Origin of the sequence: Roseateles albus (genome assembly GCF_028595345.1) — a bacterium.
Taxonomy (GTDB): domain Bacteria; phylum Pseudomonadota; class Gammaproteobacteria; order Burkholderiales; family Burkholderiaceae_C; genus Paucibacter_A; species Paucibacter_A albus.
Genome location: NZ_JAQQXT010000002.1, coordinates 115,343 through 346,028, shown reverse-complemented (window position 1 = coordinate 346,028; position 230,686 = coordinate 115,343). Strand labels below are relative to the sequence as shown.

General features: G+C 61.6%; 182 protein-coding genes, 4 tRNA genes and 1 pseudogene (2 of these 187 cut by a window edge). 74 read left to right on the top strand and 113 right to left on the bottom strand.

The features are described from left to right. From mobA to hrpA, 20 genes are all read right to left on the bottom strand, one after another. Positions 1–484, bottom strand: partial view of a molybdenum cofactor guanylyltransferase MobA gene (gene mobA, locus PRZ03_RS04435; RefSeq protein WP_273599192.1) — the 5' portion only. Its footprint begins 122 nt before the window's first position; the window shows 484 of its 606 coding nt (coding positions 1–484); it begins with the start codon at positions 482–484; its stop codon lies off the left edge, out of view. 19 nt (positions 485–503) lie between these two features. Continuing rightward, positions 504–1,343 carry an ABC transporter substrate-binding protein gene (locus PRZ03_RS04430; protein WP_273599191.1) on the bottom strand — a complete coding sequence of 280 codons (840 nt, stop codon included), beginning with the start codon at positions 1,341–1,343 and terminating at the stop codon, positions 504–506. After that, the gene (locus tag PRZ03_RS04425) at positions 1,331–2,038 is read right to left on the bottom strand and encodes an energy-coupling factor ABC transporter ATP-binding protein (protein WP_273599190.1); all 708 of its coding nucleotides are present in this window, start codon (positions 2,036–2,038) and stop codon (positions 1,331–1,333) included. The genes PRZ03_RS04430 and PRZ03_RS04425 overlap by 13 nt, the downstream gene beginning before the upstream one ends. A gap of 80 nt (positions 2,039–2,118) precedes the next feature. Next, positions 2,119–2,841, bottom strand: coding sequence for an ABC transporter permease (locus tag PRZ03_RS04420; RefSeq protein ID WP_273599189.1), 723 nt, complete (start codon positions 2,839–2,841; stop codon positions 2,119–2,121). A gap of 7 nt (positions 2,842–2,848) precedes the next feature. Continuing rightward, positions 2,849–3,871, bottom strand: a complete 1,023-nt coding sequence (locus tag PRZ03_RS04415; protein ID WP_273599188.1) for a DUF6352 family protein — start codon at positions 3,869–3,871, stop codon at positions 2,849–2,851. Further along, complete coding sequence (locus tag PRZ03_RS04410) at positions 3,868–4,233, bottom strand: hypothetical protein (protein ID WP_273599187.1); 366 nt, start codon at positions 4,231–4,233, stop codon at positions 3,868–3,870. The genes PRZ03_RS04415 and PRZ03_RS04410 overlap by 4 nt, the downstream gene beginning before the upstream one ends. A 27-nt stretch (positions 4,234–4,260) precedes the next feature. Then, positions 4,261–5,388, bottom strand: coding sequence for a formate dehydrogenase subunit gamma (locus PRZ03_RS04405; protein ID WP_273599186.1), 1,128 nt, complete (start codon positions 5,386–5,388; stop codon positions 4,261–4,263). Between the two features lie 14 nt (positions 5,389–5,402). Next, entirely contained in the window at positions 5,403–5,633 is a 231-nt protein-coding gene (locus PRZ03_RS04400; RefSeq protein ID WP_263531990.1) for a hypothetical protein, read from the bottom strand. Next, the gene (fdh3B, locus tag PRZ03_RS04395) at positions 5,630–6,265 is read right to left on the bottom strand and encodes a formate dehydrogenase FDH3 subunit beta (RefSeq protein ID WP_263531989.1); all 636 of its coding nucleotides are present in this window, start codon (positions 6,263–6,265) and stop codon (positions 5,630–5,632) included. The genes PRZ03_RS04400 and fdh3B overlap by 4 nt, the downstream gene beginning before the upstream one ends. Positions 6,266–6,278: 13 nt before the next feature. Further along, positions 6,279–9,266 carry a formate dehydrogenase subunit alpha gene (locus PRZ03_RS04390; protein WP_273599185.1) on the bottom strand — a complete coding sequence of 996 codons (2,988 nt, stop codon included), beginning with the start codon at positions 9,264–9,266 and terminating at the stop codon, positions 6,279–6,281. Between the two features lie 95 nt (positions 9,267–9,361). Next, positions 9,362–9,616 carry a formate dehydrogenase gene (locus tag PRZ03_RS04385; RefSeq protein WP_273599184.1) on the bottom strand — a complete coding sequence of 85 codons (255 nt, stop codon included), beginning with the start codon at positions 9,614–9,616 and terminating at the stop codon, positions 9,362–9,364. 97 nt (positions 9,617–9,713) lie between these two features. Further along, complete coding sequence (locus PRZ03_RS04380; RefSeq protein WP_273599183.1) at positions 9,714–10,352, bottom strand: TorD/DmsD family molecular chaperone; 639 nt, start codon at positions 10,350–10,352, stop codon at positions 9,714–9,716. After that, positions 10,349–12,493, bottom strand: a complete 2,145-nt coding sequence (locus PRZ03_RS04375; RefSeq protein ID WP_273599182.1) for a 4Fe-4S dicluster domain-containing protein — start codon at positions 12,491–12,493, stop codon at positions 10,349–10,351. Before PRZ03_RS04375 ends, PRZ03_RS04380 begins: the two co-directional genes overlap by 4 nt. Continuing rightward, positions 12,411–12,983: a DUF3306 domain-containing protein gene (locus tag PRZ03_RS04370; RefSeq protein ID WP_273599181.1), complete on the bottom strand. Its 573-nt coding sequence runs from the start codon at positions 12,981–12,983 to the stop codon at positions 12,411–12,413. Before PRZ03_RS04370 ends, PRZ03_RS04375 begins: the two co-directional genes overlap by 83 nt. Continuing rightward, positions 12,983–13,516, bottom strand: a complete 534-nt coding sequence (locus tag PRZ03_RS04365) for a DUF3305 domain-containing protein (protein ID WP_263531984.1) — start codon at positions 13,514–13,516, stop codon at positions 12,983–12,985. Before PRZ03_RS04365 ends, PRZ03_RS04370 begins: the two co-directional genes overlap by 1 nt. 72 nt (positions 13,517–13,588) lie before the next feature. Then, on the bottom strand, positions 13,589–15,259 hold the full coding sequence (locus PRZ03_RS04360) for a methyl-accepting chemotaxis protein (protein WP_273599180.1): 1,671 nt from the start codon (positions 15,257–15,259) through the stop codon (positions 13,589–13,591). A 257-nt stretch (positions 15,260–15,516) separates the two neighbouring features. Beyond that, positions 15,517–16,611, bottom strand: coding sequence for an iron-sulfur cluster carrier protein ApbC (gene apbC / locus PRZ03_RS04355; protein WP_263531983.1), 1,095 nt, complete (start codon positions 16,609–16,611; stop codon positions 15,517–15,519). 96 nt (positions 16,612–16,707) lie between these two features. Further along, a complete protein-coding gene (locus tag PRZ03_RS04350) occupies positions 16,708–19,167 on the bottom strand; it encodes a serine/threonine protein kinase (protein ID WP_273599179.1) in 2,460 nt (819 codons plus the stop codon). A 72-nt stretch (positions 19,168–19,239) separates the two neighbouring features. Then, positions 19,240–21,111, bottom strand: coding sequence for a serine/threonine protein kinase (locus PRZ03_RS04345; RefSeq protein ID WP_273599178.1), 1,872 nt, complete (start codon positions 21,109–21,111; stop codon positions 19,240–19,242). Positions 21,112–21,247: 136 nt separating this feature from the next. Then, positions 21,248–25,195, bottom strand: coding sequence for an ATP-dependent RNA helicase HrpA (gene hrpA, locus PRZ03_RS04340; RefSeq protein ID WP_409993925.1), 3,948 nt, complete (start codon positions 25,193–25,195; stop codon positions 21,248–21,250). Positions 25,196–25,226: 31 nt separating this feature from the next. On the opposite strand from hrpA, the gene argA reads away from it, so the two are divergent. From argA to hemH, 9 genes are all read left to right on the top strand, one after another. Further along, on the top strand, positions 25,227–26,567 hold the full coding sequence (gene argA / locus PRZ03_RS04335) for an amino-acid N-acetyltransferase (protein WP_263531979.1): 1,341 nt from the start codon (positions 25,227–25,229) through the stop codon (positions 26,565–26,567). 35 nt (positions 26,568–26,602) lie between these two features. Further along, complete coding sequence (locus tag PRZ03_RS04330; RefSeq protein ID WP_263531978.1) at positions 26,603–26,875, top strand: oxidative damage protection protein; 273 nt, start codon at positions 26,603–26,605, stop codon at positions 26,873–26,875. 108 nt (positions 26,876–26,983) lie between these two features. Next, on the top strand, positions 26,984–28,030 hold the full coding sequence (locus tag PRZ03_RS04325) for an extracellular solute-binding protein (RefSeq protein ID WP_263531977.1): 1,047 nt from the start codon (positions 26,984–26,986) through the stop codon (positions 28,028–28,030). 170 nt (positions 28,031–28,200) lie between these two features. Further along, positions 28,201–28,497, top strand: a complete 297-nt coding sequence (locus PRZ03_RS04320) for an H-NS histone family protein (protein ID WP_263531976.1) — start codon at positions 28,201–28,203, stop codon at positions 28,495–28,497. A 325-nt stretch (positions 28,498–28,822) separates the two neighbouring features. Further along, positions 28,823–31,978, top strand: a complete 3,156-nt coding sequence (locus PRZ03_RS04315; protein ID WP_263531975.1) for a bifunctional diguanylate cyclase/phosphodiesterase — start codon at positions 28,823–28,825, stop codon at positions 31,976–31,978. A gap of 9 nt (positions 31,979–31,987) precedes the next feature. Then, on the top strand, positions 31,988–33,901 hold the full coding sequence (gene dnaG, locus PRZ03_RS04310; protein WP_273599176.1) for a DNA primase: 1,914 nt from the start codon (positions 31,988–31,990) through the stop codon (positions 33,899–33,901). A gap of 368 nt (positions 33,902–34,269) precedes the next feature. Further along, positions 34,270–36,519, top strand: a complete 2,250-nt coding sequence (gene rpoD, locus PRZ03_RS04305) for an RNA polymerase sigma factor RpoD (RefSeq protein ID WP_273599175.1) — start codon at positions 34,270–34,272, stop codon at positions 36,517–36,519. 242 nt (positions 36,520–36,761) lie between these two features. Then, complete coding sequence (locus PRZ03_RS04300) at positions 36,762–37,727, top strand: adenylate/guanylate cyclase domain-containing protein (RefSeq protein ID WP_263531972.1); 966 nt, start codon at positions 36,762–36,764, stop codon at positions 37,725–37,727. Between the two features lie 41 nt (positions 37,728–37,768). Then, positions 37,769–38,860 (top strand): ferrochelatase, encoded by a 1,092-nt coding sequence (gene hemH / locus PRZ03_RS04295; protein ID WP_273599174.1) that lies wholly within the window; start codon positions 37,769–37,771, stop codon positions 38,858–38,860. Between the two features lie 5 nt (positions 38,861–38,865). On the opposite strand, the gene PRZ03_RS04290 is transcribed toward hemH, so the two are convergent. The 3 genes from PRZ03_RS04290 to PRZ03_RS04280 are packed head-to-tail and all read right to left on the bottom strand — an operon-like array spanning position 38,866 to position 41,893. Beyond that, positions 38,866–40,401, bottom strand: a complete 1,536-nt coding sequence (locus tag PRZ03_RS04290) for a tripartite tricarboxylate transporter permease (protein ID WP_273599173.1) — start codon at positions 40,399–40,401, stop codon at positions 38,866–38,868. A gap of 12 nt (positions 40,402–40,413) precedes the next feature. After that, on the bottom strand, positions 40,414–40,932 hold the full coding sequence (locus PRZ03_RS04285; protein WP_263531969.1) for a tripartite tricarboxylate transporter TctB family protein: 519 nt from the start codon (positions 40,930–40,932) through the stop codon (positions 40,414–40,416). Position 40,933: 1 nt separating this feature from the next. Further along, positions 40,934–41,893, bottom strand: a complete 960-nt coding sequence (locus PRZ03_RS04280) for a Bug family tripartite tricarboxylate transporter substrate binding protein (RefSeq protein ID WP_273599172.1) — start codon at positions 41,891–41,893, stop codon at positions 40,934–40,936. A gap of 108 nt (positions 41,894–42,001) precedes the next feature. Between PRZ03_RS04280 and PRZ03_RS04275 the strand changes: the two genes are divergently transcribed. The 7 genes and pseudogenes from PRZ03_RS04275 (at position 42,002) to PRZ03_RS04245 (ending at position 50,331) form a co-directional block, all read left to right on the top strand. Beyond that, positions 42,002–42,679, top strand: coding sequence for a response regulator transcription factor (locus PRZ03_RS04275; RefSeq protein ID WP_273599171.1), 678 nt, complete (start codon positions 42,002–42,004; stop codon positions 42,677–42,679). Then, the gene (locus tag PRZ03_RS04270; RefSeq protein ID WP_273599170.1) at positions 42,676–44,106 is read left to right on the top strand and encodes a sensor histidine kinase; all 1,431 of its coding nucleotides are present in this window, start codon (positions 42,676–42,678) and stop codon (positions 44,104–44,106) included. Before PRZ03_RS04275 ends, PRZ03_RS04270 begins: the two co-directional genes overlap by 4 nt. A 14-nt stretch (positions 44,107–44,120) precedes the next feature. Then, entirely contained in the window at positions 44,121–44,552 is a 432-nt protein-coding gene (locus tag PRZ03_RS04265; protein WP_273599169.1) for an RNA-binding S4 domain-containing protein, read from the top strand. 90 nt (positions 44,553–44,642) lie between these two features. Continuing rightward, complete coding sequence (grpE, locus tag PRZ03_RS04260) at positions 44,643–45,167, top strand: nucleotide exchange factor GrpE (protein WP_273599168.1); 525 nt, start codon at positions 44,643–44,645, stop codon at positions 45,165–45,167. Between the two features lie 115 nt (positions 45,168–45,282). Next, positions 45,283–47,241, top strand: a pseudogene (gene dnaK / locus PRZ03_RS04255) (molecular chaperone DnaK); the annotation flags it as partial. Between the two features lie 125 nt (positions 47,242–47,366). After that, positions 47,367–48,515: a molecular chaperone DnaJ gene (gene dnaJ, locus PRZ03_RS04250; RefSeq protein ID WP_273599167.1), complete on the top strand. Its 1,149-nt coding sequence runs from the start codon at positions 47,367–47,369 to the stop codon at positions 48,513–48,515. Positions 48,516–48,711: 196 nt separating this feature from the next. Next, on the top strand, positions 48,712–50,331 hold the full coding sequence (locus PRZ03_RS04245; RefSeq protein WP_273599166.1) for a response regulator: 1,620 nt from the start codon (positions 48,712–48,714) through the stop codon (positions 50,329–50,331). Between the two features lie 34 nt (positions 50,332–50,365). Here PRZ03_RS04245 and dnaB read toward each other — a convergent pair whose 3' ends face one another. The 7 genes from dnaB to ppsA form a co-directional block, all read right to left on the bottom strand. Further along, positions 50,366–51,823: a replicative DNA helicase gene (dnaB, locus tag PRZ03_RS04240; protein ID WP_273599165.1), complete on the bottom strand. Its 1,458-nt coding sequence runs from the start codon at positions 51,821–51,823 to the stop codon at positions 50,366–50,368. Positions 51,824–51,999: 176 nt separating this feature from the next. After that, positions 52,000–52,455, bottom strand: coding sequence for a 50S ribosomal protein L9 (gene rplI / locus PRZ03_RS04235; protein WP_263531960.1), 456 nt, complete (start codon positions 52,453–52,455; stop codon positions 52,000–52,002). A 13-nt stretch (positions 52,456–52,468) separates the two neighbouring features. Further along, complete coding sequence (rpsR, locus tag PRZ03_RS04230; RefSeq protein WP_263531959.1) at positions 52,469–52,759, bottom strand: 30S ribosomal protein S18; 291 nt, start codon at positions 52,757–52,759, stop codon at positions 52,469–52,471. A 12-nt stretch (positions 52,760–52,771) separates the two neighbouring features. After that, positions 52,772–53,092 (bottom strand): primosomal replication protein N, encoded by a 321-nt coding sequence (priB, locus tag PRZ03_RS04225; protein ID WP_263531958.1) that lies wholly within the window; start codon positions 53,090–53,092, stop codon positions 52,772–52,774. A gap of 88 nt (positions 53,093–53,180) precedes the next feature. Next, positions 53,181–53,543: a 30S ribosomal protein S6 gene (gene rpsF, locus PRZ03_RS04220; RefSeq protein ID WP_263531957.1), complete on the bottom strand. Its 363-nt coding sequence runs from the start codon at positions 53,541–53,543 to the stop codon at positions 53,181–53,183. Positions 53,544–53,735: 192 nt separating this feature from the next. Continuing rightward, positions 53,736–55,850, bottom strand: coding sequence for a sodium:solute symporter family protein (locus PRZ03_RS04215; RefSeq protein WP_273599164.1), 2,115 nt, complete (start codon positions 55,848–55,850; stop codon positions 53,736–53,738). A 206-nt stretch (positions 55,851–56,056) separates the two neighbouring features. Continuing rightward, positions 56,057–58,465 (bottom strand): phosphoenolpyruvate synthase, encoded by a 2,409-nt coding sequence (gene ppsA / locus PRZ03_RS04210; RefSeq protein ID WP_273599163.1) that lies wholly within the window; start codon positions 58,463–58,465, stop codon positions 56,057–56,059. A gap of 229 nt (positions 58,466–58,694) precedes the next feature. On the opposite strand from ppsA, the gene ppsR reads away from it, so the two are divergent. After that, the gene (gene ppsR / locus PRZ03_RS04205; protein ID WP_273599162.1) at positions 58,695–59,516 is read left to right on the top strand and encodes a posphoenolpyruvate synthetase regulatory kinase/phosphorylase PpsR; all 822 of its coding nucleotides are present in this window, start codon (positions 58,695–58,697) and stop codon (positions 59,514–59,516) included. On the opposite strand, the gene PRZ03_RS04200 is transcribed toward ppsR, so the two are convergent. From PRZ03_RS04200 to rpsB, 16 genes are all read right to left on the bottom strand, one after another. Continuing rightward, positions 59,510–60,292 (bottom strand): TrmH family RNA methyltransferase, encoded by a 783-nt coding sequence (locus tag PRZ03_RS04200; RefSeq protein WP_273599161.1) that lies wholly within the window; start codon positions 60,290–60,292, stop codon positions 59,510–59,512. The two genes, ppsR and PRZ03_RS04200, sit on opposite strands and share 7 nt — an antisense overlap. Next, on the bottom strand, positions 60,289–60,915 hold the full coding sequence (gene rnhB / locus PRZ03_RS04195) for a ribonuclease HII (RefSeq protein ID WP_273599160.1): 627 nt from the start codon (positions 60,913–60,915) through the stop codon (positions 60,289–60,291). The genes PRZ03_RS04200 and rnhB overlap by 4 nt, the downstream gene beginning before the upstream one ends. Then, a complete protein-coding gene (gene lpxB / locus PRZ03_RS04190) occupies positions 60,884–62,032 on the bottom strand; it encodes a lipid-A-disaccharide synthase (RefSeq protein ID WP_273599159.1) in 1,149 nt (382 codons plus the stop codon). The genes rnhB and lpxB overlap by 32 nt, the downstream gene beginning before the upstream one ends. An 11-nt stretch (positions 62,033–62,043) precedes the next feature. Beyond that, a complete protein-coding gene (gene lpxA / locus PRZ03_RS04185) occupies positions 62,044–62,829 on the bottom strand; it encodes an acyl-ACP--UDP-N-acetylglucosamine O-acyltransferase (protein ID WP_273599158.1) in 786 nt (261 codons plus the stop codon). Positions 62,830–62,849: 20 nt separating this feature from the next. Then, positions 62,850–63,293, bottom strand: coding sequence for a 3-hydroxyacyl-ACP dehydratase FabZ (fabZ, locus tag PRZ03_RS04180; protein WP_263531949.1), 444 nt, complete (start codon positions 63,291–63,293; stop codon positions 62,850–62,852). Beyond that, on the bottom strand, positions 63,290–64,324 hold the full coding sequence (gene lpxD / locus PRZ03_RS04175; protein ID WP_273599157.1) for a UDP-3-O-(3-hydroxymyristoyl)glucosamine N-acyltransferase: 1,035 nt from the start codon (positions 64,322–64,324) through the stop codon (positions 63,290–63,292). The genes fabZ and lpxD overlap by 4 nt, the downstream gene beginning before the upstream one ends. Before the next feature lie 3 nt (positions 64,325–64,327). Then, positions 64,328–64,834 carry an OmpH/Skp family outer membrane protein gene (locus PRZ03_RS04170; protein WP_263531947.1) on the bottom strand — a complete coding sequence of 169 codons (507 nt, stop codon included), beginning with the start codon at positions 64,832–64,834 and terminating at the stop codon, positions 64,328–64,330. Then, entirely contained in the window at positions 64,834–67,110 is a 2,277-nt protein-coding gene (bamA, locus tag PRZ03_RS04165) for an outer membrane protein assembly factor BamA (protein ID WP_273599156.1), read from the bottom strand. The genes PRZ03_RS04170 and bamA overlap by 1 nt, the downstream gene beginning before the upstream one ends. A 40-nt stretch (positions 67,111–67,150) precedes the next feature. Continuing rightward, positions 67,151–68,515 carry an RIP metalloprotease RseP gene (rseP, locus tag PRZ03_RS04160; RefSeq protein ID WP_273599155.1) on the bottom strand — a complete coding sequence of 455 codons (1,365 nt, stop codon included), beginning with the start codon at positions 68,513–68,515 and terminating at the stop codon, positions 67,151–67,153. Beyond that, complete coding sequence (locus tag PRZ03_RS04155) at positions 68,512–69,711, bottom strand: 1-deoxy-D-xylulose-5-phosphate reductoisomerase (RefSeq protein WP_273599154.1); 1,200 nt, start codon at positions 69,709–69,711, stop codon at positions 68,512–68,514. Before PRZ03_RS04155 ends, rseP begins: the two co-directional genes overlap by 4 nt. Then, complete coding sequence (locus tag PRZ03_RS04150) at positions 69,708–70,559, bottom strand: phosphatidate cytidylyltransferase (protein WP_273599153.1); 852 nt, start codon at positions 70,557–70,559, stop codon at positions 69,708–69,710. The genes PRZ03_RS04155 and PRZ03_RS04150 overlap by 4 nt, the downstream gene beginning before the upstream one ends. Positions 70,560–70,564: 5 nt before the next feature. Continuing rightward, positions 70,565–71,302, bottom strand: a complete 738-nt coding sequence (gene uppS / locus PRZ03_RS04145; RefSeq protein ID WP_409993924.1) for a polyprenyl diphosphate synthase — start codon at positions 71,300–71,302, stop codon at positions 70,565–70,567. Positions 71,303–71,322: 20 nt separating this feature from the next. After that, positions 71,323–71,883 (bottom strand): ribosome recycling factor, encoded by a 561-nt coding sequence (gene frr / locus PRZ03_RS04140; RefSeq protein WP_263531941.1) that lies wholly within the window; start codon positions 71,881–71,883, stop codon positions 71,323–71,325. Between the two features lie 59 nt (positions 71,884–71,942). Then, positions 71,943–72,653, bottom strand: a complete 711-nt coding sequence (gene pyrH, locus PRZ03_RS04135) for a UMP kinase (protein ID WP_263531940.1) — start codon at positions 72,651–72,653, stop codon at positions 71,943–71,945. Between the two features lie 141 nt (positions 72,654–72,794). Next, on the bottom strand, positions 72,795–73,691 hold the full coding sequence (gene tsf, locus PRZ03_RS04130; protein ID WP_273599151.1) for a translation elongation factor Ts: 897 nt from the start codon (positions 73,689–73,691) through the stop codon (positions 72,795–72,797). Positions 73,692–73,816: 125 nt separating this feature from the next. Further along, complete coding sequence (rpsB, locus tag PRZ03_RS04125) at positions 73,817–74,563, bottom strand: 30S ribosomal protein S2 (RefSeq protein ID WP_263531938.1); 747 nt, start codon at positions 74,561–74,563, stop codon at positions 73,817–73,819. A gap of 474 nt (positions 74,564–75,037) precedes the next feature. Between rpsB and PRZ03_RS04120 the strand changes: the two genes are divergently transcribed. Then, entirely contained in the window at positions 75,038–76,351 is a 1,314-nt protein-coding gene (locus PRZ03_RS04120; protein ID WP_273599150.1) for an FAD-dependent oxidoreductase, read from the top strand. A gap of 12 nt (positions 76,352–76,363) precedes the next feature. Further along, positions 76,364–77,923: an NAD(P)H-hydrate dehydratase gene (locus PRZ03_RS04115; protein ID WP_273599149.1), complete on the top strand. Its 1,560-nt coding sequence runs from the start codon at positions 76,364–76,366 to the stop codon at positions 77,921–77,923. On the opposite strand, the gene rnr is transcribed toward PRZ03_RS04115, so the two are convergent. Further along, positions 77,920–80,244, bottom strand: a complete 2,325-nt coding sequence (rnr, locus tag PRZ03_RS04110; protein ID WP_273599345.1) for a ribonuclease R — start codon at positions 80,242–80,244, stop codon at positions 77,920–77,922. The two genes, PRZ03_RS04115 and rnr, sit on opposite strands and share 4 nt — an antisense overlap. 76 nt (positions 80,245–80,320) lie before the next feature. Between rnr and PRZ03_RS04105 the strand changes: the two genes are divergently transcribed. After that, positions 80,321–80,405: transfer RNA gene (locus tag PRZ03_RS04105), tRNA-Leu, on the top strand. Between the two features lie 225 nt (positions 80,406–80,630). Here the strand turns inward: PRZ03_RS04105 and PRZ03_RS04100 are convergent. The 20 genes from PRZ03_RS04100 to PRZ03_RS04005 all read right to left on the bottom strand — a co-directional run bounded on the left by PRZ03_RS04100 (position 80,631) and on the right by PRZ03_RS04005 (position 101,785). Next, complete coding sequence (locus tag PRZ03_RS04100) at positions 80,631–81,152, bottom strand: phosphoribosyltransferase (protein WP_263531935.1); 522 nt, start codon at positions 81,150–81,152, stop codon at positions 80,631–80,633. A 40-nt stretch (positions 81,153–81,192) separates the two neighbouring features. Beyond that, positions 81,193–82,527, bottom strand: a complete 1,335-nt coding sequence (locus PRZ03_RS04095; RefSeq protein ID WP_263531934.1) for an adenylosuccinate synthase — start codon at positions 82,525–82,527, stop codon at positions 81,193–81,195. 48 nt (positions 82,528–82,575) lie between these two features. Continuing rightward, positions 82,576–83,739, bottom strand: a complete 1,164-nt coding sequence (locus PRZ03_RS04090) for an ATP phosphoribosyltransferase regulatory subunit (protein WP_273599148.1) — start codon at positions 83,737–83,739, stop codon at positions 82,576–82,578. 80 nt (positions 83,740–83,819) lie between these two features. Continuing rightward, the gene (locus PRZ03_RS04085; RefSeq protein WP_273599147.1) at positions 83,820–84,008 is read right to left on the bottom strand and encodes a DUF2065 domain-containing protein; all 189 of its coding nucleotides are present in this window, start codon (positions 84,006–84,008) and stop codon (positions 83,820–83,822) included. 30 nt (positions 84,009–84,038) lie between these two features. Further along, on the bottom strand, positions 84,039–84,941 hold the full coding sequence (gene hflC / locus PRZ03_RS04080) for a protease modulator HflC (protein WP_263531932.1): 903 nt from the start codon (positions 84,939–84,941) through the stop codon (positions 84,039–84,041). Between the two features lie 17 nt (positions 84,942–84,958). Next, positions 84,959–86,281, bottom strand: a complete 1,323-nt coding sequence (gene hflK / locus PRZ03_RS04075) for an FtsH protease activity modulator HflK (protein WP_409993918.1) — start codon at positions 86,279–86,281, stop codon at positions 84,959–84,961. Continuing rightward, complete coding sequence (gene hflX / locus PRZ03_RS04070) at positions 86,278–87,573, bottom strand: GTPase HflX (RefSeq protein ID WP_273599146.1); 1,296 nt, start codon at positions 87,571–87,573, stop codon at positions 86,278–86,280. The genes hflK and hflX overlap by 4 nt, the downstream gene beginning before the upstream one ends. Positions 87,574–87,598: 25 nt before the next feature. Then, positions 87,599–87,853, bottom strand: a complete 255-nt coding sequence (gene hfq, locus PRZ03_RS04065; RefSeq protein ID WP_263531930.1) for an RNA chaperone Hfq — start codon at positions 87,851–87,853, stop codon at positions 87,599–87,601. A 91-nt stretch (positions 87,854–87,944) separates the two neighbouring features. Continuing rightward, positions 87,945–89,285, bottom strand: a complete 1,341-nt coding sequence (der, locus tag PRZ03_RS04060; RefSeq protein ID WP_263531929.1) for a ribosome biogenesis GTPase Der — start codon at positions 89,283–89,285, stop codon at positions 87,945–87,947. Between the two features lie 70 nt (positions 89,286–89,355). After that, the gene (bamB, locus tag PRZ03_RS04055; RefSeq protein WP_273599145.1) at positions 89,356–90,480 is read right to left on the bottom strand and encodes an outer membrane protein assembly factor BamB; all 1,125 of its coding nucleotides are present in this window, start codon (positions 90,478–90,480) and stop codon (positions 89,356–89,358) included. Then, the gene (locus PRZ03_RS04050; protein WP_273599144.1) at positions 90,477–91,148 is read right to left on the bottom strand and encodes a YfgM family protein; all 672 of its coding nucleotides are present in this window, start codon (positions 91,146–91,148) and stop codon (positions 90,477–90,479) included. Before PRZ03_RS04050 ends, bamB begins: the two co-directional genes overlap by 4 nt. A 55-nt stretch (positions 91,149–91,203) precedes the next feature. After that, complete coding sequence (gene hisS / locus PRZ03_RS04045; protein ID WP_273599143.1) at positions 91,204–92,520, bottom strand: histidine--tRNA ligase; 1,317 nt, start codon at positions 92,518–92,520, stop codon at positions 91,204–91,206. A gap of 39 nt (positions 92,521–92,559) precedes the next feature. Next, positions 92,560–93,864, bottom strand: a complete 1,305-nt coding sequence (gene ispG / locus PRZ03_RS04040; protein ID WP_273599142.1) for a flavodoxin-dependent (E)-4-hydroxy-3-methylbut-2-enyl-diphosphate synthase — start codon at positions 93,862–93,864, stop codon at positions 92,560–92,562. Between the two features lie 17 nt (positions 93,865–93,881). Next, the gene (locus PRZ03_RS04035) at positions 93,882–94,805 is read right to left on the bottom strand and encodes a helix-turn-helix domain-containing protein (protein ID WP_273599141.1); all 924 of its coding nucleotides are present in this window, start codon (positions 94,803–94,805) and stop codon (positions 93,882–93,884) included. A gap of 10 nt (positions 94,806–94,815) precedes the next feature. Beyond that, on the bottom strand, positions 94,816–95,670 hold the full coding sequence (pilW, locus tag PRZ03_RS04030) for a type IV pilus biogenesis/stability protein PilW (RefSeq protein ID WP_273599140.1): 855 nt from the start codon (positions 95,668–95,670) through the stop codon (positions 94,816–94,818). 24 nt (positions 95,671–95,694) lie between these two features. After that, a complete protein-coding gene (gene rlmN / locus PRZ03_RS04025) occupies positions 95,695–96,810 on the bottom strand; it encodes a 23S rRNA (adenine(2503)-C(2))-methyltransferase RlmN (protein ID WP_263531922.1) in 1,116 nt (371 codons plus the stop codon). 132 nt (positions 96,811–96,942) lie between these two features. Further along, on the bottom strand, positions 96,943–97,368 hold the full coding sequence (gene ndk, locus PRZ03_RS04020) for a nucleoside-diphosphate kinase (RefSeq protein WP_263531921.1): 426 nt from the start codon (positions 97,366–97,368) through the stop codon (positions 96,943–96,945). 108 nt (positions 97,369–97,476) lie between these two features. After that, positions 97,477–99,729 carry a pseudouridine synthase gene (locus tag PRZ03_RS04015; RefSeq protein WP_273599139.1) on the bottom strand — a complete coding sequence of 751 codons (2,253 nt, stop codon included), beginning with the start codon at positions 99,727–99,729 and terminating at the stop codon, positions 97,477–97,479. Then, positions 99,726–100,493 carry an SMC-Scp complex subunit ScpB gene (gene scpB, locus PRZ03_RS04010; RefSeq protein ID WP_273599138.1) on the bottom strand — a complete coding sequence of 256 codons (768 nt, stop codon included), beginning with the start codon at positions 100,491–100,493 and terminating at the stop codon, positions 99,726–99,728. Before scpB ends, PRZ03_RS04015 begins: the two co-directional genes overlap by 4 nt. Before the next feature lie 260 nt (positions 100,494–100,753). Then, complete coding sequence (locus PRZ03_RS04005; RefSeq protein ID WP_273599137.1) at positions 100,754–101,785, bottom strand: RluA family pseudouridine synthase; 1,032 nt, start codon at positions 101,783–101,785, stop codon at positions 100,754–100,756. A gap of 185 nt (positions 101,786–101,970) precedes the next feature. Here PRZ03_RS04005 and PRZ03_RS04000 point away from each other — a divergent pair, with 185 nt between their 5' ends. Beyond that, a complete protein-coding gene (locus PRZ03_RS04000) occupies positions 101,971–102,750 on the top strand; it encodes an outer membrane protein assembly factor BamD (RefSeq protein WP_263532286.1) in 780 nt (259 codons plus the stop codon). A 76-nt stretch (positions 102,751–102,826) separates the two neighbouring features. Here the strand turns inward: PRZ03_RS04000 and PRZ03_RS03995 are convergent, their stop codons facing one another. Together PRZ03_RS03995 and PRZ03_RS03990 are read right to left on the bottom strand one after the other, a co-directional pair. After that, positions 102,827–104,824: an ATP-dependent DNA helicase gene (locus PRZ03_RS03995; RefSeq protein ID WP_273599343.1), complete on the bottom strand. Its 1,998-nt coding sequence runs from the start codon at positions 104,822–104,824 to the stop codon at positions 102,827–102,829. A 120-nt stretch (positions 104,825–104,944) separates the two neighbouring features. Beyond that, on the bottom strand, positions 104,945–105,148 hold the full coding sequence (locus PRZ03_RS03990) for a YdcH family protein (protein WP_263531917.1): 204 nt from the start codon (positions 105,146–105,148) through the stop codon (positions 104,945–104,947). A 67-nt stretch (positions 105,149–105,215) separates the two neighbouring features. On the opposite strand from PRZ03_RS03990, the gene PRZ03_RS03985 reads away from it, so the two are divergent. Continuing rightward, a complete protein-coding gene (locus PRZ03_RS03985; protein ID WP_273599135.1) occupies positions 105,216–105,983 on the top strand; it encodes a PP2C family protein-serine/threonine phosphatase in 768 nt (255 codons plus the stop codon). On the opposite strand, the gene PRZ03_RS03980 is transcribed toward PRZ03_RS03985, so the two are convergent. The 5 genes from PRZ03_RS03980 to PRZ03_RS03960 all read right to left on the bottom strand — a co-directional run bounded on the left by PRZ03_RS03980 (position 105,984) and on the right by PRZ03_RS03960 (position 113,602). After that, positions 105,984–106,646: a hypothetical protein gene (locus PRZ03_RS03980; RefSeq protein ID WP_273599134.1), complete on the bottom strand. Its 663-nt coding sequence runs from the start codon at positions 106,644–106,646 to the stop codon at positions 105,984–105,986. Continuing rightward, positions 106,646–107,758 (bottom strand): cell division protein ZapE, encoded by a 1,113-nt coding sequence (gene zapE, locus PRZ03_RS03975; RefSeq protein ID WP_273599133.1) that lies wholly within the window; start codon positions 107,756–107,758, stop codon positions 106,646–106,648. Before zapE ends, PRZ03_RS03980 begins: the two co-directional genes overlap by 1 nt. Positions 107,759–107,823: 65 nt before the next feature. Beyond that, complete coding sequence (lpdA, locus tag PRZ03_RS03970; protein ID WP_273599132.1) at positions 107,824–109,245, bottom strand: dihydrolipoyl dehydrogenase; 1,422 nt, start codon at positions 109,243–109,245, stop codon at positions 107,824–107,826. 151 nt (positions 109,246–109,396) lie between these two features. Continuing rightward, positions 109,397–110,638, bottom strand: coding sequence for a 2-oxoglutarate dehydrogenase complex dihydrolipoyllysine-residue succinyltransferase (gene odhB / locus PRZ03_RS03965; RefSeq protein ID WP_273599131.1), 1,242 nt, complete (start codon positions 110,636–110,638; stop codon positions 109,397–109,399). Between the two features lie 105 nt (positions 110,639–110,743). Continuing rightward, on the bottom strand, positions 110,744–113,602 hold the full coding sequence (locus PRZ03_RS03960; protein ID WP_273599130.1) for a 2-oxoglutarate dehydrogenase E1 component: 2,859 nt from the start codon (positions 113,600–113,602) through the stop codon (positions 110,744–110,746). A gap of 376 nt (positions 113,603–113,978) precedes the next feature. On the opposite strand from PRZ03_RS03960, the gene PRZ03_RS03955 reads away from it, so the two are divergent. From PRZ03_RS03955 to PRZ03_RS03940, 4 genes are all read left to right on the top strand, one after another. Next, positions 113,979–114,821: an isopenicillin N synthase family dioxygenase gene (locus PRZ03_RS03955; protein WP_263531910.1), complete on the top strand. Its 843-nt coding sequence runs from the start codon at positions 113,979–113,981 to the stop codon at positions 114,819–114,821. Positions 114,822–114,844: 23 nt separating this feature from the next. Next, positions 114,845–115,228: a hypothetical protein gene (locus PRZ03_RS03950; protein WP_273599129.1), complete on the top strand. Its 384-nt coding sequence runs from the start codon at positions 114,845–114,847 to the stop codon at positions 115,226–115,228. Positions 115,229–115,264: 36 nt separating this feature from the next. Further along, positions 115,265–116,845 carry an ABC transporter substrate-binding protein gene (locus tag PRZ03_RS03945; RefSeq protein ID WP_273599128.1) on the top strand — a complete coding sequence of 527 codons (1,581 nt, stop codon included), beginning with the start codon at positions 115,265–115,267 and terminating at the stop codon, positions 116,843–116,845. 71 nt (positions 116,846–116,916) lie between these two features. After that, positions 116,917–118,491, top strand: a complete 1,575-nt coding sequence (locus PRZ03_RS03940) for an ABC transporter substrate-binding protein (RefSeq protein ID WP_273599127.1) — start codon at positions 116,917–116,919, stop codon at positions 118,489–118,491. Positions 118,492–118,520: 29 nt separating this feature from the next. Here the strand turns inward: PRZ03_RS03940 and PRZ03_RS03935 are convergent, their stop codons facing one another. Continuing rightward, a complete protein-coding gene (locus PRZ03_RS03935) occupies positions 118,521–119,561 on the bottom strand; it encodes an AraC family transcriptional regulator (protein WP_273599126.1) in 1,041 nt (346 codons plus the stop codon). Positions 119,562–119,654: 93 nt separating this feature from the next. Between PRZ03_RS03935 and PRZ03_RS03930 the strand changes: the two genes are divergently transcribed. Both PRZ03_RS03930 and PRZ03_RS03925 read left to right on the top strand, forming a co-directional pair. Then, positions 119,655–120,845, top strand: a complete 1,191-nt coding sequence (locus PRZ03_RS03930) for an alkane 1-monooxygenase (protein WP_273599125.1) — start codon at positions 119,655–119,657, stop codon at positions 120,843–120,845. 92 nt (positions 120,846–120,937) lie between these two features. Continuing rightward, complete coding sequence (locus PRZ03_RS03925) at positions 120,938–122,263, top strand: dicarboxylate/amino acid:cation symporter (protein ID WP_409993923.1); 1,326 nt, start codon at positions 120,938–120,940, stop codon at positions 122,261–122,263. On the opposite strand, the gene PRZ03_RS03920 is transcribed toward PRZ03_RS03925, so the two are convergent. The 4 genes from PRZ03_RS03920 to PRZ03_RS03905 all read right to left on the bottom strand — a co-directional run bounded on the left by PRZ03_RS03920 (position 122,264) and on the right by PRZ03_RS03905 (position 126,827). Further along, on the bottom strand, positions 122,264–123,217 hold the full coding sequence (locus tag PRZ03_RS03920) for an NAD(P)H-dependent flavin oxidoreductase (RefSeq protein WP_273599123.1): 954 nt from the start codon (positions 123,215–123,217) through the stop codon (positions 122,264–122,266). A 15-nt stretch (positions 123,218–123,232) separates the two neighbouring features. Further along, positions 123,233–125,032: an acyl-CoA dehydrogenase gene (locus tag PRZ03_RS03915; protein ID WP_273599122.1), complete on the bottom strand. Its 1,800-nt coding sequence runs from the start codon at positions 125,030–125,032 to the stop codon at positions 123,233–123,235. A gap of 79 nt (positions 125,033–125,111) precedes the next feature. Beyond that, positions 125,112–126,044 (bottom strand): electron transfer flavoprotein subunit alpha/FixB family protein, encoded by a 933-nt coding sequence (locus PRZ03_RS03910; RefSeq protein WP_273599121.1) that lies wholly within the window; start codon positions 126,042–126,044, stop codon positions 125,112–125,114. A 30-nt stretch (positions 126,045–126,074) separates the two neighbouring features. Continuing rightward, positions 126,075–126,827 carry an electron transfer flavoprotein subunit beta/FixA family protein gene (locus PRZ03_RS03905; RefSeq protein WP_273599120.1) on the bottom strand — a complete coding sequence of 251 codons (753 nt, stop codon included), beginning with the start codon at positions 126,825–126,827 and terminating at the stop codon, positions 126,075–126,077. Between the two features lie 163 nt (positions 126,828–126,990). Between PRZ03_RS03905 and murI the strand changes: the two genes are divergently transcribed. Further along, positions 126,991–127,794 (top strand): glutamate racemase, encoded by an 804-nt coding sequence (gene murI, locus PRZ03_RS03900; RefSeq protein WP_273599119.1) that lies wholly within the window; start codon positions 126,991–126,993, stop codon positions 127,792–127,794. A gap of 9 nt (positions 127,795–127,803) precedes the next feature. Here the strand turns inward: murI and PRZ03_RS03895 are convergent, their stop codons facing one another. The 5 genes from PRZ03_RS03895 to PRZ03_RS03875 all read right to left on the bottom strand — a co-directional run bounded on the left by PRZ03_RS03895 (position 127,804) and on the right by PRZ03_RS03875 (position 133,516). Then, positions 127,804–128,331, bottom strand: a complete 528-nt coding sequence (locus PRZ03_RS03895) for a YfiR family protein (protein ID WP_273599118.1) — start codon at positions 128,329–128,331, stop codon at positions 127,804–127,806. Beyond that, positions 128,328–130,325, bottom strand: a complete 1,998-nt coding sequence (locus PRZ03_RS03890; RefSeq protein ID WP_273599117.1) for a TonB-dependent receptor plug domain-containing protein — start codon at positions 130,323–130,325, stop codon at positions 128,328–128,330. The genes PRZ03_RS03895 and PRZ03_RS03890 overlap by 4 nt, the downstream gene beginning before the upstream one ends. Next, positions 130,309–131,556: a sensor domain-containing diguanylate cyclase gene (locus PRZ03_RS03885; protein WP_273599116.1), complete on the bottom strand. Its 1,248-nt coding sequence runs from the start codon at positions 131,554–131,556 to the stop codon at positions 130,309–130,311. The genes PRZ03_RS03890 and PRZ03_RS03885 overlap by 17 nt, the downstream gene beginning before the upstream one ends. Before the next feature lie 146 nt (positions 131,557–131,702). Next, positions 131,703–132,350 carry a response regulator gene (locus PRZ03_RS03880; protein WP_263531895.1) on the bottom strand — a complete coding sequence of 216 codons (648 nt, stop codon included), beginning with the start codon at positions 132,348–132,350 and terminating at the stop codon, positions 131,703–131,705. Continuing rightward, on the bottom strand, positions 132,347–133,516 hold the full coding sequence (locus tag PRZ03_RS03875; protein WP_409993917.1) for a hybrid sensor histidine kinase/response regulator: 1,170 nt from the start codon (positions 133,514–133,516) through the stop codon (positions 132,347–132,349). Before PRZ03_RS03875 ends, PRZ03_RS03880 begins: the two co-directional genes overlap by 4 nt. 289 nt (positions 133,517–133,805) lie before the next feature. Between PRZ03_RS03875 and PRZ03_RS03870 the strand changes: the two genes are divergently transcribed. The 7 genes from PRZ03_RS03870 to PRZ03_RS03840 all read left to right on the top strand — a co-directional run bounded on the left by PRZ03_RS03870 (position 133,806) and on the right by PRZ03_RS03840 (position 143,413). Then, on the top strand, positions 133,806–134,270 hold the full coding sequence (locus PRZ03_RS03870; RefSeq protein ID WP_409993916.1) for a hypothetical protein: 465 nt from the start codon (positions 133,806–133,808) through the stop codon (positions 134,268–134,270). Between the two features lie 50 nt (positions 134,271–134,320). Next, complete coding sequence (locus PRZ03_RS03865) at positions 134,321–134,683, top strand: response regulator (RefSeq protein WP_263531893.1); 363 nt, start codon at positions 134,321–134,323, stop codon at positions 134,681–134,683. Positions 134,684–134,707: 24 nt separating this feature from the next. Continuing rightward, the gene (locus PRZ03_RS03860) at positions 134,708–136,852 is read left to right on the top strand and encodes a chemotaxis protein CheA (protein WP_273599114.1); all 2,145 of its coding nucleotides are present in this window, start codon (positions 134,708–134,710) and stop codon (positions 136,850–136,852) included. A 48-nt stretch (positions 136,853–136,900) separates the two neighbouring features. Beyond that, positions 136,901–138,424, top strand: coding sequence for a methyl-accepting chemotaxis protein (locus tag PRZ03_RS03855; protein ID WP_273599113.1), 1,524 nt, complete (start codon positions 136,901–136,903; stop codon positions 138,422–138,424). A 108-nt stretch (positions 138,425–138,532) separates the two neighbouring features. Beyond that, positions 138,533–139,006 carry a chemotaxis protein CheW gene (locus tag PRZ03_RS03850; RefSeq protein WP_263532283.1) on the top strand — a complete coding sequence of 158 codons (474 nt, stop codon included), beginning with the start codon at positions 138,533–138,535 and terminating at the stop codon, positions 139,004–139,006. 140 nt (positions 139,007–139,146) lie between these two features. Next, entirely contained in the window at positions 139,147–141,303 is a 2,157-nt protein-coding gene (locus PRZ03_RS03845) for a methyl-accepting chemotaxis protein (RefSeq protein ID WP_273599112.1), read from the top strand. 40 nt (positions 141,304–141,343) lie between these two features. Then, entirely contained in the window at positions 141,344–143,413 is a 2,070-nt protein-coding gene (locus tag PRZ03_RS03840) for a methyl-accepting chemotaxis protein (protein ID WP_273599111.1), read from the top strand. A gap of 92 nt (positions 143,414–143,505) precedes the next feature. On the opposite strand, the gene PRZ03_RS03835 is transcribed toward PRZ03_RS03840, so the two are convergent. Further along, the gene (locus PRZ03_RS03835) at positions 143,506–146,070 is read right to left on the bottom strand and encodes an ABC transporter permease (protein ID WP_273599110.1); all 2,565 of its coding nucleotides are present in this window, start codon (positions 146,068–146,070) and stop codon (positions 143,506–143,508) included. Positions 146,071–146,186: 116 nt separating this feature from the next. Between PRZ03_RS03835 and PRZ03_RS03830 the strand changes: the two genes are divergently transcribed. Further along, on the top strand, positions 146,187–147,035 hold the full coding sequence (locus PRZ03_RS03830; protein WP_273599109.1) for a dioxygenase family protein: 849 nt from the start codon (positions 146,187–146,189) through the stop codon (positions 147,033–147,035). Positions 147,036–147,069: 34 nt separating this feature from the next. After that, positions 147,070–147,140 (top strand) — tRNA-Gly (locus PRZ03_RS03825). 36 nt (positions 147,141–147,176) lie between these two features. Here the strand turns inward: PRZ03_RS03825 and PRZ03_RS03820 are convergent. Both PRZ03_RS03820 and PRZ03_RS03815 read right to left on the bottom strand, forming a co-directional pair. Then, positions 147,177–148,118 (bottom strand): alpha/beta hydrolase, encoded by a 942-nt coding sequence (locus PRZ03_RS03820; protein WP_273599108.1) that lies wholly within the window; start codon positions 148,116–148,118, stop codon positions 147,177–147,179. 36 nt (positions 148,119–148,154) lie between these two features. Then, complete coding sequence (locus tag PRZ03_RS03815) at positions 148,155–149,609, bottom strand: cryptochrome/photolyase family protein (protein ID WP_273599107.1); 1,455 nt, start codon at positions 149,607–149,609, stop codon at positions 148,155–148,157. Positions 149,610–149,653: 44 nt separating this feature from the next. Between PRZ03_RS03815 and PRZ03_RS03810 the strand changes: the two genes are divergently transcribed. Genes PRZ03_RS03810 through PRZ03_RS03785 form a run of 6 tightly spaced genes read left to right on the top strand, consistent with a single transcriptional unit; the run spans position 149,654 to position 154,167 of the window. After that, complete coding sequence (locus PRZ03_RS03810) at positions 149,654–150,232, top strand: YqgE/AlgH family protein (protein ID WP_273599106.1); 579 nt, start codon at positions 149,654–149,656, stop codon at positions 150,230–150,232. Then, positions 150,229–150,633 carry a Holliday junction resolvase RuvX gene (gene ruvX, locus PRZ03_RS03805; RefSeq protein ID WP_273599105.1) on the top strand — a complete coding sequence of 135 codons (405 nt, stop codon included), beginning with the start codon at positions 150,229–150,231 and terminating at the stop codon, positions 150,631–150,633. The genes PRZ03_RS03810 and ruvX overlap by 4 nt, the downstream gene beginning before the upstream one ends. After that, positions 150,630–151,130: a bifunctional pyr operon transcriptional regulator/uracil phosphoribosyltransferase PyrR gene (gene pyrR / locus PRZ03_RS03800; RefSeq protein ID WP_273599104.1), complete on the top strand. Its 501-nt coding sequence runs from the start codon at positions 150,630–150,632 to the stop codon at positions 151,128–151,130. The genes ruvX and pyrR overlap by 4 nt, the downstream gene beginning before the upstream one ends. 3 nt (positions 151,131–151,133) lie before the next feature. Continuing rightward, positions 151,134–152,096 carry an aspartate carbamoyltransferase catalytic subunit gene (locus tag PRZ03_RS03795; protein WP_273599103.1) on the top strand — a complete coding sequence of 321 codons (963 nt, stop codon included), beginning with the start codon at positions 151,134–151,136 and terminating at the stop codon, positions 152,094–152,096. After that, entirely contained in the window at positions 152,093–153,427 is a 1,335-nt protein-coding gene (locus PRZ03_RS03790; protein WP_273599102.1) for a dihydroorotase, read from the top strand. The genes PRZ03_RS03795 and PRZ03_RS03790 overlap by 4 nt, the downstream gene beginning before the upstream one ends. Further along, the gene (locus tag PRZ03_RS03785) at positions 153,427–154,167 is read left to right on the top strand and encodes a lysophospholipid acyltransferase family protein (RefSeq protein ID WP_273599101.1); all 741 of its coding nucleotides are present in this window, start codon (positions 153,427–153,429) and stop codon (positions 154,165–154,167) included. The genes PRZ03_RS03790 and PRZ03_RS03785 overlap by 1 nt, the downstream gene beginning before the upstream one ends. A 22-nt stretch (positions 154,168–154,189) precedes the next feature. Here the strand turns inward: PRZ03_RS03785 and PRZ03_RS03780 are convergent, their stop codons facing one another. Beyond that, positions 154,190–155,827: a response regulator gene (locus PRZ03_RS03780; protein ID WP_273599100.1), complete on the bottom strand. Its 1,638-nt coding sequence runs from the start codon at positions 155,825–155,827 to the stop codon at positions 154,190–154,192. A gap of 91 nt (positions 155,828–155,918) precedes the next feature. Then, a complete protein-coding gene (locus PRZ03_RS03775; RefSeq protein WP_273599099.1) occupies positions 155,919–157,709 on the bottom strand; it encodes a bifunctional metallophosphatase/5'-nucleotidase in 1,791 nt (596 codons plus the stop codon). A 604-nt stretch (positions 157,710–158,313) separates the two neighbouring features. Between PRZ03_RS03775 and PRZ03_RS03770 the strand changes: the two genes are divergently transcribed. Continuing rightward, a complete protein-coding gene (locus PRZ03_RS03770) occupies positions 158,314–161,619 on the top strand; it encodes a TonB-dependent receptor (RefSeq protein ID WP_273599098.1) in 3,306 nt (1,101 codons plus the stop codon). A 160-nt stretch (positions 161,620–161,779) separates the two neighbouring features. Here PRZ03_RS03770 and PRZ03_RS03765 read toward each other — a convergent pair whose 3' ends face one another. Next, the gene (locus PRZ03_RS03765; RefSeq protein ID WP_273599097.1) at positions 161,780–163,270 is read right to left on the bottom strand and encodes an NAD-dependent succinate-semialdehyde dehydrogenase; all 1,491 of its coding nucleotides are present in this window, start codon (positions 163,268–163,270) and stop codon (positions 161,780–161,782) included. A 161-nt stretch (positions 163,271–163,431) separates the two neighbouring features. Here PRZ03_RS03765 and alaS point away from each other — a divergent pair, with 161 nt between their 5' ends. Together alaS and PRZ03_RS03755 are read left to right on the top strand one after the other, a co-directional pair. Next, on the top strand, positions 163,432–166,062 hold the full coding sequence (gene alaS, locus PRZ03_RS03760; RefSeq protein WP_273599096.1) for an alanine--tRNA ligase: 2,631 nt from the start codon (positions 163,432–163,434) through the stop codon (positions 166,060–166,062). Positions 166,063–166,154: 92 nt separating this feature from the next. Then, complete coding sequence (locus tag PRZ03_RS03755; protein ID WP_273599095.1) at positions 166,155–166,868, top strand: UPF0149 family protein; 714 nt, start codon at positions 166,155–166,157, stop codon at positions 166,866–166,868. Between the two features lie 15 nt (positions 166,869–166,883). On the opposite strand, the gene PRZ03_RS03750 is transcribed toward PRZ03_RS03755, so the two are convergent. Further along, on the bottom strand, positions 166,884–167,396 hold the full coding sequence (locus PRZ03_RS03750) for an SET domain-containing protein (protein WP_273599094.1): 513 nt from the start codon (positions 167,394–167,396) through the stop codon (positions 166,884–166,886). 296 nt (positions 167,397–167,692) lie between these two features. Between PRZ03_RS03750 and PRZ03_RS03745 the strand changes: the two genes are divergently transcribed. Next, complete coding sequence (locus PRZ03_RS03745) at positions 167,693–168,217, top strand: GNAT family N-acetyltransferase (RefSeq protein WP_273599093.1); 525 nt, start codon at positions 167,693–167,695, stop codon at positions 168,215–168,217. A gap of 30 nt (positions 168,218–168,247) precedes the next feature. On the opposite strand, the gene PRZ03_RS03740 is transcribed toward PRZ03_RS03745, so the two are convergent. From PRZ03_RS03740 to PRZ03_RS03725, 4 genes are all read right to left on the bottom strand, one after another. Further along, complete coding sequence (locus tag PRZ03_RS03740; RefSeq protein WP_263531848.1) at positions 168,248–168,553, bottom strand: hypothetical protein; 306 nt, start codon at positions 168,551–168,553, stop codon at positions 168,248–168,250. Positions 168,554–168,711: 158 nt separating this feature from the next. Next, a complete protein-coding gene (locus PRZ03_RS03735) occupies positions 168,712–169,707 on the bottom strand; it encodes a cytochrome d ubiquinol oxidase subunit II (protein ID WP_273599092.1) in 996 nt (331 codons plus the stop codon). Then, positions 169,704–171,029, bottom strand: a complete 1,326-nt coding sequence (locus PRZ03_RS03730) for a cytochrome ubiquinol oxidase subunit I (RefSeq protein WP_273599091.1) — start codon at positions 171,027–171,029, stop codon at positions 169,704–169,706. The genes PRZ03_RS03735 and PRZ03_RS03730 overlap by 4 nt, the downstream gene beginning before the upstream one ends. A gap of 1 nt (position 171,030) precedes the next feature. Next, positions 171,031–171,609 carry a GbsR/MarR family transcriptional regulator gene (locus PRZ03_RS03725; RefSeq protein WP_273599090.1) on the bottom strand — a complete coding sequence of 193 codons (579 nt, stop codon included), beginning with the start codon at positions 171,607–171,609 and terminating at the stop codon, positions 171,031–171,033. A 266-nt stretch (positions 171,610–171,875) separates the two neighbouring features. On the opposite strand from PRZ03_RS03725, the gene PRZ03_RS03720 reads away from it, so the two are divergent. The 6 genes from PRZ03_RS03720 to PRZ03_RS03695 all read left to right on the top strand — a co-directional run bounded on the left by PRZ03_RS03720 (position 171,876) and on the right by PRZ03_RS03695 (position 175,628). After that, positions 171,876–172,712: a dienelactone hydrolase family protein gene (locus PRZ03_RS03720; RefSeq protein WP_273599089.1), complete on the top strand. Its 837-nt coding sequence runs from the start codon at positions 171,876–171,878 to the stop codon at positions 172,710–172,712. Then, the gene (locus PRZ03_RS03715) at positions 172,712–173,293 is read left to right on the top strand and encodes a GNAT family N-acetyltransferase (protein ID WP_273599088.1); all 582 of its coding nucleotides are present in this window, start codon (positions 172,712–172,714) and stop codon (positions 173,291–173,293) included. The genes PRZ03_RS03720 and PRZ03_RS03715 overlap by 1 nt, the downstream gene beginning before the upstream one ends. A gap of 78 nt (positions 173,294–173,371) precedes the next feature. Then, on the top strand, positions 173,372–173,932 hold the full coding sequence (locus PRZ03_RS03710; RefSeq protein WP_273599087.1) for a DUF2975 domain-containing protein: 561 nt from the start codon (positions 173,372–173,374) through the stop codon (positions 173,930–173,932). After that, on the top strand, positions 173,932–174,174 hold the full coding sequence (locus PRZ03_RS03705) for a helix-turn-helix domain-containing protein (RefSeq protein WP_263531840.1): 243 nt from the start codon (positions 173,932–173,934) through the stop codon (positions 174,172–174,174). Before PRZ03_RS03710 ends, PRZ03_RS03705 begins: the two co-directional genes overlap by 1 nt. A gap of 320 nt (positions 174,175–174,494) precedes the next feature. Continuing rightward, positions 174,495–174,794, top strand: coding sequence for a hypothetical protein (locus PRZ03_RS03700; protein ID WP_273599086.1), 300 nt, complete (start codon positions 174,495–174,497; stop codon positions 174,792–174,794). A 33-nt stretch (positions 174,795–174,827) separates the two neighbouring features. Further along, positions 174,828–175,628 carry a hypothetical protein gene (locus PRZ03_RS03695; RefSeq protein ID WP_273599085.1) on the top strand — a complete coding sequence of 267 codons (801 nt, stop codon included), beginning with the start codon at positions 174,828–174,830 and terminating at the stop codon, positions 175,626–175,628. 9 nt (positions 175,629–175,637) lie between these two features. Here the strand turns inward: PRZ03_RS03695 and PRZ03_RS03690 are convergent, their stop codons facing one another. Beyond that, entirely contained in the window at positions 175,638–177,170 is a 1,533-nt protein-coding gene (locus PRZ03_RS03690) for an acyl-CoA synthetase (RefSeq protein WP_273599084.1), read from the bottom strand. 97 nt (positions 177,171–177,267) lie between these two features. Between PRZ03_RS03690 and arsC the strand changes: the two genes are divergently transcribed. After that, positions 177,268–177,627 carry an arsenate reductase (glutaredoxin) gene (gene arsC / locus PRZ03_RS03685; protein ID WP_273599083.1) on the top strand — a complete coding sequence of 120 codons (360 nt, stop codon included), beginning with the start codon at positions 177,268–177,270 and terminating at the stop codon, positions 177,625–177,627. On the opposite strand, the gene PRZ03_RS03680 is transcribed toward arsC, so the two are convergent. Continuing rightward, positions 177,615–178,106: a GNAT family N-acetyltransferase gene (locus PRZ03_RS03680; RefSeq protein ID WP_273599082.1), complete on the bottom strand. Its 492-nt coding sequence runs from the start codon at positions 178,104–178,106 to the stop codon at positions 177,615–177,617. The genes arsC and PRZ03_RS03680 overlap by 13 nt on opposite strands. A 118-nt stretch (positions 178,107–178,224) precedes the next feature. On the opposite strand from PRZ03_RS03680, the gene PRZ03_RS03675 reads away from it, so the two are divergent. Beyond that, entirely contained in the window at positions 178,225–179,139 is a 915-nt protein-coding gene (locus PRZ03_RS03675) for an alpha/beta fold hydrolase (RefSeq protein ID WP_273599081.1), read from the top strand. Here PRZ03_RS03675 and PRZ03_RS03670 read toward each other — a convergent pair. Continuing rightward, on the bottom strand, positions 179,094–179,414 hold the full coding sequence (locus tag PRZ03_RS03670) for a DUF4212 domain-containing protein (protein WP_273599080.1): 321 nt from the start codon (positions 179,412–179,414) through the stop codon (positions 179,094–179,096). The genes PRZ03_RS03675 and PRZ03_RS03670 overlap by 46 nt on opposite strands. A gap of 52 nt (positions 179,415–179,466) precedes the next feature. Continuing rightward, positions 179,467–179,760 carry a hypothetical protein gene (locus PRZ03_RS03665; protein ID WP_273599079.1) on the bottom strand — a complete coding sequence of 98 codons (294 nt, stop codon included), beginning with the start codon at positions 179,758–179,760 and terminating at the stop codon, positions 179,467–179,469. A 143-nt stretch (positions 179,761–179,903) separates the two neighbouring features. Between PRZ03_RS03665 and prfB the strand changes: the two genes are divergently transcribed. The 5 genes from prfB to PRZ03_RS03640 all read left to right on the top strand — a co-directional run bounded on the left by prfB (position 179,904) and on the right by PRZ03_RS03640 (position 186,551). Then, positions 179,904–181,008, top strand: a protein-coding gene (gene prfB / locus PRZ03_RS03660; RefSeq protein ID WP_263531831.1) for a peptide chain release factor 2 whose coding sequence is annotated in 2 segments (ribosomal slippage) — positions 179,904–179,984 and positions 179,986–181,008 — 1,104 coding nt in all. Because the reading frame shifts where the segments join, the coding sequence is not laid out codon by codon here. Positions 181,009–181,102: 94 nt separating this feature from the next. Next, a complete protein-coding gene (gene pepN, locus PRZ03_RS03655; protein WP_273599078.1) occupies positions 181,103–183,787 on the top strand; it encodes an aminopeptidase N in 2,685 nt (894 codons plus the stop codon). Between the two features lie 51 nt (positions 183,788–183,838). Further along, positions 183,839–184,861 (top strand): class 1 fructose-bisphosphatase, encoded by a 1,023-nt coding sequence (locus tag PRZ03_RS03650; RefSeq protein WP_273599077.1) that lies wholly within the window; start codon positions 183,839–183,841, stop codon positions 184,859–184,861. A 15-nt stretch (positions 184,862–184,876) separates the two neighbouring features. Continuing rightward, a tRNA-Thr gene (locus PRZ03_RS03645) sits at positions 184,877–184,952 on the top strand. 441 nt (positions 184,953–185,393) lie between these two features. Continuing rightward, on the top strand, positions 185,394–186,551 hold the full coding sequence (locus PRZ03_RS03640) for a PEP-CTERM sorting domain-containing protein (protein WP_273599076.1): 1,158 nt from the start codon (positions 185,394–185,396) through the stop codon (positions 186,549–186,551). Positions 186,552–186,966: 415 nt separating this feature from the next. Here PRZ03_RS03640 and PRZ03_RS03635 read toward each other — a convergent pair whose 3' ends face one another. From PRZ03_RS03635 to PRZ03_RS03590, 10 genes are all read right to left on the bottom strand, one after another. Then, a complete protein-coding gene (locus tag PRZ03_RS03635) occupies positions 186,967–187,377 on the bottom strand; it encodes a hypothetical protein (protein WP_273599075.1) in 411 nt (136 codons plus the stop codon). Continuing rightward, entirely contained in the window at positions 187,374–187,811 is a 438-nt protein-coding gene (locus PRZ03_RS03630) for a DUF5681 domain-containing protein (RefSeq protein WP_273599074.1), read from the bottom strand. Before PRZ03_RS03630 ends, PRZ03_RS03635 begins: the two co-directional genes overlap by 4 nt. An 18-nt stretch (positions 187,812–187,829) precedes the next feature. Further along, on the bottom strand, positions 187,830–188,732 hold the full coding sequence (locus PRZ03_RS03625) for a plasmid recombination protein (protein WP_273599073.1): 903 nt from the start codon (positions 188,730–188,732) through the stop codon (positions 187,830–187,832). Then, on the bottom strand, positions 188,696–189,046 hold the full coding sequence (locus PRZ03_RS03620; RefSeq protein ID WP_273599072.1) for a hypothetical protein: 351 nt from the start codon (positions 189,044–189,046) through the stop codon (positions 188,696–188,698). The genes PRZ03_RS03625 and PRZ03_RS03620 overlap by 37 nt, the downstream gene beginning before the upstream one ends. Beyond that, positions 189,046–189,279, bottom strand: a complete 234-nt coding sequence (locus PRZ03_RS03615; protein WP_273599071.1) for a hypothetical protein — start codon at positions 189,277–189,279, stop codon at positions 189,046–189,048. The genes PRZ03_RS03620 and PRZ03_RS03615 overlap by 1 nt, the downstream gene beginning before the upstream one ends. Before the next feature lie 178 nt (positions 189,280–189,457). After that, on the bottom strand, positions 189,458–190,288 hold the full coding sequence (locus PRZ03_RS03610) for a hypothetical protein (RefSeq protein WP_273599070.1): 831 nt from the start codon (positions 190,286–190,288) through the stop codon (positions 189,458–189,460). 109 nt (positions 190,289–190,397) lie between these two features. After that, complete coding sequence (locus PRZ03_RS03605; protein WP_273599069.1) at positions 190,398–191,741, bottom strand: tyrosine-type recombinase/integrase; 1,344 nt, start codon at positions 191,739–191,741, stop codon at positions 190,398–190,400. Between the two features lie 291 nt (positions 191,742–192,032). Then, on the bottom strand, positions 192,033–193,610 hold the full coding sequence (locus tag PRZ03_RS03600; RefSeq protein ID WP_273599068.1) for an ABC transporter substrate-binding protein: 1,578 nt from the start codon (positions 193,608–193,610) through the stop codon (positions 192,033–192,035). Between the two features lie 93 nt (positions 193,611–193,703). Further along, positions 193,704–194,981: an HD-GYP domain-containing protein gene (locus PRZ03_RS03595; protein ID WP_273599067.1), complete on the bottom strand. Its 1,278-nt coding sequence runs from the start codon at positions 194,979–194,981 to the stop codon at positions 193,704–193,706. 162 nt (positions 194,982–195,143) lie between these two features. Next, positions 195,144–195,833 carry a c-type cytochrome gene (locus PRZ03_RS03590; RefSeq protein ID WP_263531826.1) on the bottom strand — a complete coding sequence of 230 codons (690 nt, stop codon included), beginning with the start codon at positions 195,831–195,833 and terminating at the stop codon, positions 195,144–195,146. Between the two features lie 88 nt (positions 195,834–195,921). On the opposite strand from PRZ03_RS03590, the gene PRZ03_RS03585 reads away from it, so the two are divergent. The 11 genes from PRZ03_RS03585 (at position 195,922) to PRZ03_RS03535 (ending at position 220,559) form a co-directional block, all read left to right on the top strand. Further along, the gene (locus PRZ03_RS03585) at positions 195,922–196,776 is read left to right on the top strand and encodes an AAA family ATPase (protein ID WP_263531825.1); all 855 of its coding nucleotides are present in this window, start codon (positions 195,922–195,924) and stop codon (positions 196,774–196,776) included. Positions 196,777–196,809: 33 nt separating this feature from the next. Further along, entirely contained in the window at positions 196,810–197,046 is a 237-nt protein-coding gene (locus PRZ03_RS03580; protein WP_263531824.1) for a hypothetical protein, read from the top strand. Next, a complete protein-coding gene (locus tag PRZ03_RS03575; RefSeq protein ID WP_273599066.1) occupies positions 197,043–199,064 on the top strand; it encodes a S9 family peptidase in 2,022 nt (673 codons plus the stop codon). The genes PRZ03_RS03580 and PRZ03_RS03575 overlap by 4 nt, the downstream gene beginning before the upstream one ends. 447 nt (positions 199,065–199,511) lie before the next feature. Then, positions 199,512–201,185, top strand: coding sequence for a ShlB/FhaC/HecB family hemolysin secretion/activation protein (locus tag PRZ03_RS03570; RefSeq protein ID WP_273599065.1), 1,674 nt, complete (start codon positions 199,512–199,514; stop codon positions 201,183–201,185). A 55-nt stretch (positions 201,186–201,240) separates the two neighbouring features. After that, positions 201,241–211,560 (top strand): YDG domain-containing protein, encoded by a 10,320-nt coding sequence (locus PRZ03_RS03565; protein ID WP_273599064.1) that lies wholly within the window; start codon positions 201,241–201,243, stop codon positions 211,558–211,560. A gap of 57 nt (positions 211,561–211,617) precedes the next feature. Further along, the gene (locus PRZ03_RS03560; protein ID WP_263531820.1) at positions 211,618–212,799 is read left to right on the top strand and encodes a vWA domain-containing protein; all 1,182 of its coding nucleotides are present in this window, start codon (positions 211,618–211,620) and stop codon (positions 212,797–212,799) included. Between the two features lie 41 nt (positions 212,800–212,840). Next, positions 212,841–214,883, top strand: a complete 2,043-nt coding sequence (locus PRZ03_RS23920) for an autotransporter assembly complex protein TamA (protein WP_273599063.1) — start codon at positions 212,841–212,843, stop codon at positions 214,881–214,883. A 33-nt stretch (positions 214,884–214,916) separates the two neighbouring features. After that, positions 214,917–219,326, top strand: a complete 4,410-nt coding sequence (locus PRZ03_RS03550) for a translocation/assembly module TamB domain-containing protein (protein ID WP_273599062.1) — start codon at positions 214,917–214,919, stop codon at positions 219,324–219,326. Between the two features lie 48 nt (positions 219,327–219,374). Beyond that, a tRNA-Arg gene (locus PRZ03_RS03545) sits at positions 219,375–219,449 on the top strand. 26 nt (positions 219,450–219,475) lie between these two features. Beyond that, entirely contained in the window at positions 219,476–220,108 is a 633-nt protein-coding gene (locus tag PRZ03_RS03540; protein ID WP_263531817.1) for a hypothetical protein, read from the top strand. Between the two features lie 124 nt (positions 220,109–220,232). After that, a complete protein-coding gene (locus PRZ03_RS03535) occupies positions 220,233–220,559 on the top strand; it encodes a 2TM domain-containing protein (protein WP_273599061.1) in 327 nt (108 codons plus the stop codon). Positions 220,560–220,679: 120 nt separating this feature from the next. Here PRZ03_RS03535 and PRZ03_RS03530 read toward each other — a convergent pair whose 3' ends face one another. Continuing rightward, positions 220,680–221,582, bottom strand: coding sequence for a hypothetical protein (locus PRZ03_RS03530; RefSeq protein WP_273599060.1), 903 nt, complete (start codon positions 221,580–221,582; stop codon positions 220,680–220,682). A gap of 309 nt (positions 221,583–221,891) precedes the next feature. Here PRZ03_RS03530 and PRZ03_RS03525 point away from each other — a divergent pair, with 309 nt between their 5' ends. Continuing rightward, on the top strand, positions 221,892–222,695 hold the full coding sequence (locus PRZ03_RS03525) for a substrate-binding periplasmic protein (protein WP_273599059.1): 804 nt from the start codon (positions 221,892–221,894) through the stop codon (positions 222,693–222,695). 140 nt (positions 222,696–222,835) lie between these two features. On the opposite strand, the gene lpdA (PRZ03_RS03520) is transcribed toward PRZ03_RS03525, so the two are convergent. Genes lpdA (PRZ03_RS03520) through aceE form a run of 3 tightly spaced genes read right to left on the bottom strand, consistent with a single transcriptional unit; the run spans position 222,836 to position 229,066 of the window. Further along, positions 222,836–224,644 carry a dihydrolipoyl dehydrogenase gene (gene lpdA, locus PRZ03_RS03520; protein WP_273599058.1) on the bottom strand — a complete coding sequence of 603 codons (1,809 nt, stop codon included), beginning with the start codon at positions 224,642–224,644 and terminating at the stop codon, positions 222,836–222,838. Between the two features lie 12 nt (positions 224,645–224,656). Further along, positions 224,657–226,336 (bottom strand): dihydrolipoyllysine-residue acetyltransferase, encoded by a 1,680-nt coding sequence (gene aceF / locus PRZ03_RS03515; RefSeq protein WP_273599057.1) that lies wholly within the window; start codon positions 226,334–226,336, stop codon positions 224,657–224,659. Between the two features lie 18 nt (positions 226,337–226,354). Further along, positions 226,355–229,066: a pyruvate dehydrogenase (acetyl-transferring), homodimeric type gene (gene aceE / locus PRZ03_RS03510; RefSeq protein ID WP_273599056.1), complete on the bottom strand. Its 2,712-nt coding sequence runs from the start codon at positions 229,064–229,066 to the stop codon at positions 226,355–226,357. Between the two features lie 240 nt (positions 229,067–229,306). On the opposite strand from aceE, the gene PRZ03_RS03505 reads away from it, so the two are divergent. Next, positions 229,307–230,686, top strand: the 5' portion of a protein-coding gene (locus PRZ03_RS03505) for a PAS domain S-box protein (RefSeq protein WP_273599055.1). The gene runs 1,215 nt beyond the window's last position; the window shows 1,380 of its 2,595 coding nt (coding positions 1–1,380); its start codon is at positions 229,307–229,309; the stop codon falls past the right edge of the window.

The window sequence follows — 230,686 nt, the reverse complement described above, 5'->3', positions numbered from 1 at the left end:
CCCCGGCCTGGGTGAAGCGAACCAAACTTTCCAGCAACTCGGTCTTCAACAAGCAAAACACCGGCTGGGGCTGGCGCACCGGCGGATCGCCCTCCAAGGTGACGACCATGGCCATCTCCGCCCCTTCGGCCTCCAGCGCTGCCGCCAGCCGCGCCACCAGGTCGGCGGGAAAGAGCGGCGAGTCGCAAGGCACTGTGACCATGTAAGGCGTTTCGCAATGCTCCAGCCCGGCCATGAAGCCGGCCAGCGGACCGGCAAAGTCGGGCAAGCTGTCGGGCCACACAGCCGCGCCCATGGACTCGTAAGCACTCAGATTGCGGTTGGCATTGATGATGACTTCGCCCACCTGCGGCCCCAGGCGCAAGAGCGCATGCAGGGCCAGCGCCGTGCCTTGGTAGGGCTGCAAGCCTTTGTCGGCGCCGCCCATGCGGCTGCCACGCCCGCCGGCCAGGATCAGGCCGGTAATATCTGCTGGATCAATCACGTCGCGGCTCTGCCTTGCGTCAGTTGTTGGCGTTAGGAAAAAACAGTTGTTCGCCACCGATTTTGTAGGCGCTAATGCTGGCCTGCCCCTCGGGCGACACCACCCAGTCCGAGAAAGCCTGCGCCAGCGCCGTCTTGGTATGCGGGTGCTTGGCCGGGTTGACGACGATCACGCCATACTGGTTGAACAAGCGCTTGTCGCCCTGCACCAGCACGGCCAGATTGCCTCGATTCTTAAAAGACAACCAAGTGCCACGATCGGTCAGCACGTAGCCGTCGACACTGGAGGCGATGTTCAGCGCCGGGCCCATGCCGCAGCCGCAGGCGCGGTAGTCGAACAAACTGCCGTCTGCCTTGACAGCGGGGTCGCCGATGCCGGCGGCCTTCCAGAAACGCAACTCGGCCGCATGGGTACCACTCTTGTCGCCGCGCGACACGAAGATCGCCTTGGAAGAGCTCAGTTTATTCAAGCCCGCCACCACATCCTGGCCGCGCACGCCGGCCGGGTCAAGGGCTGGTCCTACCAGCACAAAATCATTGAACATGACGGCCCGGCGCGCCAAGCCGAATCCTTCGGCAACGAACTTCTCCTCGGCCACTTGGTCGTGGACAAAGAGCAGGTCGGCGTCTCCGCGCCGGCCCATATCGAGCGCTTGGCCGGTGCCCTGCGCCACCACGCGGACCTCGATGCCGCTGGCCTTTTTGAAGGCCGGCAGCAGATGAGCGAACAGGCCCGATTGCTCGGTGCTGGTGGTAGAGGCCATCACGAGGGTGCGCTCTTGCGCCTGCGCTTGCGTAGGCGCGGTACTCAAACTCAAGGCCAGCAAAAATGCAGCAGCCGCTTTCATCACAAATCCCATCTCAACTCCCCTTTTAGAAACAGCTCCAGCCTGGCGCCCTGCCCGTGCTCTTTGAAAAAATCTGCACAGGGCAAATCGGCTCCAATCTTGCCACGGTCCAGATAGATCACACGGCTGGCCAAGCGTTTGGCCTGGCCCAGATTGTGCGTACTCATGATCAAGGTGAGTCCGGCGGCCTTGAAGCCCGCCAGCAAGGTCTCGATCTCTTGTTTGGCCGAGGGGTCAAGACTGGCCGTCGGCTCGTCCAGAAAAAGGATGGCAGGCCGCAAGCTCCAGGCCCGTGCCAGGGCCAGGCGCTGCTGCTGGCCCCCCGACAGCGCGCGTGCGGGCCGCCCGCGCAGGCTTGCCAGCCCGACCCGCTGCAAGGCCTCGTCTACCCGCGCCGACCGCTCCCCGCGCGGCACACCGGCCAAGCACAGCGCCAGCCAGACATTGCGCCACACCGACAAGCGCAGCAAAAAGGGCCGCTGAAAAACCATCACTTGGCGACCACAGCCCCGGGTCAGCACCCGCTGACCGCTCAGGGGCAGCAAGCCATGCATGGCCTGCAGAAGTGTGGTCTTGCCCGAGCCATTGGCACCGACCAGGGCGATGAACTCGCCCTGTTTGACTTGCAGCGTGACCTCGCTCAAGGCCTGCACAGGGCCGTAGGACACGCCGACATTGCTCAAACTCAGCAATACTGACTCACTCACAAGTCGTTCGCCGGACCGCCCCAAGGACGACTGGGCCCCCTCGGGGGGCCGGCCGAGTACGTCTCGGGCGGGGGGCGTCATCACTTAGCGTACTCCGACTGGCCGCCCTGCGATCGCTGCCAAGCTTGCACCAGAGCGATCAAGAGATTGATCAGACCGACCAGACCCAGCAACAACAAGCCCAGCGCCAGCGCCAGTGGCAAATCACCCTTGCTAGTCTCCAGCGCAATCGAGGTGGTGATAACTCGGGTCACGCCGTCGATATTGCCGCCCACAATCATCACGGCACCGACCTCGGAAATCGCGCGACCAAAAGCGGTCAACATGATCGTCAGCACCGCCCAGCGCTCGTGCACCAACATCAAACAGGCGGCAGTAAAGGGCCCCGCACCCATGGAACGAAGCTGCTCGCCGCCCTCGCGCAAGCTGTCGCGCACCAACTGCTGCGCCAGGGCCGCGATGACGGGCAAGACCAGCACCGTTTGCGCCAGCACCATCGCCGTCGGCGTGAACAAGATGCCCCAAGAACCCAAGGGCCCACTGCGCGACAGGAGCAAATACACCACCAAGCCCACCAACACCGAAGGCAGCGCCAGCAGCGTGGACAAAGCGATTTGCAGCGCGCGGTGGCCGGGGAAGCGCGCAGTGGCAACCCAAGCCCCGGCGGCCAGGCCGAACAAGGCCGCAATCAAACAGGCCGAGCCGCTGACCAGCACAGACAGGCGCAAGGTCTGCATCAGCACAGGGTCGGCCTGCTGCAGCAGCAGCGCTGCAGCACTCAAGCTCTCGGAAAACGCGCTCAAACGACCGTCACCCCAAGAGTGCCAATTCGGGCGGCAAGTTAAGCAGCAGGTTTTGCGGCTTGAGCTTGAGGCTTTTATCGCTGGACATGGCCAGGCCCAGATAAATCGGCTTCGGGTAGCTGCCTGGCAGTTCCAGCTTGAACAAGCTGATCAGTTGCGCCATGCGGGCGGCGTCGACCGGCCTGTCCTCGTACAAATCGTTCAGCAAGCGCATCGAGTCAACGTCCAGTCCGATATGCCAGCTCCAGGCGGAGTCATCCACTTTTTGCAGTGCAGTGATCTTGAGCGGCCGCCCCAGAAAACGGCCCAGCCAGAGTTCCAGCACCTTGGCCAAGGCCTTCAAGCCCGAATGTTTGAGCGTCAGATTGAAGCTCATACCGTGGCCCAGCGCGTTGGAAACCTCATGGGTCAGGTCCAGCGCGAACGGCTGCGCGGAGCCACGCCGCCAGAATTCAGCGGCGTTGTCGGGGCTGAGCACATCCAGCAAGCCGGCCGCCGCTTGTCGGCTGTCCAAACCTTCCAAATCAGCGCAGAGCAAGCGTCCCTCGGTCAAGCTCAGGCGCTGGGTACGAAACAACAGCTCCGCCGCCCGGACTTGAAATGCGTCCACATTGCCCGCCAGCAAATGGCCGGCGATGGTGGCCACCAAGCCTTCGACAAACAAGGGCGGCAGCATCAAGGGTTGACGCATCAGCCTCAAATAAGCCGCCTCAAGCGTGCCGGCGGCCAAAACATCATCCCGAAAGCGCAGGAAAAATTGGTAATTGGCGCGCGCATCTTCGTCCGCGATCGCCGCCAACAACGCCGACTGTGACGAGCTAGGCCGCTCAAGCAAGGCCTGATGCAGTGCAATTTCTGCCGGGCAGGACTCTTCAAGCAAGGCCAGCTCTGGGCGGGCCAACCATAGCCGCCAGAAATCGTCGTTAGGCTGCAGCCAGCCTCGCTCGTTCAGAGCAAGCTTTGACTGCAGGCCGCACAGCCAGAACTCCTGCAAAGGCTCGAGCGACCCGACCGGCGCCTGACCCGTCACTTCTTGGGCTGGGCTAGGGGCGCTGCGGGCACAGGCGCTGGGACCGGGGCAGCAGCAGCCGCAAGCGCTTCGGGTGCAACAAACGGGCCTGGATCCGCGCAAGCCGGCGTCTCAACTGCTGGCTGTACTTCGCGCCCTGCGGCCTTGGCGCTCTTGCGATAGCCGTCGGCCACCCGGTTCATGGCCTGGCACAGCTGATAGGCGGCCAACTTATCTGACCAAGCGGTTTTCGCGGCTGCGGCGGCAGCCTTGAGCTTGGCTTCGTCGCTGGGCGCCGGTAATTTGGCCGAGGCCGCAGTCGCCGCCACACAAATCAGGGCAGCCAGGCTCAGCTTGAATTTAAAGTTTGTGGAGCGGGCCATGATCATTTCCTTATTCAATGCTGAGGCTCAATGCTGGGCAAGCGGCGCGCTGGACGGCTTGTCGGGCGTGCGTTGTGCCGGGATTTTGCCGGCGCGTATATCGTCAAACCACAGCTCGTGATGCTCTTTCGCCCAGCCCTCATCGACCATTCCTGTCTTCATGGCGCTGAGCGCATCCTTCATGCCTATGGTGCCCATGTAAATATGGCCCAAGAACAGCGTCAACATCAAGACCGATCCGACGGCATGCACCATGTGCGCAATCTGCATATCTCCCCGCAGATACGCCAAATTCGGAATCAACTGATTGAGCACCAAGCCCGAGGCCACGACAGTGAACCCAAGCACAAAGACACCGGCCCAAAACACTACTTTCTCGCCGGCATTGAAGCGGGCCGAAGGCACCTCATGTTCGCCAAACAAGCCGCCGCCCTTGACCATCCATTTCAGATCATCGAGCGTGGGCAGGTTGTCGCGAACAAAAGTTAAAAACACCACCACCAGAGAAACCGCAAACAGCGGCCCGGTGAAGTTGTGCGCAGTCTTCAAGGCATAGCTAAGCCAACCAAACAGCGTGGCGCCCAAGACCGGCAGCAAGAAAAACTTGCCAAAAGCCATCACCACACCAGAAACGGCCAGCACGGTAAAGGCCGCGGCATTGCTCCAATGTGCAGCGCGCTCGAAATAGGTGAAGCGCTCGATCTGGCGGCCGGTGTAAGGCACATGCCCCCCCAGCGTGCCCTTGGAAAAATAGAACAGCGCCAGCGCCAGCAGCGTGATCAAGAGCAGCGACCCGCCATAAGGAATGATCCACTGGTTGCGCACCTGCCGCCAAGCTTCGCCGGCCGTGGTCAATTTGGAGCCCGGGTACTGCACCATGGCTTGAATCAGCACACCCTTCTCGGCGCCGGGCAAATTGCTGGTGCCGGGTTTATCGCCGGAGCCGTGCACGCCCCGCCAAAAGGGGGCGTTATTCCCGGGCTGCGACTTGGTACGCTCGGCATTGCTCTCATCCGGCCTGGGCAAGGCCGGTGCCACAAAACCGGTCGGAGCGGCCGACTGCACCGCCGCAGACGCAGCAGGCTCAGGCACTGCCTGCGCACAAGCTGCGGACAGGCTCAACACCGCCAGCAAAGAAACAAATGTATTTCGCATCTTGCCCTCCGCGATCAACGCGAGTAGTCGTTCTGCGATTGGTTGCGCCGCCGAATCTGGCCCTCCCAGGAGGCCTGATCACCGGGCGTCCATCCCGGCGCCTTGAAGGCCGGATTGGCGGCTGCACTGGCACTCCAGGTCGACGTATCAGAGCCAGCCTTCTTCACCAGTTTTTGCTCGCGTTCGCCGCAGCCCTGCACATTCAACAAGGCGATCACGGCCAGCGCCAGTAGCCGGGCCCTCATGATTTCGCCTCTTCAGGCTTGGCACCGCCGACTGGCCTGCCGTCACTTGGTTTTCCATAAGCCGTACCCCAACCCCAGACTTCGCTGCCCTTGCCGCGCACCAGCACGCGGTTGCGCAGGATGTCGGCGACCACATCGCCGTCGCCGGCCAGCAAGGCCTTGGTTGAGCACATCTCGGCACAGGCCGGCAGCTTGCCTTCTGACAGGCGGTTGCGGCCATACTTTTCAAACTCGGCCTGGCTGCCGTTTTCTTCCGGGCCACCGGCGCAGAAGGTGCACTTGTCCATCTTGCCGCGCAAGCCAAAGGCGCCCGTGCTGGGGAACTGCGGCGCGCCAAAGGGGCAGGCATAAGAGCAGTAGCCGCAGCCGATGCAGATGTCTTTGTCATGCAGCACCACGCCTTCGTCGGTGCGATAAAAGCAGTTGACCGGGCAGACCGCCATGCAAGGTGCGTCCGAGCAATGCATGCAGGCGACCGAGATGCTCTTCTCGCCCGCCACGCCATCGTTCAGCGTGACGACGCGGCGGCGGTTGACGCCCCAGGGGATGTCATGCTCGGCCTTGCAGGCGGTGACGCAGCCATTGCACTCGATGCAGCGCTCGGCGTCACAGATGAATTTCATTCTTGCCATGTCAGTACTCCCCTTAGACGGTGGCTTTAGCGATTTGGCAGACCGTCGTCTTGGTCTCTTGCATCATCGTCACGCTGTCATAACCATAGGTCGTGGCGGTATTGACCGCCTCGCCGCGCACAATCGGCGCCGCGCCTTCCGGGTAATGCTGCAGCAGATCAACGCCCTGCCAGCGGCCCGAGAAGTGGAAGGGCAGCCAGACGGTGTCGCGGTCCACCCGTTCGGTCACCAGCGCGCGTACGGTCAGCTTGGCGCCGGTCGGGGTGGTGACCCAGACATCCTCGCCATCGCGGATGCCGCGGTCATTGGCAGTCGCCGGGTTGATCTCGACAAACATATGCTGTTGCAACTCGGCCAACCATTTGTTCGAGCGAGTCTCCTCACCGCCGCCCTCATACTCGACCAAGCGGCCCGAGCTCATGATCAAGGGAAATGTCTTGCCAATGTCAATGTTCTTGTCTTGCACGCTCTTGTACAGCGTGGGCAGGCGCCAGAAGCTCTTCTTGTCATCATGCGTCGGGTACTTGGCGATCAGGTCCGGCCGGGTCGAGAACAAAGCCTCGCGGTGCTGCGGAATCGGGTCGGGGAAGTTCCAGACCACCGCGCGCGCCTTGGCATTGCCGAAGGGATGGCAGCCATGCGCCATCGCGACGCGCTGGATGCCGCCGGACAGATCGGTCTTCCAGTTCTTGCCCTCGGCCAGCTTCATTTCGGCCTCGGTCAAGTCGTTCCACCAGCCCAGTTTTTTGAGCAGTAGATGGTCGAACTCCGGGTAGCCGGTGGTGATGGCCGAGCCCTTGGAATGCGAGCCGTCCTCGGCCAGCAGACTGACCCCGTCACGCTCGACCCCGAAGTTAGCGCGGAAGTTGCCGCCACCGTCCATCACATGCTTGGAGGTGTCGTAGAGATTCGGTGAGCCTGGGTGCTTGAGTTCGGGCGTGCCGTAGCAGGGCCAAGGGAGGCCGAAGTAGTCGCCATCGAGCTTGTAGCCGGTTTCCTTGTCGATGCCGCCCTTGGCGCGCAAGGTCTTGACATCAAAGACATTCATATTGCGCATATGCGCTTTGAGCCGCTCCGGGCTCTGGCCGGTATAGCCAATCGTCCACAGGCCGCGGTTGATTTCGCGCAGCAGCGACTCGGTTTCCGGCTCCATCATGCCGCCCTTGCCCGGCACCAGCTTGCCGCTCTTCATCAACTCCTTGTCGAAGCCAAGCTTTTGCGCCAGCTGATACATGATCATGTGATCGGTACGCGACTCCCACAGCGGCTCGATCACCTTCTCGCGCCACTGGATCGAGCGGTTCGACGCCGTGCAGGAACCGCTGGTTTCGAACTGCGTGCAGGCGGGCAGCAGGTAGACGGCGCGATTCGGGTTCAGCTCATCAGCCTTGCCTGGCATGGCCGCCATGGCCGCAGTTGCCGACGGGAACGGGTCGACGACGACCAGCAGGTCGAGCTTGTCCATCGCCTTTTTCATTTCCAGGCCGCGGGTCTGCGAGTTGGGCGCATGACCCCAGAAAAACAGGCCGCGCAGATTGCTTTCCTGGTCGATCAGTTCGTTCTTCTCCAGCACGCCGTCGATCCAGCGCGAGACGGTCATGCCGGGCTTGGTCAACATGCCCGGCGCATACTGTTTCTTGATCCACTCGAAATCAACGTCCCAGATCTTGGCGAAATGCTTCCAAGCGCCCTCGGCCAGGCCGTAGTAGCCGGGCAGCGAATCGGGATTCGGGCCCACATCGGTGGCACCCTGGACGTTGTCGTGGCCACGGAAGATATTGGTGCCGCCGCCGCTGACCCCTACGTTCCCCAGCACCAGCTGCAAGATGCAAGACGCCCGCACGACCGCATTGCCGGTCGTGTGCTGGGTCTGGCCCATGCACCAGACGATGGTGCTGGGTCGGTTGTCGGCCAAGGTCTTGGCGACCTTGTAGCAAGTGGCTTCATCAACACCGCAGGCTTCGAGCACCTTGTCCGGCGTCCACTTGACCATGATTTCTTCGCGCACCTTGTCCATGCCGAAAACACGGTCGTGGATGTACTGCTTGTCTTCCCAGCCGTTCTTGAAGATGTGATAAACGAGGCCGAACACAAAAGGAATGTCGGAGCCGGAGCGGATGCGCACATAGTCGTCGGCCTTGGCCGCCGTGCGGGTGAAGCGCGGGTCAACCACGATCATCTTGCAGCCATGCTCCTTGGCATGCAGCATATGCAGCATCGAGACCGGATGCGCCTCGGCCGCGTTGGAGCCGATGTACATCGCAGCGCGGGAATTGCGCATATCGTTGTACGAGTTGGTCATCGCACCATAGCCCCAGGTGTTGGCCACGCCGGCCACCGTGGTTGAGTGGCAGATGCGCGCCTGATGGTCGCAGTTATTACTGCCCCAGAAGCTGACCCATTTACGCAGCAGATAGGCCTGCTCGTTATTGTGTTTGGAGGAGCCGACAATGAAGACTGAGTCCGGCCCGCTTTGCTTTTTGAGCTCCAGCATCTTGGCGCTGATCTCGGTCAGCGCAACGTCCCAGCTGATCTTTTGGTATTTGCCATTCACCAGCTTCATCGGCGTGCGCAGGCGGTGCTCGCCGGCGCCGTGCTCACGCAGCGCCGCACCTTTGGCGCAATGGGCGCCGAGATTGATGGGCGAATCAAACACCGGCTCTTGGCGCACCCAAACGCCGTTCTCCACTACCGCATCGACCGCGCAGCCGACCGAGCAATGGCCGCAGACGGTGCGCTTGACCTCTACCTTGGCCCCGGGCCCGGCAGCGGGTGCGGCGGTTTCGGCGGCCTGGGCTTTTCTTTGCACCAAGCTCAGCTGCGTTGCCGCCAGCCCTGCACCCAAGCCCAAACCAGAGCGGCGCAAAAACAAACGCCGGTCCATGGTCGGAATGGCCCGGCGGCTTTGCCCATCGAGACCTCGGGCCAGGCTGCTCACCAAGCCGGCCGATGCCTGGCCTTCAGTGGTGGCAGAGGAAGAAGCTTTACGTGTCAACAACATATTGTCTCCATCGGGCTTGGTGCACAGGGCACCACCCATTCAGTCCGGCAGCGAAGCGCAAAGACCCATCAAAAGCGAACGATCAACTCGACGGCTCAAGAGCGCGCGGTTTCGTAGTAACGCAAGACATGGGGGCTCAGCTGGTAGCCGCCAGCCTCTGGAGTCAGCGCTTCGGCGACGGCCACTTCCGCTTGGGCCACCTGGCCTACAGGCAAAGCCTTGACCACCACGGCCGCGGCACCCGCCGCACCTAGCCCGAGCAACCAACCGCGTCGTTTGAGAGCCCCGGCTGCCGGGGCGACATCGGCCTCGTCCCTCGTTTGGGTGACTGGACTTTTGCTCGTGATCATGTTCATCGACTCCAAAAAACGCGTGCCACAGCAATATAGCGTTGTTGTGCGTTTCGTGCATCGGGCTACACCCGCGCAGCGCACAGACGACGCCAATTTAAACTTCCAGCAGATCGAATCCTTGCGCTTCAACCGCAAAGAAGTCCCGAGCGAAATCTGCCACGGCACGATAAAAGTTTGCCTGCGCCTGCGCGCTGAGGGCGTCGCACAGGCCGTCGACCCAAGCGCGCAAATGACTGTTGAAGAAACGCTGCTGCGCGGCAAGATTGCTGACGCTCAGGTCATCGCCTGCGATCAAGTAACGCATCACTTCGCACAGACTGGCAATATGGTCTTCGGTCTCCAGCACGCCCTGCGGCCGCTCCAGCCCGAGCAGCTCCAGCGTGCGGCGCACCTGGACCAAGGGCTGTTGATTCAGCGCGCCAGCCAGGTACCAAGACGCGAACACGCAAACTGCCGGCTTACCAACGCCGCCAAAAAGGGCCACATATTCGGCTTCGACCGCACTCAAGCTCAGTCGTCTCGAGGCGCCCACCAACTCACCCCAGCTGCGCTCCAAAAAGGCCCCGGCCATCGGTGCTTCAGTCACCGCCACACGCAGCTGATCAAACAAATCCTGGCTCGGTGGCGCGAAGAAAAGCTCGGCCAACAGGCCGTAGACCTCGGCCCGCGCCAGCTCTTCGCTGCTGCCAATATTCTCGGGGCTTTGAAACTCAAGGGGAACGCTGCTACTCATAGGTCGTTGATCCTGACTTCATGCGGGTTGCTGTGCATAGCGATGACGCGGCAGTCGCTGCACATCTGCAGGCGCTCACGCGCTGCGCCTTGGAACATCGGGTGGGCGCCCAGCTTGGCCAACATCAGCTCGATCGCCTTTGGCGTCGCGAAGGGTTTGGCACAGCGCACGCAGCAAAAGGGCTCGACTTCATTCAAGACCTGCAGCTGCTTACGCTGCCGCCCGCCATCGGCCAGCAGGAGCCGGGGCTGCAGCGTGATGGCGCCTTCCGGGCAGGTGCTGGCACAGAGGCCGCATTGCACGCAGTTCTTCTCGATCAGACGCAGTTGCAGCTTGTCGGGGTTGTCGGCCAGGGCGCCGGCCGGGCAGGCACTGACGCAACTCAGGCACATGCTGCAGGCGTCAGCGTTGACGATCAGGCCGCCGAAGGGGCTGGCCTCGGGCAAGGCAATTTCCTCAGGTACGGCTTGGGCCTGGGCCATCAGGTGCTCGAGACAGAGCTCCAGCGTGGCGCGCTTGTCGGCCAGCACGCGGTAAGCGGCTGCTTGCCCAAGGCATTCAGCCGGCCGCGCTTGCAGCGCCAGATCCAGTGCGGCCACATTGGCGGCCTCGATCAGGGTCAGGTGTTGCCCCTTGAAGCCCAGACCACTCAGAATCGCCTGTGCCGTCGCCATTTGCTCCCGCACGGCCGCGCGGTAGTCGGGTGCTTCTTCACTCGTCATCAAGACCCAGACCTGGGAAGCGCCATAGGCAACCGCCGACAGCCACAGCTCCATTCCGATGGACGCGGTGTGCCAGGCGTCCAGCGGCAAGACGCGCGCCGGCACGCCGTGCACAGCGGCCTGCGTGCGCGCCGTGCGGCCCAAGTCGCCGATCAGCTTGGCGCCGCCGCCTTGGCTGTGAATCAGCAACGCTGCGTCTTTGCCGCCGGCACGGGCATAGGTGCTCAGCAGCGTGCGTATGCGCTGACCCTGGGCGTCAGGGCCGGGCGTCGCATAACTCAATGCGCCGCTGGGGCAAACCGTGGTGCAAGCGCCGCAGCCCACGCACAGATGCGGCTCCACGATGATGCCGGCCAAGGTCGCGCCGCCGGCCTTGCCTTTGCGGGACGCATCGCTGCGGATCGCTTGCGCGGAACACACATCGATGCAAGCGCTGCAGCCGATCTGCTCATTGCGGCTGTGCGCGCAGAGCTTTTGCTTATAGTTGAAGAACTTGGGCTTCTCGAACTCACCGACCGCCTCGCGCAGTTGCAAGACGGCGGCCATCAGCTGCGCATCGTCAGCGGCGTGGAAATAACCCTGTGGCGGTTGATGCAGGGTGATCAAAGGTGCTGAACTCAAGTCCAGCACCAGATCGAACGGCTCGCTGCGGCTTTGTGGCGAGCGATCAAAATCTATGGCTCCGGCGGCGGCGCAAACCTTGACGCAGTCACGGTGGCTGCTGCACTTGCTCAAATCAATTTGGTAGCTGAAATCGATCGCGCCTTCAGGGCAGGCATCGACGCAAGCATTGCAGCGGGTACACAGGTCCAGATCAATCGGATTGCGCTGCGTCCAGCTGACTTCAAACGCACCCAGCCAACCGCTGATCTGCACCTGCTCGCCGGCAAAGACCGGCAGCGTGCGGGTCTGCGGCAAAGCGCCCTGCCCTGGCTGTATCAGCAAGCTCAAATCCAGCTTGTCCGCCAGCATCTCGGCCGCACGCGCGGCGCGCTCAGCATCTCCAATGATCAACGCCCGGCCTTGCGAGCGATAACTGACCGTCGGCACCGGCGCAGCATCGGGCAATTGCGCCAGCGCCAGCAGCGCAGCGATCTTCGGGCTGGCCTGCCGGCCGTCTTTGGACCAGCCGCCCGTCTCGCGAATATTGACGAAGCGAATCGGCCGCTCGCTGAGCGGCAGCGCGCCCTCGGTTTGCTCATTGAGTTGCTGAAAAAGCCGGCTCTCCTGCGTGCAGGCCACCAAGACATCGTCACCGGACTTGGCTGCACGCTGAAAAGCGCCGGCCTCGCGGCGACACAGCAAGGTGTGGGTGGTCTCCAGCCCAGCGCCGGCTTCAGGCCCCAGCGCCGCTTTCAGGGCCGGGCCGTCCAGCGGCATCGTCTTGTTGCAGTCGCAAATCAGCGTGGTCGTCGTCATGAAGGATGCTCGGGGTTTCGGTAAGCGCAGAGGTCCGCGGGGTCAGGTCTTGTTGGGCTGCAACTTTTTCTTGCTCTTCTTCTTCAAGCGCAAACAGGCCCAAGGCCTTGCTCTGGTGCAACTGCCGCAACGTACTCAAAGGGAGAGGGTCAGGCAGGCTGTAATCATCAATATAGGTATCCAGCCCGTCCATCACGTTGAAATGCGGGTCGGAAAAGAACAGCTTCTTCATCGCCGCCCGCTGCACACCGGCGTCGACGTCTTGATTCATGAAGCGTGCATAGTCGCTCGCGGGCGTCAACGCCTCAACGTCGGCATAACTGGGGGCTGGCTCGGGTGACGGCTCTACAGCAACAGCCTCTTCAGGCAGAGGGGCAATCACGGGCGGCGCAGTCACCTGCGCCCTAGCCTCGGCCTTGCGGCGGCCCCAACGCGCCAGGAACCCGGCCGGCTCCTGTGTCGACGCGTCTTTATCTTCAGCAGCCCCCATCAGCGTCGCTCCCCCGGCGGCAAGAAGGACTGTGGGCGGCGCCGCTCCTTCTTGACTTCGGGGCGGTAATGCTCAGCGGTAAAGGCCTGCAACCAAGCCGCCAGATCGGCCGGCAGCGGCACGTTGTCTACGCGCTCCTGCGCGTCCAGCCAGCGGCCGGCCTCCGTGTAGCTCAGGCTGACGCGCTCCGCCCAAGCATGCGAAGGGTCCTCATCATCAAGGCGCCACACAACAAACCAGACCGGCGCGCCGCTGTTCAGATTGAGAAAATAGCCCTCGGCTTCGTCTGCAAAAAGCTCTAAATCGAAGCAGGGGAACAAACGGGTCTGCCGTTTCCCATCGTCGCGCAATACGCGGGGCTCGGTGCCAAATGCATCTTGATGCGCCACAACATCGGCCACCGAAAACCGCCAAGCCTCCCACTGGTTGGGATTGGCTTCGCGGTCCATCACCACCGCCACGCGCACTGAAGGGCGGTGCGGCGACACGAGAGGCCCAGTGGAACTGGAAGCGACGACTTCATCTGCATTCATTCGGGCAGTCTAGCGCCCTCTCGCCGACCGGGCGGCGCAAGCCTTCAGAGCGGGACATGCGCAGAAGGGATTTCAGCGCAAAGTGAACACTGCCACCGCCTGTTGCAGGTTTTGCGCTTGCTGGCGCAAACTCTCTGCGGCCGCCGCGCTTTGCTCCACCAGCGCCGCATTTTGTTGAGTGCTCTGGTCCATCTTGCCGACAGCCGCACCAATCTCGGCCACGCCGGCGCTTTGCTCGCTGCTGGCGTGGCTGATCTCCGCCACGATGTCGGTAACGCGCTTGATCGACGTCACGATTTCATCCATCGTGGCGCCGGCCTGGTCAACCAGGCTGGTACCGCGCTCGACCCGCTCGACGCTGTCGTTGATCAACTGTTTGATCTCCTTGGCCGCTTCGGCGCTACGTTGAGCCAGGCTGCGCACCTCGCTGGCGACGACGGCAAACCCGCGGCCCTGCTCACCTGCACGGGCCGCCTCCACCGCCGCATTCAAAGCCAGGATATTGGTCTGAAAAGCGATCCCGTCGATCACACTGATGATGTCGGAAATGCGCCTTGAGCTGTCATTGATGCCCTTCATGGTGTCCACAACTTGGCTGACCACTTCGCCGCCTTTGAGCGCCACCGAGCTGGCATTGGCGGCCAGTTGATTGGCCTGCACGGCGCTGTCGGCATTGCGCCGCACGGTATCGCCCAGCACCGCCATAGAAGATGCGGTCTGCTGCAAACTGCTGGCCTGCTGCTCGGTGCGCACACTCAGATCGTTATTGCCCTGAGCGATTTCGGCACTGGCAGTCGCCACGCCATCGGTGCCATTGCGCACCTGAGAAACAGCTTTTGAGAACTGTTCCACCATCAAGGTGAGCACACCCATCACGCTGTGAGCATCACTGCTGTGGTTGTGCAGGCGTTCGGCCAAATTACCTTCGGCAATCTCTTTCACCGCCGCGACCACTTGGAAAGGTTCGCCCCCTAGGCGCTGTGCCACCCAATGCTTGGCATACCACAGCAAGCCCAGTCCCAAGCTCGCCAGCAACAGCGCCAAGGCCAAGACGATAGCGAACCAGCGGTCCTGCGAGGCCTGGGCCTCAAGCACCGCCGCCTCGGTACGCGCATCCAGCATGCGCAAGAACTCATCCACCGGTTTCATGATTTTGGCCTTGAATTGGTGGTAGTTCTTGTCATGCATCATGGCCTGCGCTGCGGGTAAATCGGGCTCGCCTTTCTTGGTGAACTTGCCCGTGCCGTCGTCATACAGGCCCTTGACCAGATTCATCGCCACCGTCTCGGTCTTGACCAGGTCATCGGAGTTACCGGCTGCCTCTTTGAGCTTGCCGAACTCGGCCTCGGTGAAGCCTGCCGCCTTCATGGCATCCAGCAGCGGCATGGTGCTGCTGCCGCCTTTGCCTACGGCCGGCTCGGTATCGGCCGCGCGGAAATCCCAATAGATTTTTTCGTAACCGGCAGGGCGTGGCTTCTTGCCGTTGCGGATGTCAAGCACTTCAAAGTACTGCCGCTCCCACTTCGCGTCGCCCGACATCACATAGGTGCGCGCCAAGCGCGTCAAGTCATCCGAGCTTTGACGCAGTTCATCGGCCAGCGCCGACGACACATAGCGCGACTTCTCCGCACTCGACAAGGCGTTGCCAGCCGCGTGCAAGCGATAAATCGCAAACAACAGCAGCACAACCGCCAACGCCATCACAGCCAAGGCCGTGCCGAACATCTGTTTGACTGTTTTCATCTGACCATCCCTTGAGCAAAAGCGAACACGAATTCACTCAGATCACGGCGGCCACAGACTAGCGCTCGAGCACTCTTTTGAGCAGCGACCCGGCCCGCTTGCCATGCGCTCGCGCGCGCCCAAGCCCGTCCGGCACAAAGCTCAGGCGCCAACAGCGCTGCTCTATTCTTTACCGGCACCCCATCGCTATCGGTGCAAGCGCGGGCGGCTTAAATGTGATTCTTCACCAAGGAGAACGGTGCGTTTGATGCGCGGATTCAGGTCGACTTGGAAATCGAGATGGTCGGAAACTTGGCCGAATAGTCCTTCGCCTGAGCCGCGATCTTGACCGCCACCTTGCGCGCCAAAGCCTTGTAAAGCCCGGCGATCTCGCCATCAGGCTCGGCCACCACGGTGGGCTGGCCGGCGTCAGCCTGCACGCGAATCGACATCGCCAGCGGCAAGCCGCCCAAATAGTCGATACCGTACTGCTGCGCCATTTTTTGTCCGCCATCGGCGCCGAAGATGTGCTCGGCATGGCCACAATTGGTGCAAATATGCACGGCCATGTTTTCGACCAAGCCGAGAATCGGCACGCCGACCTTCTCGAACATCTTCAGGCCCTTTTTGGCGTCGATCAGTGCGATGTCTTGCGGTGTGGTGACGATCACCGCGCCCGTCACCGGCACACGCTGCGACAAGGTCAGCTGGATATCGCCGGTGCCGGGCGGCATGTCGACGATCAGATAGTCCAGCTCCTGCCAACGGGTTTGGCGAAGCAGTTGCTCCAGCGCTTGCGTGGCCATCGGGCCGCGCCAGATCATCGCCTGATCTTCTTCGACCAGAAAGCCGATCGACATGATCTGCAGGCCGTAAGCCTCCATCGGCTCCATCAGCTTGCCATCTTCGCTCTCGGGCCGGCCGCTGATACCCAACATGGTGGGCTGGCTGGGGCCGTAAATATCGGCGTCCAACATGCCCACCCGTGCGCCCTCGGCGGCCAGCGCCAGCGCCAGGTTGGCGGCCGTGGTGCTCTTGCCCACCCCGCCCTTGCCCGAGGCCACGGCGATGATGTTTTTCACCCCGGGCAGCAACTGCACGCCACGCTGCACGGCGTGGGCGGCGATTTTGCTGTGGATTTGCACGCTGACATTGGCCACGCCGGCCACCGTACGGGCAGCGGCCACCAACTGGCGGCGCAACTCAGCAATCTGGCTGGCGCCGGGGTAGCCCAACTCGATCTCAAAGGACACATCGGCGCCGTCCAGGCGCAGATTCTTCAGCTGTTTGGCGGCGACAAAGTCTTGGCCGGTATTCGGGTCAACAACGGTTTGCAGGGCTTGCAGCAGGGAGGATTCTTGGAGACTGGACATGTCGGCTTATCGGGTAGGTGCACCGAGCTGCAGGCTGCAACCCGGACTTGGGGAGCAGTCTAGCCCAGACCCCAAAACCCTCGGGTGCCGGCGGCTTCAGCCCACCTGCTTGAACGCCATCACCGCCTGATTACGCAGGGTGCGCAACAGTTGCAGCTCTTTCTCACCCAAGTCGATGCCGCCGGCCTTGGCCTTGTCCGCATAGATCAACGCGAACGGCGCGCCCTTGAGCGTCATCGGCAGCAGCAAGAAATTAGGCGCGCGCACCTCGCCGCGATACCAAAGCGGCAGACGGCCGGCGATCTTGGCCACGGTGGCGTCGGCAATCAAGGTGTCGACACCTTTTTGGCAGACTGCGGCAAAAAGATCGGCATTGGCGCCGTCGGCCAGACGCAGCGGCACTTTGAAGGCCGGCACGACGCCCTCGACACCCTCGCCCAGACCAAAGCGCCCTGTCAGGGCTTCCAGCTTGGGGTCGCGCAGGCAAAACACCACCCGCCGGAAACCCAGGGCCCGGAAGATGGTTTCCAAAATCATGCGCAAGACTTCGTTGAGCTTGAAGTTCTCGACCATCACATTGGTGATGTCCTGAATGCCGGCGGCCATCATTTCAACCGCTTGCTCCCGCGTCAACTGCTGCGCGCTCAGGGTTTGGGTGGGCTCCAGAATTTGTGTGGCCTGCAATTGATGCGCGGCCAAGGAGTCATCGACGGTAGGGCTGAGCGGCGCCAGCAGGCGCCTTGCGTGAGAGTTCTTGGGCAGGTGAATACCCATCGCATCGGCCACCTGTGCCAAGCGCTGACGGGCCTGATCGGCGGCCACATCGAAGGTCTGCGCCGTCACGCCGAGCACGCGCGCATAGCGTTGCGCCATCGCGTGCACGCGGCCATGCGCCTCGGCCGGGTCCGTGTGCAAAATGACATCCGCCACATCATTGGCCGCATGCGCCAGCCAGCGCTGGCGCTCGTCGCTGAGCTCGGCACGGCGCGTTGGCGGATCGCCTTCGGGGCGGCGCATGCTGTGCTGCAAAGACTCGGGCAAACCCCATTGGCGCGCCACACCAAGCCCCAATTGCTCGTAACTCATGCCCAGCACTTGCGCCGAAGCAGCCGCCTCGTTGAGCGGCGGTGCGGCTTGGCCGGTGGCCTGAGCGATGCGCTCGGTGCGCGTGATGCGTCGAATCTGCTGCGCTTCCTCGGGGAAATAGAACTCACTCAAGGAGCGGCCCAGGTTGTGCAGCATCGCGCACAAAAATGCCTCCTCGGCTTCGCGCGGATTCAGGCACAACTCACGCGCCAGCGACGCCGCCATCAATGAGCGCAGGAACTCCTCACGCAGCTGCTGGGCATGGGCTTTGTTTTCCATGCGCTCCAACAAAATCAGCGACAAAGCCAGATTGCGAATGCCGGAAAAACCCACCAAGGCGACCGCCCGCGAGACGGTGCTGATGCTGCCGCCGCCGGCATGGCTGAACTGCACGGTATTGACCAGGCGCAGCAACTTGTGGGTCAGCGCCACGTCCTTGAGAATTTCATTCGACAAGCTGGCCAGGCTGCCGTTTTCGGAGGCGGTCAGGCGCTGTATGCGGCCAATCGCATCTGACATGGCCGGAAAATCGCTCTTGTGGCGCATGCGGCGCAGCAAGAACTCCAGCGCCGCGCCGTCAACCACATCGGGCACGGCTGTTTGCGCCGGGTACAACCATTCGGCCAGGGCGTCATGCATGGCCTTGGCCGTCGGCCAGCGCTCTGCGGCCTTGCGAGCCAGCCCGCGCTGCACGATGGCGCGCAGCGCATCATCGACATCCAGCCCCAAATTGGACGGCAGATTCAGGTCTTGGTCGATCACGCGCTGCACCGAGGCCCAAGGGTCGGGGTCGTAATTGAGGCGCTGACCGCTGAGCATTTCACCCAGCATCACCGCTGCGGCAAACACGTCCATCTGCGCACTGGGCGGCTCGCCGCGTGCGGCCTCGGGCGAGATATAGCCGGGTGTGCCAACCACGCGCTGCGGCTGCGCCGGGACCATGCCGGGGGCTTCTGTCGACAAGCGCGCCGCGATACCAAAGTCCATCACGCGGGCGCGGCCCTTGGCATCGATCAAGATATTGCTGGGCTTCAAGTCGCGGTGCACAACGCCGACGGCATGTGCCGCCTGCAGACCGTCCAAGATGCCCAGCATTAACTCGACGGCGGCACGCGCACCGAAGGCGGCATTGCGCCCGCCGAGCAGGCGATCCGCCAGGGTGCCGCCGGCCACATACTCGAACACCAGATAGGACTGCCCGTCTTGGCTGTCGGCCTCGAAGACAGGCACGATATGGGGATGCGTCAGCCGGCTCACGGCGCGTGCCTCGTGCAGCCATTCGTCCACGCTGAGCGGGTCGGCGCCGGGGCGCAAGACCTTCAGCGCCACATCTCGGTCAAGCCTGGGATCATGGGCCAGCCAGACGGTGGCTTGTGCGCCCTCGCCCAACTTCTTGAGCAAATGAAAACGCCCCAAGTCGGGCAGATTGGGCGCAGCAGAGGAATAGGTCAAAGAGTCGTCGGCATTCATCTCAAGTCGTTTGCTCTGTCCTGCGCTGGGCTAAGGCTGCTGGCAGCCGTTCAGCGGCCGCGGTCAATATGGTCAATGGGGTGGTTCACCCTTGTGCCCACCGTCGGCTGCTGCCTTGGCGGCCTCGGCTGCAAAGCGTGCCCGCAGGCCGGATGGCTTCGGCGCGTTACCGTCCAGCGGTATAAAGCCTGAGCGCCCCCGGTCCACCGGTGCAGCGGCCTCGGGGTTGAGTGCCAGCTGAATATCTTTCAAGCCCAGCCCCAAGGTGCGGGCGTAGCGCTTGGTGGCCACCTCAACGCCGACCACGCGCTTGGCCTCGGGCTGCATCAAGGCATCAACCAATTCATTGGCCAGGCTGCAGGTCAGGCGCAGCACCTCGTTGTCACTTTCCTTGCCGTGGGCGCTGGCGCGCAATGCAGCAGTGGGCGACTGGCGCCGCATCATGTGCAGCAATTCCTCACCCAGACTCCAATGCTTGGCCACCGCCACGCCGAGCGACTCCAGATCGCAGCCCATCACGGCAAAGGCCGCCGCCTGCTCGCTCATGCTGGCGGGGTGCGGCTGATCAGCGGTCGGCTCGGGCGGCTGCATCAGCTGGCGAATCTGCTGAGCGTCATCCGGGAAGTGGTACTGCAAGAGCAGGCGCCCCAGGTTTTGCATCACCGTGATCAGGTAGACCACCTCGGCGTCATAGCCGGCCGGCCGCAAGGCCTGCGCGATCTGCCCGGCGCGGTGCACCCGCTTCATCAGGCTTTGCAGCATCACCGCTTGCGTCTCGTTCAAGGGCCCGGGCCAAGGCTTGAGTGCCCGTGCGGCCTGCTGCACCCCCTCCAAACCCAGCATCGCGATGGCGCGCTGCATATTCAGCACCGTACCGTCTACCGGCGCGCCACTTTGCTTCAAGGCATTGTTGACCCGACGCAGCAACTCCAGCGCCAAGGCCATGTCTTGCATCACCAAGGTGGCGACGGCGCTGGTGTGCTGCCTGTCCATGGCCGCCGATTGCCCGGCTCTTTGCAAGGCGGTGGAGGTGCTGGGCAAATGGCCTATGCGCTGCAGCTTGTCGATCAGCAGCGCAATCGGCCCTTGCTCGTCATGGCCGGCCGAGGTGCGCCAACCATCCAAGGCGCGCAAAAAGCTGCGAGCGATGTGATAGCGCTGGCGCTCTTGCCGGTCGGTGGCTCGGTTGCAAATCGCGCGCAGCGGCTCAGGAATCGGATGCGGCGTCTCCCAGCCCATGCGCACCAATTCGTGCCCGGTCGGCTGCATTTGCTGCACGACCAGATGAAGGTCGGGCTGCTCCAGCACAGGCCGGCCGGTCAGCAAACGATGCAGCATCAGGCCAACGCACAAAATATCCTCGGCGGCCGAATCACGCATGGCCCGCCGGGTCACCGAGTTGTAGTCGGCATTGGCAGGGAAAACCTCTTGCGCAGCTTCCAGGCCCAAGACCCGGACCTGGTTGTTCGGGCCGATGATCAGCGTCGAGCACTGCACGTCGCGGTGGGCATGGCCGGCCTCATGGGCAAAAGCCAAGCCTTCCAGATATTGGCAAACCCATTCGGCAATTTCCAGCGGCAAGGGCGTGGGTTGGCGCGTCAAGCGCTCATCCAGGGTCTCGCCCAGGGCGCGGTCATACGCCATATAGGGCCATTTCTCGACCTGCCCGACCTCGATCACATGGGCCAGATTGGGATGCACGACGCGTGCCCCAGCGCTGGCGGTCTTGATCCAATGCTCGGTGGCGGCGGCACTATTGGGCACCACACGCGGCATACAGAGCATCAGCTCCTGATCCAGCTTGGCGTCAAACACCAGCCACATCATGCTGCGCGAGCTCTTCCCCAGCAGCTGACGCAACTCAAAGCGGCCGAAGCGGCGCATCGGCGCGGCAGGTTTTGCGGCAGCAGGTGAATTGGCTGAATTGGAGGTCGAATCGGGCACAGGGCAGGGGCGAGGGAGCCGCTAGGTTGAATGCCAGCCATTTAACCCAATTTCCGCACTTCTTGATAGGGCAAGCTGAGCAGCATTCACGGCCCATTCTTCAGTGCGGACGGCCCACCCCCTCAGATTTGCATCATCACTGCGCCCATTGGGCCCAAACCTTCTCCAAGCGCTTGACGCTAACGGGCTGCGGCGTGCGCAACTCCTGCGCAAACAGGCTGACCCGCAACTCCTCCAATTGCCAGCGGAAATCCGTCATGCGCGCGTCGGGCGAACCCTTCATCTCGACCACGCGCCTGAGGTAGCGTTGCTCCAACGGGCGCAGCTCGGCCAGCAGCTTGGCATCTCGAGCCGGGTCGGCACGCAACTTCTCCAAGCGGCCACTGATGGCCTTCAAGTAACGCGGTAGATGCTGCAACTGTGCCCAGGGCGTGGCTGAGACGAATTGCTTGGGCAGCAGACGCTGAAGCTGAGCGGTGATGTCCTCACTCGCCTCCTTGGGCGCGCGCGCATCCTTAAGTTTGCGTGTGGCGGCGGCGTATTCCAGCAGCACCACGCCGGTCTGACGCGCCACTTCCTGCGCAATCAGATTCAGCCTGGAGCGACCCTCATCGATGCGCGCCTTGAAGCTGAACTCATCGGTCGGCAGCGGCTCGGCCAGAAAGGCCCGGTCCAGCGCCACGCCAATGATCTGATCGCGCAACTCTTCGGCCGTGCCCAAGCTCATGAACAGCACCGACATCTTTTGTAAATCGGGGATGTTTTTCTCCAAAAACTTCAGCGGTTCCTTCAGCTGCAAGGCCAGCAAACGCCGCAGACCCAGACGGTGGCGGGCCGCCGCCACATCGGGCTCGTCAAAAACCTCGATCTCTACATGCGTGCCACGGTCCAGCAGCGCCGGGAAGCCGATCAAGGTCTGCGCGCCGCGCGACACCTCCATCAACTCGGGCAGCTCGCCAAAAGTCCAGGCCGTGTAAGTTTTACTGACTTCGCGCGCCGATTTGGGTGGCGCTTTAACCTCGGCGCGGATGCCGCCCCCCTTTACCGGCGCTGGCTCGGTTGCGGCAGGCGCAGAGGCCGGCGCAGAGGCTGGCAAACGAAGCGCCGCCAGCGCCTGAAACGCCGACCTCGCCTGCCCGCCCAACTCGGCCTTCAGCGCCGCCAGATTGCGGCCTATGCCGAGCTGGCGACCATGCTCATCGATGACGCGGAAGTTCATGAACAGATGCGGCTGCAACTGCTCCAGCTTGAAGTCATTGCGCTGAATCGCGAGCTGCGTGCGCTCTTTGACGGCCTTCAGCAAGACCTCGATCAAGGCGCCCTGCCCGAAGGGATTGGCGGCAATGAACTCGGCCACAAAATCGGGTAGCGGCACCAATCTTGAGCGCGGGCGCTGATGCAAGCTTTTCAGCAGGACCAGCACCTTGGCCGCCAACATGCCGGGCACCAACCATTCGCCGCGCTCCTCGCTGACCTGGTTCAAGGCGTAGATCGGCACATCGACCGTCAAGCCGTCGCGCGCATCGCCGGGCGAGTGCAAGTAACTCGCCAGGCAATCAACACCGCCCATGCGCAGCGTCTTCGGAAACGCATTGCTGGTGATACCGGCGGCCTCATGGCGCATCAGCTCATCGCGGCTGAGCTGCAGCAGTTTGGGCTCGGCCTTGGAGGCGTGGCGATACCAGCGCTCCAGCGTCGCGCCAGACACCACATCGGCGGGCAGATGTTCGTCGTAATATGCGTAGATCAGCTCATCATCGACCAACACGTCTTGCCGGCGCGACTTGTGCTCCAGCTCCTCGACCTGGGCGATCTGACGCTTGTTATGTGCCAGAAACGGCAGCCTTGATTCCCACTCACCGTTGACCAGCGCCTCGCGGATGAAGATCGCGCGCGCAGCCGCTGCATCCACATTGCCAAAGTTCACACGCCGGTTGGCGTAGATGACGATGCCGTACAGCGTCGCCCGCTCCAAGGCGATCACCTCGGCCGCCTTTTTCTCCCAATGCGGCTCCAGCAACTGGGTCTTGATCAGATGGCCGGCAATACCCGGCAGCCACTGCGGTTCAATCGCCGCGATGCCGCGACCGAACAGGCGCGTGGTGTCGACCAGCTCGGCGCTGACGATCCAACGGCCCGGTTTTTTGCTGAGATGCGCGCCGGGATGGCGCCAGAATTTGATGCCCCGCGCGCCCAAATACCACTCGTCCTCATCGCTCTTGCAACCCAGATTACCGAGCAGGCCGGCCAGCATGCTCAAGTGCACCTGCTCATAAGTGGCCGGCGCGGTGTTCATGCGCCAGCCATGTTCGGCCACGACCGTGTGCAGCTGCGAATAGACATCGCGCCACTCCCGCACGCGGCGCGGGCTGACAAAATTCTCGCGCAGCAGCGCCTCGTAGCGGCGGTGGCTGAGCTTGTGCTCTCCAGCTCCGCCTTTACTTTCCTCAAGCCACTTCCACAGCTTCAAGTAACCGAGAAACTCCGACTTATCGTCATCGAATTTCTTGTGGCGCTCGTCCGCCGCTTGCTGCTGCTCCATCGGCCGGTCACGCACATCCTGGCCGGACAAGGCGCTGGCGATGATCAAAATCTCGGCCAAGGCCTCGCGGCTGCGCGCCTCCAGAATCATCCGGCCAACGCGCGGGTCGAGCGGCAGCTTGCCCAGCTCCTTGCCCATGGGCGTCAGCTCATTGGCGTCATCCACCGCACCCAGCTCGTTAAGTAGTTGGTAGCCGTCGGCGATCGCCTTGCGCGGCGGCGGCTCGATGAAGGGGAAGTCGTCGACCTGGCCCAGGCCAAGCGTCTTCATGCGCAGGATCACGCCGGCCAGCGAACTGCGCAGGATTTCGGGGTCGGTGAAACGCGGCCTGGCGAGGTAGTCTTTCTCGTCGTAAAGCCTGATGCAAATACCGTTCGCGACGCGGCCGCAACGGCCGGCGCGCTGATTGGCCGAGGACTGGCTGACCGGCTCAATTTGAAGCTGCTCGACCTTGTTGCGATAGCTGTAGCGCTTGACGCGGGCCAGCCCTGGGTCGATCACATAACGGATGCCCGGCACAGTCAGCGAGGTCTCGGCCACATTGGTCGCCAAGACGATGCGGCGCTGGCCATGCTGCTCGAAGACGCGGTCCTGCTCTTGCTGGGACAGGCGCGCGAACAGCGGCAAGACCTCGACGCCGGGCGGATGGTGCTTGCGCAGCGCCTCGGCGGCCTCGCGGATTTCGCGCTCACCGGGCAGGAAAACCAGCACGTCGCCGCCGCCTTCGCGCCAGAGTTCATCGACCGCGTCGCAAATCGCGTTATTGAGGTCGTACTCCCGTGACTCCTCAAACGGACGGTAGCGTTGCTCGACCGGGAACAGCCGGCCGGACACGGTCAACACTGGCGCGGGGCCTTTTGCCGACTCAAAATGTTTGGCGAATCTATCGGCGTCAATCGTGGCCGAGGTGACGATCACCTTCAGGTCAGGCCGTTTTTTCAGCACCTCACGCAGATAGCCGAGCAAGAAGTCGATGTTCAACGAGCGCTCATGCGCCTCATCGATGATCAAGGTGTCGTAGGCGCGCAGCAGTGGATCGGTTTGCGTTTCGGCCAGCAAAATGCCGTCCGTCATCAGCTTGACCGAGGCCCCCGGCGACAGCCGATCCTGGAAACGCACCTTAAAGCCGACCACCTCGCCCAGCGGGGTTTTCAGCTCCTCGGCGATGCGTTTGGCGACGCTGCTGGCGGCAATCCGGCGCGGCTGGGTGTGGCCGATCAGCTTGCCGGTATTGGCGCGGCCCCGCCCGAGCGCCAAAGCGATCTTGGGCAACTGCGTGGTCTTGCCGGATCCAGTCTCACCGCAAACGATGATGACTTGATGCTCTTGCAGCGCCTGCGCAATATCGTCGCGCCGGCTCGAGACCGGCAGCGATTCTGGAAAAGTGATGGGCGGCAGCGGATTGGCTGGCGGGCCGGGGCGGCGGGCAGCGGGCGCTTTTTGGGCGGGCACTGCTGGTTTTTGGGGGGAGCTAGATTCATTCACGAGGCGCGGATTATCGACCGGCCGGCGCCTGGGCCCACAAGACCCGGCTGAAGACAGTCAAAACGAGGCCTGCGGCACAATTGCGTCCATGAGTCTTGTCTTCCCCCACACCTTCGTCCCCTGGTTCCGCTCGGTGGCGCCCTATATTCACGCTTACCGAGGCGAGACCTTTGTGGTTGGCATGCCGGGTGAATTGGTCGCAGCGGGCAAGCTGAATGCTTTTGTGCAGGACTTGTCGATCCTGCATGCCATGGGCATCAAGATCGTTTTGGTCCATGGTTTCAGGCCACAGGTCAATGAGCAGTTGGCCGCCAAGGGGCAATCTCCCCAATACAGCCATGGCATGCGGGTGACCGACGCGCTGGCACTCGACTGCGCGCAAGAGGCGGCCGGGCAACTGCGCTTCGAGATCGAAGCCGCCTTCTCGCAGGGCTTGCCGAATACGCCGATGGCCAATGCGACCGTGCGGGTGGTGTCGGGCAACTTTTTGACCGCGCGGCCGGTCGGCATCGTCGACGGGGTCGATTTCCAGCACAGCGGTGTGGTCCGCAAGGTGGACGGCGCGGCGATTCAGCGCGCCATCGACAGCGGCGCGGTGGTCTTGCTGTCTCCGTTCGGCTTCTCGCCCACCGGTGAAGCCTTCAATTTGAATATGGAAGATGTGGCCACCAGCGCGGCGATTGCCTTGCAGGCGGACAAGTTGCTGTTCGTGTGCGAAAGTGATGGGGTGCACGAGCAGCCCGGTGATGCCAACAGCCCGGTCGACACCGAGCTGACCTTGGCCGATGCCGTGCGCATGTTGGCCAATTTGCCCCCCGCGACCGAGCCAAGCGATGTGAACTTCTACTTGCGCCATTGCGTACGAGCTTGTCAGGCCGGCGTAGAGCGCTCACATATCGTGCCCTTCGCGGTGGACGGCGCGCTGCTGCAGGAGGTCTACACCCATGACGGCATCGGCACCATGGTGGTCGACGAGAAGCTGGAAAGCCTGCGCGAAGCCGGCTCAGATGATATCGGCGGCATCATCGCGCTGATCGAGCCGCTGGAGCGCGACGGCACCCTGGTCAAGCGTGACCGCACCGAGATTGAGCGCGACATCGACCTCTACACCGTCATCGAGCATGACGGCGTGATCTTCGGCTGCGCGGCGCTCTACCCCTATGTGGAGGCGCGCACCGGCGAGATGGCCGCTTTGACCGTGTCGCCCGCCGTGCAAGGCCAGGGCGACGGCGACCGCATCCTGAAACGCGTCGAGCAGCAGGCCAAGTCGCAAGGACTGGCCAGCATCTTTGTGTTGACCACCCGCACCATGCATTGGTTCATCAAGCGCGGCTTCCAACCGGTCGACCCGGAATGGCTGCCCGAAGAGCGCAAACGCAAATACAACTGGGACCGACGTTCGCAGGTTCTGGTCAAAAAACTCAGCTGATTTTCAATTTCAATCATTCATTCAAAGAGGTAGTTATGGCCCGCACCGTGCAATGTGTTTACATGAAAAAAGAAGGCGAAGGCATGGACTTCGCGCCCTACCCGGGGGACTTGGGCAAGCGCATTTACCAAAATGTCTGCAAAGAAGGCTGGGCGGCCTGGATGAAGCACCAGACCATGCTGGTGAATGAAAACCGCCTCAACCTCGCCGACCAACGCGCCCGCCAATACCTCGCAAGGCAGATGGAGCAATTCTTCTTCGGCGAAGGCGCCGAAGCGGTGGCGGGCTATGTCCCGCCAGCGGCCTGAGCGAAGCTCGGGTGAAGGCGCAAATCGAAATTTGCGCCACCAAAGCAAACAAGAATCATTCTTGTTAAGATGCACTCCACATCAATCCTCAAGCGATTTGGAGTCGTCATGCCGTTCTCTGTCTTTAAAAAAACGCTGTGGGCCGCAAGCCTGCTCGCCGGCAGCACCGTCTGCGCCTACGCGCAGGAACAGGTTCTGAATCTGTATTCCGCGCGCCACTATCAAACCGATGAGGCGCTCTACGCCAATTTCACCAAAGCCACCGGTATTCGTATCAACCGAGTTGATACTGATGATGCGGGACTGTTGGCCAGGTTAAAGAGCGAAGGCTCGGCCAGCCCAGCCGACGTCATTTTGTTGGTGGATGCGGCAAGGCTTTGGCAAGCCGAGGAAGACGGCTTATTCCAGCCCTTCAAATCCAGCCGCCTAGAAGAGCGCATACCCGCCCAATTGCGCGCCAAACCGACCGATAAAGGCACGGCTTGGTTTGGCCTGTCGACGCGCGCCCGCGTGATCGTTTACAACAAACAAAACGTCAATAAAGAAGACGTTTTGAACTACCAAGACCTCGCCAATTCAAAGATCAAAGGCAAGCTGTGCACCCGTTCGGGCTCGCACCCCTACAACCTGTCATTATTTGGCGCGGTTTACGAACATTTGGGCGCGGTCGAAACGGAGAACTGGCTCAAAGGTATGGTGGCCAATATGGCACGCCCACCCAAAGGCGGGGACACCGACCAAATCAAAGCCGTCGCCAGCGGCGAATGCGGCGTGGCCATCACCAATAGTTACTACTTGGCCCGTGTGATGCGCTCCGAAAAGCCGGAAGATCGTGCCGTGATGGAAAAAATTGCCGTGGTTTTCCCTAATCAGCAAAGCTGGGGTACGCACATCAATATTGCAGGTGGCGCCATGGCCAAACATGCCAAGAATCGTGACAACGCAGTCAAGTTTCTTGAGTATTTGAGCGGTGACGAAGCGCAAGCCTACTTTGCCAATGGCAACAATGAATGGCCGGCCGTGCCGGGCCTGCGCGTCAGCAACCCTGCGCTTGAATCAATGGGGAAATTCAAGACCGAAACCATCCCGGTGGCGGTGATTGGGAGCCATTTACCCAAGGTGCAGCAAATGCTGGACCGGGTCGGCTATAAGTAAGCAGCACCGCCAGCAATATCTAAATAGGCAGTGCCAACCGTGTAAATTTCCGGCATCAGCAGAGTCTGGGCGCACAGAGTAATTACTTATTGGATTTTTTATTCTAGCTGCGCCTATAATCAAGCTGTTCGCTTTCGCTGGACTCTAAAACTTCGCGAGGATTTGCATTGATGGCATCGCTAAAAGAACTTCTGGCCCAACGGGCTGCTCTTGATGAACAAATTTCGTCAACCAAAGATCGCGAGCGGGCCGACGCGATCGCCAAGGTTAAGTCCCTGATGGACGACTACGGTTTGACAGTGGCCGATTTGAATAGCCGTACCCCAAAAGTCGCCAAGACTTCCAAGGTTGCGGCCAAGTATCGCAACCAAGCCACCGGGGAAACTTGGAGTGGCCGTGGTTTGCAGCCAAAATGGCTGAAGGCCGCCCTCGGTGCCGGCGCCACTTTGGATCAATTCCACGTTTGAGCGAGTGCTGCGTATCGGTTTAATCGACCGCTCGCGTATTTAGAAAAGCCACCTGCACAGGGTGGCTTTTTTCTTGTCAAAACAATACTTTAATTTGCCAATTTGCACAGCCCCCCGCCCGAATCAAGGGGGTCTGAGCCAAGCACATCGCTACCCGAACTGCTAGCATCGCGCCGCATCGAAACTATGCCTGTGTTTGACGCTTTTCCGGTCAAGTACCTGGCTAGCTCTTTGTTGCTTGCACTTTTCGCCCTTTTTGTGCCTGGCCTTTTGAATCCAGGACTTACCCGCCGCCACAGCCAACCTTTGCCGTCCTGAATATCGCGTGGATGAATTGACTTTCAAGCAAGACTCTGCACCGATGGAGTCGCCCCGTCTTGCCAAGCATTACTCGGAAGGCTTGCGCCTGCTGGGCGCGCTGCTCGCCTGCTTGGCCGCCGGCATACTGGGTCAGTTGTCGCTGGGATCAATACCGCATATCGCCATGTTTTGGCCGCCCGCCGGCGTGGCCTTGGCTGCTCTGGCTTGCTGGGGCTGGCGGACGACGGGGCCGCTACTTCTGGCCCTGGGGAGCTTGGCCTTGCTGCAAGGTGCATCGCTTGGTTTGTCCGCTTTGCTGGCCATGGCCGGGCTGCTGGGACCCGGGCTGGCTTTGCTCATGCTCAGAGCGCTTGGCTTCAACCGTTTGCTCAAACGGCGTAAAGACTTGCTCTTGTTCCTTGTTTTCGGGGTTCTGGTCGGGAGCTTGTTGAGCGCTGCAGCCAGCGTGAGCGCCATTCATATGCAGGGCCAGCTGGCTGCCGGCCTTTGGTGGGACGCTTTGACTTGCGGATTTGGCGGCCATGCATTGGGAACCTTGACCGCTGCGCCCGCGCTGATGGCTTGGCATGCTCGAATACAGATCAGCCGGCAAAACCCCGTGGCTCTTTCGCCTGCGTCAGGTCTGGATCATCGCCCGGCCCATTGGCTTGCTTCGGTCGCTTTGATGCTGGCCTGCGGCGGCAGCGCTGTACTTATTTTTCTCAACGCAAAGACTGCGGGGATGGTGGGGGCAGTTGGGCTAAGTCCATGGTGGCTGCTGCCGGTCTTGCTGCTGGCAGGCTTGGCCCTGTACGGTTCTTTGGCGGCGGCATCAGGAGCCGCGCTCTTGATTGCCTTAACAGCAGCCGATGCCGTGGCCCAAGCGTCCGGGCCATTTGCGTCGCTGGATCCGCAACACAGCATGACGCTGCTGTGGAGCTATGCGGGCCTTGCTGCGGCATTGCCATTGCTGGTCCATGCCGTCCGGTGCGAACTCCATCATGAGAGGCAACGCTGGCGCGCCGCCCTGGAGTCGGTCGGTATGAGCTTGGCGGAATGGACGCTCCACCCCGGCGGGGGCCGGCAAACCTATGCCTCTTCCGACTGGCCAAACAAGCTCGGCGTCGCGAGCGATAGCGCCAGCCACCCTTTCGACTGCTTGGCAGCCGCCCATCCGCTGGACAAGGACAGGGTCCGCGCCGCCCTTGATGCCTTGCTGACGGAACCGCAGGCGGCGAACGATTGCTGCGAGCCCCTGCGCCTTGCTGCAATTGCCGCAACTGCAGCACGCGCCGGAACGGCCGGCCTTGCGGCCGAATGGACTTGGTTCGAGTTCCGAGCCCATGTGCAGCAACGTGATGCCAAGGGCCGGGCCACCCGGCTGCTGACAACCCTGAGCGATGTCAGCTGGCGGCACACGGCACAAGAACGCCAGCGCATGAGCGTCAGCCTGTTTCAGCATTTGCATGAAGGCTTGCTGGTCACCGATACCGAACACCGGGTGCTGGACGCCAACCCCAGCTATTGCCGCATCTTGGGCCTTGGCCGCGAGGCCTTGCTCGGGTTTGCAGCCGCACCCCTACAAGCCGGCAGCCTGCACCGCTCGGGTCTGACCCCGGCTCAGTTGCAAGAAGCGCTGCAAGCGCACGGCTTTTGGCAAGGCCAGGTGCAGACCGACAGGGCCGATGGCACGCCTTGCCATTTGCAACTGACCGTATCCACCATTCCCGAGCCCGATGGGCCTTTGCGTTACCACGTGGTCAGCGTGTCGGACATCACGCAAAGTCTGCAGCAGCAAGCCTTGCTGCAACACCAGGCAAGCATCGACCCCTTGACGGGTTTGGCCAATGCAGACGCTTTCATGCAGATGCTGCGCCAAGGGCTGCAAGTGGCCGAGCGCGAAGGCTTTCGCCTGAGCATTTGCCGGGTCGACCTGGATCAGTTCAAACAAGTCAACAGCCAGTACAGCGGCGCCATCGCCGATGCCTTGCTGCACCTGGTCGCCCAGCGCCTGCAAGCAGCACTGCGCAGTTCGCCGCAGTGGTCTGACTGCGTGGCCCGGCTAGGGGGCGACGAGTTCGGCCTCTTGCTGCGCAGCAACAGCCCCGAAGAAGCACAGCTCGCCATGGAGCGTTTGCTCAAGGTCTTGGCCGAGCCCTATCACTTGAGCCAGAACGGCGCGCCCGCGACCGCAGCCCTGAGCATCCATATCAGCGCCAGCATAGGCGCGACGCTGTTCCCCCAGGACAATTCCGACCCCGAAACGCTGCTGCGCCACGCCGGCCATGCGCTCTACCGGGTCAAGCATGCAGGGCGGCATGGCTACCAGTTGTTTGACACCGCCAAACGGCTGCGCGATGAAGCCAGCTTGATCGCGCTGGCCCGCGTGCAGCAAGCGCTCGACGCGGGTGAGCTGCGGCTGCACTACCAGCCCAAGATCGATATGCGCAGCGGCCAAGTGCTGGGCATGGAGGCGCTACTGCGCTGGCAACACCCTGACCGGGGCCTGCTTAGCCCCCTGCACTTTTTGCCCTTGATCGAAGCGACCGGCTTGGGCGTGCAAGTGGGCGACTGGGTACTTGAGCAGGCCTTGCGGCAAAGCGCGCAATGGTTGAAGGCCGACCTGCGACTGAACATCAGCGTCAATGTCACGGCCAGACAATTGCAAATGCCCGACTTTGCGCTGCGCTTGCAAGAGCTGATCAACAGGCATCAAGTGCCGGTGGCGGAGCATCTGTGTCTGGAAGTGCTGGAGTCGGCCGCGCTGGCTGATATCGCAACCACCCACTCCTTGATCCAGCAATGCCGCGCCTTCGGCGTCAGCTTCGCGTTGGACGATTTCGGCACCGGCTACTCGACGCTGACCTACTTGAAGCGCCTGCCGGTCGACGTGCTGAAAATTGACCGCTCTTTTGTTCAAAATATGTTGATCGATGAGCAAGACAGCACCCTGGTTGAGGGTGTGATTCGTCTGGCCGGCAACTTTGGCTGCAGCGTGGTCGCCGAAGGCGTAGAGTCCGCCGCCCATGCGCGGGCGCTCTTGCGCCTGGGCTGCAGCCAAGGCCAGGGCAATGGCATTGCGCCGGCGATGCCTGCCGCCGAGGTGCAGAGCTGGGTCCGCGAGTTCGCCAATACCGATTGGCTCACGCCGCTGCGCGGCGACACACCGGCCTTGCCTTAGACTCGCGCGGTGATTCCACCCGGCTTTATTCAGGACCTGCTTTCTCGCGTCGACATCGTCGAGGTGGTGGGCCGCCATGTCGAGCTTAAAAAGGCCGGCATCAACCACAAGGGCCTGTGCCCCTTTCACGGCGAAAAGTCGCCCAGTTTCATCGTCAGCCCAACGCGCCAGACCTACCATTGTTTCGGCTGCGGCGTGCATGGCAATGCGGTCGGCTTCTTGATGGAGCACAGCGGCCTGGGCTTTGTGGAGGCGGTGCAAGACCTCGCTCAGCAAACCGGCATGCAAGTGCCCGAGGACGAGCGTTCCAGCGAAGAGCGCGAACGCGCTGCGCAGCAAAAGCAGCGCCAAGCCACGCTGACCGAAGTCTTGCTGCGCGCCAGCGACCATTACCGCGCGCAGCTGAAGAAAACGCCGCGCGCGATTGACTACCTGAAGAAGCGCGGTCTGACAGGCCAGATCGCCGCGCAGTTTGCACTCGGCTATGCCCCGGAAGGCTGGCGCAGCCTGGCCAGCGCTTTCCCTTCCTATGATGACCCCTTGCTGACCGAGTCAGGCATGGTGATCACACAGGGCGACGAAGGTGAAGAGCAAAAGAGATACGACCGTTTTCGCGATCGCATCATGTTTCCGATTCGCAATGTGCAAGGCGAGACGATTGGCTTTGGCGGGCGCGTGCTCGACAAAGGTGAACCCAAATACCTGAACTCGCCAGAGACGCCGGTCTTCAGCAAGGGCCGCGAGTTGTACGGTTTGTATGAGGGCCGCCAAGGCCTGCGCCAGCGTGGCTACGCCTTAGTGGTCGAGGGCTATATGGACGTGGTGGCGCTGGCCCAGCACGGCTTCAACAATGCAGTAGCGACGCTGGGCACGGCTTGCACGGCCGAGCATGTGCTGAAGCTGTTCCGCTTCACCGAATCGGTGATCTTCAGCTTTGACGGCGACGCGGCCGGCCGCCGCGCCGCCGGCCGTGCACTGGAAGCCGCGCTGCCGCATGCAACAGATGTGCGCAGCGTCAAATTTTTGTTCTTACCCACCGAGCATGACCCCGATTCCTATGTGCGGGACTTGGGCGCCGATGCCTTCGAAAATTGCATTTCCGAGGCGATTCCGCTGTCCAGGCAGTTGATGGAAGTGGCTGGCGAAGGCTGCGACCTGAGCAGTGCCGAGGGCCGTGCGCGCATGTTGGCCACAGCCCGACCGCTGTGGCAGACACTGCCGCAGGGGCTGTTGAAGCGGCAATTGCTGGGCGACTTGGCGCGGCGCGCGCAGCTGCCGGATCAAGAGCTGATGGGGCTGTGGCAAGTCGGCGGGGCGGCGGCGCAAGAGCAAGCCCACGATGACGGGCGAGAGCATCCGCCCGAAGAAGCTCACAACGCGCAAAGCAGCGAGCCCCGCCCCTTCAAGAAAAAGGAATGGAAAAAAGACTGGAAGCCCAGCGGCAATTGGAAGCGCCGGGGTGAGCCCGAAGACGAAACCATAGGCACACCCCGCAGCGCGCCCAATGTGCCAGCCGATCATGCGCTGCGCATGTTGCTGCTCAACAGCGCATGGTGGGAGCGCCTGAGCCCAGAAGATCATCATCTGCTGCATGAATTGCCCGGCATTCACGGGGAGTTGATCAACTGGCTGGATCGCTATTTACTCAATCACGGCAGTTCACCTTGGTCGGTGCTGGAAGCGGCCTTGGCCGAAGACGGTCTGCTTGAGCGCGCCAAACGGCTGCTGGGCGGTCTGCACAGTGAAGATGAATCCGAATTTGAAGGGCTGCAAAACCTACTTAAAAAACTCTGGATCGCGCAGCTCGAAACAGAGACCACACGCATCGCCGCCAGCAACCCGCAGGGCGAGGAATTCGAGCGCTACAAACGCCTGCTCGCTCAAATCAGGACCCTGAAGGCACCCAGCAGCACGCCAACTTAGTGGGAATTTGTGCTTTGCGCTGTTTTCGGCGATAATTAAGGGTTTTCCGCGCGCGTCAAGAGTGACGGCAAAGCTTGCCGGACCCGGCCACCCAGCGAAACTGGGCACCCACAGAGGTATCAAGGCCACCTGTATCCGCACAAGTTTGCAAACTCAAACGTCCACGCTAGCTTGCACGCGCCGCGCCGAGAAGAACATTGTGAAAGCAGTTTTTTCGAAGCGTATGAATGCCACCTGAATCGAGCTTCGCCTTGAAAAGCGCAGTAAACGACCCCAGGTGGCTGCTGCATTGCTAGCTAAAAATATTTTCAGATTTTTTTACCGAATCACTCCCCGGCCCGCCCGCCAAACTCCACCCGAGGATCTGCATGACTGCCAAGAAGACCGAGCCCACCGTCGCCGCCGCTGAAGAGCTCAAGAAGCCCGCCGGCAAAGTCGTGAGAGTTGCCAAAGCCGCGAAAACCGTGACAGCAGCCGCGCCCGCAGATGCCGCCGCCCCGGCCGCTGCCGACGACAAACCCAAGCGCGGCCGCAAGCCCAAGGCAGCCACCGAAGCCAAAAAGGCCGCACCGGCCAAGAAGTCCGCCGAGGCCGATGAAGAAGACTTCGCCGACTTGGAAGCCGACCTGGAAGGCGAGCCCGAAGCAGAAGGTGACAGCGCCGAAGTCGCTGAGGTCGAGGCCGACAAGCCCAAGGCCAAGCCGCTGCGCATGAAGGTCTCACGGGCCAAAGAACGCGCGCTGATGCGTGAGTTCGGCCTGGAAGAAACGGCGCTGACCGAAGAAGAAGCCGCCAAGCGTCGCCATGAGCTGAAGACGCTGATCAAGATGGGCAAGACGCGTGGTTTCCTGACGCATCAAGAAATCAACGACCACTTGCCAGAAAAGCTGGTCAACGAGGAAATCCTCGAGGCCATCATTTCCATGTTGAACGACATGGGCATCGCGGTCTATGAGCAGGCCCCCGACGCGGCCACCTTGCTGATTCAGGGCAGCACCACCGCCACCGCGACCGAAGAAGAAGCCGAAGAAGCCGCGGAAGCCGCGCTGTCGACGGTGGACTCCGAGTTCGGCCGCACCACCGACCCTGTTCGCATGTATATGCGCGAAATGGGCACGGTCGAGTTGCTGACCCGCGAAGGCGAAATCGAAATTGCCAAGCGCATCGAAGGTGGCTTGCAGGCGATGATGCTGGCCATCTCCGCTTCGCCCACCACGATTGCACACATCATCGACCTGGGCGTGAAGATTCGCGCCGGCGAAAAGACCATCTCTGAAGTGGTGGACGGCTTTGTCGCCGCCGATGAGGCCGACGACTATGTGGCCGAAGAAGACTTCGACGAATTCGACGAAGAAGACGATGACGACGGCAACGGCGGCTCCAAGGCGCTGACCAAGAAACTCGAAGAGCTGAAGAACGCCGCGCTGGTCAAGTTCGACTCGCTGTCGACCAACTTCGACAAGATGCGCAAGTCCTTCGAGAAGGACGGCTACAAGTCGGCCTCCTACAACAAGGCGCAACAAGCCATCAGCGCCGAGTTGATGACGATCCGCTTCACCGTCAAGACGATCGAGAAACTCTGCGATCTGCTGCGCTCGCAGGTTGACGATGTGCGTCGCTATGAGCGCGAGCTGCGCAAGATCGTGGTGGACAAATGCGGCATGCCGCAGGAGTACTTCATCAAGACCTTCCCGCCCAATGCCTTGAACAAGCAATGGGCCGAGAAGGAAATCGCCTCCGGCAAGCCCTACTCCAATGTGCTGGCGCGCAACTTGCCGCCGGTGCAGGAATTGCAGCAGAAGTTGATGGACATTCAGTCCAAGGCCGTCGTGCCGATCGAGGACTTGAAGGACATCAACAAGAAGATGAACGAGGGCGAAAAGGCCTCGCGCGATGCCAAGAAGGAAATGATCGAAGCGAACTTGCGCTTGGTGATCTCGATCGCGAAGAAGTACACCAACCGTGGCCTGCAGTTCCTCGACCTGATCCAGGAAGGCAATATCGGTTTGATGAAGGCGGTCGACAAGTTCGAATACCGTCGCGGCTACAAGTTCTCGACCTATGCGACCTGGTGGATCCGTCAGGCCATCACCCGCTCGATCGCTGACCAGGCCCGCACCATCCGCATCCCGGTGCATATGATCGAAACGATCAACAAGATGAACCGCATCTCGCGTCAGCATTTGCAGGAATTCGGCTTCGAGCCGGATGCCCCAACGCTGGCCGAGAAGATGGAGATCCCTGAGGACAAGATCCGCAAGATCATGAAGATCGCCAAGGAGCCGATCTCGATGGAAACGCCGATCGGCGACGACGACGATTCGCATCTGGGCGACTTCATCGAGGACACCAACAACACGGCGCCTATCGAAGCCGCGATGCAAGCGGGTCTGCGCGATGTGGTGAAGGACATCCTCGACAGCCTGACGCCGCGCGAAGCCAAGGTTCTGCGCATGCGTTTCGGCATCGAGATGTCGACCGACCACACGCTGGAAGAAGTCGGCAAACAGTTCGACGTGACGCGCGAGCGCATTCGTCAGATCGAAGCCAAGGCGATCCGCAAGCTCAAGCACCCAAGCCGCTCGGACAAATTGCGGACCTATTTGGACAATCTCTGATTGGCCAAATAGGCAAGCGAGTGCTTGTCACTCGCTTGTGCGCCAAGGGCGCATCGCAATTTGCGCCGCAGGCACAAGTTACGCACGTATTTGGACAATCTCTGATCAGCACATGACAGAAACGAAAAGGGGCTGGAGCGATCCAGCCCCTTTTTTCGTTTAACCGTCCACCATGACGGTGCCGCGCAGCACGGCTACACTGCCAACAATTTCACGCGCCAAAACCGTTCTACTCACCGACCATGACCCAAATCCGGGAACGCACTGTTTTGTTTGCCGATCTGCGTGGCAGCACGGGGCTTTTCGAAACCTTGGGCAATGCCGAGGCCACCTCCTTGGTGACGCAAACCGTGGGCCTGATCGCGCAAGCTGTCGACGAATGCAAGGGCCGCTTGGTGAAGACCTTGGGGGACGGTTTGATGGCCGTCTTTGAAACCCCGAATGATGGCGTGCAGGCTGCCATTCGCATGCACGAAATGTTGGAGCGAGTCGTGGCACGGGGCAAGAGCCAATTCGCTTCGCCCGGCCTGCGCGCCTTGCGCATGCAGGTCGCCTTGGCACGCGGTGAGGTGGTCGAAATGAATGGTGACTGCTTCGGCGACGCAGTCAACGTCGCGGCCCGCTTGCTGAATCACGCCGGTGACAACGAAACCCTGATCACAGCCGAAGTCTTGAACGGCCTGCCCTCGGCAAAAAAACTTCGTTTTCGCAGCTTGGATTTGATCGCGATTCGTGGCCGGGCCGAACCGGTACATGTGCATGTGCTCGATCAGGCAACCCATGGCGATGTCGCCGCCACCCAGTTTGGCGAGGTCCAGCACGCCGTCGAACCCGACGGCATCCGGCTGGTCTGGCTGGATTTGGACCGTGTATTTGATGTCGACAATATGCCCATCATCCTGGGCCGCAGCGTGCAGGCGACTTACTGCATCACCGACGCGCGGGTCTCGCGCTCGCATGCCCGCATCGACTGGCACGCCGGCAGCTTCTCCATCACCGACCTCAGCTATAACGGCAGCTTTGTGCGCTTTGGCAGCAGCGGTGACGTGGTCAGCTTGAAGCGCGGCAGCTGCACCCTGCACGGTAGCGGTGTGATCGGCCTGGGCAGTCCGCCGGTCGATGCCACCTCGCCGATCGTCAAGTTCGAAGTCCTGCACTTCGCCGATACCGAACCGCACAGCTTTGGCCACACGCGCAGCCGCGGCTGAATCCACATGACCCGTTCCATCGAAAGAGAGTACTAGACCGAATGACGACGCGCCCCGAAGCCGCTTACAGCCACGGCAGTTCGCCGAAAACCGCCCTGCTCTACTGCAATCTCGGCACGCCCGACGCCCCCACGCCGGCGGCCCTGCGCCGCTACTTGGCACAATTTCTGAGTGACCCGCGCGTCGTAGAAATTCCTCGACTGATCTGGTTGGCCATCCTGCACGGCATCATCCTGCGCGTGCGCCCGGCCAAGTCGGCCGCCAAATACGCCAGCGTCTGGACTTCAGAAGGCTCCCCCCTGAAGGTCTGGACCGAAAAGCAGGCCAAGCTCTTGCAAGGCTATCTGGGCGAGCGCGGCCACGCTGTCACGGTGCGCTATGCGATGCGCTACGGCTCACCATCGATTGCCGACACGCTCAACAGCCTGCGCGCCGAGGGTGCGACCCGCATCCTGGTGCTGCCGGCCTATCCGCAGTACTCCGGCGCAACCACCGCGAGCGTGGTCGATGATGTGGCCAACTGGGCGCTGCGGACTCGTCACCTGCCGGAATTGCGCTTCGTCAACCGCTATCACGATGACCCGCTCTATATCGCCGCGCTGGCCGAGAGCGTGCGCGCGCATTGGGCCGTTAACGGGCGACCCGAGCGGCTGGTGATGAGCTTTCACGGCATGCCCGCACGCACCCTGGCCCTGGGCGACCCCTACCACTGCGAATGCCTGAAGACCGGCCGTCTGCTGGCCGAATCGCTGGGCCTGAGCAAGGCCGAGTACATCGTCACTTTCCAAAGCCGCTTCGGCAAGGCTAAGTGGCTGGAGCCCTACACCGAGCCGACGCTGAAGAAGCTCGCTGCGGACGGAGTCAAAAAAGTCGCCGTGATCTGCCCCGGTTTCAGCGCCGATTGCCTGGAAACTTTGGAAGAAATCAGCATGGAAGCGCGCGAGACCTTCCTGCACGCCGGCGGCGAGGCCTTCAGCTACATCCCCTGCCTGAATGACAGCCCTGCCGGCATGAGGGCGCTGACCACGCTGGCCGAGCGTCACTTGCAGGGCTGGCCAACTCTAGCTAGGCCCGATGCAGCTGCGCTGCAAATGCAGCGCGACTTGGCGCTGGCAGCCGGCGCCTCAAACTGAGGTGGTCAATGTGACGCAGCGTTATTTGCATTTCGCTGCGCCTTCAGCCTAACCTCACGCCAGCGCATCACCCACGGCCAGAGGCGCGGCAGCACCAGCACCAAGGCCACGAGGACCAGAAGCCCGAGCGACAACGGCCGCTGCAAGAAAACGCCCCAATGGCCCTCGCCGATGGACAGCGCATTGCGCAGCTGCGCCTCGGCGATCGGGCCAAGAATCATGCCCACCACCACCGGCGCCGTCGGAAAGTCGAAGCGGCGCATCAGCACGCCCACGAGGCCGATCACCAGCATCAGGAACAGGTCGAACGAGCTTTGCCGCATGCCGTAAACGCCAACGGTGGCAAAGATCAAAATTCCTGCATAGAGCTGCGGCTTGGGGATCTTCAAGAGCTTGACCCACAATCCCACCATCGGCAGGTTCAACACCAAGAGCATCACATTGCCGATATAAAGCGAGGCAATCAGCGCCCACACCAAAGTTGACGAGGTCTGGAACAACTGCGGACCGGCCTGGATGCCGTAGTTCTGCAAGGCGCTCAAGAGAATGGCGGCCGTCACCGAGGTCGGAATGCCCAAGGTCAGCAGCGGCACCAAGGTGGCAGTGACGGCGGCGTTATTGGCCGCCTCTGGCCCGGCCACGCCTTCAATTGCGCCGACGGTGCCGAATTCCTCCTTGTGCTTGGACAGCTTGCGCTCCGTCGCATAGCTCAAGAAGGTCGGGATCTCCGAGCCACCGGCCGGAATGGTGCCGAAGGGAAAGCCCAAGAAGGTACCTCGCAACCAGGCCGGCCAAGAGCGGCGCCACTCGGTCTTGGTCATATGAACCGAGCTGAGCTTGTTGATCTCTTGCTTGCAGCGCCCCTCATAGAGCGCGTTATAGAGCGTCTCACCAACAGCAAACAGCCCCACCGCAACCAGCACCACTTCGATGCCGTCCATGAATTCAGGGATGCCCGCCGTGTAGCGCACCTGCGCGGTGATCTGATCCAGCCCAACCAAGCCCATCGCCAGGCCAATGAACAGCGCCGTCATGCCGCGCAGCGTGCTCTTGCCCAGCACCGCGCTGACGGTGGTGAAAGCCAAAAGCATCAGGCAGAAATATTCAGGTGGGCCCAGCGTGACGGCGAACTCGGCCATCATCGGCGCGAACAAGGTGACCAAGATGGTGGCAATCGTGCCGGCCACAAAAGAGCCTATCGCCGAAGTGGCCAAGGCCGCGCCGGCGCGGCCGTTCTTGGCCATCTTGAAGCCCTCCAGCGCCGTCACCATGGTGCCGGTTTCGCCCGGGGTGTTGAGCAAGATCGAGGTGGTCGAGCCGCCATACATGGCGCCGTAATAGATGCCAGCAAAGAAGATCATCGACGCAGTCGGCTCGACCTGCGCGGTGATGGGCAAGAGCATCGCCACCGTCACCGCCGGCCCCAGGCCCGGCAAGACGCCGATGCCGGTGCCTATCACGCAGCCCAGAAAGGCCCACATCAGATTGATTGGTGTGCCGGCCGTGGCGAAGCCACCCAGCAGTTGGTTCCAGAGTTCCATATCTATCTCTGTTTAAAGCCAACCGCTGGCAGTCAAGCCAGGCAAATTGATGGCCAATACCTTGGTGAACAACCAGAACACCGGCGCCGCGATGATCAGCCCGGTCAGGCCATCAAGCAGACATTGGCGCGGGCCGCCGCCCGGCTTTCCCTCCGACATGCGCAGGCCGCGCACGGCCAGCGCAAAACACAGCGAGCAGGCCAGGATGAAGCCGATCACGGTGATCAAGGCCGCGTTCGCCACCACACCGCCGATCACAAAAGCGGCGGCGCGCCAGTCGCCTTGCTCCGCACCGGACGGCGCCTCCATCTCCCGGTAGCCGCCGCTGCGAGCCTCCCAGATCAGCCATCCGCCACACAGCATCAGCACCACCGCCACAAACCAAGGCAAGGCGTTGGGGCCAATGCCTGCATAGCCGGCGTCGGACGAAATGAAGCTGGCGCCGTAAGCCATCAACACCCCAATCAAGAGTGCGCCGACCCCCACCCAGGTTTGCTGACCCACCGAGGCCGTACCCGAAGATGCACTCACCTCAGACCATCCCCGACTTGACCATGATGGCGCGCAGCATGGCGAACTCTTGGTCTACAAAGTCGGCAAAGGCCTTGCCGGTCAACAGCGCGGGCGTCCAGTTGTTTGACTCCAGCGCCGCGATCCAGGCCTTGTTGCGGAACACCGCTGTGACCATGTCGGTCAAGGCCTTTTGCTGCTCCGGCGTGATGCCTGGAGGGGCGTACACACCGCGCCAGTTGCCGATCACCACATCTATCCCCAACTCGCGCAGGGTCGGCACTTTTACGCCGGGCAGGCGTTGGTCCGATGTGACTGCAATCGCGCGCATCTTGCCGCTGGCGATGTACTGGGCAAACTCGGAATAACCGCTACCACCGACGGTGACATTGCCGCCCAGGATCGCAGCCGTGGCCTCGCCGCCGCCGCGAAAGGGCACGTAATTGATCTTGGCCGCATCAACGCCGGCGTTGCGCGCAATCATCGCGGCCGCCACATGCTCGGTCGAGCCGCGTGAGCCACCGCCCCACTTGACGCTGCCGGGGTCCTTCTTCAACTGCTCGACGACATCCTTCATGTCCTTCAGCGGAGAGTTAGCTGGCAGCACGAAGACGTTGTATTCGGTCGTCAAGCGCGCAATCGGTGTCGCCTGCGACAAGCTGACCGGCGGCTTGCCCGTGATGATGCCGCCCAGCATCACCGCGCCCATCACCATCAGCGCATTCGGGTCGCCCTTGGACGCGTTAACGAATTGGGCCAGGCCCAAGGCGCCGGCCGCGCCACCTTTATTCTCAAACTGCACGGATGAGACTTGGCCGGCGTCCTGCAAGGCCTTGCCCAATGCGCGGCCGGTGCTGTCCCAGCCTCCGCCCGGATTGGCCGGAATCATCATCTTCAGATTGGCTGCGGCCTGGGTCGACAATGGCAGACCGGCGCTGGCGACCAAGGCGGCCATGGACTTCAAAAAGGTATCGCGACGCATGATGTTTGTCTCCTGTTATCTGTCTGTACTACTGCCTCGCCATCGTCGCCGTCAAGCCTGTCAGTTCGCTGTCGAATGGACTAGGGCAAACCCGCTAGAGCGAAGACCATGAAACTGCTGTTGATCGAAGACGACCCCGCCATGCTGCTCAGCCTGACACGCAGCTTTGAGCGGCGCGGCCTGCAAGTGGCGACCTGCAGTGACGGCGCCTTGGCAATCGGCCGCTGGCAAGCCTGCTTGCCGGATGTGGTGGTACTGGACCTGAGCCTGCCGGGCCTGGACGGCCTGGAAGTGCTGGCGCAAGCGCGCAAGGCAGGCTTGGCGGCGCCGGTGCTGATCCTGACCGCACGCGGCACCGTCGGTGACCGCATCCTGGGGCTCAATGTTGGCGCCGATGACTATCTGCCCAAGCCTTTCGATCTTGACGAGTTGATGGCGCGCGTACAGGCACTGGGCCGGCGCGCCGGTGCAGCGGTCAAGACCGGCGCCAGCAACGGCGCCTTCTGCGGCATGCGGGTGGACGCAGACAGCGGCGCTGTCTATCACGATGCTGTTTTGCTGGAGCTGACGCCGCGTGAAGGCGCGCTCTTGCGCGCCTTGCTGGCCCGTCCGGGTACGGCGATGGCCAAGGAGCGACTGTTCGACCTGGTCTTCCCTGGCGCGGCCGAGGTGCAGCTGGAGGCGATCGAGGTCGTCGCCTACCGCCTGCGCAAACGCATCGCGCACACCGGCGCGCAGCTGGTGACCTTGCGCGGCCTGGGCTATCTGCTGAAGGCGCAGGCATGACGCGGCGTTCGCTCGGTGCCAGTTCTTTGCGCCGCCAATTGATGGTGGGCATCTTGCTGCCGGTCATGCTCTTGATCGCCTTCAACACCGTCAGCCTCTACCATCAGGCCTTGCTGGCGGCTGACACCGCCTATGACCGCACCTTGTTGGCGACAGCCAAGTCCATCGGCGAGCTGCTGGAGATTGGCAGCGACGAGCTCGGGGCACCCAAGCTGCATGCCAAGCTCAGCTACTCCGCGCTAGAGGCCTTCGAGGCCGACAACCGCAGCCGCATCTATTACCGGGTCAGCGGTTTCGCGGGCGAAATGGTCTCCGGCTTTGAGGACCTGCCAACTTGGCGCGGCAAGCTGCCCGAACAGGGTCCCTATGCGGCACTGGTGACCTTTTACGATGCGCAGTTTCGCGGCGAGCCGGTGCGCATGGCCGTGCTCTTGCAGCCGGTGGCGGGCACTGCCGGCCAAGGCATGGCGACCATCCAGGTGGCCGAAACGCTTGAGCTGCGCCACACGCTGGCGCGCCAGATCCTGATCGCAACCGTCTGGCGCCAGGTCCTGTTGGTGCTGGTGATTGGCGTGGTGGTGGTGGTCGTGGTACAGCGCGCGACCGCGCCAGTGCGCCGCCTGAGCCAGCAGTTGCTGGAGCGCAGCGAAGGCGATCTGTCGCCGGTGCTGGCGCCAGACGCACCGCGCGAGTGGCGACCCTTGGTGGACGCCACCAACCAGGTGGTCGAGCGCTTGAGCCAGTTGCTCGAGTATCAAAAACGCTTCATCCGAGACGCCTCGCACCAGTTGAAGACGCCGCTGGCGGTACTGAAGGTACAGGTGCAGTCGGCGCTGCACGGCGATGTTGAACCGATGCAGGCCTTGAGCGAGATCGATCAGACAGTCAGCCGCGCCACGCAAGTTGCCAACCAGATGCTGGCGCTGGCCAAGGTCGAGCAGCTGCGCCAGGGCCTAGAGTCACTGCCGACGCAGGACTGGGCCGAGTTGACACGTGCCGTCGCGCTGGATTTGGCGCCGCTGATCGCCGAGCAACAACTGGACTTTGATATCGTGACCGAGCCCGCGGCGGTTGACAGCCATGCCTGGGCGCTGCGCGAACTGACCCGAAATCTTCTGCACAACGCGATTCTGCACACCCCCGCCGGCGGGCGCTTGAGCATTCAACTGGTGCGCGCCCAAAGCCAAGCCGTGCTGACGATTGCCGACTCGGGGCCGGGTCTGTCGGCCGGGCAACAGGCACAGCTCTTCCTGCCTTTTGCAGCCGGCAGCGCCAGCAAGGGCTCAGGCCTGGGGCTGGCGATTTGCCAGGGTATTGCACAGTCACTGGGCGGAGCCGTCACACTGGAGAATCGCATCCGCCAGGGCCAGATCGAAGGCTTGGACGCTGTCGTCCGACTGCCCCTGAGCGTATCCGTTCAGAGTTAAGTGAAAATACGGCCATGAAATCTGCGCTGCCTGCCTACGACAAACTCTCCTGCGGACTGCGGCTGGACAAATGGCTGTGGGCGGCGCGCTTCTTCAAAACTCGCTCACTGGCGGCCGAGGAGATTGGCCGTGGCCGCGTGCAGGTCAATGGCTTGGTGGCCAAGGCTTCACGGGAACTCAAAATTGGCGATCTGCTGAAGTTCCGCCAAGGCGTGGTGGAGCGCGAGGTGCAGGTGCGAGGCTTGAGCCATGTGCGCGGCCCGGCCCCGCAGGCACAAGCCCTGTATGAAGAAACACCTGACAGCGTCGCCCAGCGGGAGAAACTCAGCGAAGCCCGCCGACTGGCACCCGAACCGGCCCAAAGCATCACGCAAGGGCGGCCGACCAAGCAGGACCGTCGCCGGCTGGCGGACTGGGATCGCTGGTCCGCGTCAGACGGCAACTAGTTCCGGGATTCCCGCAACAACTGTCCCAAATACCCCTCTTGAAATCCTTGGAAAGGCGTCCATATAGACGCCATTGCTTATTTCCGCATCATGACGACACCTAACAATCCCCCCCAAGAACCTCTCAGCCAGGAAGAACTGATTGCCGCTGTCAACAGCGGCGACGACAGCAAAGTGGCTGAATTGGAAGCGCGTTTGGCCGAAATGTCGGACGCTTATCTGCGCGCCAAGGCCGAGGTGGAGAATATCCGCCGCCGCGCCGACGACGATGTCAGCAAGGCCCGCAAATTCGCGGTTGAGTCCTTTGCCGAATCGATGTTGCCAGTGATGGACAGCATGGAAGCCGCGATTGCTTTACCGGACGCCAAGGTTGAGACCGTGCTCGAAGGCGTGCACGCCACCAAGCGCCAACTGGCCGCCGCCCTTGAGCGCAACAAGGTGATCGAAGTGAACCCGGCCGCCGGCACCAAGTTCGACCCGCATCAGCACCAAGCCATCTCGGTGGTCCCCGCCGACCAGGAACCCAACACCGTGGTGATGGTCTTGCAAAAAGGCTATTCCATCGCCGATCGCACGCTGCGACCGGCTTTGGTGACGGTCACGGCCCCCAAATAAATATGACTTGCGGGGCTTGAAAGCCAGCAAGTTATCCACAGCTTATAAGCATCAGTTTTAAGGCAGCCGCTCAAGCAAAAACGCTTCGGCTCTCAACAAATCTTCAGGAGAAAAGACAATGGGAAAGATCATCGGTATTGACTTGGGCACCACGAATTCGTGCGTGGCCGTCATGGAAGGCAACACGACGCGCGTGATCGAGAACGCCGAAGGCGCTCGCACGACCCCGTCCATCATTGCTTACCAAGAAGATGGCGAAATCCTGGTCGGCGCCTCGGCCAAGCGCCAGGCCGTTACCAACCCCAAGAACACCATCTACGCCGTCAAGCGCCTGATCGGCCGCAAGTTCACCGAAAAGGAAGTGCAAAAGGACATCGACCTGATGCCTTACACCATCGCTGCCGCCGATAACGGCGACGCTTGGGTGGATGTGCGCGGCAAGAAGCTGGCCCCTCCGCAAGTCTCGGCCGAAATCCTGCGCAAGATGAAAAAAACCGCCGAGGACTATCTCGGTGAAGAAGTGACCGAAGCCGTCATCACGGTGCCGGCCTATTTCAATGACGCCCAGCGTCAAGCCACCAAGGACGCCGGCCGCATCGCCGGTCTGGACGTCAAGCGCATCATCAACGAGCCTACCGCTGCGGCGCTGGCTTTTGGTCTAGACAAGCATGGCAAGGGCGACCGCAAGATCGCTGTCTATGACTTGGGCGGCGGCACGTTTGACGTCTCCATCATCGAGATCGCCGACGTCGACGGCGAGATGCAATTCGAAGTGCTGTCGACCAACGGCGACACCTTCCTGGGCGGTGAAGACTTCGACCAGCGCGTGATTGACTACATCGTTTCCGAATTCAAGAAGGACCAAGGCGTTGACCTGACCAAGGACGTGCTGGCACTGCAGCGTCTGAAGGAATCCGCCGAGAAGGCCAAGATCGAGTTGTCCAACTCGGCCCAGACCGACGTCAACCTGCCTTACATCACCGCTGACGCGACCGGCCCCAAGCACTTGAACGTCAAGCTGACGCGCGCCAAGCTGGAGTCGCTGGTGGACGAGCTGATTGAGCGCACGATCGCGCCTTGCCGCATCGCCATGAAGGATGCCGGCATTGCCATCAGCGCGATCGACGACGTGATCCTGGTCGGCGGCATGACCCGCATGCCCAAGGTGCAGGACAAGGTCAAGGAATTCTTCGGCAAGGAGCCACGTCGCGACGTGAACCCGGACGAAGCCGTGGCCGTCGGTGCTGCGATTCAAGGCCAGGTCTTGGGTGGCGAGCGCAAGGACGTGCTGCTGCTGGACGTCACACCGCTGAGCCTGGGTATTGAAACCCTGGGTGGCGTGATGACCAAGATGATCGCCAAGAACACGACCATCCCGACCAAATTCAGCCAGACCTTCTCGACCGCCGACGACAACCAGCCGGCCGTGACCATCAAGGTCTACCAAGGTGAGCGCGAGTTGGCGGTGGGCAACAAGAGCCTGGGCGAGTTCAATCTGGAAGGCATCCCGCCAGCACCACGCGGCACGCCGCAGATCGAAGTGTCCTTCGACATCGACGCCAACGGCATCTTGCATGTGGGCGCCAAGGACAAGGGCACCGGCAAGGAAAACAAGATCACCATCAAGGCCAACTCTGGCCTGAGCGAAGCCGAGATCGAGAAGATGGTCAAGGACGCCGAGGCCAATGCCGGCGAAGACAAGAAGAAGGTCGAGCTGGTACATGCCCGCAACCAGGCCGATGGCATGGTGCATTCGGTCAAGAAGTCGCTGACCGAGCATGGCGACAAGCTCGAAGCGGCCGAGAAGGAAAAGATCGAAGCGGCACTCAAGGACGCCGAGGAAGCCATCAAGGGTGAGGACAAGGCCGATATCGAAGCCAAGACCGAAGCGCTGATGACAGCCAGCCAGAAGCTGGGCGAGAAGGTTTATGCGGAGTCTCAAGCAGCGCAAGCGGCTGCGGCTGGCGGCGCTGCTGAAGGTGCGGCCGAGCAGCCGCAAGCGCAGGCTTCCGCCAAACCGGCCGATGACAATGTCGTCGACGCCGAGTTCAAGGAAGTCAAAGACTCGAAGTGAAGTAACTGATGCGTCAAACTCGTTGCTGCAACGGGTTTGACCGTCACCGCCGCCGCGACGCAGCCCCAGGGTCTGACCCAAAAGCTCGTCGCGGCGCTGTTGTTTGAAATGTACGGATCTGGCTCATGGCAAAGCGTGACTATTACGAAGCTCTCGGCGTCGCAAAAAATGCGACCGAGGACGAAATCAAGAAGGCCTACCGCAAGCTGGCCATGAAGTACCACCCCGACCGCAATCAAGGCGAGGGGGCGAAGAAGGCCGAGGAGCAATTCAAGGAAGGCAAAGAAGCCTACGAGATGCTCTCCAACCCGCAAAAGCGGGCGGCCTATGACCAGCATGGCCATGCCGGTGTGGACCCCAATATGGGTGGTCGCGGCGCGGGCGGCGAAGGCTTTGGCGGATTCGCAGAAGCCTTTGGCGACATCTTCGGTGACATCTTCAATGGTGGCGCCGGTGGTGCAGGCAGGCGTGGCGGCGGCGGCCAACAGGTCTACCGCGGCAGCGACCTCTCCTACGCGATGGAAATCACGCTGGAAGAAGCGGCACGGGGCAAGGAATCCCAGATCCGCATTCCGAGCTGGGAAAGCTGCGAGACCTGCAGCGGAAGTGGCGCCAAACCCGGCACCAGCGCCAAGACTTGCGGCTCCTGCAATGGCGCCGGCACCGTGCACATGCGCCAGGGCTTCTTCTCGGTGCAGCAGACATGCCCGCATTGCCACGGCACCGGCAAGATCATTCCCGACCCGTGCACCGCCTGCAATGGCCAAGGCAAGGTCAAGAAGAGCAAGACCTTGGAGGTCAAGATTCCGGCCGGCATCAACGAAGGCATGCGCATTCGCTCGGCCGGCAATGGCGAGCCCGGCGTCAACGGCGGCCCCGCCGGCGATCTCTATATCGAGATTCGTCTGAAGCAGCATGAGATTTTCGAGCGTGACGGTGATGACCTTCACTGCACCATGCCGACGCCGCTGACCACGGCTACTCTGGGCGGCACCATAGAAGTGCCGACCTTGGGTGGCAAGGCAGAAATCGACCTGCCCGAAGGTACGCAGCATGGCAAGACCTTCCGTCTGCGCGGCAAGGGCATCAAGGGTGTGCGCTCGAGCTATCCGGGCGATCTGTACTGCCACATCAGCGTCGAGACACCGGTCAAGCTGACCGAGCATCAACGCAAGCTGATGAAGGAGTTGGACAAGTCATTCCGCGACGGCGGCGAGCGCCATTCGCCCAATACCAAGAGCTGGGCCGATCGGGTCAAGGACATCTTCAAGTAAGCAGGCTTGCTGCGATGAAGCCAAAGCGCCCCGCTGCCCTCGCCGGCCGGGGCGCTTTTTTTGTGTCATCCTGCACGGCCGGCGCCGAGTCGATTCAGTTTCTCCACAGTGCGGCCGATAAGCTCGGTGTGAGAAGCCCTGCACCCAAACCAAGCTCAATTCAACAGATGCCAAAGACCGCGAGCGGGAGTCCAGCATGGCGATGATGGACAGCGATATTCAGAATGCCTGCGCGCTGGTGATCGACAGCAATGCGACATCGCGCAGCCTGATGGCGTCCCAGTTGAGAGACCTGGGCGTGGCACAGGTTCGCCAAGCCACCCGCATCAACGATGCCCGCGTGATTCTTGAGCACAAAGCCTATGACATCGTGCTGTGCGACTACCATTTTGATGGCAGCGAAATGTCGGGGCAGGACTTGCTGGATGAGCTACGCCGCGAGCATCTGCTGCCCTATTCGACCGTGTTTGTGATGGTGACCGGCGAGGCCTCCTACAGCAAGGTGGCCGAGGCCGCAGAAGCAGCGCTGGACGCTTATCTGGTCAAGCCCTACACCATGGCCTCCTTGTCAGACCGTTTGGCCAATGCCAGGCATCGCAAGCGCGTCCTGAAAGATATTTTCGAAGCGATTGAACGGCAGGACTTCGAGGCCGCCGCCGGTCACTGCCTCAAGCGTTTTGAAGCGCGCGGGCAGTTTTGGCTCTATGCCGCACGCATTGGCGCCGAGTTGCTGCTGCGACTCAACCGTTTTGATGATGCACGCCAACTCTATGACGCCATCATTGCCGCCAAAACCGTCCCTTGGGCGCGCCTGGGCGTCGCCCGTACCGAGCTGGGCTCGGGCAATGTGGCGGCGGCTCGCCGCACCTTGGAAACCCTGATCGGCGACATCCCAGACCATGCCGACTCGCATGATGTGATGGGCCGGGTGCAGATGGATCTGGGCGAAATCGAAGGCGCTTTGGCCACCTATCGAACAGCTGCGAGATTGACACCGGGCTGCTTGCTGCGGGCACAGCGCTGCGGCTGCCTGGCTTTCTACGCCGGGCAGCGAGCCGAAGCCCTGAAGCAGCTGGAACAGACGATGGCGCAGGGCTTGCGCTCCAAGCTGTTCGACATGCTAACCCTGGCCTTGATCGGCTTGATGCGCTTTGACAACCGCGACAGCAAAGGCTTGAAATACGCCGCCGATGCGATGACCAGCGAGCTGGAACGCCACCCTAACTCCAAACGCCTGCAGCGTTTTGACGGGCTGTTCAAATGCCTGCGCTTCATGCTTGAAAAGCGCGTTGCCGACGCACTCGAGCTGGCGCGTGAACTGACCCGCCTATCCAGCGAACAAGAAGACTTTGATCTAGAGGCAGCGAGCCTCTTGCTGGCGCTGTGGGTGCGCTTGGCGACGATGATTGAACTCGATGAGATGGATCAACTGGTCACCCAGCTGGGCCTGCGTTTTTGCACCGCGAAGGCAGCCACCGAGGTGCTGGTGGCCATGAGTGAAGGTAATGAGCGGGTGGCCGAAGAGCTGCGCAGCAGCCATGCCAAGATTTTCAGCATCGCCGAAACCGCGATGCGCCACTCGATGCGCGGCTCGGCACGCGTTGGTGTTGCCCTGTTGATACAGCAGGGCGAAGTCACCCGCAACGCCAAGCTAATCGATATGGCCAGCCTCGTGCTCAAGCGTCACACCGAAAAGATCGAGGATGCCGAAGAGTTGACCGAAACGATTCAGCAGCTACACGCCAAGTATGTGCTGCCGCTGGGTGGCACGGCCAACCGCAAACGAGCGGCCGGCGGGCTGGCTCTGCGCACCTAAGGTCCGCGTACAAGCTCCTGCTGCTCGGGGCCGATCAGTACTCGTCGCCGCTCACGCCGACGTAGCCAGGTGCTAGATTTTCAAACTTGGTATGCATGCGCTGGAAGAACAGCTTGACGGTACCGACCGGGCCGTTACGCTGCTTGGCGATGATGATCTCGGCAATGCCCGGCTCCTTGGACTCTTCCTTCATGTAGTAGTCGTCGCGGTAGATGAACATGATGATGTCCGCGTCCTGCTCGATCGCACCCGACTCCCGCAAGTCACTCATCATCGGGCGTTTGTCGGGGCGTTGTTCAACGCTTCGGTTGAGCTGCGAGAGCGCAATCACCGGGCACTGCAACTCCTTGGCCAGCGCCTTCAGGCCGCGCGAGATTTCACCGATCACGGTCGCGCGGTTTTCCTCATTGCCGCCGTTGCCACTCATCAGCTGCAAGTAGTCGACGATGATCAAGCCCAATTTTCCGCAAATACGCGCTTGCCGACGCGCACGCGCGCGCACTTCAGAGGGGCTCAGGCCTGGGCTTTCATCGATGAAAATGCTGGCCTTGCCGAGCTTGTCGACGGCCTCAGACAATCGGCCCCACTCGTCATCGGCCAGGCGACCGGTGCGCAAGTGACTCTGGTCAATGCGACCGATCGAACCAACCATACGCATGGCAAGTTGAGCGGCGCCCATTTCCATGGAGTAAATAACGACCGGCAAGCCTTCGTTGATGGCCACGTTCTCGCCGATATTGATCGCGAACGCGGTTTTTCCCATCGACGGGCGGGCAGCCAAAATGATCAGATCACCGGGCTGAAAGCCGGCCGTCATGCGATCCAAATCAAAGAAGCCGGTGCGCACACCGGTGACGTCCTCGGCGCCGTTTTCGGCCAACTCATTGACCCGGTCGATCAGCGCCACCACCAGGTTGTCCATACTCTGGAAGCCCTGCTGACTGCGCGAGCCCTCCTCGCCGATGCGGAAAATTTTGCCCTCGGCTTCGTCAAGAATTTGCGCCACCGCCCGGCCCTGCGGGCTCAGCGCAGCGGTGGCGATTTCGTCACTCGCGCTGACCAGCTTGCGCAAAATGCCGCGCTCGCGCACGATCTCCGCATAACGGCGAATATTGGCGGCGCTCGGCACGCTCTGCGCCAGAGCATTCAGATAAGCCAGACCGCCGCACTCTTCGGCCTTGCCGTGTGAGGTCAATTCCTCGAACACGGTCACGACGTCGGCAGGCTTGCCGCCGTTGATCAACTTGCCGATGGCAACAAAGATCTGTTTGTGCTCGAAGCGGTAGAAGTCGGACTCGGTCAACAAGTCGCCGGCCCGGTCCCAAGCCGAGTTGTCAATCAGCAAGCCACCCAGCACGCTTTGCTCCGCCTCGATCGAATGCGGCGGCGTGCGCAGACGCGCCACTTCGTCGTCACGGCGATCAGCACCGGCAGATGAACCCGGTGAACCCGGAGAGCCAGGTAATGGCGTTGAAGAGAAAGTCGCGCTCATGGTGGTCCTACTCGCTGCTGCTCGGTAATTGCTAAACAGCCCTGCCCTGTGGACAAGCCTGTGGAAATGCAGGGGATGACTCTGTATAAATCAGCAGCCAAAAACGCAAAAAGCCGACGGCTATGACAGCTGTCGGCTTTTTTCAGCTGACCGGTTAGGGCCAGTTGCTCAAGACCTTAGTCGGCCTGACGAACCACCTGGACGCTGACTTCCACAACCACATCGGTGTGCGGAGCAACGTTGACGGAGAACTCGCCGACAGCCTTCAGCGCGCCCAAAGGCATGCGAACTTGTGTCTTGGTGATGGTAGCAAAGCCCAACTTGACGAGAGCTTCAGCCACGTCAGCATTGGTGACCGAACCGAACAAACGGCCATCCACGCCAGCCTTTTGGCTGATGCAGACGGTCTTGCCGGTCAAGCTTTCGCCCAGAGCTTGAGCGGTTGCCAGCTTTTCAGCAGCAATCTTCTCGAGCTCAGCGCGCTTGACTTCGAATTCCTTGATCGCTGCCTCGGTAGCACGACGTGCCTGGCGAGTTGGGATCAGGAAGTTGCGGGCGTAACCGTTCTTGACCGTGACGACATCGCCCAGGTTGCCGAGGTTGGCTACTTTTTCAAGCAGAATAATTTGCATGTTGTCCTACTCCTCAGACCTTGTGCTGATCGCTGTACGGCAGCATGGCGAGGAAACGCGCACGCTTGATCGCAACAGTCAGCTGACGCTGGAAGAATGCGCGCGTGCCGGTCAGGCGAGCGGGCGTGATCTTGCCGTTTTCGCCGACGAAATCGCGCAGCGTGTCGATGTCCTTGTAGTCGATCTGCTCAACACCGGTGACGGTGAAGCGGCAGAAGCGCTTACGACGGAACAGCAAGGATTGGGTATTGCGCTTGGGCTTCTTGTCTTTCGAGAAGCGACCTTTACCGCGTGGAGGAGCCATTTGATGACCTCATTAATTTCTATCCGGATTCGAACAATTTGGCGTCGTGACGGTATCGAGTGCAGTGATATGAAAAATTGTTCCACGACCATTGCGCTGGGCACTCAGGAAACCCGTAAATCGGGCCGTATTTCCAAGTCCCAAACTCTGTAAGCGCTTGGCCAGATCACCAATCACCACGGCTTTAATTTCCAAAGAAATCTTGCGTGGCCTGCCGGCTTCTTGCACCTGGGACTCATGCTTCAAGCAACAGTCCAGGGCCATCAAACCGGCCGGTGTGTACCTGACCAAACCTAACTCCAGAACTTGCGCCAGCAAGATCAGCTGATTCAACGAGGAACCCACCGATCATTTTGCTGCGCGCTGGAGCCAAGCACGCTCACTACCGTTTCAAACACCAAGCTAAAGCCAATTCAAAGAATTAGGCAGACGCGACTTGAGGAGCCTTGCGGGCTTCTTCGCGGTCCACAGACTTCATCATGACTGAAGGTGTGGTTTCGGCCTTGGACTTCAGCACCGTCAGGTGGCGAAGCACGGCGTCATTGAAGCGGAAGCCGGTCTCGAGCTCAACCAAGGTTTCCTTGCTGCACTCGATGTTCACGCACAGATAGTGGGCCTTGGCCAACTTCTGGATCAGGTAAGCCATTTGACGGCGGCCCCAATCTTCAACACGGTGAACAACGCCGCCACCAGTGGTGATCAGGCCTTTGTAGCGCTCCAGCATGGCTGGGACTTGTTCGCTTTGATCCGGATGGATCAGCAGAACGATTTCATAGTGACGCATAAATACTCCTTGTGGATTCCAGGCAAGGGACTCGGTCGAACCTTTTCGGCCAAGCCTTGCCTGAGGAAGCCGAGCCACAGCGTCAGTCACGTGGTCACGGCAAGGTGGAACCCGCGAGTATAGCGTCTATTCTTGCCTTCGACAAGACTCAGGCCATGGACCAGATAAACGCGGAGGTGTTTATCGCCTCAGCTAACCGGAGGGCGCCCGCATCCGCTCAAGCAGACTCTGTTGCTCGGGGCCGGGCGCGGGCGTCAGGCAGCTGACCAACCACACAGCCACAAAACCCGCCGGTACGCCGAACAGGCCGGCCGAGATTGGCTGAATGCCCCACCACAGGGACGCGGACCCAGGCACGCCCAAGACGGCACGCAGAGCCGGAGTTGCATGAACCATGTAGTAAGTGGTCAGTCCCAAGCCCACCAACATGCCAGCCACTGCCCCCCAGCGATTGGCTCGCCGCCAAAAAATACCCAGCACCAAGGCCGGGAAGAAAGCCGCACCAGCCACCGAAAACGCGGCCGCGACCAGATATAAGATGTCGGCCGGTCTATGGGCCGCTATAGCCGCTGCCGCAAGCGCCGTGGCAAGCAGCAAGGCCTTGGACATCGTCACGCGGCGCGTCATGCTCGCCCCCGGATTGAGCACCCGGTAGTAAACATCGTGGGACAAGGCCGAGGAAATCGTCAGCAGCAGCCCGTCAGCGGTGGACAAGGCCGCGGCCAAGCCGCCCGCCGCCACCATGCCCGACACGACATAGGGCAAGCCCGCCAACTCAGGCGTCATCAGCATGATGATGTCGCTGCTGATGCGCAATTCTCCAAGCTGCAAGATCCCGTCGCCATTGACATCGCTGACCGCGAGCAGCCCCGCGTCAACCCGAGCCCATTGCCCGATCCAGGCCGGCAGGCTGGCAATCGGCGTGCCGATCAACTCGGTGAAAATCTCGTACTTGACCATCACCGCCAGCGCCGGCGCCGTGAGGTAGAGCAGGCTGATGAAGATCAAGGACCAGGCCACCGATTCACGCGCCTCCCGCACCGAAGGCGTGGTGTAGTAGCGGGTCAGAATATGCGGCAGACCGGCCGTCCCCACCATCAGGCAAAAAACCAGCGCCATAAAGTTGCGGCGCGATTCATCAAACTGTTGGCGTTCTTGCGGCGTGCCGTCCGGGTCCCCAACGAACTGCTGCGCATGGGGCGGCATGCCGACCAAGGGCTGCGCCCTCGCCTCATTGAGGGCCAAAGCTCGCTGCCATTGATCGCGTGCTTCTGCAGGGGTGCGCGGCAGGGCAGCCTGGCTTTTTTCGGCAGCCTGAACCAAGGCCAGGGGCGTATCTGACTGACGCTTGAGCTCCGCCACCCGATGCGCGGCCTGGGCGCGCTCCAAGGCCAGGGACTCAGGCACGTCTTGCAACTTGCGCCCGAAACCATCGGCGCGCTGCTGAAACACGGCGCGCACCTCAAGTTCGGCCGGATCCGTCAGCAACTGCTGCTCCCGCTGCGTGAGCTTGGCCAGTTGATAGCCGTAAACAACTTGCGGCAGCGGGATGCCTGTTTGCTTAGCACTCAGCCAGACCACGGGCACCAAATAGGCAATCACCAAAACGATGTACTGCGCCACTTGCGTCCAGGTAACTGCACGCATACCTCCCAAGAAAGAGCACACCAAGACACCGCCAAGCCCCACAAACACACCCACCTCAAAGGCCAAGCCGGTCAAGCGTGAGGTAATGAGGCCAACGCCGTAAATCTGCGCGACCAAATAGATGAAAGAGACCAGAACAGCCGCAGTAGCTCCGATCAGGCGCGGCGCGCTGCCGCCGTAGCGAGCCCCCAAAAAGTCGGGAATAGTGAACTGGCCAAAGCGGCGCAGATAGGGCGCGAGGCACAGCGCAACCAGTACAAAACCGCCCGTCCAACCCAAGACAAAAGCCAAGCCGCCATAGCCGGACAAATAGAGCGTGCCGGCCAAGCCGATGAAAGAGGCCGCACTCATCCAATCAGCGCCGGCCGCCATGCCGTTGAAGATCGCCGGTACGCGCCGGCCCGCGACGTAATACTCATCGGCGTCGGTCGTGCGACTCAACAAGCCAATACAGGCATAGACGCCAACGGTCGCGGCCATAAAGCTGAAACCTATCCAGCTCTTGGCCAAGCCCCCCCGCTCCAGAATCGCCAGCAAGAGCACAAACACGACAAAACCGAGCGTATACCAAGCGTAGATGCGCCTGAGCTTGGAACCCAAGCCGGCGCTCAAGCCAGAACTGGCCGAGTCTTGAGAGTGGTCTGCTGGGGGCGAATTCATTGTTCCTGCTGTGGCGTTGGCCCGGCATCATGCAGGCCGGCGGTGCCGCTGCCTATTGTCAAGAACCCGAGGTTCGCTCAAGTCAGGGGCAGACAGAGGGAGACAGAGCCCGTAAAAGGCACGTAGGAGCCAAAGAAAACGGCCCCGCAGGGCCGTCGATACGGTGCTTGTAGGCGCCCGCCCCACAGGGCAAACGCCGCAGAGTTTCAGCGTTTGGCCAGACGCTGCCAGGTTTCGATCACCGAGTCGGGATTGAGCGAAATCGACGTGATGCCCTCACCGGCCAGCCAATCGGCAAAGTCAGGATGGTCACTTGGGCCTTGGCCGCAGATGCCAATGTACTTGCCGGTTGCCCGGCAAGCTGCAATGGCGCGCGAGATCAAGGCCTTGACGGCCGGATCGCGTTCGTCAAAGTCGCCCGCCAACTGTTCCAGGCCTGAATCGCGGTCCAGCCCCAAGGTCAACTGGGTCAGGTCATTCGAGCCGATCGACATGCCGTCAAAATGCTCCAGGAACTGCTCGGCCAGGATCGCGTTGCTCGGCACCTCGCACATCATGATGACGCGCAGGCCGTCTTGGCCACCCGCCGCCGCGCGCTTTAGCCCGCGCTCCGCCAACATCGCTACCACCCGCTCGGCCTGACGCACGGTACGCACGAAAGGCACCATGATTTCGATATTCGTCAGCCCCATCTCGTTGCGAGCCCGCTTGAGCGCCTCGCACTCCATCGCGAAGGCATCCGAGAACTCGCCGCTGATGTAGCGCGAAGCGCCACGGAAACCCAGCATCGGATTCTCTTCATCGGGCTCGTAGCGCGAGCCACCGATCAGCTTGCGGTACTCATTGCTCTTGAAGTCCGACAAACGCACGATCACCGGGCGCGGGAAGAAGGCCGCAGCAATCGTCGCCACGCCTTCGACCAATTTATCGACATAGAAAGCGCGTGGCGAAGCGTGGCCACGGGCCACCGACTCGACCGCCTTTTTCAGATCGGCGTCGATGTTCGGGTAGTCAAGAATCGCCTTCGGATGCACGCCGATATTGTTGTTGATGATGAACTCCAAGCGCGCCAAGCCGACTCCTGCGCTAGGCATCTGCGCAAAGTTGAAGGCCAACTGTGGGTTACCCACATTCATCATCATCTTGATCGGGCAATAGGGCAGCTCGCCACGATGCACCTCGGTAACCTCGGTTTCCAGCAGGCCGTCATAGATGAAGCCGGTGTCGCCTTCGGAGCAAACCACGGTCACCAACTGACCTTCTTTCAACTTCTCGGTCGCGTCGCCACAGCCCACCACGGCCGGGATGCCGAGTTCGCGCGCGATGATGGCGGCGTGGCAAGTGCGGCCGCCCCGGTTCGTCACGATCGCCGAGGCCCGCTTCATCACCGGCTCCCAGTTCGGGTCGGTCATATCGGTCACCAGCACGTCGCCGGGCTGGACCCGGTCCATCTCGCTGATATGGGTGACCAGGCGAACCGGGCCGGTGCCGATCTTCTGGCCGATCGCGCGACCCTCGACCAGCACCGCACTGTGGCCCTTGAGCTTGTAGCTGTGCTCGACCTGCCCTTCGGCCTGGCTCTTCACCGTCTCGGGGCGGGCCTGCAGAATGTAGATCTGGCCATCAATGCCGTCGCGCCCCCATTCGATGTCCATCGCGCGGCCGTAATGCTTTTCGATGATCAAGGCATAACGGGCCAACTCAATGACTTCGGCATCGTTCAGCGAATAGCGATTGCGCGCCTCGGGCAGCGTGTCCACGGTCTTGACCAATTTGCCGGACGCAGCCTTCTCGGCAGGCGAGGTGAACTCCATCCGGATCAGCTTGGATCCCAGGTTACGGCGGATGATGGGCAGCTTGCCTTTTTGCAAGGCCGGCTTGTGCACATAAAACTCGTCCGGGTTGACGGCGCCCTGCACCACGGTCTCACCCAGGCCGTAGCTAGAGGTGATGAAAACGACATCCTTGAAGCCGGACTCGGTGTCGATGGTGAACACCACACCGGCCGAGCCCAGATCGGAGCGCACCATGCGCTGCACGCCGGCCGACAAGGCCACGTCGGCATGGGCAAAGCCCTTGTGCACACGGTAGCTGATGGCACGGTCGTTATACAAAGAGGCGAAAACCTCCTTCATCTTGTGCAGCACTTCTTCAATGCCGATCACATTCAGGAAGGTCTCTTGCTGACCGGCAAACGAAGCGTCAGGCAAATCCTCTGCAGTGGCAGAAGAACGCACCGCGAAAGACACATCGGGGTGGTCGGCGGTCAGTTGCGCAAAAGACGCGCGAATCTGCGCCTCCAAATCGGCCGGAAAGGGCTGCGCCTCCAACCAGCCGCGAATCTCGGCGCCGGCCTCGGCCAATGCACGCACATCATCGGTGTTGAGCGTGGCCAGGCGCGCTTCAATACGCTTGTCCAAGCCTTGATGCTTGAGAAACTCGCGAAAGGCATGCGCGGTCGTGGCAAAGCCGCCAGGGACGCGAACGCCCGAGGAGGACAGCTCCGAGATCATCTCGCCGAGGCTGGCGTTCTTACCGCCAACGACCTCGACGTCGCTCATTCTCAGATTCTCAAATGGAACGACCAGGGCGGTCGGCTCATAGCGTGTGGACATGGGAAAACTCCGTAAGGTTGAAAATTCGGGGTTCCCGCCGAGGCGCCATGGGTGGCTCCTCCCATCACATCGACGCAGTGACTCAGCCCAAGAATTCTGGATTCTTGCTCTACCTCGGGCTTGAGTCTAGGAAAACTGCACATCGCTGTTGGCTGCTGGCGGCTAATTGCAGGGGATTCTACGGGTTACATGCTCGTATGATTCACAAACACTCTAGAGCTACACCACCATGCCCCATCGCACCGTGTATTTTGTCTCGGACGGCACCGGGATCACCGCTGAAACCTTCGGTAACTCGATCCTGGCCCAGTTTCCGAACAAGCCCCGCCATGTTCGCCGCCCCTTTGTGGATACTGCCGAGAAGGCCTATGCCGTCGTGCGCGAGATCAATGAGACCGGCGAGCGCGAAGGAAAACGCGCGATCGTGTTCGCTACCTTGGTCGACCGGGATGTGCTGAAGATCGTCCGTGACCATTGTCTGGGCCGGGTGCTCGACATGTTCGGCACCTTTATCGAGCCGCTCGAAGAAGAATTCGAGGTCAAGTCCAACCACCGCGTTGGCCGCTTCTCCGATGTGGCGCGCAGCCAGGAATATCACGATCGCATCGAAGCCATCAACTACTCGCTCGCCCATGATGACGGGCAGTCCTCGAAGAATCTGGACATTGCCGACGTCATCCTGGTCGGGGTATCGCGCAGCGGCAAGACCCCCACCTCGCTCTACCTCGCCCTGCAGCATGGCATCAAGGCGGCCAACTATCCATTGATCCCGGAGGACTTTGAGCGCGGCAAATTGCCGGCCTCCTTGGCGCCCTACAAACGCAAGTGCTTTGGCTTGACGATAGACCCGGAGCGCCTGTGTCAGATTCGCAATGAACGCCGGCCGGGCTCCAAGTACGCGGACTTGATGAACTGCCGCTACGAGGTCAACGAGGCCGAAACAATGATGAAGCGAGATGGGATTGCCTGGCTATCGTCCACCCACAAATCGATCGAAGAAATCGCCACGACGATTTTGCGAGACTTGCGACCGGATCGCCTGATTTATTGACTCACAAGACGCTGGCGGGCCGATTCGTACAAACAAATCGCCGCCGCGCTGCCCACATTGAGCGACTCCTCACCGCCGGGCTGAGGAATCCCCACGGTCAATGCACAGCGCTGCATCAAGTCGGGCTGCACGCCTTGGCCCTCATGGCCCATCACCCACGCACAAGGGCGAGGCAGCACGAGCTGATGGAGTTGCTGCTCCGCGTATGAACTGGTGGCCACCAGGTTGACTTGCAGGGCGTCAAGATCCGCCGGCGCCAGCCCTTCAATCAAACGCAGGCCGAAATGCGCGCCCATGCCGGCGCGCAAAACCTTGGGCGACCACAGCGCTGCAGTACCCTTGATCGCCAGTACCTGATGAAAGCCCATCGCAGCCGCATTGCGCAAAATCGTGCCGACATTGCCGGCGTCTTGCAGACGATCGAGCACCACCGTGTCCACACCGGGGGTCAAGACTTGCTCAGGGTCATAGGGGACTTCAAAACCGATCTGTGCTGGCGACTCCAATCCGCTGATCGACTTGAACAAGTCGGTCGGCACAATCAACTGCCGTGGCGCCGCATCCCCCAAGAGGCGCAGGACCGGATCGGCCGCAGCGGCCTCGGTCAGCACCGCCAGGCCAACCGGGTACTTGCGCTGCAGGCAGGCGCGCACCAAGTGATCGCCCTCCAACCAGATGGACCCGAGCTTGCGATAAGCGCCGCCGTCTTGGCTGAGCTTGCGCAGTCGCTGCAAAACGGGGTTATCTCGTGAGGTGATGTGTAGTACTTGACTCATTTGGACTCCAACACCGAGCGAACCGGGCCAAAGCTGCGCCGATGCCAAGGCGTCACGCCGTGCGCTTGCAGAGCCGCCAGATGTTCGGCGGTCGGATAGCCCTTGTGCTTGGCAAAGCCATAGTCGGGGTAAGCCTCGGCCATCTGCAGGCATTGGCGGTCGCGAGTCACTTTGGCCAAAATAGAGGCCGCCGAAATCGCCGGTACTTTGGCATCGCCCTTGACAATGGCCTCGGCCGCGATCTTCAGGATAGGCAGACGGTTGCCGTCAACCAGAACCATGGACGGCTTCAGCCGCAGGCCTTCAACGGCGCGGCGCATCGCCAGCATCGTGGCCTGCAAAATATTCAAGCGGTCGATCTCTTCAACGCTGGCCTCGGCGATGCAAAAGCACAGCGCCTTGGCGCGAATCTCGTCGAACAAGCGCTCACGCCGCTTCTCGGTCAGGACCTTGGAGTCGGCCAGGCCCAGCACCGGCTCGGCATCATTGAGCATCACGGCGGCAGCCACCACCGGCCCGGCCAGCGGGCCGCGCCCGGCCTCATCAACGCCGGCCATCAAGCCCTGACCATTCCAGTCCAAGCCCAACTGTTCAAAGGCCATCGATGACTTGTGCGATCGCATCGCTGGCCTTTAGCGCCGTATTGCAGCGCAGCGTTCTATGTTGTTCTTCAAAGCAGGCTTGCACCCGCGCATAGCGCGCAGGGTCATCCAGCCAAGCCAAACCTTCGCGGGCCAGGGCCTGCGGCGTGCAAGCATCCTGAATCAATTCCGGCACCAAGAATTCGCGTGCCAGCACATTCGGCAGGCCAATCCAGGGCTGGTAATTGCGACCTTTCATGCGCCACCAGTTGAGTGCGTGCATGCGGTAGGCAATCACCATGGGCCGCTTGAACAAGGCCGCCTCAAGTGTGGCCGTGCCGCTGGCGACCAGGCAGACATCGCAGGCGGCCAAGGCCTCATGCGAGCGCCCGTCCAGCAGCGCCAAGTCAAGCGCCGGTGCGTGCGTGGCCACCAGCGGCGCGATCAGCTCTCGCAGGCCCGGGGCCACCGGCATCACAAAGCGCAATTCAGGCCGGGCCTGCTGCATCAAGACGGCCGCCTTCAGCAGCGGCTCGGCGATATAGGCGATCTCGCTGCGCCGACTCCCCGGCAACAAGGCCACCACCAACGCCTGCTCGCCGAACGCCAACGCCGCCCTCGCCTCAGCCTTGGGCGGCGTCAGCGGAATGGCGTCGGCCAACGGATGGCCAACATAGCTCGCGGCAATGCCATGCCGATTCAGCAACTCGGGCTCGAAGGGGAACAAGCACAACACATGATCGGCCGAACGCTTGATCTTCTCGACCCGCTCGGCCCGCCAGGCCCAGATCGACGGGCAGACAAAGTGGACCGTCTTGGTGCCGCCTTCGCGCAGGCGCTGCTCCAGGCCAAAGTTGAAGTCCGGCGCGTCTATACCGATGAACACATCAGGCTTGGCTCTCAGCAAGCGGTCGCCCAGTTGCTTGCGTATGCTCAACAATTCCCGCAGATTCCAGAGCGCGTCCACATAGCCAAACACCGACAACTTGTCGAGCGGCCACCAGGGCTCGAAGCCCTGCGCCGCCATACGTGGCCCGCCTATGCCTTGTGCGGTCAACTCGGGCCAACGCGCGCGCAGACCCGCCAGCAGCAAACCGGCCAGCAAATCACCGGAAGCCTCGCCGGCCACCATGCCGAAACGAGGCGCGTTGTCCTTCATGTGTGATCGGTTCAGCGCACGATGCCGCGTGACGCGGCAGCGAGGAAGTTCAACATCAGCTCGATATCCGCAACTTCGGTTTGCTGTGATTTCAAATCAGCAATGGCTGCCACCGCCTGCTCCAGTGTCAACGAGGAGCGGTACAGCAGCTTGTGCATCTGCTTGATCAAGGCGATGCGCTCGGCAGAAAAATCACGCCGGCGCAGCCCCACCACGTTGACCGCGCGCGCGGTCAAGGGGTTGCCATCAGCAGTCATGAAGGGCGGCACGTCCTGGGCCACATGGGCCTGGAAGCCGATCATGGCGTGGGAGCCGACGCGCATGCGCTGCAGCATCCCCGTCAAGCCTCCGACGGTCACCCAATCCCCAATTTCCACATGGCCAGCCAGGGTCACACCATTGGCCAACACATTGTGATGGCCAAGCAGCACATCATGAGCGAGGTGCACATAGGCCATGATCCAGTTGTCATCGCCAAGTTGGGTCACGCCTTTGTCTTGCACCGTTCCAGTATTGAAAGTGCAGTACTCACGAATGGTGTTGCGGTCGCCGATCACCAAACGGGTCGGCTCTCCCGCGTACTTCATGTCTTGCGGTGCGGCGCCAATCGAGTTGAACTGGAATATCGTGTTGTCCCGCCCGATCGTGGTATGCCCTTCGATCACACAGTGCGGACCGATGGTGCTGCCCGCAGCGATGCGCACATCCGGCCCGATCACCGTATACGCGCCAACCTTGACCGAACTGTCCAGTTGAGCGGCAGGGTCGATCAGGGCGGTCGGGTGAATCAGGCTCATGCTCAAGTCCAATCGGCAAATTACTCAGCAATCCGGCGCATCGTGCAAATCAGCTGCGCCTCGGCGGCCAGTTGATCTCCGACCAAGACCTGGCCCGAGAACTTGAAGATACCCGCTTTGGCACGATCCAGCGTCACATCCAAAAAGAGCTGATCACCGGGCTCCACAGGCCGCTTGAAACGGGCGTTATCAATGCCGGCAAAGTAGACCACCGTGGAATCATCGAGCACGATGTCGGTGCTGGCCAACGCCAACAGCGTCGCGGCCTGCGCCATCGCCTCTAACATCAACACGCCAGGCATTACCGGACGATGCGGGAAATGGCCAACGAAATAAGGCTCATTGATGCTGACGTTCTTGAGCGCCCGAATGCGCTTACCCTTCTCGATCTCCAGCACCCGATCAACCAGCAGCAGCGGGTAGCGGTGGGGCAATCTCTTGAGGATTTCGTGGATGTCCATCATGATGAATTCTTCTTCTCTAGCGCGAGTACGCGCTGACGCAATGAATACAAATTACGCAGCGTGGCTGCGTTCTTTTCCCAACTGGCATTGTCGTCGAACGGGAACACCCCGCTGTACAAGCCCGGCTTCTGGATGCTGCGACTGATCAAGGTCGCCGCCGACACATGCACATGGTCGCCAATCTCAAGATGGCCGACGATATTGGCCGCGCCGGCGATGGTGCAATGCGCGCCTATCGTGGTGCTGCCGGCAATCGCTGTACACCCGGCAATCGCCGTGTGCTCACCGATGCGCACGTTGTGCGCTATCTGAATCAGATTGTCGAGCTTGACGCCATCGGCCAAGACGGTGTCATCGAGCGCACCCCGATCAATACAGGTGTTAGCACCAATTTCCACATCATTGCCGATCCGAACCGCACCGAGTTGCTCGATCTTTTCCCAGCGGCCCGCATTAGGTGCAAAGCCAAAACCATCGGCACCGATCACCACACCCGCATGCAAGATGCAGCGCTCGCCAATCTTGCAATCGAAACCGACGGTGACATGCGCTGCCAGGCGTGTAGCGGCGCCGATCACCGCGCCGCGCTCAATCACGCATTGGGCACCAATGATGGCGCCATCGCCGATTTGCACGTCGTCTTCAATGACCGCCAAGGCAGCAACGTCGACACCCTCACCCAAGCGGGCACTGGTGGCGACCACCGCGCTCGGGTGGATGCGGGGCACTGCTCGCACGCGCACGCGTCGCGCCCACCACTGCGTGAGGCGGGCGAAATACAGATAAGGGTCGGAGGTGACGATGACAGCACCTCGCGCTGAGGCGGCTTCGGCCAAAGCCGGCGCCACGATCACGCAGGCCGCTGCCGTACTCGCCAGCTGCGTTTGATAGCGCGGATTGGCCAAGAAACTGATGCTGGACGCATCGGCGCCTTGCAGCGTACCGATGCGCTCAATGCGGGTACTGGCCTCACCATGAAGATCGCCGCCCAAGGCGGCGATCACTTCGGCCAGCGTGACTGCTGCGGCCACCGACTACTTCTGAGCGTTCAGCGTATCGATCACTTTCTTGGTGATATCGACACGGGCGCTGACGTTCAGCGCATCCTGCAAAATGATGTCGTATTTTTCGGCATCAAATATCTGCTTGATGACGCGGTTAGCGCGTTCGACCACGGCGCCCAGTTCTTCGTTCTTGCGCTGTGTCAAGTCTTCTTGCCACTCTCGGCGCTTGCGCTGCAGGTCACGGTCAACTTCAACCAGATCGCGCTGGCGACGATTGCGCTCCGCTTCGGCCAGGGTCGGGGCATCTTTTTCAAGCTTTTCGGCGGCGCCGCGCAGCTTGGTTTCCTGATCCTTGAGCTCTTTCTCGCGCTTGCCGAATTCGGCTTCCAGCTTGAGTTGAGCCGTCTTGGCCAGATTGGCTTCGCGCAGCACGCGCTCGCTGTTGACATAGCCAATCTTTATTTCCTGTGCCACGCAGAAGGCCGACACAGACATCATGGCGGCCAAGGCCACCGACTTCAACAGTTTGCTCTTCATCAGAATGCGTTCCCGATCTGGAATTGGAATGGCTCAATTCTATCCGTGCGTTGCTTACTCATCGCCTTGCCATAGCTCAAGCGCAATGGACCCATAGGCGAGACCCAACTCAAACCGATACCGGCCGATGAACGGATGTCATCAAATCTGAGTTGTTCGAACGAGCCCCACACATTGCCGGCATCCACAAAAGTGTAGAGCCGGAATGTTTTATCGTTACCCGTACCTGGAACGGGCAAATACAGTTCTGCGTTGACGTTGGCACGGCGATTGCCGCCGGTACGCGTACCTGTCACGTCAACCGGTCCCAAGGAGCCGGCCTCAAACACCCGCACCGAGCCCAAGCCGCCAGCATAGAAGTTCTTGAAAATCGGGAATGGCCGGCTGCCCAAGCCCTGACCCCAGCCCAATTCGCTGTTCAACCCCAAGGTGATCTTGTTGGTGACCGGGATGTATTGCTGATACTGCAAATTGGCACGCGCATAACGCGCATCGCCCATGGGGCTCAACTCCAAATTGATGCGCGAATACTTACCAACGGTGGGCGAGATGATGCTGTCGCGGTTATCGCGCTGCCAGCCGATCGTGAACGGGAAGGCCACGCTGTCACGACCAAACTGGCGCCCATAGAGCAGATAGCTATTGGGCAGGCCCGAGTTGGTGGTCATCTTGGTGCGCTCATAGCCGAAGCCAAAGAACACCGTGTCCAACTCGGAGAACGGCACACCGAAGCGAATCGACGAACCCACCGTGACCAACTCGTAAGGCTCACCCAGCGAGTTATAGGGCTTTTGAGTCCGGTAGAAAACATCCAGGGCACGCGACACGCCGTCGACCGTGAAGTAAGGATTGACGGTACTGAGCACCAAGTTACGCCCGGTCGAAGCGGTCGCGACCTCGATGCCCAGGTAATGCCCGGAACCAAAAACGTTGTCTTGCCTGATCGAGCCGGTGAAGGACAGCTTTTGCTGGCTGGAGTATCCCGCGCCAACCTGGATATTGCCGGTCGGGCGCTCCACCACGGTCAGCAGCACATCAACCTGATCTTGCGCGCCCGGCACTTCCGAGGTATCAATCGTGACCTCTTTGAAGTAACCCAAACGCTCGACGCGGTCGCGCGAGGCCTTAATCTTTTGGCCGTCGTACCAAGCCGATTCGAGCTGACGGAACTCACGCCGAATCACTTCGTCACGGGTTCGCGTGTTGCCGGCGATGATGACATTGCGCACATAGACGCGGCGCTGTGGCTCGGCTGCCAAGGTCACGACCACTTGGCCGGTCGCCCGGTCGATCTCGGGGCGCGAATCGACCCGCGCAAAGGCGTAGCCGAAGGTGCCGTACAAATCCTGAAAAGCCCGCGTCGTCTGCGCCACGGCTTCGCCTTGATAGGGTTGGCCGGGCTTGAAGAAGATCAGGCGTTTGAAGTCCTCTTCACGACCCAGGAACTCACCCTCAAGCTTGACCCCGGTCACCGTGTACTGCTGGCCTTCACTGACGGTGATGGCAATATCGATACTTTGCTTGTCAGGCGAGATCGTGACCTGCGTCGAGGTCACCGCAAATTCGAGGTAGCCACGATTCAGGTAATAGGAGCGCAGCGTCTCCAGATCGGCATTGAGCTTGGCCCGCGAATAGCGGTCGGTCTTGGTGTACCAAGTCAACCAGCCGCTGCTGGTTTGCTCCAGCAGGCCCACCAAGGTGCTCTCCGAGAACACCGAACTGCCTTGAATTCGAACCACCCCAATCTTGGCCGGCTCACCCTCATTCACGGTAAAGCTGACGTTGACGCGATTGCGCTCGAGTGGCGTGATGGTGGTCGTCACCTCGGCGCCGTACAAGCTGCGCGTCAGGTATTGGCGCTTCAACTCCTGCTCGGCGCGATCCGCCAAGGCCTTGTCGAAGGGCTTGCCTTCGCCGATGCCGACTTCCTTCAGCGACTTGGTCAGCGCCTCGGTATCAAACTCCTTCAGGCCCGCGAAGCTAACGTTGGCGATGATGGGGCGCTCTTCGATCATCACCACCACGGCGTCGCCGTCGATGTTGATACGTACGTCCTTGAACAGCCCCGTGGCGAACAGTGCTCGCAATGCTGCCGCGCCCTTGTCCTCGCTATAGCTGTCGCCAATGCGGAAGGGCAGAGAAGCAAAGACGGTTCCGGGATCGGTCCGCTTCAAACCTTCAACGCGGATGTCCTTGAGAACAAAAGGATCCACCGCCCAGGCGACGCCTGACTGCAGTGTGGCCAACAAGGCCAAGGTCAGGATGGAGGGGCGCATACGAGCGCCCGTTCTTAGAGATGAGGACATGCAGATAGAGTCAATGCAGGCCCGTCAAGCGGACCACGTCGTTAGAAAGGGCTAGGGCCATCATCAGCATCAGGATCAACGCCCCTGCGCGTTGCAGTTGCGTTTGCCACCACTCCGAGACCGGGCGGCCGCTTAAACCCTCGAAAAGATAATACATCAGGTGTCCGCCATCGAGCATGGGCAGCGGCAGCAAGTTCAAGACGCCAAGGCTAACACTGACCAGCGCCAAAAATCCGAGGTACTGCGCCAGCCCCGAACGAGCCGACTGACCCGCATAGTCGGCAATCGTCAACGGCCCACTCAAATTTTTCAGCGAGGCCTCGCCTACCAACATGCGGCCGAACACCTTCAAGGTCATCCAGGAGACGCTCCAAGTGCGTTGGACACCCAGATTCAGCCCCTCAAAAAAGCCACGGCTAACCTTGACCATCTGCGGCGCCGCACCGACCATTGCTTCGATTCGCCCGATAATTTGCCCAGCATCGCTGACCGCGCGCGGACTTACCTCAATCTCTAGCCGCTGGCCACCGCGTTCGATCAACCATTGCGACTTCACCGGCCCATCGGCTTGCACCGAGCGCCGAATCAGCTCGCGCAAAGCAGCCGCATCACTGACCGGCAAGCCGTCCACTTGGCGGACCACATCCCCTTCAAGCAAACCGGCCTGCGCAGCCGCGCCGCCCGGGCTGACCTTGCCCAGGACAGCCTCACTCAGCGGCGACAAGCCCAGCTTGCGCAAGCTGGCCGCATCCATGCTGGCAGCATTCAAGCGACTGGTGTCGAGAGCCAAGCTGCGCCGCCCATGACCGCCGGCATCGGACACATCCAGATGGACCATCTCGCCAGTAGACACAGCCTCCAACAGGGTCGTCATCAACTCGGTATACGACGCCAGATCGCGCCACTCTTGGCCATCATGGGAAGTCGCGCGTACCCAGTCGCCGGCCCGCAGGCCAGCACGGGCCGCCACCGAATCGCTAGGAGGCGTGCCTAACAAGGCCTTGGGCTCGCTGGTGCCCACCCACATCGCGCCGGCAAACAGCAGCACAGCCAATAACAAGTTAGCCAAAGGCCCGGCCGCCACCACCGCCACGCGTTGCCCCAGCGGCCGGTTGTTGAACGCTTGCGAGCGCAGCGCAGGATCAACCGGCCCTTCGCGCTCATCCAGCATGCGCACATAGCCGCCCAAGGGCAAGGCACAGAGCGTGAATTCGGTGGCATCGGGGCCGCTTTGGCGGCGCCAAAGCACCTTGCCAAAGCCGACCGAGAAGCGCAGTACTTTGACGCCGCAGGCGCGGGCGACGCGGTAATGGCCGTACTCATGCACGACAACCAGCACGCCCAAGGTCAGCAGAAAAGCCAGCAAGGTGCTCATGCAGACAGGCCTGCAATCAAGCCTTGCGCATGCCGGCGCGTACGCGCGTCCAGCCCCAGCAGACCAGCCACATCGGCACATTCACCCGCTTCGGGCCGCACGGCCTCAAGGCTGGCGCAGTTGATCTGGTGAATCTGGTCAAAGCGCAGCCGCCGGCTCAAGAAGGCCTCGACAGCCACCTCGTTGGCCGCGTTCAAGACCGCTGTCGCGCCTTCAGGGCCGCGCAGGGCTTGCCAAGACAGGTACAAGCCCGGAAACCGCCGCTCGTCAGCTTCTTCAAAACTCAAAGAGGGTCCGCTGAGCAGATCCAGCCGGCTGGCCCCCGCCTCGATGCGCTCGGGGAAGGACAAGCCATAGGCGATTGGCACCCGCATATCGGGTGTTCCGAGCTGCGCCAACACCGATTTATCGCGGCAGACCACCATCGAATGGATGATGCTTTGCGGATGGATGATGACCTTGATTTGTTCCGGCGCCAGCCCGAACAACCAACGCGCCTCAATCACCTCCAAGGCCTTGTTCATCATCGTGGCCGAATCGACCGATATCTTGGCGCCCATCACCCAATTCGGGTGCGCACAAGCTTGCTCGGGCGTAACCTCGGCAAGCGTCGCCGGATCACGTTGACGGAACGGCCCGCCGGACGCCGTCAACACAATGTGATCGATGCGCTGGGCCCAGGTCTTGCGATCCTCGGGCAGGCATTGAAAGATCGCCGAATGCTCGCTGTCAATGGGCAGCAGCGTCCCCCCACCCTGGTCGACAGCCTGCATGAACAGCGCCCCGCCGACCACGATGGCTTCCTTGTTGGCCAGCAACAGGCGTTTGCCCGCACGCGCCGCCGCCAAGCATGGAGCCAACCCGGCTGCGCCGACGATGGCGCCCATGACCATATCCACATCGGGGTGCGCGGCGATTTCAGACAGGCCCTCAGCCCCGTCCAGCACCTCGGTCTTGCTGCCCTGCTCGCGCAGTTTGAGCCGTAATTCTTGCGCCAGGGCGCGGTCAGGCATCACCGCAAAGCGGGGTCGCCACTGCAGGCATTGCGCCAGCAAGGCGTCGACACGGCTCATCGCGCTGAGCGCAAAAACCTCGTAACGCTCGGGATGGCGAGACAACACATCCAGCGTATTGACGCCGATGGAGCCAGTTGAACCCAGCACCGTAATGCGCTGAAGACGGGCGTCACTACTCATGCCAACATACTCAAAGAACTCACAGCCAAGGCGACCGGAAACACCGGCAACAGCGCGTCAATGCGATCCAAAACACCACCGTGGCCCGGCAGCAGCTGACTGCTGTCTTTGGCGCCAACGGCCCGTTTCAACAAAGACTCGAACAAATCGCCCACCACACTCATCGCACTCAAAAACACCGAGGCCAGCAGACCAAGCGGCAATGACTGCCCCCTGAGTAGCAATTGATACAGGCTTGGTGAGTCCACCGCCACATGGGTATCGATATAAAAAGCCCACACAAAAGCGAGCAGGATCACCCCCAGCATGCCAGACCACACGCCTTCCCAGCTCTTGCCCGGGCTGATGGTCGGCGCCAATTTACGTTTGCCAAAGGCGCGGCCGCCAAAGTAGGCTGCGATATCCGCCATCCATACTAGGCAAAAAATGGACAGTAAAAAGTTGATGCCTGTGGCCTTGGCCTGCACCATCGCAGCCCAGGCAGCAACTAAGACCAAGGCGCCCAAGACCAAGCGCAGCAGTTTGGGCGCATGCGGCCATTGACTAGGCCCGCCGCGCAAAGCATAGGCACTGCCCAAGACCCACACCAAGCTTGCCAAGCACCAGGCCCAGGCCGGAGCGGCTTGCATACCCAGCGCCAAATAAGTAGTCCAAGCGGCCGCGGACACCGCCAAGCCAAAGCTGACGGCCGGCGCGCCGCCCAGGCCATTCAGACGCGCCCATTCCCAGCCGGCCGCGCCAATCATCAACAGCGTCAACAATGCAAAGGGCAGCGCCTGCGGCGCGAACAAGGCCGGCAGCAGCACCGCCAACAAGACCAGCGCCGTGATGATTCGAGTCTTCAGCATGGGGTTTAAACAGCGGCCACAGCCGGCGCCTCTTTGACGCCGCCGAAGCGCCGATCACGGTCACGGAAGGCCGCGATCGCAGCATCCAGTTGCTTCTCGCCAAATTCGGGCCAGAGGCAGTCGGAGAATACAAACTCGGTATAAGCCACTTGCCAGAGCATGAAGTTGCTGATGCGCACCTCACCGCCGGTGCGGATAAAGAGATCGGGGTCAGGCGCATAGCTCATCGCCATGAACTCCGACAGCCGCGCCTCGGTCAACTCTGCCGCCGGCACGCCGGCCGTGATGGCAGCCTTGCAGGCCTGCACGATGTCCCAGCGGCCGCCGTAATTGAAGGCCACCGACATCGTCAACTTGGTGTTGTGCGCGGTCGCCGACTCGGCCTCGTTCCAGGCATTGCGCAGCTTAGGCGAGACGGCGTCGCGGTCACCGACGATGCGAATGCGCACGCCCATCTGACCCATCTTGGCCAGATAACGTGACACCGCAGCCAACACCAGACCCATCAGGCCGGAGACCTCATCGCTGGGTCGCTTCCAGTTCTCGCTGGAGAAGGCGAACACCGTCAGGTACTCGACATCGCGGTCGATGCAGGACTGCACTATCTTGACCAAGCTGTCGACACCGGCCTTGTGCCCAAAGAAGCGCGGCAAAAACCGCTTCTTCGCCCAGCGGCCATTGCCATCCATCACGATGGCGATATGGCGCGGCCCCGCCGGCTTGTTGATGCCGCTTGAATCAATAGTCACTGAACTGACGCCACTCAAACGGCCAAAATTTCGGCTTCTTTGCCGGCGATCAGGCGATCAATTTCGGCAATCGTGCGGTCGGTCAGCTTTTGTGCGTCATCGAGGCTGCGACGCTCGTCGTCTTCGCTGATCAGCTTTTCTTTGGTCAGCTTCTTGGCCTGCTCATTGGCGTCGCGGCGCAGATTGCGCACTGCAATCTTGGCGTCTTCGCCGGCATTGCGAACGATCTTGGTCAGGTCGCGGCGGCGCTCTTCGTTCAGCGCAGGCATCGGCACACGGATCAGATCACCCTGGGAGGCCGGATTCAGACCCAGATCGGACTCGCGAATCGCTTTCTCGATCTTGGCGCCCATGCCTTTTTCCCAAGGCTGCACGCTGATCGTGCGCGAATCCAGCAAGGTCACATTGGCAACCTGAGTGATAGGCACCGGCGAGCCGTAATAGTCAACACTGACCTGATCAAGAATGCCCGGATGCGCGCGCCCGGTACGGATTTTGTGCAACTCACCCTTGAGGGCCTCGATGGACTTTGCCATCTTTGCTTCAGCGTTTTGCTTGATGTCTGCAATGCTCATGATTCTCGACCTTGATGTCCTGATTCACCCGTCACTTCGTAATTAACGCAGGCCCAACATTAAACGTGGACCAGCGTGCCTTCATCTTCACCTAATACCACCCGCTTCAAGGCACCCGGCTTGAGGATGCTGAAGACCCGGATCGGCAGCTTCTGGTCACGGCATAGCGCAAAAGCGGTGGCGTCCAGAACCTGCAGATTCTTGCTGATCGCGTCATCGAAGGAAATACGCGAATAACGCGTTGCCGACGGATCCTTCTTGGGATCAGCGGTGTAGACACCGTCTACCTTGGTTGCCTTCAACACGATCTCGGCGCCGATCTCGGCGCCGCGCAAGGCTGCAGCCGTATCGGTCGTGAAGAAGGGGTTGCCGGTGCCCGCTGCGAACACAACGACCTTGCCTTCTTCCAGATACTGCAAAGCCTTGGGGCGCACATAGGGCTCGACCACCTGTTCGATGCCGATCGCCGACATGACGCGCGCGACGATGCCTTCTTGGCGCATGGTGTCAGCCAGAGCGAGCGAATTCATCACCGTAGCCAGCATGCCCATATAGTCGGCCGTGGCGCGATCCATCCCGACCGAACCACCCGCCACACCGCGGAAAATATTGCCGCCACCGATCACTACCGCGACCTCAACGCCGGTTTGCGTGACTTCGCGAATTTCTTGCACCATGCGCACGATGGTGGCGCGATTGATACCGAAAGCGTCATCGCCCATCAGGGCTTCGCCGGAAAGCTTGAGCAAAATGCGTTTGTACGCGGGCATGGTCTTGACCTCTTGATGGTGGTTTGTTGCTGGGTACTGCTATTTTCTTGCTTGTGCCTTGATGCTCAAACCTTGTGAGCCGCTAGCACCGAGGCACAAGTGTAAAGGGCGCCAGTGGCGCCCTTTGTCTTGCGTCGGAGCTTATTGCCCCTTGGCGGCAGCCACTTGCGCGGCTACTTCGGCAGCAAAGTCATCGACCTTCTTCTCGATGCCTTCGCCCACCACGTAGAGCGTGAAGCTCTTGATCGTGGTGGCTTTTTCCTTCAGCATCGCTGCCACGGTCTGCTTGCCGTCGGCCGCCTTGACGAACACTTGGTCCAGCAAGGAGACTTCCTTCAAGAACTTCTGCACGGAACCTTCGACCATCTTGGCGACGATGTCAGCCGGCTTGCCGGATTCAGCGGCCTTCTCGGCAGCAATCTTGCGCTCTTTCTCGACCAGTTCGGCCGACACATCAGCGGAAGACAGCGCGGCAGGCTTCATCGCAGCCACATGCATGGCGACGTCCTTGGCGGCCACTTCGTCGCCGTCATACTCGACCAGCACGCCGATGCGGGTGCCGTGCAAGTAAGAAGCTACCTTGTTGCCAGCGGTGCTCAGCTTGACGCGGCGCAGGGTCATGTTCTCGCCGATCTTGCCGATCAGGCCGCGACGCACGTCTTCAACCGTTGGGCCAAAGCCTTCTTGCGACAGCGGCAATGCAGCCAGCTCAGCGACCTCACTGACGCCATGCTCGGCAGCCAACACGGCACAGGCGTTGACCAAGGCCAGGAATGCATCATTCTTGGTCACGAAGTCGGTTTCGCAGTTAACTTCCAGCAATGCGCCGGTCGAACCCACCACGGCAGCGGACACAACGCCTTCGGCGGTCACGCGCGAAGAAGCCTTGCCGGCCTTGTTGCCCAACTTGACGCGCAGGATCTCTTCACCACGGACCAAATCGCCCTCGGCTTCGACCAGCGCCTTTTTGCATTCCATCATTGGGGCATCGGTGCGGGCACGCAGTTCTGCCACCATGCTTGCGGTAATTGCAGCCATTTTCATATCTCCGTATTCAAGGGGCTTGCGAGTGAGGCCTAGACCGGCACGCTGACAAGCCCGAAAGCTATGCTTTGAAAAAAAGGGGACTGAATCAGCCCCCTCCTTGTTTGAGCGAAAGAAGCTTAAGCGCCTTCGCTGACTTCCACGAACTCGTCGCCTGCAGGAGCGGCGGCTTGCACGACGGTGTTGCCGGCGTTTGCACGACCCTCCAACACGGCGTCAGCCACGGCGCGGGCATACAAAGCCACGGCCTTGGCCGAGTCATCGTTACCTGGGATCACGTAGTCGATGCCGATTGGTGAGTGGTTGGTGTCAACCACGCCGATGACCGGGATGCCCAGCTTCTTGGCTTCAGCCACGGCGATCTTGTGGAAACCCACGTCGATCACGAAGATGGCGTCAGGCAGGCCGCCCATGTCGGAGATGCCGCCAATGTTCTTTTCCAGCTTGGCCAGATCGCGTTGGAACATCAAGGCTTCTTTCTTGATGGCTGGCTGTGTGCCGGCATCAACTTGAGCTTGCATGTCCTTCAGCGCCTTCAAGGAAACCTTGACGGTCTTGAAGTTGGTCATCATGCCACCCAACCAACGCTGGTCGACATAAGGCATGCCGCAACGCTGAGCTTCCAGAGCGATCACTTCACGCGCTTGACGCTTGGTGCCGATCATCATCACGCGGCCGCCCTTGGAGGACAGATTGCGGATGAAGGTCATCGCCTCTTCGAACGCAGGCAGCGTCTTCTCGAGGTTGATGATGTGAATCTTGTTGCGGTGGCCGTAGATGTACGGGGCCATCTTGGGGTGCCAAAAACGAGTTTGGTGACCAAAGTGAACGCCGGCTTCCAGCATTTCGCGCATTGTTACGGACATATTTTTTAACTCCGAAGGTTGTGTCTTAAATCCGGCCCGAATTGCTCTGCAGCGTGACGCTCATTCACCGCCGCCTAAACCAGCGACAAGCAAAGAGCTCAAATACAGCAGCAACACCTCTGTGTGGCCGGTTTGCGATTGACTTACAAGTGATTCGCCTGCTTTTTGAGCCGTGAAGCCCATCTTGCCCAGCAAAACCCAAGGAGTATACACGATCTAGGCTAGGGCTCGAGACGGCACGCGCAGCAAGCCGAACGAGCTGTCGACTCGGCAATAGCCGGCAGGGCACTACACTGATCACCTTTTGCCAAAACCCAATGCCAGCAGCCGCCTGAGCGCCGAATAGCGCCGCGTAAAGCCGAATAGCGCCGTATGGCACCGCAAAACGACCTTGAACCCAGGCGTATGCGATGACATAAAGCCGCATAGGACTGGCCCAGCATGTTTGAAACGCCTTGAGCAGAGACTATTGAGATGCGCATTGCCATCATCGGCGCCGGCATTGCCGGCGTCACCACCGCCTACGAATGCGCAGCAGACGGCCACCAAGTCACCGTGTTTGAGCGTCGCGGCAGCGTCGCCGCCGAGGGCAGTTTTGCCAACGCCGGCCTGACCGCCCCTGGCCTGAGCCTCGCTTGGGGACGCACTTCCTTGGCCGACCTTGCACGCGTCGGCAACTTGGCCTGGGGCTGGCGCCGTTGGCGCGCCGGGCGCAGCAAAGAGTTGGCCGAGCGACACGAACGCCTGCTTCATTTGAGCCTTTACAGCCACGCCAGGCTACAGGAGTTGCAGCGCAAGCTTCAAATGGATTACGAACGCGCCGAAGGCGTGCTGGTACTCTTGCGCGGCGAGCGCGAGCAACAGGCTGTTCTCGCCAGCCTGGCCTTGCTTGAGCACGCTGGTGTGAGCGCACAAGCACTGTCCGCCGAGCAATGCCTGAGCGTCGAGCCTGGGCTGAACCAAGCAACTCGCCTGCACGGCGGCGTTTATCTGAGTCAGGGCGAAGCAGGCAACTGCCGTCAGTTCAGCCATCTGATCCGCCTGGCTGCGCAGCGCCTGGGTGTGCAGTTTCGCTTCCACACCACGGTGCGCAAGCTGAAGCCCGGCACGCCGGCCACCTTGATTCACGAGTACACACCGCCCGACAGCTTGGCCGAACCCTCGCGTTTGAGTGAGGCCGGAGATAGCGCAGACGGCGGAGATACCAAGCCAGCAGCCCTGGGTCGCATGGAGGACAGCTTTGATGCCGTCGTCATTTGCGCAGGAGCAGGCGCGGCAAGCCTGCTGCGCGCACTGAAGCTCAAAGCAGCGCTGACCACCGTACACGGCTATTCGATCACCGCACCACTGCGCCAACTCGAGGCCTTCCCGGATCTCGGCCCCAAGGCCGGACTACTTGATCTGCGCGAGCAAGTCTCCATCAGCCGCATCGGACAGCGGATCCGGCTGGCTGGAGGCATCCAGCCAGGACAGGCTGATGAGCGTTTCGATGATGCAAGGCTTGCACAGATGCACCGGACTTTGGACGATTGGTTTCCGGGCGCGATGCTCAGCACACAGGTGCAGCGCTGGCAGGGCTCACAAGCCCTTGCGGCCGACGGCCTGCCCTTGCTCGGCGCGAGCGGCCGCGAAGGCGTCTGGTTGAATCTGGCGCAAGGCTCTCCATCTTTGCTGGGCTGGCCTTTAGCTTGTGGCGCCGCCAAGGTCTTGGTCGAGCAAATTTCAGGGCGCAAAGCAAGCAGCGAGACACCGGATACTGTGGGACTGGACATCTCACGCTTCAGCTGACAAGCTCGCAGCGTGCTCATCAAACTCCTCCCCACCCCCAAGAGCTGGCCCTTGTACGGCGCCGCCAGCAGCCGCAGCATAGAAGCCGCCGCGTTAGCGGCCGCCGGTCCGGCCAGCAGCCTGATGGAGCGGGCCGGCTTGGCCGCTGCGCGATTGACGCTGGCGCTGGCCCCTGCAGGCAGCGGGCCGATCTGGATTGTCTGCGGCCCGGGCAATAACGGCGGTGACGGACTGGTTGCAGCGCGGCTGCTACACCGCCATGGTTTGAAGGTGCAGGTCAGCCTGCTCGCCGCCAGCTCAGCAGCACCGGCCGACGCGGCAGCCGCCTTGGCTGCCGCTAGGCAAGCCGGGGTGCCTATCAACAACAGCGTGCTAGCACCTGCCGGAGTGCGAATGGCTCTGGATGCCCTGCTCGGCCTCGGCCTGAACCCAGACCGCGCACCGAACCCAGAAATGGCCGCCGCCTTCAAGTCACTCAACGCGCTCAATGCTTTGCGTGCATCGGTGCTGGCGCTAGACCTGCCCAGCGGCTTGCAATCAGACAGCGGCTCGGTGCAAGGAGGTTTGGCCGTACAAGCCCAACACACGCTGGCCTTGCTGGCACTCAAGCCTGGCATGTTTACCGCTCAGGGCCGCACGCTTTGCGGGCAGATTTGGCTCGATGATCTGAACAATTCCGCTGACAGGCCAGCAACTCCCCGGCCTGCAGATGCCCTGCTGCTGGGCGCTGATTGCTTGACGAATTGGCAAGTTCAGAATTCACCCCGACATGGCGCGCACAAAGGCAGCCAAGGCGACGTCTTGGTGGTGGGTGGCGCTGCAGGCATGCGTGGGGCCGCGCGCTTGGCCGCGCGCGCCGCCTTGGCCGCTGGAGCCGGCCGGGTCTACGTCTGCATGCTGGGCACTCAGGCCGATGACGTCGACCCCCAGCGGCCCGAGTTGATGCGCTTTGATTCAACCCATATCACGGCCACAGATGCGGCAAATGCCGATTGGCTGCAAAAGGTGATCGTCGGCGGCTGCGGTGGCGGCCAGGAGATTGGTGCATTCTTAGCCGCCCTGCTCACGCAAGCACGGCGCTTGGTGCTGGACGCGGATGGACTGAACGCGGTTGCGGCGCAAGTCTCTTTGCGCGCCTTGCTCAAAAAACGCCAAGCCTCGTGCCTAGCTACGATTTTGACGCCGCATCCATTGGAGGCCGCTCGCCTCTTAGGCAGCAGTGCCGCTGCCGTGCAAGCCGACCGACTCAGCGCAGCGCAAGCACTGGCCGATGAGTTCAGCTGCCAAGTCATCTTGAAAGGATCGGGCAGCATCATTGCCGGCCCGCAGCAGCGCCTGGCCATCAACTCAAGCGGAAATGCCGCGCTCGCTACCGCCGGCAGCGGCGATGTATTGGCAGGCTGGCTAGGCGGACTGTGGGCCCAGCAAAACGATGCTGACCCCTTCGACTTGGCCTGCTTGGCCTGCTATTGGCATGGCGCCGCAGCCGAAGCACAAACAGCCGGCCCGATGCGGGCGGCCGACTTGGTGGAGCGCATGCATGCCCTCCACCGCCCGGCGCCAACAATCTAGCGACGCTTGCGCGTACGCGGCTCGGCCGCACCGCCGGCAGCCGACTTGGCTTGCCGTGCTTGTTTGGGCTGCTTGGTCGACGACGACGCGCCGCGAGCTTCCTGACGCGCAGCCTTGACGGGATGCGCGATGGCCGAGCCACCACTGCGCGCCTGCCTGCTCTGACGTGCGTTCTTGGCGCCGCTCTTGACTTCGCGGTCGGTGCGGCGCACCTGCTCCAAGGCCTCGACCGAGTCACTCGGCTGGCGCTCGCTCACAGCCTGACCGGCCTTATCGCGCATCGCCCGCGCGAGCAACTTGGCCTCTTCCTTGTCAGTTACCAAACGGAAGTCGATCTTGCGAGCATCCAAGTCAACTCGGCTAACCTGCACCTGCACCCGCGCGCCGGTGGCATAGCGCATGCCACTGCGCTCTCCGCGCAACTCTTGGCGCACCTCATCAAAGCGGAAGTACTCGCCACCCAATTCGGTGATGTGAATCAGGCCTTCGACATAGAGCGCGTCGAGTTGCACGAACAGACCAAAACTGGTGACGGCACTGACGGTGCCGGCAAACTCCTCGCCCAAATGCTCGCGCATATAGCGGCATTTGAGCCAGGCCTCGACGTCGCGCGAAGCCTCGTCGGCACGCCGCTCGTTGGCGCTGCAATGCGCACCCACCACCTCCCAGCGTTCGGTCTCGGTGCTCGCCTTGGCGGGGTCGATGGGTGCCGCGCGGCCGGGGCGTTTGGTCGCCATCGGCACGTCCATCTTGCCTGCATCAAGGTGGTAACGCTTGTCGGCCAAGATGGCCTTGATGACACGGTGCACCAGCAAATCGGGATAACGCCGAATCGGACTGGTGAAGTGGGTGTAGGCCAGGTATGAGAGGCCAAAATGGCCCGCATTGGCCGAGGTGTACATCGCCTGCTGCATCGAACGCAAAAGCATGGCGTGGATCTGGGTCGAATCGACCCGGTCCTTGGTCGCCGCAGCAATGGCCTGGTACTCGCTCGGCTTGGGGTTGTCGCTGATCGACAGGCCCAGCCCCAAGGCGCGCAGATAGGCTTGCAAAGCAACGCGCTTCTCCGGCGTAGGCCCTTCATGGACGCGAAACAAAGAACCATGCTTGGAGTGCGCAATGAAGTCCGCCGCACAGACATTGGCCGCCAGCATCGCCTCTTCGATCAGCTTGTGCGCGTCGTTACGGGTGCGCGGAATGATCTTCTCGATGCGGCCGTTGTCATCGCAGACGATTTGCGTTTCGACCGTATCAAAGTCGATCGCGCCACGTCGGCCCCGCTCGGCCAATAGCGCGCGGTAGACCTCATGCAGGTGCAGCAGATGCGGCACCAACTCGCGTCGCTTGGCCGCCTCGGGACCATGGGTATTACCCAGCACCGCCGCCACCTCGTTGTAAGTGAAGCGGGCATGCGAGCGGATCACTGCCGGGTAAAACTGATAGGCCTGCACCTCGCCGGCCTCTGTAACCAACATATCGCAGACCATGGACAACCTATCCTCATTCGGATTCAAGGAGCACAGGCCGTTGGAAAGCTTCTCCGGCAGCATCGGGATGACCCGGCGTGGAAAGTAGACGGAAGTTGCGCGCTCATAGGCATCGCCGTCCAAAGGGTCGCCCGGCTTCACGTAGTGGCTGACGTCGGCGATGGCCACCAGCAAGCGCCAGCCGCTGAACGCAGTCTTGCCGCGACCCTGCTTATGGGGCTCGCAGTAAACCGCATCGTCGAAATCGCGGGCGTCTTCGCCATCTATCGTCACCAGCGCCACATCCCGCAAGTCGATCCGATGCTTTAGATCGACCGCCCGCAATTTTTCCGGCAACTTGCCCGCCTGCGCCAAAGTTTCGGCACTGAATCGATGCGGCACTTCGTACTTGCGCACCGCGATCTCGATCTCCATGCCAGAGTCATCGATCTCACCCAGGACTTCAACGATGCGCCCGACCGGCTTGGAGTAAAGGGAAGGCGGCTCGGTCAACTCCACCGCAACCACCTGCCCCGCCGTTGCGTTGGCCAGCCCACCCTTGGGGATCAAGATGTCTTGGCCCATGCGCTTGTCTTCAGGCGCCACCAGCCAGATACCCGACTCCAAGAGCAAGCGGCCAATGATGGGGCGCTTCTTGCGCTCCAAAATCTCCAACACGCGGCCCTCAGGGCGGCCGCGTTTGTCGGTGCGAACAATCCGCACGCGCAGCCTGTCGCCATGCATGACGGCCCGCATTTCCTGGACCGACAAATAGATATCCTGCACGCCGACATCCGGCATTAGGAAACCATGGCCATCGCGATGCCCTTGCACCACGCCCTCAACTTCACTCAGCAGCCCGGCACCGTCTTGCGGGGCCACACTTGCGCTCTTGATATTTTTGATGATAGAATCCTTGCTTTCCTGAGATGCCCAGGTGGCGGAATTGGTAGACGCACTAGTTTCAGGTACTAGCGGGTAACTCCGTGGAGGTTCGAGTCCTCTCCTGGGCACCAAGATTTATAAAGAATACGTTTAAGAAGATGGCTGCATGTTGAATGACATGCAGCCATTTTTCATTGCGCCTGCAGTTTGCCATGCTTTTCAAGGGAGCAATGACGCTTGCGGTGACCAAGGTCCCTTGCGCGCCCACCATGTTCAGCGCGCTCAAAAAACAAGCCGACTCGATTGCACCGGGTCGGCTTGTTGCTTGCATAAACTGAGTGAGGCGAGTCGCTGACTTAAACGACGAACTTCTTGGCCAGCGCATCCGGCCGCATATCGTCGTATTCCTCAAACGGCTGATGAATCCACGGACTGGTGTCTAGCATCTCGACAAAATAGTCCGGCGTGTAGCTCGACACACCCTTAGTCCAAATCACAGCCGAGCGCAGCTCGCTGATAGACGGCATGCCGCGCAGCCGCTCCACCACGGCTTTCAAGGTCACGCCGGAATCGGCCAGATCATCGACCAGCAACACCCGCCCGGCCAAATCGCCCTTGGGCATGGTGATGTACTTGGCCATGTCCAAGCGACCTTGGATGGTGCCGGCCTCGGCACGGTATGAACTGGTTGACATGATGCCCAGCGGCTTGTCGAACACACGCGACAAGACGTCGCCAGGCCGCATGCCGCCGCGCGCCAGGCACAGAATCTGATCAAACTCCCAGCCAGAAGCATGAATCTTCAGCGCCAAGCGCTCCGTCAACATGTGGTACTCGTCCCAGGACACGTACAGATGCTTGCCGTCATCGGTCAACATAGGGGGCAACTCCAGTTTGATGTGTTAGTCAGCAAGCGCTTCAAGCTTGGTAGGGATGACGCAACAAAATCGTGTGCTCACGATCCGGGCCGGTAGAGACCATGTCTATCGGCGCGCCGATGACTTCCTTGATGCGCTGCAGGTAGTTGCGTGCGTTTTGCGGCAGCGCGTCCCACTGCGTGACGCCGAAAGTCACCTCGGTCCAACCTGGGAAGGTTTCAAAAATAGGCTTGCAAGCCGCAATTTCGTCCCCGTCCAAAGGCAGGATGTCGACTTGACGGCCGTCGATTTCGTAACCCACACACATCTTGATCTCGGCCAAACCGTCCAGCACATCAAGCTTGGTGATGCACAGGCCGGTGATGCCATTGATGATGACCGAGCGCTTCAGCGCAGCGGCATCGAACCAACCGCAGCGGCGCGCCCGGCCAGTGACCGTGCCACGCTCTTGACCCACGGTAGCCAAGTGGTAACCGACGGTGCCTGGCACCTCCCAGTCCAACTCGGTTGGGAAGGGGCCTGAACCCACGCGGGTGGTGTAAGCCTTGGTGATGCCCAGCATGTAATGCAGCATCTGTGGGCCTACGCCCGCGCCAGCGGCCGCATTGCCCGCCACGCAATTGCTGGAAGTGACATAAGGGTAAGTGCCATGATCAATGTCCAGCAACGTGCCCTGCGCACCCTCGAACAAGATATTGGCGCCCGCCAGATGCGCTTTGTGGATCATGTAGCCCACGTCGGCCATCATCGGCTTGATGATCTCGGCCATCTTCATGGCCTGCTCGAAGATGGGCTCAAACTCCAGCGCCGTGGCATTCAGATAGCCGGTCAAAGCAAAGTTATGCAGCGCCAGCAACTCGCGCAGTTTTTTGGCAAAACGCTCCGGGTGCTTCAGATCCTGCACACGCAGGGCACGCCGAGCGACCTTGTCTTCATAGGCCGGGCCAATGCCCTTGCCGGTGGTGCCGATCTTGCCGGCGCCACTGCTTTCACGCAGAGCCTCACGGGCTTTGTCCACTTCCACATGGAAGGGCAAGATCAGGGGGCAGGATTCGCTGATGAACAAGCGCGAACGCACTTCAACGCCGGCTTTTTCCAGACGCTCGATTTCGCTCAAGAGATGAGTCGGATCGACCACCACACCGTTGCCGATATAGCAGGCCACGCCGTCGCGCATGATGCCCGAGGGAATCAGCTGCAGCGCTGTTTTGACGCCCTTGATGACCAGGGTATGGCCGGCGTTATGGCCGCCTTGAAAGCGCACCACGCCTTGCGCGTGATCGGTCATCCAGTCGACCACCTTGCCCTTGCCTTCGTCACCCCATTGGGTACCCACAACGACCACATTTCGGCCACGCGCAATTTCGCTATTCATTTTGATTACCCGTCGATCAAAAAATAAAATTCTCTGGTGTGGCGCGGCTCAAAGCGCGCGCAACACCCACTGAGTGTCAATCTGCACCAACTCACGGTCACAGTCGAATTCATCACCCTCATGCTCATGGCCCGGCAAAACGCAGACCACCGTCTCGCCGGCCGCACGCAAAGCACGCACCGCAGCGCGCAAGCCCGCCGCCTCGCCCCAAGGCGCTCTCACGGCAGCACGCAGCGGTGTCGGCGGACTCAAGGCTTCCAGCGCCTTCAAATCAAGGCTGAAACCCACAGCTGGGCGGCGCCGGCCAAACACGGCACCCACTTCGTCGTAACGGCCGCCGCGCAAGACCGCATCGCTGGAGCCTTCGGCATAGAGTGCAAAGCGCACACCACTGTAATAGGCATAGCCGGTCATGTCAGCCAAATCGAAGCCGAGCCGGATCTCCGGATGGGTCTGCTGCAAATGCTCAGCCAAGCACTGCAAATCATCCAGCGCGGCCGCAATCAAGGGGTGAGCCGGCAAGCGCTGCCGCGCTAGGCCCAAGACCTCGATGCCGCCGTAAAGGCCGAGCAGTTGCTGCAGACCGTCGCGCACCGCCGCAGGCAAGCTTTGGCTCAAGTCGCCCAAGGCAACGCCGTCTTTGGTCGCCAAGGCAGCGACCAATTCATCCATGACAGAGGCACTCAGCACCAAGTCACCGAGTACACCGCGTAACAAACGAGCATCACCCAAATCCAGGGTTGTATGCAGTAAACCGGCGCGCGCGACAACATCCAGCGCCAATTCTTGAACCTCAAGATCGGCCTCCAGCCCTGCATGGCCATAGATCTCGATACCGAACTGCAAGGGCTCGCGTGTCGACTGCAGGCCGGCCGGGCGCGTGTGCAGCACGGGTCCGCAATAGCAAAGCCTTGTCACGCCGGCGCGGTTCAACAAATGCGCATCAATGCGGGCCACCTGAGGTGTGGTGTCAGCCCGCAGACCCAAGCTGCGACCAGACAATTGATCCACCAGTTTGAAGGTCTGCAAATCAAGCGCATGGCCGGTGCCCGACAGCAACGACTCCAGATACTCAAGCAGCGGCGGCATGACCAACTCGCAGCCATAGCCGCGGGCCATATCGAGCAGTTCTCGGCGGAGTTCCTCGATGCGTCTGGCCTGAGAAGGCAGCACATCGGCAATATGCTCAGGCAGCAGCCAGGCAGAAGCCATGTTGATTTTGGGTCCGGTTAAAAACGGCATTGTACCGGGGGTAAATACTCCCTCGGAGCGAGAAGCGCTTTCTCCGCGTTTCATCGCCACAAAAACAAGAGGCCGAGCCCGCCCGCCAACATGCTGGACAAACCCACAAAGCGAATTTGACCATCACTCATGGCCAGCAAGCGCTCAAAAACCTGCCGCCAAGCGGCCGGGCTGACAAAGGGCAAGAAGCCCTCTATCACCAGCATCAAGGCGAGCGCCAACCAGACAGCATCGGGCAAAACAGGCCTCGATTCGGGTGAACTAGCTGCTTACTTGCGCGGTGCTGCCGGCGCGGCAGCAGGGCCAGAACCCGAACCGCGCATGGCCTTGAAAAAGTCGCTACTAGGGTCCAGCACCATCACGTCGGTCTTGCTGCGAAAGCTCGCGCGGTAAGCATCCAAGGAGCGATAGAACTGTGCGAACTGAGGATCGCGCCCGAAAGCATCGGCGTACAAGGCGGACGCTTTGGCGTCGCCCTCGCCCTTGATCTTCTGCGCATCCCGGTACGCTTCGGCCACGATCACTTCGCGCTGACGATCGGCGTCGGCGCGAATTTTCTCGCTTTCGGCCGCCCCGGTAGAGCGCAACTCACTGGCCACCCGCTTGCGCTCGGATTCCATCAAACGGTAGACCGAATCGGTGATGGAGGCGGCAAAGTCAACCCGTTTGACACGCACGTCAACGATCTCGATACCGAACTGCTTAGCCTCTTGTTCAAGCCGCTTGCGCACGCCAGTCATGACCGCTTCGCGTTCGGTCGACAACACGCCCTGGACGGTGCGCTGGGTCACTTCTTCGTTCAAGGCCGCCTGCACAATTGGGCTCAATCTGTTTTCAACATTGCGCATGTCGGCGCCGTTGTTACGGATGAACTGGCGCGGCTCGGCCACACGCCACTTGACCAACCAGTCGATGACCAAACTCTTCTTTTCAGCGGTGAAGATGGGCTTGGACTCGTTGCTGTCCAAGGTTTGCACCCGGCGATCAAGCAGGACCACGTTTTGCAGCGGCGGCGGCAGCTTGAACTTCAAGCCGGGCTCGGTGATGACTTCCTTAATTTCACCCAGCGCATAGACCACAGCGAATTGGCGTTGATCAATGATGAACAACATGGAGCTGGCCAACATGAAGGCGACCAGCAAGCCGACGACGATAGAAACAATACGGTTCATCTCTTAACTCCCTGATCTCAGCGGCCGTCGCGGCTACGCAGGCCGTCACGCGACCGGACATCATTGACCGGCGCGGGCGGCGCAGAACTCTCATTCGCAGCCGGTGCGGCAACTGGCGGGGTAGCCGTCACCGAACCCGCTGCCTGCATCAAGCGATCCAGAGGGAGATGAAGCAAGTTGCTGCCGTTACGACTTTCCACCATCACCTTGCTGACGTTGGAGTAGACCTGCTGCATGGTGTCGATATAGAGGCGATCCCGGGTCACGACCGGTGCCTTTTGATACTCGCTCAAGACGCTTTTGAAGCGCTGCGCATCACCCTCGGCTTGCGCCACGACGCGAGATTTATAACCCTCGGCTTCTTCCATCAGCCGGGCCGAGGCGCCGCGCGCCCTGGGAATCACGTCATTGGCGTAGGCCTGACCTTCGTTTTGCAAACGCTCGCCATCGGCGCGCGCCTTGAAGGCATCGTCAAACGCGGCCTGCACCTGCTCCGGTGGCGCAACGCTTTGCACATTGACGCTCTTGATTTGAATGCCGGCCTTGAGCCTGTCCAACTGGGCTTGCACCGACTTTGCCAGGTCGATACCGATGGCGTCACGCTGCTCATAGAGCACCGAATCCATGCGGCTCTTGCCGACGATTTCCCGCACAGCCGACTCCGCCGCCAAGGTCACCGCGTCATCGGGGCTGCGATTTTCAAACAAATAATCGCGTGCGTCTTTGAGCGTGTACTGCACGGTGAAGCGGATATCGACAATGGCTTCATCCAGGGTCAACATCGACGAATCGCGCAGACCCGTGGCCGCAACAACCGAATTGCGGCCCACTTCTACTTGGCGCAGCTGCGTCACAGCGACGATTTCATCCGCTTGAAACGGATAAGGCAAGCGCCACTGAAAGCCCGCCTCGACGGTCTTGCTGTATTTGCCAAAGGAGGTCACAACGCCTTGCTGACCTTCTTGCACGATGAAGAAGCCGCTGCCCAACCAACCCAGCAAAACGACGCCGCCGATCAGACCGGCGCCGATGCCGGCGCTCTTCATATCGGGCTGAAATCCGTTGTTACCGCCGCCTGCGCCACCCGAATCATTGTTTCCCGAGCCTTCGGGCTTGGCCCCGAACATGCCGGACAGCTTGCGATTGAAGTCGCGCCACAGCTCATCGAGATCGGGCGGCCCATCGTTGCGACCATTGCTCTCATGCCGGCCGGCGCGCCAACCTGCGGGCATCAAGCCTGCCAGCAGGGCCAGGGTGGCCGCAGCCAGGGGCTTCAATCGACCGGTGCTGCTTAGCTCTTGCCGCGGGCGGCTCACTGGCTCAAAGGTATTCATGCTCATGCCTGTGTAGGGTGGTTTGCGGCGGAATCCGGGTCGGCCTCCGCGCTTAAGTTTTCATCATCAAAGTCCACCCCGCTATCTGGGGCAGGCTCAGAAAAATTCAAGGCCGTCGCGGACTTCGCAGCCTCGCTTTGCATGGCCAGGACAATTTGCTCACGCAAAACATCAAGCCCACTGCCATCGAGCGCACTGACGAAGACTCGTGCAGCTCGGACGCCGGCGCCGCCGCCCTCACCCGGGCGTTCGATCCAGTCCAGCGGCTCGCGCGGGCGCTGGTCTTCTTCCAGCATGTCTTGCTTGTTGTAAACGATGATCTGCGGGATGGGCGATGCGCCGATTTCATCCAGCACGCTTTCGACTTCGAGCATTTGCTCATCCAACACCGGCGAAGCGGCATCGACGATGTGCAGCAGCAAGTCCGCATCGGCGGCCTCCTGCAAGGTAGCCCGAAACGCAACCACCAACTTGTGCGGCAGGTCGCGGATGAATCCGACCGTGTCCGACAGCGAAACGCTGGCCCCGGCCTGTTCCAGATAGAGCGAGCGCGTGGTGGTATCGAGCGTGGCGAACAGCTGATCAGCGGCGTAACTGCGCGCCTTCACCAGCGCGTTGAACAGGGTGGACTTGCCGGCATTGGTATAACCGACCAGCGACACACGAAATACGCTGTTACGTGCGCGGGCCCGCTGCTGCGTGCTGCGCTGGCGCTCGACCTTCTTGAGCTTTTCTTTGATGGTCTTGATGCGCTCGTCGATCATGCGCCGATCAAGCTCAATCTGCGCCTCGCCGGGGCCGCCGCGCATGCCGATGCCGCCGCTTTGACGCTCCAGATGGCTCCAGCGCCGCACCAGCCTGGTAGCCAGATATTGCAGCCGCGCCAGTTCGACCTGCATCTTGCCCTCGGCGCTCTTGGCGCGGGCGGCAAAAATCTCCAGGATCAAGGCGGTTCGGTCCGCCACCGGCACGCCCAGAACGCGTTCCAGATTGCGCTGCTGAGCGGGCGAGATGGCCTGATCAAACAGCACCGTATGTGCCTGGTGAGCCTGCACCAGCAGCTTGATCTCGTCGGCCTTGCCGGAGCCGACAAAGAGCGCAGCGTCGGGTGCTTGGCGGCGCGCGATCACGCGCGCTACCGGTGTATCGCCGGCCGATTCGGCCAGCAAGGCCAGTTCATCGAGCGTTGCGTCAAACGTTGATCCGGCCTTGGAGGAACGGCCGAAATCGACGCCGACCAGAATCGCGCGAGCTTCCTCAAGAGGCGGCTGCGCGGGGTGGGATGAAGGAGATGCCAAGGTGATGCTAGCGGACTCTGGAGGCTTAAGCCGCGCTGTCGTCGTCACCGCCGTCTGCGGCGGTGTGGAAGTTCACTGCACGGCCCGGCACCACGGTAGAGATGGCGTGTTTGTAAACCATTTGCGTCACGGTATTGCGCAGCAGGACCACGTATTGATCGAAGGATTCGATCTGGCCTTGCAATTTGATGCCGTTGACCAAGTAAATGGACACCGGTACATGCTCTTTACGGAGCAGATTCAGGAAGGGATCTTGCAAGAGTTGGCCTTTATTACTCACGATATGCTCCGTGTTGTGAGAGGGAGTTGAAATTTAGATTCGACCTTAACACAGGCAGGCCACGGCACTGAGCCATGCGGCCACTGCCGGTTTAGTCTTTGTCGCTGAACGGATTCTTGGACGAGCGCATTTCTATGCGCATCGGCGTGCCAACCAATTTGTAATGCGCGCGGATGCGGCCTTCCAGATAGCGCTTGTACACCTCGGTCACGCCTTCGAGCGAATTGCCATGCACGATCACCAGCGGCGGGTTCATGCCGCCTTGGTGGGCATAGCGCAGCTTGGGACGGAAGTGCCCGCTGCGTTTGGGTGTTTGGTGCTCGACCGCCTCTTGAATCAAGCGCGTCAGCACCGGCGTCGTCATCTTGCGGAAGGCCGAGGCATAGGCATCGGCAAATGCACCCCACAAGGGCGCAATACCTTGACGCTTCAAAGCCGAGATATTGTGGATAGGCGCGAACTTCAAGAAGCCCAGGCGTTGCACGATGGAGCGCTGCAAGATCTCGCGCTGATAGCTGTCGATCGCATCCCATTTATTGATGGCCAAGACCACCGCGCGGCCGCTCTCCAGGATGTAGCCGGCAATATGAGCATCTTGATCCGACACGCCTTGCGTCGCGTCCAGCAGCAGCAGCACCACATTGGCATCGGCAATCGCTTGCAGCGTCTTGACCACCGAGAACTTCTCGACCGCCTCAAACACCTTGCCTTTACGGCGCAGGCCGGCCGTGTCAATCAACTCGAACTTCTGACCGTTGCGCTCAAACGGCACGCTAATAGCGTCACGCGTGGTGCCGGGCATATCGAACGCAACCAAGCGCTCTTCACCCAGCCAGGTGTTGATCAAAGTGCTTTTGCCCACATTGGGGCGGCCGGCCACGGCCAGGCGGATTACACCGTCGGGCGCCTGTTCTTCCGCGCCCTCTTCTTCGTCCTCAAACTCGAAGGGCTCAAGCACTGCCTCCATCAGGCTGCGAATGCCTTGACCGTGGGAAGCTGAAATCGGATGCGGCTCGCCCATGCCGAGCTCGAAGAACTCGCCCAGCAGGGGCGACTCGCTCATGCCCTCGGCCTTGTTCACGCACAAGAAGATGCGCTTGCTGGCCTGGCGCAAATAGCGCGCGATGTCGGAGTCCTGGGCCGACAAACCCAGCCGCACGTCGACCACAAACACCACCGCGTCGGCCTCGGCCACCGCTTGGCGGGTTTGTTTGGCCATTTCCTTGACGATGCCGGTGGTGCTGTCGGGTTCGAAACCGCCGGTGTCGATCACCGTGAACTCTTGGTTGCCGATGCGTCCATCGCCGTAATGGCGATCACGGGTCAGGCCGGCAAAGTCCGCGACGATCGCGTCGCGCGTCTTGGTCAAACGGTTGAAGAGCGTGGACTTGCCCACATTGGGGCGGCCTACCAGGGCGATGACGGGTTTCATATTTTTGTTTTTCTCACTGCAAAGGATTCAAAGCCGACTCGTACAAGGACTCTGGCGCCGATTCTCGACCTTATTCGGGTCGCATGGCAAACAGGCCGCCGTTTCGAGTGGCAATCAAGATGGTGTTGCCCGACACCACTGGCGCCGCAACCACCGCCGAGCCGTCGGTTGCCAAGCGCAACTGCGTCTTGCCGGTGGCGGCGGAGATGAAGTGCACCTGGCCCTCAAAGTCACCCACGATCACCGTAGCGCCCAAAATCAGCGGCGTACTCAGCCGACGATTGAGGAATTGTTCGGCCGTCCAGAGGACATCACCATTGCTGATATTCCAAGCACTGAGACGATCGGAGGCATCCCCGCCCACGACTTGTTTGGCATCGGCGCCCACACCCAAGGTACCGCCGACATTGCGACTCCACATCAAGCTGCCCCGCTCGGCATTGACACAGCCCACGGCCGACTGAAAAGCGCGAGCGCACAGTGTTTCGCCGCTACGGGCCAGAGGCCCTACCAAATCGGCCAAACGCTCAACTTCATTGGTGCCGCGTGGGTTGGCCACGCTGGCCTCCCAGCGGATCGTGCCGCGCAGCGGATCAACGCCGGCCATGCGGGTGCCTTGCCCGACGATCAAGGTGTCCTTGAAGGCGGCTATCACACCCGGCTGCGCCAAGGTCAGGGGCTCGCCGGGACGCCTCAGAATCCAAATTTTGTCGCCATTTTTGACGTCGTAAGCATGGACTTGTCTGTCCACGGTCAGCACAAACACCCGTTCGCCGGCGACTAAAGGCGCCGCCACGACCGGCGTCGGCAATGTCTTGCGCCAGAGCACTTGGCCCACGTCCAAGGCCACAACCTCATTGCCGGTGGTGACAACCGCCGCAAAGCGGCCATCGCTACCCACGCCAGCAGCAAGCTTTTGGCCCACATTGGCACTCCACAAGGCGCGGCCATCACTGGCCTGCAGCGCTTGCACCGTACCGTCGCTGCCTGCCACGACAAACTGATCGCCAACCGAAGTCAGCGCGAGCGGGAATTTGACGGAATCAAGCCGCGCGGTCCAGACCACGCGCCCGGCTATCGCAGGCGTGATCTGCTCCAACTCGGCAGGCTTTATCGCTGTGGACGAGCTGAACACGGAGCAGCCGGCCAGCGCGCCAAAGGCCAAGGCCGCAGCGGCAAGATTTTTCAAACTCATTTGGCCGCTCCAGAAGCAGGCATGTCCGCCGAGGCCACACCCAGCGTCGCCAGCTTGGCTTCGATCAAACGGCGATAGTCTTGCTTGCTATTCATCGCCGCATAGGCCTTTTGATATTCAGCTCGCGCCAGCTCAGGCTTGGCTTGCAGCACAAACATATCGCCGCGGCGATCGGCTTGCAAGGCTGTGAATTCGGGCAGCTTGATCGCATCCAGCGTCTTGGCGGCTTCCGCGAACTGCTTGGCTTCCATTTGCAAGCCGGCCAGGCGCAGGCGCGCGAGTTCACGGTACTCGTCGTCGGCCGCGTTATCTGCCGCCCAAGCCAAGCTGGCGCGCGCCGCCTCGGCCTGACCCTTGTCGTATTGCAACTTGGCCGCTTGCATCGCAGCCTGCGCCGTGTAGGTCGTTTTCGGGTAGCGCTCTTTCAAATCGCCAAAGACGCGCCCCGCCTTGTCGGCGTCGCCAGCCTGCACGGCACGGTCCAGCTCTTCATACATGGCCGCAGCCTTGACGGCCTGGTCACGCTGCCACCAGGTCCAGCCATTCCAGGCCGCGAAACCGGCCAGCACCAGGGTGATGACCCAGGTGATCAGGTTGCCATATTGCTTCCAAAAAGCCTTCAGCTGATCCAGCTGTTCTTGTTCTTCGAGATCGAGATGCGTCGCCATGGATGAAAGGTGCTCGGAATTTATTGGAATTGAAATGGGCGAAATTAGCCCGCGATTATGCGTTGAGCAGCTCGGAGGCCCAATCAGCGACACAAGAAATACTGCGCATCACTTGCTCGCCACCTTCGCGGCGCAGCGGCTTGAGCGCCACCAAACCCTGCGCCAACTCGTCTTCGCCGAAGATCAGCGCGTAGGTGGCGCCGCTCGCATCGGCCTTCTTGAACTGCGACTTCATGCTGCTCTGCCCCGGATGGAGTTGCACCGATACACCCGCGCCGCGCAGCGCCTCCAGCGCCACCATCACCTGGGGCAGGCCAAGGCTTGAGGGCACGATGGCATAGGCGTGCAGGGTCGGCACCTCAGCCACGACACCCACCTCCTCCAGCAACAAAAGCATGCGCTCAAGGCCCATGCCGAAGCCCACCGCCGGCGCGGCCTTGCCGCCCAACTGCTCGATCAAGCCGTCGTAACGCCCACCGCCACAGACCGTGCCTTGCGAGCCAAGCTTGTCTGTCACCCATTCGAACACGGTCAGGTTGTAATAGTCGAGGCCACGCACCAAGCGCGGATTGATGCGATAGGCAATGCCGGCTGCGTCAAGAATCGCCCGCACACCATTGAAATGCGCCAGCGAAGCTTCGCCCAGGAAGTCCAACAACTTCGGCGCCGCGTTGGCCATTTCTTGCAGGGCAGGATTCTTGGTGTCCAGCACGCGCAGCGGGTTGCTGTACATGCGCCGCTGACCTTCTTCATCCAATAACTCTTTGTGCCGCTCCAAGTGAGCAATCAGCGCTGCACGGTGGGCACTGCGCTCGGCGGCCTCGCCCAGACAGTTCAGCTCCAGGCTGAAATGCTCGCCGTCGACCAGCCCCAGCTCGCGCAAGAGTCGGCTGCCCATCAGGATCACTTCGGCATCGACATCGGGCCCGGCAAAGCCCAGCGCCTCGACACCCATCTGATGAAATTGGCGGTAACGGCCTTTTTGTGGCCGCTCGTGGCGGAACATGGCGCCAAAGTAATAGAGCCGTTTGCCACCATCGCGCAGGAATGAATGCTCGGTCATGGCGCGCACCACGCCAGCCGTCATCTCCGGGCGCAGCGCCAACTGGTCGCCGTTCATGCGGTCCTCGAAGGCATACATCTCCTTCTCGACGATGTCGGTGACCTCGCCGATGCCGCGCACAAACAAGGCGGTCGGTTCGACGATGGGCGTGCGCACATTCTGGTAGCCATAGCGCTGCAGCACGCTGCGCATCTTCTCCTCCAGCCACTCCCAGCGCGCCGACTCGGGCGGCAAGATGTCGTTCATGCCCTTCACAGCACGCAAGGGCTCGACCTTAGCAGTCATTTTCTTATCGTCAACAGCAGTCATTCGTTTATCCAGCTCTGGCACTTGCTTCTGTCAGTCGTTTTAGGCAGCCGTTTCGGCAGCACACGCGCCACCAAAGCGCTTCTCAATATAGTTTTCAACCAGCACCTGGAATTCATCGGCAATGCCGGCGCCGCGCAGGGTCAAGGCCTTCTCGCCGTCGATGAAGACGGGTGCGGCCGGCGCCTCGCCGGTGCCCGGCAGGCTGATGCCGATGTCGGCATGTTTGCTCTCGCCGGGGCCGTTGACGATGCAGCCCATCACGGCCACCTTCATGTTCTCGACACCCGGATACTTGGCGCGCCAGATCGGCATCTGCGCACGCAGGAAGTCATCGATCTGCTTGGCCAACTCCTGGAAGGTGGTGCTGGTCGTGCGCCCGCAACCCGGGCAGGCGGTCACGCTGGGATTGAACGCCCGCAGGCCCAGTGACTGCAAAATCTCCAGGCCCACGACCACTTCTTGGGTGCGCGCTTCACCGGGCTGCGGCGTCAGCGAGACGCGGATGGTGTCGCCAATGCCCTCTTGCAGCAGGATGGACAAGGCAGTCGCCGAGGCCACCGTACCCTTGGTGCCCATGCCGGCTTCGGTCAGACCCAGATGCAGCGCGTAGTCGCAGCGCTTGGCCAAGGCCCGGTAAACCGAGATCAAATCCTGCACGCCGCTGACCTTGCAGCTGATGACGATGTTGTCGGGGTTCAGCCCCAATTCGCGTGCGTAAGCGGCTGAGCTGAGTGCCGATTGGATCAGCGCCTGATACATCACCTGTTGTGCATCCCAGGGCTCCGCGCGGGCGGCGTTCTCGTCCATCATCTGCGCCAGCAACTCGGAGTCCAGGCTGCCCCAGTTGACACCAATCCGCACAACCTTGTCGTAACGGGCGGCCGCTTCGATCATCTGGCCGAATTGGCGGTCGCGCTTGTCGCCCTTGCCGACATTGCCGGGATTGATGCGGTACTTGGACAGCGCCTGCGCCATGGCGGGGAAGTCGGTCAACAAGCGGTGACCATTGAAATGGAAGTCGCCAACCAAGGGCACATCAATGCCCATGCGGTCAAGCTGCTCGCGGATATGCGGCACGGCCTCGGCGGCCTCGGGCGTGTTGACGGTGATGCGCACCATCTCGGAGCCGGCAATCGCCAGCTCCTTGACCTGAATTGCGGTGCCGATCACATCGACGGTGTCGGTATTGGTCATCGACTGAATGCGCACCGGCGCATCGCCGCCCACCGTGACGACGCGGCTACCCCAGACCACCCGCGCTTGGCGCGAGCGGCGTGGAGCTGGCCGAGCGGCCGCGATGGCCTCTTCCAAAGAGCTGCTGGTGTCAATCAATGTTGCGCTCATAGTCTTCACTCAATCAATCAATTCAATTCCAAGCGGGCGACATTGTTCTGTGCCTGCCCGGCAAGATCAACTTTGCTGCCGCGCAAATGCAGCTCGGTGCCCGCCACATTGCCAACCTTGACTTTCAGCGGCGGCAAACCGGCCAGCGCCTGATCCTCGCCAACGCGCAAGGTCTTGGACAGCAAGACCTGACCCCGTGCATCGACCACCTCAACCCAAGACTCCGCCGTGATCTTGATGCTCAAGGGCACTGCACCCTCCGGCGCCCCTTGGGGCTGAACCGTTGCAGCGGCCTTGAGCGGCGCGGCGGCCACGGGAATCACCGGAGAAGACGCAGCAGAAGCAGCAAGAGGCGCACTAGCCACGACGCCTGGACCGATTGCCAGCAGTGGCGCCGAGGCGACCGGCTCAATCAATGTGGGTTCCACGACAGCGGGATTGGCTGGAGGGGCAGTCGCCACCTCGGGCGCTTTGCCCTCGTTCTGCCCCAGCCGTTCAACCCAACCTGCTGGCATCAAATAGACCCCCGCAGCTGCCGCTAACAAAACCACGGCACCCAGCACCAGGGGGCGCTGAAACACGGTCAGCGACAAGCCCTCGGAGCGGCCATCATGCTCGCGATAGGGCTGATTCAAGCCGCGCGACACCATCAATTCGGGCTCATTGCCTTTAGGCAACAAGGCCAGCACCGCTTGCGCGTCAACCTTCAAGACCCGGCACATGGCCTTGGCCAGAGCGCGTGCGAAGGTCGCGTCCGGCAAGTCCTTCCAGCGGTCGGCCTCCAGCGCCTCCAACTTCGCTTGCGGCACCTTCAACATTGCGGCCATGGCGCCTATGTGCAAACCTTGCTTGCTGCGCAAGTCGCGCAACATAGCGCCCGCACTCGCCGCCGGCAAAGGCTGAGCCAGCAGAGGCTCCGCCCCGCTCACGTCTGAAGACATGCCTTCCCCCTCATTCATCAAATCGCCCATCGTCCAAGGCCAGCCGCTCCGGTGAGTCCGGATATTTGTTTCGCAGGGCTTGGCTCAATTCATCCACTGATTTTGTGTTGCCCAGTCTGCGCTCGATGCGCAGAGCCAACCAAAGGCTTTGCGCATTGCTGTAATCAGGCTGAGCATTGACGCGCTTGATATAGAACTGAGCCCGCACATATTGCCTGTTACGGAACAGCACTTCTGCAAAGTTGACCGCGACCGCAGGGCTGGCCGGGTCATATTCAAAGGCCTTGGCCAAGCTGCGCTCGGCCTCGCTCATGCGGCCAGAGCGGGCTTCGCAAACGCCCTTGGCCATCAGCGTGCGCGACGGCGCGCGGTAACTGGTCTGGGCCAGGGCTGCATCAAACTGCACATCAGCCTCGGCCCATCTTTGCTCTTGGCAGAGCAGCCAGCCGTAGTTGTGCAAGGTATCCGGGTCACGCGGATAGAGCTGCAGGGCACGCTTGAAGCTGTCTTCCGCCAATTTGGTTTCACCCATGGCGGCATAGATCAAACCACGCAGATTGACCGCTTCACGCAAGTCGGGCTTGAGGCTCAGCGCCAGCTTGACGTCATCCAATGCAGTGTTGTACTGGCCTCGGCCAAAATAGGCGGCGGCCATCTCCATGCGCACGCTGGCGCGGCGATCCGCATCGGTCTGATCCGAGGCGGTGCGCGGTTCTTCTGCCTTGGGCTCTCCCGGAGTGCCGCAGCCACTCAAGCTCAAGGCCACTAGACCCGTCATCCCCGCCAACAGGCATGCGCTCAGCCCTCGGCCGATACCGCGGCGAAAAGCCGGCGAGAGGATTTCCATACGATTGATGCGATTCATTCGACTCAAACTCGTGGTTGGCATTCAGGAAAGATCCGCGCCTTTTACCATCATTGGCGCCCTCACCATACGCACCTGAACCTGGGTGCGGTCCTGCACCTCGCCAGCCAACTGACCGCATGCGGCATCAATGTCGTCACCGCGGGTCTTGCGCACGGTAGTGACCAGCCCGGACTGGATCAAGATTTCGGCAAATGCCATCACCCGTTCGCGCGAACTGCGCTTGAGCCCCGAGGCCGGGAAAGGGTTGAAGGGGATCAGATTGATCTTGCAAGACACATGACCGCGCAACAACTCGACCAGCGCGTGCGCCTGCTCGGGCGTGTCGTTGACGCCGTCCAGCATGCAGTACTCGAACGTAATGAAGTCGCGCGGTGCCTTGTCCAGATACCGATTGCAGGCCTCCAGCAGCTCAGCAATCGGGTACTTCTTGTTCAGCGGCACCAACTGATCGCGCAGTGGGTCGGTCGGCGCATGCAGGGACACGGCCAAGGCCACCGGGCAGTCATCGCGCAGGCGGTCAATCATCGGCACCACGCCGGAGGTCGATACCGTCACGCGCCGGCGCGAAAGGCCGTAGCCATGGTCGTCCAGCATCATGCGCAGGGCCGGAACTAGGGCGTTGTAGTTCTGCAGCGGCTCGCCCATGCCCATCATGACCACGTTGGAGATGATGCGCTCGCTCTTGCCCAAGCGCTTGCGTAGGCTGTGCTCGGCATACCAGAGCTGAGCAATGATCTCGCCGGTATCCAGATTGCGGCTGAAGCCCTGATGTCCGGTCGAGCAAAAACGGCAGCCGACGGCGCAACCCGCCTGGCTGGAAATGCACAGCGTGCCGCGGTCGGTTTCGGGGATGAACACCGCCTCGACCGCATCGCCTGCGCCAACGTCAAACAGCCATTTGACCGTGCCGTCGGCAGAAAGATGCTCGGAAATCACCGGCAACGCCGTGATGTGCGCCCGGGAAGCCAATTTATCGCGCAGCGACTTGGCCAGGTCAGACATCTGATCAAAATCAGACGCGCCTTTTTGATGAATCCAACGAAACAACTGGGTGGCGCGAAAGCGCTTTTCACCCAGCTGCTCGCAGTACTCGGTCAAGCCTGCCAGATCGAGTCCAAGTAGGTTGACCGGGTTCATTTCATTCTCCTCTACACAAATTCACGATCCCATCAAGTAGAGCCCGTTGAGCTGGCTCTGCCAGTCCACTGGGCTCGCCCCCATCTAGTAAAGATGCGGGGGGCGCGCGAAGCGCGTAGGGGGTGGTTCTATTTAACGGCTGTAAACGTTCATGCCGGGGAAGAAGAACGCGATCTCGGCGGCGGCCGTTTCAGCAGCGTCGGAACCGTGCACGGCATTGGCGTCGATGCTATCGGCGAAGTCGGCGCGGATCGTGCCCTTCTCAGCCTTCTTAGGATCGGTAGCGCCCATCAGGTCACGGTGCTTCAGGATCGCGTTCTCGCCTTCCAGAGCCTGGATGATCACGGGACCGGAGATCATGAAGTTCACCAGGTCGTTGAAGAATGGACGTGCCTTGTGCACACCATAGAACGCTTCGGCTTCGCCGCGCGACAGGTGGGCCATGCGGGCCGCAACGATCTTCAGGCCAGCGCCTTCGAAGCGTGCATAGATTTGGCCGATGACATTCTTAGCGACTGCGTCGGGCTTGATGATGGAAAGAGTACGTTCGATAGCCATGGGTATTCTCCTGAAATCTTAGGGCTTGGCAAAACCAAGAATTGTACTGTGTGATGGTGTCAGCCAAGGTGTCAGGCAGCTCAGGGCAGAGCCACCTGACAACCGGACTCAACGGTTGCGACCGCCATAGCCGCCACCCGAGCGGCCGCCGCCACCGCTATTGCCGCCTTGGCCGCCCTGACCGCCACGGCCACCGCCGCCGCCACGGCCGCTGCGGCGCACAAAGGCATCGGCGCCGATATAGCCGACCGAAGTCTGCAGCGGATCGGGCTGACGTGGGCCGTCACCGCGATTGCCATCACCTCGGCCACCGCCTTGTCGGCCACCACGATCGGGGGCGCTGCCGCCGGCACCAAAGCCGGAAGGAATACCACGACCCTTGCCGGCAAAGCGGCGATCGAAGGTCTGCTCTAGCGGATTGATATTGCGCGGAATGGCTTCTTCAAAGTCGTCGTCACCACGGTCGGGGCCGCGCTCATTGCTGCGCTCCGACGGCCGCTCGCTGAAACGCTCGGCCGGCCTGTCGTAGCCGCCGCCGTCACGGCCACGGCCTTGAGGACGATCACCGCGATCACCACGGTCATTGCCCGGCCCGCGCTCGGGCTGCTCTGCGACCCGACTTGGGCGCGGACCGACACCGGCATGGCGCCCATCGGCGCGACGGCCGCGCGTATTCGCATTGCCGCGCTCGGCGTTGCGGTCACCGCCGCGCTCACCACCGCGATCAGGGCCGCGCTCGGCGCGCTGTTCATTGCCACGCTCGCCGCCGCGCGGAGCGTTGCGCTCACCGCGCTCGCCCCGCCCACCACGATCGCCACGATCGCCTCGGTCACCACGCTCCTCGCGGCCACCGCGCGCCTGATCGCCGCCAGCTAGGCGACGAATCACCTGCACATCATCCTCGCCCAACTCGATCCAGACGCAGCGTTTCAGGCCACGCGGCAGCACCACCGTGCCATAGCGAATCCGGATCAAACGGCTCACCGTCAGGCCCATGGAATCAAACAGCTTGCGCACTTCGCGGTTGCGGCCTTCGGTGATGACGACACGGTACCAGCGGTTGATACCTTCGCCGCCGCCGTCTTCGATGCTCTTGAAGGCCGCCTTCTGGCCCTCAATGATCACACCCTCCAGCAAACGCGCGCGCTGATCATTGTTCAAGGTACCCAGGACGCGAACCGCGTATTCGCGCTCAACGCCAAAACGTGGGTGCATCAACTGATTCGCCAACTCGCCGGAGTTGGTGAACAAGAGCAGGCCTTCCGTATTCATGTCAAGCCGGCCGACAGCCTGCCATTTGCCCTGCTGCAAACGCGGCAGATGACGGAACACGGTCGGACGACCTTCGGGGTCATTGAAGGTGACGACCTCACCGGCCGGCTTGTGATAGGCCAGGATGCGCGGCGGCGGCGGTGAAATACGGATGCGGATCGCCTTGCCAGCCACCCGCACATTGTCACCAAAGGAGATGCGCTGGCCGATATGGGCCACTTCGCCATTCACCTCGATCTTGCCATCGGCAATCATGTCTTCGATGTCGCGGCGCGAACCGATGCCGGCCTGTGCCAAGACCTTTTGCAGCTTGGGCGCGTCCGCCTCGGCAGCCAAGACGCGCTTGCTTTCGACTTCCTCTTCTTCCTGAACTTCGGGCAGCTCATCGACCTCGTCGTCGGCCTCGCCAAATTCACCAGCCAGGACCTGGGCGAAACGCTCGCCCACCGCCGCCAGCACCTCGGGCGCCGGCTCGGCTTGAACTGCATCGGGCCTTGGCGCACGCGGCTCAAAACCCTCTGCACCATCCTTGCGGCCGCGCCGACGATTGCGGTTGCGCCCACCGCGCTCTCCGCCTTCACCCTGCTCAACGCCCTCGTTGGCTGCTTCGCTCGCACCGGATTCGGCGGCGCTGCTGCTTGTGATGATGGGCACTGCTTCCGGCGCCAGGGTAAACAGCGGCTTGGGCTCTGGCACTACCGACTCTGCCACTGCAGTCTCCACCGGAGCGGCCTTGCTGACTGTTTTGCGGGGTGCGCGACGTTTGGGCGCCTCTTCATCGGCAACTTGCGGCGCTACGACCGCCGTCGGCAGATCAACCGGCACAGCGACTGCCACTTCAACCGCCACCTCAGCATCCGCCTTCTTGGCAGCCGTCTTGCGGGCCGCACGCGGCTTGCTCACTGCGGCCGCCTCGGCGGCTGTGGGCTCGGCAGTCGAGGCCGGAGCCGCTTCGACAGCCTGCACCGCTTCTGCCTTGGGTTTGGCCGGGCTGCGCTTGCGCTTAGGTGCAGCAACTTCGCCTGCCTCACTGGAGGCGGCGCCGAGGGCTTCGGGCTGGGCTTTGGGGTCGATATCGTTTGAATTCATGCGTCGGTATGCACCTGATCGGCGGCGTCAGACTGTGGATCCGGCTGGGCCGGAACGGATGCGCCTGTATCGCTGACGATAGGCGCGGTGGGGAAACTGGGGGGAAATTGCGAGCCCGCTGCGGGCTCCACTACATCGGTGGCCGGCTTTTCTAAAAGCTCAGCCAACTCGATCACTTCATTCATTTCATTTACTTCACTAATCAACTGACCTTGAATGCCGGCCGCGTCGGCCAAGGCCTCAGCCGGCGCCACGCCAAAGTCCAAGGTCGGCAACTGCTCAAGGCTGTTGAGGCCCAGATCGTCGAGGAACTGACGCGTGGTGGCGTACAGCGCCGGTCGTCCGGGCGCCTCGCGATAACCAATCACATCAATCCAGCCACGATCTTCCAACTGTTTGACAATCTGCGTCGAGACCACCACGCCTCGAATGTCTTCAATATCGCCCCGGGTCACCGGCTGCCGGTAAGCAATGATGGCCAGAGTCTCCATCACCGCCCTGGAGTAACGTTGCGGCTTTTCGGGATGCAGGCGATCCAAGTATTCGCGCAATTCGGGCCGACTCTGAAATCGCCAACCCGAAGCCACCGCCACCAACTCGACGCCGCGCCCCTCCCAGTCCTGCGTCAACTCGTCCAAGACGCTGCGCAAGGTATCCGGGCCGACGGCGTCGGCAAACAAGCTGCGCATTTCGCGCAGAGTCAACGGTTGCTGAGCACAAATCAGCGCGGTCTCGAGGACGCGCTTAGCATCCTGTGTATTCATTGACTTTCGTCATTTGTCCCGATTCATGCGGGGAATTTTTCTAAGTCCAGCCCTCTGGCGCTGAGCTTGCCTGCAAACGAACTGGCTTGCGGCCTATGGCTCACCCGAAACTTGAAAGGCGGAGGAATTGCGGTTGGCTTGAAAACTCAAGCCATCAAGCAAGGTACACGCAAAGACAGAGGAGAGCAAACTGCGCCGCTGGAGCTGAAACGCTCTTGCGCGGCATTGCCCCACTTCTTGCCGCACCGATTGTAACGCCCTCAGGACGTCGTACTTGGCCATTCGGGTTCTGCAAGCCCGAGTAAAGCCCATGCAGATGCCAAATCTTGTGGCAAAGGCGCATCAAATTGCAAGGCCTCACCGCTGACGGGGTGGGTAAACCCGAGCCTGGCCGCGTGCAAAGCCTGCCTTGTCATACCCAAAGCCGGCACGCCACCGTACAAGGCATCCGCCACCAGCGGATAACCCTTGTAGGCCAAGTGCACGCGAATCTGATGCGTGCGCCCGCTGTGCAGCACGCAATGAACCGCAGTGATGCTGCGCACCCCCTCCTCGCCCACACCCAAGGCATAGACGTCGGTGCGCGAGGGTTTTCCGGTGGCCAACACCGCCATCTTGACGCGTGAGATCAGGTCGCGGCGAATCGGCGCATTGATTTCCATTTGCTCGGGCACTCGGCCAAACACCAGCGCCAAATATTCCCGGTGCACCTCGCGTGCAGCGATCATCCTTGTCAAGGCCGTCACCGCTTCGCGACTCTTGCCCACCATCATCAAGCCGGTTGTGTCTTTGTCCAAACGGTGCACGATGCCGGCGCGCGGCAAGGCAGCTGCAGCGGGGTGATGGGCCAACAAGCCATTCATGACCGTGCCGGACCAATTGCCAGAGGCCGGATGGACCACCATGCCAGCGGCCTTGTTAAGCACCAGCACATGCTCGTCCTCATAGACGATGTCCAAGGGCAGCGCTTCCGCCTTGAAGGCGCGGCTCTCGGCCGTTGGCTGCAACTCGATGCGCACGTTTTGGCCGGCGTGCAGCTTGCGCGAAGCGCTGCTGGCCGCCAAACCGTTGATCTTGACGCAGCCCACATCAATCAAGCTTTGCAGGTGATTGCGTGAAAACTCGGGAGCGATTTGCACCAGAAAACGATCCAGTCTTTGGTTGTGCCAAGTGGCATCAACTTGCGCCTCGCGCGCTTCGACCTCATCCGCAATGCCGGTTTGTTCGGCATCCCATTCGTCCTCGCCGGCCGTCAGGGCGGTGGGCTCACTTGCAGGCAGGGCCTGAACCATATAATCAAAGCTCCGTCTTCAGAGTAAGGGCTGGTGATCTGCACCGCCCTGTAGGGATCATGATAGAAAATTGCGTGGAAAGCCACCCGTCACAGCTGTCAAAGCTGGCACAGTTGCAAGGGTCGGCTGCCTCAGCCTCGACCCCGGGTTCGCCCAACAAGGCTTCGCACCGCCCCTCCGGCTGGCTGCTTTGTGCGGCCGGTCTGTTGGCGATGACGCTCGCAGCCTGCTCCTCGGACCCGAAAGATGATCCGAACTCGCAAGCCAATTTGGACAAATTGTACGCAGAGGCCAAGGAAGACATGGCCTCGGGCAGTTTTGACCGCGCGATCAAGACACTGGAAAAGGTCGAGGGACGCGCCGCAGGCACCTTGCTCGGCCAGCAAGCGCAGCTCGATTTGGCCTGGGCCTACCACCGCTCAGGCGAGCGTGCGCAGGCTGTCACCACGCTGGAGCGTTTCATCAAACTCAACCCCTCCAGCCCGGCGCTGGACTATGCGATCTACATGAAGGGCCTGGTCAACTTCAATGAAGATCTGGGCCTGTTTGGTCGCATCGCAAGCCAGGACATTTCGGAGCGCGATCAACAAGCCGCCCGCGATGCCTTGCTCGCTTTCCGGCAGGTGATCGAGCAGTTCCCCGACTCCAAGTACGCGCCCGACTCACGCGTCCGGGTGGACTACATCACCAATACCTTGGCCAAATACGAAGTACATGTCGCACGCTATTACTTCAACCGCGGCGCCTATGTCGCAGCGGCCAATCGGGCGCAGCGCGCGGTGCAGGAATTCCAGACCGCACCTGCCGTTGAAGAAGCGCTCTATCTGATGACCCAGAGCTACGACAAGCTCGGCCTGCGCCCACTGCGCGATGACGCCCAACGGGTCTTGCAACAGAGTTTTCCGAACGGCATCTACGCCACCGGCGGCGCCAATGCCGACAAGGCCTGGTGGAAACTTTGGTGAACGCCGGCAACTGAGAGCTGCCAGCTGACTTAAAAGCGCGTGTTCAACACGCGCTTTTTTTTGGCCTGATCTAGCCCTAGCTTCGCTCCTCGGCCAGCAGGGTCAACCACGCCAGCGCCTCGGCCTCTTCGGCCAAGCGTGTCATGGGCGGCAGCGCCTCACGCAAACGCCGACCGTAGTTCATGCCCGCCATACGCGGGTCACAAACAACCAGCAAACCCTTGTCTTGCTCGGTGCGAATCAGACGCCCGCCGCCTTGCTTGAGCGCAATCGCGGCCTCGGCAATGAAGTAATGTGCAAAGGCATTGCGCCCGGCCGCCTCCAGCCGTTTGACCCGCGCTTCAACCAGCGGATCATTGGGTGGCGGGAACGGCAATTTATCGATCAACACGCATTGCAGCGTGTCGCCGGGCACGTCGATGCCCTCCCAAAAACTGGCCGATCCGACCAAGACCGCACGCGGATCATCGATGAACTGCTGCAAGAGCACGCGCTTGGGTGCGGCACCTTGCTGCAAAACCATCAAGCTGTCACCACCGGCTTCGAACTCGCGGCGCAAGCCGTCACCAATGTTTTGCAATGCGCGCAAAGTGGTCGTTAGCACAAATGTCCGCCCACCCAAGGCTCTTGCGCAGCGGGCCGCCAAAGCGGCGACCTCGGCGCCGTGCTCGGGCTCACTCGGCTTGGGGAAGTTGCGCGGGATGTAGAGCCTGGCGTTGTCCGTGTAGTTGAACGGACTGCCAACCCGCAGCACGGTCGCATCATCCAGCCCGGCCGGCTCGGTGAACCAAGTGAGGCGCTCGTCGTCCCCGAGCGTGGCCGAGGTGAAGATCCAGGCCTTGGGCGCTCGAGCCAATTGCTCAATCATCGCTTCGCGAATGTCCAAGGGCGACTCGATCAAGCGAGCCTGATGGGGCGTCAGGTCTATCCAGCGCACATCAGCCGCCTCGGGTTCGGAGGCGAAAACCTCGGCCAAAGAGCGCAACTCAACCGCGCGCTCGTGTAAGCGCACAAAGTCGGGCGAGCTGTCCATGACTGACGCCAGCATCTCGATGGCCAACTCGGCCGCTGCGCTGACGTCGGCCAGCGCTACATCAAAGCCCGGCCGGCCGGCGCGCTCGACCCAAGCGAGCTTGAGCATGCCGCGGACTTCGCGGCCATTGGCCGCCAAGGGTCCCGCGCAAACCAAGCGTAACTCACGCGCCGCGCGCTCGACGCGCAACTGCAAGCCCTGCCAATCCTGCAAGCCACGTGCTTGGGCAAGCCCCAGGCCCAGAACATCACGGCCGAAATCGAGCAACTGTGCCGTGCCCAACATCTGACCCAGAAACTGCACACCGGCCTCAGCCAGTTGGTGCGCCTCGTCAAACACCGCCAGGTCAACGCTGGGCAAGAGCTCGGCCACACCGGTGTCGCGCAAGGTCATGTCGGCGAAGAACAGATGGTGATTGACGACCACCACATCGGCCTCCATCGCCTCGCGCCGCGCTTTCACCACATAGCAAGCACGAAACTCCGGGCACTCGCTGCCCAGGCAATTTTCGCGTGTGGAACTCACGAGCGGAATCACCGGCGAGCGCTCGTCCATGCCGTCCATTTCGGCCAAGTCGCCGCTCTTGGTTTGCTGCGCCCAGATCTCGATCCTTGAGAGCGCCATGACCGCGCGCCGATCCGGCAGTTCGCTGCTGTAGCGTGCCTGGTTCATGCGGTGAATGCACAGATAGCTGCTGCGCCCTTTCAGCAGCGCAATTCGCACCGGCATCTGCAAGGCCTCGCACAGGCGCGGCAGATCGCGCATAAAGAGTTGGTCCTGCAAATTCTTGGTCGCAGTGCTAATCAAGGCGCGCCCGCCCGACAGCAGCGCCGGCACCAGGTACGCAAAGGTCTTGCCGACGCCGGTGCCGGCCTCCACCACCAAGGTTTCGCGGCGAGCAATCGCGCGGGCGACCGCCTGACTCATCGCCAGTTGCTGTTCGCGCGGCTTGTAGCCGGCATCACTGCGCGCCAGCGGCCCACCCTCATCAAAGGCGGCGGCTACCCATTGCTCCAACTCGCTGACGGCGGGCGTTTGCACCTCCTCCTCGGGCTCGTGGATGGCATCGCCAAAGGCCTCATCAAAGGAGTCGTCTAGCGTGGGCGGGGAAGGTCGCGTCAAAGCAGCGTCAAATCAAACGAAATCAAAAGAAGGAACTCGTCAAGCCAGCTCATCGGGATCGCAAGCCTGCTCAATGCGCACGATCAAGTCACGCAGGCCGAGACGGCGCTTTTTCAGGCGCCGCAAACTCAACTCATCCAAAGGCTGCTCCAAAGCCACACGGTCTATCAAAACATCCAAATCGGCATGCTCCATGCGCAATTCGATCAGACGTCGCGACAGAGAGTGAAGTTGTTCATCCATAAGGGCCCGGCTAGGCAGATGTGCAGTTGATTAGCGATTATAGTTTTGAGGAACTTCAGGCCTCGCCATGACTCGCACCCTCCCGGGCTTTCGCCTGAGCGCCGCCACCGGTACCCACCGGGGCGACCGTCAATACCAACAAGACCAAGTCGAGGTGATCCTCCACCCTCACAACAGCGCCTGCCTGCTCGCGGTCGTCGCTGACGGCATGGGGGGCAAAAGCGGCGGGCGAAAAGCTGCCGACCAGGTATTGCTGACCAGCCAGCAATTGTTCGAGCGTTTCGTACCCGGCCAGGAGTCAGAGGAAGAATTGCTCAAGCAAATCCTCTCCGAGGCCCACCTGATGATCAAGCTGACCGCCCTATCGGCCGAGGAGGAGCCGCACAGCACTCTTGCAGCCTTCATGATCACGGCGGATCGGCGCTGCCACTGGATTCACTCCGGCGACTCGCGCATCTATCTGTTCCGCGGCCCCAATCTGCTCAAGCGCACGCTTGACCATTCATTTGTGCAGGGTCTGGTTGATAAAGGCGAAATCACTGAGGCCGAGGCTTCGGTGCATCCACAGTCGAATCTGCTGACCGGCTGCCTGGGCACCGTGCAAGACCCCGTCGGCAGCAGCGAGTGTATTGAGGGGCTCGAGGATGGCGACACGCTTGTGTGCTGCAGCGATGGTCTCTGGCACTTCTTCACGCCCAGCGAATTGGGTGTCGTGCTGCACACCCTGCCGCCACGCGAGGCGGCGGAGTTGCTGATCAGCAAAGCTAGGCAACGCGCCCGTGGCGGCGGCGACAACTTATCGCTGGCAATCGTGCGGGTTCAGGCGCTGAGCTGATCAACGTTTGATTGGGGGCGGCGCGCTGGACGCGGCCTCGATCTCGGCGGCGCTGGGGATTGGCAAGGCTATCGGTTGCTTCTTGCCCTTGAGCTTCTCGTCCCTGAGCACTTGCCGCCGTTCAGCGGCCTTTTGCCTGGCCTCTTGCTCCGCCAAATAATCAGCCTTTTGCAGCTGCCGACGCTGCGCCGCTTCACGCTCAAGCGCCTGCTTGGCCTGCTGCGTCGTGGCCGGGCTTTGTGCACCGGGCTTGGCCGGGCTTGCTGCTTTGGCCTTGGCGGCAGGCGGTGCGGGTGCGACTTGCGGCGCCAAGAGCTGCTCGGTTCGGTGGCGCCCTTCGGCAGCAGCAAATTCACGCTCGCGCTCGGCCACGCGCACGCGCTGTGCCTCTGCCCGCGCACGCCGCTCATTGGCGTCCAGCACCGCTTCGCGGTCTTGCAGGGGCTTCAAGCCGGCACTGCGGCGCAGCTTGGCATCATCTAGGCAGGCGTTGACGAAAAAGCGGCCTGCGCATCTTTCACTCTCAGCCTTGAACTGCGCTTCGATGACGGCGCGTTGCTCGTTCAGTGTGATCAGCTCGGCGCGATCATCCTGGGCCGCCGCCGATCCCATCAGCAAAAAGAACGCCCATGATGAATAGCCGCGCATAAGTCGGTGGCCCATCACGTCAAGCTGGTGTCGACATCGCGTCGCGCCAGCGCCAAATATTCGGACGACTGCATCTCCTGCAAACGCGAAACGGTGCGCGGAAACTCATGCGCCAAAGGCCCTTCGGTATAGAGCGCCTCGGGCGCCACGGCAGCCGACATCACCAGCTTGACCCGCCTGTCATAGAGCACGTCGATCAGCCAAGTGAAGCGGCGCGCCTCGCTTGACAAACGCGGCGGCATCTCCGGCACATTGCTGAGAAGAAGCGTGTGAAACTGGGTCGCCAACTCCAGGTAGTCGTTCTGCGAGCGCGGCCCGCCGCATAGGGTGGAGAAATCAAACCACACCACCCCGCCGGCGCGGCGCCTAGCGCGCAGCAGCCGCTGCTCGATATGCAGATCGGGGTCTTCGTCGCGCGCCTCGGCTAAGGCCTCAAACGCCGTGTTCAAGGCCTTGTCGGCCGTCTCGTCGAGGGGGCAGTGATACAGCTCCACCTGATCGAGCGTGCGGCTGCGGTAATCGAAGCCGTTGTCGACATTGATGACTTCGAGTTTCTCGTTGAGCAGCGCGATCGCCGGCAAGATGCGGTCGCGGTGCAGGCCGTTGGGATAGAGCCCATCCGGCATGAAGTTGGAGGTCGTGACGATGCTGACGCGATTGCGGAACAGAGCGTCCAGCAAGCGATGCAGAATCATCGCGTCGGTCACATCCGACACATGGAATTCATCAAAGCAGATCAGCCGGAAGCGCTTGGCGATACGTTTGCCCAATTCATCCAGTGGGTCCGCAATGCCCTTAAGTTCATGCAACTCGCGGTGCACCTCACGCATGAACTCATGGAAGTGCAGCCGGGTCTTGCGCGTCAGCGGCACGGCCTGGAAAAAGCAGTCCATCAGAAAGCTTTTTCCCCGCCCGACGCCGCCGTACATATAGACGCCGCGTGGCAAGGGCGGGCGCACCAGCATTTTGGTCACGACATTGCCGCGACGAGCCTTGTAATCGGCCCATTCGTTCTGGCAGCGCTGCAAAGCAGCGACCGCACGCAGCTGCGCCGGGTCGGCTTTGAAGCCGCGTTCGGCGAGGGTCTGCTGGTAAAGCTCGGTAACGGTGGTCTCGGAGGACGTCATGCCTAATTTCCAATGAAAAGGGGCGACACCCGCCGCCCCTTCTCGTTCAACACATCAAACTCGAATCAGAAATTCAGCGTGCGCTTGTCAACCGCCAGCGCCGCCTCTTTGGTCGCTTCGGACAGCGATGGATGGGCGTGGCAGATGCGGGCGATGTCCTCGGCCGAAGCCTTGAACTCCATCGCCACGACGGCCTCCGAGATCAGCTCGGAAGCGAAAGGGCCGATGATGTGCACACCCAGGATTTCGTCGGTCGTGGCATCGGCAAGGAACTTGACGAAACCATTGGTGTCACCCAAAGCACGCGCGCGGCCATTGGCCATGAAGGGGAACTGCCCCGCTTTGTAGGCCACGCCGTCTGCTTTGAGCTGCTGCTCGGTGCGGCCCACCCAGGCAATCTCGGGGCTGGTGTAGATCACCCAAGGGATGGTGTTGAAGTTGACATGGCCGTGTTGGCCGGCAATACGCTCGGCCACGGCAACGCCCTCTTCTTCGGCCTTGTGCGCCAGCATCGGGCCACGCACCACATCACCGACTGCCCAGACATTGGCCAGATTGGTTTTGCAGTCACCGTCCACCTCGATGGCGCCGCGCTCGTCCAGCTTCAGGCCAACAGCCTCAGCATTCAGACCGATGGTGTTGGCGACACGGCCGATCGAGATGATCAGCTTGTCGAACTCGGCCTTCTGCTCGGCGCCCTTGGCGTCCGTGTAGGAAACGCTAACGCTCTTCTTGCTCGCCTTGACCTCGCCGATCTTGACGCCCAGCTCAATCTTGAGGCCTTGCTTCTTGAACAGCTTGGCGGCTTCCTTGGCCACGCCTTCGTCGACCGCGCCGAGGAAGGTCGGCAGACCTTCCAAGACCGTCACGTCGGCGCCCAGACGACGCCAGACCGAACCCATCTCCAGGCCGATCACGCCGGAGCCGATAACGCCCAACTTCTTCGGCACCGCGCCGATGCGCAGCGCGCCATCGTTGGAGAGAATCATCTCTTCATCGAAAGCCGCACCCGGCAACTGACGGGCATTCGAGCCAGTGGCCAGAATCACATGCTTGGCCAGCACAGTTTCCTCGCCGGCCTTGAGCTCATACAAGCCGTCCTTGGCGCCGACAAAAGAGCCGCGACCGTGGAAGAAGGTGACCTTGTTCTTCTTGAACAGATACAAGATACCGTCGTTGTTCTGCTTGACGACCATGTCCTTGCGCGCCAGCATCTTGGCCACGTCCATCTTGACGTTGTCGGCCGAAATACCGTGCTCGGCAAAGTGATGGTTGGCGTGGTCGAAATGCTCGGAGGACTGCAGCAGCGCCTTGGAAGGAATGCAGCCCACATTGGTGCAAGTGCCGCCGGGCGCAGGGCCGCCCTTCTCGTTCTTCCACTCATCAACGCAGGCCACATTAAAGCCGAGTTGCGCCGCGCGGATCGCCGCGATATAGCCGCCGGGGCCGCCGCCGATGACGAGGACGTCGAATTGTTTGGTGGTCATAGGTGTTCCTGAAATCTCTGTGAGGTCGCCAAGGCGTAGCGAGCGGCCTCAGGGCAAGGCGCGGGTGCCGACCGACCGGAACGTAGCGGCGCTACGTGAGGATCGGGAGGACGGGACCCGCAACGCTGCCATGAGGTCGCGCAGTAGCCGTTTAGATGTCAAACAGCAAACGGCTTGGATCTTCCAGCGCATCCTTCATCGTGACCAAGCCCAAGACGGCTTCGCGGCCGTCAATGATGCGGTGGTCATAAGACATGGCCAGGTAGTTGATCGGGCGCACCACCACTTGACCATTCTCGACCACGGCGCGGTCCTTGGTCGCATGCACGCCCAGAATGGCCGACTGAGGCGGGTTGATGATGGGGGTCGACAGCATCGAGCCGAAGGTGCCGCCGTTGGAGATCGAGAAGGTGCCGCCGGTCAGATCGTCCAGCGAGATCTTGCCTTCCTTGGCCTTCTGGCCGAACTCGGCGATCTTCTTCTCGATGTCGGCAAAGCTCATCTGGTCCGCATTGCGGATCACCGGCACGACCAAGCCGCGCGGCGAGCCGACAGCGATGCCGATGTCGAAATAGCCGTGATAGACGATGTCATTGCCGTCCACCGAGGCGTTCAGGACCGGGAACTTCTTCAAGGCGGCGACCGCGGCCTTGACGAAGAAGCTCATGAAGCCGAGCTTGACGCCATGCTCTTTCTCGAACTTTTCCTGGAACTTCTTGCGCATCTCCATCAGCGGCGCCATGTTCACTTCGTTGAACGTGGTCAGGATGGCGTTGGTGGCTTGCGATTGCAGCAGGCGCTCGGCCACGCGCGCGCGCAGGCGGCTCATGGGCACGCGCTGCTCGGGGCGATCGCCCAAGTTGATGGCGGCAGGCGCTGCCACGGCCGGCAGCGGCTTGGCCACAGCTGCAGCTACGGCAACGGCCACCGGTGCAGGCACCGCAGTCTTGGCGGCCAACACATCACCCTTGGTGACGCGGCCATCCTTGCCGGTGCCGGCAACGGCGCTGGCGCTCATGCCGGCTTCGGCCAGCAGCTTGGCAGCGGCGGGCATGGCGACGTCGCCCTTGCCGGCGGCTACAGCAGCCACAGCAGCAGGAGCAGCAGCAACTGGGGCGGCGGCAGCGGCAGGAGCGGCGGCGCCGGCCTTGCCTTCGGAGTCGATGCGTGCAATGACTTCTTCGCTGACGACGCTGGAGCCGTCATTGCGGACGATTTCGGCCATCACGCCGGCGCTAGGCGCTGGCACTTCCAACACGACCTTATCGGTCTCGATTTCAACCAGGATTTCGTCAATGGCGACGGCTTCGCCGGGCTTCTTCTTCCAGGTCAGCAAGGTACCGTCAGCGACGGATTCGGACAGCTGGGGGACTTTGACTTCTACGATGGCCATGATTTTGTCTTTCGTGTTTTTTGTATACATCCGGCTGTTGAGCGGCTCTATGAGTCCGCTCCAACAGCCGGAGCTATGACGGCGCCACAGGCGACCGGCATAGCCTTACTTGGTGAGGATGAAGCCCTTGAGCTTGCCGAAGGCCTGATCCAGCAGCGCCTTTTGCTGCTCCTGATGCAGGTGCGCATAACCGCAGGCCGGCGAAGCCGAGGCCGGGCGACCGGCGTAGCCAAGCTTCTGGCCATCGACCATGTTCTCGTGCACATAGTGCTGGACAAAGAACCATGAGCCCTGGTTTTGCGGCTCATCCTGGCACCAGACGATCTCGGCCAAGTTGGGGTACTTCTTCAGCTCAGCGGCAAAGGCCTTGTGCGGGAAGGGGTAGAGCTGCTCAACGCGAATCAAAGCAACGTCCGTCGCCTTGCGGTCGGCGCGTGACTTGACCAGGTCGTAATAGACCTTGCCCGAGCAAGCGACCACGCGCTTGACCTTGGCTGCGTCGATCGTGGTGTCGCGCTCACCGATGACGGTCTTGAAATCACCCTTGGTGAATTCGGTGATCGGCGAAGTCGCGTCCTTGTTGCGCAGCAGCGACTTGGGCGTCAAGATGATCAGCGGCTTGCGGAACATGCGCAGTTGCTGGCGACGCAAAACATGGAAGATCTGCGAGGCCGAAGTCGGCTGCACGATCTGCATATTGTTGTCGGCGGCCAATTGCATGAAGCGCTCCAAGCGGGCCGAGCTGTGCTCAGGACCTTGGCCTTCATAGCCATGCGGCAACATCAAGGTCAGGCCGTTGGAGCGGCCCCACTTGACTTCACCGGAGGCGATGAACTGGTCGATCACGACTTGCGCGCCATTGACGAAGTCGCCGAACTGGGCTTCCCAGATCGTCAAGGTGACGGGGTCGGCCGAAGCGTAACCGTACTCAAAGCCTAGCACCGCTTCTTCGGACAAGAGCGAGTCGATGACGACAAACGGCGCCTGACCTTCGCCTACGTTTTGCAGCGGCACATAGGTGCCCGAATCCCACTTCTCGCGATTCTGGTCGTGCAGCACGGCGTGACGGTGCACAAAAGTGCCACGGCCGCAATCTTCGCCCGACAAACGCACCGGGTAGCCGCTGGCCACCAGCGACGCGAAAGCCATGTGCTCGCCCATGCCCCAGTCGACATTGATCTCGCCGCGGCCCATTGCGGCGCGATCAGCCAAGACCTTCTCGACCAGCGAGTGCACCTTGAAGGTCTCGGGCACCGTGGTGATGCGCTCGGCCAGACGCTTGAACTCAGCCATAGGCAGCGCGGTGTCGCAGCTGTCGGTCCACTTCTTGCCCAGGTACGGTGACCAGTCGGTCGCGTACTTACTCTTGAAGTTGGTCAGGACCGGGTCAACCGTGTGACGGCCTTCGTCCATCGCAGCGCGGTAGGCCTTGAACATATCGTCCGGGCCGCTCGCGGTCAGCACGCCTTGGGCGATCAGCTTGTCGCCGTAGAGCTTGCGGGTACCGGGATGTTGAGCAATCTTCTTGTACATCAGCGGCTGTGTCAGCGCCGGTGTATCTTGCTCGTTATGGCCCAGCTTGCGGTAGCAGATGATGTCAACGACAACATCTTTCTTGAACTGCTGGCGATACTCCAGCGCCAGCTGCGTACACAGCACCACGGCTTCTGGATCATCGGCGTTCACGTGCAAGACCGGCGCCTCGATCATCTTGACGACGTCGGTGCAATACAGCGTTGAGCGGCTGTCGCGTGGGTCGGAAGTGGTGAAACCGATCTGGTTGTTGATGACGATGTGCACCGTGCCGCCGGTGTAATAACCGCGCGTTTGTGCCAGCGCCAGCGTTTCCATCACGACGCCCTGACCGGCAAAAGCCGCGTCGCCGTGCACCAGCACCGGCAACACTTGCGCGCCGGTCTTGTCGCCACGGCGGTCCATACGGGCCTTGACCGAACCCTCGACCACCGGGTTGACGATCTCCAGGTGCGACGGGTTGAAGGACAGCGTCAGGTGAATCGGGCCGCCGGGGCTGGTCACATCGCTGGAGAAGCCTTGGTGGTACTTGACGTCACCGGCGGGCAGGTCTTCAGGGGCCTTGTGCTCGAACTCGTCGAACAAGTCCTTAGGCATCTTGCCCAGCGTGTTGACCAGCACATTGAGGCGGCCACGGTGGGCCATGCCGATGACGATTTCTTGCACGCCGGACGCACCGCCACCTTGCACCAACTCGTCCATCGCCGCGATGAAGCTCTCGCCGCCTTCGAGCGAGAAGCGCTTCTGGCCGACGTACTTGGTGTGCAGGTAACGCTCCAGTCCTTCGGCGGCGGTCAGACGGCCGAGGATATGCTTCTTCTTCTCGGGCGTGAAACTGGGCTTGGAGCGGATCGCTTCCAAGCGCTCTTGCCACCAGCGCTTCTCGGTCTGGTCGGTGGTGTGCATGTACTCGGCGCCGATTGAGCCGCAGTAGGTTTCACGCAAAGCCTGCACGATCTGACGCAAGGTCATGTTCTCGGCCGTGGAGAAATAGGTGTTCGTGGCGCTGAACGGGATGTCCATATCGGACTCGGTCAGGTCATAGAACGATGTTTCCAGTTCCGGAATGCGCGGGCGCTCGGTGCGCTGCAGCGGATCCAGATCGGCCCAGCGCGAACCGACATTGCGGTAGGCGGCAATCAGCGACTGCACATGGACCTGCTTGCGGGCGACGGCCAGATCGGCGCTGGAGGCCTTGTTGCCGAAGGCGTTGGCCTTGGCGCGTTGCGCGAAGGATTCGATCACCGGTGCATGCGCAACATCCCGGGCATCGCTGCCGTCGGTGGCGGGCACATGCTGGAGCGCATCAAAATAGGTGCGCCAGGTGTCGGACACCGAGGCCGGGTTGTCGAGGTAGGCCTCGTACATCTCTTCTACATAGGGCGCATTGCCCCCGAACAGGTAGGAATTGGACCTGTGTTGCTGCATCATCTCGCTCACCTCTAACCCGGCTTCCGGGAATCTGGCTGGTTAAAAAAAACCTTCCGCGGCACGGCTCTACCGGTTGGCGGATTGCGACCCACCGAAGCTGTTGCCAGCCAAGGGGACGGGAAGGACCATTAGTCTCAAGGGGCGGACTTTATCACCGTTGCTGCTGATGACAATGCAAAGTCAAGGCCTCGGACTCCAGCCCTTATCGGTAAATAGTCTCAGCATCTGAAGCCTGTCATGCCAATTCAAGCCAGAGCGCGGTTTTCCAAGCGGCCAATGCAAACGTTTGCGAAGTCGCCCCGCTTGCCCTAGACTTGCGGCCGAACGCCCTGCCCCGCGATTGAATGGCTCGGCGTCGGGACACACAGGAGATCCCATGCAAGTACAGGTTGTCGACTACCGGGCCGCCGATGCGGCCGAGCAATTCACCCGCTCGCTGCACGAGACTGGCTTCGGCGTCCTCGTCAATCACCCGATTCAGCAAGCACTGGTCGAAAAAATCTATGCCGATTGGCTAAGCTTTTTCAACTCCAATGAAAAACAGCAGTTCGCTTTTTCAAAGGAAACGCAGGATGGATACTTCTCCACCGACACGTCGGAGACCGCCAAGGGCGCAGCGCTGAAGGACATCAAGGAGTACTTCCACTACTACCCCTGGGGCAGGGCGCCGTCGGAATTGCGGGCGCAGGCTCAGGCCTACTTCGAGCAGGCCAATGGTCTGGCGCAAGAACTCTTGTCTTGGGTCGAGCGCTTTACCCCGGCAGAGATTGCCCAACATTACCGCGAGCCGCTGTCCGACATGATCAAGGACAGCAAGCTGACCCTTTTGCGCGTGCTGCGCTACCCGCCTCTGACGGGCCAAGAGCCGGCGGGCGCCTTGCGGGCGGCAGCGCATGGCGACATCAATCTGCTGACGATTCTGCCGGCAGCCAATGAGCCTGGTTTGCAGGTGCAGGGACGAGACGGCGCCTGGTTCGACGTGCCCTGCGATTTCGGCATGCTGATCATCAATATCGGCGACATGCTGGAAGAAGCCTCACAAGGCTATTACCCCTCCACCCAGCACCGCGTGGTCAACCCCAGCGGCGAAGGCGCCAAGCGCAGCCGCATTTCCCTGCCGCTGTTCCTGCATCCGCGCAACGAGGTGGTGCTGTCCGACCGCTACACCGCAGACGAGTATTTGCAAGAGCGGCTGCGCGAACTCGGCGTCAAGACCTGAGCCCAGAGCGCTACAGTGGACGGATGCCTGAGCAGCCACATCAAGTCATTCATATCCACCCGGCCGCCCCACCCAAGCCGGCCGAAGGCGCGCCTTGCAATGGCTGCGGCGTTTGCTGCCTGAGTGCGCCCTGCCCGATCGGCATGCTGGTCAGCCGACGCTTGCGCGGAGCCTGCAGCGCCTTGCAATGGTCAGACTCCGAACGGCGTTATGTCTGCGGCATGCTGATTGCGCCGCTGCAGGTACTGGGTTGGCGCGGTGCCGCGACGGGCCGTTTGTCCATGCTGCTGACTCGAATCAGCGCGCGCTGGATCGCGGCCGGCATCGGTTGTGACTCGAACCTGCAAGTTAGCGGCCAGCCGCAACTCGGGCAAGCCACTAGAGTCGAAGGCGAATCAGAGGGCTAGCATCACTCCCATTCATAACTTATGAGTGGAATCAAGATGCTTAAGTTCAAACTGAAGTCTTTGGCCGCGACGGCGGTAGCGCTTGGCTTGGCTGCCAGCACAGCGCATGCCGTACCGCTGCGCTGGGCCGCTCAGAATGACATCCAGACGCTGGACCCTCATTCGCAGAACCACGCGACCACCAATGGCATCAATGCCTATGCCTACGAAGGACTGACGCGTTACAACGAAAAATTCCAGCCCGAGCCCTCACTGGCGACCAAGTGGACCGCTATCAGCCCAACGCAAATTCGTTTTGATCTGCGCCGCGGCGTTAAGTTTCACGACGGCACGCCCTTCACTGCCGACGATGTGGTGTTCTCCTTCGGCCGCATCAAGCAGCCGCAGGCCAATAACCAGATTTTTGTGGCCGGCATCAAGGAGATCAAAAAGGTCGATGACTACACGGTCGACCTGATACTCGACGGCCCTAGCCCGGTGCTGCTGCGCAACCTGACCGACTTCCGCATCATGAGCAAGGCTTGGGCGGAGAAGAATAAATCAGTCAATCCGCAGGACTACAAGGCCAAGGAAGACACTTTTGCTTCCCGCAATGCGATGGGCACCGGACCCTACAAAATCACGAGCTGGCAGCCCGATCAAAAGATCAGCATGGTCGCCAACAAGGATTGGTGGGACACCAACAAGGGCAATGTGACCGAGATCAGTTATACGCCGATCAAGAGCGACGCCACCCGCGTGGCGGCCCTGCTGAGCGGTGATGTGGACCTGCTGACCGATCTGCCGACGCAGGATGTGGCCAAACTCAAGGCCGACCCCAAGCTCAAGGTGCTGGACGGCCTCGAGAATCGCACCATTTTCTTCGCCATGGACGAGGGCAGCGACGAGTTGCGCGGCGCCAGCGTCAAGGGCAAGAACCCGTTCAAGGACAAACGCGTGCGTGAAGCGATGAGCACCGCCATCGACCGCGAAGCCATCAAGCGCAGCCTGATGCGCGGCCTGTCCATGCCGGCCGGCATCATGGTGGCGCCCGGCGTCAACGGCAACACGCCCGACATCGACGTGCCGCCCAAGGTCGACCTTGAGAAGGCCAAGAAGCTGATGGCCGAAGCCGGCTATCCGGATGGTTTTGAAGTGCCGCTGAACTGCCCGAATGACCGCTACGTCAACGACGAAGAAATCTGCCAGGCCGTGGTGGCGATGTGGGCCAAGATCGGCATCAAGGCCAAATTGAGCGCGCTGCCCATGTCCCAGCATTCGGTGCTCTTGCAGAAGATGGAGTCCCCGCTCTACCTCTACGGCTGGGGCGTGACGACTTTTGACGCCCAATACACCTTGCAAGACGTGATCCACAGTCGCACGACCGGCGTCGACGGCAAAGGCAACTACTCACGCGTCAGCGACGCCAAGGTGGACGCCTTGGTGCAAGCGATGAAGACGGAGACCGATATCACCAAGCGCAACGCCATGATCCGAGAGGCTCTTTTGCGCGTGCGCGACGAGTACTTGTTCATTCCCGTGCACCACCAAGTGCGCCCCTGGGCGATGCGCAGCAATGTCGAAACCCTGCACCGGGCGGACGACAAACCACAGGCTCGCTTCACCACGCTGAAGTAACCCGACGCTTCAATGCAATTTCCAGAAACCACCCCTGCGGTGGTTTCTCTCATTCACGCGAAGGAATCTCTATGTACAAGATCAAACTCACGGCACTGGCCCTCACTTTGGGCTTGGCCCTTAGCAGCGCTGGCGCTGTGACACTGCGCTGGGCGGCTCAGAATGACATTCTGACCATGGACCCGCACTCGCAGAATCACACCACCACCATTGCCATCCTGATGCACGCCTACGAGGGCCTGACGCGCTACAACGACAAGTTCCAGGTCGAGCCGGCGCTGGCAACCAAATGGACATATATCTCGCCGACGCAGGTACGTTTTGATTTGCGCAAGGGCGTCAAATTCCATGACGGATCGCCCTTCACCGCCGATGACGTGATCTTCACCTTCGGGCGCATCAGCCAGCCGCAAGGCACGATGCAGACCTATGTGGCCGGCATCAAAGAGATCAAGAAGATCGACGATCACACCATCGATGTGATGCTGAACGCGCCCACGCCCATCCTGCTGCGCAACATCATCGACTTCCGCATCATGAGCAAGGCCTGGGCCGAGAAGAACAAGACCACCAATGTTCAGGACTACAAGGCCAAGGAAGACAACTACGCCTCGCGCAACGCCATGGGTACCGGCGCTTACAAGATCACCGGCTGGCAGCCCGATCAGAAAATCACCATGGTGGCCAACAAGGACTGGTGGGATGCCAAAAACGCCAGCAACGTCAGTGAGGTCATCTACACACCGATCAAATCGGACCCGACCCGGGTGGCAGCGCTCTTGTCCGGTGATGTCGACCTGCTGACCGACCTGCCCACACAAGACGTCGCCAAGCTCAAACTTGACGCCAAGCTCAAGGTGGTCGAGGGCCCGGAGGTGCGCACCATCTTCTTCGCGATGGACCAAGGCAGCGAGGAGTTGGCCGGCGCCAGCGTCAAGGGCAAGAACCCCTTCAAGGATAAAAGAGTTCGCGAGGCGATGAGCGTGGCGATTGACCGCGAGGCGATCAAGCGCACCATCATGCGCGGCCTGTCGATTCCGGCCGGCATCATGGTGGCGCCGGGCGTCAACGGCAACACGCCCGATATCGATGTGCCGCACAAGGTCGACATCGAAAGATCCAAAAAGCTGTTGGCCGAGGCCGGCTACGCGAGCGGCTTTGAGGTGCCGCTGAACTGCCCGAACAACCGCTACGTCAATGACGAAGAGGTCTGCCAGGCCGTGGTGGCGATGTGGGCCAAGATCGGCATCAAGGCGCGCCTGGCCGCCCTGCCCTTCTCGCAACATAGCCAGACCTTCCAGCGCTTTGAGGCGCCGCTCTATATGCTGGGCTGGGGGGTGGCCACCTTCGACGCGCAGTTCACCCTACAAAGCCTGGCCCACACCCGCACCAGCGGCGCCGATGGCAATTTCAATTACTCAAGATTGAGCGACGCGCAGTTGGATCAGCTGATCGCCAGCATGAAGACGGAAACCGATGTAGCCAAGCGAAATGCCCTGATCCGAGAGGCCTTGCTGCGCGTGCGGGACGAATCCTTCTTCATTCCGCTGCACCATCAGATGCGGCCCTGGGCCATGCGAGCTAACGTTGAAACCGTACACCGCTCGGACGACCGGCCCGAAGCGCGCTTCACCCATATCAAGTAAAGACCAAGATGCTTGCGGTCCTGAACGGTTCAGGCCCGCAAGCGCTCGCGCAGGCCGGACGGCGTCTGCCCGAACCAGCGTCGCACGGTACGGCTGAAGTTGGATGTGTCTTCAAAGCCGAGCTGGGCGGCAATTTCTTCGACCGAGTTCTGGGTGTGTCGCAGCTGCCAAAGCGCTTGCTCCTGCCGCACGCCGTCCAGCAAGGCCTGGTAGCTGCTGCCTTCGGCGCGCAAACGGCGTATCAGCGTGCGCACCGAAACATGGCAAGCCTCGGCCAAGGCCAGCGCCGTGGGATAGGGCTCCGGCGCGCGCCGCTGCAGCAGGAGCTGACGCAGGCGCTGCGACCAGGGGCCTATGCCTCCTGCCGTCAGTGCCAGCTCGCGCTCGCAATCGTCACGCGCCGCCTCGAAGGCGCGCGAATTCGCCGTGATGCATGGCGCCTCCAGCATGGCAGCATCGAGGTGAAAAGCCAGCGAAGGCGCGTCGAACACCAGGGCACCGCCTTCGACCAAACGCTCGTATCGATCGCACCAGACCGGAGGCGCAAAAGGCAGCTCGACGCGAAGCCCGCGCAGGCGGTGGCCCACCACGGTCTCCATCAAACGCAGCGCGGTGCCGAACACCATGTCGAGCACAAAGCCGCGCGCGGCGCCGAGGTCGGCACTTTCATGCGCACGCAGCACGGCGCCTTCCGGGTGCTCGGTCAATTCAAAACGCAGCAAATCATTGCGCAGACTGGAGAAGCGGGCCACCGTAGCCAGCGCCTGGCGCAAGTCGCGACTAGCCACCACCGCCGAGCCCACGCCGCCATGGGTCGAGATATGCGCCATCTGCCCCAACTCGATGCCCAGCCAAGGTCGACCACTGGATGCAATTGCCGCTTGCGCCAACAGCTGCACGACAGCAAAGTCCAGCATCTTCTCTTCGGTCGCAAGCCCCTCCCAGCTCAATCCAGCCTCGGCCAAAGCCAGCTCCATGTCCGCCCCCAGGCCGCGCAGCAACATGCATAAGAGCCGCGCATAGGTCGGATGCACTCTGGCTGCTTGGGTGGGGTTCGGCTGCGGGCTCATTGTTTGTCACTTTAGGACGATCACTTGCCACTTGCCACGGTGTTTGCACGGGGGCGAGCCAGCCACACTGACACAAACAACAGGAGACAGACAATGACCCTCAGCGTGCCCGACCTCATGCAAGGAGACCCGGCCTCAACGCCGCCCGCCAGCCCTTATGTGGACCGTAAACGTTATGCCTGGCTGATGAGCCTGCTGGTGCCGGCCTCGGTCACCTTGGGGCCGGCCCTGCTGCTTTGGAGCGGCGACGCGCGCCTGCTGTGGCTGCCGGTGGCCTTTCTTTACGGCGTGGTGCCGCTGATCGACTGGCTCCTGGGCAGCGACCGCAGCAACCCGCCCGAGTCTGCCGTGCCGGCGCTGGACGCCGACCTGTTCTATCGCCGCATCACCTATGCGCTGGTGCCAATTCTTTGGCTGGCCTTCACCTTCTGCGTCTGGTTCGTGGCTACACACGACCTACCTTGGCACGGCATGCTCGCAATGGTGATCATCACCGGTTCCGTCGGCGGCTTTTGCATCAACCTGGGCCATGAGCTGGGCCACAAGCAAACCAAGCTCGAGCGCTGGCTGGCCAAGCTGGTGCTATCCACCACTGCCTATGGTCATTTCTATATCGAACATAACCGCGGGCATCACCGGGATGTAGCCACGCCACTGGACCCGGCTTCCTCGCGCATGGGCGAGTCGATTTATAGCTTCGTGCTGCGCGAAATGCCTGGCGCCTTCAAGCGCGCCTGGACCCTAGAGAGCGAGCGTCTGCGCAAGGCGAATCTGCCGGTCTGGTCGCTGCACAACGAGATCTTGCAGCCGGCGCTGATTACCTTGGCGCTCTGGGGCGCCTTGACAGTCTGGCTGGGGCCACAAGTGCTGCCTTTCATCCTGGCCACCGCCTTCTGGGCCAACTTCCAGCTGAGTTCCGCCAACTACATCGAGCATTACGGGTTGCTGCGCCAAAAGCTTGCCAATGGCCGCTACGAGCCCTGCCAGCCCCATCACTCCTGGAACAGCAATCACATATTTTCCAACTGGGCGGTGTTCCACTTGCAGCGCCATTCGGACCACCACGCTCATCCGCTGCGCCGCTATCAGTCGCTGCGCCACTTCGAGAATCTGCCGCAATTGCCCAGCGGCTACTTCGGCATGTTCAGCATTGCCTACATCCCGCCGCTATGGTTTCGGGTGATGGATGAGCGGCTCTTGGCCGTGGTCGGCCGCGACCCGGCGCGCATCAATTTTGAGCCGGCAAGGCGAACCGGCTTGATGGCCAAATACCGGCTGGGCTGAAATTCGCCGGCTGTTGCCCTGTATGTAAATCCCCTCATATCCAGACCAGCACGCCGGACGCAAGATGCCGCACAGTCGACATCGGAGAGTCCATCGTGCAAACCAGACCACCCATTTACAAATCACTCTACGCCCAGGTCATCACAGCCATCGTCTTGGGCGTGTTGCTGGGCCACTTCTACCCGGAGAGTGGTGCGGCGATGAAGCCGCTCGGCGACGGCTTCATCAAGCTGATCAAGATGATCATCGCGCCCATCATCTTCTGCACCGTGGTGGTCGGCATCGCCGGCATGGAGGACATGAAAAAGGTCGGCAAGACCGGTGGCCTGGCCCTGCTGTACTTTGAGATCGTCTCCAGCCTGGCCCTGGTGATTGGCTTGATCGTTGTCAACGTGCTGCAGCCCGGCGCCGGCATGAATGTGGACCCAGCCGCACTAGACACCAAGAGCATTGCCCCCTACACCGCGCCCGGCAAGATGCAGACCACCACCGAGTTCTTGCTGGCCATCATCCCCACCACCGTGGTCGATGCCTTCGCCAAGGGCGAGATGCTGCAAGTACTCTTGATCGCCCTGCTGTTCGGCTTTGCTCTGCACCGCTTTGGCGGCCGCGGCACCATGGTGTTCGACCTGATCGAGAAAAGCTCGCATGTGCTGTTCGTGATCGTCGGCTACATCATGAAGCTGGCCCCGATCGGCGCGTTTGGGGCAATGGCCTTCACCATCGGCAAATACGGTCTGGGCTCGCTGCTGCAGCTGGCCAAGCTGATGGGCAGCTTCTACCTGACCTGCCTGCTGTTCATCGTCATCGTGCTGGGCAGCATCGCACGCGCGCATGGTTTCTCGATCTTCAAATTCATCCGCTACATCAAGGAAGAACTGCTGATCGTGCTGGGCACCTCTTCATCCGAGTCGGTGCTGCCGCGCATGATGGCCAAGATGGAAAACCTCGGCGCCAAGAAATCCACTGTCGGCCTGGTGATTCCGACCGGCTACTCCTTCAATCTGGACGGCACCTCGATCTACCTGACCATGGCAGCGGTCTTCATCGCGCAGGCCACCAACACGCCGATGACGCTGACGCAACAACTGACCCTGTTGGCCGTGCTGCTGTTGACCTCAAAGGGCGCAGCTGGCGTGACCGGCAGCGGCTTCATCGTGCTGGCCGCCACGCTCAGCGCCGTCGGCGGCATCCCGGTCGCGGGACTGGCTTTGATCCTGGGCATTGACCGCTTCATGAGCGAGGCGCGCGCGCTGACCAATTTGATCGGTAACGGCGTGGCCACCCTGGTGGTCGCGAAATGGACCGGCGACCTGGATGTTGAGCGCATGAACCGACACCTGAACAACGAGACCGATCTGGAGGCCGACGCGCCCGAGCAGGTGCTGGACCGCGTCAACCTGCACCTCAAGACCTGATCAGCCCAAAGCTAAACGCGCCCTGGCGGCCTGATATTCGGCCGCCAGGCGCGCGACCAGCTGACCGGCCGGCAACACCTCGCGCACCGCGCCAATGCCCTGGCCGCAGCCCCAGATTTCCTTCCAGGCCTTGGCGGAGCTGCCGCCGAAGTTCATCGCACTGGGGTCACTCTCGGGCAGTTTGTCAGGGTCCATGCCGGCATTGACGATAGAGCCACGCAGGTAGTTGCCGTGCACGCCGGTGAACAGATTGCTGTAAACGATGTCATCGCTATTGCTGTCCACAATCATCTGCTTGTAGGCGTCTGCCGCGCGCGCTTCATCGGTGGCGATGAAGGCCGAGCCGATATAGGCGAAGTCCGCCCCCATCGCTTGGGCCGCTAACACCGCATCGCCACTGGCAATCGAGCCCGACAAGGCGACTGGGCCGTCGAACCATTCACGGATTTCCTGGATCAGCGCGAACGGGCTTTTCACGCCGGCATGCCCTCCTGCCCCGGCTGCCACCGCGATCAGACCATCGGCACCTTTTTCGATCGCCTTCTTGGCGAACTTGTTGTTGATGATGTCGTGCAGCACGATGCCGCCCCAGGCGTGAACCGCCTGGTTGACGTCTTCACGCGCGCCCAGCGAGGTGATGATGATGGGCACCTTGTACTTGGCGCAGACCGCCATGTCATGCTCAAGTCGGTCGTTACTCTTGTGCACGATCTGGTTGATCGCAAACGGGGCGGCCGGCTTATCCGGGTTGGCCAGGTTGTAGGCGGCCAGTTCGGTGGTGATCTCGTTCAACCACTCGTCGAGCAATTCGGCCGGGCGGGCATTCAGCGCCGGCATCGAGCCGACCACGCCGGCCTTGCACTGGGCAATCACCAGTTTGGGGTTGCTGATGATGAACAGTGGCGAGCCGATGATGGGCAGCGGCAGGTTTTGCAGAATCGGGGGCAAGGACATTGAGAATTTCTCCGTTCAGAAAGCTTCAAGCGACATCGCGGTGACGCTGTCGGCGCCCTCGACGATGGCATCGCGCAGGCCGCCAGCGCGACTCAGAATATGCTCGGCATAAAAGCGCGCGGTGGCGATCTTGGCGGACATGAAGGCGGCGTCATTGCCCGCCGCCAAATGGTCCTCAGCCACCATCAGCGAGCGCGCCAATTGCCAGCCAGCGACCAGATTGCCGGCCAACATTAGATAGGGCACCGAGCCGGCGTAAGCCGCGTTCGGATTGCTGCGTGAATTGGCCGCGATGAAGTCCACCACATCCAGATAAGCCAGACGGGCAGCCGACAAGCGCTTGAGCACCGAGCGCGCGGCGGCGCTGTCACGCGCGGCCAGCTGCGCCTCGGTCGCTTCGACCAAGCCGGCCACCGAGCGGGCAAAAGCGCCGCCGTCGCGGCCGGTCTTGCGGCCGACCAAGTCATTCGCCTGGATCGCGGTCGTGCCTTCATAAATGGTCAAAATCTTGGCGTCGCGGTAATGCTGAGCCGCGCCGGTCTCCTCGATAAAGCCCATGCCGCCATGCACTTGCACGCCCAGGTCGGTGACCTCCAAGCTCATCTCGGTGCTATAGCCCTTGACAAGAGGAACCAGGAATTCATAGAAGGTCTGCGCCTGTTTGGCGATCGCCGCATCAGCGTGGTGATGCGCCGTGTCATAGGCGCTGGCGGCGACGCTGGACATGGCTCGGCAACCTTCAGTCAGCGCGCGCATCGTCATCAGCATGCGGCGCACATCGGGGTGGTGCAGGATGGGCGCGGCGCCACCACCGGCTGCGGTGGAGCCATCAACCGGGCGCGACTGCACACGGTCACGGGCGAAACTCGCTGCCTTTTGGTAGGAGCGCTCGGCCACCGCAATGCCCTGCACGCCGACGCCGAAACGGGCCGCGTTCATCATGATGAACATGTACTCAAGGCCACGGTTTTCCTCGCCAATGAGCGTCCCAACGGCACCGCCATGATCACCGAACTGCAGCACGGCGGTCGGGCTGGCCTTGATGCCCATCTTGTGCTCGATCGACACGCAATGCGCATCGTTGCGGGCGCCCAGAGTGCCGTCGGCATTGACCATGAACTTGGGCACCAGGAACAAGCTGATGCCCTTGACGCCCTCGGGCGCGCCGACCACGCGGGCCAGCACCAGATGGACGATGTTCTCGGCCATATCGTGTTCGCCGTAGGTGATGAAGATCTTGGTGCCGAAGATCTTGTAAGTGCCGTCTGCCTGCGGCTCGGCGCGGGTGCGCACCTGCGCCAAGTCGGAGCCGGCTTGCGGCTCGGTCAGATTCATCGTGCCGGTCCAGCTGCCATCGACCAGCTTGGGGATGAAGATGTTCTTTTGCTCTTCGGACCCAGCGGTCAGCAAGGCTTCGATCGCGCCGTCGGTCAAGAGCGGACACAGCGCAAAGCTGACGTTAGCGCTATTGATCATCTCGCCGCAGGCCGCACCAATGGTCTTAGGCAAGCCCTGGCCGCCAAACTCGTCCGGGTGCTGCAGGCCTTGCCAGCCGCCTTCGGCAAACTGCTTGAACGCTTCTTTGAAACCGGGTGTGGTGAAAACCTGGCCGTCTTTCCAGAAGGACGGGTTCTTGTCGCCTACCCAGTTCAGCGGGGCGATCACGTCTTCGCACAGCTTCGCGCATTCCTCCAGCACGGCTTGCGCGGTGTCGAGGTCAAAGTCGGCAAAGGCGGGAATCTTGTTCAGGGCGGGCAGGTCGGCCAGCGCCTGCATATTGAACATCAGGTCTTTAACGGGGGCGCGATAAGTCATTTTCTAGTCTCCGAATCAAAAAAAGGCGCCGCGACCATGCAGTCGGGCGCCTTCAGGCTTGTTTGTCAAACGCGTGAAATCAAAGCGACTTGACCAGTTCCGGCACAGCCACGAACAGGTCGGCTTCCAGGCCGTAATCGGCGACCGAGAAGATCGGTGCCTCGGCATCCTTGTTGATCGCGACGATCACCTTGGAGTCCTTCATGCCGGCCAGATGCTGGATCGCACCCGAGATGCCACAAGCGATATAGAGCTGGGGCGCCACGATCTTGCCGGTCTGACCGACCTGCCAATCGTTAGGCGCATAACCGGCATCCACAGCGGCGCGCGAGGCGCCGAGTGCCGCGCCGAGCTTGTCGGCCAGCGGTGTCAGCACTTCCATGAACTTGTCGTTCGAGCCCAGAGCGCGGCCACCGGAGACGATCACCTTGGCTGCCGTCAGCTCGGGTCTGTCGTTCTTGGTCACTTCACGGCCGGCGAAGCTGCTCTTGCCACTGTCGGCGGCGGCTGCAATCACTTCAACGGCGGCGCTGCCACCGGTGGCGGCGGCCGCGTCAAAGCCGGTCGTGCGCACGGTCAGGATCTTGACAGCGTCGCCGCTTTGGACGGTGGCGATCGCATTGCCGGCGTAGATCGGGCGCTCGAAGGTGTCGGCGCTGATGACCTTGGTGACGTCGGACAGTTGGGCCATGTCCAGCAAGGCGGCGACGCGCGGCGCCACGTTCTTGCCCGAAGCGGTGGCTGGGAACAGGATGTGGGTGTAGCCGGACGCAATCGCCAGCACTTGGGCGGCGAGGTTTTCGGCCAGGCCGTTTTCCAGCGCGCTAGCGTCGGCGTGCAAGACCTTGGCCACACCGGCGATTTGAGCAGCGGCAGCGGCGGCAGCGGTGGCATTGAAGCCGGCCACCAGCACATGCACGTCGGCACCGGTCGCCAAAGCGGCGGTGACGGTATTCAAGGTTGCGCCCTTGATATGGGCGTTGTCGTGTTCAGCAATAACGAGAGCAGTCATTGGGGATTCTCCGAATTCTTCTGATCAGGTTTAGCCAATGACCTTGGCTTCGTTCTTCAACTTGTCGACCAGGGCGGCCACATCGGCCACCTTGATGCCGGCGCTGCGCTTAGGCGGCTCCTCGACCTTCAAGGTCTTGATGCGCGGCGCGACGTCCACACCCAGATCGGCCGGCTTGATCACGTCCATCTGCTTCTTCTTAGCCTTCATGATGTTGGGCAGCGTCACATAACGCGGCTCATTCAGGCGAAGGTCGGTGGTGATGACGGCGGGCAGCGACAGCTTGACCGTCTCCAGGCCACCGTCGACTTCACGCGTCACGGCCACCGAATCCGCGGTCAGCTCGACCTTGCTGGCGAACGTGCCTTGCGGCATGCCGGTCAGCGCGGCCAGCATCTGGCCGGTCTGGTTGCAGTCATCATCGATCGCCTGCTTGCCCAGGATCACCAGGCCGGGCTGCTCTTTATCGACCAGGGCCTTGAGCAGCTTGGCAACCGCCAGCGGCTGCAACTCGGCATCGGTTTCGATCAAGATGGCGCGGTCGGCGCCAATCGCCATCGCGGTGCGCAGGGTTTCCTGGCACTGCGTGACGCCGCAAGACACGGCGATCACTTCGGTGACGATGCCCTTCTCTTTCAGTCGTACCGCCTCTTCGATGGCGATTTCATCAAAAGGGTTCATCGACATTTTCACGTTGGCGATATCCACGCCGCTGCCGTCGCTCTTGACGCGCACCTTGACGTTGTAGTCGACCACGCGTTTGACTGGGACCAGGACTTTCATCGATTACTCCAAGACTAATTGACGTTAACGTTAACCAGATTCTACGGGGGCGGCCCAGCAGCCCGGCAGCTTCTTTGCCGCAAAGCAGTAAAAAAGCACGATCGTTCTATTCTAGCCACTATGCCGGAGCTGCCCGACGACAAAAGCTAGACTGCCGCACTTAATGATCTCGACCATTCCTTCCAACCCGGCTTGCCTGGGTGTTTTTGACTCCGGCGTCGGCGGCCTCACCGTCTTGCGCGAGCTGCACCGCCTGCTGCCCGAGGTGCCCATGCTTTATGTCGCCGACGCAGCACATGCGCCCTATGGCCAGCGCGAACCCGACTACATCATTCAGCGCAGCCTGATCGTGGCCGAGCACTTGATAGACCAAGGCGCGCGGGTCTTGGTGGTGGCTTGCAATACCGCCACCGCACACGCGATCGGCGCGCTCAGGCAGCGCTGGCCTGAGCTGCCCATCGTCGGTACCGAGCCCGGCATCAAGCCGGCGGTGGCGGCCAGTCGCAACGGCCGCATCGGTGTGATGGCCACGCCGTCCACCATTGCCAGCGCCCGCTTTGCCGATTTGATTGCCCGCCACGCTGGCGCTGCACAGGTCTTCAGCCAGCCCTGCCCGGGCCTGGTCGCCTTGATTGAGCGCGGAGAGTTGGAAACACCGGCCTTGCATCAATTACTCGCCCAGCTGTGCCAGCCCTTGGTCGACGCCCAGGTTGACACCGTCTTGATGGGCTGCACCCATTACCCCCTGGTGCAGCCGGCTTTACAGCGAGTGCTGGGCGAGCAAGTCAAGCTGCTCAATATCGAATCGGCGGTGGCGCAGCAAGCGGCCAAACAATGGCAAGGCTTGGACTTGGCGGCAGCCACAGCGGCGCCAATGCTGCTGACGACGGGCAGCGCCGACGCACTGACGCAGTTCGTCCAGCAAGCGCTGGCTTGGCCGCTACAAGCCCAGGCCTTGCGCCTTTAGACACTCACCTCACTTCACCTCGCGCGCCAGCTTGAGCATCTGCGAGCTCAGCACCAGCCCGCGCCGCTTGGCCTCGGTGTGATTGATGCGAAAAGCCAGGCCGTTGGGTTCGGCGACCAGCGCGATCACCGCGCCATTGCGAAAGGCCTCAGCGCTGTCGCCGACCACCAAGACCGGCTCAGCGGCCAGCGCTGCCGTCCAGCGCTGCAGCTCGGCCCGCTCATCGAAGCCCAAGAGCAGCAGCTGGCATTGCGCCGCTTGTTGCGGCTCGGTCAACACGCGCAGGCGGCTACTGGCCTCGCCATGGGCTTTGGCCGTTAGTGCCTGCAGCGAGGCCTGCATGGCGGCATTGCCGGCCACACAATAAGTGAATTCGCGCATCGGGGGCGGCGGCCACTGCGTGAACTGCGCAAAGCGATAAATAAAAGCAGCGCGCAGCTGGGCATCATCCAAGGCCGGCGCTGCGCTGACGCTCAACACCGCGCTCATACCGAGCAAGGCGGCCGCGAGGCGGCTGAGCAGGCGCGCGCGCTTCATGAACCAAACCTCCAGCTCAGCGCAAGCTGCACCGAGCGGCCCGGCTGCTGCGAGGCGGACTGGTCCACCCGGGGTCGGTCAATCACGCGGGTATTGCCGAGGTTGTAAAAACCCAGGCTCAGGTCAACGTCCAGCCGGGGGCGCCACAGCAAATTGACATTATTCAGCCAATATCCGGGCAGGCTTTGGGCCGCCGTCTGGCGCTGGCTCATCGCGAATGACTGCCAAGACAGTTGCAAGGCGTCGCCCCAAATGGGCTGGCTATAAAACAACTTGAACAGGGCAGCCGGCGAGTTGCTAAGACCCGCACCTTGCTCGTCCCGGCTGCGCTGCAAAGACAGGCCCATGCGCAAGCGCGCGCCCTGGTCCCAGCGCCGCTCCAGCTCCAGCTCGCTGCCATAGTTACGCAAGGGCCGGCTGTTCTCGTACACCGGCAAATCGACTTGATTCAGTTCGATCAAATCCAAGAGCCTTGATGCGAAGACCGACACGCGGTACTGCAACTGCGGAGTCAGCGCTTGGTCCCAGGCTGCCTCCAGGGTTCGCACCCGCTCAGGTTTTGGCAGAGCCACCTCCCATGAGGAATTCAAGGCAAACTCATTCAGATTCGGGGCTCGAAAGGCACTGCCGTACATCAGCCGCAGCGTCGCGTCGCTCACGCCACTCCAAACCCAAGCCAATCGCGGGTTGATGCTGGGGTCGGCCACCTTGGAGCTGTCGCGGCGCAGGCCCAGAATCAGTTGCTGCTTGTCGGCGATTTGCCATTCATCCTGGACAAATATGCCGACCCGTCGGTTATCGCCAAAAAACTCCTGCAAAGCCGGCTCGCCTTCCAAGCCGGTGAGAATTCTCATCTCGGCATCGTTTTGAAGTTCCAGCCCAGCCATCAAGCGGTGATTGGCCCAGCGCCGCGTGCTCAGTCTAAGATCCCAGTTAGACCAGCGGCCCCGCGAGGTGGTGCCGAAGAGTCGTTGCTGGCCAGACTGCGGATCCATAGAGGGAAAGCGATCCCGGTAATTGCTGCGCTTAGCCGAGACGCTGGCGAACAAATCCCAGTCCGGGCCTAGGCTGCGCTCATGGTTCAGCGCTACAAAGCTATTGTCCGAGAGGATGTAAGCCTGATCGAATTGGGCAGGCATGCTCTCGGCCCGGTAGCTCGGCGCACCAAGCTTGGCCTCGCTGTAACCCGCTCGAAGCGCCCAGTCGCCCGCATTGAAGCTGCCAAACAGCCGCTTGCTGTTCGTCCAAAGAAGTTCGCGCTGCGCGTTCACGGCCTCGGGCGGCGTTTCGTAGGGCAAGGCGATGTGGTCTTGCCTGGCTTCGCTCGCTGCCAACCAGCCCTCCCAACCCGCTTCGGAGCGATGCCCGAGGCTGATCCTGGCCTGCTGCAGGCCCAGTGAATCCCGGCTGGCACGCAGCTCCGCCCCGCCGAGCTTGTCGGCCCGCTTGCTCATCACATTGACCACACCGAGGAAGGCGTTATTGCCATACAGCGCCGAACCCGGCCCGGGCGTGAACTCCACCCGCTCGATCAGTTCGGCATCGAGGAAAAAATCACCTCCCAGCAGCGCCGCGTCATAGACGTTTTCATTCACTCGCATGCCGTCGATCAAGAACAACAAGCGAGTATTGAGGTCGCCCGGGCGGCCCAGGCCGCGTGCGCCGACATAGCTAAAAAATCCGTCACTGGTGGTGTAAAGCCCGGGCAGTGCACGCAAGATATCGCTGATGTTGCGAAAGCCAAAACGGGCAATTTCGTTGGCGGTGATGACGTAAGTCGTCGAGGGCGCCTGCGCCGCGCTTTGGGTAAAGCGTGAAGCGGTACTGACCTCCACATCCCGCGGCACCTCTTTCAGGGGCTGACGCAAGAGTTCCTCCAGCCCCATTTCTTGATCCGGGTCGGCAGGCGCAGGGGCGGCCGAAGATGCAGCGGATGACGCGCCGATGGCCAAGAGCAGCAAGGCCGCTGCGGCCAATTTAGCTCGAAGCAGCATGGTTCGCCCTTCTGAAGGTGTTCTTGCCGGCACGCTTGGCCGCGTACATTGCCACATCGGCCGCACTCAAAAGCTGCGAAGCCTCGACCTCATCGGTGGGACAAAAAGCCAAGCCCACCGTGGCGCCTATCGGCATCAAATGCCCACCAAGCACCATGGGCTCGCGGATCGCGGCGATCAAGCGTAGCGCCAATTGCTCGGCGGCGGCCTCGTCGGGCACGACCGGGAGAATCAATCCGAACTCATCGCCGCCCAAGCGGCACAAGACATCACCGGATCGCAGCACCCGGCTCATGCGAGCGGCTACCTCACACAGCACGGCGTCGCCGGCATCATGACCATGCCTGTCATTGACCAACTTGAAGCTATCCAGGTCGATGAACATCAAGGCCATCAGCACGGCGTTCTGGCAGCTGTGAGCGATATGCCGCTGCAAGGCTGACTGGAAATACAAGCGATTGGGCAGCTTGGTCAGGCTGTCTTGATGCGCGAGTTGCTCGAACTGTTGGCCGGCAATTTGCTCGCGTTGGAGTCGCTGATTCAGCTCGGTCTGGCTGATCTCGACCCGCTTGAGCATCTGGTTGAAGCGCTCGCTCAAACGCCCGACTTCATCGGCGCCATGGATCTGCGCGCGCTGGCTGAAGTCTTGGCTGGTCGCGATATTTTCTGCCAGCCTGGAAAGCTCCACGATGGGCGCCAAGGCACGTTTTTGCACCCAGCGCAAAAGTCGCCCAGCGATCAAAATCGCCAAGCCGATAAAAACGGCCGCCACACCGACCATGCGAAGCACGGTGTGTTGCAAAGACTTCAAGCTTTCGTGCACGGTCAGCGAACCTATCAACTCGCCCTTGAGATGAATAGGCACCCAGACATCAAGTGAACTCAGATGCATCTCCACGACAGCGGACGTTCCGGCCAAGTCGGCCGGTGCACGCTCTAGATGGTGGTCGGTCTGACCCACATCCAACCAATGCGCAAAGGTGGAATGATCAAGCCGCGACACCTGCACTTCCAGCACGCCGCCACGACGGGCAAAAGCAGTCAGCTCCAACTGCGCTGCACTGACATCCTCAAACACCAGCATCGGCGCAAGATTGTTGGCCAGCAATTGCGCGTCATGCTTGGCCGATTGAGCTTGGTACTCGCGCGCCACCAGCAAGGAGGCCGTGGCGATCAAAGCAAAGGTCAACAGCATGGTGACCGCCAGCACCTGCAGGTTCAAGCGGGTCAAGCGCCGAACCAAGGACTGAGGTCTTGCAGTCTTCCTAATTGCGGATGAAGTCATGCCAGAGGAATTGATGTGCCGCACTGGGTGCGAGTTTTAACACCAAGGGCAGCCTCCTCATCGCCGGAAAAACAAGGCCTGCCGGCCGCAGCTCAGCTTGCCACTAAACCGTTGCGAATAGCGTACACCGTCAATTCGGAGTTATTCGCCAAGCCCAATTTCTCAAGCACGCGGGCCCGGTAGACGCTGACCGTCTTCGGGCTCAGCGTCAGCTCCTCGGCGATATCGGACAAACGCTTGCCCGAAGCAATCATCACCAAAGTCTGCAGCTCACGGTCCGAGAGCTTCTGATGCGCCTGCTCATTGACCGGCGCGGTCAAGCTCTCTACCAACATTTGCGCGATCTCGGGCGTCACATACTTGCGCCCCTGCGCCACCGTGCGCACTGCCTGCACCAGCACCTGCGGGTCACCGCCCTTGTTGACATAGCCGTAGGCACCCGCACGCAGCGCGCGGATCGCGTATTGATCTTCCGGGTACATCGACACGATCAAGGTACGGATCGAGGTGCCCTCGTCCTTCATCACATGCAATACATCCAGACCGCTGCGCCCGGGCATATTGATGTCGAGCACCAACACGTCAATGGCCGAATTCGGCCCCAAGTCCCGCAGCAAACTGCGCAGCTCGCCGTAGTCGGAGGCCTCGCCGATGACCTCGATATCGGCCACATCGGACAAGGTGTCACGGATGCCGCGCCGGATCAAGGCATGGTCATCGCAAAGAATAACCTTGATCATGGCTGCACCCAACCGGCGGATGCGGCAGTCGCTTCAGCTACAGGCTGTACCGGAGTTTGCCCCTCGTCGACGCCGGCGAAGTCCAGCGACTCCATCTGCAGCGGCACCGAAAGTATCAGGCTCACGCCCTTGTTATTGCTGCTCAAGTCCACCCATCCCCCTACGGTTGCGGCGCGTTCGTGCAGGCCGCGAATACCAAAGCTGCGCGCCTTGGCCAATGCGCCGGGCGCAATGCCCACCCCATTGTCGCTAACTTCGAGCGTCAAGACCCCGGAGTCCACGCTCAGATCAATATCGACCCGGCTGGCATTCGCATGCTTGGAGACATTGGTCAGCGCCTCTTGCGCCGTGCGGTAAGCCACCAAGGGCACACCGGCCGGCAGCTGCATCTCGTTTTCACTGCTGCAACGCAATGTCACCACGATGCCGGTGCGGCGCTCAAAGCGCGCGGCCATCCATTGCACGGCGGCAACAAGGCCCTGCTCCAGAATGGCCGGCCGCAAATTTTGCATGATGCGCTGGCTGGCCTCGATGGCACCGGTGACGGTCTCCAAGGCCGACTCGACCCGCTGCAAAACCCCGGCGTCCTTGGCATGACGCTGAATCCAGGCCAGATCGAACTTCAGCGCGGTCAGGGAGCCGCCGACATCATCATGAATCTCGCGAGCAATCGCGGCCCGCTCCATCTCGACGCTGGTCTGCAGATGACCCGCCAATTCATGCAGACGCTGTTTGGATTTGATCAACTCGCGATCCGCTTCAATGCGAGCACGTTCAGACTCGCAGGCCTCGATCGCATGCAGCAAGGCCGGCGCCAGGCGGGCCAAATCCTTTTTGAGCAAATAGTCAGAGGCACCGGTGCGCATCGCCGCCACGGCGGTGTCTTCGCCGATCTCGCCCGACACCAAAATGAAAGGCAGCAGCAGCTTGCTGGCTTTCAACATATCCAACACCACCAGACCCGAAAAACCCGGCAGGTTGTAGTCCGAGATCAGCGCGTCCCAGGGTTGTGTGAGTGCGCGGCTAACTTCGGCCAGGCTGTCTATCCGTTCGAGTTCAATATTCAATCCGGCACGGCGCAGCTGCGCCATGATCAGCTGATGATCAAGCTCTGAATCTTCTATATGGAGTACGCGCAGGTGGCGCTCGGCAGTTGGCATCGACATGGTGGCGAAGTATGCAGGCAATGCGTGAAGGATTGACCCAGGGGAACCCGTTGCTACAACTAGTTTGCAACTGCCCGGCATCACAACAAAGGGTAAACCCTTGCATCAAATGCAGAGCCTGTGTAGATTGCGAAGAAATAGCCTGCTTCTGTGGCTATTGTCCTGTCGACAGATGCGCCAGAAATGCCGAAGATGCGTTCAAGCAACGGGTCGCCGTGGGTTGCTTGAGTTGACCTCCTTCTTTTGAGGCGGCTTTGGCCCCGCAAGGACCCATAAGCATGGAGCAAAGATGCCGATGAATGAATCAAGCGATCCCTTCGACCCAGGGATGACCCCTTTGCTGGCGGCCGCCGAGCTGCAAGATCACCTGATGACGGTCACCCATGATCTGGAGCGCCTGCAACGCTTGCTGGACGATGCGGGAGAAGCGCTCTCCATGCATTTCTACAGCGCCTCTAGCCATGTTCATGGCTTGATCCAGCAGTCCGGCGAACAGACCGACAGTACCCACCACCCCGTCTTGAAGAAAGTCATCGAAGACATTGCTGGCGCCATCACGGCCTTGCAATTTCAAGACATGGCCACGCAGTTGATTGCACATACCAGCCAGCGCCTGCGCAACTGCGCCGATCAGCTGGCCCGCGATACCTTTGGCGACGACGAAGACGGCGAATCCGTCGTTGAACTAGCACCCTTGCGACCCAACCCAGTCACACAAGACGAGATGGACGCGGGTTCGATCGAATTGTTCTAAAGAAACCTGTTCAGTTACCGAAATCAGCTTGATACCCCGGAGAGACAACAATGCACTCAATCCTTGCCGTGGACGATTCGGCCTCGATGCGCCAAATGGTCGCCTTCACACTCAAAAACGCTGGCTTCAACGTCGTTGAAGCAGTGGATGGGCAAGACGCGCTCGAAAAGTCGACAACACGCGACTTCGACTTGGTCCTGACCGATCAAAACATGCCGCGCATGGACGGGATTAGCCTGACCAAGAAATTGCGTGATAACCCCAAGTTCAAGACCACCCCGATCCTGATCTTGACGACCGAGTCCAGCGACCAGATGAAACAAGCCGGCCGCGCCGCAGGCGCCACCGGCTGGCTGGTGAAGCCCTTCGACCCAGCCAAGCTGATCGAAGTCATTGGCAAGGTCATTCGCTAAACCGTCGTCAAATTGGAGTAAAGCATGGGAGAAATGACTTCCGAGGGCGCCAGCCTGAGCGCTGGAATCGACCTCAGCCAGTTTTACCAAGTCTTCTTCGAGGAGGCGGGCGAGAATCTCGACAATATGGAGCAGATGCTGCTCAACCTGAATATCGAGACCGCTGACGACGAAGAGCTCAATGCCATCTTCCGCTGCGCCCACTCGATCAAGGGCGGCGCAGCTACCTTCGGCTTCAGCGATGTGGCTGAACTGACGCACCAAATGGAGACCTTGCTGGACAAGCTACGTCGCCATGAGCTGCAGCCTACCTCGCCGATGGTCGACACCTTGCTGCAATCGGGTGATGCCTTGCGCGCCCAATTGGGGCGCCATCAGGGCTCCGGCGCAGCGGCCGTTGACACCACCGATCTCCTGAACAGCATTCGCGGCTTTGTGGAGAGCGAACAAGCCGACTTCGACGCGCCGGTCGCCGCAGCACCCGCACCCGCCGCTGTCGCGGCGCCGAAAGCCCCCAAGGCAGCCCCCGTCAAGCCTGGCGTGCGTGAATTGGAAATGCGGGTCGGCCCTCTGACCGATCTGAGTCTGGCCGACAACCTGGTCGACCTGTTCAAAGAGATCACCGACCTCGGCACGATTGAGCCTTTGGACGGCGGTGTGGCGGCCGACGGCGTACGTCGCTTCAAAGTGCTAACCAGTAGCTCGGACGGTGATTTGCTCGACTTGTTCACCTTCCATGTGGCGCGCGAGCAAGTCAATTTGCTGCCCTTTGGCCCAGGTTTTGGTTTCCACGAGGGCTCGCCCGGCTCGCCAGCCGCAGCAGCGCCCGCAAGTTCAGCGGCGGCTCAAGAGGCCGAGCTGGGCTATGGCTTTTTTGACAATGCGCCCGGTGTTCCCGAACCAACCCCCGCCAGCGAGCTGAAAGTACAAGTCGAAGCGGCCAAGCCCGCCGTCGTGGCGCCCGCAGCAGCGGCACGCCCTGCGGGCGGACCAGCGGCCGGCATGGAACAGTCAACGCTGCGCGTCTCGATCGAAAAGGTGGACCAACTGATCAACCTGGTCGGTGAATTGGTCATTACGCAGGCCATGCTGGCGCAGAACAGCCGCGATGTGGCGCCGGGCCTGTACCAACAGCTGACCTCCGGTCTGGCCGATCTGGAGCGCAACACGCGCGACTTGCAAGAGTCGGTGATGTCGATCCGGATGATCCCGATGTCCATCGTGTTCAACCGCTTCCCGCGCATGTTGCGCGACTTGGCTGCCAAGCTGGGCAAGAAGGTCGAGTTGGTGACGCAGGGGGAAGCAACCGAGCTGGACAAGAGCTTGGTGGAGAAGATCACCGATCCGCTGACGCACTTGGTTAGAAACAGCTGCGACCACGGCATCGAAATGCCCGCCGACCGTCTTGCCAAGGGCAAGCCCGAGCATGGCACCATCACCCTGGTCGCTTCGCACCAAGGCGGCTCCATCGTCATTGAGGTACGCGATGACGGCAACGGCTTGAACCGCAACCGCTTGATCAAGAAGGCACGCGAGAAAGGCATCGACGCGCCTGATTCGATGAGCGACTCGGACGTCTGGAACTTGATCTTCGCGCCGGGCTTCTCGACCGCCGATCAGGTCACCGATGTGTCTGGACGCGGCGTCGGCATGGACGTGGTGAAGCGAAACATTACTTCCTTGGGCGGCACGGTGGAGATCGACTCCGCTGAAGGCTACGGCATGAAGGTTTCGGTGCGCCTGCCGCTGACCCTGGCCATCATGGACGGCATGAGCGTAGGCGTCGGCGAAGAGGTCTACATCTTGCCGCTGTCCTCGGTGATCGAGTCCTTCCAAGTGCAGGCCGACACCATCAAGACCGTCGCCGGCTCGGGCCGGGTAGTCGAGGTGCGCGATGAATACATGCCGGTGATTGGTCTTGAAACCATCTTCCAAGTGCCTCGCTTTGACTTCGAACATGTCAGCACCATCATGGTGGTCGTCGAAGCCGAAGGCGGTCGCGTTGCATTGCTGGTGGATGAACTGCTGGGCCAGCAACAAGTGGTGGTGAAGAACCTCGAAGCCAATTACCGCAAGGTGCCCGATGTATCGGGCGCCACCATCATGGGTGATGGTCGGGTGGCCTTGATTCTCGACGTCGGCAGCTTGGTGCGGCGTTCGCGTCATTGACGCCCTCCCTTTTTCACGCATCACTTCTTCAGAAAGCCTCCAAAAAATATGAGCGCATTGATCCGGCAATTCAGCATTCGCACCCGCATGATCGGAGCGATCGCGATGGTTTTGGGCCTGCTGCTGCTGGTAGGTGGCGTCGGCTATATGGGCATGAATACGCTGCGGGATCACAACCAGCAGATCGTTGAGAACTCATCCGCACTCGCCAAGCAGGCAACTGCATTGACTCAATTCATGGAGTCCGGCGCTGGCAAAGAAGGCGGCGCCCAGCAAGAAAAGCTGCTGAGTGAAATCAAGGCCTCGCTGAAGCAGAACGCGGATTTTGCGCAAGCCCATGGCAAGGGCGCCCGGGACAATAGCTTGATGACCTTCATCATCGTGCTCAGTCTTGGCGCCATCATCGTCGTGCCCTTGACCTTGCTGAATATGCAAAGCATCTGCACGCCCTTGGCACAAGCCGACGCCTTGGCCAACGCCATCGCGAATGGAGACTTGACCGGTTCCTCCGAAGCTATTGAAGGCCAGGACGAAGCTTCCCACCTGATGCGTTCGCTGCAGAACATGCAGCAAGCCCTGCAGGGATTGGTGAGCCAATTGCGCACGTCGGCAGACAGCATTCGCACTGCCTCGGTGGAGATCGCCTCGGGCAACCAAGACTTGTCCAACCGCACCGAACAGACTGCCTCCAACCTGCAACAAGCCGCATCGTCCATGGTGCAGCTGACCGGCACGGTTCGTCAGACCGCCGATTCGGCCCGCACCGCCAACCAGCTCGCCACCTCGGCCTCGCATGCTGCGGCCAAGGGCGGCGAAGTGGTCGGCCAAGTGGTGTCAACCATGGACGACATCAACACCAGCTCAAAGAAGATCAGTGACATCATCGGTGTGATCGACAGCATTGCCTTCCAAACCAATATCTTGGCCTTGAACGCTGCGGTGGAAGCGGCCCGAGCCGGGGAACAAGGCCGCGGCTTTGCCGTCGTGGCCAGCGAAGTGCGCTCCTTGGCGCAGCGTAGCGCCGAAGCGGCGCGCGAGATCAAAACCTTGATTGGCGCAAGCGTTGAGCGGGTCGAGGTGGGTTCGCGCTTGGTACAAGAAGCCGGCTCCTCGATGACCGACATCGTTTCCAGCGTGCAGCGCGTATCCGACATCATCGGCGAGATCACGGCGGCCGCGAGTGAGCAGAGCGACGGCATTGAGCAGGTCAACCAGTCGGTTGTGCAGTTGGACCAGATGACCCAACAAAACGCCGCGCTGGTGGAGGAATCTGCCGCAGCTGCCGAAAGTCTTAAAGACCAAGCCGAACAACTGGCCGAGGCTGTGGGTAAATTCCGCACCAGCAACGAGGCCAAGCCGCTGCACCGGGCGCCCAAGGCCAACGCGAAAACGCCCGTCAAGAGCAGTCCGCCCAAAGCAGCCCCAGCGCACATGGTCCATAAAGCGGCGATGAGCAGCAGCCCGAGCCCCGCGCCGCGGCCCGCAGCGCCGTCAATTTCAGCGTCACCGGCCCCAAAAGCCAAGGCGCCTGCTCCGTCCAGCCAGAGCGAGAGCGAGTGGGAATCCTTTTAAGTTCTCTTCCTTACGTCACCCATCCATCCCGTACAGATAACGAGGTAAGCCATGGAAACCACCCGAGATAATGTTCCGGCCTTGCGCCAAGAAGCCGGCAGCCTGGCAATGAAGAACCGCGGACCGTCCAGCGGCGAGTTTTTGACCTTCCGCCTGGGCGCTGAAGAGTACGGCATCGATATCCTGAAGGTTCAGGAAATCCGCTCCTACGAGCCGCCCACCCGCATCGCCAACGCGCCCGACTTCATCAAGGGCGTTGTCAATCTGCGTGGCGTGATTGTGCCCATCGTTGACTTGCGCTTGAAGCTGGGATGTCCTTCCGCCGAATACAACAGCTTCACCGTGGTGATTGTGCTGAACGTCAGAAACCGTGTGGTTGGCGCGGTTGTCGATTCGGTGTCCGACGTGTTGGAGTTGAACCGCGACGCAATTCGCCCCGCGCCTGAACTCAACTCCACTTCGGTGGACACCAGTTTCATCACAGGCATTGGCACCGTCAATGACCGCATGTTGATTTTGATGGACATCGAAGGCCTGATGAGCAGCTCGGACATGGGTCTGATGGACTCCCTGACGGTTTAAGGGTTTAAAGACCCTAAGGCCCGAAAGCCTGAAGGTTTGATTTCCTCATCGACCCCGTCAGTACCGAATAAGCTTGTGAGGCCGGCTCCATGCCCGCTGGCGATGCGGCCCGCAAGAAACCCACTGAGCGGAGTTTTGATATGAAGAGCAAAACCACTTCGATCGCACGCCGCGTATCGACCATAGGCGGGATCACCTTGGCGGTGGTTCTGCTCGCCGTCAGTGGCATTGTCAGCGTGATGCTGACGCGGGTCGCCAATGAACGCGTGCAGATCTGGGTCGGTGACAAGGCGCAATCGCTGGTTGACTCCATGCATGCGATGGACGAGTCCTCGCGCATCTTGGTTGAGCGAAATTTTGGCTCTTTACGCCAGGAGTTCGGACCCAGCTTCAGCTTGGACGAAGCCACAGGGGACCTGCGGGACTGGGGTCCCAAGCTGAACGGCAACTTCACGCAGGTCGACAAATTTGCCGGCGCCACCGGCGGCGTGGCGACTGTTTTCGCAGCCAAGGGTGATGACTTCGAACGTATCACCACTTCGCTCAAAAACGCCAAAGGCGAACGCGCGATGGGCACGATGCTGGGCAAGGCCCACCCAGCTTACGCCACCGTGCGAGCCGGCAAGCCCTACTCTGGCCGTGCCGTCTTGTTCGGCCGCGCTTACATGACGCATTACTCGCCCATCAAGAACGACGACGGCAAGCTCATCGGCCTGCTCTTTGTGGGCTTTGATCTGGACGCCTTTGAGGTGGCGATGGCAGGCCTGAGCGCCAACGCCAAGTTTTTTGAAAGCGGCGGCACGTTCTTGGTCGCCGCTGGCCAAGATATGTCCAAGGCCACATTTGCGGCGCACCCCACCGCAAAAGGAAAATTGGTCGCCGATTTCATGCCGGGCCTGGACAAAGCATTGACCGATTTGGGCGCCAGCAGTGACGGCTATATCTCCAGCTTCCCCAATGTGCTGGCCAGCCCAAGAGATGACAATTTCGCCGTCGTACGCAAGAGTGACAAGACGGGACTATGGGTGGTCGCGCAAGTCTCCCGCAGCGAAGCAATGGCCTCGCATTGGGCCACCTTGGTGCCGTTTTGGATCATGCTGACCTTGACCACCATAGGCCTCGGCCTGGGGCTGTTCTGGATGATGCGCAACTGGGTCGCGCGTCCGCTGGGAGCGCTGACCAACGCGGTAAGCGCGATCGCGCAAGGGGATCTGACACAGTCGGTCATCAGCACCCGTGATGACGAAATCGGCTTATTGATTCAACAAACCGAGGCCATGCGCGAGCGCTTGGCCGACACCATTGGCACGGTACGCATGTCGGTCGACTCGATCGGCCACGCCAGCGCCGAGATCGCCACCGGCAACCAAGACTTGAGCCAGCGCACCGAGCAGACCGCTTCGAATCTGCAACTGGCCTCCTCGTCGATGACGGAGCTGACCGGCACGGTCAAGCAAACCGCCGATTCCGCCCGCACCGCCAATCAATTGGTGATGTCGGCAGCCAGCGCCGCGGCCAAGGGCGGCCAGGTTGTGGGTCAAGTCGTGGCCACCATGGACGACATCAACACCAGCTCACGCAAGATCAATGACATCATCGGCGTCATCGACGGCATCGCATTCCAAACCAATATCTTGGCCTTGAATGCTGCGGTGGAAGCCGCCCGGGCCGGCGAGCAAGGCCGTGGCTTTGCGGTAGTGGCCAGCGAGGTGCGCTCCTTGGCACAGCGCAGCGCGGCGGCGGCCAAAGAGATCAAAACCCTCATCGGGGCCAGTGTGGAACGGGTCGAAATGGGCTCCCGCTTGGTGCAAGACGCCGGGACTTCGATGACTGAAATCGTCTCGAGTGTGCAGCGTGTGCAAGACATCATCGGCGAGATCACGGCCGCTGCCAGCGAGCAAAGCGACGGTATCGGCCAAGTCAACCAGTCGGTGACGCAGTTGGATCAGATGACGCAGCAAAACGCCGCCCTGGTGGAAGAGTCAGCCGCGGCAGCCGAAAGCCTGAAGGATCAAGCCCATAAGCTGATCGAGGCAGTGTCCGTCTTTCAAGTGGCCCAGTCCGCCAACGCCAGACCTGCGGCCCATAAGCCCGCTGCCTCGCAGGCGCACAAGCCCAGCACGGCAGCGCCCGCATTTGCACCAAAGCCAGCCAAGCCGAGCACAGCTGTCAAAAAGGCAGCCACAGCGCCGCCCGCAGCCTCGATATCCGCAAGACCGGCCGCCCCTGCGGTGCCCGCAAAACCGGCTGCAGCGCCGCCCTCTAGCTCCAATGAGAGCGAGTGGGAAAGTTTCTGACCGATTGGCCTTTTCATCAGACTACATCTGAGGAGCATTCATGTTTGATTCCATCAAGACCCGCTTGATCGGGCTCTGCATTGCTTTATTGGTCTTGGGGCTGTGCATTGCCACCGCCGCAAACTACGTCGTGGTGCGCAACCATTCGCAGAGCCAAGTCCTGCGAGACCTTGACACCCTTGCCGCCAATCAAGCAGCAACCATCAGTCAGTGGATGCGCTTTCAGCGCGATATCGTGGTTTCGCTGGTGCCGGTAGCGCAGCAAGCGGAACCTGTCCCTTTTCTGGTGCAAGCGGCCAAATCCGGCGGATTGGAGGCTGCTTATATTGCGCATGCCGACAAGCAAATTTTCTTCAACTCACCTCAGAATCTGCCGCCCGGCTATGACCCCACAGGGCGGCCGTGGTTCACCCAGGCCGCAGCAGCCAGCGGCACCATCCTGACCGAGCCCTATATGGACGCCGCTCGCAAGCTTCTGGTGGTGACCTTCGCACAAGCGGTCAAGGAAGGCGGCCAAGTCAAAGCCGTGGTGGCCTCCGATGTGTTTTTGAACGAGGTATCCAACACCGTCAAAGGCATCAAGCCGACGCCGAACGGCTTCGCATTTTTGGTCTCCACCAAAGGCGTCATCGTCGCCCATCCGGACACCAATCTTGCGCTCAAGCCCTTGTTGACTCTGTCCTCACAACTCGATGACAAAGCAATGAAGCAGATCCGCGAGGCCGGCGCCGACTGGGTCAGCGCACGCTTCGGGGAGCAAGACTTTCTGCTGCGCGGCGTGGCCATTCCCGATACCGACTGGATTTTGGTCGCTGCAGCGGACAAAAGCGAAGCACTTGCCTCACTGAATGCACTGCTAAGAGCTTCAGCACTTGTTCTGCTGCTGGTGATTGCCGCGGCTGGCGCGCTGATGGCAACCATGATCACCACCATGCTTCGAGGCATCAGCCGCGTGCAAGCGGCGCTGGACGAAATCAGCGCGGGCGGCGGTGATTTGACGCAGCGCCTGCCCGAGGGCGGAAACGACGAAATCGCCCGCATTGCTGGCGCCTTCAATCTGTTCGCCAAGAAGATTCAAGACATTCTTCTGGATGTCAGGCAAGCCAGCAACTCCATCACAACGGCGTCGAGCGAGATCGCACTGGGCGCGCAAGACCTGTCGCAACGCACCGAGCAAACGGCGGCCAATCTGGAGGAAGCGGCATCATCGATGGAGACGCTGACCAGCACCGTGCGCCAAACCGCCGATGCCGCGCAGACCGCCAATCAACTCGCTTCTTCAGCCTCGGCAGCGGCTGCCAAGGGCGGCACCGTGGTCAGCCAAGTGGTCACGACCATGGACGAGATCAACACCAGTTCCAAGAAGATCAGCGACATCATCGGCGTGATCGACGGCATCGCCTTCCAGACCAATATCTTGGCGCTGAATGCTGCCGTTGAAGCGGCGCGAGCCGGGGAACAGGGCCGCGGTTTTGCCGTTGTCGCCAGCGAGGTTCGCTCGCTCGCCCAGCGCAGCGCCGAAGCCGCCAAGGAGATCAAAGGCTTGATCGGCGCCAGTGTCGATCGGGTGGAGGTCGGCACGCGTCTGGTCGAAGAGGCCGGCAACTCGATGAACGATATTGTGTCCAGCGTTCAGCGCGTGACCGACATCATCGGCGAGATCACGGCTGCGTCGACCGAACAAAGTGACGGCATCGGCCAAGTCAATGGCGCGGTGGTCCAGCTCGACAAGATGACGCAGCAAAACGCGGCCTTGGTTGAAGAATCAGCGGCCGCCGCCGAAAGCCTGAAGGATCAGGCTCAACGCCTGACCGAGGTGGTGTCCGTCTTCAAGCTCAGCAGCAACGAAGGCCAACGCGCACATGCCTACACGCCTGCGGCAGCGCCCAAGAATCACCAAGCCTCGTCATCGTCATCCAGCGCCTCCTTCAAATCGGGCGCCAAGACCATGGCTCAAAAGCCAGCCCCGAAGGCTGCGTACAGTCCCACGCCCGCCCCTGCCCCTAAGCAAGCGGCAAAAGCTGCCGCACCTAGCCCCAAACCCGCAGCCGCTCCAGCCCCCTCGCCTGCTTCAAGCAACGACGACAGCGGAGACTGGCAGTCTTTCTGAATCGAGCGCACCGGCAGCAATAACTGCCAGCGCTAACCAGCATGATCAACGGGCCCTAGAGGCCCGTTTTCTATTGGGCAAGCTTAGACGGGCTATTGGGTGTCAGCTTCCCGCAGCGTCTGAGTGACCGGACGGGTGAGCACACCGCGCAAGCTCCACCAACCCGCCGTCAGCGCTAGCATTGCCCCGGCAGCCATGGTGATCAACGGCACCCAAAAATTGATGCTCCAATTGAAACCGAACACATAGTGCGCCAGCAGGCCGCTCAATATCAGGGCCACCACGCCCGCTAAGAAGCCCGCCAATGAACCCACGCCCAGCAACTCCGCTCTTTGCACCTGACCCAGCAAGCTAGAGCTGGCGCCCAGCGCTCGCATCAAGGCAAATTCGCGCGTGCGCGCGTCACGGGTGCTGTTCACGCTGGCCAACAAGACCACCAAGCCGGTGGCCAAGGAAAAGGCGAACAAATACTGCACCGCTTGAATCACCTGGTTCAACACCGATTGCACCTGATTGAGTTGAGCCGACACATCCACCACGGTCAAATTCGGAAACTCGCGCGTGATTCCCCGGTCAAACTCGGCGCCAGCAGGCGCCCTGAACGCCGCTACAAAGCTGCGCGGCAGCTCAGGCATCTCCGCCCGCGGGAACATCACAAAGAAATTCACCCGCATCGAAGCCCAGTCCACCTTGCGCACGCTGTTGATGCGGCCCTGCACCACCACGCCCGCAACATCAAACTTCAATTGGTCACCGAGCTTCAAGCCCAGCGACTTGGCCAGGCCCTCCTCCACGCTCAGCCCCTCGGCATCATCATCCAGCCAAGTGCCTGCGACCACTTGATTGCGCGCCGGCAATTGCTTGGAGTGGCTCAGATTGAACTCGCGCTCGGCCAAACGCTGTGCGCGCTCATCCGCGAACTTCTGCGCCTGCACCGGCTTGTCATTGACGCTCAACAAGCGGCCGCGGATCATCGGATAGAAGTCGTACTGCTGTACACCGCTTGCCTTCAGCCGGGATTGAAACGCGTCGGCTTGATCGGGCTGTATATTGATCACAAAGCGGTCCGGCCCATTGGCAGGCGTGGCCTGGCGCCAGCTGTCGATCAGGTCGGTACGCAACAGCACCAGCAAGGCCAGCGCCAGCAAGCCCACCGCCAGTGAGGACACCTGCACCACCGCAAAGCCGGGGCGCGCGGCCACTTGACGCGTCGCCAACAGCAACCAGCGTGGTGCTTGCCGCCCACTCACACTCAGCGGTACCAGCCGACGCAAGAGGATCACGGCCAGCCAGGAAAGCAAGGCAAACAGCCCCACCGCTGCCCCGAAACCACCGGCCGCGATGGACCCCAAAACCAAGTCACCCGACAGCGCCATCAGGATCGCCGCGAAACCCAGCACCCCCGCCACCAAGACCACCATAGAGCCCGCATTCAGACTCCCCAGATCACGTCGGATCACCCGCAGCGCCGGCACGGCCGCCAGTTGCAGCACCGGGGGCAAGCCAAAGCCCAACAGCAGGCTCAGGCCCAGACCCAGCCCCAAGGCCACTGGCCACCAGCTCGGATTGGGCAGATTCACATCCAGCAGCCCCGCCAACAGGCTGACAAAACCATGGTGCACCGCCCAACCCAGCAAGACGCCCAAGGCACTGCCGACCAAGCCGGCCACCCCAAACTCCAGCCCATAGGTCCAGGCGATGCGACGCTGCGACTGTCCCAACACCCGCAACATCGCACAATCATCCATATGCCGCGCGGCGAAGTCCCGTGCCGCCAGGGCCACCGCCACCGCAGCCAACAGCGCCGCCAGCATCGCCACCAGGCTCAAAAACTTGCTCGCCCGGTCCAGGGTTTGGCGCATCTCGGGACGGCCGTTCTCCAGGGAATCGAGGCGCACGCCGCGCCAGCCCGAACGTTCAATCAAAACAGAGGCTCGCGCCACAAAACTGGCCACCGCCTTGGCGTCGCCGCTATTGGATGCCAAGGCCAGACGGTAGGTGACGCGGCTGGCGGCCTGCACCAAACCGGTCGCCGCCAAGTCGGCCTCGGCCAACATCAGGCGCGGCGCGAAATTGAGAAAGCCCGCACCTCGGTCGGGCTCGGTCGCAATCACCCCGGCGATACGCAAGCTCAACTCCCCCAGCAGCAAGTTGTCCCCTTGCTTGAGCGACAGGGCCGTTAACACCGGCTCGTCCACCCACACCTCACCCCGCGCCGGCGCCTGCACCGAGCGGCCATCTTGCAGGAGCAAGCGCCCCCGCAAGGGGTAAGCACTGCCCACGGCCTTCACCGCCACCAGCCGGCTCGCCCCGCCCTGGGCCTCGCTGGCCCGCGCCATGCTGGGGAAGTTGACACTGACCAGCTGCGTCAGCTTGAGCTCCTCGGCCAGCGCCAGCAATGGCGCCGGTGTGGGTTGGTCACTCAGCAGCACCGCGTCACCGCCCATCAATTGAGCGGCGTCGCGGCGCAAGCCCTGATCCAGCCGGTCCGACAAAAAACTCACCGCGCACAGCGCCCCCACGGCCAAGGCCACGGCCAGCATCAACAAACGCAACTCGCCGGCCCGCCAGTCGCGCCAGAGCTGGCGCCAAGCCATTTGCAAGACCGTCGGCGGCGTCAAGGTTTGAGCCCGTGTTGCTTCTATTGAGGTAGTCATGCCCTGCACTGTAGCGACAGTCCAAGTCGCGATGTCGCTGGGCGTGCAAAAGCCCTGAACGGCGGATTCAATCGGCCGCCACCCCGGCCGAGCCCGGCTCGGGTTCAATCAAGTCCATGACGAACAGCAAACCATTCCCTGCCCTGTTTCTCTCACACGGCTCACCGATGACCGCTCTGGAGCCGCGCGAAGCGGGCGCCTTCATGCACAAGTTGGGTCTTGTGCTGGACGCCAACTACGCGCGCCCCCGGGCGATCCTGATGGTGTCGGCCCACACCAGCGCTCGCCAGCCCTTTTTGCTGGCCGGCCAAGGCCATCAAGCGATCTACGACTTTGGCGGCTTTGATGATCGACTGCTCAAGCTGCGCTATGACGCGCCCGGCGCACCCGACTTGGCCGAAGAAGTCCTGGGCCTGGCCCAGAAAGCTGGGCAGGTCATCGCGCTGACAGGGCAAACTGGCTTGGATCATGGCGCGTGGACGCCGCTACGCTATCTCTACCCCGACGCCGATGTGCCCGTCTTGCCGCTGGCCTTTGTCGCCAGCGACAGCCCGTCACAGCAATTCGCACTGGGGCAGATGCTGGCGCCGCTGGCGCAAAGAGGCGTGCTGATCATTGCTAGCGGCAGCATCACGCACAATCTCGGCCTGGTCTTCGGGCAAGGCCGCCCACCGGCGATCGACGCGCCGGAAATTGAAGCCTCACGCGTTTTTCGTAGCTGGTGGCTTGAGCGCAGTGCGGCCCGAGACTGGCCGGCCCTACTCGACTACCGCAGGCAAGCGCCCTATGGCGTGGCGATGCATCCGAGCGACGAGCACCTGCTGCCCTGGTTTATCGCCGCCGGCGCCGGAGGCACTCACGCGGCGCCGCAGCGCCTGCACGCCAGCCTGACTTTTGGCTCGCTGGGCATGGACGCTTATGCCTTTGGGTCCGAAGCGCGACAACTCGCCCAGGCTTTGGTCTGAAGCCGGCAAAAGCAGCCGCTATACTGCGCGCCATGCGGGTGTAGTTCAATGGTAGAACTCTTGCTTCCCAAGCAAATCACGTGGGTTCGATTCCCATCACCCGCTCATTCCGCTAACACTCAAACGTTCCGAAGCTCCGGCTCAAGGCTTGCGCAACAAGAACTCCAGCGGAATTTCTAGCCTCTCGGCCCAGGCCTTCTCGTTGTGACCGCTGCCGTCAAAAACGCGTGTTTCGAAATTGACGCCGTCCACATAGCCGCGTTCTCGCGCCAGATCGTTCACCATCACCTGATAGGGCGCATACAGCGCGTCTAGCTCGGTCGTGCCGTGATCTTGGTAGAGCCGGTGGGTTTCGGGCGCGGCCAAATGGGCGCGCAGGTAGTTGAAGCCCGCCAGAGGAATCGCAGCGTTGGGCTTGTGTTGCCCGATCCAGTGGGTAGACAGGCCGGCCGCGCCGCCGAAGACTTGCGGGTATTCGTTCATGGCGTAGACCGAGATCAGTCCGCCCATGCTGGAGCCCATCAAAAAGCTGCTGGCAGCCTCAGGTCGCGTGGCGTACCGGGCATCAATCGCGGGCTTGAGCTCTTCAACGATGAAGCGCAAATAGGCATCGGACTGCGGCTTGTTCTGTAGCGCGGCCTGGAGCAAACGCTCGCGCTGCGGCTGTGGCATCAGCGGCAAAAACTTCTGCGGGAAATACTCGCTGTGACGGTACTTGCCGTTATTCCAAATACCGACGATCAAAGTATCCGGAATGCGCCCCGCTGCGACCAGGCGAGCCACGCTCAGGTGCACATCCCAGGCTTGCTGGTTCCAGCTCTTGCTGGCGTCGAACAGCATCTGCCCGTCGTGCATGTACAGCACTTGATAGCGTTTGCCGGCAGAGTAGCCTTCGGGCAGCCAGACGTCTACATGGCGCGCGTCCACCCATTTCGAGGAGAAGTTGGCCAAGCGCTCAATACGGCCGACGCTCACCTCCGGCAGCGTCTGGACATCTGAAGTGCCGCCAGCCTCGACAGCCCCCGACGCCGCCACCGCCACCATGCTCATCGCGGCCAGCACATGCTTGAAATTAGTCGCCATGAATGGCCTTTTGGGTCGACTTGTGAATGGGTGCGCTCATTGCGCGCTCTTGACCACCGCGTAGCGCGCCAAGGTGGCCTGGCGCGCTTCATCATGATTGACGATGGGCAGCGGGTAGTCTTGCCCCAAGTTCACACCGCAAGCTTGAACCGCCAAAGGCTTGGCGGTCCAAGGTGCGTGGATCAACTTCGGCGGCAGTTTGGCCAGTTGCGGCAGATAGCGTTTGATGAACTTACCCTCGGCATCAAACTTCTCGCTCTGCGTGACCGGGTTGAAGATGCGGAAATAGGGCTGCGCGTCGCAGCCGCTGGAAGACGCCCATTGCCAGCCGCCGTTGTTGGCGGCAAGGTCGAAGTCCAACAACCTCTCGGCAAAATAGGCCTCGCCCCGGCGCCAGTCCAGCCCCAGGTCTTTGATCAGGAAGCAAGCGCTGACCATGCGCAAGCGATTGTGCATATAGCCGGTTTGATTGAGCTGCAACACCGCCGCATCAACCAAGGGATATCCGGTCGCTCCGGTACACCAGGCTTCAAACAGTCGGTCCGCATCCGCGCCGGTCTCCCAGCGGATCGCGTCATAAGCTGGCCGGAAAGCGCTGCGCATCGCATGCGGGTGGTGATGCATGATCTGGTGATAAAAATCGCGCCAGATCAGCTCCGACAGCCACACCTCGGCGCCATGCTGTCCAGCCTGCATGCGCTGCCAGGCTTCGCTTGCCAACTGACGAATCGACACGGTGCCAAAGCGCAGGTGCACGCTCAAGTAACTCGGCCCTTTGACGGCAGGAAAGTTGCGACTGTCGTCATAGCGGTCAATGCGCTGCAAAAAATCATCGAGCAGCTCTTGCGCGCCGGCACTGCCCACACCCAGATGCGGGCTTAAGTCGGTGGCCTCAAAGCCGATCTCGGCCAAGCTCGGCACACCTCGCCTCAATGGGCTGGAGGCCAAAGCATCGGCATAAGGCAGCACCGGATAGGCGCGCAGATAAAAAGGTTCAAGCTTGCGCAGCCAGGCGTTTTTGTAGGGCGTAAACACGCTGTACGGCTTGCCTACCGCCGTCAGTACCTCGCTGCGCTCGAAGACGACGTGGTCCTTGAAGCTCTTGAATTGACAGCCAAAGCTGGCGAGGCGCTCGCCCACCAGCGCGTCCCGGGCGAGCGCAGCCGGCTCATCGTCATGGTTGCAAAAGACCGCCTGAACCTGCAGTTCGGCGGCCAGCTGAGGCAGCACATCCTTGGCCGAGCCATGGCGCACGATCAGGCCAGCGCCTGGCTTCAGCGCACCCAGATCGGCATCCAGCGCGCCCAGCGCGGACCAGATGAACACCACCCGGCGATCGCTGCGGGGCAGCTCACTGAGGATGTCGCTGTCGAACACAAAGACGCAAAACACCTGCTCGGCCGACTTCAAAGCGTGGTGCAAAGCGGCCTGATCGCTGGCACGCAGATCGCGCCTGAACCAGATCAGCGCGCGTTTGAATGTCTTTTCCATGCGCCTAGTGTCGCTGGTCGCTGGCGGGCGAATAAAATGCCTGCATGTCGCAAACCCGGATCGTCCTCACCAATCAATTTTTGATCGCCATGCCCGGCATGCTTGATGAAGGCTTCAAAGGTGCCGTGATCTTCATCTGCGAGCACAACGAGAACGGCGCCCTGGGCCTGGTGATCAACCGGCCCATGGCCATGACGCTGGGCAATCTGTTCGAGAAGGTCGACCTCAGCCCACCCAAGGACGCACTGGCCGACAGGCCGGTTTTTTACGGTGGCCCGGTGCAGCCCGAGCGCGGCTTCGTGCTGCATGCGCCGCTGGACGCGGCAGGCAACCATTACAACGCCACCATGATCGTGCCCGGCGGCTTGGAAATGACGACCAGCCGCGATGTGCTGGAAGCGCTGTCCAACGGCGCCGGCCCCAAACGGGTCTTTGTCACGCTGGGCTATAGCGGCTGGGCGGCGGGTCAGCTGGAAGAAGAAATCGGCCGCAATGGCTGGCTGACCGTTGAAGCGACGCAAGAGATTATTTTCGACACGCCGGTTGAGTTGCGTTACGAGCGCGCTTTGGGCTTGCTCGGCGTTGACCCCCGCATGCTGAGCCAAGAGGCCGGCCACGCATGATCACGACGGCGAGCTCCGCACAATCTCTGCTGGCCTTTGATTTCGGCACCAAACGCGTCGGCGTTGCCAACGGCAGCCGTTTTATCGGCCGGGGCGAGCCACTCAAAGCGATTGCCTTGGAGGGCGAGCCGCGCTTTTTGGCGATCGCCAAGCTGATCAAGGAATGGCAGCCCGATGCGCTGGTGATAGGCGTGCCCTTCCACCCCGACGGTGCCGAGCACGAGATCACCCAGCGCGCGCGCCGCTTTGGCCGGCAGCTGAAGGGCCGCTTCAAGCTGCCGGTGTTTGAGGTCGATGAGCGCTACACCAGCGTCGAGGCCGAGAGTTACGGCGTGCGCGATGTCGACTCCACCGCCGCTGCCTTGATTCTTGAACAATTTTTCCGTGAAAGCACAGCATGAGCACACTCCTACTTGATGCCGAGGCGATCTACGCAGATCTGCTGCAGGGCGTCCGCAAACTGATGCGCCCGGACAGCGCGCTGGTCGGCATCTGGTCCGGCGGCGCCTGGCTCGCCGAGCGCTTGCAGACCGATTTGGGCCTGGCCGGCAGCGCCGGTGTGATCTCCAGCTCACTGCATCGCGACGACTTCGGCTCGCGCGGCATGTCCGCCAGCGCCGACCATACCAAGCTGCCGTTTGACGTCAGCGGCCGACACATCGTGCTGATTGACGATGTGCTGTTCACCGGCCGCACCACCCGCGCGGTGATCAACGAGCTGTTCGACTTTGGTCGCCCGGCCAGCGTGACGCTGGCAGTGCTGGTGGACCGCGGCGGGCGAGAGCTGCCGATCGAGCCTGCGTTTTCCGCCGCCCGCATCCATCTCGCGGCCGAGCAACGGCTGCGCTTGGCGAAAGACGACGATGGCCGCTTCAGCTTTGACCTCAAAGGAGATTGACCGATGCTCTCCAAGCGCAACCCCCAACTGAATAAGCACGGCGAGCTGGTCCACCTGCTTTCCATCGAAGGCCTGCCGCAGGCCAATATCCACCAGATTCTGGACACCGCCGGCAGCTTTTTGTCGGTCAATGACCGCGAGGTCAAAAAAGTGCCACTGCTGCGCGGCAAGTCGGTGTTCAATCTGTTCTTCGAGAACAGCACGCGCACCCGCACGACTTTTGAGATCGCGGCCAAGCGGCTGTCGGCCGACGTCTTGAACCTGGACATCGCGCGCAGCTCGACGGCCAAGGGCGAAACCCTGCTCGACACCGTGGCCAATCTGTCGGCCATGCACGCCGATATGTTTGTGGTGCGCCACAGCGAGAGCGGTGCGCCCTATCTGATCGCCCAGCATTGCGCGCCGCATGTGCATGTGGTCAACGCCGGTGACGGCCGCCACGCTCACCCGACGCAAGGCCTGCTGGACATGTACACGATTCGGCATTTCAAAAAGGACTTCCGCAATCTGACGGTGGCCATCGTCGGCGACATCGTGCATTCGCGCGTGGCCCGCTCCGACATCCATGCGCTGAACATCCTCGGCGTGCCCGAGATTCGCGCAGTCGGCCCCAAGACCTTGGTGCCCGGCGACCTGCGCGAGATGGGCGTCAGGGTCTGCCATGACATGGCCGAGGGCGTGCGCGGTGCCGATGTGATCATCATGCTGCGCCTGCAAAACGAACGCATGAATGGCGGCATGCTGCCCAGCGCCGGCGAGTTCTTCAAGAACTTTGGCCTGACGCCGGAGAAGCTGGCACTGGCCAAGCCCGACGCGATCGTGATGCACCCAGGGCCGATCAACCGCGGCGTGGAAATCTCATCCACCGTGGCCGACGGCGCGCAAAGCGTGATCCTGCCGCAAGTGACCTTCGGCATCGCGGTTCGCATGGCCGTGATGTCCATACTCGCTGGAAACGAAGCATGAAGATTTTGATCAAGGGTGGTCGCCTGATAGACCCCGCCTCGGGCCTGGACCGCATCGGCGATCTGGCGATCGCCAATGGCCGCATTGTGAGCTTGGGTGAGCCTAGCGACTTCGCCGCCGAGCGCATCATCGACGCGAGCGGCCTGATCGTCGCACCCGGCTTGGTCGACCTCGCGGCACGCCTGCGCGAACCCGGCCATGAGCACGAAGGCATGCTGGACAGCGAGCTGGCTGCGGCCGCGGCAGGCGGCGTCACCAGCCTGGTCTGCCCGCCCGACACCGAGCCGGTGCTGGACGAGCCGGGCCTGGTGGAGATGCTGAAGTTCCGAGCCCGCAAGCTGAGCCGCTGCCGACTGTTTCCGCTGGGCGCACTAACCCAGGGTTTGAGCGGGCAAGCCTTGACCGAGATGGCCGAGCTGACCGAGGCCGGCTGCATCGGTTTCTCGCAAGCCGAAGTGCCGGTGCGTGACACCTTGGTGCTGGCCCGCGCCCTGCTCTATGCCGCCACTTATGACTACCAGGTCTGGTTGCGCCCACAAGACGCGTACCTGGGCGGCGGCGTCGCGGCCAGTGGCGCGATGGCGACACGACTGGGCCTGAGCGGGGTGCCGGTGATGGCCGAGACCGTCGCCCTGCACACGATTTTTGAGCTGATGCGCTCGACCGGCGCGCGCGTGCACCTATGCCGGATTTCGAGCGCGGCCGGGGTCGAGCTGGTACGCGCGGCCAAGCGCGAAGGCCTGAAGCTGACGGCCGATGTGTCGATCAACTCGCTGCACCTGACCGATGTGGATATCGGTTACTTCAACCCCGCGATGCGGCTGACGCCGCCGCTGCGCCAAGGCCGTGACCGCGACGCGTTGCGCGCCGGCTTGGCCGACGGGACGCTGGACGCCTTGGTCAGCGACCATATGCCAGTCACCGCCGACGAAAAGAATGTGCCCTTTGCCGAAGCGACGCCGGGCGCCACCGGCCTGGAGCTGCTGTTGAGCCTGGCCTTGCGCTGGGCCGCCAATGAGGGCTTGGGCGTGGCGCGGGCCTTGGAGGTCGTGACCGCCAAGCCGGTGCAAGTCTTGGGTACGGCGCTGGGCTCGCTGGGTGCCAGCGCCGGCCGCTTGGTGGCCGGCGGTGTGGCCGATATTTGCGTGTTCGACCCGGCTGCCAGCTGGGCCGTCACGCCCGAGAAGTTAAGCAGCCAAGGCAAACACTCACCGTTTGCGTTTGAAACCAGCGGCTTCGAGTTGCCGGCACAGGTGCGCTACACCTTGGTGGCGGGGCATATCGCGTTTGAAAATGCGCAGCAAGCAAGTCAAGAGGCGGCCGGCGCCTGATGCGACATCTGTTAGCGGTTTACCGGCTGCTCCGTTTCAGCCTGCATGTGCTGTGGGGCCTGGCGCTGATCAAGCTGCGCTTTGGCAGCTTGGATGCTGCGGCCCGGCAGGCGCATATCAAGCGCTGGTCCGCCAAGATGCTGCGCATTTTTGGAGTTAGCCTGGAGGTATCAGGTCTTGCCGCAAGACCTGGCGCCAAGCTCTTGGTCGCCAATCACATTTCCTGGCTGGACATTGCCGCTGTACATGCGGTGATCCCAGAAGCGCGTTTTGTCTCCAAGGCCGACGTCAAGCATTGGCCGGTTGTGGGCCTGTTGGTGGCGGGCGTGGGCACGCTCTTCATCGAGCGGGCCAGCAAGCGCGACGCGCTGCGGGTGGTGCACCAGACGGCCGAGGCGCTCAAGACTGGCGACACAGTGGCGGTCTTCCCCGAGGGCACAACCAGCGCCGGGCCTGAGTTGCTGCCCTTTCACGGCAATTTGCTGCAAGCAGCCATCTCAACCGAAACGCCGATTCAGCCTTTGCTGCTGCGCTGGTTCGAGCCGGGCGAGCGCTTCAGCTCCTCCGCCCGCTTCATTGGCGACACCACCCTGGCGCAAAGCCTTTGGAGCGTGTTGACTGCCAAGGGCCTGGGCGTCAAGGTTGAGGTGCTGCCGGCGATGGCCACCGCACATGCCGACCGGCGCTTGCTGGCCGAACATGTGCGGGATGAGATTCAGCAGGCTTTGAATCGAAGCTGAGCAAGCATCTGCTGATGCGCCCTCATTCGCTTCGCTCAACGATGCGACGACCGCCGTCCACATAGCGCTGCTGCAAATCGCCCAGGCTCTCGCTCATACGCTGCGCGACCTCATCCGTCAGATGCCGGCCATGGTGGCTCAAGGTGGCCTGCGCCAGCTTGATGATGCGCGCATTCAAGCTGCGTCCGGCCAATTCCAACAAGGCCTCCAAGGTACGTTGGTGCTGCTTGCTGACCAGATGCGTCATGGCGTCACGGGCGGCTTCGTTGATGGCGCCGGCCGCATTGCGTACCACCGTTTCCAGCGAAGGCAGCTGCCCTGTCGCCATTTCCAGCAAGCGTGTTCTTGGCTTGGAGATCGCAAAGCGCTGCGCCGCCAGCTCGGCCCACCGCATCGCACCCGGCACGCGCTGGTTACGGGCGCAACGGGCCAAGAGTTGCAATAGATTGCAAGCCATCTCGAAGCTGAACTCGGTCTGGTCGAGTTGTGCGGCCATCTGCCCCAAGCCGGCCAGACTCGCCTCTTGGCGGCGCGACAACATATCCATCGCGGTCTCCAAGGCCATGGACAGCATTTGCAAGCGAAAGCTGTAGGTCGGATAGCGGGCGATGGCGTCCTGCAGGCATTGCTGCGCGCGGGCGCAACCCTCCTCATCACCGATGTCCAGGCAAGCAATGCCCAGCGCCACCACGCCTTGAAAATCAAGCGCACGCGAATGCAAGCCAATGGTCAGCGCCGCCCCCAAATGCCGAGCCGCACTCTCGCTGTCCCCGAGGAAAAGCTGCAATGAGCCCAGTTTTTGCAGCCTCGCCACATTGCCTGGCGTGATCTGCACCGCCTTGGCAAGCATCTCGACAGCGGCCTCGAACTTCATTTCCTCCAGCAAGGCACGGCCGTAAACATCGTAGGCGTCCACATAGGCCGGGTTGTCGGCCAGCAGGGTTTCAAGGGTCCGGCAGGCGGTCGCCGAGTCCGCATTGGCCAGCTCGATTTTCGCCAGACCCAAGCGCGCCCAGGGCACCGCCTTGGTCGCCAGCAAGGCCTCGAACATGCGCTTTGCGGCATCGATTTGGCCCAGGCGCAGATACAGCTCGGACCCTATCCGCGCGGCATAAACACGGTAGGTCGCGCTGGCCGCGAACATGGCCTCGCACAGGCTGGCGGCCTGACCAAACTCGCCCGCATCGATGGCGGCGAAGACCTCACGCAAGGCATATTTGCGCTCAAGAATCACCCGCAAACGTTCATCAAATTGCCGTGCGTTGAAGGGCTTGAGCAGATAGTCATCGAGCGCGCCCTCGACCGCATCGGCCACATGCTGGTAGCGCGCCTCGTCGGTCACCATGATGAAGGCAGTTTGCATCGGCAGGCCGCGCGCCTGGCGCAGCTCGTCGAGCAAATCTTGGCCGGTCAAATCATGCGAGCTTTGCGGCGTGAAATGAAAGTCGGTGATGATGATGTCATAGGCGGGCGAGGCATTCTTGATCATGCTGCGCGCGGACTCCGGCCGGCGCGCGGAGTGCACGGTCGGCACACCCATATCTCGCAGCATATTGCTGAGCACCGAGCGCGACAGCTCGCCCTCATCAATGATCAAGGCCTTCATCCGGCTTGGATCCAAGCCGCCGGACAAGCCATGCAGCCGCTTGCTCTCCAACATCCCACCCCTTGCGTTGACGCCCCACGGCACAGCCGCTAGCGTAACGCTTGTTTCAGGGCTTGAAGGCCCGAGCGGCCATATAAGCAGCCGCCTATTCGCGGCGGATACGGCCTGGCGCGATGTGCATGACTGCGTCGGGATTTTCCGTCAGCAATTCGATCATGGCGTCAATATCGACACCCACACTGACCCGCTCCGTACCTTGGCGCAGCACGCTCTGCCCATCGCCGCCCTCGGCCATGAAGTTATTCACCACCAGGCGGTACTTGCGCTGATCATCCAGCGGCAGCCCGCCCAGGCTGACCGCGCCAAGCTGGGCAACACCATCGGCGCCGATGCGATATTGATAGCGCAAGCTGCTGGACACCTGCAGCAGGCGCGGCGGCCCGTCACCCTTGGGCAGTTGCCGCTGCAAAAGCTCGCGCAGCTGCGCGCCGCTGACTGTCATCACCACCAACTCGTTCGCGAAAGGTTGAATTGCGAACAAATCGCTCATGGTTGCCGGCCGGCCGGGCTCCACAGTCAGATCGGCTCGGATACCACCGGTGTTCATCAAGGCCAGATCGGCGGGCCCGCGCTTCTTGGCGTATGCCAGTTGGGAGTCAGCGATCAAATTGCCCAGCGTCGAATCCCCAAAAGGCGCTTGCACGCTGCGCTGCGCGCCCTGCTTCAAATCGGCCACCGGCTTGTTGCGCACGGCTGCCGTCAAGGCGGCCGCCCGCTGCACCAAGGCCACAAAAGCCGGGTTGGGCGTGTAGACCGACTGCAAGACAGGGTGATTCACCGACTGCGCGTCCAGTACCTTGCCGCTGGCATCCAAGGTCAGCCGACTCTCCGTCACCCAGCCTCCATAACTGCCAGCCTGCACGAGCAAGCGTCCATTGATCTTGCAGGTATAGGCTTGATGGGTGTGGCCGCTGATGATGATGGCGTAAGCCGGGTCGAGCCGGCGGGCAATGTCCACACCGCGCCCCTGCAGGCCCGGGCATTCATAGCTCGGGTCATTGGCCGCGCCGTTGAAACTCGCACCTTCATGCATCACGGCGACCAAAATCTGTGCGCCCTCGGCCCGCAATTGGGGCAGCAAGGCGTTGAGCGTGTCTGCCTCGTCCGCAAAGCGCAGGCCGACGATGGATTTCGGGATCACCACCATCGGCGTGTCGCGCGTCACCGCGCCCACGAAAGCGACCTTGAAGCCGGCTACTTCCTTGATGATGTGCGTGCCCAGCACAGGCTTGCCGGTCTGCGCATCCAACATATTGGCCGCCAGGTAAGGGAAGCCGGGGCCTTTGTACTCAGGCCAAGCACAGCCAAGCGCTGGGCACTCGCCATTGGCCTTGCGCTTGAGCTCCATCAGGCCGGCGTCCAGCTCATGATTGCCTAAAGCGCTGGCGACCAAGTCAAGCTCGCCTAAAGCAGCCAGACTCGGCTCGTCCTTGAGCAAAGCGGAATAAAGCGGCGACGCGCCGATCAAGTCGCCCGCCGCCACAAAGACCGAGTGTTCGCGGCCGCTGCGCAGCTTGCTCATCGCCGACGCCAAGTAAGCAATACCACCGGCCGCTTGGGGCTTAAGCTCGCCGGTCTGCGCGTCGGGCAAGCGCGGCATCAAGGGCGTCGGTGACTTGGGCTGGATATGGCCGTGAAAGTCATTGATCGAAAAAATACTCAGCTCGCGCGGCGAAGCGCTGGCGTCAAGCTTCGATGCCGGCTTTGCTGCCCGGGTCTCCCCAGGCTCGGCCTGCCTGGGCAAGACGCCAGTGCAGGCCGCCAGCATCGCGGCGACCGCCAGGGCGGCCAGCGCATTCAAGGTGGATCTCGCGCCGCCCTGGTTTGAGGCTCGCGCGCATGAATGCGCCGGGCTGGTGGAATGAATGGACGGCATCAGGACAGACTCCAGAAAGCGGAAATTGACAGAGCGAAAATTGGCAAAGCGGAAAATCGAAAATCGGCAGGCTGAACGGGTTCAGGGCGGCGGATCTTAACGCCGGCCGGACTCCGCACTCGGCCACCACGCGCAGGAACAAGGACAAGGCCCAGACCTGCATCCCCTGTCGCACTGACGCTACAAAATCCAAATCCATCCACAACTGTCACAGAGCATGCATATTGGGCCGGCACACTGACGCCCGTATTTGGTGGATTTCGGTTTGTATGCGTGTGGCGTTTTTTACGCCTATCGCGGCCGCTTGATGCGCAAGCGGCTTGGTGGGTTTCGATTGGAGTCAGCAGTCCAATCGGCATCCAATGGCAGCAACAGGCACAAAACTTGCTGAAATCGGCTTGCGCAAACGTTTACTACTTCCGCTGCCTGCGTTTAAGCAGCATCTGATCTGGCAGGCACAAGACCCGGGTTTTGGCAAGGCGGGCTTTCTTCAATGTGGCGGGAGCGCGCATTTGAAAAGCAAGTAAACGTTTGCGCACTGCTCCGGTGTACAGTTTTATCAATGGATTTTTTCGCGTATTTGCGGTTTTTTTAGGAGTTTTCGATGAGCAACAGGGCTTGGTCAGAGTTTTCCCGGACGGCGGTCTGCGTCGCCATATCCACGATTGCCATCGTGGCAACAGCGCCAGCCATGGCGCAAAACACCAGCTCAGCCGTCAGCGGCCGCGTTACGACAGCAGAAGGTAAACCGGTCGCCGGCGCAAACGTTGTCATCGCGCACCAAGAGTCCGGCTCGGTCAACAATTTAGTCACCGATGCCGATGGCCGCTACTCGGTCCGCGGCCTGCGCGTGGGTGGCCCCTACACCATCACCGTGATCAAAGGCGAGGACAAGGTCGTCCGCGAAGCGATCTATCTGCAACTGGCCGAAAACCAAGCCATTGACCTGACGCTGGGCGCGCAGCAGCTGAGCACCGTGGTGGTCGCCGGCACAGCCGCTTCCAGCCGCTTCAACTCGGCCTCCATGGGTGCCGGCACCAGCATCGGCCGCAAAGAGTTGGAAGCGCAAGCTTCGATCGCGCGCAATCTGCAGGACTATGCCCGCTCCGATCCACGCGTGGCACAGACGGACAAAGAGCGCGGTGAAATCTCGGCCCTGGGCCAGAACACCCGCTTCAACTCGCTGACCATCGACGGTGTGCGCACCAACGACACCTTCGGTTTGGAAGCCAACAATATGCCGACGGCCAAGCAGCCGATCTCGATCGATGCGATCCAGGCGGTGCAGGTCAACATCTCTAACTACGATGTCACGCAGCAGGGTTACACCGGCGCCAACATCAATGCGGTCACCAAGTCCGGCACCAACGAGTTCAAGGGCAGCGTCTATTACGTCTACCGTGATGACAATATGGCCGGCAAGCGCTATGACCGCGTCAAGGACACCTTCTTTGACCCGCCAACCTTCAAGGAAGACACCAAGGGCTTCACGCTCGGCGGCCCCATCATCAAGGACACGCTGTTCTTCTTCGGCAGCTATGAAGAGCTGAAGAGCACCCGCGCTGCGCCGGCCTATGGCCCGGTCGGCAGTGCTATGACCAATGTGGGCATCACGCCTGCGCAGATCGCATCGGCTCAAAAGGTGGCCAAGGACACCTACGGCATCGATATCGGCAGCTCCGACATCCCTGCCGGCACCGAGCTGGCGGTCAAGGACTATTTACTGAAGCTGGACTGGAATATCAACGCCCAGCACCGCGCCAGCTTGCGTTACGCCAAGACCGAGCAAGCCGAGCCGACCTTTGCCGGCTTCGGCTCGACGGCGCTGTCGATGAGCAGCTACTGGTGGAGCCAGAAGAAGGAGATCGAGACCGTCGTCGGCCAATGGTTCGCCGACTGGACGCCGGACTTCTCGACCGAGTTCAAGCTGTCCAACCGCAAGTACGACAGCACGCCGACCAATAACGCGAATCTTCCGCAGATCGCCCTGGTCTACCCGGGTGATCCAAAGGCAGGCGGCATCTACCAAAACGATCGCACGCTGTTCTTTGGTACCGAGAACAGCCGCCATTTCAACGAGTTGCACACCAAGACGCTGGACGCCTATCTGGCCGGCAACTGGGTCAAGGGCGACCATGAAATGAAGTTCGGCGGCGACTACTCGTCCAACGACACTTTTAACGCCTTCTTGCAAAACACCAAGGGTACTTACAGCTTCCGTGGCACCGATCCGGCTGCTTTGTGGAGCGCCGGTGTGCCCTCGTCCTACAGCGTGCAGCTGCCTTTGAACGGCAACACGATCGACAGCGGCGCGGCCAACTGGACGCTGCAAAACATCGGCCTGTTCGCACAGGACACCTGGACGGTCACCGATCAGCTGACCGTCACCGGCGGCGTACGCTTGGACATGGCCAAGACTGGCGACAGCCCGCTATTCAATCAGGCCGCGTTGACCAAGTTTGGCTATGACAACCGCCAGACCATTGATGGGCAAACCCTGTTCCAGCCACGTGTCGGCTTCAACTACGCCTTTGCCGGCCTGGAGAAGAAGAAGGCGCAACTGCGTGGCGGCTTCGGCTTGTTCCAGGGTGCGGCAGCCAATGTCTGGCTGTCCAACCCCTTCTCGAACACCGGAATGGCGACGGCCAGCTTCAGCTGCGGCGCGACCACCGTGCCTTGCAACACGGTCAAGTTCAATGCCGACCCGGCCAAGCAGCAAGAGATCAACGGTGTGCCACCGGCGGCCAATATCGACTTCATCTCCAGCGAGTTGAAGCAGCCTTCGGTCTGGAAGATGAATCTGGCCCTGGACACCGAGCTGCCTTGGGCTGGCCTGGTGGCTGGCGCCGAGTGGCTGCACACCAAGACGCAAGATGCCATTTTCTACAAGCATCTGAATCTGGGTGCGCCAAGTGCCGTCAAGGGTGTCGATGGCCGCGAGCTGTATTACGACGCCAAGGGCTTGAGCACCGGCTGCTGGACGGCCGGTGGTTCCACCGTGACGACCGGTTGCGGCGCTAACGCCAAGGCTTTGCGTGACACCAAGTGGGGCAATGTCTTGCTGGCCGAGCGCACATCGCAAGGCGGCGGCGACGCCCTGACCTTGAGCTTGTCGCAGCAGAATCTGGGCTGGGGCTGGCAGGCTGCCTACACCCGCACCAACGCCAAGGAAGTCAGCCCGCTGACCTCCTCGACTTCGGGCTCGAACTACTCCAACCGTGCGGTCTTCAATCCGAACGAAGAAGTCAACTCGACCTCTTCGTCCCTGATCAAAGACCGTTTCAACGGCTCCTTGAACTGGTCGCAGGCCCTGGTTGGCAAGTACCGCACGACCTTCGGCGTGTTCTATGAAGGGCGTGCCGGCAAGCCCTACAGCTGGACCTTCAAGAACGATATGAACGGCGACGGCTACAGCGGCAATGACCTGATGTACATCCCCAAGGCCCCGGGTTCGGGTGAGGTGCTGTTCCGCCTGCCTGGCCAAACCGTGGCCGCGTCCGGCGCTGCTGCCGAAGCCAAGTTCTGGGAAGTTGTGGACAGCAATTCGGACCTCAGCTCGGCCAAGGGCGGCGTGATCGGCCGCAACACCGCCAAGTCCAAGTTCGCCAACACCTTTGACTTGCGCCTGAGCCAGGAAGTGCCTGGTTTCTTCGGCAACCAGAAGGGTGTGTTCACCGTCGACATGCTCAACTTCGGCAATATGCTGAACAAGAAGTGGGGCCATATCGACGAGATCCCCTTCACTGCCGGTGGCGGCGCAGGCGGCAATCGTCGCGGTTTCGTGAACTTCGCCGGTATGGAAAACGGCAAGTATGTCTACAGCGTTCTCAACGTCGACGACTACGAAACCCGCCAGACCAAGGGCGAATCGCAGTGGGCCGTTCAAGTCACGCTGCGCTACGAGTTCTGAGGTCGCACACGAGTACCGGAAGGTACTCGTGGCTACCGAAGGCCCCGGCGCGATACAAGCGACTGGGCTAACGCAGCAAGTAAGCCACCATCCAGGTGGCTAGCGCACATGAAAGAGGCCCCTCGCGGGGCCTCTTTTTCGTTCAACGATCAATCAAGCATTACTTGTTGATATCGCCCAGGCAGAGGTACTTGATCTCCACATAGTCATCCACACCCTGGTGCGCGCCCTCGCGACCCAAACCGCTTTGCTTGACGCCGCCAAATGGCACTTCCGCCGTGGCGATTAGCCCTGTGTTGATGCCCACCATGCCGTATTCCAGCGCCTCGCCGACGCGGAACACCCGGCCAATGTCGCGGCTATAAAAGTAACTGGCCAGTCCGAACTCGGTGTTGTTGGCCAAGGCCACCACTTCCGCCTCGGTCGTGAACTTGAACACCGGCGCCACCGGGCCGAAGGTTTCTTCACGCGAGCACAACATTGCCGGCGTGACGTCGGCGAGCAGGGTCGGCTCAAAGAATTGCGCACCCTGAGTGACAGAGCGCTGCCCACCCGCCACCAAGCGAGCACCCAGCGCCAGCGCGTCGGCCACATGGGACTCAACCTTGGCCATTGCCGCCTCATCGATCAAAGGGCCGACATTGACGCCGGCCTCGAAGCCATTGCCCAGCTTCAAGCCGCCCACCTTGGCGGCCAGTTTCTCAATGAAAGCGTCATACACGCCAGCCTGCACGTAGAAGCGATTGGCGCAGACACAGGTCTGGCCGGCATTGCGGTATTTGCTGGCAATGGCGCCCTCGACCGCGCTGTCCAGGTCGGCATCATCGAACACGATGAAGGGCGCATTACCGCCCAACTCCAGGGACAGCTTTTTGACCGTTTGCGCGCATTGCCGGGCCAGGATGCGTCCGACCTCGGTCGAGCCGGTGAAGGACAAATGCCGCACCACATCGCTGTCGCACAGCACATGGCCGATGGCCACCGAGTTGTCGGCATCGGCCGTCAGCACATTCAAGACCCCGGCCGGCATGCCAGCGCGCTGAGCCAACTCGGCCACGGCCAGCGCCGACAGCGGCGTTGCCTCGGCCGGCTTGATCACCACCGTGCAGCCGGCCGCCAAAGCCGGAGCCACCTTGCGCGTGATCATTGCGACAGGGAAGTTCCAGGGCGTGATCGCCGCGCAGACGCCCATGGCCTGCTTGATGACGAGGTAGCGTTTGTTGTTGTCAGTGGTCGGGATGGTTTCGCCGTAGATGCGCTTGCCTTCCTCGGCAAACCATTCGATGAAGCTGGCGCCGTAGACCACCTCGCCGCGCGCTTCGGCCAGGGGCTTGCCCTGCTCGGCCGTCATGATGCGGGCCAGGTCGTCGGCATGCTTGATCAGCAGTTGTTGCCAACGCATCAGAATGGCGCCGCGCTCCTTGGCCGTCTTGGCGCGCCAGGGGCCAAGTGCATTATTGGCGGCGGCAATCGCTGCTTCGGCCTCGGCCGCGCCGAGATTGGCCACCTCGGCCAGCAGGGCACCGGTGGCCGGGTCGGTGACGCCGAACTGCGCGCTGCCGGCCACCCATTCGCCATTGATCAGCGCCTGCGTACGCAAAAGGCTGGCGTCATCCAGGGCGGCCAACGGGGAGCTGTTGTTGTTTGTCATCTGTCTATCTCCTAAATCGAAGGTCTTGAGTTCGCACTCTAACCGCTCTTGGGCGCCGCCTCTTCGCGGCAAGGGCGACCCCCGCCCTTATAATCAAAAGCTCCAAAAATCAAGCATTTACTGCGCCCAAAAGTGCAGTCACAGCAGAAAGCCCCCCGGGAATGAAAGCAGCAGAAATCCGTTCGACCTTTCTGAAGTTCTTCGAGAGCAAGGGTCACCAGATCGTCGCCTCCAGCCCGGTCGTGCCCGGCGATGATCCGACGCTGCTGTTCACCAACGCCGGCATGAACCAGTTCAAGGACGTGTTCCTGGGCTTTGACAAGCGCGCCTACAGCCGCGCCACCACCAGCCAGAAATGCATACGCGCCGGCGGCAAACACAACGACCTCGACAACGTCGGCTACACCGCGCGCCACCACACCTTCTTCGAGATGCTGGGTAACTTCAGCTTCGGCGACTATTTCAAGGAAGACGCGATTGCTTACGCCTGGGAATTGCTGACCGAGCACTTCCATCTGCCGGCCGAGAAGCTCTGGGTGACGGTCTACGCCGAGGACGACGAGGCTTATGAGATCTGGAACAAGAAGGTCGGCATCCCCGCCGAGCGCATCGTGCGCATCGGCGACAACAAGGGCGGCCGCTACCTGAGCGACAACTTCTGGATGATGGGCGACACCGGCCCTTGTGGCCCTTGCACCGAGATCTTCTTCGACCATGGCCCCGAAGTGGCCGGCGGCCCACCCGGCAGCCCGGACGAAAACGGCGACCGCTATATCGAGATCTGGAACAACGTCTTCATGCAGTTCAACCGCACCGAAGACGGTGTGATGCACAAGCTGCCAAAGCCCTCGGTCGATACCGGCATGGGCCTGGAGCGCTTGGCGGCGGTGTTGCAACATGTGCACTCGAACTATTCGATCGACACCTTCTCCGCGCTGCTCGAAGCGGCCAAGAAGGCCGTGGACGAAGCCGGTGCCTTGGACTGCGACAAAGACAGCGCCTCGCTGAAGGTCATCGCCGACCATATCCGCGCTTGTTCCTTCACCATCGTTGACGGCATCATTCCGGGCAATGAAGGTCGCGGTTATGTGCTGCGCCGCATCGCCCGCCGCGCCATCCGCCATGGCTACAAGCTCGGTGCCCGCACCACCTTCTTCCACAAGATCGTGCCCGAGTTGGTCAACCAGATGGGCGACGCCTACCCTGAGTTACGCCAGGCACAAGCCCGCGTGACCGAAGTGTTGCGCCAGGAAGAAGAGCGCTTCTTCCAGACCATCGCCAACGGCATGGAAATCTTGGAAGGTGCTTTGACGCCCGAACTGAAGCAACTCGACGGCGAGTTGGCCTTCAAACTGCATGACACTTTTGGCTTCCCCGTCGACCTGACCGCCGACGTCTGCCGCGAGCGTGACGTCACGGTCGACCAGGCCGGTTTCGATGCCGCGATGGCACGCCAGCGCACGCAGGCCCGCGCCGCCGGTAAGTTCAAGATGGCGCAAGGCCTGGCCTATGCCGGCGTGCCGACTGCCTTCCACGGCTACGAGCACCTGGTCTGCGAGACCTCCAAGGTCACGGCGGTCTACATCGACGGCGCAAGCGTCACTTCGGCCAAGGCCGGTGACGATGCGGTGGTGGTGCTGGATCACACGCCTTTCTATGCCGAGAGCGGCGGCCAGGCCGGTGACGCGGGCGAGCTGCGCAACCCGTCAAGCCGCTTCGCCGTGGAAGACACGCTGAAGATCCAAGCCGATGTGTTCGGCCACCATGGCCGCGTGTTGGAAGGCACGGTCACGGTCGGCGATGTATTCACCGCCAAGGTCAACGCAGAGTTGCGGATCAAGAGCGTACGCAACCACAGCGCCACCCACCTGATGCACAAGGCCTTGCGCGAAGTGCTGGGCAGCCATGTGCAGCAAAAGGGTTCACTGGTGAATGCCGAGCGCACCCGCTTTGACTTTGCGCACAACTCACCCGTGACGGCCGAGGAGATCGCCAAGATCGAAGCGATAGTCAACGCCGAGGTGCTTGCCAACGCGGCGGCCTCCGCCGAAGTGATGGCGCTGGACGACGCGCAAAAGAGCGGCGCGATGATGCTGTTCGGCGAAAAGTACGGCGAGACCGTGCGCGTGCTGACGATTGGCAGCTCCAAAGAGCTATGCGGCGGCACCCATGTCAAGGCGAGCGGCGATATCGGTCTGTTCAAGATCGTCAGCGAAGGCGGCGTGGCCGCCGGCGTGCGCCGGATTGAAGCCGTCACCGGCGACAACGCCTTGGCCTATTGCCAGGAACTGGAAAACACCGTCGGACGCGCCGCGCAGGCCTTGAAGACCGCGCCGGCCGAGTTGGAAACACGTCTGCACGCGGTGCTGGATCAGGTCAAGTCGCTGGAGAAAGACCTAGCCGCCGCGAAGAGCCGGCTGGCCTCGGCCCAAAGCAATGAGCTGCTGAGCCAGGCCGTGGATGTGCAAGGCGTGAAAGTGTTGACGGCGACCTTGAGCGGCGCCGACGCCAAGACCTTGCGCGAAACCATCGACAAGCTGCGCGACAAGATGCAGTCGGCCGTGATCGTGCTCGGTGCGGTCGATGGCGATAAGGTCAACTTGGCGGCCGGCGTCACGGCCGACCATATGGCCCGCGGCTTCAAGGCCGGTGAGCTGGTCAATTTTGTCGCCCAGCAATGCGGCGGCAAGGGCGGCGGCAAGGCCGATCTGGCGATGGCCGGCGGCACGCAGCCGGCAGCGCTGCCGGCTGCATTGGCCAGCGTCACCACCTGGGTGGCAGGCAAACTCTGATTTAAGTACCATGCATCTGACAAGGGCCCTCGGGAACAACCCCAAGGGCCCTTTTTCTTCTTGTTCCCTTTCCCCTTCTTCAGGAGTCCGCCATGAGCGACACCACGATTGACCACGCCAACGCCGAACGCCTGGCCGCCCTCTTGCAAATGCTGGCCGCCAACACGCCCGAAGACGAGGACGCGGTGCCGATCGATACGCTGGACGGCTACCTGACCGCCTTGATCGTCGGACCCACCGATGCCGGCCCGCTGGAGGCGATGGACGCCTTGTTCGGTGATGACTGGGCGGACGAACTCGACGAGCAAGACGTCACCGAAGAGTTCATGACCGTGCTGCATGAGCGTTGGAACGAGATCACCCTGAGCCTGGAGCCGGTCGCACTCGGCGCCGACCCGGAAGCGCTGCTGATCGAGCCGCTGATCACCGAGTTTGACGAAGCCACCAAGGCCGGCCTCTTGAGCCAAGGTGTGCTGACGGCCGAACAAATTGAGCAATTGCCATCGAACGGTCTGATGTGGGTCGAGGGCTTTATGCAGGCGGTTGAGGACAACGAAGCCGACTGGTACATCTTCGACGAAGACAGCGACGATGGCCAGATGCTGGACGCGATGTTGATGGGTGTGGCCGCGGTGGCGATGCCGCCGGGCGATCAACTCGAAGCCTATATCGATGAGCAGTACGACGAAGACGAAGAAGTCGACGAAGACGTGCTGCTCGACGACGCGCTTTTCTCGGTGCAGGATCTGCGCACCTTCTGGCTGCAGCAAAAGCTGGCGCAACAAGCGCCGAACCTGGCGTCCTGATTCACGCCAAGGCGTTCAGAGTTTGCCGCTGCAGTTCGCTGCACCGCAGCGGCAGCTGAGCCGCCCCTCATGGTGGCTTTCGCCGTAATGGCAGGTCAGCTCTTCGCCGGGCTCAATATCGCGCAAGGCGTAGAACTCGACCCGCCCTTGGCTGATGCGTAAGACCGCATTGGGCGCGCAGCAATGGTTGATATTGCGCAGCGCGGTGACCGAGTCGGTCGCGTCGACCGCGCGGGTTTCCGACACTTCAACGATGTGGATACGCGCCCTGCCCTTGGCCCGGCGCCGTGCTTCGCGCACCGAGATCGATTCGCCGCGCAATTCACCGATCTTGCGCCGCACGGGGATTGCCTCTTCGGCAAACACACCCAGACCGTCGATAGTGCTTGCGCCCACCCGCAGCGCAAAGCGCTCGGCCGGCTGCAATTCGCGTTTTTTGGACTGGCTTTGGGTGCTTGCGCTCTGCGCCGCCTCATCGGGTTGGGGCGCTAGGCTGGTGGGTGCAGGGATAGGGCTGAGTCTTGGCATGATGGGGCGATTGTCGTTGGCACGCCGCAAATTTCAATAGTGCTTGACCGAGCCTTGCCGCCCCCCGCATACTGGCCCGATGCAAGCCGCCCGCCAATCTCTAACTGCAAACATCAGCATGCTGATGTGCGTTGCGCTGGACGGTCTATTTATGGCCCGTCAAGAACCCGAGCTTGGTCAACAGCGGCAGACCTAGGCTCTAGAAGTCAAAGTATTCCCCCTCCCTGTCAAAGCCCGCTGATCCAGCGGGCTTTTTTGTTTTACCAACGGCTGCAACCCAACCCAGGAGAACTCCGATGCAGATCACCATCCGCCGCGCCCAAATCAGCGACGCCGCTGGCTTCGCCGAATTGATGACCCACCCTGAGGTGTTCGCGAGCCTGCTGCAAAACCCCTACTCCTCGGAAGACCAATGGAAGGCTCGTCTACAAGAAGGCGCAACCCCGGGCAAGGTCGATCTGAGTCTGGTGGCCCTGAACGCCGAGGGCAAGTTGGCCGCCAGCGCCGGTTTGTTCGCTGTCGGCCCGGCGCTGCGGCGCCGTCATGCAATGGGTTTGGGCATTTCGGTCGCGCCCTGGGCGCAAGGTCAGGGCGTGGGCAAAGCGATGATGGCGGCGCTGCTGGACTATGCCGACAACTGGGGTCAGGTCTTGCGGATCGAGTTGACCGTCTACGCTGACAACCAGCGTGCGATCAAGCTGTATCAGAGTTTTGGCTTCGAGCAAGAGGGCCGCATGAAGGCCTATGCGCTGCGCGCCGGCGCCTATGTGGACACCTTGGCGATGGCCAGGCTGCACCCGAAGCCACCGAGCTGGGGCTAAAGCCTATGGATCGGCCTCAGGCCGATCCCTTCAGATGGGCTGGAATTGCGCCCGTCTGCTTTCGGGAACACGCAAAAGCACGACTTGCTTATCGCTCTGCTGCCCTTCGCTCTGACCTTGCACCACCACACGTGGCAGTTGCTCGGCCACCGCCCGATGCTGCGGCATGGCACTGAGGCGCTTGCCGGTGATCACCAAGCGAGCCAACTTGACAACTTCGCTGGCCTCGGCCGGGGCGGCCGGCGCCAGGCAAGCCCCCAGCGCCGCCAGGGTCAGGCACAAGGAAGATGCACCAAAGCGGCGCGTTTGTCGGCTGGCTTTTTTGCTGAACAACATCTGCGAACTCCCCGCCCCTGTGGAGCAAAATTTGTGATCGGAGTATCGCCAGATCGCCGTCGCTGCTCCAGCCCCGAGTGACGAACTGCAGTTTTCGGCGCTCCAAACGCGGCGCCCGGGGGTGGGCCTCGCCTTTTGCTGCACCGCTACCTGCGGTTTCAAGCGTATTTCAGCTCCCCCGACTTGCCCCAAAACACCCGGTAGGCAAACACCGTGTAGATCAGAATGGCCGGCACCGTGCCCGCCACGCCCCACAGGATGAACTGCAAGGACTTGGGCGCCGCAGCCGCCTGCCAGACCGTCATCTGCTCGACCACCACAAAGGGATAGAGGCTGTAGGCCAGGCCGATGAAGCTCATCAACATCACCACCACCATCAGCGCAAACGGCAACCAGCACAGCTTGCCCAGCACGCGGTGTGAGTTGAGCAAGGCGCGCAGGGCCAGCAGCGCCAGCGCCGTCGACAAAGGAATGGGCAGCAGCGCAATCAACTCGGGCATCCGGAACCAGCGATCGCTGACGGTCTGGCTGAGCATCGGTGTGGTGATGGACACCAGCGCCAGCCCCAGCACCACCGCTGGCCAAGCCAGTTTGGCGCGCCGCACCGCCAGCGCCTGCAAGCTGCCCTCACCCTTCATGATCAACCAGGCCGCACCCAGCAAGGCATAGGCGGCGGCCAGCGCCAGCGCGATCAAGAGGGCAAACAAGGTATAGCCCCAGCCCTGCGCAAAGCCGGTGATGTAGCGCGCCAGCATCCAGCCCTGCGACAGCGCGGCCAGCGCCGACCCGGCCATGAAGGCGCGGTTCCACAGCGGCTGCCAACGAGTTTGCGCCTTGACGCGGAAGTCAAACGCCACACCGCGCAGCGTCAGGCCCAAGAGCATCAGCGCCACCGGCAAGTACAGCGCTTGCAGGATCACGCCATGCGCCTTCGGGAAGGCCACCAGCAAGATGCCCACGCCCAGCACCAGCCAGGTTTCGTTGGCATCCCAAAACGGGCCAATCGAGGCGACCATCTGGTCCTTGTGCTCGCTACTCGCCCCCAGCATCAAGAGCCCGACACCGAGGTCATAACCATCCAGCACCACATACACCAGCAGCGCCAGACCCATCAGGCCCATGAAGACCAAGGGCAACCAGGTTTCGGTATTCATGCTGCACTCCCGTGGGTGATTTCTGTTTTCTCGGCCATGTACTTGATCACCGACACGTAGGCGATGATCAGCCCAAGGTAAAGCACGATATAGCCAACCAAGGTCGCCACGATCATCGGCGCCGGCACGGCGGAGGCCACATCGGCGGTACGCAAGAGGCCATAGACGATGAAGGGCTGACGGCCGATTTCGGTCACATACCAGCCGGCAATCGTGGCCAGCCAGCCGGAGAAAGTCATCCAGGACAGGCCGATCAAGAAAGCTCTAGGCAGGCTTTCAGCAGCCCAGCGCCGGCGCCGGTACAGCCACAAACCGCCCCAGCTGAACGCCAACATCAACAGCCCTGTGCCGACCATGATGCGAAAGCCGAAGAACAAGGGCGCGACAGGAGGGTGGGCACCCTTGAACTCATCCAGCCCCTTGATTTCGCCGTCGGCATGATGCGTCAGCACCAGGCTGGCCAGCTTGGGGATGCCGATCTCGAAATCATTGCTGCGCGTCTGCGCGTTCGGCCAGGCGAACAGCAGCAGCGGCGCGCCACGTTCGGTCTGCCACACCCCTTCCATCGCCGCGATCTTGGCCGGCTGGTGTTTCAAGGTGTTGAGCCCATGCATATCGCCGACCAGAATCTGCAGCGGGATCAGTACGGCACCCAGCGTCAGGCCGACCCGCAAGACCCGCGCCGTGTGCGGCTGCACCTTGCCCTTGAGCAATTGCCAGGCACTGACGCCGGCCAGCAAAAAGCTGACGGTCAAACCCGAGGCCAATAACTTGTGCGTCAAACGGTAGGGGAAGGACGGGTTGAAAACCACCGCCCACCAATCCAGCGCATGGAACTCGCCATTGATGATCTCGAAGCCCTGCGGCGTATGCATCCAGGAGTTCAGGCTCAAGATCCAGAAGGCGCTCAGCGTCGTGCCAAAGGCCACCATCACGGTCGCGGCCAAGTGCACACGCTCGCTGACCCGGCCATGGCCGAACAGCATCACGCCCAGGAAGCTGGCTTCCAAAAAGAAGGCCGTCAGCACCTCGTAACCCAGCAAGGGGCCGGCGATATTGCCGGCTTTCTCCATGAAACCCGGCCAGTTGGTGCCAAACTGAAAACTCATCGTGATGCCGCTGACGACGCCCAGCGCGAAGCTCAAAGCAAACACCTTGGTCCAGAAACGATAGGCGCTCAGCCAGGCCGCGTCATGCGTCAACAACCAGCGCGCGCGGAAGAACAAAAGCACCCAGGCCAAGGCAATATTGATGGTCGGGAACAGGATGTGAAAAGTGATGTTGGCGGCAAACTGCATGCGGGCCAGAACGACGGCGTCCATCTCATTCGCCTTCCGCAAGGTTTGACTTGCCACTGACCGCGCGGCCGATGCGCCCCGGCAGCTCCAGCATCTTCTGCACCTTGGAGCCCATCTTCATCAGCTGACCCAAAGTCTGCGAATCCATCTTCTGGATGTCGTCAAACCAGGTCGTCATCAGCTCGATCAGATCGTGCATGCCGCGCATGCGCTCTTGCGCCACGCGGTCTTCCTCGCAGGTCGGCGTCTCCAGCAGCGCATTGCGCAGCATGGACAGCGTCGGCTCGATCTCGCGCCGGCGGCGCTCCTCGGCCAGCGTGCGGAAAATCTCCCAGGCGTCACTGGGTGCTTCGAAATACTCGCGCCTGTCACCGCTCATGTGTCGCAGCTTGACCAAGCGCCAGGCCTGCAACTCCTTCAGACCCATGGACACATTGGAGCGGCTGAACTCCAGGTTCTCGGCAATTTCATCGGCGTTGAGCGCCTGCGGCGAAACGAATATCAGCGCATAAATTTGCCCCACCGTGCGATTGATGCCCCAGCGGCTGCCCATCTCACCAAAGTGAGCGACAAAGCTGCGGACCAACGGGCTCATTGCATTCATCAGTAGAACTCCTTGCCTTGGCTCAAACAAAAGCGACTGCGCTTTTGACGTGACGCAAAGTTTATCCAACTTTCAGTAATTACTGAAAGTTCAGTTAAATAAAGACTTACGAAGAGGGCTTTGCTGGCGGCAGGCGTGAGCTGCTGTGGCCGAGCGGAACTGGGCCGGGTCGGTTCGGGCCAATAATCGCGCCCATGCAATTGCTTCACACACCTCCTACCTTTCCCCTTTCAAGCCGAGGGCGCTCCCGGTGGCTCGGTCTGCTGATGCTGCTCTGCGCCTGCAGCGCGCAGGCAGAAAAGGTCCAAATCGCCAGCTTTGATCAAGCGCAGGGCCAAGCCATCAACTTGCTAGGCCACTGGTTCCCCAGCAAGGCCGCCGCGCAAGCGCCCGCACCCGCCGTCGTGCTGCTGCATGGCTGCGGCGGCCCCTATGACAAAAAAGGCGCGTTGTCCGAGCGCATGCTGAATTACATCGACGTACTCAATGCCGAGGGCTGGCATGCATTGGTGCTGGATTCGCTGACGCCACGCGGCGAGAAAGAGCTGTGCACCCAGAAAATCGGCACACGCAGCGTCACCATGACCGAACGCCGGCGCGACACCTTTGGCGCCTTGCACTGGTTGGCTGCGCGCGCGGATGTCGACCCCGCCCGCCTGGCCTTGCTGGGCTGGTCCAACGGCGGCAGCACCGTCCTGGCCAGCAGCAATAAGCGCCATGCCGAAGTCCAAGCTGCGGCAGGACTTGGCATCAAGCTGCGCGCCGCCGTGGCCTTTTACCCGGGATGCGAGGCCGATTTGAAACGCGGCTATGCGCCCCTGGCACCCTTGCTGATCCTCAGCGGCGGCAGCGATGACTGGACAGCTGCCGCCCCTTGCGAAGCCTTGGTCAAAGCGTCTGAGCCCCAAGGCATGGCCAAGCCGCAGATCAAGGTCTACCCCGGCGCCTTTCACGGCTTTGACGCCTTGGCGCCGGTGCGGCTGCGTGCCGATGTACCTAACGGCGTCACGCCCGGTGCGGGCGTTCATGTGGGCGGCCAAGCCGCCGCGCGCGAGGCCTCCCGGCAAGACCTGCTGAGCTTTCTACGGGAGCATTTGAATTGATGAGCGCCGTCCCCTTGCAACTGCACACCGAGCGCCTGCTGCTGCGCGCCGCATCTGCCGCACTGGCGCCGGCGGTCAACGGCTTTCAGATGCGCAATCTGGCCCATTTCGCACCTTGGGACCCGCCTTATGCGGCCGACTATTTCGAGCCCGAAGGTGTCAGCGCTCGCTTGGACAAGGCCGAACAGGACTTTGCCGCCGGCAGCGCCTTCGGCTTCTGGTTCAGCCGCCTGGATGCACCGGCCGACCTGATCGGCAAGGTCAACGTGACCCAAGTCAGCCGCGGCCCCTTTCAAAGCGCCTCGCTCGGCTATGCCATCGATGCTCAGGCGCAGGGCCAAGGTCTGATGCATGAAGCCTTGCAAGCGGTGATTGCGCTGATGTTTGCTCCGCCGGTGCGCCTGCACCGCTTGCAAGCCGCGGTACGACCAGAGAACCGCGCCAGCTTGGCGGTGATGAAACGCCTGGGATTTGCACATGAAGGCCTCAGCCGGCGCTACCTATTCATCGCCGGCGCTTGGCGCGATCACGAGACTTTCGCGCTGATCAATCCAGATTGGGGTCTTGACGAGTCCCCCTGAATCCATGGGCGCCAGCTATTTACAATAATTTATTATTGTTTTACAGTAAACAATTATTGAATTTAGCTAAACATGCTCATGGACTCAAGGCCTTCTCAAGACAGTGACAAGCTTGCCCGCGTGCGCAGGCTGAGCTGGTGGGTGCGGCTTTTTTGCCTGCTGGGCGCGGTGGCCCTGGTGTTGGCCCCGGCGCTGCTGTGGAGCCAGCCAGAATGGCTGGAGTCGGTCGCGCGCACCAGTTGGGTCAGCAAGACTGCGCCTTTGCAACTCGACGCCGGCAGTCGCTTTTGGGGCTGGCTGGGTAGCTGCTTGCCGAGCGCCGTCTTGCTTTTTGCGCTCTGGCAGATTTGGTCCTTGTTCGGCTACTACCGGCGCGGCGAGATTTTCAAAGCCGGCCCGGCCACTCATTTGCGTCGCCTCGGCGCGGCGCTGATGGTGAACGCCGTTGCCCAGCCCATGTCCACCACCTTGGGCGTGCTGGCGCTGACCATGGGCAATCCGCCTGGCCAACGCCAACTGATGCTCGGCCTAGGGTTCGAGCATTTCACCAGCTTCGGCTTTGGCCTCGCCGTCTTGGTCATCGGCATCGTGATGCAAGAAGCAGCGCGGGTGGCACAAGAGAATGCGGAGTTCGTCTGATGCCGATTCAAGTCACGCTGGATGTGATGCTGGCCAAGCGCAAGATGCGTTCGCGCGAGTTGGCCGAAGCGGTGGGCATCACCGAGGCGAATCTGTCGCTGCTCAAGTCGGGCAAGGTACGTGGCGTGCGCTTCGACACGCTGGCCGCCATTTGCAAGGTGCTGCATTGCCAGCCCGGCGAACTGCTTTGTTATTTAGACGGGCCTGAATTGCCCTCGGACAACTTGCCGCCGCAAGCATGAGCAGTTTCAATACTGGTACACAGCGGCGCTGGGCACTCTTGCCTTTGTTGGCCCTGCTACACCTGGGTGTTGGGCTGCTGCTGGTAGCACAGGGGCGCCACGCTTCACCGAAGCCCAACACGACCGAGCGCATTGAAGTGCGTCTGCTGACGCAAGCGGCGACTCGCAAGCCTGTACCGCTAGACAATCTCCGCCCTGCACAGGCAATAGTTCAGGAAATAGCGCCAGCAAGGAACCGCAGCCACAGCATCACAAGCACGCTAGCTGGATCACCCATTCCCCCTCCTGCAGACCTCATCGCTAGCCCAGCAGCGCAGGCAATGGAGCCAGCGCCGCCCGCAGCACCTAGCAGCGACAAGGCCGCACCGCCACTTTTGATCAACTCCGACGCCACGCGCCGAGCCATACGTCAGGCCACTCGCGCGCCCCTGTTATCAGAGCGTGCGGCCCAAGCCATGGGCGACGGCCCGCCGCTTGAACAGTCGGCTCGTTTGGGTCAGGAGATCCAGAAAGCCGGCAATGGCGACTGCCTTAAGGGCGAATTTGCCGGCGGCGGTGCGGGCATTTTGAGCCTGCCGTTTTGGCTGCTGGCCGAGGCGCGCGGCAAATGCGCCCGTTGATATTGAACTTTTAGTCTTCTTCCACTGCCCTCTATGAAAATCAAACACCAACTGCTCTCTCTGGCTTGTGCACTCGCTTGCGCCACAAACCTCGTCCATGCGCAAGACGCACCCGAGGTGCTGGAATCGGTCTCCGTCAATATGAAGCGCGACGGCAGCATCCGCCCTTACCGGCAGATGAACGAGGTCTTGAGCATGGTGCAACGCTATGGCCAAGGCCTGTTCCGCTTGGAGTTCAAGTTAGAGGCCAAAGACCCCAAAGTGCCGCTGCCGAAAGTGCCCAAGCTGGCCGTGATGCATGCCGACGCATACGTCCCCATCGCCATGCAGGCCGATGGCAGCTTCGAGTTGCCGGTGCTGCCCAAAGAGCAGGCCCAGGACGCCGAAATCGCCAGCAATCTGGTCAAGGGCACGGCCAAGATGAGTGGTAGGCTGTTGTTGACCATCAAGCCCGAGCAGCTCGATATGGCCATGGTGCGAAAAATCGTCGGCACCGCGACAAGCATGCGCAGCGAGATCTTGCCCTGGTACTTGCGCTGGGCCTTCCCGCAGGCCGAGGGCGTACGAATTTGCAGCGCACAGGCCAACTGGGAGCTGGAATGGCCCGATCCTGCCGCCAACAAAGCCAACAACACAGCCGGCCAGTTGCTGTCGATTGCCTTGAGCGCCGAGCCCAAACAACTCGACCCCCATGAAAGCGGCGCTGCCAAAAAATCAGCTTCTGAGCGCCGGCAGTGCACGACGCTCACCGGTCAGGAACGCTGGCCCGACAAGGCCCACTTGCTGGCGCCAGCCGACGCAAGCTTGAGCCTGCGAGTTAGCGGAGAGTCTTGAGTCTTGCCTTCAAGCCGCAAGGGCTTGAGACTTGAGGCGCGGCACAAGGCGCTGCTGTTTGCCACCGCTCGTCAAGCAGTGCAGGGCCTGGCCTTGGACTGCGCGCTCGCTTGATTTGCTCCGATCGCCGCAGCGCCCCGCATAGAAAAAATAGCCGTCGGCGTCCAGGCGCGCCCGAACTCCGGTGCGGCACCAACTGTCAGCAGGGTCGACAGCAAACTGGGCCTGCGTGGCAAGCTGATCACCCCAATAGCCGAGAAAGAAGGCCGGGTCTGGCGCGCCCCGCATATCGCACCTGTGCACCGCCACTTCACCGCTGACGCCCGAGGCGCAGATCTGGCCCGCCTCATCAATCACGGCCACACGGTGGCCCGGCAAGGCCCGCCCCATGCTGCCCGGCCGTGCCGGCCAGAGCCGGCTGCAATTGCCCAGCACATGGTTCATCTCGGCTGGCCCGAAAACCTCATTGACCGCCACGCCGAGCTGGCTCTGACAGTAGGCGAACACCTCCTCGCCAAGCGCGCAGACTGGGTCAGGCGCCTCACCCCACTCACTCGCACTGACGATGGCCTGCAGCTTGAGCGCATAGCGTTTGGCCGGCTGGGGCAGCGCCTTGCGCATGGCCTCCAAGTCCGCCGGGGCCAGGACGGTATGGGTGACGCCGTGGCGCTGCATCAGCTCAAAAGCCTTTCCCGGCGCAAAGCGGCCTTGGTGCGCGACGATAGGCCGGCCGAAATACAGGGTCGGTAACAAGGCATTCATCAGGCCACCTGCGCTGGCCCAATCGGCCGGGCTCCAGAACAGCGCGTCTGACTTCTTGCCGGCATCGGCCGGGTCAAAGCCAAACCAGTTCTGGCTGGTGACAAAACCGCTCAAATTGCCGATCAAGGCACGCTGCGGGATCAACACGCCCTTGGCGGCGCCGCTTGCGTCAATCGTGCCGCTGCTGTAGATCAGGAGCGCCGGCTCGTCTGCCCGCGTCTGCACCGCTGCGAAGCGCGCCGGCTCGGCCTGCAAGGCATGCATCCAGCACGCCTCTCGCTCGCCCTGCGGCTGGCCACCCACCGCGATCAGCTCACGCAGCGCGGGGCAACTGGGCTGCAAGGCCTGCAAGAGCGGCATGCCGGACTCATCAGCAATCGCGAGCACGGCGCCGCTGTCACGCAGCCTAAAGCCCAGCGCAGGCGCACCCAACATATGCGACAAAGGCAGGGCCACGGCACCGAGCTGGTTAATGGCGATGTGCGCGACCACCGTTTCAAAACGCTGTGGCAACAAAATGGCCACCCGGTGACCGCGCTGCACACCGCGGCGCTGCAAGGCATTGCTCAAGCGATTGGCGGCGCGTTGCAACTGGCCGAAGCTGTACTGGGCACGGCAGCCACCGTCGCCCTCAAAAATAATGGCCAGGGCGTCCGGCGTGCTGCGGACCCAACGGGCGCAACAGGCTTCGGCAAGGCTGAAGTACTCGGGCACGGCCCACGAAAAACCGGCGTACAGCGCGGCATACGCATCCGCTGCAGCACCCAAAAGTTTCTTCATCTACCGCCCTCTCTGTGACGCCAGCAAGTCGGGCATGGTAGCCAAGGCGGGCCGAATGGCTCTCATGGAATGCCCTTGGTCGACTTAAACTCCGCCCATGACCATCCAGTTGATTCACAACCCCCGTTGCTCCAAGTCGCGCGAAGCGCTGAGCCTGCTGCAAGCCGGCGGCCACACCGTGGAAGTGATTGAGTACTTGAAAGCCTCGCTGTCCTTGGCTGAACTGAGCGAGCTGCAGCGCAAGCTCGGCCTGCCAGCGCGCGACATGCTGCGCAGCAATGAGGACGAATACGCGGCGCTGGGCCTAGCCCGCCCCGACCTGAGCGAGGCCGAGCTCTTGGCCGCCCTCGCGGCTCACCCCCAACTGCTGCAACGGCCTATCGTGGTGGCCGGCGAAAAGGCCTTGATCGCACGGCCGCCCGAGCAGCTAGCAGCCTGGTTGCTTCAGGCCCTGTAGCGCGTCAAGGCATCGCCGCTGAGCCGGCAGATGCGCCAGTCGGGCATGACGCTGGCACCCATGTTCTCGTAAAAGCGGATGGCGTCCTCGTTCCAGTCGAGCACGCTCCACTCGAACCGGCCGTAATCGCGCTCATTGGCGATCTGTGCCAGACGGGTCAGCAAGCCCTTGCCCAAGCCGGTGCGCCGGTGCGCCTGGCGCACATAGAGGTCTTCCAGATACAGGCCGGGCTTGGCCAAAAAGGTGCTGAAGTTGGTGAAGAACAAGGCGAAGCCCACCACCTCCCATTGACCGTCAATCTCGATCTCACCCACCAAGGCCTCGATCACCGGTTTAGGGCCGAACAGGAAAGGCTCCAGTTTGTCGGCCGTCAGCGCCAGCATATGAGTGAGTTGTTCGAACTCGGCCAACTCGCCAATCAGGCCGACGATGGCCGGCACATCGCGTGCTTCAGCGGGGCGTATGGTGTGAGAAATCATGGGCGCGATTCTGCCCGCAAAAAAAATGGGGTGAGCTCGCAGAGATGCGAACCCAAGGACCGCGGCCTGTCGCAAAGCCGACAGCCAAAGCCAATGGGCTGAGGCTACAGTGCGCCGCATGACTGCTACCGCCTACCTTGCCCGCCGCCCGCACCAAAGCCGCTTTATCGACCTGCGCGGCCTGCGCCACCATGTTTTGCAATGGGGTGAGCAGCCAGGCGCCAACTTGCCCCTTTTGGTGATGCTGCACGGTTGGATGGATGTGGGCGCGTCCTTTCAGTTCGTTGTCGATGCGCTGCATGCGGCCGATGGGCCGGCGCGCCAAATCATCAGCATCGACTGGCGCGGCTTCGGCCTGACACAGAGCAGCGGCGCCGATGCCTATTGGTTCCCCGACTACCTGGGCGACCTCGACGCCTTGCTCGACGCGGTCAGCCCCGACCGCCCGGTGGACCTCTTGGGCCACAGCATGGGTGGCAACGTGGTGATGAGTTATGCCGGCGTGCGCCCTGCTCGCGTGCGCCGCCTGATCAATCTGGAAGGCTTCGGCCTGCCCGAAACGCAGGCCGCACAAGCGCCAGGTCGGCTGGGCAAATGGCTGGATGATTTGAAGACGCCCCAAGCACTGAAAAGCTATCCCGACCTGGCGGCCGTGGCGGCCCGATTGATGAAGACCAACCCACGCTTGTGCGCAGCCAAAGCGGCCTGGCTGGCGCCGCACTGGGCCCGCGAGGAGGACGGCGCCTGGCACATCCTGGCGGACGCGGCGCATAAACGCGCCAACCCCATGCTGTACCGCAAGGATGAAATCCTCGCCACCTGGGCGCGCATAGAAGCCCCCTTGCTCTGGGTCGAGGGCGCTTGCACCGATTTAGCCAAATTCTGGGGCAATCGCTACCCGCGCAGCGAGTTTGAGAGCCGCCTGAGCGTCGTGCCGACGGTGCAACGCCAAGTCTTGGAGGATGCCGGCCATATGCTGCACCACGATCAACCCGAGGCACTGGCGGCCGCGCTAGCGGCCTTTTTGGACTGATCAAGACAGGCCGCCTCAAGCTTGCGCATGGCCCGGGCGTAATAGGCAATCAAGGCGCAATACAGCAGCAACAGCCCTTGGGCGGCCACCCAAAAACTGAAAGGCCAGCCGAAAAAACTGAAGCTCAGCTCGCGCGCAAAAAATATGCCGCCAAAGGTGGCCAGCGCCCAGATCAGCAAGAGCGCAAAGCTCAAATTGCGGCAGCGCCGCCAGTAGCTGGCAGCGCGCTCACCGGCTTGGTCTTGCAAGAATTGCTGGCGCGTGGATGGATTCATGGCGGACTCTGGACGGATCTGAACAGCTCTGATTGGATCTGATGTGTGGGCTTCACTGACAAAGCGCCACGCCCACGCTCAAACAATGGCGCAGCTTGAGCCCGGTCGCGAGCAGCCACAACAAGGCCAGGGCCGCGGCCAGCAGCCAGCGCTGGCACGGCTCTGGGGCCTCAGGCAGCAGCCGGCGCACAGGAGCCAGCAAGGGCGCGATCAGCCATTGCAGCAACTGGTACACAGGGTTGCGCGCCAGCAGCTGGGGCACCAGCAAGGCCAACAAGGCCTGCGCAGCCAAGACCATCAAGGCGATCTCGGCCCACATTTTCACGGTGGTGATGAGCATCAACATGGGCGCCAGTGTGCCGCAAGCCCGGCCGATGCAACAGCTTGAAAGCCCTGATGCGCCGGCCGTGTGAAAATAGCGAACTCTGGACGGTCGAGAATTGCTGCACTTCAGCGCATTCAGTCGACCGGTGCCGCAAGGAAAAGAACATGGACATCGAACACATCAACGCCATTGGCGTCTCCCTGAACGATCTGACAGCGCGGACCGCCGCGCTAAGGGGGTATCTTTGACTACGACCGCAAAGCCCTGCGCCTGAACGAAGTCAATGCTGCGTTAGAAAACCCCAGCGTCTGGAACGAACCCAAGCGCGCCCAGGAACTGGGCAAGGAAAAGCGCACGCTGGAGAACGTGGTTGAGACCATCAATCACCTGGAAAGCAATCTCGCCGACAACCTCGAATTGTTCGAGATGAGCAAGGCCGAGGAAGACTTTGACGGTTTGACGGCCATCGAAGGCGACGCGGCCAAACTGCAGGAAACCGTCGAGCAGATGGAATTCCGCCGCATGTTCAACAACCCGGCCGACCCGCTGAACTGCTTTGTCGACATCCAGGCCGGAGCCGGCGGCACCGAGGCCTGCGACTGGGCCAGCATGCTCTTGCGCCAGTACCTGAAGTACGCCGAGCGCAAAGGCTTCAAGACCACGCTGGAAGACGAAACCCCGGGTGATGTGGCCGGCATCAAGAGCGCCACCATCAAGGTCGAGGGCGAGTACGCCTTTGGCCTGTTGCGCACCGAAACCGGCGTGCACCGCTTGGTACGCAAGAGCCCCTTCGACAGCTCGGGCGGGCGCCACACCAGCTTTGCCTCGCTGTTTGTCTACCCCGAAGTCGATGACTCGATCGAGATCGACATCAACCCGGCCGATGTGCGCACCGACACCTTCCGCGCTTCCGGCGCCGGCGGTCAGCACATCAACAAGACCGATTCGGCCGTGCGCCTGACCCACATCCCGACCGGTATCGTCGTGCAATGCCAGGACGGTCGCAGCCAGCATGGCAACCGCGATGTGGCCTGGAAGCGCCTGCGCTCGCGCCTGTACGATTTCGAGATGCGCAAGCGCATGGAAGAGCAGCAAAAGCTCGAAGACACCAAGACCGATGTAGGCTGGGGCCATCAGATTCGCAGTTATGTGCTGGATCAGAGCCGCATCAAGGATTTGCGCACCAATTACGAGACCTCGGCCACGCAGAAAGTGCTGGACGGCGACCTCGACCCTTTCATCTCTGAAAGCCTGAAGCAAGGCGTCTGAGCCTAGGACTCAAGTACTTCGCTCTGAACCCCTCAATGACCCCGCGCTGTTTGCGGGGTTTTCATTCCATCAAGCCACCCCAAGGATGCCCGCCATGCGTGAAGGCACTGCCAACCTGATTCGCCGCGAAGACTACCAAGCTCCCGCGTTCTGGATTCGCACCATAGACCTGACCTTTGATCTGGACCCCGCCAAGACCCTGGTGACGGCCAAGATGGCGCTGGAGCGCAACCGCGACGTCGCCCATGGCCCGCTGCGCCTGCACGGCGAGGCGCTGAATGTGCTGCGTGTGTTGATCGACGGCGAAAGTGTCTCCTTCCGCCAGGACGGTGATCAGTTGGTGATCGACAACGCGCCCGACGCCGATTTCGCCTTGGAGTTGCGCAACACCTGCGCGCCCGACAAGAACACCACGCTGAACGGCCTCTACACTTCGGGCGGCAGTTTCTTCACGCAGTGCGAGGCCGAGGGCTTCCGCCGCATCACCTACTTCCTGGACCGCCCCGATGTGATGGCCGTCTACACCGTGCTGCTGCGCGCCGACAAGGCCAAGTACCCGGTGCTGCTGTCGAACGGCAATCTGCTGGAAAGCGGCGACCTGCCGAATGGCCGCCACTTCGCCAAATGGCATGACCCCTTCCCGAAGCCGAGCTATTTGTTCGCGCTGGTGGCGGGTGACTTGGTGGCGCGTGAACAGCGCGTGCGCACGCGCGCCGGCAAAGATCATTTGCTGCAGGTCTATGTGCGTCGCGGCGACCTGGAGAAGACCGAGCACGCGATGAACTCGCTGATCGCCTCCATCGTCTGGGACGAAGCGCGCTTCAATTTGCCGCTGGATCTGGAGCGCTTCATGATTGTCGGCGTGTCCGACTTCAATATGGGCGCGATGGAAAACAAGGGCCTGAACATCTTCAACACCTCGGCGCTCCTGGCCTCGGCGGCTACTGCTACCGACGCCGACTTCGGCCGCATCGAGTCCATCGTCGCGCATGAATACTTCCACAACTGGACCGGCAACCGCGTCACCTGCCGCGACTGGTTCCAGCTCTCGCTGAAAGAAGGCCTGACCGTCTTCCGCGACCAGGAATTCAGCATGGACATGGCCGGCAGCGCCTCGGCCCGCGCAGTTTGCCGCATCCAGGACGTGCGCAATCTGCGCGCCGCGCAATTCCCCGAGGACTCCGGCGCCATGGCCCATGCTGTGCGGCCAGACAGTTATGTGGAAATCAACAATTTCTACACGACGACGATTTACGAAAAGGGCTCGGAAGTCGTGCGCATGTACCAGACCCTGGTCGGGCGCGCTGGCTTCGAGGCCGGCCTCAAGCTCTACTTCGAGCGCCATGACGGCCAGGCCGTCACTTGCGATGAGTTTGCCGCTGCGATCGCCGATGCCAACCCTGGCTCGGCTCTGACGACGCGGCTGGGTGCCTTCAAGCGCTGGTACTCGCAGGCCGGCACGCCTCATGTGCAAGCGCGCGGTGTCTACGACGCTGCCGCCCAGACCTACACCTTGACGCTGACGCAGCACTCACGCGCCACGCCGGGTCAGCCCGAGAAACTGCCGCAGGTGATTCCGGTCGCCATGGGCCTGCTGAGTGCCGAGGGTCAAGCCTTGCCTCTGCAGTTGCAGGGCGAAGCCGCCGCTGTCGGCAGCGACCATGTGTTGGTGCTGGAGCAGGCCGAGCAAAGCTTTGTCTTCATCAACGTCAGCACAGCGCCGGTGCCCTCGCTGCTGCGCGACTTCTCCGCCCCGGTGATTCTGGACGACGGCCTCAGTGACGCTGATCTGCTGGTGCTGCTGCAGCATGACAGCGACGCTTTCAATCGCTGGGAAGCCGGCCAGCGCTTGGGGCTGAACCGCATCCTCGCCGCGCTGCACAGCGGCACCGCGCTGCAACTCGATCAGGCCTACTTGGATGCGATGCGCGCCCTGCTGCGCCATCCACAGCTGGACGCCGCCTTCAAGGAACTGGTGCTGACCTTGCCGGGTGAAGGCTACATCGCCGAACAGCTCGACATCGTTGACCCGCAGGCCATTCACGCGGTGGTCGATTCCGCCCAAATGCAATTGGCCGCCGCGCTGCGCGATGACTGGATCGGCGCCTTCGAGGCCAACCAGGTCAAGGGCGGCTACTCGCCGGACCCGGTCTCCAGCGGCAAGCGCGCGCTGGCCAATCTGGCCTTGAGTATGTTGGTGATGGACGCTCCGCGAGTGCAAGACACGGTCTGGCCCGGCCGCGCCTATCAGCGCTTCAAGGATGCCGGCAATATGACCGACCGCCTGGGTGCCCTGACCGCCTTGGTCAATGCACACGCCGAGCTGGCCGACAGCGCGCTGGAGCGCTTCCACGAGCTATTCAAGGACGACCCGCTGGTGGTGGACAAATGGTTTGCACTGCAAGGCCGCGCGCCCGAGCAAGACGGCAAGACCTTTGCCCGCGTCAAGCAACTCGCCAAGCATGCCGACTTCACGCTGAAGAACCCGAACCGCGCGCGCAGCCTGATCTTCTCGCTGTGCATGTACAACCCGGCCGCATTCCACCGCGCTGATGCAGCGGGTTATGTGTTCTGGGCCGAGCAGGTCTTGGCACTGGACGCGATCAACCCGCAAATCGCCAGCCGCCTGGCCCGCGTGATGGACCGCTGGAACAGTTTGGCGCCCGCCTACCGCAGCGCCGCGCTGGAGGCGATCCGCCGCGTCGCGGCCAAGGCCGATTTGTCCAATGATGTGCGCGAGGTCATCAGCCGTGCGCTGGCTTCGGTGACCGCTGCTTGAAGCGCCGCTTGCTAAGCTGTTCAAGTACCTAACTCTGGATTTACCCTCATCATGACCCGACGCATCAGCCTGACCCAATACCTGATCGAACAGCAGCGCCAACATGGCCAAATCCCCCAAGAGCTGCGGCTCTTGATCGAGGTGGTGGCGCGCGCCTGCAAGCGCATCTCCATCAGCGTCACCAAGGGCGCTTTGGGCGAGGTGCTGGGCACGGCGGGCAGCGAAAATGTGCAGGGCGAGATCCAGAAAAAGCTCGACATCATCGCCAACGAGGTATTGATCGAAGCAAATGAATGGGGCGGCCATCTGGCGGCGATGGCTTCCGAGGAGATGGAAGGCATCCACATCGTGCCCAACCGTTATCCGCAGGGCGAATACCTGTTGATGTTCGATCCATTGGACGGATCCAGCAATATCGACGTCAATGTCTCCATCGGCACGATCTTTTCGGTGATGAAAAAGGTCGAAGGCGGAAAAGGCGTATCGGAAGACGACTTTCTGCAGCCCGGCACCGCGCAGGTCGCAGCCGGCTACTGCGTCTACGGCCCGCAGACCACGCTGGTCTTGACCTTCGGCCAAGGTGTCGCAATGTTCACCTTGGACCGCGAGCAAGGCTCCTTCGTGCTGACCAGCGAAGACGTCAAGATCCCCGAGGACACCAAGGAATTCGCCATCAATATGTCGAATATGCGCCACTGGGACGCCCCTGTAACGCGTTACATCGACGAAGCGCTGGCCGGCAGCACCGGGCCGCGCGCCAAAGACTTCAATATGCGCTGGATCGCGTCCATGGTGGCCGATGTACACCGCATCCTGACGCGTGGTGGCGTGTTCCTCTACCCTTGGGACAAGCGCGAGCCGAACAAGGCCGGCAAGCTGCGCCTGATGTACGAAGCCAACCCGATGGCCTTCCTGGTCGAGCAAGCCGGTGGTGCAGCCACCAACGCCCGCCAGCGCATCATGGACCTGCAGCCAACGCAGTTGCATGAGCGCGTTGCCGTGGTGCTGGGTTCCAAGAAAGAAGTCGAGCGCGTCACCGCCTATCACCTGGAAGCTGACCAGAACCGAGGTTAGAATCTTGGGCTTGATGCCGGTGTAGCTCAGTCGGTAGAGCAGCTCATTCGTAATGAGAAGGTCGGGTGTTCGATTCATCTCTCCGGCACCAGAATAGACAAGGGTTAGCAGGTAAGTGACTGCTAACCCTTTTGTTTTTTCTGAACACGATGTAACGGCGGATGTAAGACGATTTTCAGAATCCGGCCACGGTTTTGGCTTGGTGCAGCGTGTCACTATTTGCCTTTTTGGGGTCATGCGGCGGCCGCCTCTCAGACGGAATCTCATCTCTGCCGTGAGACTTCTCAAGCGCAGGACTAAGACAGCGACCTCGCGCCGCTTGCGCCAAGTCGATGCAAATTGCTTATGCCCTGCCCGGTCGGCCGCATCTTTCCGTGTCGCAATTCACATGCGGCCGATTCCGCCCCCCGACATGAGTGGTATCAAAGTGGTTTGAGTCCTTCGACAATTCAACCCATGCCATCCAAACGGTTGTGGGTGGCCCGCTTGACCAAGCCCTTCCTCAATCGGCCATTCAATCCCCAGGTATCTCATGACGTTTAAGCCTTCCCCCTCTGCCGCCCTTTTTGTAAATCACCCAAAGGGCCGCAAGACAGCGAAGACTCGTCTGAGCGGGCAAATCGCCCTTGCGATGGCTACTATTGCCTTCAGCAATTTTGCTGCGGCTGCGTCTTACAAAGCGACTCTGCTGGACACTCTTGGCGGGTTGGCTAGCTCCGCCAACGCCATCAACAATGCGGGCCAAGTGGTGGGTGCTGTCCAATTAAATGCCGTTCATGGCACTCACGCCATGCTCTGGAATGGCACGACTGCAACCGATTTGGGCACCCTTGGCGGAAAAGATAGCTGGGCCAACGCCATCAACAATGCGGGCCAAATTGTCGGTTATGCCTACTTGGAAAATGGGGCTAAACACGCCACGCTCTGGAATGGCACGACAGCAACCGATTTGGGCACCCTCGGCGGAAATGGGAGCGTCGCCAACGCCATCAACAATGCTGGCCAAGTGGTCGGTTCTGCCAGCTCTGAAATTTACTCTCACGCTACGCTCTGGAATGGCACGATGGCGACCGCATTGAGCACAAATAGCTCCGCCAACGCCGTCAACGATGCGGGCCATGTGGTAGGTCGCGGCCCACACTTTTTTGACTTGGGGTATCCAACAGCCACGCTCTGGAAGGGCACGACAGAATACGATTTGGGCACTCTTGGCGGACCATATAGCTCGGCCAACGCCATCAACAATGCGGGCCAAGTGGTGGGATGGTCATCTATGGACAATGGGTCTTATCGCGCCACGCTCTGGAATGGCACGACTGCAACCGATTTGGGCACCCTTGGCGGACAAGATAGCTGGGCCAACGCCATCAACAATGCGGGCCAAATTGTCGGTTATGCCTACTTGGAAAATGGGGCTAAACACGCCACGCTCTGGAATGGCACGACTGCAACCGACTTGAATGCTTACCTCGATGCAAGCGTGGTGGCTGAGGGTTGGGTACTCGTTGAAGCCAAAGGAATCAATGACACGGGTTCTATTGTGGCCAATGGGTTTAACCCCAAAACCTATGAGTCCCGTGGCTTCCTGATGACAGTAACCGCAGTCCCTGAGCCACAAACCTATGCGATGCTCCTCGCCGGTCTTGGCCTCGTCGCTGGCGTTGCCCGTCGGCGCAGCAAGCAGCAGTAATCGCAGGCTTCGGCCTCACGACAGAACCGGCTCAAGTGGCCGGTTTCTTCGTTTATGGGCGGGTGTGCTTGGCGGAGACGGTCTCAGCCGAGTTCACCTATGACAGCATGGTCTGAATATTCGCCAACCCCACATAGAACCCCACAAACGGCAAGCATCGCGGGACGTTCCGGGTGAGCACCATTCCGGCGAATTGCCAAGTGTTTTGCCACGGCGCCTATTCAGCGTGGGGGCAACATTGGGGGCAACTAAGTCCAGAATTGCAGTGCCGTCATAGTTGAATGTGTGTGAGCGTGGCTCACTCGCTAGGCTGTTTAGCCTCGCGCACGCGTGCGGAACGGCGAGGGTCGGCCACCAGCGCCAGCCAGAAACGACAAACCCGGCGCGGTGGCCGGGTCATTGAGGGGCGATGCCGTCAGGCATCAACCGGCACGGAGAAGGGCGCCGGGTAAAGGTCGCAATAGTCTGAGAGAACTTTGTCGAGCGCCAGGACAGATTCGGCCGCCGAATAATCATGGCCGTCTAGTTTGAGTTCAACGCCAACAAGGGCCAATAGAGCGCGGTCGGCGTCGGTCTGCGAGTCGGCCCTTATGCGTCCGGCCATCGCGTGCAACGCCGGCTCATAGGGGGACCCTGGGTCGTCAACCACTTCTACTATTGCGTGCGAGTAATGCGGGCTTGGCTCCATGTGATATTGCCGCAGCCGATGGCCGAGCCCATGCAACAAAACTTGGTGGTATTTGGCGCCGTCGGCGCTGGTTCGGCGGCGCACTGCAACTTGCCGGGCCTCTTGCGCCTCCAGGCGCTTGCGAATGCTCTGCTTCATGGCTGCCCCCTGCCCGATGCGTCGCGAGCCTCCAGGGCGGCCATGCGGCGGTCGATTTCGTCAGCCTCGGTCAACTTCGCCAATGCACCCAGCGACCCCAGCAGCGCGGCCCCTTGACCCGGCGCAAGCTCGCCGGCAGCGACGGCGGCCACCACGGCGCGGCCTTGCTCGGTCAGCGTGCCATCGGGCAGATTGACCGGCGCGGCTTCCTCGGCGGGCTTGATGGCCGGAATCACTCGCTCCAGCAGCAGGCGGGCGGCGCTCACATCGCCGGCCAGGGCGGCAGTGGTCAAGGTCTTGATGATGGCCGGCACATGCTCGGCAATGCCGGCGCGGAACTTGGCAATTTCACCAGCGCCAGCAGGCCGGCCCTTTGGATTGCCAGATTGACCCGGCTTCCAGGCTTGCGGCGGCGCTTTCTTCTTGGTCGTCATAGTCTCTTCTTTCTTTGCTCAAACAGGCGTGGTTGTCGCCACATTGCTGACGCTGGAATTTTGCGAACCCTTACACAGGTAAAGGGTTCGGTCATTCAAACCCTTATAGGGTTCGTCACTTTCCGGCTTTTGGCTTCCCTTGCCCTTGCTTGTGAAAATGGCCGTCATAGAACGCAGTTTCTTGGGCTTGCTGGCGCTGATGGCCTCCAGTCCCAAAAGCTCGGCAAACGGGCCAGGAGTGGCCTCGATGCGGTCACGCAGGAGCGGCCAAAGCGCACTTGTCAGAACCGGGTCATTGCGGCGTTTCACTTCAGCCAGGACGGCGGCGAAAGTGGCGGTCTTGCTTGTGCCTACCAACCGGCGCGGATAACGCTTCAACCCGAACGGCACGCAGACCGCTTCGAAAAACTCCTTTTGCAACGTCATCCACTGCGGCGGCGCGACGGCATCGCTACCGGCCATGCGACCACCGATAAGCGGCAGCACCAGCACATGCAGATGCGGCGCGGCCTCGTCACGGTGAACGTCAGCGCTAAGGATGTTGTCGGCTCCGAACTTGTCGGCCAGCCAATGGGCGGCAGCGGCGAAGAATCCGCGCTCGTCGGCGCATTGCCCCGGCGCAAGACTCGCGACAAACTCAAGCGCCCGGACGGCATCCTTCCGCAGCTTGCCGACGCCAGCGCCAGCCATTCGAGCGCGAGCGCGGTCGGCCACATCATCAGGCTTCAGGGGCCCGGCCAGCACCTCATTCAAGCCGGTCAAGCGAGCGTCAATGCTGCCGCCAGCGCCAAGCTCGGCTTGAATGGTGCGCTTGTTGTGCGCGGCGGCAGTGCGGACGATTCCCGAGCCGGTCAGCTTCTTGAAACGCAGTATTGCTCCGACACTCACGAGAGTCCCTCCTTTGCACGCTCGCGCATCCACGCAGTCAACTTGCGGCGGTCAGAATGGGTCAAGTGATAGACGCCCGGAAAGCAATCGAACAGGTCGCGGTCTTTCTTCTTGGCGCGCGTGCAAGGGATGCTTAAACCACGGCGGCGGAGTTCTGCAATCAACTCCGGGCCATTGCTGCAACCGGCCACCGAGTCGACATGCTCGCGGGGCATCGGGCGGGTCAAGAGCGCTTGAATAACGCGCAAGTGACGCTGGTTATCCGTGCCCAGAAACTTGCCGGGCTTAGAATTGCCTTGTTCACAGGCGCTCGTCTTTCCATTCTTGGGGAGGCGGGCGTTCTTCATTACGCCACCCCCAAGATTGACTTGATGCCAGCCACAGGCCACAGCAAGCGGCCAGCATGGCGAACGGGCTTCAGGCGCGGGTCGTAGGACTCATTGCAGGCCATGGCACGCAAGGTCTGCTGTTGGAGCGAGACATGCCATGCGGTAATGCCGGTCGAGACATGCGTACGAGTCTCAAGGTGAAGCGGTACAAAGTCAGCGGGTGCGACCTTGGCGGGGCGGGTTACGTTCATTGCATTTCCAGGTTGCCCCCGCCGAACTGGCAGGGCTGGAAACGCAGAATTAACAGCGGCATTTCTTGCCGCTATGGTGCCGCTATGAGAATCTAGATTCCATGCGGGTTCGCGGGCAAATGCCGCTATGAAATGCCGCTATTGAATGCCGTAGTAGACCGGCATTCCTGAGGGTGGACTACATGCCAAACGCGTTGGGCTCTCTGTTCGCTTCTTGCCATGTGCGTAGAAAAGGCTTCAGAACCGCTTGATAGAGGAACAGGTTATTCAATGTTTGGTATGTGATGCCCCTCTCATTCATCATCATCTTGGCAAAGGCGACCGGGTTCCACTCGTGCTCGATTGGCGCTTCGCGGCGAGCCACCAAAATATGCGGCTTGCCAAGCCACTTCGGCACATCGCTGAATCCCTGCTTCGGCACACCAGGAAGATGCCCGAAAACAGCACGCATTGCGCCACTGCCTAACACCGGCTCGCGCTTCGCTGGCGCAGATTTCATCGGCAAATCAGCGTCAACCTCGGGGGGCTGCGATTCCGGCGCGGTGTCGCAGTGGTATTCAAGTATTTGCTCCAGCGTCCATTTCGTCGCGTATACCGTGTCGCGTGTTACCCGCACCGGCTTGGTGAAAAACCAGCGTTCAATCTGGCTGCCGACGAAATCAGCGCCTTGTTTCAAAAGCTCTTCGGTCGGGCCATTCACCCCCGAATCATTGACGGCGCTTTGAGTTTCAGCTTCCCCGGTCATCCATAGAATTTGAACATCGGAAGGATGCACCACGGCCATGCGCCAGCCCATGCTTGGGAAATACCCAATTCCAAAGTCTTTCTCAATAACCCCTTCTCCGTTCACACACTCGTGAACTTTTGTCTTGGCGTCCCTCGGTGGCGCTGCGCGCAGCGTCAGGTGCAATTTGCAAACAACCTCAAATAGTTCCGAGTCGCTCCATTCGCGGCCAGTCTTGTCACTCAACCACACCAGCGCTTCGGGTAATTTGAAAACGGATTTCATTGGCACCCCTTCAGGTGTCAGCCTTCAAACAGGAGCCCCAGCAAGTCGGTGAAGGAGTCCGACGATTCGACCCGGCTTCGAGGCGGGTCTAGCTGGGGCAAAACCAATATCAGGCCGATGCGACCAGCTTCAAGCCACCAGCGCCAGCGCCAGCGGCGGCAGGGTCAAAGGTAATCCCGGCCTTCTCCAAAATGAACGCCTCTATCAAGGCCAGATAGGGGCGCAGCGCGTCAATCGAGCGCGGGCGGTAGCCTTCAGCCGTGGCGCTCGGCTTGTGGCCCATCACTTGAGCAATCGCGCCGGCAGGAGCCCCGGCAGCTTCGCCTAACAGCGAGAAGGTACGGCGCAGGCCGTGAATCGTCATGTGAGGAATGCCCGCATCCTTCAGCACATCCTCAAGCGGTGCGCGTGGCTCTGTGATGCGGCCGGATGCGCTAAGCGCCGATGCAAACACGAACGGGTTGGCCTTGCCATTCTTCAGCGTGCCGGTGCGTGGCAGGCCGGCCAGCAGCGAAGCCACATAGGGTGACAGCGGAATGGTGCGGGTGTTGTCCACCTTGTCGGCAATGGTCAGCTTCGACCATTGAAAATCCACATCAGCCCAGCGCAGGCCGGCCATTTCTTCGCGGCGCGCACCAGTGAGAACCAAGCATTGCAAATAGGCGGCAGCGGCGCGGCTACGCAACTTGTCGGTGCCGGAAAACCATGCGGGCAATTGGTCAATCTCGATACAGTCGGTGCGCCTGTTCACCTCGGGCAGCACATCGCCTAGTTCACTAGCGCGGGCGGCGGTCTTGTCCACTAGGGCGCGGTAGTCCTTCTTGGTGGCGCACCAGCCAAGAAAGCCCGAGAACATCGCCATTGCGCGACTCGCTTGGTAGGGGCCGGTCTTGGCCTCTTTGGCATACCAGTCACGAATCAGGTCTTGGTCAATCGACGCCAGCGGCAACGCCATCAAGGCACTGAGCCGCCCCGGCTTGGTCAAGCCCTGCCCGCGCTTCTTCGGCACACCGCCCATAGACGCAACGGCCTCAAGGTCGGCGCGATAACCCGGCTTCCAAGCGGTACGGCGCTTGGGCTTGCCCTCGGCCAAGTAGCGCGGCCAAACCTCGGCGACGGTCACGCCCTGCCCCCGGTCGGCTTCGCGCTTCGCAACATCGGCGGCAGTGATGGCGGCCTTCACTTCGCGGGGGTCGCGGCCTTCGTCGATTTGGCGCTGGAGTTCGCGGGTTTTGGCTTGAGCTTCTGGAATGCTCCAGGCGTCAGGGCTCCCGATGGTCACCCGGATGGTCTTTTCCTCATAGCGCCCTTGAAACACATAGGACGGCTTGCCCGCAGGCGTGACCCGCAAGCCAAGCCCCGGCGCGGTCGAGTCCCACATGAAAGCCTGAGCCTTATCGGCGCTGCACTTGAACGCGGCCACCTTCGGAGCCGTGAATTTCACTTTTGCCATGTTGAACCCCCTATTGCTTACATCGGCCAGGATGTAACGACGGATGTAAGCAAATTTCCCATGAACCCATCTGCGTCAATCAACACATGCCCAACCAAAAAACAAGTTAAACCGTTGATTTACATAGATTTCATGGTTAGTGTATCAACAAAGCGAAATACGGGTAAACGCCAATTTTTTGCCATTCGTAATGAGAAGGTCGGGTGTTCGATTCATCTCTCCGGCACCAAAAAACAAAACAAAGCCCAGTTCGAAAGACTGGGCTTTGCTGTTTCTAGCGGCCTTGGGGCTTCAATTCCCCACCGTCACCCAAGCCAACTCAAGCCAGTTGTCGGCCCGGTGCACCATATTGACATTGCTGCGCGCGGCCCAGGGGATCATCTGCCGGTGCAGAGGCAGCACATGGAATTGCTCTTTGTATTCGGTCAGCGCGGCCTTGATCAACTGCTCGCGCTTGGCCACATCGGCCTCTACCGATGACTGAGCCGCCAATGCGTCGAACTTGTCGTTATGCACATTGCCATAGTTGTACAGGCCGACGCCCTTCTCACCGCGGTTGCGAAACACCGGCGTCATGATGGACTCGGCGTCATTGATGGCGCCACCCCAGCCATAAAGGAACAAGCTGGTGTCGAGCTTCTCTAGCTTGGGAAAGAAGGTCACCCGCGGCATCGCCGAAACGCGCACCTTGACCTTGAGCTGCGCCCACATCGCCGCCAAGGCCTGGCAGATTTCTTCATCATTGATGTATCGATTGTTCGGGCAATCAAGCGTGACTTCGAAGCCTTCCGGGTAGCCGGCGTCCGCCATCAGCTTGCGCGCAGCAGCAATGTCAAAGGGGTAGCGTGCTTCCAGCGCTGCATCATTGAAACTCGCTGCCGCCGAAGGCGTCGGGCTGCCGGTCGGTTGGCTCAGGCCATTCATCAGCTTGATGCGCATCGCCTCCACATCGACCGCCTGGTAAAGCGCCTTGCGCACCCGGACATCTTTGAACGGGTTTTTATCCCCGGCCACATTGGCGTAAAGCAGCTTGTCACGGGCCTGATCCATGCCGATGAAGATGATGCGGTTTTCAGGGCCGTCGATCACCTTGACACCGCTGGTATTGCGCAGTCGCGGCACATCGCGGGGCGCCGGGTCGAGCACGAAGTCGATCTCGCCCGAGACGAGCGCCGCCAGCCTTGTCGCGTCGTTACTGATCGGCGTAAACACCACCTCCTGCACATTACCCTCAAACTTGCCCCACCAAGCCGGGTTGCGCTTGTAGACCGTTTTGACGCCGGGTTGGCGCGTTAGCAGTTGATAAGGGCCGGTGCCATTGGCGTTCATGCTGGTGAAGCTTTCCTCCTTGTTCTTGAAGTCCAGCGGTCGCACGGCTCGGTTGGCCTCGGCCCAGGGCTTGCTCATAATCCAGAGCAGGTCCAAATGCTGCAAGAAGATGGGGTTGTAGCTGCTCAACTGAAACTCGACCGTCAGCTCATCAACCTTGCGCGCGGTGCCGACCGCATTGGCGTAAACAGACAGTTGCGAGGTCGGCGCCTTGGCGCGCTGAATCGAAAACACCACATCGTCGGCCGTAAAGGGCCGACCATCATGGAACTTGACGCCCGGGCGCAGCTTGAAGCGCCACAACAGGGGTGAGACTTGCGTCCATTCGGTGGCCAGACCTGGCGCGATATTCAGTTTGCGGTCACGCCGGGTCAGGCGCTCATAGACCTGACCGTTGACCATATTGGTCATGCTTTCGTTTTGCGAATGCGGGTCCATGGTCTGCGGGTCACCCTGGCTGGCCCAACGCAAAGTCTGCGCCTGGGCAGGGCTCAGCTGAACCGCAGACAGCAGAACAAGTGCCGCTATTTTCTTCAACATTTCCGATATCTCCCGCCGATGAGTGCTGCGCTGAGTTTAGGCAGGCTGCACAGGCAAGGGGCTCGGGGTAAACCTATGGGAGGCGGCGCTATGTCAAGCCTTGCGCCAAATCTCATCCAGATGTGTAAAGCCCCAGTCCTGCGGGGACTCGCGCCCGATGACTCGGTCACTCACGGCCGCATCGGAAAGATCAAGCGTTTGCACCGAGATGGGCAGCTTGGAGCGGGTGGAGTAGAACACGCGCACCACGGGTGCGGCCAAGTTCTGAGAGTTCAAATCCAGCACCACCGCCAGCCGGCCCGACTCCAGCTTGACCAAACTGCCGACCGGGTAGATACCCACGCACATCACGAAAGCTTTGAACACCACAGGATCAAACTGCCCCGTCCATTGCGCCATGCGCTGGATCGACCCGGCCGGGTCCCAGGCCGCCTTATAGGGCCGGGTCGAGGTGATCGCGTCATAGACATCGCAGACCGAACCCATACGCGCCAGCAAGCTGATCTGCTCGCCCTTGAGCTTTTGCGGGTAACCGGTGCCGTCCATCTTTTCATGATGGTGCAAGCAGACATCAAGCGCTGCGGCGGACACACCGCCGCTCTCCTTGAGCATTTGATAGCCCCGCACCGGGTGCGAGCGAATCACGGTGAACTCGGCGTCACTCAAAGCGCCGGTCTTGTTCAAAATCTCCAGCGGCATGGCCATCTTGCCAATGTCATGCAAGAGCCCGGCCAGGCCCGCCTCACGGGCCTGATCCTCATCCAAGCCGAGTTGCCGACTCAAGGACACCATCAAGGCGCAAACGGCAACCGAGTGCATATAGGTGTAGTCGTCCTTGGTCTTGAGCCGCGCCAAGCTGATCAAGGCCGAAGGGTTGCGAGCAACCGAATCGGCAATCTCCACCACCAAGGGCTGGCATTCCTCGCTATTGATCGCGTTGCCCATGCGCGCCTCGCCGAACAGGGCCGTGATCTGCTCGCGCGAGCGGTTCATCACCTGCGTGGCCTGCTCCATCTCCGCGCCCATGCTGGCGCGAGCCGGTCGCGCTTGCTGCTTGGGCGCGACTATCGTTGGAGGGCCGGGCGGCTCGGGCTCTGGCTCGGGTTCTGGCACCTGCTCTGCGGATAAGTCCACCGGCGCAGAGACCGCTGCAGCCGCCGGCTCAGGCGAGCCCGGCTCAGCGAGCAGATCCGTCCCCTTGCTGACATCGATCCATACCGCCGGCACGCCGCTCCTCAGCAAGGCATCCAAATCGGCCTGGTCCCGCAACACAAACTTCGTCTTCCAAAAAGGATGCGATAGCCAGGAGCCCTCCATCGACTGGAGAAACATGCCCAACTCGACCTGCTGGGTGGGTATCTTTTTTAGCATCTCTGGCCCAAACGACTCATTGAGGAGTCAACGCTTGAGTATCTGCCCTGCGCGGCATTTTGCACTTGGCAATATGCATAAAAAAAGCCGCCATTTAGGCGACTTCTTTGCGTTTTGGCCCTGCGCAGTCGGCGGGCCAAAAGGAGTTTGAGCTCGCTTAATTCAGCGGAACTTGTTCTGTGGCACGGTGCGCAGTTCGCTCGGTAAAGAAGCCAGGTAATTGGCCATGGCCTTCAACTCGGCATGGCTGAATTGCTTGACTTGGCCCGCCATGATGGCGTTGCCGCGACCATACACTGCCTTGCCTTCGACCTGGTAGGACTTCAGGGCCACATACAGATAGTCAGCATGCTGACCAGCCAGCTTCGGGTAAGCGCCGTCGATAGGCTTGCTGAAGTTAGCACCGTGGCAAGACGCGCAGGCGCCCTTGCTCAGCAGCTCGGCTACTTGCGCGCTCGGCGGTATGACGGCCTCTGGCACTGCGGCCACGCCGGCTTGCTTTTCGTAAAAAGCGGCGACTTCAGCCATGTCGCGCTCGCTCATGCGCTGAGCGATGCCGCGCATCGTGGGGTGCTTGCGCTCGCCCTTGTTGTAGGCATTCAAAGCGGAGACGATGTACTGCGCATTTTGCCCAGCAATCATTGGCACCTTGTGAATCTCTGGAAAACTGGCTTGGTAACCAGGAATGCCGTGGCAGCCGATGCACATGGCTACCTTGGTTTGCACGGAGACTTTGCCGTCAGTCTTGGCTTGGGCATCGGCCGGGGCCTGAGCTTGGGCCTGGGCATGAACGGAGGCGCTCGCGCAAAGGGAAGCGGCCAAGGCGATCGAAATCTGCAGCAGTTTTTTCATAGTCCCAGGTGTCGTGTTCTGAATCCGATCGGCATTATAGAGGCCGCCTCTATACTCATTCGACCCAATCTACTGTTTGATTTAAACCATGAAATTTGCAGGTTCGGACCAATACGTTGCAACCGCCGACTTGATGTTGGCCGTCAACGCCGCCGCCACGCTGCAGCGCCCGCTGCTCGTCAAGGGCGAACCCGGCACCGGCAAGACCATGCTGGCCGAAGAAGTGGCCGCCGCTTTGGGCATGCCCTTGCTGCAATGGCATATCAAATCGACCACCAAGGCGCAGCAAGGCCTGTACGAGTACGACGCTGTCAGCCGCTTGCGCGACAGCCAACTCTCCGGCATTGAAGGCGCCGAGAAGGTCAAGAACATCGAGAACTACATCGTCAAAGGCGTGCTCTGGCAGGCTTTTGAGTCCGATCGGCCGGTCGCGCTCTTGATCGACGAGATCGACAAGGCCGACATCGAATTCCCCAACGACTTGCTTCGAGAGATCGACCGGATGGAGTTCTATGTCTACGAAACCCGTCAGCTGATCAAGGCCAAGCATCGCCCCTTGGTCTTCATCACCTCCAACAACGAAAAAGAACTGCCCGACGCGTTTTTGCGCCGCTGCTTTTTTCACTACATCAAGTTCCCTGACCCGGCGACGATGCAAGCCATCGTGGATGTGCATTTCCCCGGCCTCAAGAAGGAACTGCTTGCGGCCGCACTGAAGACCTTCTTCGAGGTGCGCAATCTGCCGGGCCTGAAGAAAAAGCCCTCTACGTCGGAGCTGCTGGACTGGCTGAAGCTGCTACTGGCCGAGGACATCCCCGTCTCTGCGCTGCAAAGCCAGGACGAAAAAATCAGCATCCCGCCGCTGGTCGGAGCCTTGCTCAAAAACGAGCAAGACCTGACCCTGTTCGAGAAGCTGCTGCAAATGCAGCGCCATAACCGCTAAACCAAGCGGCCCATTCACCAGCCATAACTGACCATGACCTCACCCCTCAAACGCGCTGCTTTCGAAGGTCTTGCCGACGCAGCCGGCTTCGTGCTCGGCGCCTTGGCCGGCTGGCAAGTCGGCATCGCTTTCGGCTATGACTTCATCAACACACCCGGCTGGGGGCTGCCGCAATTGACAGGCCTGCTCTTCATCGTGCTGGGCTGTGGCGTCGGACGCATGGCCTTTCGTCACCTTTTGGCCAAATTCTTACGCTCGGACGCACCATGAGCAAAACCCGTAAATTTGATGTTGACGCACTCTGGCAAATCGAGCGGGTCGGCGCGCCCAGCCTGTCGCCCGATGGTGCCCAAGCGGTGGCCAGCCTGTCGCAGTTCGATATGGCAGAGAACAAGAGTCGCTCCAGCCTGTATCTGCTGTCTACGCTGGGCGGCGAGCCGCGCCGCTTGACCAGCGCCGGCGACAAAGACGGCGCGCCGCAGTGGAGCCCGAGCGGCGAGCAGATCGCATTCGTGGCCAAGCGCGAGCAGGATGGGGTCAAGGACGACGAGCCACAGCTCTATCTGATCGCCCCCGATGGCGGCGAAGCGCGCCGCCTGGGTCAAATCGCCACCGGCGTTGAGGCCTTCAAATGGTTCCCCGACGGCCGCCGCATCGCCTTCATCTCCTGGGTCTGGCCCGAGCTCGAAGGCGCCAAAGCACAGGCCAAGGCGCACAAAGAATTCAAGGCGCGCAAGCAAACCGGCTATGTCACCAGCGAGGCGTTTTACCGCTACTGGGATCACAGCATCCCGATGGGCCGGGTCGCTCATTTGCATGTCATCGACGTCAAAACCGGCAAAACCCAGGACCTGTTCGAGGGCAGCGGCTTTGAGCTCAGCCGCGCCGACGCAGGCAGCGAATGCTTCGGCATCGCGCCCGATGGCCGCAGCATCGTATTTGCCTTTGATCCGGCGCCCGAGAAGAAGGTCGGCAATTGCTTTGCGCTGGCCGAGCTAACGCTTAAATCGGGCGGGAAGTCAGGCGAATTTCGCACCCTCTTGCAAGACGCCGCTTGGGACTTTGGCGCGCCACGCTATAGCCACGGCGGCCAGCATCTCGCCTTTTTGGCCAGCAACCAAGGGCTCAAGCACACGATGCCGGCGCAGCTGGCGGTGCTGGATACCCACGGCCAATGGGCAGTGGTGTCGGCCGACTGGGACCGTGAAGTCGCCGCGCCGCTGAATTGGGCCGAAGATGATTTGTCGCTGCTGTTCTGCGCCGAGCAGGCCGGCCGTCGCCATCTTTGGCGCTTCGACCTGCCCACCGCCTCGGCCGCAATCGAGTTCGAAGGCGGCCACGCAACAAGCTTCGCGGCCGCTGCGGGCGTGATCGTCGTCAACCACGACAGCATTCACTTCCCTCCGCGCTTGTCCGTGTTGGATGAAGAGAAGAAAGCGCAGCGCATCGAGTCCTTCAACATCGACTTGCTGGCGGCGCACAAATTCTCCAAGATCGAAGAAGTCTTCTATGCCGGCGCGCAGGGCGAGCAGGTGCAGATGTGGCTGGCCTACCCGCCCGGCTTCGACGCCAAAAAGAAATACCCGGTCATGCATCTGATCCACGGCGGCCCGCACACCGCCATGGGTGACAGCTGGCATTGGCGCTGGAACCATCAGTTATTCGCCGCCGAGGGTTATGTGGTCGCCGCCGTGAATTACCACGGCAGTTCCAGCTTCGGTCATGCATTTCTCGACTCGATCACGCACCGCTGGGGCGAGCTGGAGTTGCAAGACATCGAGGCCGGCACCGATTGGATCTTGAAGAAGCCTTGGGCCGACAAAGGCCGCATTTACGCCACCGGCGGCAGCTACGGCGGCTTTATGGTTGCATGGATGAATGGGCATGTGGAGCCTGGGCGTTACCAAGCCTATATCTGCCACGCCGGCTGCTTCGACTGGCAAGCCATGTATGCCGACGATTGCTACACCTGGCATGTCAAAGAGCTGGGCGCCAACTACTGGGTCGACCCGGCCAAAATTGCCGCCCAAAGCCCGGTCAACTTCGCCCAGCATATGCGCACGCCCACGCTGGTCATCCACGGTGCGCTGGACTACCGCGTGCCCGACGCGCAGGGCCTGGCCTACTACAACACGCTCAAGGCGCGCGGTGTCGATGCACGCCTGCTGTGGTTCCCGGATGAAAACCATTGGGTGCTGAAGCCCCAGAACAGCAAGCTTTGGTACGGCGAGTTTTTTGATTGGCTCAAGCGTCACGGCGGCAAAGGTGGGCGCGTCCACAAGGGCTGAGCGCACCACGCCTTCTCACGCACATACCCAGCGCGCCCTTCCCCCATCGCCCTGCCCCGCAATTTGCGGCGCAGGGCGTTTTTTTTGCGTTGCAGGCCATAGTGCGGACTCAGCAAGGGCGAAAAAGGATCAAGAAGACGCCCCAATATCGCCGCTCAAGTGCCTTGCTGCGCGGCGACGATATGGTGATGCACGAATAGCCTCGGCGCGACTTAATTCAGCCCGGGGCGAGTCGACCGAACCCTCAGATTTCACTGCCAGGACAAGGCGCCCATGCCAGCTTCGCACCGCACATCAGTCGTCTTCCAGCGCCCTCGCTCTCAAGAAACAGAGCGCCGGGCCGCTCCCAAGTTGTTTCTTCTCCCCCTCGCGGGGCCTGGCGCGCAGCGACAGGTCTGGGGGCGCTCACGAGCAGGTCAACCCGCCCACTTCTGCTGGGTTCGCCCCTTGCATCTGGCTGCCATGCTGGCCTTGCTACCCAGTTCGCTATGGGCGCAAACCCCACCCGACGCTGGCAGCCTGCTGCAACAACAACGACAAATAACTCCGCCCCAGCCGCAGCGCGGCGATAGCCCGCGCCTGAACCAGCCGCAAGAGCTGCACCTGGATGGCGGGCGACAGGTCCAAGTCGCCCGTTTCGAGTTGCGCGGCAATCAGTTGCTTGACAGTGCCACACTGCAAGCTGCTCTCAGTCAATACCAGGGCCGCACCCTTGGCTTAGCCGACCTGCAGCGCGCCGCCGCCGCCGTTGCCGAGGCCTACGCGCGGGCGGGTTGGCTGGCTCGTGTCTACCTGCCGCCGCAAGACATCACCGAAGGCGTGATCCTCTTGCAAGTCGATGAAGCCCACTTCGGCAAGGTGCTCCTCGACAAGCCCGCCAGCGGCCTGCGCTTTGACACCGACCGCGCCACGGCCATGATCGCTGCGCAGCAGGCCAGCGGCGCGCCGCTGCGCCTGCCGGCGCTTGACCGGGGCCTGCTGCTCTTGAGCGACCTCCCCGGCATCAGCAGCACCGGCAGTTTGGTCGCTGGCAGCCAGCCGGGCGAGACCGATTTGCTGATCAAGCTTGCCGATGGGCCGCTTCTTTTGGGAGACGCCAGCGCCGACAACAGCGGCAGCCGCTCCACTGGTGCCGAGCGCGTCAATGCCGGACTGAGCCTGAACGGACCGCTGGGGCTAGGCGACGCCTTGAACGGCCAACTCAGCCACACTCGGGGCAGCGACTACGCCCGCCTGGCAGGTTCCGCCCCCCTGGGCCTGCAGGGCTGGCGCGCCGGCGCCAACGCCTCGACCTTGCGCTACCGTTTGGTCGGGACCGACTTCGAAGCGCTGAACGCCAAGGGCAAGTCCAGCACCTGGTCGCTGGACGCCAGCTTTGCGGCGCTGCGCAGCCGGGAGCGCAATCTGTCAGTGCAGTTCAGCTTCGAGCACAAAGACTTTCGCAACGAAGCCAATGGCAGCGTCGGCAACGACTACCGCTCTCGCCTTGCCTCCGCCGGCGTGAGCGGCAATTTGTTCGACGACTGGGGTGGCGGCGGAGCCAATGGCGGCGGCCTGTTGCTCAGCCAAGGGCGCCTGAATCTGCAAGGCTCACCCAACTTTGCCGCCGACGCGAATGGCCCCAAGACCCATGGCAGCTTCACCAAGCTGCGCTACAGCTTCAGCCGCCAGCAAGCGCTCAGCTCCAGGCTGACCGTCTTTGCAGCAATTGCCGGACAAACCAGCGACCGCAACCTCGATTCGTCCGAGAAGTTCTACCTCGGCGGTGCGCAAGGCGTGCGTGCCTACCCCAGCAGTGAGGCCGGCGGCGCGCGCGGCCACATCATCAATTTAGAGCTGCGCGGGCAGCTGCCCGCGGATCTGCGCGGTGTGCTGTTCTATGACCGCGGGCAAGTGCAGATCAACGTTGATAACAGCTTTGCTGGTGCACCCAAGGTCAATCGGGCGACGCTACAAGGCGCCGGCCTGGGCCTAGCTTGGACGGGCCCGCGTGCGCTCGACCTTAGGTTCACCGTGGCGAGCCGTATCGGCAGCAACCCGCTGGCCAACGCGGCCGGCCTAGACCAAGACGGCACGCACAAGCGCACACGCGTCTGGCTGCAGGCCAGCCTTCCCTTCTGACGCACTCCCAGCCTTTGCCCAGCGCCCATCCAAGTTTTTTTGCAGAGAATATTCCATGAACGAGCATGCCAGCATCAACCGTCTCTATCGCCTGGTCTGGAACGAGAACGCAGGCACTTGGGTCGCGGTCAGCGAACTCAGCCGCGGTCGCGGCAAGCGCAACATCGCCGGCGGGCGTGGCTTCGGCGCGCTGATCGCGGTGCTACGCAGCTTGCCGGCCCTGCTGGCGCTGGGCTTTGGGTGCGCCCAAGCCGCTCCAGCCGTCAACACCCTGCCGCAAGGCGGCCAAGTGGTGGCAGGGCAAGCCGTCATTGGCAGCAACAGCGCCCGCATGGACGTGAACCAAAGCAGCCAGCGTGCCGCCATCGACTGGCAAAGCTTCAATCTCGGTGCCAATGCACAGGTCAACTTCAAACAACCGAACAGCGCCAGCGTGACCCTGAACCGGGTGCTGGACGCTCAGCCCAGCCAGATCTTTGGCCGCATCAGCTCGAATGGCCAGGTCTTTTTGAGCAACCCGGCCGGCATCTATTTCAGCCCTAGCGCCAGCGCCGATGTTGGCGCACTGACGGCCACCACGCACGGCATATCAACCGCCGACTTCATGGCCGGCAAGACCCGCTTCGACCGCAACGGTGCCACCGGCAGCGTCATCAACGAAGGCCAGCTGACGGCCCATTTGGGCGGCTATATCGCGCTGCTGGCGCCCGAGGTGCGCAATAGCGGCGTGATCATGGCGCAGGCCGGCACGGTGGCGCTGGCTGCTGGCGAGATGATCGAGCTGCAGCTCGAAGGGCAACGCTTGACCAAGCTGCTGGTCAGCCCGTCGGACGTGGCGGCGCTGGTGGACAACCGCCAGGCCGTGCTGGCACCGGACGGCCTCATCCTGCTGTCGGCCAGGGCCGCCCAAGAGTTGCAAGGCGGCGTCATCAAACACAGCGGCAGCTTGCAGGCTAACAGCCTGACCGAGCGGGGTGGCCGCATCGTGCTGGAGGCCGACCAGATTTCCCTGGCCAGCGCTTCGCGCATCGAGGCCGCCGGCGCCCAAGGCGGCGGCACGGTGCTGGTGGGGGGCGATTGGCAGGGCAGCGGCGCAATGCACCAGGCCAGCCAGGTGACGATGGACGCCAGTGCCAGCATCGATGCCAGTGCCACGCACCAGGGTGATGGTGGCAAGGTGGTGCTGTGGTCGGACATTCATAACCCCAACGCGGTCACCCGCGCACAGGGAAGCATTCTGGCCCAGGGTGGCGCGCAAGGCGGCAAGGGCGGGCAGGTGGAAACCTCCGGCTACAAGCTGGTGGTCGACGGCGTGCGGGTTTCTACGGCGGCACCTCTAGGAGTTGCGGGAGACTGGCTGCTGGACCCCTACAACATCACCATTGGCAGCAGCACCAGTGGCACCAGCTACTCCCCCCCGGATTTCACCTCCGCCGCCACCAGCACGATATTGGCCAGTGATGTTTCCAACGCCTTGACCAGCAATAACGTCACCATTCAAACGGGTGGCACTGCGGGCGATGGACAAGGCAACGGCGACATTACGGTGGCGACCAACATTGCAAAAACCGGCGCTACCACCACCACGCTGACGCTAAAGGCGCACAACGACATCATCGTTAACGGGGGGGTCCGCATTTCCGCGACGGGCGGCGCATTGAATGTGACACTCAACAGCGACAGCGACGGCATCGGTGGTGGTGGCATCGCATTCACTGGCAGCGGCAGCGTCGGCGGCATCACGAGCAACGGCGGCAACATCGTGATGGGCGGTGGTGCTGACCCGACAACCACGGCTGCTTTCGCCAATCGTGGCGTGGATTTGAGCGACAACGTCGCTATCAATGCAGGCGCTGGCAATGTATCGATTCGCGGAACCAGCAATCGCAGCACGGCGGACACCGGCATTGGCGTGCGCTTGTTTAACGAAGCCTCAATTGCCGGCGCCAATGTCACCGTCATTGGAACGGGCTCCGCCAATGCTGGGAGCTCACAACGCAACTGGGGGGTATCGCTTGAGAGCTCGTCAGTGATAACCGGGTCTGGCACCACGGTCATTACCGGCTCGGGCGGTGCCGGAAGCGGTGCCGCAGGCGGCAACAACAACCACGGTATTTTTCTGGACTCTAACTCGTCGATTACAGCAAGTGGCAGCAATGCCATGACGCTGACCGGCACCGGTGGCGGCACCGGGTCTTCCACACCCAATTTTGGTATTTATCTTGCGGGCAACAGTTTGGTTAAAACAACCGGCAGTGGCGCACTGGCCCTGATCGGCACCGGGGGCATGGGTAGCGGTGCTCAGTCCGGCATCAACATTAGCGGCTCTATCGTGTCTGCCGAGGGAGCCGGCGCGGGATCTACCGTGGCCATCACCGGCACAGGCGGGGTGGGCGCGTCCGGCAGCGACAACTACGGTGTGATTGTGCAAAGCGGCGGCACGGTCAAATCGGCCGGTGGTGCGATCAGCTTTTCCGGTACCGGTGGAGCCAATGGCAGTGGCAGCAGCAACTTCGGGATCGTGACCCTGAGCCCAAGCACTATCGGCGACAACAATTCAGGCGCCATCACCTTGCAGGCCACGGGTGCCAGCGGCAGTGATGACTTAAGCATGACGGGTAGCACTTTCGGCGGCACGACTTACGCCGGCAACATCGCTATCAACGCCGACACGTTTAGCTATTCTGCGTCCACACTTCAAACCACTGGCGCGCTCACCATTGCGCCCAGAAATTCGTTTGCTTCGACCTTCACGTGGAGTGGTTCAAATGCGGGGTCGCTGGCCGGTTTGACGGTCAACAGTTTGTCCTCGCTTGGCGGGTTGACCCTCGGCAAGGCGGGCAATACGGCTGACATTAACGTTGGCAGCAGCACCAGCATTGCCGGGCCTATCAGCATTTATGGACGCAATGTCACGTTGAATGCGGGGCTTGCCTCCACAGCGTCCAATGCTGCCTTGCTCATCAAAGCAGCAGGCGACATTCTTCAGCAGAGCAGCTTAGCGGTCAGCAGCAATGGCGGCACCATCACCTACAACAGCGATAGCGATGCCTCTGCTGCAGGCGCCATTCGGCTGCAGCCCGGCGCGAGCGTGAGCTCTAGCGGTGGCAACATTGTTTTTGGCGGTGGCGCCAATCCGCTGACCACTGCAGCGTTTTCCTCTAACAACGGGCTGGGCAACGGTGTCGAGCTGCAAGGTGCCAGCGTGAATGCGGGCGCGGGCAATGTCAGCATGCGTGGTCATGGTGCCGACACCGGCGGCTACTCAGATGGCGTTCGCATCATCGGGACCAGCGCATCGGTGACCGGCGGCGACATCACCCTCGTGGGCCAGGGCTCCAGCGTGGGCGGAGGCAACGCGCGTGGTGTGATGATTGAAAACGGCGCCAGCGTGACGGGCGCTGGCGCCGTCAGCGTGACCGGCACCGGGGGCGCGGCAAACAATAATGGCAATGTGGGTGTTGCCATCTACGGCACAAACCCTCCAAGCATCCGCGCAACCGGTACAGGTACGGTGACCCTGGTAGGCGCAGGCGGCGGAACTGGCGGCAGCAACAACAATGACGGCATCTACATCGGCGGAGCTAGCACGGTCCGCACCGAGAGCGGTGCGCTGAACCTCACTGGCACTGCGGGTGTGGGCGGCGGTAGCCAGGGGTTTGAATTTGCAGGTGTAGCGCTGGGGAACGCCACGCAGTCGGGCAACACCACACTCACGGCCAACTCCCTGTTGACCAGTGGCAGCAACTCGGTTTTGGGCAGTGGTACGGTGCTCATCCAATCGCTTGCCAACTCTTTTGACAGCGCAGTGAGCACCGCCAACTGGAGCTATGCCAACACCTTGACCGGGCTGACCATTGGCAAGACAAGCAATACCGCTGACATCACGGTGAGCAACGCGGCCAGCATTGCAGGCCCCATTAGCATTTATGGCGGCAATATCGGCATTGACGCCGCACTGACCGCCACGGGGACAAGCACCACCACGCTCACTGCCACCGGCAGTATCAACGGCAGTGGGTTGATGACGTCCAGCACGGTGGATCTCAACGCCGTCACAGGCATTGGCGCCACCACGCCGCTGAATCTGGCCGCCAGCAGCATCTCCGCCGACACAACCGGGGGCAGGATCGCACTCAATAACGCGCTCGCAACGGCTACGACGGTCACTTCGCTCACATCGGCTTCTTCCACGGATCAGGGCTTCCTCATCACCTTCAATCAGACCGGAGGCGGCGCGGTCAACTTCACCAATGTGTCGACCGTAGGCAGCACTGGCGGGTTTGGCGACATTCGCCTCTCCAACACAGGTGCGAATCTGACCATCGGTACGGCGGCAACCACTTCCGGCGATTCCCGGCTTTTCCTGACCACCACCACGAGCGGCAATATCGTTCTTACCGGCAGCACCGGTTCGGCAAGTCCCGGCGATGGCGGGCTCAATTTCAACTCGGCCGGCAACATCAGTGGCGCCGGGCTCGTTACCGGAAGCTCTTTTGCTACCCTGCGCGCCCAGACGGGTATTTCCTTGAATACCAATTTGGGGGATATCTATCAGGAGATCGTCACCGCTGCCGGCGACATCACTATCAACAATACGCTCGGCTTCAGTCTGCCATCGATCACGGCGCCAGGAAATCTAACCCTAATCTCCAACGGGGGCTTGATCAGGCAGTATGAAGACTACTTCAGTCTTGCTGTGGCGGGCACTACCAACCTGACAGCCGGTTCTGGCAATGACATCACATTGACGAATGCCACCAACAACTTCACCGGTGGTGTGCGGGTGGTCAGCGGTAGAAACGTCAGCCTCAACGATACCGATGCGCTGGTGCTGGGTAATGCCAACGGCAGCAGCACCATCAGCGGAACACTGACGGCAACAGCCTCTGGCGCAATCACGCAGGCTGGGGCCCTGGCAGTGACGGGTGCCAGCAATCTGACAGCCGGTTCAGGGAACAACATCACGCTGACGAATGCCGCCAACAACTTCACCGGTGGCGTGCGGGTGGTCAGTGGCAACAACGTCAGCCTTACCGACACCAATGCCTTAGTGCTGGGCAATGCGAACGGAGTCAGCACCATCAGCGGAACGTTGACCGCAACAGCCTCTGGCGCGATCACTCAGGCGGGTGCGCTGGCAGTGGCGGGCGCCAGCAATCTGACCCCCGGTTCCAGCAATAGCATTACGCTGACCAATAGCAATAACGACTTTGCCGGTGATGTGTCGATTGTGTCTGGCGCCGCCGTGTCGATCAAAGATGTCAATGGCTTGAACTTAGGCACGAGCGCCGTTAGCGGTAATTTGACTGCAGAGGCATTGAGCGGAAACTTGAATGTCAACGGCAATCTGAATAACTCAACGTCCGGTGCGACAGTCGTCTTGAAGGCCAGCGGCGACATCACACAGGCATCCGCCGCTGCCGTCAGCACCAACAATGGCGCAGTCACCTATTGGGCGAACAGTGATGCCAGCGGCAGCGGTGCCATCCTGTTGAGCAATGGCAGCAGCCTCAGCAGCAATGGCGGGAACATCGTCATGGGTGGCGGGGCCAGCCCCGCCACGACTGCGGCGATCGGCAGCGCCAGCAATGCCGATGGCATCAAGATCGACGGCGCCACCGTGAGTTCGGGCAGTGGAACCATCACGCTGACCGGGCAAGGCGCCAACACCGGTGGCAACGGGGTGTTGATCCAAGGCACAGGCTCGGCTCAGACATCGGTTGTGCAAAGCAGCAGTGGTGACATCAGCATCAGCGGCACCGGCACCGGCACAGGGGGCGCGCGCACAGGGGTTTACCTGCTCAGCGGCGGCACCACCCGCACGACAGGCGGCGGCAATCTGACCCTCACTGGACAGGGCTCCTTGGCCGGCACAAGCAACAACAACGAAGGCGTCAAGCTTCAAGCCAACGCCCTGGCGGAGATCCAGACAGGCAGCAATCGCACCCTCAGCATCACGGGAACCGGCGGATCGGGTACCTCCTACAACATCGGCGTGAACGCACTCGCCAGCGTCGTGCGCATGGGTGCAACAGCAACAGGCCAGATGGTGGTCACAGGCACTGGCGGCACCTGCAGCAACACCGGTTGCTGGGGCGTGCTGGCTGAAAACACCAGTGCGTATGAAAGCCTGGGGGCCGCCAACATCAGCATCATTGGCACCGGGGGCACGGGCAGTGACAACCAGGGTTTCAAGCACACCGATGGAAGCAATCGCATCGGTGCCGACGGCATGACTGGGGCCATCACCATGGAAGCCGACCGCATGGACTTGACGGGGGTCGGCGGACTAATGACCCTCCGATCCGCAGGCGCACTCTCCATCCGACCGAAAACCGCTGGCACCACCATCGGCATCGCTGGCGGCAGCGGGACCCTGGCCTTGACGGCCTCACACTTCGCCAACAATTTTTCCGATGGTTTCTCCAGCATCACGATCGGCGGCGCGACGATGGGCAATATCACCGTGGGTGGTGCCGTCACATTGCGCGACAGCACCACGCTACGCACTGACGGTCTGCTGTCCTTGAACGGGGCGATCACCGCCAATGAAAACCTGACCCTCGAGGCCGGCACCATCAACCAGAGTTCGGCATTGAGCGTCGCGGGCAACCTAAACCTGGCGGCAGATGGAGGCAGCACGACTTACGCCGGGAGTCACAACGCCTCATCCATAGCTTCCGCCATCACGGTGGCCACACCCAATACAAGCCCACTGACCTATCGGGGACAGAACGGCAATGTCTATGCCATCGCCGTCAGTGGCACACCCCGTTCAGGTTGGGGTGGCGGGTCCGATGGCCTGGGTTTTTTCACCGATGACACGCCAGTCTTCGCAGCGGGCGCCTACACCGGGGTGCTCAGCAGCGCATCGATCGGGGGCACGGTCTATGTCCGCATAGACCCGGGTCAGTCCAGCTACACCGGTGGCATCCGCAATGGCATCACGATGGCGAATTACCCAACTTGGGCCGGAAGCTACACGGTTCTCGCCGCCAATCTGCCCAACGACATCACGCTGAACCACGCATCCAACCAAGTTGGGGGGCAAGTCACGGTTCAATCCGGCCGCAATGTCACACTGGTTGGTGCCAGTGCCTTGAACCTGGGGGCCGTCACGGCCACGGGTCTGGTCGATGTTTCGACCCGCGCCGGCGACCTCAATCTCTCAGGTGTCATCAGCACCTCCAGCACCAGCAGCAGCGCGATCAAACTCAATTCAGGCAGCACTGCATCGGCAGGCACAGCCACAGGCGGCAATCTACTTGTTTCAGGTGGCAGCATGAGCGTAGGCACCGGCGGCCGCGCGACGCTGTTCACAGGCAGCGTCAGCGGCAGCACCGGCCTGACCGCTTTGATCGGCTCGGGTTCCGGGCGTTTCCGCTACAACAGCGACGAGACGACGACCAACTACAGCCTCGGTTTGGGCGTCGGCGCCCATGCCATCTACCGCGAGCGGCCCACTCTCACCGTCAGCGCAGACAGTCTCAGCCGGGTGTATGGCAGCAGCAGCCCGGCGCTAAGCGCGTCGGTCAGCGGTGTCAACGGTGACACTGCGGCGCAGGCACTCAGCACCGCACCGACCATCGCCATTGGCGGCACCGCCTCCAATTCGAACCAGTTCATCGTAGGCGACCATAGCCTAACGCCCTCGGGTGCGGTTGACCGACTGGGCTATAGCTTGTCCTACAGCAACGGCAACTTGAACGTCACGCCGGCCACCCTCAGCGCCTTCACCGGCATCACCGCCGCCAACAAGGTCTACGACGGCACCACGGCTGCCACGCTGAACAGCAGCGCCGCCGCCTTCACCGGCAAGATCGGTGTTGACGATGTGAGCATCGGCAGCGCCAGCGGCACCTTTGCCAACAAGGCGGCTGGGAGCGGCAAAACGGTGACGATCACCGGCCTGAGCCTGCTTGGTGCCGACGCTGGCAACTACGTTGCGGACAGCAGCACCGCCAGCACGACCGCTGACATTGCTCGCGCATCCATCAGCGCCATCATCGGCATCACCGCCGCCAACAAGGTCTATGACGGCACGACCGGCGCCACGCTGAACAGCAGCGGCGCCGCCTTCACCGGCAAGGTCAACGGCGATGTATTGAACGTGGCCACCGCCAACGGCGCCTTTGCCAACAAGACGGCCGCGACCGGCAAAACGGTCACCATCACCGGACTGACCCTGGGCGGTGCTGATGCCGACAACTATGTGCTGGACAACAGCACCGCCAGCACCAGCGCCAATATCGAGAAGGCTGCCATCAGCGCCATCACCGGCATCACCGCCGCCAACAAGGTCTATGACGGCACGACAACCGCCACGCTGAACAGCAGCGCGGCCGCCTTCACCGGCAAGGTCAGCGCTGACGTTTTGAACGTCGCCACCGCCAACGGCGCCTTTGCCAACAAGACGGCCGCGACCGGCAAAACGGTCACCATCACCGGGCTGACCCTGGGCGGTGCTGATGCCGACAACTATGTGCTGGACAACAGCACCGCCAGCACCAGCGCCAATATCGAGCAGGCCGTCATCAGTGCCATCACCGGCATCACGGCCGCCAACAAGGTCTACGACGGCACGACGGCCGCCACGCTCAACAGCAGCGCCGCGGCCTTCACCGGCAAGATCGGTGGCGACGTTTTGAAAGTCGCCACCGCCAGCGGCGCCTTTGCCAACAAGACGGCCGCCAACGGCAAGGCGGTGAGCATCACCGGCCTGAGCCTGGGCGGCGTCGATGCCGAGAACTATGTGCTGGGCAGCAGCACGGCCAGCACCAGCGCCAATATCGAGAAGGCCGCCATCAGCGCGATCATCGGCATCAGCGCCGTTAACAAAGTCTATGACGGCACGACGGCAGCCACGTTGAACAGCAGCGCCGCCGCCTTCAACGGCAAGGCCAGCGGCGACGTCTTGAACGTAGCCACCGCCAGCGGCGTCTTTGCCAGCAAGACGGCCGCGAACGGCAAGACGGTGGCCATCACCGGTCTGAGCCTGGGTGGCAGCGATGCCGACAACTATGTGCTGGACAGCAGCACGGCCAGCACCACGGCCGACATTGCCCGCGCCGCGATCACCGCCATCACCGGCATCACCGCCGCCAACAAGGTCTATGACGGCAACACCAGCACCACGTTGAACAGCAGTGCTGCCGAGTTCACCGGGAAGATCGGTGCTGACAGCCTGACCGTCGCCACCGCCAACGGCGCCTTTGCCAACAAGACGGCTGCGAACGGTAAAGCGGTAGCCATCACCGGCCTGAGCCTGGGCGGCGGCGACGCCGATAACTATCTACTGAGCAGCGACACGGCCAGCACGAGCGCCAGTATCGAGAAGGCCGTCATCAGCGCGATCACGGGCATCACCGCCGCCAACAAGGTCTATGACGGCACGACGGCCGCCACGCTGACCAGCAGCGGCACCGCCTTCACCGGCAAGGTCAGCGGCGATCGCCTGAGCGTCGCCACCGCCAACGGCACCTTTGCCAACAAGAGCGCCGCGACCGGAAAAACGGTCAGCATCACCGGCCTGAGCCTGGGCGGCGGCGACGCCGACAACTATCTGCTGGGCAGCAGCACCGCCAGCACCACGGCCGACATTACCCGCGCACCCATCAGCGCGGTGACCGGCATTACTGCCGAAAGCAAGGTCGAGGACGGAACAACGGCGGCGCAACTGAGACTGCTGGAAGTCGGTTTCGCCGGAAAACTCGTTGACGATCAGCTGCTGGTGGCCAGCGCTACAGGCAACTTTGACAATGGCCAGCCCGGGCAAAGCAAGCCCATTGCGATCACTGCCTTGTCCCTCGGCGGCGCCGATGCCGGCAACTACCAACTTCAAGCCGACACGGCCAGCACGACGGCGGACATCTCACCCCGGCCTGTGCCGCCTCTGCCTCCAGCACCGCCCGTCGCCCCGCCCGTGCCGCCTCAGCCGCCGAGCGGCGAAAGCTTGGCCTTGCCGACTCAGGCTCCGAATCTTGGAGTGCCGGCCACCATTCCAGCTTCAAATGTATCGGCCACCGCCGCGCCCTCCCTCAACACGCCCGGCGTCACGGTCGACATGACGCGCAACCCCGACCTCAATCAGACCGGCATCGTCAGCGTGCTGGTGCCACGCAGCACGGCCACTGCCGGCGGCGGCTTCAAGTTCAGCCTGCCCGATACCATCGTTCAAGCCACAAAAGCCAGCGGCGGCACCCCAAGCACCAGCGCCTTGGGAGGAGAAGCGCTGCCGGGCTGGCTGCGCTTTGATGCCGCGACGCTCAGCTTTGTTGCCAGCGCGGTACCCGATGGTGCCTTGCCCTACCAGGCCAGAGTGACGATAGACGGCAAAAGCACCATCATCGTGATCGCAGAACGCAGCGACTGAGGCTGCGCCGGGCGTGGATAATCGCCCGGCCTCCCTCTCCTCCGCTGTAACTACCCCATGCTGATCAAATTCTTCTACACCCTCAGAGCCGCCAAGTTGCCGGTCTCGGTGCGGGAGTTTTTGAGCCTGCTCGAAGGCCTCAAGGCAGGCGTAATCGGGGCCGAGGGCGCTGCATCGATCGATGACTTCTACTATCTCGCTCGCACAACCCTGGTCAAGAACGAAGCGCTGTTCGACAAGTTCGACCGCGCGTTCGGCGCCTATTTCAAGGGCGTTGAGTTGCTGACCGACTTCAGCAAGGATGTACCGCTGGAGTGGCTGCGCCAACACCTGCAATTGGAGCTGACGCCGGAGCAAAAGGCCGCCGTCGAGGCGATGGGCTGGGACGAGTTGATGGAGACGCTCAAAAAGCGCTTCGAAGAGCAGAAAGAGCGCCACGAAGGCGGCAGCAAGTGGATAGGCACAGGCGGCACCAGCCCCTTCGGCCACAGCGGCTATAACCCCCAAGGCATACGCATTGGCGGAGCGAGCAAGAACAAAAGTGCGGTCAAGGTCTGGGAGCAGCGCGCCTACAAGGACTATGACGACCAGTTGGAGCTGGGCACGCGCAATATCCAGGTCGCGCTGCGGCGCTTGCGCAAATTCGCCCGTGAAGGTGCGGAGCTGGAGCTGGATCTCGACGACACCATCCACAAGACTGCCGCCAATGCCGGTTATCTGGACATCCGCATGCAGCCCGAGCGGCATAACAAGGTCAAGGTGCTGCTTTTGATGGATGTGGGCGGCACCATGGATGAGCATGTGCACCGGGTCGAGGAGTTGTTTTCGGCTGCCAAGACGCAGTTCAAACACTTGGAGTTTTTCTACTTCCACAACTGCGTCTATGACTTTGTGTGGAAGAACAACCGGCGCCGCTTTGCCGAGAAGACCGCCACCTGGGACCTGATCCGCAAGTACAACAAGGATTACAAGCTGATCTTTGTCGGCGACGCGACGATGAGCCCTTACGAGATCTTGCAGCCCGGCGGCAGCGTCGAATACAACAACGAAGAAGCCGGCGCCGAATGGCTGCAGCGGCTGACCCACGGTTTCCCCAATTACGCATGGATCAACCCCGAGCCACAAGGCGTTTGGCAATACCGCCAAAGCGTCGCCTTGATTCAGCAACTGATGCATCAACGGATGTTTCCCCTCTCGCTCAGCGGGCTCGAAGGCGCGATGCGCTTGTTGAGCAAATGAGGGCGGGCGCTCAATTCAAACGGGCTCTGGGTCTTGTGGGCGTGGCAAGCATCGCCTTGCTGGGACTGAGCGGCTGCAGCACGCTGCAAGAATTCCGCGACAGCCTCAACCCCAAGACCGCGGCCGAGCGACAAGCCAAGGCCGCGCAGAGCAGCGGGCGCCTGGTGGCTGAGTACAAGCTGGTCGTCATTGCGCCGGCCAAGCTGCGTGATTTGCTGGAGACGCATCTGGACCTGGCGCGCTTTCGCAGCGCCCCGGAGGATCAGCGCCTGAGCCCGCAAGAGCTGCGCCGCCTCAGCAGTGCTGCACCCCAGCAAGCCCGCGCCCTGCTCGAAACCGAAGGTTTTTTCAACGCCCAGATCGAGGTCGAGAACAGTGCGCCCGACGCCAGCAGCGAAGACTACCAACGACCCGTCATCACGGTCAGGGTGGAGCCAGGCCCACAGGCGAAGGTCACGGCGCTGACGCTGAGTTTCAGCGGTGAGCTGCTGGAGCCCGTGCCAGCCGACGCTGCCGCCAGCGCGCCCCAGCCCCGACTCGTGGAACAAAAAACGCGCCAGCGTGAACGCATGCTCGCCGATTGGGGCTTGCAGGTCAGCGAGCCCTTCACGCAAGGCGAATGGAGTGGTGCCAAGGCAGCCATGTTGGGCCGGGCGCGCGCGCAGGGCTACCCGCTGGCGCGTTGGGCCAGCTCGGCGGCGCGGGTGGACACCCAAAGCAATAGCGTCGAGCTCAATCTGGAGCTGGCCAGCGGGCCGCTGTTCCGCCTAGGCGAGATCAAGATTACCGGCCTCAATCACCTGCCTGCGTCGGTGGTGGAGCGCCTGGCCGGCTTCGAGCCGGGCGAGCCCTATACCGAGCGCGCCATGCTGGACTTTCAAGAACGGCTGCTGCGCACCACCTTGTTCGACAGCGCCAGCGTCGACATCCGGCCAGAGAATGCCGTCGTCGAGATCGAGGAGATCGCCGACGCAGTCGATGCGGCGGCGATGGCCGAAGCGCCGGCCTCTGCTCCCGCATCAATGGCCGGCGGCAGAGAGGCCATGGCCGAGGCTGCGGCCGTGCTCACAACGTCTCCCATAGCGCCACCCACAGTCAGCCCCGCGACCGCCAGCCCTGTCTATGTACAGGTCAAAGAAGCGCCCCGCCAGCAAGTCACCCTGAGCGTGGGCTTCGACACATCCTCCGGCCCCCGCATCGGCGCCGACTACATCAACCGCCAGCCCTTCGGCTTGAACCTGCGCTCACGCACCAAGCTCAAACTCGGCAGCCAGGAGAGTTCGGCCGATGTGGAGCTGAGCTCCTACCCGCTGGCCGATATGCAGCGCAATGTGATGGCCTTGTTTGTCGAGCGCTTGAGCAAGGATGGCACTGTCAACAGCAATTTGCGAGCACGCCTCGGACGCAACCGCGAAACGCCGCAGCAAGACCGCACCTACTTTTTGGAAATCCTGCGTTCGCGCGATGAAACACCGCAGCTGGTCACCAATGCGGGCGCCGTCTCGGCCAATGTGCAGTGGACTCGGCGCCGGGTCGACAGCACCTTGCGCCCGACCCGGGGCTATACCGGCCAGCTGCTGCTGGGCGCGGGCTATGCCGACAGCAGCAGCGCGGACAACGGCGGCTTCGGCCGTGGCCAATTGAGGGTCTACGGCTACTACCCGCTGCCGGCGGGCTTTTACGGCTCGGCCCGCACCGAACTGGGCCAGATTTTTGCCAAAGACAGCGTTGGCCTGCCCGAAAAGCTGCGCTTTCGCACCGGCGGCGACGAGTCTGTGCGCGGCTATGGCATTGACGCGCTGGGGCCGGTGGATGCCTTCGGCAACCCGACCGGCGGGCGCGTGCAGTGGAGCGGCAGCCTCGAGATTGCGCATGGTTTGATGGAAAGCGTGCCCGACCTGCTGGGCGCGGTGTTTGTGGACGCCGGCCAGGCAGCATTCAGCTGGAACGAGCTCAAGCCCGCAACCAGCGCCGGCCTGGGTCTGCATTACCGCAGCCCGCTGGGCACATTGCGGCTGGACTATGCGCGCGCCACCGAAACAAAAACCTGGCGCTTGCACTTCAGCGTCGGCATTGCCTTGTGATGGGTTCGCCCTGTGAATGACGAGTTAGCACCCATGATTGAACCGTCGGCGGCGGCCCATCCTGCGGGCTCTCCAGCAGGAGTGCCCGCGCCAAAGAAAAAACCTTTGTGGCGGCGCGGCCCCGGCCTGCTGCCCAGTGTGCTGGCCTTGCCGGTGCTGCTTGCTGCTGCCGGCTGCACGCTGTGGTGGGGTCTGGCCACGCAGCCTGGCAGCACTTGGCTCTTGAGTCAGGTACCGGGCCTGGAGGTCGAAGCACTGCAAGGCAGCTTGATCGGCGACCTGTCGGCGGCCAAGCTGCGCTACACCCTGCCCGGCTCGCAAGACCGGCTGGAGATCGACAATTTGCGCTGGCAAGGCCTGAGCCTGGCCTGGAACGCCTCGCCCGGGCTCTGGGCCGACCTGCGCCTGCAAGGTCTGCAGGCGCAGCGCGTGCAGTTGCTGCTCCACCCCAGCGCCGAGCCCAGCAAGCCGCCCGCCGATTTGCAACTGCCGCTAGGCCTGCACATCGCGTCACTGCAGGTGGACGAGCTGGCCCTGCCCTCCTTGAGCGACAAGCCGCTGACCGAGCTGCGCGCCAGCCTGGACCTGAGCGCCAAGGGCGGCGCGCTGCATCAACTCAACATCCAGCATGTGCGCTGGGATCTGCTGCAACTGCAGGCGTCCGCCAGCATCCAGACCAGCGGCGAGATGCAGCTGCAGGCAGCACTGGACCTGCAATCCCAGGCCAATAGCAGCCAAGATCTGCCGGCCTGGAACACCCAGGCCAAGCTGACGGGGCCGCTGCACTCGCTTGCGCTCAGCGCCGATTTGCAGGCCTTGGCGCAGCAGATGCACTTACAGGCGCAGCTGCTGCCCTTTGCCGACTGGCCGCTGCCCCAGGCCAAGCTCGACACCCGCAATCTGGACCTCTCCGCCCTTGCTTCCGGCCTGCCCCGCACCGCGCTGACAGGCCAAGCCGCCCTGCAACTACTGCCCCAGGCCAAGCCCGGCGCTGCGTCCAGCCTCAATATCAAGACCGAGCTGAGCAATACCCTGGCCGGCCTTTGGGACGCGCAGCGCCTACCGGTGCGCGCCTTGAACTTAGACCTGAACTTTGCTCCCGGCGACCCGGCCGCCCTCAGCATCAAGCAGCTTGAGCTGCTGCTGGGCGCGGCGCAGCAACCAGCCGGCCGCGTGCATGCGCGGGGCAACAGCTCCAAGCAAAGCGGCAGCCAGGTGGTGATCGCCCTGGACGGCCTGCGCAGCGAAGGCCTGGACTCCCGCGCGGCCGCGCTGCAGCTGGCCGGCGAAATCGAACTCAGCACCGGGCGCGCCGTCAACCAGCTGCAGGCCGACGGCCCGCCGCCGCTCTTGCTGCGCATGAAAGCCCGCCTGGACGGCCGCCTGGCCCGCAGTGGCACAGGCATGAGTCCCGGCACAAGTGTCGCCCCGCCCGCCACGCTGAGCCTGCAGGCCCAGGCCGAGGCCTCCAGCAGCGGGCTCCAGGTGCAGTCCTTGCGCCTGCTGTCCGACGGCTCGGAGCTGCAGGCCAGTGGACGCTTGAACCTCAACAAGGCCGGCAGCCTGGCGCAAGGCTGGGCTGCGCAGGCCAAGGCCAGCGGCCAAGTGCCCGACCTGCGCCGCTATTGGCGGGGCCGCGAAGGCAGCGCCTGGCAACAGAGCCCGCAAGCGCTGGCCGCGCTATTCGAAGCCAATTTGCAGGCCGGGCCTGTACCTGCGCAGTCCGGCAGGGCCGGCAACTTGCTGCAGCAAGCGCCCACCGGCTCGGCCCGGCTGCAACTGCTGCCCACCCAGGTCGGCGGCGTGCCTGTCAGCGCCGATCTGAGCTATCTATTCAATGACCGCAGCAGCCTGCCCAGCCTCAAGCTGGCCCTGCAGGCCGGCGCGGTCAATCAGTTGCTGGCCCAGGCCAGCCTGAACTCGGCCGGCCATGTGCTCGCCGATGCCGATCTGCGCTTCGAGCAACTGGCGGGCTTGCAACCGCTGTTGGCGGCCTTCGCCCAAGACAAGCAGACCCAAGCGCCGCGCCTGGAAGGCGGCCTGAGCGGCAAGTTCACTCTGCGCGCCCAGCCTGGCGCTAGTAGCCCGACAGGCCGGACAAGATCCGACCCGACCAAGCCCGGCGCGGCCGACGAAGGCTGGGCCTGGCAGACTCAAGCCGACCTGCAAGCCCAAACGTTGAAATTCAGCGGTGCCGGTGACAGCGCCGCCAAGTCAAGCGCAACAGCGCTCAGCCTGGGCAGCGCCGAGCTGCATTGGGAGCTTGGCAGCGCCAAAGATGCCGCGCTCGACATCAGCGCCAAGCTGGCCCAGCTCAGCGGCAACGGCTGGAAGGTCCCCAGCGCCAGCGCCAAGCTGCAAGGCACTTGGGCCCAGCATCGCCTGAACCTGCAAGCCTTGGCCGAAGGCAAGATGCCGGCTGCGCTGATCCCACCGGGCCAGCCGGCCGAGCAGATGCTGCGCGGCCCCTTCAGCCTCAGCGGCTTGGGCGGGCTCAGCAGCACACCGAATGCGGCCTGGCGCAGCGGCGCCCAGTGGCGTGCAAGCGAGATCAAGCTACTGGCGCAAGCGCAGCCGGACAACGCGCCCAACACAGGCGCCAAAACCCGCACGCAAGCCGCCGACGCCAAAGCGCTGGCCAAAGCCCCCTGGCTGAAGGCCGATGGTCTGGCCTTGGCGCTGGAGCTGGCGCCACAGGCCGCCCTCAAGCAGCTGCGTCTTGAGCCGGGCCGGCTGGAGCTGCTCGGCGCGGGCCTGAGTTGGAAGAGCATGCAAATGCAAGCGGCCACAGCCGACAGCAAAACAGCGATCGACATCGACCTGGCGATGGAGCCGCTGGCCGTGGCGCCCTTGCTGAACCGCTGGCAGCCCGACTTTGGCTGGGGCGGCAATCTGCTGATGGTGGGCCATGCCCGCATCAAGACCAGCCCAAGCTTCAGCGCCGATATTGCGCTGGAGCGTAGCGGCGGCGACTTGTCGGTCACCGATGACAGCGGCGTGCAACAACTGGCACTCAGCGACGCACGCATAGGCGTCATCGGCAGCCCCGGCGTGTGGCATCTGACGGAAGCACTGGCCGGCAGCAATGTCGGCGTGCTGGCCGGCGCCCTGACCGCGCGCAATGCCGACCCCAGCGCGCTCTGGCCCAAGGCTGACGCCAAGCTGGAGGGCGTGCTGGAGGTTCGCATCGCCAACCTCAGCACCTGGGGAGCCTGGGTACCGACCGGCTGGCGCCTGGGTGGCAGCGTGTTCGCCAGTGCGAACTTCGACGGGCGCTTGAGTGCGCCCCAGGTCAAGGGCAAGGCCGGCGGCGCCAACCTGGTACTGCGCAACCCCTTGCTGGGCGTGGACCTGCAACGCGGCGAGTTCGCGCTCAGCCTGGACGGCGAGCGCGCCCGACTTGAACACTTCGAAGCCCATGCCGGCGACGGCCAATTAACGGCCCAGGGCGATATGCTGCTGGGCGCCTCACCGCGCGCCGATTTTCAAATCCTGGCCGACAAGTTCGCGCTGCTGCGCCGGGTTGACCAACGTTTGGCCGTCAACGGCAAGCTGGATCTGAAGCTGGACGCAGACGCCCTCGACATAACGGGTCAGCTGAACGTGCATGAAGGATTTTTTGACTTCTCACGCGGCAATGCGCCAACACTGGACAGCGATGTCGAGGTGGTGCGCCCCGAAACGGCCGAGGCCGCCGCCGACGCCGGCCGCGCAGCCAATGGCGCCCGACACCGCAAGGTCAAGGTCAAGATCGACATTGACCTGGGCAACAAGCTGCGCGTCACTGGCTTCGGTCTGGATACCTTGCTGGCCGGCAATTTACAACTCACCCAAGCCTCACATGGGCCGGCTCTGCACGGCCGCATCCGCACCGAAAGCGGCACCTTTGCCGCCTACGGGCAGAAGCTCGCCATCGAGCGCGGGCTGATCATCTTCAACGGCGTGATAGACAACCCACGCCTGGACGTGCTGGCGATACGCCCGACGCAGGAAGAGCAGCGCATCGGCGTCACCATCACCGGCACGGCGCGCAACCCACGCGTGAAGCTGTATTCCGAGCCGACGCTGGACGAGCGCAGCATGTTGTCTTGGTTGCTGCTGGGGCGCGGCCCGGATGAGCTCAACAGCCGCGACAACGCACTGCTGAGCAGCGCCGCCATGGCCTTGCTGAGCGGCACCGGCGAGAGCACCACCTCCAAGCTGATCAAATCGGTCGGCCTGGACGATCTTTCTTTCAGCGACAGCGGCGACCAAGCGCAAGGCACCGTGGTGCGCTTAGGCAAGCAAATCTCTAACCGCTGGTATGTCGGCTACGAGCGCGGCCTCAACGCCACGCGGGGCAGCTGGCAGGCCATCTACCGGCTCGCGCAACGCTTCACCTTGCGCGCGCAATCGGGAGATGACAATTCGCTGGATCTGATTTGGCAATGGCGCTGGGAGTAGGCGCACGCCAATCGTGAGAGAATGCGGCCCGCCCCGAGCTCGGGGCATCTCTCCGTAGTTCAATGGATAGAACGGCCGCCTCCTAAGCGGCAAATACAGGTTCGATTCCTGTCGGAGGGACCAGCTTTCAAAGCGACCCATGTGTAAATTTGCATCTCGTTCTTGAACTGCGCGTGATGGCAGCGGCTCACCCTCAACGCTCCGAACTCCCCAGACCAAAACCCGATCGCAGCCGTCTTTTGGTGGCCGGCCTGTGCATATTGCTGAGCTTGGGCCCGCTGCTCTGGTGGCTGTGGCTCAAGCCCAGCGGCATGGCGGTTGAACTAGTCAGCAAAACCTGGCGACTGGACATCGAGATCGAGAAGCTGCTGGAAGAAGGCGAATCGAGCTGGTGCGACGAGATGCCGGCCGAAGCGCGCAATATCAACCGCCGCCTCATCCTTGACCCCAGCGGCGCGAGGCCCGATCCGGCCGAGCATTGCCGCTTCACCCGCCCACAGTGGCGCACCATGCGCATGTCCAGGGCCGAGGGCGCGGCACCGGCCCCGCCCCAGTGGCCCGAGCCCAAACTCAATGGATTGCCCGCCGACCAACTGGGCGCCGAACGAGCCGGCAAGCGTGAGGCCTTTTACGAGTTGCTGCTGCAAAACGATACCGAGCAAGTCTGGACCTGCCGACTGCCGCTGGCCCAATGGCAGGCACACCGGCTGGGTGCGCGCTACCGCGTGCAAGTAGACCGTTTTGGCGTGGCCAATTGCGCCAGCCTGCCCAAACCGGCTTGAACCGTTTGTCGCCGCCTGTGCTCATTCGCGCCAGTGGCTTGCCTTTCGTCACAAGGCCCTGGGCCTGCCCAAAACAGCCAGGCACAGTTCAGTCATCGCAACCCATTCCACCCAGGAGAACGTGATGACAAACCTGAACGACAGTAGCAGCGTCGGTGACAAGGACAGCAGCAGCAACAGTTTGGAGGCGCAAGCCAAGAAGCGTGTCGATGCCAAGCTGGGCTTTTTGACCCACTTGCTGGTGTTCTGCTGCGTCAACGCGGGCTTCTATCTGCTGGGCTTGTTGAGCGACCGAAGCTGGCATTTTGGCCATGCCCCGTTCCCGATTTGGGGCTGGGGTTTAGGCCTGGTCATTCACGGCATCGTCACCTGGGCTTCGCTGCAGGGTCAGGACTTGCGCGGCAGCATGATGGAGCGGGAGATGCAAAGGTTGAGGCAACGGCAGGTTTGAAACGGCGGGGCTGGTCTCAGCTGATTTCGAATCGAGGCTCGGTCGCCACCTTGCCGGCAGTCTGCAGAGAAGGGCCGTAGTGACGGGCCGTAAAGACGGGCCGTAGAAAACTCAACAAAGCTACTGCGGCTTCAGTTCGAAAATACGGCGCTGACTGGCTTTGATCTCGGCCAGGCCACGCCTGAAGCTGGGGATGCTCAGAAACAAGGCCTCGAAACTACCATCTTTGAGCGCGATGTTCAGGCCTCGCGCGATGCGATCGGCCAACTCAGGGCGGTCTCGACTGACAAAGAAATAGACCGGCACCTCATAGTGCAAAAAGATCGACGACTCGACCGCCAGGCCCTTGTCGGCATGGGCTTGCTGCTCGACCCAAGCCTCATGAAGCCCGCGCGGAAAGTAATCGAAGCGCTTGGCCCCCAGCATGGCAAACAAGTTTTCGTAGACGGTGCTGGTCTCACCACGCAGTCCGTTGGCTCGCAGCACGGCGGTCGAGGGCCAGTTCACGCCCGAACCGGCACTGAATTGGCGCAGCTCATCCAAGCTGCGCAGGTTTTGAAATTTCTCTTGATCCTCGGCTCGAATCAAAAACACCCGGTAGTCGTTCAACTGGCGCAATAGCGAAATCCTGATCGGCAGCAAGTCGGCTTCGCGTTGCTTGTCGCTGCCGTCCCAGATCAGATCAATCAAACCAGTATTGTTCTTCAACTCCGAGACCTGCCGCGGGCTGCTCAGCAGCCCTTTGAAATACTCGATGCGGTAGGGCCCGTCGCTGGGTTTGGTCTTCTCGAGCGCCAGGCGCAGCAGTTGAGGGAAGTAGTTCGAGTAGGCCGCCGCACTGGAGGGCAGCGAGGGCACGACGACACGCAGCTCCGTGATGGCGCTGGCAGCAGCGAGGCCGTGGGCGAGGCAAGTCAAAACCACCACGAGCAGAGCTGAGCGCTTGAGCGGGTCAAGCAGGCACATCAACAGCGGCAGCGCAATCCGCCAGCGAAGGCGCTCGCCGCCGCCTGAGGGACACACGGCTAAACGGTTTGCTAATGTGAGATCAAGGCGCATTCGAGGCAGCAGGGTTGATGAGCAAGCGGTGAAGCTTCAAGCGCCCATTGTCAATGGTCGAGCGGCGACACAAGAATGGCGGGCTGAAACTTGGTCAAATCAATTTAGGCGGCACCGCCCACTAAGGCTTCACTGCAGGGCCAGACCTTGCGTGGCAGCATGAAGGAGCGGCAGGGTTGAATCGCCGGTCGGCGGCTGGCATTCTGAACCAAGCTTTAGCCCCCGGCGACATGCGCCCCAAACGCTTGGCACTAGGTGGTACCCTGCCCCACGATGCTCATCCGCTCGTCTATCCTCCTGATGTGCCTGACCGCCAGCGTCTGGGCCGAGAACGGCCCCGGGGTTCAAGCGGTGGTGCGGGCCTGCGGCCACCCAGCCGCACCGCCCATGAGTTGGGATCATGAAGGGCAGCTGATCGGCGTTTGCGTGGAGGCAGCGCGGCGCGCTTTCTCTGCAGTAGGGCTGACGCTGAAGGTGGAGCCACCCATCCCATGGGCCCGGTGCCAGCTGATGGTCGAGAACGGCGAGGTAGACGTGAACCTGTGCGCCTTTGCGAACGACAAGCGGCGCGAGTACGCGGTGATGGTGGAGCCCCCGATCGGCCACAACGAAGCGGTGCTGATCGTACGCCGGGACAGCAGCCTGGTGTACAAATCCTGGGCCGACCTGAAAGGCCTGCGAATTGGCATGGGGCGCGGGGTGAGCTTCGGGTCGGATTTCGACAATTATCTGGCGCAGCATGCTCGGCTCGATATTGCCCTCAGCGAAGCACGCAATCTGCAAAAACTCACGCTGGGCCGACTTGACGCGGTGATCACTGCACGGCTCGCCGGCCAGCAACTGATCCGCAGCATGGGCTGCGAGGGGCAACTGCGCCTGCTGCCAGCCCAGGTGACTGAGGGCCGACTGCTCATGCAAATGTCCAAGCACTCCAAGCACTTGGCCGTGTTGCCGCAATTGACCGCTTTCCTGAAACGGCCGGCCCAGGTCGAGTGGCTGCAGGCGCAGCATATTCGGTTTGACGCAACTTATGCCCAACTGCATCCTGCCGCGCAGACAAGGGTTTGCGAACCTTGAGGCCATAGCGGCAGTGGGCTCGCTCGTCGGCCGCCGGATCACGAGTCAAAATTTGAGCATTCAAAGAAAAAGCCCGGATCGTCACCGAGCCGGGCCTTTGAGACAGCGAAGCGGAGCAAACCGCCCGCCTATCTAACTGTTTACTTTCGCGTTGGCGGCAAATCGGTACAAGAGCCATGCGCGACTTCGGCGGCCATGCCGATCGACTCACCCAGCGTTGGATGCGGGTGAATCGTCTTGCCGATGTCGACGGCGTTGGCGCCCATCTCGATCGCCAGGGCGATCTCGCCGATCATGTCGCCGGCGTGGGTGCCAACGATGCCGCCGCCGAGGATCTTGCCGTGGCCATGGGCTTCCGGCGAGTCGTCAAACAGCAGCTTGGTGAAGCCTTCATCGCGGCCATTGGCAATCGCGCGGCCCGAGGCAGTCCAGGGGAACAGGCCCTTCTTGACCTTGATGCCTTGCGCCTTGGCCTGGTCCTCAGTCAGACCGACCCATGCCACTTCAGGATCGGTATAAGCCACACTCGGGATCACGCGGGCATCGAACTGGCTCTTGGCTAAGTTCGCGTCGCCTAGCTGCACGCCGGCTGCGACTTCGGCCGCAACATGGGCCTCGTGCACCGCCTTGTGCGCCAACATCGGCTGGCCGACCACATCGCCGATGGCGAAGATATGCGGCACATTGGTGCGCATCTGCACATCGACATTGATGAAGCCGCGGTCGGTGACCGCCACGCCGGCCTTCTCGGCGGCCACCTTCTTGCCATTCGGCGTGCGGCCCACGGCTTGCAAGACCAGGTCGTAAAGGCCTTCGCTCTTGGTTCCGTCCAGACCCTCGAACTGCACCTTGATGCCTTCGGGTGTGGCGGTCGCGCCTACCGTCTTGGTCTTCAACATGATGTTGTCGAAGCGCTTGGCGTTCATCTTCTGCCAGACCTTAACCAAGTCACGGTCGGCGCCTTGCATCAGACCGTCGAGCATCTCGACCACGTCCAAGCGAGCGCCCAGCGTCGAATAGACCGTGCCCATTTCCAGGCCGATGATGCCGCCGCCGATGATCAACATCTTCTTCGGCGTGCCCTTCAATTCAAGCGCACCGGTCGAGTCGACAATGCGCTCGTCTTGAGGCAGGAAAGGCAGACGCACCGCTTGCGAGCCGGCCGCGATGATGGCCTGGCTGAAGTGGATGGTCTTCTTCGCGCCGGTCTTGGCTTGCGCCTCGCCGCTGGTCTCTTCGACCTCGACATGGTGGGCGTCGATGAAGGAACCGTAGCCGCGCACGACCGTGACCTTGCGCATCTTGGCCATCGCGGCCAGGCCGCCGGTCAGTTTGCTGATGACCTTTTCCTTGTGGCCGCGCAGTTTGTCGACATTGACACTAGGCGCGCCAAAGTCAACACCCAGATCACCCAGGTGGGAGACCTCGTCCATCACCGCCGCCACATGCAGCAGCGCCTTGGACGGGATACAGCCGACGTTCAGGCAGACGCCGCCGAGCGCCGCATAACGCTCAACCACAATGACCTTCAATCCCAGATCAGCGGCGCGGAAGGCGGCCGAATAGCCGCCGGGTCCGGCGCCCAGCACCAACAAATCGCAGCTGAGGTCGGCGCTGCCGGCATAGGCTGCAGCGGCGGTAGGCGCGACAACTGGGGCGCTCACTGGTGCAGCGACTGGGGCAGCAGGAGCCGGTGCAGCAGCTACAGCCTCGGCGCTCTCCAGCGTCAGCACCAAAGTACCCTGATTAACCTTGTCGCCGAGCGAAACCTTGATTTCCTTAACCACGCCGGCATGCGATGAAGGGATCTCCATCGAGGCCTTGTCGCTTTCGACCGTGATCAGGCTCTGCTCCTTAGCCACCGTGTCGCCGGGTTTGACCAGCAGCTCGATGACGGCCACATCCTTGACATCACCGATGTCAGGTACCGTTACGTTTATCAATGCCATGTTCAACCCCGATCAGAGCACGATGCGACGGAAGTCCGCCAGCAAGGATGCAAAGTAAACATTGAAGCGAGCGGCAGCCGCGCCGTCGATGACGCGGTGATCCCAGCTCAGGCTCAGCGGCAACATCAAACGCGGTTGGAAGGCCTTGCCGTCCCACTTCGGCTCGATCTGGCTCTTGCACACGCCCATGATGGCCACTTCGGGCGCATTGATGATGGGCGTGAAGTAGCGCCCACCGATGCCGCCCAAGGACGAGATCGTGAAGCAGCCGCCGCTCATCTCGGCCGGGCCCAACTTGCCGTCGCGCGCCTTCTTGGCCAGCTCGCCCATCTCCTGGCTGATCTGGAAGATGCCCTTTTTGTCGGCATCCTTGATCACGGGCACGACCAAGCCATTCGGCGTATCGGCCGCAAAGCCAATGTGGAAGTACTTCTTGAGCACCAGCTTTTGCGCGTCGCCCTCACCTTCGAGCGAGGCATTGAACTCGGGGAACTTCTTCAAGGCCGCCACCGCCGCCTTGATCATGAAGGCCAGCATCGTCACTTTGACGGCCGCCGGGTTCTTCTCGTTTTCCTTGTTCGTCTGCACACGGAAGGCTTCGAGCTCGGTGATGTCGGCATCGTCATGGTTGGTGACATGCGGGATCACGACCCAGTTGCGATGCAGATTGGCGCCGCTGATCTTCTTGATGCGAGACATGTCCTTGCGCTCAATCGCGCCGAACTTCTCGAAGTCCACCTTGGGCCAGGCCAGCAGGCCGGGGAAGGAGCCACCGCCACCCGATGAGGAAGAAGCTGCAGGCGCCGAGGCCTTCTGCGCCAGCGTCTGCACGGCACCGGCCATCACCGACTTCACAAAGCCCTGCAAGTCGATTTCCTGGATACGGCCATGCGGGCCACTGCCCTTGACCTCGCCCAGCGGAACACCTAACTCGCGCGCTTGACGGCGAATGCTAGGGGACGCGTGCGGCAGCTTGGTGTTGATGACAGTCGGCTCGTGGGCAGGTACGACTGCCGGTGCAGCCACCGCAACGGCGGCCGCAGGCGCGGCTGCGGCAACAGATGTAGCGGCGGCGGGAGCAGCAGCGGCAGCCGGCGCAGCAACAGCACCCTTCACTTCCACGATCGCCAGTAGCGAGCCCTTGGCGACCTTGTCGCCGAGCTTGACCTTCAAGTCCTTGATCACGCCGGCGTGCGAGGACGGAATCTCCATCGAGGCCTTGTCGCTCTCGACGGTGATCAGGCTTTGCTCGACTTTGATGGTATCGCCGACTTTGACAAACACCTCGATCACCGCGACCGACTCGAAGTCGCCGATATCGGGCACGAAGACCTCGACCAGCGCGCTGGCTGCGGGGGCAGCAGCGGCAGCTACGGGCGCGGCGACCGGTGCAACGGCAGCGGCAGTAACAGCCGGAGCCGGAGCCGGTGCTGGCGCGGCAACTGCAGCCTCACCGGCAGTCTCCAGCAAAAGCACCAAGCTGCCTTCATTGACCTTGTCGCCGATGGCGATCTTGATTTCCTTGACGACGCCGGCGGCCGAGCTGGGGATCTCCATCGAGGCTTTATCGCTCTCGACGGTGATCAGGCTTTGCTCCAGCGCGACCGTGTCGCCCACCTTGACCATCAACTCAATGACGGCCACATCCTTGACGTCCCCAATATCGGGAACCTTGACTTCTACCAATGCCATGTCTTGTCTCCGCGGCGCTTATGCGTACAGGGGGTTGATTTTGTCGGCCTTGATGCCGTACTTGGCAATCGCCTCGGCGACCTTGGCCTTGGGCAACTTGCCTTCATCGGCCAAGGAGTTCAGCGCCGCCACAACGATGTAATGCCGGTTGATCTCGAAATGCTCACGCAGCTTGTTGCGGAAGTCCGAACGGCCGAAACCATCGGTACCCAGCACCTTGTACGAGCGCCCCGCTGGCACAAAGGCACGGATCTGCTCGGCGTAGTTCTTCATATAGTCGGTCGAGGCAATCACCGGGCCGCTGGTCTGGCTCAGTTGCTGGCCCACAAAGCTGCCGCGCTGCGCTTCGGTCGGATGCAAGAGGTTCCAGCGCTCAACGTCCTGGCCTTCACGGGCCAGCTCGTTGAAGCTTGGGCAGCTCCAGACATGGGCGCCCACGCCCCAGTCGGCTTCCAGCAAGGCCTTGGCGGCCTGGCTTTCGCGCAGAATGGTGCCGGAGCCGAGCAGATTGACCGTCATTGCCTTGTCGCCGGCGGCTTCTTCCAGCAAATACATGCCCTTCAGGATCTGCTCCTCGGTGCCGGCCTTCAGGCCCGGCATCGCGTAGTTCTCGTTCAGCAGCGTGATGTAGAAATACACGTTCTCCTGGTTTTCAACCATGCGCTTCAAGCCGCTGTGCAGAATCACGCCGACCTCATGCGCGAAGCTCGGGTCATAGCTGATGCAGTTCGGGATGGTGCTGGCCAGGATATGGCTGTGGCCGTCTTCGTGCTGCAGGCCTTCGCCGTTCAGCGTCGTGCGGCCCGAGGTGCCGCCCAGCAAGAAGCCGCGTGCCTGCATATCGCCGGCCGCCCAGGCCAGATCACCGATGCGCTGGAAGCCGAACATCGAGTAGTAGACGTAGAACGGGATCATCACCCGGTTATTGGTCGAGTAGCTCGTCGCTGCGGCGATCCAGCTGGCCATGCCGCCGGCTTCGTTGATGCCTTCCTGCAGGATCTGGCCGTCCTTAGCCTCGCGGTAATACATCACCTGGTCTTTGTCGACCGGGGTGTAGTTCTGACCTGCGGGGTTGTAGATGCCGATCTGACGGAACAGGCCTTCCATGCCGAAGGTACGGGCCTCGTCGACCAAAATCGGCACGACGCGCCGGCCCAGATCCTTGTCACGCAGCAACTGCGTCAAGAAGCGCACATAGGCTTGCGTGGTCGATATCTCGCGACCTTCGGCGGTCGGCTCCAGCACGGCCTTGAAGGTGTCCAGCGAGGGCACGGTGAAGCTCTCTTCGGCCTTGACGCGGCGCTGCGGCAGGTAGCCGCCGAGGGCCTGGCGGCGCTCGTGCAGATAGCGCATCTCGGGCGTATCTTCGGCCGGCTTGTAGTAAGGCAGCTTGGGCAGCTCGCTGTCGGGAATCGGGATGGCGAAGCGGTCGCGGATGTACTTGATGTCTTCGTCGGTCAGCTTCTTGGTCTGGTGGACGGTGTTCTTGCCCTCGCCGGCCTTGCCCATGCCGTAGCCCTTGACGGTCTTGATCAGCAGCAGCGTCGGTTGGTTCGAGACATTGTTGTGGGCAGCGTGGAAGGCCGCAAACACCTTCTCGGGCTGGTGGCCACCGCGACGCAGATCGAAGATCTCCTCGTCGCTCATATGCTCGACCAGCTTGGCAGTCTCCGGGTACTTGCCGAAGAAATTCTTGCGCACGAAGGCGCCGTCATTGGCCTTCATCGCCTGGTAGTCGCCGTCGACGGTTTCCATCATCAGCTGCTTGAGCTTGCCGCTCTTGTCGCGCGCCAGCAGTTCGTCCCAGCCCTTGCCCCAGACCAGCTTGATCACATTCCAGCCGCTGCCGCGGAACTCGCCTTCGAGCTCTTGAATGATCTTGCCATTGCCGCGCACCGGGCCGTCCAGGCGCTGCAGATTGCAGTTGATGACGAAGACCAGATTGTTCAGGCCTTCGCGTGCGGCCAAGCCGATCGCGCCCAGCGATTCCGGCTCGTCCATCTCGCCGTCGCCCATAAAGGCCCAGACCTTGCGGTTCTCGGTGTTGGCAATGCCGCGCGCATGCAGATACTTCAGGAAGCGCGCTTGGTAGATCGCCATCAAGGGGCCGAGGCCCATTGAGACGGTCGGGAACTGCCAGAACTCGGGCATCAGCTTAGGGTGCGGATAGCTGGACAAGCCCTTGCCGTCGACTTCCTGGCGGAAGCTGTCCAGCTGCTCTTCGCTCAGGCGGCCTTCCAGGAAGGCGCGGGCATAGATGCCGGGCGCGCTATGGCCCTGGATGTAGAGCAGGTCGCCGCCGTGGTTCTCACTCTCGGCATGCCAGAAATGGTTGAAACCGGCACCGAGCATCGAAGCCAGCGAGGCGAAGGAGCCGATGTGGCCGCCCAGGTCGCCGCCATCTTCCGGGTTCAGGCGGTTGGCCCGCACCACCATCGCCATCGCGTTCCAGCGCATATAGGCGCGCAGGCGCTTCTCGATCTCAATATTGCCGGGGCAACGTGCTTCCTGGTCGGCGGGGATCGTGTTCACATAAGGTGTGGTGGCCGAAAACGGCACATCGATGCCGGCTTGGCGGGCATGATCGATCAGCTGATTCAACAAGAAGTGCGCGCGTTCGCCGCCCTCCTCACCAATCACGGCGGACAGCGCGTCCAACCACTCCTTGGTTTCCATCGCATCGGTGTCGTTGGCTAAAGCGCCAAAAAATGACTGGGGCTGGGCGGACATGGGCTGAAGTCTCCGTCTGAGTGATTCGGGCCGGCCTCCCAGATGAAAGAAGAGGCGCAGGACCAATTGATTTAGAGGTTTACATCGAATACATCGCTGCGGAGTGTCGCACAAGTTTTGATCACTCTCAAATCGTGCGAGCAAGTTTCATATAATGAAATTCACTAAGAAATTAGACCATAACGAACTCTGCGAAATGACAGAAAAGCGAGCGCCCCAGTTGCCCGGATAATTGCGGCCATGCCCAATGCATTCGACCTCTCCAGCGCCAAGCGCAGACTGCTGCTGCCTCTGCAGCGCCTAGCCTCCGGCTGGTGGCGCCGCCAATCCCCCGCCCGACAAGACCGCTTCGCCACTCTCGGCCCCTTGGTCTCGGTGCTTTTGTTCTTGACCGCTATCGTTTTGGCCTTCTGGTATTTGCGCAATGAGGAGATCGAGCGCGAATCCGAGGCGGTCAAGCGCGATACCGAAATCGCCCAGCAGCAAATCCGCGTTCGCCTGATCGAAAACCAAGAGCAGCTGATGCGCATTGCACGGGAAATCGTCACGCGCGCGGTGGACACCCATGACTTCAGCGCGCAAGCCAAGGGCTTCGCGCGCGAGCGCCCCGAGGTCACCCATGTCACCTGGATCAACGCCAGGCGCGAAACGCGGGCCAGCGTCAGCGGGGCCGGCTTTCAAGACGATAGCCTGATGCATTCCGACGGCAATGACCCGTCGATGCCGGTGGCCAACCAGTCCAACCCGCCGGAGTCGGCGTTTCAAGCCGCCAAGGAGCGGCGCCAACCGGTCTATTCGCAGGTCTTCAGCGACTACAACGGTACGGCAGTTTTCCAGGTGCAAGTGCCCTTGATCGACCGCACTGGCTTCTCCGGTGTCTTGATTGCCGAGTACTCAGTCGAGGCGCTGCTGCGCTATTACGTACCGTCCGAGGTATCGGCGCGCCACAGCATGGCTGTGTTTGACAGCAGCGACCAAATGGTCGCGAGTTCAGTCACGCAAATGCCGGGCAAACGCAACAATAAGCGCCCCTCCATCCTGCATGAAGTGCCCTTGGCGCCTGCGATGAACGGGCTGGTGCTGCGCGGCGAAGGCTACCGCACCTCGATCGGACTGATCAGCAACACCTTGTTCTGGATGGTGGTGGCGCTGTCTACGCTGACCGTCTGGATGCTGTTCGGCACCTGGCGCCATATGCGCCGGCGTTTGCAGATTCAAACCGCGCTGACCTCGGAAACCAATTTCCGCCGCGCGATGGAGAACTCGATGCTGACCGGCATGCGCGCACTCGATATGGAGTCGCGCATCTCTTACGTCAACCCGGCGTTTTGTGCGATGACGGGCTTCTCGGAGGCCGAACTGATAGGCCGCAAGCCGCCCTTCCCTTTTTGGCCTCCGGACCGGTTGGAAGAAAACGCCCGCCTGCTGCAACAAGAGATCCATGGCCGCAGCCCGGCCGGCGGCGTCGAGGTCAAGATTTTGCGCAAGGACGGCAGCATTTTTGATGGCCGCATGTATGTCTCGCCGCTGGTGGACACCAAGGGCAAGCAAACCGGCTGGATGACCTCGATGACCAATATCACCGAGGCCAAGCGCGTACGCGACCAGCTCTCTGCCTCG

Coding starts and splice junctions, on each gene's coding strand:
- PRZ03_RS03525 (WP_273599059.1), top strand. CDS start 221,892: ATGCTCATCCGCTCGTCTATCCTCCTGATGTGCCTGACCGCCAGCGTC.
- PRZ03_RS03585 (WP_263531825.1), top strand. CDS start 195,922: ATGAAATTTGCAGGTTCGGACCAATACGTTGCAACCGCCGACTTGATG.
- lpdA (WP_273599058.1), bottom strand. CDS start 224,644: ATGGCATTGATAAACGTAACGGTACCTGACATCGGTGATGTCAAGGAT.
- PRZ03_RS03650 (WP_273599077.1), top strand. CDS start 183,839: ATGACCCGACGCATCAGCCTGACCCAATACCTGATCGAACAGCAGCGC.
- PRZ03_RS04280 (WP_273599172.1), bottom strand. CDS start 41,893: ATGCGTCGCGATACCTTTTTGAAGTCCATGGCCGCCTTGGTCGCCAGC.
- PRZ03_RS03725 (WP_273599090.1), bottom strand. CDS start 171,609: ATGAATGCAATGAGCCCGTTGGTCCGCAGCTTTGTCGCTCACTTTGGT.
- PRZ03_RS03855 (WP_273599113.1), top strand. CDS start 136,901: ATGAGCGCATTGATCCGGCAATTCAGCATTCGCACCCGCATGATCGGA.
- PRZ03_RS03810 (WP_273599106.1), top strand. CDS start 149,654: ATGTCGCAAACCCGGATCGTCCTCACCAATCAATTTTTGATCGCCATG.
- lpxB (WP_273599159.1), bottom strand. CDS start 62,032: ATGAAGGACAACGCGCCTCGTTTCGGCATGGTGGCCGGCGAGGCTTCC.
- hflK (WP_409993918.1), bottom strand. CDS start 86,281: ATGAGCATGAATACCTTTGAGCCAGTGAGCCGCCCGCGGCAAGAGCTA.
- PRZ03_RS03590 (WP_263531826.1), bottom strand. CDS start 195,833: ATGAAAAAACTGCTGCAGATTTCGATCGCCTTGGCCGCTTCCCTTTGC.
- fabZ (WP_263531949.1), bottom strand. CDS start 63,293: ATGATGGACATCCACGAAATCCTCAAGAGATTGCCCCACCGCTACCCG.
- PRZ03_RS03875 (WP_409993917.1), bottom strand. CDS start 133,516: ATGTCGATGCCAACTGCCGAGCGCCACCTGCGCGTACTCCATATAGAA.
- lpdA (WP_273599132.1), bottom strand. CDS start 109,245: ATGACCACCAAACAATTCGACGTCCTCGTCATCGGCGGCGGCCCCGGC.
- PRZ03_RS03905 (WP_273599120.1), bottom strand. CDS start 126,827: ATGAAAGTCCTGGTCCCAGTCAAACGCGTGGTCGACTACAACGTCAAG.
- bamB (WP_273599145.1), bottom strand. CDS start 90,480: ATGAGTTTGAAAAATCTTGCCGCTGCGGCCTTGGCCTTTGGCGCGCTG.
- PRZ03_RS03665 (WP_273599079.1), bottom strand. CDS start 179,760: ATGTTGATGCTCATCACCACCGTGAAAATGTGGGCCGAGATCGCCTTG.
- PRZ03_RS03955 (WP_263531910.1), top strand. CDS start 113,979: ATGCAAGTACAGGTTGTCGACTACCGGGCCGCCGATGCGGCCGAGCAA.
- PRZ03_RS03890 (WP_273599117.1), bottom strand. CDS start 130,325: ATGCTGCTTCGAGCTAAATTGGCCGCAGCGGCCTTGCTGCTCTTGGCC.
- pilW (WP_273599140.1), bottom strand. CDS start 95,670: ATGAATCGCATCAATCGTATGGAAATCCTCTCGCCGGCTTTTCGCCGC.
- PRZ03_RS04150 (WP_273599153.1), bottom strand. CDS start 70,559: ATGCTGAAGACTCGAATCATCACGGCGCTGGTCTTGTTGGCGGTGCTG.
- PRZ03_RS04245 (WP_273599166.1), top strand. CDS start 48,712: ATGGCGATGATGGACAGCGATATTCAGAATGCCTGCGCGCTGGTGATC.
- PRZ03_RS04090 (WP_273599148.1), bottom strand. CDS start 83,739: ATGGCTTCTGCCTGGCTGCTGCCTGAGCATATTGCCGATGTGCTGCCT.
- PRZ03_RS03710 (WP_273599087.1), top strand. CDS start 173,372: ATGGACTCAAGGCCTTCTCAAGACAGTGACAAGCTTGCCCGCGTGCGC.
- PRZ03_RS03720 (WP_273599089.1), top strand. CDS start 171,876: ATGCTGCTCTGCGCCTGCAGCGCGCAGGCAGAAAAGGTCCAAATCGCC.
- der (WP_263531929.1), bottom strand. CDS start 89,285: ATGAAACCCGTCATCGCCCTGGTAGGCCGCCCCAATGTGGGCAAGTCC.
- PRZ03_RS03935 (WP_273599126.1), bottom strand. CDS start 119,561: ATGAGCCCGCAGCCGAACCCCACCCAAGCAGCCAGAGTGCATCCGACC.
- PRZ03_RS03695 (WP_273599085.1), top strand. CDS start 174,828: ATGAAAATCAAACACCAACTGCTCTCTCTGGCTTGTGCACTCGCTTGC.
- PRZ03_RS03940 (WP_273599127.1), top strand. CDS start 116,917: ATGTACAAGATCAAACTCACGGCACTGGCCCTCACTTTGGGCTTGGCC.
- ppsA (WP_273599163.1), bottom strand. CDS start 58,465: ATGTCCACACGCTATGAGCCGACCGCCCTGGTCGTTCCATTTGAGAAT.
- PRZ03_RS03610 (WP_273599070.1), bottom strand. CDS start 190,288: ATGAAATCCGTTTTCAAATTACCCGAAGCGCTGGTGTGGTTGAGTGAC.
- PRZ03_RS04385 (WP_273599184.1), bottom strand. CDS start 9,616: ATGATCACGAGCAAAAGTCCAGTCACCCAAACGAGGGACGAGGCCGAT.
- PRZ03_RS03985 (WP_273599135.1), top strand. CDS start 105,216: ATGACTCGCACCCTCCCGGGCTTTCGCCTGAGCGCCGCCACCGGTACC.
- PRZ03_RS03700 (WP_273599086.1), top strand. CDS start 174,495: ATGGAGCCAGCGCCGCCCGCAGCACCTAGCAGCGACAAGGCCGCACCG.
- aceE (WP_273599056.1), bottom strand. CDS start 229,066: ATGTCCGCCCAGCCCCAGTCATTTTTTGGCGCTTTAGCCAACGACACC.
- bamA (WP_273599156.1), bottom strand. CDS start 67,110: ATGCGCCCCTCCATCCTGACCTTGGCCTTGTTGGCCACACTGCAGTCA.
- ppsR (WP_273599162.1), top strand. CDS start 58,695: ATGCCCCATCGCACCGTGTATTTTGTCTCGGACGGCACCGGGATCACC.
- PRZ03_RS04365 (WP_263531984.1), bottom strand. CDS start 13,516: ATGAATGCAGATGAAGTCGTCGCTTCCAGTTCCACTGGGCCTCTCGTG.
- PRZ03_RS03675 (WP_273599081.1), top strand. CDS start 178,225: ATGACTGCTACCGCCTACCTTGCCCGCCGCCCGCACCAAAGCCGCTTT.
- PRZ03_RS03845 (WP_273599112.1), top strand. CDS start 139,147: ATGAAGAGCAAAACCACTTCGATCGCACGCCGCGTATCGACCATAGGC.
- zapE (WP_273599133.1), bottom strand. CDS start 107,758: ATGACGTCCTCCGAGACCACCGTTACCGAGCTTTACCAGCAGACCCTC.
- PRZ03_RS04050 (WP_273599144.1), bottom strand. CDS start 91,148: ATGGCGACGCATCTCGATCTCGAAGAACAAGAACAGCTGGATCAGCTG.
- PRZ03_RS04155 (WP_273599154.1), bottom strand. CDS start 69,711: ATGAGTAGTGACGCCCGTCTTCAGCGCATTACGGTGCTGGGTTCAACT.
- PRZ03_RS03770 (WP_273599098.1), top strand. CDS start 158,314: ATGAGCAACAGGGCTTGGTCAGAGTTTTCCCGGACGGCGGTCTGCGTC.
- apbC (WP_263531983.1), bottom strand. CDS start 16,611: ATGTCCAGTCTCCAAGAATCCTCCCTGCTGCAAGCCCTGCAAACCGTT.
- rlmN (WP_263531922.1), bottom strand. CDS start 96,810: ATGAACCCGGTCAACCTACTTGGACTCGATCTGGCAGGCTTGACCGAG.
- PRZ03_RS03930 (WP_273599125.1), top strand. CDS start 119,655: ATGACCCTCAGCGTGCCCGACCTCATGCAAGGAGACCCGGCCTCAACG.
- pyrH (WP_263531940.1), bottom strand. CDS start 72,653: ATGCCCGCGTACAAACGCATTTTGCTCAAGCTTTCCGGCGAAGCCCTG.
- PRZ03_RS04290 (WP_273599173.1), bottom strand. CDS start 40,401: ATGGAACTCTGGAACCAACTGCTGGGTGGCTTCGCCACGGCCGGCACA.
- PRZ03_RS03765 (WP_273599097.1), bottom strand. CDS start 163,270: ATGACAAACAACAACAGCTCCCCGTTGGCCGCCCTGGATGACGCCAGC.
- PRZ03_RS03920 (WP_273599123.1), bottom strand. CDS start 123,217: ATGTCCTTGCCCCCGATTCTGCAAAACCTGCCGCTGCCCATCATCGGC.
- PRZ03_RS03780 (WP_273599100.1), bottom strand. CDS start 155,827: ATGTTGGAGAGCAAGCGGCTGCATGGCTTGTCCGGCGGCTTGGATCCA.
- scpB (WP_273599138.1), bottom strand. CDS start 100,493: ATGAATACACAGGATGCTAAGCGCGTCCTCGAGACCGCGCTGATTTGT.
- pepN (WP_273599078.1), top strand. CDS start 181,103: ATGCGTGAAGGCACTGCCAACCTGATTCGCCGCGAAGACTACCAAGCT.
- PRZ03_RS04270 (WP_273599170.1), top strand. CDS start 42,676: ATGACGCGGCGTTCGCTCGGTGCCAGTTCTTTGCGCCGCCAATTGATG.
- ispG (WP_273599142.1), bottom strand. CDS start 93,864: ATGAGCGCAACATTGATTGACACCAGCAGCTCTTTGGAAGAGGCCATC.
- PRZ03_RS03915 (WP_273599122.1), bottom strand. CDS start 125,032: ATGACTTATCGCGCCCCCGTTAAAGACCTGATGTTCAATATGCAGGCG.
- PRZ03_RS03715 (WP_273599088.1), top strand. CDS start 172,712: ATGAGCGCCGTCCCCTTGCAACTGCACACCGAGCGCCTGCTGCTGCGC.
- PRZ03_RS04200 (WP_273599161.1), bottom strand. CDS start 60,292: ATGAGTCAAGTACTACACATCACCTCACGAGATAACCCCGTTTTGCAG.
- PRZ03_RS03560 (WP_263531820.1), top strand. CDS start 211,618: ATGCTGATCAAATTCTTCTACACCCTCAGAGCCGCCAAGTTGCCGGTC.
- PRZ03_RS03705 (WP_263531840.1), top strand. CDS start 173,932: ATGCCGATTCAAGTCACGCTGGATGTGATGCTGGCCAAGCGCAAGATG.
- PRZ03_RS03605 (WP_273599069.1), bottom strand. CDS start 191,741: ATGGCAAAAGTGAAATTCACGGCTCCGAAGGTGGCCGCGTTCAAGTGC.
- PRZ03_RS03740 (WP_263531848.1), bottom strand. CDS start 168,553: ATGTTGTTCAGCAAAAAAGCCAGCCGACAAACGCGCCGCTTTGGTGCA.
- hemH (WP_273599174.1), top strand. CDS start 37,769: ATGACGACGCGCCCCGAAGCCGCTTACAGCCACGGCAGTTCGCCGAAA.
- PRZ03_RS03600 (WP_273599068.1), bottom strand. CDS start 193,610: ATGTTGAAGAAAATAGCGGCACTTGTTCTGCTGTCTGCGGTTCAGCTG.
- PRZ03_RS03950 (WP_273599129.1), top strand. CDS start 114,845: ATGCCTGAGCAGCCACATCAAGTCATTCATATCCACCCGGCCGCCCCA.
- PRZ03_RS04370 (WP_273599181.1), bottom strand. CDS start 12,983: ATGGGGGCTGCTGAAGATAAAGACGCGTCGACACAGGAGCCGGCCGGG.
- PRZ03_RS03830 (WP_273599109.1), top strand. CDS start 146,187: ATGACGAACAGCAAACCATTCCCTGCCCTGTTTCTCTCACACGGCTCA.
- PRZ03_RS03840 (WP_273599111.1), top strand. CDS start 141,344: ATGTTTGATTCCATCAAGACCCGCTTGATCGGGCTCTGCATTGCTTTA.
- PRZ03_RS03815 (WP_273599107.1), bottom strand. CDS start 149,609: ATGGAAAAGACATTCAAACGCGCGCTGATCTGGTTCAGGCGCGATCTG.
- PRZ03_RS03880 (WP_263531895.1), bottom strand. CDS start 132,350: ATGATCAAGGTTATTCTTTGCGATGACCATGCCTTGATCCGGCGCGGC.
- rpsB (WP_263531938.1), bottom strand. CDS start 74,563: ATGTCCGTAACAATGCGCGAAATGCTGGAAGCCGGCGTTCACTTTGGT.
- PRZ03_RS03730 (WP_273599091.1), bottom strand. CDS start 171,029: ATGGACGCCGTCGTTCTGGCCCGCATGCAGTTTGCCGCCAACATCACT.
- PRZ03_RS03860 (WP_273599114.1), top strand. CDS start 134,708: ATGGGAGAAATGACTTCCGAGGGCGCCAGCCTGAGCGCTGGAATCGAC.
- PRZ03_RS04400 (WP_263531990.1), bottom strand. CDS start 5,633: ATGAGGGCCCGGCTACTGGCGCTGGCCGTGATCGCCTTGTTGAATGTG.
- PRZ03_RS04380 (WP_273599183.1), bottom strand. CDS start 10,352: ATGAGTAGCAGCGTTCCCCTTGAGTTTCAAAGCCCCGAGAATATTGGC.
- PRZ03_RS03990 (WP_263531917.1), bottom strand. CDS start 105,148: ATGGATGAACAACTTCACTCTCTGTCGCGACGTCTGATCGAATTGCGC.
- PRZ03_RS03550 (WP_273599062.1), top strand. CDS start 214,917: ATGATTGAACCGTCGGCGGCGGCCCATCCTGCGGGCTCTCCAGCAGGA.
- PRZ03_RS04275 (WP_273599171.1), top strand. CDS start 42,002: ATGAAACTGCTGTTGATCGAAGACGACCCCGCCATGCTGCTCAGCCTG.
- PRZ03_RS03630 (WP_273599074.1), bottom strand. CDS start 187,811: ATGACGACCAAGAAGAAAGCGCCGCCGCAAGCCTGGAAGCCGGGTCAA.
- rpsF (WP_263531957.1), bottom strand. CDS start 53,543: ATGCGTCACTATGAAATCGTTCTGCTGATCCATCCGGATCAAAGCGAA.
- PRZ03_RS04320 (WP_263531976.1), top strand. CDS start 28,201: ATGGCATCGCTAAAAGAACTTCTGGCCCAACGGGCTGCTCTTGATGAA.
- PRZ03_RS03595 (WP_273599067.1), bottom strand. CDS start 194,981: ATGCTAAAAAAGATACCCACCCAGCAGGTCGAGTTGGGCATGTTTCTC.
- hflC (WP_263531932.1), bottom strand. CDS start 84,941: ATGAACCGTATTGTTTCTATCGTCGTCGGCTTGCTGGTCGCCTTCATG.
- PRZ03_RS04330 (WP_263531978.1), top strand. CDS start 26,603: ATGGCCCGCACCGTGCAATGTGTTTACATGAAAAAAGAAGGCGAAGGC.
- PRZ03_RS03960 (WP_273599130.1), bottom strand. CDS start 113,602: ATGATGCAGCAACACAGGTCCAATTCCTACCTGTTCGGGGGCAATGCG.
- PRZ03_RS03580 (WP_263531824.1), top strand. CDS start 196,810: ATGACCTCACCCCTCAAACGCGCTGCTTTCGAAGGTCTTGCCGACGCA.
- PRZ03_RS03795 (WP_273599103.1), top strand. CDS start 151,134: ATGCTCTCCAAGCGCAACCCCCAACTGAATAAGCACGGCGAGCTGGTC.
- PRZ03_RS03575 (WP_273599066.1), top strand. CDS start 197,043: ATGAGCAAAACCCGTAAATTTGATGTTGACGCACTCTGGCAAATCGAG.
- PRZ03_RS03640 (WP_273599076.1), top strand. CDS start 185,394: ATGACGTTTAAGCCTTCCCCCTCTGCCGCCCTTTTTGTAAATCACCCA.
- PRZ03_RS04300 (WP_263531972.1), top strand. CDS start 36,762: ATGACCCAAATCCGGGAACGCACTGTTTTGTTTGCCGATCTGCGTGGC.
- murI (WP_273599119.1), top strand. CDS start 126,991: ATGATCTCGACCATTCCTTCCAACCCGGCTTGCCTGGGTGTTTTTGAC.
- hisS (WP_273599143.1), bottom strand. CDS start 92,520: ATGACTGCTGTTGACGATAAGAAAATGACTGCTAAGGTCGAGCCCTTG.
- PRZ03_RS03745 (WP_273599093.1), top strand. CDS start 167,693: ATGCAGATCACCATCCGCCGCGCCCAAATCAGCGACGCCGCTGGCTTC.
- fdh3B (WP_263531989.1), bottom strand. CDS start 6,265: ATGGCAAGAATGAAATTCATCTGTGACGCCGAGCGCTGCATCGAGTGC.
- lpxA (WP_273599158.1), bottom strand. CDS start 62,829: ATGAGCCTGATTCACCCGACCGCCCTGATCGACCCTGCCGCTCAACTG.
- PRZ03_RS03835 (WP_273599110.1), bottom strand. CDS start 146,070: ATGACTACCTCAATAGAAGCAACACGGGCTCAAACCTTGACGCCGCCG.
- PRZ03_RS04095 (WP_263531934.1), bottom strand. CDS start 82,527: ATGAATAGCGAAATTGCGCGTGGCCGAAATGTGGTCGTTGTGGGTACC.
- tsf (WP_273599151.1), bottom strand. CDS start 73,691: ATGGCTGCAATTACCGCAAGCATGGTGGCAGAACTGCGTGCCCGCACC.
- ndk (WP_263531921.1), bottom strand. CDS start 97,368: ATGGCTATCGAACGTACTCTTTCCATCATCAAGCCCGACGCAGTCGCT.
- PRZ03_RS04265 (WP_273599169.1), top strand. CDS start 44,121: ATGAAATCTGCGCTGCCTGCCTACGACAAACTCTCCTGCGGACTGCGG.
- PRZ03_RS03850 (WP_263532283.1), top strand. CDS start 138,533: ATGAAGAACCGCGGACCGTCCAGCGGCGAGTTTTTGACCTTCCGCCTG.
- alaS (WP_273599096.1), top strand. CDS start 163,432: ATGAAAGCAGCAGAAATCCGTTCGACCTTTCTGAAGTTCTTCGAGAGC.
- rplI (WP_263531960.1), bottom strand. CDS start 52,455: ATGCAAATTATTCTGCTTGAAAAAGTAGCCAACCTCGGCAACCTGGGC.
- PRZ03_RS04360 (WP_273599180.1), bottom strand. CDS start 15,259: ATGAAAACAGTCAAACAGATGTTCGGCACGGCCTTGGCTGTGATGGCG.
- PRZ03_RS03565 (WP_273599064.1), top strand. CDS start 201,241: ATGAACGAGCATGCCAGCATCAACCGTCTCTATCGCCTGGTCTGGAAC.
- PRZ03_RS03750 (WP_273599094.1), bottom strand. CDS start 167,396: ATGCCAAGACTCAGCCCTATCCCTGCACCCACCAGCCTAGCGCCCCAA.
- PRZ03_RS03820 (WP_273599108.1), bottom strand. CDS start 148,118: ATGGCGACTAATTTCAAGCATGTGCTGGCCGCGATGAGCATGGTGGCG.
- PRZ03_RS04405 (WP_273599186.1), bottom strand. CDS start 5,388: ATGCGAAATACATTTGTTTCTTTGCTGGCGGTGTTGAGCCTGTCCGCA.
- argA (WP_263531979.1), top strand. CDS start 25,227: ATGAGTCTTGTCTTCCCCCACACCTTCGTCCCCTGGTTCCGCTCGGTG.
- PRZ03_RS04390 (WP_273599185.1), bottom strand. CDS start 9,266: ATGTTGTTGACACGTAAAGCTTCTTCCTCTGCCACCACTGAAGGCCAG.
- PRZ03_RS04375 (WP_273599182.1), bottom strand. CDS start 12,493: ATGACGACGACCACGCTGATTTGCGACTGCAACAAGACGATGCCGCTG.
- PRZ03_RS04350 (WP_273599179.1), bottom strand. CDS start 19,167: ATGAATGCCGACGACTCTTTGACCTATTCCTCTGCTGCGCCCAATCTG.
- PRZ03_RS03755 (WP_273599095.1), top strand. CDS start 166,155: ATGAGCGACACCACGATTGACCACGCCAACGCCGAACGCCTGGCCGCC.
- PRZ03_RS03775 (WP_273599099.1), bottom strand. CDS start 157,709: ATGCCGTCCATTCATTCCACCAGCCCGGCGCATTCATGCGCGCGAGCC.
- PRZ03_RS04215 (WP_273599164.1), bottom strand. CDS start 55,850: ATGAATTCGCCCCCAGCAGACCACTCTCAAGACTCGGCCAGTTCTGGC.
- PRZ03_RS03680 (WP_273599082.1), bottom strand. CDS start 178,106: ATGATTTCTCACACCATACGCCCCGCTGAAGCACGCGATGTGCCGGCC.
- PRZ03_RS03910 (WP_273599121.1), bottom strand. CDS start 126,044: ATGACTGCTCTCGTTATTGCTGAACACGACAACGCCCATATCAAGGGC.
- PRZ03_RS04325 (WP_263531977.1), top strand. CDS start 26,984: ATGCCGTTCTCTGTCTTTAAAAAAACGCTGTGGGCCGCAAGCCTGCTC.
- PRZ03_RS04005 (WP_273599137.1), bottom strand. CDS start 101,785: ATGGTTCAGGCCCTGCCTGCAAGTGAGCCCACCGCCCTGACGGCCGGC.
- PRZ03_RS04430 (WP_273599191.1), bottom strand. CDS start 1,343: ATGGGATTTGTGATGAAAGCGGCTGCTGCATTTTTGCTGGCCTTGAGT.
- PRZ03_RS03945 (WP_273599128.1), top strand. CDS start 115,265: ATGCTTAAGTTCAAACTGAAGTCTTTGGCCGCGACGGCGGTAGCGCTT.
- PRZ03_RS03620 (WP_273599072.1), bottom strand. CDS start 189,046: ATGAAGAACGCCCGCCTCCCCAAGAATGGAAAGACGAGCGCCTGTGAA.
- PRZ03_RS03690 (WP_273599084.1), bottom strand. CDS start 177,170: ATGAAGAAACTTTTGGGTGCTGCAGCGGATGCGTATGCCGCGCTGTAC.
- PRZ03_RS03615 (WP_273599071.1), bottom strand. CDS start 189,279: ATGAACGTAACCCGCCCCGCCAAGGTCGCACCCGCTGACTTTGTACCG.
- dnaB (WP_273599165.1), bottom strand. CDS start 51,823: ATGAGCGCGACTTTCTCTTCAACGCCATTACCTGGCTCTCCGGGTTCA.
- rseP (WP_273599155.1), bottom strand. CDS start 68,515: ATGAGCACCTTGCTGGCTTTTCTGCTGACCTTGGGCGTGCTGGTTGTC.
- PRZ03_RS03735 (WP_273599092.1), bottom strand. CDS start 169,707: ATGAATACCGAAACCTGGTTGCCCTTGGTCTTCATGGGCCTGATGGGT.
- frr (WP_263531941.1), bottom strand. CDS start 71,883: ATGAGCATTGCAGACATCAAGCAAAACGCTGAAGCAAAGATGGCAAAG.
- PRZ03_RS03635 (WP_273599075.1), bottom strand. CDS start 187,377: ATGAAGCAGAGCATTCGCAAGCGCCTGGAGGCGCAAGAGGCCCGGCAA.
- aceF (WP_273599057.1), bottom strand. CDS start 226,336: ATGGCATTGGTAGAAGTCAAGGTTCCCGATATTGGGGACGTCAAGGAT.
- ruvX (WP_273599105.1), top strand. CDS start 150,229: ATGATCACGACGGCGAGCTCCGCACAATCTCTGCTGGCCTTTGATTTC.
- PRZ03_RS04015 (WP_273599139.1), bottom strand. CDS start 99,729: ATGAATTCAAACGATATCGACCCCAAAGCCCAGCCCGAAGCCCTCGGC.
- rnhB (WP_273599160.1), bottom strand. CDS start 60,915: ATGCGATCGCACAAGTCATCGATGGCCTTTGAACAGTTGGGCTTGGAC.
- PRZ03_RS04170 (WP_263531947.1), bottom strand. CDS start 64,834: ATGAAGAGCAAACTGTTGAAGTCGGTGGCCTTGGCCGCCATGATGTCT.
- PRZ03_RS04100 (WP_263531935.1), bottom strand. CDS start 81,152: ATGTTGACCGATGACGGCAAGCATCTGTACGTGTCCTGGGACGAGTAC.
- PRZ03_RS03535 (WP_273599061.1), top strand. CDS start 220,233: ATGACAAACCTGAACGACAGTAGCAGCGTCGGTGACAAGGACAGCAGC.
- PRZ03_RS03785 (WP_273599101.1), top strand. CDS start 153,427: ATGCGACATCTGTTAGCGGTTTACCGGCTGCTCCGTTTCAGCCTGCAT.
- PRZ03_RS04410 (WP_273599187.1), bottom strand. CDS start 4,233: ATGGCCCGCTCCACAAACTTTAAATTCAAGCTGAGCCTGGCTGCCCTG.
- PRZ03_RS03895 (WP_273599118.1), bottom strand. CDS start 128,331: ATGAAGCGCGCGCGCCTGCTCAGCCGCCTCGCGGCCGCCTTGCTCGGT.
- PRZ03_RS03790 (WP_273599102.1), top strand. CDS start 152,093: ATGAAGATTTTGATCAAGGGTGGTCGCCTGATAGACCCCGCCTCGGGC.
- arsC (WP_273599083.1), top strand. CDS start 177,268: ATGACCATCCAGTTGATTCACAACCCCCGTTGCTCCAAGTCGCGCGAA.
- PRZ03_RS03870 (WP_409993916.1), top strand. CDS start 133,806: ATGCCGATGAATGAATCAAGCGATCCCTTCGACCCAGGGATGACCCCT.
- pyrR (WP_273599104.1), top strand. CDS start 150,630: ATGAGCACACTCCTACTTGATGCCGAGGCGATCTACGCAGATCTGCTG.
- rpsR (WP_263531959.1), bottom strand. CDS start 52,759: ATGGCTCCTCCACGCGGTAAAGGTCGCTTCTCGAAAGACAAGAAGCCC.
- rpoD (WP_273599175.1), top strand. CDS start 34,270: ATGACTGCCAAGAAGACCGAGCCCACCGTCGCCGCCGCTGAAGAGCTC.
- grpE (WP_273599168.1), top strand. CDS start 44,643: ATGACGACACCTAACAATCCCCCCCAAGAACCTCTCAGCCAGGAAGAA.
- PRZ03_RS04120 (WP_273599150.1), top strand. CDS start 75,038: ATGCGCATTGCCATCATCGGCGCCGGCATTGCCGGCGTCACCACCGCC.
- odhB (WP_273599131.1), bottom strand. CDS start 110,638: ATGGCCATCGTAGAAGTCAAAGTCCCCCAGCTGTCCGAATCCGTCGCT.
- PRZ03_RS04035 (WP_273599141.1), bottom strand. CDS start 94,805: ATGTCTTCAGACGTGAGCGGGGCGGAGCCTCTGCTGGCTCAGCCTTTG.
- dnaJ (WP_273599167.1), top strand. CDS start 47,367: ATGGCAAAGCGTGACTATTACGAAGCTCTCGGCGTCGCAAAAAATGCG.
- PRZ03_RS03865 (WP_263531893.1), top strand. CDS start 134,321: ATGCACTCAATCCTTGCCGTGGACGATTCGGCCTCGATGCGCCAAATG.
- PRZ03_RS03670 (WP_273599080.1), bottom strand. CDS start 179,414: ATGAATCCATCCACGCGCCAGCAATTCTTGCAAGACCAAGCCGGTGAG.
- PRZ03_RS03980 (WP_273599134.1), bottom strand. CDS start 106,646: ATGGGCCACCGACTTATGCGCGGCTATTCATCATGGGCGTTCTTTTTG.